The sequence below is a fragment of the Lysinibacillus sp. FSL M8-0355 genome, from assembly GCF_038008985.1.
GTDB classification, from domain to species: domain Bacteria; phylum Bacillota; class Bacilli; order Bacillales_A; family Planococcaceae; genus Lysinibacillus; species Lysinibacillus fusiformis_D.
On sequence record NZ_JBBPAI010000001.1, the window covers coordinates 3,229,602 to 3,460,287 of the forward strand.

Consider the following 230,686-nt stretch of genomic DNA (forward strand, 5'->3'; position numbering starts at 1 on the left):
TGATCACGTTCAATTGTAACAATTTGGACATTGGGCAATGCCTCTGCCATTCGAATAGCAGAATAGCCAATTGCTGTGCCTATCTCTAAAATTTTTGACGGATTTTGAATACGTAACAGTTGATTTAATGCATCAATACCTGCTAATTGCATAATCGGTACATGATTCTCCTCCGCGTATGCTTCCATCTCTAAAAGCAATTCATTACGTGGCTGTATAAATGATTGTATATATGCATCTGATAATTCCATTATTTCACCCTCATTTAAAAGGCAACGGGCGTTTGCCGTTGTCTGTACTTCATCATTTATCAACAAAAAGAAAAAGACCAAACGTGATGTCTTGGTACTTTGCCATACAAAAATGAGCAATTGTTTAGATATGCTCCAACAATTGCTACCACGCATATTTGTCCCGCATAAATGAACGGATTGATCAAAAATCACACTTTATAATAGCATGAAAATAGAAGGAAAGCTATTTTTCTTTCCTTCTATCCATCTGTTTGCTATATACTTTTTGCTCTTCCTAAACGCTTATTCTTCTTTTTGTAAATATTTTGCTATTTTCTGTAAATGCTCATCATATGTTTTCGAGAAGTGATTAACACCCTCTTTATCTGCTAAGAAATAGAAATAGTCGGTTTGACTTGGATTTAATGTTGCCTCAATAGAAGTTTTACCAGCACCAGCGATTGGTCCAGGTGGTAAGCCTTTATTTTTATAAGTGTTATAAGCATTATCCACTTCTAAATCTTCAAAAAGCACACGATCTTTATGATCACCAAGTGCATATAACACGGTCGGGTCTGTCTGTAATGGCATGCCTTCATTTATTCGATTATAGAAGACACTTGCGATTGTCTCTCGATCTGTTTGAGCTGTCGCTTCTTCTTCTAATAATGAGGCAAATGTTAACAGCTGATGCACCGACATTTGTTTTTCTGCTAAAACATCACTATAGTTCTTCACCACATTATTCATCGCCGCTATCATCTCTTCTACAATTCCCTGTAATGATGGTTTTTCTTCATAGTAAGAGTAAGTGGCTGGGTAAAGATAACCCTCTAAATCATAGCGAATATTATCCGCTAACACAGCCTCCGTGACAAGTTCAGGATAATTGGCCATCATTTGCTGAACAAATGTATCACTCGTCACAAGATCCATAAATTCCTGTTTTGTGTATGGTGTTTTCTTTTCAATCACATTCCCAATTTGTTCAAGTGTTAAGCCCTCCGGAACTGTCATTGTAAAGACAGGCTTACGGTAGACTTTCCCTGTTTTCAAGCTTTCGATCAGTTCATCGAATGTCATCGCCTGTGTTAGATCATAATTTCCTGCTTGGAATTGAGATTCATTTTTAAATTTTGCATAGTATTTAAAAACACGTGCATCTTTAATGACGTCTTTTTTCTCTAGCAGCGTAGAAATGGATGATAAACTAGAACCAATAGGTACTTCCACAGCAATGGTCTTCGTCGCATTAGGATCGAGTGGCTTTAATGCACCCTTGACATAGTTGTACCCAAGGATACCAACAACACCGATTATAAGCACGAAAACAATCGCAATAATTGCAACGATTTTTCTCACGATTTTTACCTCAGATTTTCTTTCCTGCATTTTTGAAAACATTTCTTGTTTTTTAGAACCGTTATCCACGGGTTTCCCCCCTATCACTAATCAATATCATACTAGAAATCAACTTTCACGACAAACAGAAATCGACAATTCAGGAGAAATTGTATATGTAAAAAAATCTGCCAGCTATTTTTACTGGCAGATCCTCTCTCTATAAAATCTTGCACGGTTCAAAATCTTCATTATATAAACTATAATTGAAAAGTTACTTGCTTCTTATCCGCAAGTAACTCCATAGCAAGTTGAGCTATCACCACATCATCTGCTGGCGGATTAAAGCGACTACATTGAACATCTCTAAATAGACGCTGGATTTTGTTTTCTTTAGATAAACTTCGTCCCCCTACAACTTGCATGGCTTTTGTTACTATATCGATGGCGTAATTACAAATTACATACTTTGCGATACTAACAGACTCTGATAGTTGCTCCTTAAGAGCTGGATTTTGTTCTACCTGTGTTGCAATACTATACAATGTTCTTCGTGCAGTTTGATAAAGTACTTCTATTTCACCAATCCTTTGTTGGACATGACTAGCATGAGCGATTGTATTTTCTAAGCTATGTGAATACGTATTTTTGGCAAAATCAATTGCATAATCTCTTGCTGCTCCTGCCACTCCTAAATAAACGGCTGGAATCTCTAACGAATAGACTCGACCATCAGCTAAAAAACGATTAACTCCATTTGGATGATGTCTGTAAAGCAACGCTGCCTCTGGTACAAACGTATCATGAAAAATAATATCATGACTACCTGTTGCCCTCATGCCCATTGCATCCCATGTTTCAACAATTTCCACCTGTTCGTTTTTCGTTATTAGAAATTCCGCTGTTAGGTTTTCTTCTTCCAGATAAGCAATAATGGTGAATTGTTTTAAAATCGGCGCTAATGAAGCAAATGCTTTTTCACCAGTAATGCAATATCCCCCTGGCACCTTTTTAGCAATTGTACCAGGTAAACTCCCCCGAGAAATATTCCCCTTTCCACGTTCACTGCTAATAATATTCAAAAGTGAGCCTTCCTCAACTGCTTTTCGGCATAATTCTGCAAAGATAGGTTCTGGCCATGTTTTTGCCTCACGAACATTCAAAAACGTCAATAAATGCCAGCCAACTGACAAGGCAGTGGAAGCATCGCCTCTAGCTAATTGTTCCTGCACTAATAACATCTCGTATAAAGAAATTTCTTCTCCTCCATATTTTTGAGGCACTGTTAGTCGAAAATAGCCTGCATCTTCTAAAATTTTAAAATGCTCAAACGGAAATTTTCCACTCTCATCATATTGGTTAGCTGTCTTCTCAATTTGTTGCGCTAAATTCTGAGCATATTGAACAAGCCTTTGCTCTCGTTCATTTCGAATAAAAATATCCATCATTCCTGATTCACCTTACTTTTAGCAAAACGATTCAGCGGCTTTTTCAAGCCTAAATGTTCTCTTAATGTTGTGCCCGTATAATCTTTACGATAAATACCTCGCTCCTGCAAAATCGGTACAACCTTGTCAACAAAATCTTCTAAATCACGTGGTAATAACGGAAACTGTAGCATAAAGCCATCTGCTGCTTGCTCTATTATCCAACGCTCCATCTCATCCGCTATTTGTGTTGGTGTTCCGACAAAAGCATCGCGCTTTGCAGGTCCAAAAAGGCGTGCATACAAATCACCAACTTTTAAATTTTCCTTCTTAATAATCTCTAAGTGTTCATAGAAGTGACTTTGAATACTATTAACTTCTGGGAATTCCACTTCAATAGCAGGTGTATCGAGGGAATACTTTGAAAAGTCAACATTCCCCATGTACCCCGAAACAAATTTTAAGCTTTCGTATGGATCAATCAATGACTGTAATTCATTAAATTTACGAATTGCCTCCTCCTCTGTATCACCTACTATTGGGGAAATTCCTTGTAAAACAAGGAGCTCCTCCTCCTTACGTCCAAAGGGAGGAAGCTGTGCCTTTAATTGCCGATAGTGTTCTTTCGATTTTTCAATATCATCCCAATGGACAAATACAACTTCCGCTGTACGTGCAGCTAATTGTTGGCCTGGTTTAGATGCACCAGCCTGCACAATAACAGGCTGCCCCTGTACAGAACGAGCAATATTTAATGGACCTTTGACAGATAAATAGTTGCCCTTAAATGATGTTTCATGCACTTTAAGACGATCATAAAATAGATTATTATCTCGATCATAGAGAAAAGCATCGTCTTCCCATGAATCCCATAGTGATTGAACAACATCGATAAATTCCTCTGCACGTTCATAGCGATGATCATGCTCCCAATGCTTATCTCGGCTAAAATTTAATGCCGTTTCTCCTGTGGCATCTGCTGTGGTTACTAAGTTCCAAGCAACTCTCCCATTGCTTATATGATCGATGGACATTAACTGTCTTGCCAGCACATATGGCTCACTGTATGTGGTTGAAGCTGTTGCACCCAGTCCAATTTTAGTTGTTGCCGACGCTAAAGCCGTAATTTGAATTAATGGATCAAAGCGATTTAAAATATGTGGATGTGACTCATGATCAATGGCTAAACTGTCGGCAACAAAAGCTATATCAAACTTTCCTCTTTCCGCAATCTGAGCTACTTTTTGTAATGCCTGAATATCGATGCTTGCATTTGCTTGGGCAGATGGGTGCCTCCATGCAGCAACATGCATACCTGCTCCTATTAAATACAAGGCTAGCTTTATTTCTTTTTTACTAGTCATTGTTATCACCCTTCCTAATATGAATAGAAATCTTTCCATGTTGCTAATTCATCCAGTGGTAGCTCCACTGGAATATAGTTACCATTTGACACTTCTTTAATAAACTTCCCTGTTTCATCTCGCTGATAAATTTCCACGATTTTCTTCAATATGTCATTATTTTTGTCTTCTGCCTTTGCCACGATAACATTAATAAATGGCTTAGCTGTTTCACTTTCGTGAATGATGGCATCCTTCAATAAAAGACCAGCTTCTACAGCAACTCCATTATTAATAATGGCAAAATCAGCATCCTCCATCACACGTGGCGTTGTTGCACCATCAACAGGCAAAATGATTAAGTTTTTGGGATTATCCTTAATACGGTCTTCTCCACCGTTACCATCAAAATCATCCGTTACTGTTAGTAGTCCATGCTCCTGAAGCAGTAGCAAAGCTCTACCCCAGTTGGAAGGATCATTTGGTACAGCAATTTTTGCACCTTCTTTTATATCATCTAGCGATTTATATTTGTTTGAATATAAGCCAATTGGTGCCATTATTGTTGTGCCAATTGCCTGTAAATCCGAGTTATTGTTCGTATTAAATAAATTTAAATATGCAACATGTTGAAAAGCATTAATATCTACTTCTCCCTCTGCCAATGCTTGATTTGGGTCATATTGAGCAGAGAATGTTACTAATTCCAAGTTAATACCTTCCTCACTAGCCTGTTCTTTTATATACGCCCATGTTTTCAATTCCGAGCTACGGATACCCACTTTCACAGTATCTTTTTCATCCGCTTCTGCACATGCCATTAGTAACAATAGTAATGTAAAAAGCCCTATTAAATATTTCAGTTTTTTCATGCTCACATTCTCCCCTAAGACACCCTACGTATTTTTCGTTCAAGACTGTTGCCAATGCTTTGAATAATTTGCACAAGTACAACTAAAATGACTACTGTAACCAAAATCGTTGTATTATCAAAGCGTTGATATCCGTAAGTAATGGCAACATCACCTAAACCACCACCTCCAACAGCTCCAGCCATGGCCGTCGCACCAACAAGCCCAATCGTTGCAGTTGTGACACTTAAGATTAACGATGGGAAGGCTTCAGGTAACAAAAATTTTCGAATAATCTGAAATGGAGAGGCTCCCATTGCTTTGGCTGCTTCAATGATGCCTTCATCCACCTCTAATAATGAATTTTCTATTAATCTTGAAATATATGGTCCAATATGCAAGATTAGCGGCACAATGGCAGCAGTCGTACCAATGGCAGTGCCAACGAGTAATCTTGTGAATGGAATAATTGCAACAAGTAAAATAATGAATGGAATGGAGCGCAATGTATTGACGATCGGATTGACAACCGAGAAGATTAATTTATTTTCAAGAATATGCCCTTTTCTCGTCACAACTAAGATTACCCCTAAAATAAAGCCTAAAATAGCGCCAAAAAATAAGGAAATGCTAACCATGTACAACGTATCTAGAACCGCGTCGATAATGATTTGTGTACTCACTTTCACGTGCAACAACCTCCTCTATTTGAATATTTTTAGCCTGAATAAAAAGAAATGCTTTTTGTATATCTTTTTCAGAACCAACGAGCTCCACGATTAAATGGCCGAATGGAATTCCTTGTAATTCTGTGATATTGCCGAATAAAACATTGACATCTACAGCAAACTTTTTCGCCACCTGTGAGACAATCGGCTGCCCAACGTCTACTCCTATGAATTTTAAATTGTAAATTTTTTTAGAAGCATCTATACTTTTTAGCTGCTCATAAACAGAAGGTGGAACTTCATCACGAACAACCGATTGGACAAAATTTTTAGTTGTCTCTTCTCTTGGTGAGGAGAAAATTTCAAGTACATTGCCTGTTTCAATAATTCTTCCATTTTCCATGACAGCGACACGATTACAAATATCCCGAATAACCTCCATTTCATGAGTAATCATTAAAATTGTAATACCGTACTCGATATTGACCTTCTTCAGTAAGGCTAAAATCGATTTGGTCGTTTGTGGGTCGAGAGCCGAAGTTGCTTCATCGCATAAAAGGATAGTTGGTTTTGTCACTAATGCTCTTGCAATGCCGACTCTTTGTTTTTGCCCGCCTGATAGCTCATCAATATAGCGATCCGTTTTGTCTGCTAAACCAACAAATGCTAAAACCTCTTTTACTTGACCTTCCAAATTTGATTTTTTTACTCCACTTATGATTAAAGGCATTGCTACATTTTCAAATACTGTTTTAGAATGCAGGAGATTAAAGTGTTGAAAAATCATGCCGATATTTTTCTTCTCCTCTCGAAGCTGCCTTTTAGTGAGCGTGGTTAATTCTTTGCCGTTCACAAGTACTTGCCCAGATGTTGGCTCCTCCAGTAAATTTACTGTCCGAATCAGTGTGCTCTTACCAGCACCACTAAAACCGATAACACCAAAAATATCCCCCCTCTGAATTGTTAAATTGATTTTATTTAGAGCCGTTACAGTCGAAGTACCGACCTGGAATTCTTTTGTTGTCTCAATAAACTCAATCATGCACGTCTACCTCCTTAGCATTTATGTGATTGCACAGCTTTAAAATGCTGGGACAACAGCACCTTTATATTGATCTTCAAAGAACGAACGTGCCTTTTCACTTGTTAACCACTTAACAATTGTTTGTATAGCTGGATCATCCTTTTTTTCATTTGTCGAGGCTATTATATTGACATAAGGTGATTCTGAATCTTCTATAATCAGTGCATCCTTCACAGGATTATAGCCCCCTTCTAATGCGTAATTTGTATTGATAGCAGCTGCTTCTACATCATCTAATGAACGAACAAGTAGTGGAGAATCAACACCTATAAATTGAATACTCTTCTCATTTTTCGCAATATCTTCGACTGTATAATCACCTTTCTTCGTTTTATCTAATTCAATCAAACCATTATTTTGAAACAGTAATAATGCTCTTGAGAAATTGACAACATCATTAGGTACAGCAACCTTTGCATTTTGTGGCAAATCACTAATTTTTTTTATTTTTTTTGAGTACACACCAAATGGCTCAATATGAATTCCTTTTACACTGACTAAATCTAAATGACTTTCTTTATTCGACTGTTCTAAAAAAGGGACATGTTGAAAATAGTTAAAATCCAACTCACCATCTGCCGTTTGTTGGTTCGCTTGCACAGCATCTTTTATAATGGTAATGTCTAGTTTCACTCCATCTTTTTCAATATCTTTTGCTAAATACTCCAATACTTCCGCATGAGGAACATTGGCTGCCCCTACTTTTAATGTTACAATCTCCTCTTTAGTAGCCTCTTCTTTGTTTGTGCAACCAGCCAACAAGCCTATTACCAATGCACCGATAAGCCATTTCCAACCTAGTCTCATCACATTACCTCCTTAGTTAATAAATTTACTTGGTTTAATTTAAAACAAATCTTATCTATTTACTAAGAATTGGTCAATGCTCCTTTTGTTCCATTTATTAAAAAAATCAGAAAATTTAAAATTGAAATGCATATTTTTTTCTCGAAAATCCTTTAAATTTAATCGAAAATGCAAAAATCCCATTTACAGATAGAATATTTTTAGACCCTTGATAGAAAATTTCTATTAATAAAACAAAAACCTCTGAGTGGCTAACAACCACTCAGAGGTTTCATAGTATTGAAAAACAAAACGATTCACAGCATTTTTGTGAAAGGTGAAAAAGGATCTCCGTTGCAGGCTACTTGCTTTCCTGTGGGCGAGCGCCGAGCCGCTTCCTCCGCTACCACTCCGTTTAGAGGCTCGCCTGTCTCGCTATCCCACGGGAGTCAAGTAGCCTTCCACTCCAATCCATAAAAAAGTGAAGGTATTCACTACTCTTTTATGGAGGGGTGTTGTCACACATCACTTCTCCACATTGAAAATAAGAGGCTATCCTCTCTTATAATATAAATAATGGGCTATTTTGTTCAGGAAAAGACACTTTTGCAGAATGGCTGATTGGAGTGGAGCCAGCGTCACTCCTAGGGGATTTACCGTCACAGAGGAGACCCTGGAGCGAACGCAGTAAGTGAAGTGGCTCATCGGACACCCCCTGGAAAGGACGCTGGTGGAACGGAAATCAACCCCTCGCCTTGCTAAAGGTTCTTTTTCTGCTATTGACATCACCTTTTTTCAACAACATAAAAAACTGTGAGTGGCTAACAACCACTCACAGCTTTTACAATTCGTTTAATACATCCTCAACAAAGGCCCATTCTTCATCCGTTTCAATTGGTAATAATTCTTCTATAGAACCGTCATTTCCAGACAAATATTGAGCTGCAAAAATATCACGTTCTTCCATAGGTTCATCCGTCGCTGGAACATATAAAACATACGATTTACCAAATTGCTCAGATGAAAAAGTATGAATAACCTCACAAATTTGATCTGTTCCATCTTCATTGGTCACAGTAATAAGCTGGGGCTCTGCATCGAATTCATCAAGAAGTGTCAACACTACCTCATTAATCATTTCCCATTCGGCATCCGTTTCAACTGGCTGTAAATTGGCCATTTCACCCGTATTGTCATCATAATCAAAGGTCATCGCTGAAATATCCCCCGGGATTTCTTGCCCCTTGTCATCTACAAGTGAAAATAACACATAAGACTTGTCCTCTGCATCAAATGTAAAGACCACACGGCATTTTTGCTCTTTGCCACCTTCGACTATTATCGTAAATTCTTGTGTTTCTTCATTCATTTGGGTTCCTCCTTTATACCTTTGCTGTCATTTATTAAGTGGATTTTATTTACCCCCACGCTATTATTGTTGAGTATTTTATTAGCGGGCTCTTGAGTAGTTCCAGTCATTTGATGAGTGCTGTCACCCTACTTTTGAGCGGTTTCTCTCACTTTACAAACGATTTTACAACACTCTTGAGCGAAACCCACATGTATCTCCACAATTCAACTACTAGACAGAGGCTCAATAAAAAAGGAACAAGGAATGCAAGCTGCGATCCTTGTTCCAAGCTTTGAGTTAGAAGATTATTCTTCGTTTTCATCCTCTAAAGCATTTAAAACGTCCTCTACCATATCCCACTCTGCTTCAGTTTCGATTGGTGTTAATTCACCATCTTCACCATTTTCAGATGGTACAAATGAAGATACGAAGATTTCAACTGAGCCATCTTCATCTTCTTCTGCGCCTACCATTGAGTAAAACACATATGATTTGCCAAACTCTGGAGATTCATGAACGTGAATCACTTCACAAAGCTGCTCGTTTCCGTTTTCGTCAATCACTGTAATGTGTTGAACATGTAGTTCTTCTTCATGGTTATGCTCGTGTGTCATGCCTAAGTCACCTCATCAATTAATTTTTGCTATCTAAGTAGCCTTGTAAAATCATCACAGCCGCCATTTTATCAATGACCTGCTTGCGCTTTTTGCGACTCACGTCCGCTTCGATTAGCATACGTTCTGCAGCCATCGTCGTTAAACGTTCATCCCATAACTTAACCGGTAGTGAAAATGTTTCTTCCAACAACTTTTTATAGTCCTCAGATGCTTCTCCACGCGGTCCTACCGTATTATTCATGTTTTTCGGATATCCTACAACAAATTCTGTTATAGCATATTCCTTTACTAGCTCGGCGATGCGGTCAATACCGAACTCTCCGTTAGCCTCATCAATTTTTACGGTTTCAATACCTTGGGCAGTCCACCCGAGTGCATCACTAACAGCAACCCCAACAGTTTTCGACCCAACGTCTAATCCCATAATTCTCATTTCTAGTCCTCGTTATTCTTTTTAATATAAAATTTAACAAGCTCCTCTAGAATTTCGTCACGCTCAAGCTTGCGAATTAAATTACGAGCATCCTGATGGCGAGGAATATACGCCGGATCACCAGAAAGTAAGTAACCAACAATCTGATTGATAGGGTTATATCCCTTTTCCTCTAATGAAGAATGTACTTTCAACATTACTTGCTTGACTTCCTGTTCCATTGATTCTTCTGGAAAATTAAATTTCATCGTTTGATCAAATGAACTCATGACCAGCACCTCGCTTTCAGAAATAAGGAGATGTGCAGACAAGCTCATCTCCAATTTCTCTTTATTATAACATGTTTTGGCGTATTATCAATTATACCTCGGCATAATTACGTTCGGAATCAGCCAGAGGCTTTCACTTCTTTTCGTTGAAAGAAGTTAAATGGATTTAATATAATCATACACAGAAACTAATGCTTCATCAAGTTTTGAGGCATCCTTTGCACCTGCCATCGCCATATCTGGGCGACCGCCACCTTTACCGCCACAAGCTTCTGCAACCATTTTCACAATATTCCCTGCATGGTAATTGCCACCAACTAATTCTTTGGAAACCCCAGCGCATAACATAACTTTTTCGCCATCAACCGCTCCAAGAACAATAACTGCTTTTGGCATTTTCACTTTTAAGTCGTCCATCATTTGACGCAGTTGATTATTATCTTTCGCATCTACTTTTGTCGATAGAACTGTCACATCACCAATTGTTTGTGCTGCATCAACGATAGCTCCTGCCTGTGCATTTGCGATTTTTTGGGATAAGGCTTCATTTTCTCGTTGTAACTCTTTATAGTCAGCCTGCAATGCCTGCACTTTTGTCACGATATCTTTAGGGTTTGCTTTTAATAATGCTGCTGCCTCATTTAATAAAGCTTCTTCCTCTTTTACTGCTTCATAGGCAACCTTACCTGTCACAGCTTCAATACGGCGAGTACCTGCACCAATACCACCTTCTGAAACAATTTTGAAGAAGCCAATTTCAGAAGAACGTTTGACATGGATACCACCACATAGCTCAATCGAATAATCTCCTATTGATACGACACGAACTACATCGCCATATTTTTCACCGAACAATGCCATTGCACCCATCGCTTTCGCTTCGTCAATGCCTTTTTCTTCAATAACGACCTCTATATCATCCCACACTTTCTCATTTACAATACGCTCGATTTGCTGTAATTCTTCTTTTGTAACTTGACCAAAATGAGAGAAGTCAAAACGTAATCGGTCAGGACCTACATATGAACCAGCTTGATTAACATGATCGCCTAGCACATCTTTTAATGCACGTTGCATAATATGTGTCGCTGTATGGTTTTTAATAATTAAATTACGGTCATCACGATTGACCACTGCTTGCACTGCATCTTCTACATGCATTTCACCAGATTCAACTACTACTGTATGAAGCGGTTGACCATTCGGTGCTTTTTGAACATCTTTTACGATAGCCGTAAAACGATCATTTGAAATGGTACCGCTATCAGCAATTTGACCACCCATTTCTGCATAGAATGGTGTCTTCGCTAAAATAACGAATGCTTCTTGTCCTTCAGAAGCAACTTTTGCTACTTGACCATTGACGATCATTGCAGCGATTTCAGTAGAAACCGTTAACGTATCATAGCCAACAAATTCACTTGCAACTGTTAAGTTTGCTAATACTTCATTTTGTACTTGCATAGAATCAACATCTTGACGAGCTGCACGAGCACGTTCACGCTGTTCTTCCATCGCTGCCTCGAAGCCCTCATGATCAACCTTCATGCCCACTTCTTCTGCATATTCCTCTGTTAATTCGATTGGGAAGCCATACGTATCGTATAAACGGAAGGCATCTGCACCAGGAATATAATCGTGGCCAGCTGTTTTTTGCGATTCCACTACTGCATTAAAGATTGCTAAACCACCGTCCAATGTTTCATGGAAACGAATTTCTTCATTTTTAATGACACGTTGAATAAATTCACATTTCTCCGTTACTTCTGGATAGAAGTCTTCCATGATTTTCCCTACAGTTGGTACCAGTTCAAACATAAATGGCTTCTCAATGCCAATTTGTTTAGCATAACGAACAGCACGGCGTAATAAACGACGCAATACATAACCACGTCCTTCGTTTGAAGGAAGAGCACCATCGCCAATGGCAAAAGCTACTGTACGAATATGGTCTGCAATAACTTTAAACGGTGTATTAATATCCTCTTCTGAGCCGAAAATTTCATTTAAATCTACTTCGCTAGGACGCTTATATTTACGGTTGGCAAATTCCTCGATTTTTTCAATGATTGGCATGAATAAATCTGTATCGAAGTTTGTTGGTACATTTTGAACAACAGATACAATACGCTCTAAGCCCATACCTGTATCAATATTTTGCTTTGGTAGGGGTGTGTATGTACCATCAGGATTATGGTTGAATTGCGAGAACACAAGGTTCCAAATTTCGAGATAACGTTCGTTCTCCCCACCTGGATACATTTCAGGATCATTTTCATCTGAGCCATATTCTACACCACGATCATAAAAAATCTCTGAGTTAGGACCAGATGGACCTTCTCCAATATCCCAGAAGTTTCCTTCTAAACGGATTAAACGCTCTTCAGGAATACCGATTTCTTGATGCCAAACATCATATGCTTCCTGATCTTCAGGGTGAATTGTGATAGATAATAACGCTGGATCAAAGCCCATCCATTTTTTATCCGTTAAAAACTCCCAAGCATAATGGATTGCTTCTTTTTTGAAGTAGTCACCAATGGAGAAGTTTCCTAACATTTCAAAGAATGTATGGTGACGAGCTGTTTTCCCAACGTTCTCAATATCATTGGTACGAATCGATTTTTGTGCATTCGTAATACGTGGATTGTCAGGAATAACACGACCATCAAAATATGGTTTAAGAGTGGCAACACCTGAGTTAATCCATAGTAGTGATGGGTCATTTATTGGCACAAGTGGCGCTGATGGCTCATGATGATGTCCCTTTTCTTTAAAAAATTCCAAATACATACGGCGAATATCTACTGCTTTCATTGGATAAATTCCTCCTATTTTATATTGTAAAATCACGATAAGAATCCTGCGATCTACATGAATTACACTTTGGAGAGTACTATCGAAGAAAATAAAAAAAGCCCTCATCCCCAAAAAAGGGACGAGGACTTGTCATTTGTCTCGCGGTACCACCCTAGTTGTAAGTAAAAAATGCTTACTTACCTCTTTAGCACTTGTAACGTCAGTGAACGGCAGGGATTAGCTGCACTCTGGAGTAGCTTTCGGCATTTGCTGTCGTGAGGATTTTTCCAGCCTAGAAATCCCTTTCTTGTACACGCACAAATACGTACTTTTTCCATCATCGTTTTTACTTTTTCTAACGAAATTATAAAAAAAATCTATTGTGCTGTCAATTAGTACTACTATGACTAATGCTATCTAAGCAATCATTTTTTTAAAATATACCCACATACCCCAAGTAAAGAGCACTAGAAAAGCACTGATTGCAATCGTTGCAATAGGTGAATCCTGATAAGGTAACGGCACATTCATACCAAAAAAGCTAGTGATCACAGATAATGGTAACATTATTGTAGAAATAACTGTTAGTAAATTCAGCTTTTCAATGGATTTACCACTATTAATTGAAAAATATGTGTCGAGCGTACTGTTAACTAAATCGCGGTATGTCTCTGTAGAGTCAACAATACGTTCTAGATGGTCATTTAAATCTTTATAGAATGGGATATTTTCTTCCTGTATCTCAAATTTCCACTGACCATTGATTGTTGAAAAAATTCTTCTTTGCGGCATGATGGCCTGGCGAATTAAAATAATGGCCCGCTTTAGTGCAAGAAATTCCTCAGTCACTACTTTAGGTTGATACTCATAAATTTCTTCTTCTAGTTCATCTATGCGAGTTCGAATTCGCTCTAATACTGGAAAATATTCATCTGTAATGCCATCTATAATAGTATGCAATAAAAAATCAGTACCCTTTTCCATATATTCCGAACGATTAACACAAACATTTTCCATGTGACCTAGCCATTGCAATTTCCGTTTGTGTACAGTGACAACATAGTTTGGACCCATAAAAATATTGAGCTCAACGGTTGTAATTTCATTATTACTTTTTTCATTATAAATGGGTGCATGGAAAACAAAAAATTTATAATCACCATAATTGTCCATTTTCGGACGGGAGCCTTCATGTAAGCAATCTTCAACTGCTAATGGATGAAAGCCAAATACATCTGCTATATTATTCAATTCATTATAACTATACGCATATAAATCTACCCATAATAAATCTTCATTATGAATAGGTAGTTGTAAATCCTTCATGTTGAAATCATGTTGGACTGTCTTGTTGCTGCTATTAAAATAGTGGATTTTAATCATTGCACTTCACCTCATGTTTTGTTATTGAGGGAAACAAAAGGTCATCCTTTATCGCCTTTTGTCTGCGTTGGTGATCCGAAATGGATGCCTTTTATTTGTTTCCGTTTGCCTAGAATGATACTTATTCGGTTCAGGACTACTATCCATTTCTCATCACCTTCCTTTCATAACAAAAACACGCCTTCTACGAATGAAGGCGTGTTGAATACACATATCAAAAAAGAGCAATAAAAAATCGTTGCATGCGTGTTACCTTCAAACGTTGAGTTTTAGCACTATGCGGCATAGGAATATGTCCAGCTACGTTAAAAAACACCTTATTTCGATGATTTCTGTTGACCCATTGGCGTCTCTCGACATTTTTGGGTAGTAGCGTATCTCCAGCATAGGAGCCTCACCTAACGAAGGGATGTTATTCTTTTATTCCTATAAATCATAGCGGATTGAATTCAAACTGTCAAACTGTAAATCATTCATTTTTCAAAAAGTCTTCTACTCTTTGCACGAATTGGTCCCGTTTATACGATTGATAGAGCAGGCTAGATAAACGCACTGGATCACCAAAGAAAAAGCGTTCATACAGTGTTTGCCTTGTGCCAAAACTACTCATTGTTAAATCCCAAGCTAAACGAAATTTTTTCACTCGCTCTTCGCCTTTATCTTGGAATGATTGCAAATAGTGATCAAGATCTCCTTCATCTGCTGCAAATGCTTTGGCACTTGGTATGGACATTAAGCCGCTTGCCCCAAGTTGTTGGATGATTTCCGTAAAAGTCGGATATACTCTCGGGAAAATTTGAATGGCTACTTGCAAAGTTGAGAGGTCTGGTCGAAGAAAGCCGAACATATCTCGCTGTGCATCTATTTCTGATTTTACGAGCATTGCCTTCATCGTTTCTAGTGTCACAATTACATCCACTACTTTTTGTTGTACATGTTGGTAATCACCGATATTAATGGTGTCCACAATCGACTGCACAACACCTAATACAAATTCAGTCTTCGCAATTTGCCGAGAAAGTACTTGATGTAAACTGTATGCTTGGAAGCCACTAACATTCATAAATTGATTGGCAACATCTACATTTTCGTAATAAAAAACCCGTTCCCAAGGGACAACTACATCATCAAAAACAACAATCGCATCCATTTCTTCAAAACGAGAGCTTAATGGATAATCAAATGAGGAATCTCCACCTACAAAAGATTGGCGACATAAAAACTTTAAGCCCTTTGTATTACTCGGTATCGAAAAGCCGAAACCTTTTCCTTCATCATAACCATTTGTTGATAAAACGAGCAGTTCATCCGTTATGCCGCCCTGTGTTGCTAGTAATCTCGCCCCTTTAATGATTAAACCTTCACTCGTCTTATCAATAATTTTGGCAGCAATCGTCACTTCTTCATCCTCATAGTAATAGCGCTTACGGTTTACCTGTGGTTCGATAAAGGTATGGGTCATAGTAATATCATTCTCACGAGCATACTCATAAAACTTCAGTAAATGCTCTGGAAAACAATTTGGCTTATCTTTTAAAAAGTCTGACGCTGAAGCTAAGGCCATTAAGGTCGTATTCATATAATCTGGGCTTCTCCCCATAAAACCATGGGAAGATAATGCCCATTCCCTTGCCGCATGGCGCCTTTTCACAAGATCTTCTGGCGTCATTACTTGAAGAAAAGACATGCCAACTCTCTGCTTGCTAGTTGGCGATTCATAGGTCATTTTTTCAAGAAGAGCCCCTTGATGTTGTAAGTCAAAAAGTTTTGCTTGACTCTGCATAATCCCCTTAAATGCAGGATGTTCTGACACCTTTCCTGTCACGACTTCCCCATCAATCGAAATATACGTTTTTAAAGCATCTATACGTTCAATATACTGTTGCCCTGTCATTATTGGCATGCTGTCACCCCTATACATTCCCTATGTTTTTGTACTCACCTAGTATATGAAATGTCCAAATATTAGGTGACGATGGGCTAAATAGAAAAGCCCGACTAGACAGTCTAATCGGGCATATACAGCACATAGTAATTATTTTAGTCATTTAAAAAATCATAAGGGGAGATATCATTCATCCCAATCATTGGATGAATATATGGTGCTGTTTCTACTGTTAGCTTTTGTGCTATGGAGACAGGATTGTTCAACTCCTGCTCCTCTATTGACATAGCCTCCACTTCCACAATTTCTTCATTGATATCCATCGGATTAAGTCTTGCACGTAAAGAAGTGAAACGCTGTAGGTCATCTGTACGCTGTAAGCCATCTGCAAGTACATCAGGTTCACCACATAAAATCAAAAAGTTTTTAGCACGAGTAATCCCTGTGTATAAGAGATTACGCCGCAGCATTTTTGAATATCCTCTGACAACTGGCATAATAACTGTTTGAAACTCAGAGCCTTGAGATTTATGAATAGAGCAGCAATAGGCTAGTGTCAATTGGTTCAAATCACTGCGTTGATAGGTTACCTCGATACCATCAAAGGATACGATCAGTAAGTCCTGTTTTTCGATCGTTTCTTTTGCTTTAATAATACTGATGACCTCGCCCATATCTCCGTTAAAAACATTGCTCTCAGGTTGATTGACCAGCTGAAGTACTTTATCTTTTATGCGATAAGTCACATCACCAAAGACCAGCTCTTTTCTTGTTCCCGTATCATTTGGATTAATGAGCTCTTGAATCATTTTATTTAAATTATCAATACCAGCCGTACCTTTATACATGGGTGCTAGCACCTGAATATTGCGAATTTCCTGTCCTTTGGCTACTGCACTTTTGACAACCTGCGTGACAACATTGGCAACTTGATCGGCTGAAGCCTTTATAAACGAACGATCAGATGTTTTAGCTGTTAAATCATTTGGAATCGTTCCCTTTTTAATTTGATGGGCAAGCTCAATAATTGTAGAGCCCTCTGCTTGTCGATAAACATCTGTTAGTTCAACAGTTGGCAGTTGCTTTGATGCTAATAAATCCTTTAACACCTGTCCTGGCCCTACTGGTGGAAGCTGGTCCTGGTCCCCTACAAAAACAACCTGGACATCTTCATGTAAAGCTTTTAATAACTGATGGGCAAGCCATGTATCCACCATAGACATTTCATCCACAATGATGAGCTTTCCTGTTACCTCACGCTCTGTTTCTTCCTCTTTTTCTTGCCCTGTAAAGCCAAGTAGACGATGAATGGTCATTGCAGGAAGCTCAGTTGATTCAGCTAACCGCTTGGCAGCACGTCCAGTTGGTGCACAAAGGATGATAGGAAATGGTTCTTCTTTTTGAGCATATTCTTTTGGATTTAATGATAAACCATGTAGCTTTGCATAAACTTCAACCACTCCACGTACAACCGTTGTTTTTCCAGTACCCGGTCCACCTGTCAAAATCATGACGGCTGAATTTAAAGCCTGTTCAATAGCATTTGCTTGTGTCTCAGCGTAGGTGACATTGAGTAGCTCCTCTGTTTCTCCAATGGCTTTTCTAATTTCGTCCTTACTAAAATGCTCAGCCTTATTATTTCGCTCAATGAGCGATACGATTTTAGAGGCAATCCCTACTTCAGAAAAATAAAGGGATGGTAAATATAATCTAGTTTCTTCACCACAAATTTTACCTTCTTCACGTAGCTCAATACAGGCTTTAGAAATGTCCTCAAACGGGATCTCCTGCCGCTGACTTTGTTGAAGCATATCCTTTACAAGCGGTAGGACATGCTCCGCATCTAAATAGACGTGTCCATCTGATAAAGCAGCTGTATTTAACACATGAAATATCGCTGCTTTGACACGATCAGGATGTTTACCAGTAATTCCTAGTTTAGCCCCTAATTCGTCAGCCCGAAAGAAACCAACGCCTTCAACATCTTCGATCAAGCGATATGGATTTTCAGTTAGTAATTCTATGGCTTCAGTTCGATAGGTTTGATAGATTTTCATACCGAGCTGTGGACCAAAGCCCCACTCATTCAGTTGAATCATCACACGTTCTAGGCCTAGATTTTGTTCGATGGTGCGATGAATAACTTCTTTTTTTTCAGTGGATAAGCGTGGAACGGCGTCAAGTGCACTAGGATCTTCTAAAATAACACGAAGAGCATTAGCCCCTAGTTTTTCTACAATCGTTTCAGCCGTTTTTTCCCCAATTCCTACAAATAAGTCACTAGATAAATAATGAATAATCCCTTGCTCAGTTGCAGGAACCTCTTTCGTAAATGTCTCGATTTGAAATTGAGCACCATATTTAGGATGCTGTTTTAAGATACCCGTAAAACGATATTGTTCATCCATTTGTAATGGTGGAAAATAACCAACAACGATAATTTCTTTATCTTCATATTGTAAGTTCGTCTCTTGTATTTTCACACGTACAATCGAATACATATTTTGTGCATTATGAAAGATAGAGACGATTGGACGTCCGAGTATAAAGAATTTATTGAGTTCAAATAAATCTAGATGATCGGTCATGTTCGGTCCGTCCTTTCTTATTGTCTTCAATCTTTTTATTTTACCATAGCCTCATCAAAATATCGTAGATAAAAATGTATTCTCTACTTTATTTTTACATTATTGCGACAAATGACAATTCTCTGCCTTTATCTCTTATTCCATGCTATGATAAATAAGAATTAGTCGCACGGAAGGATTGTGAAGTTAGTGGAATTTAGACCTTGCATCGATTTACATGATGGCAAAGTAAAACAAATTGTAGGAAGTACTTTGGGTTATGCAAATCAAGCTGTCGTAGAAAATTTTATTTCTACACATGACGCTAGCTACTATGCACAAATGTTTGCAAAAGATCGCCTAACAGGTGGACATGTTATCATGCTTGGTTCTGGGAATGAAGAAGCCGCCTTAGCCGCTTTAGCAGCCTATCCTCAGGGCTTACAAATTGGTGGCGGCATCACGGCTGATAATGCACAAAAATATATTGAAGCAGGCGCTTCGCATATTATCGTGACATCCTATATTTTTCATGATGGACAGCTAGACCTAGCACGTTTAAAGCGTTTAAACCAACTGATAGGTAAAGAACGTCTAGTCATTGATCTTAGCTGCAAGATGCGTGATGGAAAGTGGTTTGTCATGACAGATAAATGGACTACATATAGTCACTTCGAAGTCAATGCAGCATCTATTGCCTATCTAGAAGATTTTTGTGATGAACTTTTAATTCATGCCGTAGATGTTGAAGGAAAAAAGGGGGGAATGCAGGAAAGCCTAGTAAGGGATTTGGCTGCCTGGACTTCTATTCCTACTACCTATGCAGGTGGTGTTCGTTCGCTGGAGGATTTAGAAAAATTTAATCAATTAGCCAACGGAAAATTGCATGTAACCATTGGCAGTGCCCTCTCTATTTTTGGTGGGAAGTTACCTTATACAGATGTAGTAAACTATTGTGAAAGAGGTGGGATCTTGTGAAGCTAATTTATAAAGATTATGTTTTTCCATTTCAAGAAACAAATTTAGAGAGAATCATAGATGGTAAATATTTTAAAGTAAATAAAAAAGATCATTCTCTTGCGATTCACGTGCAACTGGACAACGAACAAATGTTACTAGAGTTTTCAAAATCATTAAAGGCAACTTGTGGCTTGTTACGCGATCAAGAAACAGAACCGTATATCGGAACATATATTGATTTACAGGTTTTTGTCGATGAGTTTAATAAGCGCTATAACTTAAATGCTGAAATTATTACTTAAACCGAAGGGGCACTAGCTCCTTTTTTTCATTTTCTCACCTCCGTCTCCTCTATTCCTTTCAACAATTTCTGAAACCTTTTGTTTGTCATATGAGTTATATATTGTATAGCATTACGTATAAGGGGGTCACATGACTAAACTCCATATCAAACATATACTACCTTATTTTTTTATGCTTCCCGCACTTCTTATAGGAACGATCGCTATGATCTTCTACGGTGTAGACATAAGTATTTGGATACAAAATATATTCATCTGGATGTTAGGCGTTTGTTTTTGCTATGTCATTTTAAATAAAACACCCCTAATAGAACTACATAAGAACCCTCTTTTGGTCACATCTATTTTAACTATTTTACTTATTCTGCCCTTTTGGTTTAATGGCTTAGAGGGTGTCCACCGATGGGTAACTTTGGGTCCATTCAATTTTTATATGGCCAGTATTATTTTACCTATGCTCATTGTTTATTTGTGGAGGCTATCAAAAAGTAATTATTTACCATATGTTATAGGATTCATGATTCTCATAGGTGGTATTTTATTATTGCAACCAGATGCAGGGCAAATTACTGCTTTTGCTTGTGCCTCCACCATTATTTTATGGCGAGCTATAGAAAACCCTAAATGGCAGTATATTACGCTAATCATACTAACCCTATATGTCTTTACATCCTGGATTTACATCGATCATTTAGCTCCTGTACCATATGTAGAGCAAATAATATTTTTAGTAGCAGATATGGGAAGTATGTTACTTATTTTAGGAGTTGGAGCCCTTCTATTGTTAGTCTATCCATTCTTTATCACATGGAAAAAAGATATATTAGCAAGCGCTTTAGGACTCTATTTCTTGATGACAATTCTTGTCACTTTCTTTGGCCATTTTCCAATGCCTATTATGGGCTATGGAATTTCACCCATTATTGGCTATCTCATTGCGATGACAGCCACACAGAAAATAAAAATGGCACAAACCAACTAGAAAGGATTTACAAACTATGAAAACTGGACTAGAGGTAAACTCTTTAAAAACATTCCAAACAGAATTAACACGTTTCTTTTTAGCCTACAAATTTGCTCTACAGGAAGTAGAAACGAAAATAAATATATTGCAAGAAGAATTTAAGTTGATTCATGAATACAATCCAATTGAGCATATTTCCACTCGTGTAAAATCACCGAAAAGTATTTTAGCGAAGATGATGAAAAAAGAGCTTCCCCCATCCATGGAGGCTGTTCGTGAAAATATTCGTGATATAGCAGGCGCTCGCATCACCTGCTCTTTCGTGGAAGATATTTACAAGGTTAGTGCCATGTTACAGGCACAGCATGACATTGAGGTTGTTGAAGTGAAGGATTATATTGCTTATCCAAAAGAAAATGGCTACCAAAGCTTACATCTCATTATTAAAATTCCTATCTTTATGTCAGACCATATGGAAAAGGTTTACACAGAGATCCAAATTCGTACAATAGCAATGGATTTTTGGGCAAGCTTGGAGCACAAAATTTATTATAAGTATAACAAAGATGTACCCGAGCATATTCGTATTGAATTAAAAGAAGCCGCACTACAAGCAGCCGAATTAGATCGAAAAATGGAGCGTTTGAATAAAGAGATCAATATTTTAAAAGAAAATGAAGCAGAGCCATCATTACTAGACAGTACCCCTATTTCACATTTAGCGAAATACTTAACAGAACTACCTAACAATCAATGACACTCCGTTGTCATTATGACCAAAACTAAATGAACATAAAAATCCACCTAGCTTTCGGTGAGAAAAGCAAAAGACCCAATTGTCCAATGTTCTTTTTCACAGAGAGTGAGGTGGATTTTTACAGTTTTAAAGCTTTGTAATGATTATGCCTGCTCCTTGGATTTCGTCGCTACAAAGAAGGAGAAAATAAGGGCACAAATGGCAAAAACAAAGGTAGCGACATAAACATAGCTTACGCCATTCGCAATAGTTTCTTTTAAAAAGCTTACTTCTTCTAGACTAAAGCCACCTCTTGCAAATTCACCATTTAATTGAATTTCACCTTTTCCTAATGAAGCCATTTTTTCACTCGTTGCTAAGTTAAAAATCATCCCAAATAGTGCTGCCCCAATCGCTTGACTAAATGTATTTGTAAAGGAGTTTAAACCAATTGAGATGCCAAGCTGCTTCGGATTTGCCACCTTTTGAATGGAAATCATCAACATTGGCATGATAAAGCCCATTCCTAGCCCAACTAATGATGAAGCGAAATAAGCGCTGAAATCGCTAGAACCTGAAGATAGTCTTGCCAGTAATAGAGTACCCGTAACCAGTAAAATTGTCCCCATTTGAATAATTCTTTTATTCGTTAAACGCCCGATTAAATAACCTGCCATAATGGAGTTTACCGTCCAGAAAATAGACATCGGTGTTAATAATAAGCCTGCTTGTGTTGCATTTTTACCAAGAACACTTTGGGCAAATATCGGAATATAAACCGTTACACCAATCACAATAGACATCCCGCTTAATGTTAAGGCATTTATGACCATTAGTCGCCCATTTTTAAACAGTGCTAACGGAATAATTGGCTCTTCAGCTCGTAATTCCACCCAAATAAAAATACCAAGGAAGACAACCGCAATTAGATACATTAGCAATGATTGACCTGATAACCAAGCCTGCGTTTTACTGTTTTCGATAATCACAAATAACAACGCCACCATGCCAATTGTAAATAGTACAGCACCTAGGTAGTCAATTTTACGCTTCACCGCTTCTATTTGCTCTTTATAATGTTTCGCAATTAAATAAATAGATGCTAAACCAAATGGTACATTAATGAAAAAAATAAAGTGCCATGACACTTGGTCTACAATAAAACCTCCAAATAATGGACCAACTACGCCAGACACGCCCCATACCATACTTAAATAGCTTTGTCCTTTGGCACGCGCTTTTTCAGTCTTATACAGCTCCCCAACCATTGTTAATGTGATGGGTAAAATTGAACCTGCACCAATACCTTGGATTGCACGAAAGACAATTAATTGCTCCATCGATTGGGCTAAACCACATAACATCGAGCCTACTAAAAAAATAATAATCCCTGTAATAATCATCCGCTTGCGTCCAAATAAATCAGCTAGCTTGCCAAAAATAATCGCAGCAATAGCAGAGGCTAGTAAATAAGCGGAATAAATCCAGCTAATTAAGTCTACGCCTAATAAATCAGCTGTAATACTTGGAATAGCCGTACTTACAATTGTTCCTTCAATTGCGGCAAGTGCTGTTACAAGTAATAGTGCAATAAATACTTTATTCATCCTGTCACCTTTTCCTTTCCTGCATAACAAACATTACCAAGTTTGAACGAAAAATAAAAGAGGAAGGAATTCATTTGCTGAAAAATAATAAATGAGATTTATAGATTGCTTTGCATTTTGATAGAAAAAAACAGCAAGTTCATCAATTGACACTTGCTGCTAATCATCTATTAGTTAAATCGTTGGGCAATCATATCATATATATATCGTGCTTGGTCATATTCAGGTTGTAATGTAAAGGCTTGTTTCAAATGATACATTGCATCTTCCGTTTGTTCTGTGGAAACGGCATAGAGCACGCCTAAATTATAATGTGCATCTGCATTATTCCAATCCTGCTCGATTAAGAGATTCAGTTCCCTCTTCCCTTCCTCAAACATTTCTAGCGCACATAGCACAATCGCATAGGTTAAACGAATTTGTGTATCTTCTGGCGCAATTTCTACGGCACGTTGTAAATAGGGCAATGCCAGTTTTGAGTTCTCCATACGCTCAAAGCATTTCCCCATCATATAATAAACATCTGCCCCTTCAATCTGATGTTTAAGTGCTTGTTCATACAGTTTTGCAGCTTCCGCATAGCGTTCCGCATTATAATATAAATTGGCTAAACCGTAATAAGCTGTCGCTGCAGTTTCATCTACAGTAATCGCCTTTTGGAAGAAACGTTCTGCACGTTCTGTATCCTCTAACACAGCTAACAAATTGCCGAAATTCACATAACCAATGGCATTTTCGGGCTCTGCTTCAATTGCTTTTGTAAATAGTTGGGCAGCATCCTCATAACGTTTTTCTTGAAATGCTTGAATGCCCTGTTCATTATAATTCATTTGTTCTTCACCTCTATGTAGCGAAAGACTGCTTCTAGAAAGCCAAGAGGCAGTAAGAGCAGTCTTAACGCAAGTTATCCAACATATGTTAGTTTTTCATTACTTTTAAAGACTTCGTCAATCGTACCGCCACCCATACATTCATCACCATTGTACAGCACTACGGCTTGTCCTGGTGTAATCGCACGTACAGGCTCTGCAAATGTAATGTGTGCACGACCATCTGGTAAAATTTCTACTTCTACTGGTGTATCTGTTTGACGATAGCGGAATTTCGCTGTGCAAGAAAATTTCCTAGGCAATTTTTTTGTCGAAGTATAGTTCATTTTCACAGCAGTCAATGATGTAGAGTATGAAAACTCATTGTCAAAGCCTTGTCCAACAAGTAACACATTACGCTCTAAATCTTTCCCTAGCACAAACCAAGGTTCACCGTCTCCACCAATACCAAGACCATGTCGTTGCCCAAGTGTATAGTACATTAAACCATCATGTTGTCCCATCACAACACCATCCATTGTTTCCATTTTGCCAGGTTGAGCTGGTAAATATTGACTCAAAAACTCCTTGAAGTTACGTTCTCCGATAAAACAAATTCCTGTTGAATCCTTTTTCTTGGCAGTGGCAAGTCCAGCTTCCTCTGCAATTTTACGCACTTCTTTCTTCTCAATATCGCCAATTGGGAACATCACATGGGCTAATTGCTCCTGTGATAGTTGATTTAAAAAGTATGTTTGATCTTTGTTATCATCAACGCCACGTAACATTTTCACTTCACCATCAACACTTCGATCAATACGTGCATAGTGTCCTGTCGCTAAGTAATCGGCGCCTAAGTTCATGGCATGCTCCAAAAATGCTTTAAATTTAATTTCTTTATTGCACATCACGTCAGGGTTTGGTGTACGCCCTGCTTTATATTCTTCTAAAAAGTATGTGAAAACTTTATCCCAATATTGTTTCTCGAAATTGACAGCATAGTATGGGATACCGATTTGATTGCACACTTTAATCACATCATCATAATCTTCAGTCGCTGTACAAACACCGTTTTCATCCGTATCATCCCAGTTTTTCATGAAGATCCCGATTACTTCATACCCTTGTTGTTTTAACAAGTATGCAGCCACCGATGAATCTACCCCACCTGACATGCCGACGACAACGCGAATTTGTGAGGGGTCACGTGTTTCTTTCATTGTGGTCACCTTTTCTTTTATCTAATTACAGTTAATGCTTCAAAAGTTATAGAAACATAACGTCGTATTGCGCAAATTATTTGGTAGCTAGTTTTTTCACAATTTGAGCTGTTTTTTCCGCTGCATCGCGTATATCGTTTTCCGTTAAATCTTGCCCAAAGCTAAATCGGATGGAGTTTCGTAATTCCTCTGCTCCTTGCCCGAACATCGCTACTAACACATGCGATGGATCAATCGAACCAGCGGTACATGCTGAACCACTTGATACACAAATACCTGCCATATCAAGATTCACTAGAAACGATTCTACTTCCATCCCTTTAAAGCTAATATTTAGTACATGAGGCAATGAATGCTTTTCTTCACCATTCACATGGAACGCTAGCTTTTCCTGTGTAAAAACTTCGAGCATAATTTGCTTAAAGTGATTGTATAGTGAACGCTTTTCTTCACGCAACTTATTTGCAACTTGCACAGCAGTCGCAAAACCAATAATGGCTGGAATATTTTCAGTACCTGCGCGACGTTTTTTCTCTTGTGCGCCCCCAAGAGCAAAGCTCGCTAACGGTGTTCCTGTCTTTTGGTAAAGGAATCCAACACCTTTAGGACCATTGATTTTATGTGCAGATACACTCAATAAATCCACCTGTAATTGGTTTACATCTATTTTCTCCAAGCCGTAAGCTTGAACTGCATCTGTATGGAATGTGGCATGATGCTCACGTAATAGCTCACCAATTTCAGCAATAGGCTGAATTGTACCTACTTCATTATTACCATACATAATCGTCACTAAAATAGTATCTTCGCGAAGGGCTTCTTGAACATCTTCAACCGCTACACGTCCCAATTGATCTACTGGTAAATAGGTCACCTCAAAGCCATCGCGTTCAAGTTTTTCACAAGTATGTAACACCGCATGATGCTCTACTTGTGTTGTAATGATGTGTTTCCCTTCGTTCGCACGGGCATAGACAGTGCCTAAAATGGCTGTATTATCAGCTTCCGTGCCGCCGCTTGTGAAAATAATTTCCCCTGCTTGGGCACCGATGGATTTCGCTAATAACTCACGTGCATTGTCTAAATATTTTCGTGCTTCTCGACCTGCGCCATGAATACTTGATGCGTTGCCAAAAACCTGCTGCATAGCAGTCGTCATCGCTTCTATTACTTGGCCATTCATCGGAGATGTAGCCGCATGATCGAGATAAATATATGAATTCATGTTGAAAACTCCTTTTTGATCAATTACGCCTCGACGTAATTGCCGCTGACACTTCACTTTCGCGCAGATAAACAATACGTCCATTCTTTTCAAACTAATGAGTAACAGTTAGCCTACTCTCGTCACATTCTGTGACAACGGTAACTGACCTGCATCATGCAGACCTCTCTTCAAAATCTGTGACTTTCGCCAGAGACTTTATCTTGATTCAGTGATCGTTTGAACACTCACTGAAAAAATCAGCACCGCATTCAGCTCACCCTTCATAAGTGGAGTCCTCTCCTGAATCAAGATCAGAAGCGCAAAAACCCACATCACTCATCGTAAAAATAGCCATTGCGATAAGACTATTTCACAAAATGAATGAGATTGATGCGGGCGTAGCGCTGTAGCTCGAACATTTTAAATATAGAACATGTAACCTTCCGCTACATTTTCTTCTGTATATTGTGCTAGGTCTTCAATTGTCGTTGTATCTAACACATTTTTTACTGCATCGCGAATACGTAGCCATAACTCTCGTTGTGGCGCTTCCTCATTTTCAATACCCTCTACTGGTTGAATAGGCCCTTCTAGCACACTAATAACATGGGCTGCTGAAATTTCGCTAGGTGGATTCGCTAGCATATAACCACCATAAGCACCACGTACACTTTTTACTAAGCCTGAATTACGAAGCGGAGACACTAATTGCTCTAAATATGCTTCAGAAAGCTCCTTTTCCGCAGCAATTTTACGCAATGGAATCGGCCCTTCACCATAATGCTTTGCTAATTCAATCATAATCGTAAGCCCGTAACGACCCTTTGTTGAAATTTTCATTTTATCACCCTCAATTAGTCTAGTCAAAATACTACAAACAGTATATCATAATCTCCTCTTGATGAACTCGGAAATACACCTAGAAGGATGTGATATACTAATAAATACGATTCAAAATCGTTCAAAAATAACAATCAGCGCTTTATTTTAGCGTATAAACATGGTCGAAGCAAAAAATGACAACGACTGAAAGGGGGAACTAAATTGCATAATGAACCACTCGCTTTTCGAATGCGTCCTTTAACCCTTGATGAAATAGTTGGGCATCAGGATTTCATTGGTCCCAATACAGCCCTGTATAAAATGATTCAAAATGAACATGTACCTTCCATGTTGCTATACGGAGAACCTGGAATCGGTAAAACTTCTATTGCCAATGCCATTGCAGGAAGCTCCAAGCTCCCTTTCTTTGCACTCAATGCAACGCGAGCTGGCAAAAAAGATGTGGAAGATATTGTACAAGAAGCCAGAATCTCTGGAAAAGTACTTCTTTTTTTGGATGAAATTCATCGTTTCAATAAATTACAGCAAGATACTTTGTTACCACATGTTGAAAATGGCTCAATTGTATTAATTGGGGCCACAACAGAAAATCCTTACCATGACGTCAATCCAGCTATTCGTTCACGCTGTGGGGAAATTTACCAGCTAAAACGACTGACAAAGGAAAATTTAATTGAGTTGATTGAAAAAGCACTAGCAGATGAAAAACGAGGGTTAGGTAAATATCATTTTGTATTAACACCCACTCAAATTGAGCAAATTGCAGGAGCCGCAAACGGGGATGCGCGGAAGGCATTAACACTACTAGAATCCATTTATTATGCGAGTGATGAGGTTGATGGGCAGACGCTTGCAGCCGATCATGTTATTGAGCATCTCATTAGCCGAATCGGTGTTTATGGCGATAAAAAAGGTTCACATTTTTATAATTTACTTTCCGCCTTGCAAAAATCTGTACGTGGCAGTGATACCAATGCTGCTTTATATTATTTAGCGCATTTATTGGAAACAGGCGATTTAGTGGCCGTCAGCAGGCGCCTGCTTGTGATGGCTTATGAAGATATTGGTCTTGCCAATCCCGATGTTGGTCCCCATATGCTGGCTGCCATCCAAGCAGCCGAACGACTAGGGTTACCTGAGGCACGTATTCCACTCGCAAGCGCCGTCATAGAAATGTGCCTTGCCTCTAAATCCAATTCTGCCATAGCTGCAATAGACGCAGCCATTACAGCAATTCATGAAGGCAAAACGGGTGATATTCCTCATCATTTACGAGATGCTCATTACGAGGGAGCGAAAGATTTAGGACATGTTGGCTATCAATATCCACATAACACACCCATTGGCACTTTTGGTGGTTGGGTAGACCAGCAATATTTACCGGATGAACTTGTAGGAACAGAATTTTATAAACCTGTTATTGCTGGAGAAGAAAAACGAATGGCAGGCATCTATGAAAAGCTCAAATCGTTCCATCAATAACAGCACAAAAGCAAAGTCACGATTTCCAGTACTGATAGTGACTTTGCTTTTTTACAAAATAACAGGATGGGCTGCTTTGATGATCATCCTGTAAAGCTCTGGTTATTTGCTGTGTATCGCTCTTTATAAAACAAATTTAATGGTTCTGCTACATGTCGAAGTGATGACAAAAGGGATTCTTTCCCATCCTCTTCATTGACCTTACTATGCAAAAAAACAATCAAATTATACGATTGATACAACACACTCGCGAATTCTTGATTGTTTTCTCTCACTTCAAAGCGAATTGCTTTTACAGCAATAGCTTGTGCAATTTTTTGTTCTCTTGTTTCATAGGATGGCTCTCTAGTTAATTCATCATCCGTCACTCTGTATAACCGCTTTAATGCACCATATACCTCTTGGTTTCCACTAAACCGATCCTTTAACCACTGCAAGACAAATTGTATAAGAATAACCGCATATATAAGGGAAAGACATGCATCACCACGCGACTTTTTTGCTAAGCGCTGGAAAGATTCTGCTTGTGTCACTAATTCAAAAAGAATTAAACGAATTGGGTACAGCATGGCATGACCACTATTAATGTATAACTTTTCTCGATCCCTATACATTGCCAACCAAATATCTTTGACCAATGAAATAGATTTTCTTGTAGAGAGCGCTAATTGACACTGTATAAGTTCCTTCTCAATCGTTGGTTGGATAAGTCGTTGAAATAAATGCTCATCTTCCTCACTAACTAGTAAAAGCGGTTTTTCCAAATTCGCCAAATCTAATTTTATACCGTTTACAATCATTGCCTAGCCCCCTTTCAATAAGTTCTTACAGTGTTGAATAAAATGATCATAGGAGAACCCATTTTTTAACTATAATTCGACAAAAAATCATAATTCCCTTTAAGTAAAATGGTCTTTTTTTACTTTCCAAATAACAAAAAAGAACCCACGAAACAAAACGAAGCAAGTAAATCCACTTTTTTCTAGTATAGAAAAACGAGAATTACTTACAAAAGTTACGTAGATTCTTGTCGTATAGGCTATTTTCTGAAAATAGCTAGTCTAATAATGTCTAGGCTGTCAGTTCTTCATCAACAAATGCTTTGAACTGTTCCAGACACTGCTTCACATCACCCTTTTGTGCAAGCACTTCATTGCGTATCGTTGTCATTTTTTCTTCATCCTCTAGCACTTCCGTTAAGAGAGCAAAGATATCTGTTAATAATAATTCATTCTCTTCCTGTTCAATTCCCGGTAAGGAATAAGCTGCTATTGTTAATAAACGCTCCACTTTTTCAGGCGTTTTTTGCAAGGCATTCGAAGAATAATAGGTCGATGCAGCTAAAAAATAACATAATTTTGCACAACAATCGATAAACAAATGCCAATACGTATTTGCGCTTGGTAATTCCCCTGATCGATGATCAACATACTCTTTATAATAAGTTGTTACTTGACTATATAAAGGATTCAACCCTCTCATAGCTTTCGGATAATTATTAGATGTATCCAAATAGTCAAATACAATGGCATTCATTTTCTCTTGAAGTTTGACAATATCTAAATGATCACGAATTACTTGAATTTCCATTTTCCCACTCTCCCATATGTCATTTGCTGTTTTAACTTCCTGGCTATTTACTAAGTAGCTCGGAGCATCCCAAACAAACTGATCGATTATCTAATGGATGATTTAAATTATATCAATAAACTATATGGAGTAGTGAGGACATGAAAAAAATAAGACAATTTCGTGAATTAATAGCATTTTATGTACATAAGACGAACTATTTTGGTAAAATTATACCCTTTGTACATAATCATCAAATAACCAGGGTTCCTTTGCGCGATCAACAATTTCAATAATGCTCCCCTGCATATATTTTTTAATGCGCTTTTGAGGTATATAAAAATAAGCATTGTTCATAATTAACCATTCACTTAATGTTACATTATTATCTGCTTGATGATTCGTTAAGATTTTCTTATGCCGCAGAACATCCGCCATTTTATAAAAACCATCGGACAATTCATAGGCAGATACATCAAAATTAAAAATGGGGCTGACTACTTGTCCAACATCAAAAATATGTATAGTTTGCTTCTCTTCATCAATCGCTAACTCTACAGTGCTAATTTCATCGAAAAGATTTAAACCTCTATATTCCATTTGATAAATTTTTTCCATCTGTATGCGCCTCCTTTTTTCAACGGTCTAATTGTAACATAGAAAAAGTAGCTACTTCTCAAAACAATGAGGCAGCTACTTCTACGAAAATAATCCATTATGCTGTTTTTTTAAAATAATTCTCTGACATTATCCTTGTACGCGCGTAATTTTTACATCTTTTAAGATGGTATTGACTACCCAGCTCGCCGCAATTAAACCTGCTACGGACGGTACAAAGGCATTGGATGAAGGCGGCATCTTTGCCTTACGAATTGCCGCATCAGGCTTACCAACATGCTCTACGACATCAGGACGTACAACAATTGGACTTTCATCAGAAAAAACAACCGTTACACCCTTATGAATACCCTCTTTACGAAGCTTTGTACGAATTATTTTTGCTAATGGATCTGTATGTGTTTTTGATATATCCGCAATTTGGAAACGAGTAGGATCCATTTTATTTGCTGCACCCATACTCGAAATAATAGGAATATTACGTTGCAAGCATTCCTTCATTAGATGAATTTTGTACATCACTGTATCGCTTGCATCAATGACATAATCAATGCCTTGTGCGAAAAACTTTTCATAGGTTTCTTCCGTGTAAAACATGTGCATATCAATGACTTCACATGCTGGGTTAATATCTGTAATGCGCTCTTTCATGACAGCTGATTTAGATTTGCCTACAGTTGATAGATATGCCACTAGTTGTCTGTTGACATTTGTAATATCGACATTATCCTTATCAACTAAAATAATGCGACCGATTCCACTTCTTGCGCATGCCTCGGCTGCAAATGAACCAACACCACCTACACCAAGTATGGCAACCGTTGTATTTTTTAATTTTTCGAGACCCTCTGTTCCTATAGCGAGCTCGTTACGTGAAAATTGATGTAACATCCTGACACTCTCCATCTGTATATTTTATTAGTAAACCTAGTTATATACTAAGATAAAATCAAAATCTATCTTACATTTTATCATGTTATTGTTCAAGAGAAAATTATAAAGAAAAAAATGAAGATTGCCTACTGAAAACCATCCAAATAACAGTAATTAAACAAGGATTTTAAAATAAAGTTGGAATGCTTCCTTGGCATTATTTTCTAAAGGGAAACGGTTGATTCCACTCCAAGCTGATACTTTCCACATGCGGTGTCGAGCTGCTTTCCCCGCAGGAGTCACCGTCCTTCGCTATATTCAACATCTATATAAAGCAACTCCATCCATATATGTTGATGAAAAGTAAACTTTTAAAGTGAAAAACGATGCTGACGAAGAATAAAATCAACGAATGTAAACAATTAGAAATGTTTACGATTGATCAATTAGTACGACAAGATCATTAAGTGCGAAAATTAGAAACCACTATTAATTTTTCGTTTATTTATCCATTAGTAGCAAACCCCTATTCTGATTATGGAATGGTTTATCAAATATTGAACAAAGAAAGAAAAATGACAAAAGCCATCGAGAGTGAAGTTCTCGATGGCTACAGTCTGTGAGATTGATGACTCAATCCCTTTCTCACCTTTTTTCATTTTGTAAAGCCGAATGATGCCCATGGTTGAATATGTGCTAATAAAAATTGTTCTTCCTCAACAACGCTAGCGATAACATTGCTCGACCCGGCATTTGGGATTTCTTTTAGAACAATTTGTAGCTCTCCCTTATAACGAACATCCAAATTATTATCAATCGTGATATCGCCTCTTTTTAATGGTCGTGTATCATGCACAGGAAAATCTCCGTTTTTATATTTAACCCGAGATTGTGTGCTACGAATGACATACTCAGAGACATCCCCTCTATTAAAATGGGGCTCTTTAAAAAGAATCGTTTCCTCTAAAATACTCGTGTCTGCTGACGGGACAACCTTTATTTCAAGCTTATTGCGATTTAATTGACCTAACGCACGTATTTCCTCCTCTGAGGCATACATATTGCCAATAATACAATCATCAATGAGCCCTGTATGCCATAAATCTTTCGCTTGTACAGTGATAGGAAGATGACGATGCTCCTCTAATGTAGGTAACCCGTACTCCGTTTGCTCCCAAGGCCCAAATTGACCATGCTGCGAGGAGATCATCGCGGCAGTTCTCAAGTTGTGTGCTTTAAAGTGGTGGGATGTTTGTAAAAAGTGCTGACGAGATAGCCCAGTAAAGCGTCTTGGATAAAAATTATGACACCCGATAATGTTCTCTTTATTGGGCTGGTAAGAAACAATATTGTCTACATATTTCGTCCCGTTACTAATGTTTAATTCTATTTTTAGATTACTTGCGTCAAGTGACATCAACGCTTCTTCCTGACCAGAAAATCCCATATCTAAACGTAAGGCTGCCAAATAATAATGTTCCTTCAAATAGCCAATATCTTTAAAGGTTAAGCCTAAATCATCAAAAACAGCTGGTGCGATATCAGCCGATATGTCAAAACCAAGCTGCTGCGCAAAGGCATTAATTTGCTGTAATTTCTGACGCTCCCCCTCCTGTTTTAATGACATCAAACAGGTAAAGATCCGATCAAAGCCATTGTCATGAGCAAGTTGAACATAGCGCTTCATTTCGTCTAGTGTACTATGCTGTGGATATAGCGAAATTCCTAATCTTCTCACTTCAAACCCTCCGTTAATTGACGCTTATACTTCTACTTTTTCCCCTTGGGATTCCACAACAGATTGTTCGCTCTGTGCTGCTAAAGCAGCCTTTTGTTCATTCTGTCTTGACAAGCGATTAGCCATGGATAAAAATGGTAAATAGATACAAATAGCTACAACAATTAAGACAATACTCAGTACAGCTCCACGCCAAGATTGCGTGACTAGGAAACCATTAATAATTGGAGGCGTCGTCCATGGAACAGCAATCGTTGCTGCTGGCACCCAACCCCATTTTGTTACAAAGAAAGCAATTGTCACATTGACCATTGGTGTCAAAATAAATGGTACAAATAAAATTGGATTTAAGACAATTGGTAAACCAAATAGTAATGGTTCATTAATATTAAATAATCCGGGAGCAGCGGATAATTTACCAACCGTATTATATTGTTTGTTTTTACGAGCAATAATGAATATTGCGATAATTAAAGCAATCGTTGTACCTGAGCCACCCATATTAATAAAAGCGTCAAAGAACGGTTTGTTAATAATGTAAGGTGCTACTTTTCCAGCAGAAATGGCTGCAACGTTAGCATCAATTGCTTGTAGATTAATCGATTGCATAAACGGCTCGATAATATTTGCCCCATGAATACCAAATGTCCATAAAAATGTTGGAATGAAGGCTAAAATAAGTCCAGCTACCCATGTATTTGTTAAGCCCATAAATGGCTCTTGAATTGATGAATAAAACGTTCCAATAATATCGGGTATATCAAACCCAGCAGAAATGATTGTACGAACTAATGCTAATAAACCAATTGTTATAATTGCTGGAAGTAATGCTGCAAATGACTTTGACACAGCGGATGGCACACCCGCAGGCATTTTAATTAAAAGCTTTGGATTGCCAGATAAACGAGAAAATAGTTCTGCGGAAATTAAAGCGGTAATGAGGGCAACAAATATTCCTCCTGTACCTGTCGTTAAACCCGTTAATCCCCCTTCACCAAATGTACCAAATGTCATATAACTGGCAAGCCCTATTACCCCACCAGATAATGCATCCTTGTCATAGCTTTTTGTCAGATGATAGGCAACACAAAAGGCTAATAATAGGGAGATAACCCCAAATGTCGCTCCCCAAATATTCCCCCCAAACTGTGTCCATGTCTCATGCTTCCAAATGGCATCGAGTGCATTTTGATATAATTTAATGGGCAAATTGTTAATAAGTACAGCTAATGATCCAACAATTGTCAACGGCATGATCGTAATAAAGCCGTCACGAATAGCAACTAAATGACGCTGATTCCCAACCCTAGCAGCAACCGGTACAAATTTTTCTTCTAAAAAACGGAACATCCACATACACTCCCTTTGCTTTTTATTGTGACATCAAAATTTGATGTTACTCCCCTTTGATTCGTTCATATAATTCAATCATCTCTTGCGCTAAATCGCGAAAAGTAATAGCATTCATTAAATGATCTTGCGCATGAATTAATAACATGGAAACCTCTACTTTTTCTCCCCTTGCTTCTTGAGATAGTAACCCCGTTTGAGCATGATGTGCTTCAATTAAAGACTCATTTGCTAATTTAATTTTTTCTTTTGCTTCCTCAACTTGCCCCTTTTTCGCTAGCTGAAGAGCTTCCATACACTCACTTTTCGTATTGCCACTATGCACAATAAGACCCATAATGGACTCCATTAATGCTGCTTCTCCCATTCCCTTTAACCCCTTTTTCATCCAATTAAGTGTAGTGCTTGCTTCAGGACATTTTCACCATTCATCATGCCATAATCTTCCATATTTATGACATCGATTGGAAAGCCCCTATCCTTGAATTTTGTTTCAAATGACCCCTTTAAATAGCGAACCTGAGGACCTAATAACAGCACATCCGCTTTTTTCGTCGCTAATACTTTTTCCACCTCACCTTCAGCAATGGCATAAATATCAGCTTCAATATTTTGCTCTTGAGCAGCTTTTTGCATCTTAGATACTAATAAACTAGTACTCATGCCCGCTACACACACTAACATAATATTTTTCATTCGAAACACTCCTTTTTATGTTTTTTTGATTGTGTAATCGCTTACTTATTTTGAGAATAGCACCTATTGGTATATACCACAATACACTTTTTACATTAATTTTATATCCGTGTAATTATTTACAAAATTGGGCTATTGTTTTTTTATAGCAACATAAACGATTCTACTCAGCTGGTATAGTCCAGAAAAAAATCCAAAAAAATTTAAAATTTTCAAACCATTTAGTGCTTAAAAATACTCATAAAATGCTGGCTTTTCAGTAGGCAATGCCCTTTGCCATCGTTGTAGAGTCTTTTCCACTGTCGATTGATTAGCATAGACAACAGCCTCTTTGACGGAAAGATAACCAACCATCATTGCAGAAAAAAGATTAATTGGTAGTGTTAACATATGCTTGTCAGAGACCGAATTTGTCTCAATTATGGACACTTGACCATTTTTATTTATTTGATAGACATGCTCATTCCAATGACAAAATGGATCGTCAATACGTATCGTCAATGTTTCTGTGATATCTCCCCATGGATATTGCTGCATAAAAGCTGCAACGTCTACGACTCTAACCATCACATCCTGTATGACTTCCCTTTTGAATTGCGGCTCTTTGAAATAAAAACCAAAGGGATAATGATTGCTAGTAACACCTGTAATTTGATCGACACTTGCTGCATGTGACGTAATATAACGCCATATGGCTTGCTCCGCTAAATAATTAGCTACAATAAAGTCTTGAATGACAAACGTCCCCTGCTGAATGGTATAACGAATATAGCCCTCTATTTTATCTGCTTGAAAATAGGCTGCAAAATGGCTGTCAGGGCTCCTTCTCTCAATTCTTTTCCACCAGGCATCATCTCTTACCATGCCTCCATTTTGCAATATTGCCATTATATTATGAAAATCCTTTATTTCCTTGAACAGCTCAGGCTCAACCCATTCAAAGCTCATCCGTTTGACGATATCCAGTTGTTTCCCAAACGACGGAAATTGTGCTTGTGGGATCGTGTAATGAAGCTTCTCAAAAAATAATTCCCAACCAAAATGTCGATAGAAGGACACAGAAAAAGGCGCTAAAACTGAAATGGTTTGCCCATTATCACGCATTTTTTGTAGGGCTTCTATCATGAGCCTTTTAATAATCCCTTGTTGTCGGTACTCAGGATATGTTGCAACAAAGCCGATTCCGCCCATTTTATAAGGAACACCATGAACCGTCATGTTGAGTGGCAATATTAAAAGTTGACCGACAATCTTTTTATGATCATAAGCTCCTAATGTCGTACTCTGCTCTATCCAATAATGAAAGTCCTCTCGTCGAGCCCCTGTGTATTTATTCGGAAAACAATAATCTCTTAATTGATGAATCTGCCTATAATCATTAGGCGAGACAATGTGGATATCCATATAATCACCCCTATTGCAATTCTAAAAATTCAGTTATTTACAAAAGATTCTTCTGCAGTGAGATGAAAACAATCACTGCAAGAATCTTTTGTCCTCTTAACATTCTTCTCCTATTTCTTTTGACACCATGATTTCTGTTACGGTTTGAAATAATTTTTCAATATCTGGACCAGCCGCTGAAATTTCTACTATACTACCAGGTGTTACACCCAATGACATAACGCCCATAATGGACTTTAGATTAACAGATTTTCCCTTGTACGTTAATTGAATATCACTTTCGAATGGAGTTACTGCAGTTACTAGTAGTGCAGCAGGTCTGGCATGAATGCCCTCAGGTGAAGTAATTTTATACATTTTTTTCATTTACGATGTCTCCCCTTTTTCATGTAAAATCTATACGATGTTGATAGTTGGCCATCATTGTTTCATTATGCGACCAATCCGAGTCAACATTATTGCTGACAAAAATAGGTAACTCCTTTGTCGTCTTTGCTATTATTTCGATGACTTCGCTGAACAAGGCGTTTAATAATAAGGAACCAATGACAGTAGAAGCTGGCGCATACTGCATTTCATGTAGATGCAAAACACCATCTCCAATAGGGATATGTGTATTGATCACAAAATCTACCACGTCTTCAAGCCTGTGCCCACTGTGATGACGTGCAACCTGCTCTCTATAGAGGAGCGACTGTAGAGAAAACACGTATACCCCTGACTCCTTTGCCAACAAAGCAGCATCTATAGGGGCCGCATTTCTCCCTGAAGTTGAAATGACAATGCAAACGTCATTTTCACGAAAATCAAACTGTTCCTTATGTTGTTCAATAATAGTGGGATCCTTCTCATTGATTGAGGAAGCTAGTGCTCCAGCATGTAATGCCAAAGGTTCTAGAAAAATCGGACGAACAGGTACTAAACCACCAGCTCGATAAAAAGCCTCCTGCGCTAATAGCTGAGAATGGCCGCAGCCAAATAATTGGATGATTCCACCTCTTTGAAGACGTTGAACAATGATTTGTGCTGCTTCCTTTAAATGAACAGTCTCCTGCTCCTTCACAATCTGGATGAGCTTTTCGATTTCAGAAAAATATGCATGCATATAATCACCTTTTAATTTCACTTATAAATTTATAGCGATCAGCTCGATACGTACTGCGTACAAGCTCAAATGGTTTACCGTCCGATAAATAACTCGTACGTTTGATAATTAAAACAGGTGCTGTTTGATTTATCTGTAGAAATTTACTATCTTCTTTTGAGACAATGGCTGCCTCCATTTGCTGTACGGCATTCCCAATCTTTTGATGGAACTTTGCTTCGATTAAAGCATAAAGCGAGCCCATTATTTGCTTTTCATCCAACTCTGGATAGATTTTGACTGGGATATACGTTCTTTCAATCGCCATTGGCTGAGAATCGGCATTTCTAATTCGCACCACAAAGAATACTTCTTCTCCAGGCTCAATCATTAAATCTCTTGCAATATCCACTGGTGGTATGATTTTTTCAAATCGTAACACCTTACTGCTTGGTTCCATTCCTCTAGCGCGCATATCTTCCGTAAAACTTGTTAAGCCCTTTAATGGCTGCTCCAATTTGGGATTAGCAACATAGGTACCTCTCCCTTTTTCTCGATATAACAGACCGCTGTTTACGAGATTGGTAATGGATTGACGCACAGTCATTCTACTAACATCAAATTGTGCAGAAAGTTCACGTTCTGAAGGTATCGTTTCACCAATTCTGTATTCTTCTAAATAAATTCTTTGTTTAATAATCTCTTCTATTTGTATATAAATAGGTATATGAGAATTTTTCTCTAACAAATCTTGCACCTTCCTTATCGCCTCTTTTATGATTTCTCAAATACAACTTTACCTCGACAAATCGTTTTTTGCACATTTAATTGTTGATCTAGCAAGACAAAATCTGCATCAAAGCCTTCTTCAATTCGACCTTTCATGGGAAGCTGCAATTGTTCAGCGGCATTCGTAGAAGACATGGCGACTATTTCTTGTAAGGAACAATTCGTAATGGCCTTCATATTTTTAACCGCCTGTTCCATTGTTAACACACTGCCAGCTAATGCTCCGTTCGCTAAATGGGCTCCTTTTTCATTTACATACACCGTTTGCCCACCTAAATCATATTCACCATACTGCAAGCCTTTCGCTCGCATGGCGTCCGTAATAAGAATGATCCCCTTGGCACCTTTTGTCCGATAGGCTAGCTTGACTGCTTGAGGATGACTATGCACACAATCAACAATTAATTCCACTTTGATGTTATCTTCTAATAATACCCCACCAACGACACCTGGATCACGATGATGAAATGGTCGCATTTGATTATATAAATGAGTGGCTTGACTTATACCTAATGATACTGCTTGATGGACTTCCTCTATTGTAGCATCTGAGTGACCAATAGACGGAATCACATTAAAGTTCTTTAATGCTTCAAGAAATGTGAATCCACCTTCTATTTCTGGTGCGACGGTAATTTGTTTGATACGATAACAGCTCATTTTTTGCCAATTAGCAAATTGTTCAATCGTAGGACTAATCATGTATTCTTCTGGCTGTGCACCTGCACGTATTTTCGAAACAAATGGACCTTCAACATGAATGCCCAGTAAAATGGCTTCTCCCTCTTGCTGTTCAAATTGCGCCACATTGACTAAAGCGCTTTCAATTTTGGCTATAGTTTGTGTCATAGTTGTAGCAAGGAAACCTGTAACGCCTTCTTGCACTAAGGACTGTGCTATTTCATGCAAAGCTAATGGACTAGCATCCATCGTATCATGCCCAGCTGATCCATGAATGTGCATATCAATATAGCCAGGGAGCAGTAGCCAATCATGATTTTGCCCATCAATACGTTGCACTGCCTTTCTTGACAAAGACTGCCCTATTTGAATGATCTTACCATCTTCTATATAGACGTCACCTTTAAACGGCTGATCATCAGGATTAATAATCCTAACATTTGAGATTAATAATGTGTCCTTCAAACTTATCACCTCCAACCTTTTTATGAACGCTCTCCAAAAGGTATAGTTGTCTATACCAATTATATGCTCGTTCATCTAAAATAAAAAGTTATTTTTTCATATTTTCAAAATTTTTCTATAAATCTTTCTTTTAAAAATTGGCAACAAAAAAGGAGCTACTCTCAAGCTCCTTTTTAATCCTATGTATAGGACGAATCCCAATTGTGCCGTAATGCCAAGAAACATTCGTTTTGAACCCGCAATTTGCAGGGGGGTGCCCGCTTTGCAGCTTTAAACGTCCCGCTCCGCTAGGGGCATGTTTGCGACTACAAAATGAAGGCTCCCGATTCGATAGTGTTCGGTCAAAACTGTGAAGTAGATTTAGCAGTTAGACAAACACATCAGGATTCGTATTACAGTTATCATAACACCACTTTTCTGATAATTCAAACGATTTTCTCTCATAATCTATATTTTCCTGAAAAAACACAAAAAAATACCTAGATTCTCAACAATATTTGCTAGGAAATCCAGGTATTTTGTTTTATTCATTATTTTTTAAATGGTTTGATGGCTAAGCTTAATTCACTTAGTTGCTCTGGTGATACTTCGCTCGGTGCTTCTGTCATTAAGCAGCTAGCACTTGCTGTTTTCGGGAATGCGATAGTATCACGTAAATTCGTACGTCCTGCTAGTAGCATCACAAAGCGATCAAGACCAAAGGCAAGACCTGCATGTGGTGGCACGCCATACTCAAATGCTTCTAATAAGAAGCCAAATTGCGCTTGTGCTTCTTCTTCTGTAAAGCCAAGTAATTCAAACATTTTTTCCTGTAGGTCACGTTCATAGATACGTAATGATCCACCACCAAGCTCGTAACCGTTTAATACGATATCATAGGCTTGTGCACGAACTGCTGAAGGATCTGTATCCATTAACGCTATATCTTCATCGAACGGACGTGTGAATGGATGATGTGCTGCATAGTAACGTCCATCTTCCTCAGAGAATTCAAATAATGGCCAGTCAGTAATCCAAAGGAAAGCAAATTGTGATTCGTCAATCAAGTTTAAATCTTGTCCTAATTTCGAACGTAATGCCCCTAAAGAAGCTGCAACAACAGGTGCCTTATCCGCCACGAATACAAGAATATCGCCAACTTCTGCTCCCATACGTTCGATTAAAGCTGCTGCTAACGCTTCGTCAAAGAATTTCGCGATTGGGCCATTTAAGCCTTCTTCTGTAACCTTTAACCAAGCAAGACCTTTTGCTCCGTAAATACTAACGAATTTTGTTAATTCATCCATGTCTTTACGAGAATATTTGTCCGCTGCTCCTTTAATATTGATACTTTTCACTTGTTTTCCTTGTGCAACAGTATCTGCAAATACTTTGAAACTACAGCCTTCAAAAATATCATTTAATGCTACTAGCTCTAATCCAAAACGTACGTCTGGCTTATCTGAACCATAACGATCCATCGCTTCTTGATACTTCATACGCTGGAAAGGTGCAGGGATATCGATTCCTTTTACTTCTTTCATAACAGCTTGAATTAAGCGTTCGTTCATTTCTAATACTTCTTCTTGTGTTAAGAAGCTAGTTTCAATGTCCACCTGTGTAAACTCTGGTTGACGGTCAGCACGTAAGTCTTCATCACGGAAGCAACGGGCAATTTGGAAATACTTTTCAAAGCCTGCAACCATTAATAATTGTTTAAACAATTGTGGTGATTGTGGTAATGCATAAAATTCACCCTCATGGACACGTGATGGTACTAAATAATCACGAGCACCCTCTGGCGTTGATTTTGTTAAAATCGGTGTTTCTACTTCTAAGAAGCCTTCATTTTGTAAGAAGTTACGGATTGTACGTGTAACATCAGAACGCATTTTGAATGTATCGAACATGACTGGACGACGTAAGTCCAAATAGCGATATTTTAAACGTAGGTCTTCTGATACATCTGTGCGATCTTCAATTTGGAATGGTGTTGTTTTGGCCGTATTAATTACGATTAAACTTGTTGCTTCTACTTCAATTTTACCGTTTGGTACATTCGGATTAATTTGATCCTCTGTACGAAGGATAACTGTTCCTTCCACTTCAATCACATATTCACTACGTACTTTATCCGCTAGTGCATGTGCTTCAGCCACGTCTGGACTAAATACGACCTGTGTAATTCCCGTACGGTCACGTAAATCAATGAAAATCAAACCACCGAGGTCACGACGACGCTGCACCCAACCTTTTAATACGACTTTTTCGCCTTGTAACGCCTCTGATAGCTCGTTACTAGCATGTGTTCTTGTAGCCATTGTTAAATTCCTCCAAAATATCTTCAATTTATGTAGCATCTACTAGCAATGCCCTGTATCTACTTTAAGATTGTTGTGATAAATAATTCACTAGCTCTGAGAATGCCACTTTGTGCTGTTCACCAGATTCCATATGTTTCACGGCAGCTGCTTGCTCTTCAAGCTCTGTTTCGCCAAGAACGATTGTGTATTTTGCACCTAGACGATCCGCTGATTTCATTTGGGCTTTCATTTTACGATCTAAATAATCCATTTCTGTCGCAAGACCCTTTGCACGGAAAGTACTAGTTAGCTCTACAGCCTTTTGCTTGGCTTCAGCGTCCATTGCGATAATATAAACATCTAGTCCTGAAGCGGTATCTAATTCAACGCCCTCTGCTTCAAGTGCTAATAATAAACGCTCAATACTTAATGCAAAACCAATACCCGGTACATCTGGACCGCCAATTTCTTGCACTAGCCCATTGTAGCGTCCGCCTCCACATAGTGTTGTAATCGCACCAAAGCCAGCTGCTGTAGACATAATTTCAAATGTTGTGTGATTGTAATAATCAAGCCCACGTACAAGATTTGGATCCACCTCATAAGAAATGCCCAATGTATCTAAATACGATTTCACCTGACTGAAATAAGCAGCTGACTCCTCTGTTAAGAAATCAGTTAACGCTGGAGCCGTTTGCATTAATGGGTGTTCACGATCCACCTTACAATCTAAAATTCGTAATGGATTTTTTTGCAAACGATTTTGACAGTCAGAGCAAAACTCTTGAATATGTGGCTCAAAATGCTGTAATAAGGCTGTACGGTGAGTATTACGCGTTTCTTTATCACCCAGTGAATTAATCACTAGTTTTAAATCCTTTAAGCCCGCTGATTCATAAACATCCATCGCAAGAGCAATGACTTCCGCATCAATTGCAGGATCTGCTGAACCAATGGCCTCTACTCCAAACTGTACAAATTGACGATAACGCCCAGCCTGTTGACGCTCATAGCGGAACATTGGTCCTAAGTAAGAAAGCTTAACGGGCTGATCTGGAGCACCAAACATTTTATGTTCTACGTAGGCACGTACGACACCAGCCGTATTTTCAGGACGTAGTGTTAGTGAACGTCCCCCGCGATCCTCAAATGTATACATTTCCTTTTGCACAACATCCGTTGTTTCACCAACACCACGCGCAAACAAATCCGTTTGCTCGAAAATCGGTGTACGAATTTCGTTATAACGATAAACACGACAAATATCACGAATAATCGCTTCAACCTTTTGCCATTTTTCAGATTGACCTGGCAAAATATCTTGTGTCCCTCGTGGCACTTTAAAACTCATGTAAATCCCTCCTATATCGATTGCTTATGATAGAGCAGCTGTCATTCTACTTGGGGCGGAGGCATGCTTCGATTGAGCAGTTTTCATTCAGGTTGGAGTGTGGTTACACCTTCAAAGAGCGGTCTTCACTTTGATTAGAGCGGGTTCGCAATTTTGATGAGCAGACTCACCACCTAAAACCGAACCCATCCCTTTTCTCAAAAGAATCTCGCAGTTTTTTCGAACAACAAAAAAGCCCCCGTCACCTTGCCATAGCAAGGGACGAGAGCTATATAAGCTTCCGCGGTTCCACCCTAGTTGACACAATTAATTACATGTGTCCTCCTCGTAATCGGATAACGGCCGATTCCGTTTTTTCCTACTAAGCACTGCTTTTCAGAAAAAAGCCTCTCAAGTGTTATTCGCGTGATACATTTTTGTAGGAAAGATTGCAGCCTAAGTCTTTCCCTCTCTGTTCCAATAGAGGTATACGCTACTTGCTTGGTCATAAGCGATTAATCATTTTTCGATTACCCTTTATGTTAGTCACTAGCCATGCCAATGTCAACTGTTTTTGTATTTTTCATAGGGCTATAATGAAAATAACAAATTCCATTACCATTTTACCACGAATTTTATGACAAAAGCATGGTAAAATAGCACAAGGAATAGGAGGAATCTGATGAGAACAAAAATTTTACATAGTATAATCATATTCGTACTAATGGTAACGATTGCGATGCCAAATAAGAACTTTGTTCAAAGAGCTTCCGCTGACACCAGTGATCTAAAAGTCGCTGGAACGATTCTTCATTTGCGTGAGGGTCCTGGATTATCATATCCCATTATTACGACATTAGAAGAAGGTGATCCTTTAACCTCTATCGGTCGTGAAGGTGATTGGATTCAAGTAAAAGCAGGTAACTATGAGGGCTGGGTTGCTTCATGGCTGACGGCTCCTACAAGTGCTAAACAGGCCATCGATAAAACCGTCATCTCACAAGTTGACCGTTTAAATATACGAACAGATCCAGATATTTCTTCAGCTGTTCTTGGTCAACTTTCTACAGGCAACCAAGCCAACCTTATTGAAGAAAATGCTGAATGGGCAAAAATTGATTGGAATGGACTTACGGGATGGGTTTCAAAGGATTATGTCACGATTAATGATAATCCTAAAAAAGAAAAGGAACCTAAAGATGATGCCGTAGAAGTAACGACAACTACAACACCTGTTAACAAGGACACAACCTTTACTATTTTAGTAGACGTCCTCAATGTTCGTAAAAAACCAGACTTGAATGCTAAAAAAATCGGCACTGCGAAAAAAGGTCAAGCCTTTAAAGTAATTGCACATGAACATAATTGGGTACAAATTCAGTACAATGATAAAAAAACAGGCTGGGTTTATAGCTTTTATGGTACTTTCTCCAATAAAGTTAAAAGTACATCCAAAACTTCCTCTTCCAAAGAGTTGGAATCCGTTACCATAATCTATAATGGGACAAACTTACGAACAGATGCCTCAACAGCAGCTGAAGTGGTTGAACGGGTAGATGCTGGCTTAAATTATCCAATTGTCGGCGTAAAAAATGATTTTTATGAAATTCAATTAGATGAAGATCAAACAGCATTTGTTGCAAACTGGGTTGTAACAACAAGTTCTAATAAAACGATGATTCCTCAAAAGGAAAAAGAAGAGCCTCGTAAAAAAGGGACGTTAAGTGGGTTAACAATAGTTGTTGATGCTGGCCATGGGGGAAATGATCATGGCACAACGGGTCAACGTGGTACAGAGGAAAAAGGCATTACGCTGAAAACAGCTACTATGCTTGCATCCAAGCTAAGTGCGGCTGGCGCCAATGTAGTCATGACGAGGGAATCCGATGAATATGTGGCATTGCGTAAGCGTGTATCAATTGCCCATCAATATGAAGCAGATGCCTTTATTAGTCTCCATTATGATGCAACAGACGATAGTTCTATTAACGGCTTCACCTCCTATTATATGAATAGTAATCAAAAAGGGCTTGCTGAAGCGATTCATGATGGACTATCAAGTAAATTAGAGTTAAGAGATCGTGGCACACAACAAGGTAACTATTTAGTACTACGAGAAAATCGTCAAAAAGCAGTCCTTATTGAGTTAGGCTTCTTAAGTAATTCAAGTGAAGAGCGTGTCATCACCACAGCGAAGTTCCGTGAACAGGCGACTCTCGGTATTTATCAAGGAATTCTCAACTACTTTAATGAGCAAGAGGAATAATGAAAAAAGATCATGTCAAAGGCAGAAAAAGCAACTTTGCAAGGGGAGGGGGAGATTTCCGTTCCGCCAGCGTCCTTTCCAGGGGGCGTCCGATGAGCCGCTTCACTCACTTACGCTCGCTCCAGGGTCTCATCTGTGACGCTAAATCCCCTAGGAGTGACGCTGGCTCCACTCCAATCAACCATTCTGCAAAGAGTCTTTACTTTTTTTCATAGTAATATAGCGATTAAATAGCCCATTATTTGTATTCTTAGAGGGAATAAGCTCTTATTATTAATGTAGAGAAGTGATGCGTGACAACACCTCGCCATAAAGAGCAGTGAAGACCTTCACTTTATTTGAAAACCTTCACTAAAAAGGTAACACTTTTGTAGGTTGGAATGGAGTCAAGTAGCCTGCAACGGAAATCCATTTCTACCTTCCAATTGACTGTTTTGTTTTTCAACACTAAGAAAAAAGCTGCGGATGCTATCCACAGCTTTTTTCACGTATTAAGAAACCCCTATTGCTACCGCAGCAATTAACGCCAGGCATGCAATCACTGCCCAGCCAAGAATCATCTTCCAAATGAATTTGATCCACTTTTCATAGGGAATGCCTGCAACCGCTAAATAGGCCATTAAGGCAGATGAAGTAGGAATAATAGAGTTCGTTAAGGAATCCCCATATTGGAAGGCTAATACAGCCACTTGTCGTTCTAACCCTAATAAATCGGTAATTGGTATCATAATCGGCATTGTTGCGGCTGCCTGTCCACTACCAGATGAAATAAATAAATTTAACAGTGCTTGAATAAATAACATACCGATTGCACTGATAGCATGTGGTAAATGCCCAATTGTTTCCGATGCCGCATAAACGATAGTATCGATAATTTTCCCTTGCTCTAAAACAACCGTAATCGCACGGGCAAAACCTACAATTAAAGCACCGAATGTTACAGCCTTCGCTCCTTCAATGAAGGAATCAAAAATAGTTGCAGGTTTCAACCCACCAATTAGCCCTGCAATTAACCCCATAATTAAAAAGGAGGCGGTTAACTGTGTTAAGAACCAGCCCCAATTAAATACACCATAAATATTAAAGCCAATTCCACAAGCCATCACAATAAATACAAATTTATGCTTTCCTGTTAATGTGGGAATGTCAATAACGGATACATTAGATTTAGCTTTTTGCTCGATGTCATAAATAACACTTGCCTGTGGATTCTTTTTCACCTTAAAGGCATAGCGAGATACATAGAAAATAGCAAAACCTAACACAAAAACATAGACAACTGCACGGAAGCCGATCCCAGAGAATAACGGTACATCTGCTAATGATTGTGCAACACCCACCGTAAAGGGATTAAGCATCCCTCCAAAAAATCCACTGGCCGCTCCAAGTGTGATCATGGCAGTCCCTGTCACAGCATCGAAGCCCATCGCACGCGCAATTGCTACACCAATCGGTACGAAAATAATTGTTTCTTCGGCCATCCCCATTGTAAAACCACCAACAGAGAATAAAATCATTGATAATGGGATAAGTAATTTTTCTCTTCCCTCTAAAGCTTTTACCCCTTTATAAACACCAGCTTCAATGGCACCCGTGGAACGAATAATCCCAAAAACACCACTGACTAAGAAAATGTAGAAAATAATTTGAGCCCCTTTTTCAAGACCCATTGGAATAGCTGTAAACATTTCGAAAAATGAAACTGGATCACTCTCAATATGATGATAGCTTCCATCTACAACGAGCATTCGCCCTTCCTTATCCTCTATTCGTTCAAACTCACCTGCTGGAATAATATAGCTTGCAATACCCGCTAAAAAAATAATAGCAAAAATAATGGTATATGTATGAGGTACTTTCAGCCAGCTTCTTTTCTTTACACCTTGTTCATTTTCCATGACATCACCCTCCTTTTAATCAATTTAGACATTTGCATTATATTGTCGCTATATGTCGTTAATTGAAAATAAATATACATGAGTTCAAATTTATTGTAAAGTATTAATTTTCTATTATTTCAGAAATTCTATTTATTTGTTGCCACAGCAAGCTTTCTCAGACGCCCCTGCTGATAAGGATGCTTATCCTCTGCTACATAAAATATTCATACTCGATTAATTGGATAATTATGCGTTCAGCAGAGCGCCGTAATTTGAGTATTGTGACCAAGGTTAACAACTTCTATAGCTACATTTCACGAATGAGAAGAGTAACTGTACGTAAATTGACAAATTTTAATAGATTTGAAAATTTTATTATAATAGCTAATTATTTTTAATAGAAAACAATCCTCTAAAGTAAGATATTTGCCCAATCAAGGTCTATATACTCATTAATTTTGCAACAAAAGTTATTTGCACAACAAAACTATTATCCTATAAAAACAGACTTTGAATAATTTTTAATATATTGCTATCATACTAGTTGCTATCCAATTCCAACAAAAGGAGACTAGTTATATGAATACTAAATTCGCAAAAAAGTTAAGTAAAAAGGGAATAAGTGCTGCCATATTAGCAGCAGGAATCATGGGTATTTCAATGGCACCTAATGCATATGCCCATGGATTTGTTGAAAAACCAGCTAGCCGAGCTGCTTTATGTAGTCAAAATTATGGAGCACTTAATTTAATGTGCGGAAACATAATGTATGAGCCACAGAGTTTAGAGGCACCTAAGGGATTTCCACAAAGTGGGCCGGCTGATGGAAAAATCGCATCTGCTGGAGGTCTATTTGGTGGCATACTCGATCAACAAACCGCTGATCGTTGGTTTAAGAACACGATTACAGGAGGTTCAAATACCTTTACATGGAAGTATACAGCGCCACATTTGACAAGCAAATGGCACTATTATATTACTAAAAAGGGATGGAATCCAAATAAACCATTAAACCGTGCTGACCTTGAGCTAATTGCAACTGTAGAACATAATAGTTCTGCTGCATCGAATAATCTAACTCATACAATTAACGTGCCAACTGATCGTAGTGGTTACCACATTATTCTAGCTGTTTGGGATGTAGCTGATACTTCAAATGCATTCTATAATGTAATCGACGTTAATTTAGTGAATAATGGAAATGTAGATATAGAAGCTCCAACTCAGCCAAATGGATTACATACTACGAAAGTTACTTCAAACAGTGCCGAGCTAAAATGGAGTCCTTCTACAGACAATGTGAGTGTAAAAGAATACCAGATATTACGTGATAATAAAGTAGTTGGAGTGGTACCAGGAACAACATTCACAGATAAAAATTTAAAACCGACTACCAAGTATACATATACGGTAAAAGCAGTGGATGCAGCTGGGAATGTTTCTAATGAAAGTGAATCGATAGTTGTAGAGACAATGCATACAGCTCCAGATACAGAAGCACCAACGCAACCAACTGCACTTCACACAATGGGCGTAACATCTTCAAGTGTAGACTTAATGTGGAGTGCATCAGAGGATAATGTAGCAGTTGACCATTATGTTATATATCAAGGAACACAAGTAGATCAAATGTCTGTTGTTGGAACATCAAAAACTACATCATTTATGGACATGAATCTCCAATCGAATACAACATATATGTATGCAGTAACTGCAGTGGATGCGGCTGGAAATGAATCAATTAAAAGTTCCATTTTAACTGTGACTACAAAAGATCTAGGGGCTTCTTATGAGCAATGGAGTCCATTTAAGGCGTACACAAAAGGAGATAAGGTTGAGTACCAAGGAAAGATTTATGTAGCCGTTCAAAGCTATCAAGGATACGGAGATCCAAATTGGATAAACGCATTGTCTTTATGGAAAGAAATTGAGTAAAGTCCTAGTATGAGATTGCAGTGATTGAAAAGATCCTTTTAAATCAACAATAGTTTTATTTCAATAGATAATAGCTATCAATTCATGTTAGAAGTTAAATAAATTCATACAAAGGCCATCGAGAAGTCGCTCTCGATGGCTTTTGTCATTTTTCTCTCTCTTTATTTTCCAACATTTAGTAAAACTTTGCCGTATCCAACCCCTGCATGGAGAGGAAGCGGAGAGGCGCTCGCCTACAGAAAAGCAAGTAATCCATGCATGTGTATATACTAATTCAATCGCTTGCATTATTGATTCTGCTTCCACAAGTTACAATTAACAAAAGTAAAAAAGACACATTATAAGGAATTGAAAACCTTTTTTACCCATTCAAGAAACTCTCTCATATAGTGTTCCTGCTTAAAGCCATGATTCTGACCTTCTACTACAACTTCAGTAATATCCGCATCTGCTACTCGTGCAGATTGAATATATTCTTGTGGCCCTTTTACCCCAACAGCTAAATCATTCGTCCCATAAGCAATAAACTGAGGTATATTTGCTGTGCTAAAATGTTTAGATAAATCTGTCTGATTCAAAAGCTCTTCACGCACTTCTGGACTTCTTACATCTTCATCTTTAAAAGAAGCAAAGAGCATAGGCACATTATAGCGATAGGTCAATGCTGGATAAATCATAGCTGCAGAGACTACTTGATCATCGACTGCATCGATGTCATCAAGCTGATAACTATCAGGAAACAGATTTTTCCCCTGAATGAGATTAATAAAGCTACCGGTTTGAAAACCACCCGCGCTAAAACCGATCAATCCAATTTTATCTGGATGAATACCATAATCATTTGCATGATAACGTAGATAACGGACAGCCCGCTGAACATCCAATTGGGGAATAGGCCATTCATATGGGTTAGAACGATAGTGTAGAACGAATGCATTGATACCTGCCTTATTTAATGATTCAGCTACTTCTTTTCCTTCAGCAGTTCCACCATCCATTTCCTTAAAGCCATAGCCACCTCCTGGAATAATAATGATGGCACTGTCACTGTTTGACCTCGTATAAGGAATCAGATATGGTTCATCTTCATAGGTAGATTTTTCATAGCCTCCTACAATTTCATGGACATATGTAAAGGTATCAATTGCAGCTTCATTGTCTTTATATTCTTCTCCCACAATACTAGTAGAAAATTTGAATGTTGCTAAGAGTCTGTTAGGATTACCCTTAATATTCATATCGTCTAGCTTACTTCCAGAATGATTTCCTGCAACTTCTTCTCCCCAAATTTCAACCTTGTGCTCAATATCCGCAACTGGCTTGCCTGGTTTATTCCCAAATGGATTAATCTCGAGAATAGCGTATCCACCCCCTATAAACAAAGCGAAAATAGCTAGAATTATTCCCACTATCTTGGCTATTTTCTTCATTATGTTCATAATATATAACCTCCTTTAAACCTATTCATGACAGTATTAAATAGTATATTAGCAGCCATTCCTACTTGTTTCTTAGTTGAGTATAATTCTAGTCGCTTTATGACCGATTTCACAAGAGACATACCAAAAGTGTCTTTCTCCATGAACGATCCCTGCTTCTGCCCTCAAACCAATATAAACTCCATATTCTAATAATTAAATTTGCTCATTATACCTTAAAATATAAAAAAGAACCTTCTATCATCTTTTATGATTCGAAGGTTCGTACTTCATCAATTTTTTGTAGTTTCCAATGTAACCCATACAATTTCCTCCATTCGAATGAAGAAAGGGGTACGATTCATCTCAAGGATCATATGGTCAGGTAGTATGGATAATAAAATACCTTTTTGCATCGTTTTTTCTGTTTGCACCACTACTGCCTGGCCAATCATCATGTTAAGTGTTTCGTATAAATATGGATTAGATCTACTCCCTATCTGCGTCAAGTTTAAGACACTCCTTCCTATAAAACTAACCATACTCATTAGTATATGAAGGATTTATAGGAAATGTTCCATTATTTTGATTCTAGAAGTATTGTTACTGGACCATCGTTGATTAGTGCAACATCCATCATTGCACCAAAAATACCTGTTTCCACATGTAAGCCGAGCTCACGCAATGCTTGATTAAAAGCTTCCCACAGCGGTTCGGCTACTTCTGGTCTAGCTGCACTGATGAAACTAGGACGATTTCCCTTTTTTGCATCCCCATACAATGTAAATTGTGAGACGGATAAAATTGCGCCTCCATGCTCTAGGATCGAATGATTCATTTTTCCTTCCGCATCTTCCCAAAGGCGTAAATTAGCTACTTTTTTCGCTAAATAAGCGACATCCTCATGTGTATCCTCATGTGTAATACCTACTAGAAGAACATAGCCATTATCAATCGCTCCTGTGACAGTTCCGTCAACCGTTACAGAAGCAGCTTTACTGCGCTGTAATACTACTTTCATGCATTAAAACCCCAATTCTATGTTGTTGCCAATCATTAATTGATGACACGCTGCACCGAATAAATATCAGGTGTTTGTTTAATCCGCTCAACAACCTTATGCAAATGTGAAATGTTTGAAATGGAAATCGTTAAATGAATTGTTGCCATTTTATCACGATCAGCACGACCACTGACTGCTAAAATATTTGTTTTTGTTTCACTAACAATTTGCATAATTTCATTTAAAATACCAGGTCGATCAAAGGCTGACACTTCGATATCCACTGGATATTCTTTTTTCTCAGGGATGATTCCATGCTCCCATTCCACTTCAATTAAACGTTCTTGCTCATCCTCAATTTGAATATTTGGACAGTCTGCACGGTGTACAGAAACACCTCTACCTTTTGTAATAAAGCCTACAATCTCATCACCAGGTACAGGCGTACAACAACGAGAAAGTCGAATAAGCATATTATCAATGCCCTTGACGATGACACCCGATTCCGTTCGTTTTTGCGGAATTGGATTTTTCATTTTTTGTTCGATTTTCTCTAAAGCTTCTTCCTGCTCACGCTCTTTACGACGTTTTTCCGCTAAACGATTAACCACTTGCTGTGCAGTAATACCATTCACCCCTACTGCTGCATACAAGTCCTCCTCATTCGTATAGTTGAATTTATCACATACACGTTTGAGGTTTTCTGATGACATCGTTTCCTTTAAATCGAAATCCTGAGCACGAATTTCCTTTTCAATCATTTCTTTCCCTTTAATGATATTCTCTTCACGTAAATGTCGTTTAAAGAATTGCTTAATCTTATTTTTCGCCTGTGAGGATTGTGCTATTTTTAGCCAATCGCGGCTCGGACCAAAGGATTGTTTAGATGTTAAAATTTCAATGATATCGCCGGTTTTCAGTGGTGTATCAAGTGGCACCATTTTCCCATTGACTTTTGCCCCAATCGTACGATTTCCGACCTCTGAATGGACACGATAGGCAAAATCGATGGGCACAGAACCCGCTGGCAATTCGATGACATCGCCTTCAGGTGTAAATACGTAGACCATATCAGAAAATAAATCAAATTTTAAGGATTCCATAAATTCTTCGGCATTAGAAGATTCATTTTGGAATTCTAAAATCTCACGGAACCATGTTAATTTTTGATCGACATTTTGCTTTTGATGATCAACATTTTTGCCCTCTTTATACGCCCAGTGTGCCGCAATCCCATACTCTGCAATTTTGTGCATTTCCTTCGTACGAATCTGAACCTCTAATGGATCACCATAGGGTCCAATAACGGTCGTGTGTAAGGATTGATACAGGTTTTGTTTTGGCATGGCAATATAGTCTTTAAAGCGCCCTGGCATCGGTTTCCAGAGTGTATGCACAATCCCTAAAACCGCATAGCAATCTTTAATACTATCGACAAGTACACGTATGGCTAATAAATCATAAATTTCATTAAATTGTTTCTTTTGGAGCACCATTTTTCGATAAATACTGTAAATATGCTTTGGACGACCATAGATATCTGCTTCAATTTCAACCTCATTAAGCTGTGACTTCATCTCAGCCATGACATTCTCTAAATAAGCCTCACGCTCATCACGCTTTTTCTTCATCAAACTGACAATACGATAATATTGTTGTGGGTTTAAATAACGAAGTGCTGTATCTTCAAGCTCCCATTTTACAGTCGAGATTCCCAGACGATGTGCAAGTGGTGCAAAAATTTCTAGCGTCTCTTTCGATATACGTCGCTGCTTTTCAGCAGGTAAATGCTTTAACGTACGCATATTATGGAGACGGTCTGCTAGCTTAATTAAGATGACACGAATATCCTGTGCCATAGCTACAAACATTTTTCGATGATTCTCTGCTTGCTGCGCCTCTTTTGATAAATATTTAATTTTCCCTAGCTTTGTCACACCATCAACAAGCACGGCTACTTCTTCGCCAAATTCCCGTACCAAATCATCCCGCGTAAAATCCGTATCTTCGACAACATCATGTAAAAAACCTGCCGCTACTGTTTCCGGGTCCATTTGTAATTCAGCTAGAATACCTGCCACTTGTACTGGGTGAATGATATAAGGTTCACCAGAGCTACGGAATTGCTCAATATGGGCATCCCTTGCTAATTCATATGCTTTTTTCACGAATGTGACATTTTCATCATTCATGTAGGATTTGACTAACTCAAAAACGTCCTCAGGAGTCAAAATTTGCTCTTTCGCCATAACATGTCCACCTTGCTCGTCAAATTTTTCAGATTAGATATAAACTTAATTGTATAAAATTTTGTAGCCTATTGTAAAGAGACTGTGTCATTTAGTTTAGTTAATCTCGTGAACAGTTCGAAAAATGGAAAAAATATTCTTCTTTTTAATGAAAAAGACCCTTTGCGACAGGATGTCACAAAGGGTTCTTGTTTCGACAAATGATTAGTGTAATTGGTTGTAGGCAACAGCAATTTTTGCGCCAACGACTGCATTGTTTTTCACTAATGCAATGTTCGCATCAAGACTTTTACCTTCTGTTAATTCTTTTACTTTACCAAGTAAGAATGGTGTAACGTTTTTACCTTGAATACCATTCTCTTCAGCTTCAGCTAAAGCTTTTTCAATAATGTTTGTAATAAATGCATGATCTAATGCTTCAGCTTCTGGAATTGGGTTGGCAATGACAGCGCCACCTTTTAACCCTAATTGCCATTTCGCAGATAGCATTGCTGCAATCTCCTCTGGTGTATCAAGCTGGAAGTTGACATCGAAACCACTTTGACGTGTGTAGAATGCTGGTAATTCATCTGTACCATAACCAACTACTGGTACCCCTTTTGTTTCAAGGTATTCTAATGTAAGACCAATATCTAGAATAGATTTTGCACCCGCGCAAATAACAGCCACATTAGTTTGTGCTAATTCTTCTAAGTCAGCAGAGACATCCATTGTTGTTTCAGCACCACGGTGTACACCACCAATACCACCTGTTACAAAGATTTCAATGTCTGCAAGTTCAGCACAGATCATTGTAGCTGCAACTGTTGTCGCACCTAATTTTTTTGTTGCAAGTAAGTAGCCTAAGTCACGACGTGAAGCTTTTGCAACGCCTTGTGAATTTCCAAACATCTCTAGCTCTTCATCTGATAAACCGATTTTGATTTTGCCATCTATTAAGGCAATGGTTGCAGGTACTGCACCATTATCGCGAATAATTTGCTCAACTTCACGCGCAGTTTTCACATTTTGTGGATATGGCATACCGTGTGAAATGATTGTAGATTCTAATGCCACGATTGGTAGACCTTTTGCTTGTCCTGCTTTTACTTCTTCTGATAATACGATGAATTCTTTCATGTTGTTATTCCTCCATTTCATTTTTTAACAAATCTACTGATAATTCAGGTCTTACTGTATAAGGAGATGCCAATGTATTTTTAGCATTTGTTAACCCTGCATCAATACATGTCTCAAAAGATTGACCTGTCAACCAACTGTGTATCACAGCGCTGACAAACGCATCTCCTGCTCCTGTAACATCTTCAATTTTGTTGATCACTTTCGCAGCGAAATGACGAGGTGCGATCGTCGTAGATGCTGCATAAACACCCTTGCTACCAGCTGTGATAATGACATGTTCAGCACCTAGTTGTAAGAGCTGTTGTAATGCTTTTTCATAATGGGTAGCGTTTTCAATTTTATGTCCAACAATTGTTTCTGCTTCATCCGTGTTACAAATAAACCAAGTTACACCTTGTAATGTTTCAGGTAGTCGATTCATTTTTGGCGAAGATACTGGCACAATGACTAATGGAATGGCACGAGCAATGGCTACTTGTTGGATATACGCCACTGTTTCTTTCGGGCAATTTAAATCCAAAATAAAGCAACCAGCATTCACTAGCATTGTTTCATGCTTTTTCAACAAACTCGGTAACAGCAGGTCATAAACCTCCATATTGGCTACAGCTAATGCTAGCTCACCTTGTTCATCCATAATAGCTGTATAGGAACCCGTAGAAGCCTCAGCTAGCTGCTCCACATAACGTAGATTCATAAAGGATTCCGAAGCTTCTTGGATCACTTGCCAATCAGCATCTTTACCAGCCGTTGTTAATAACGTCACTTGATGGTTTAATCTGCCTAAGTTTTCAGCAATATTTCGACCAACTCCACCTACACTAAAAGAAGAGCTGGCAGGGTTAGATGTTCCAAATTGAACATTGCCCTTCACATGGAATTTTCGGTCTAAATTAGCTCCCCCGATGCAAATAATTTCATTTTCCTCGGGTAAAATATAAGCACGACCTACAATCTTTCCTTGCTTTGTTAAACTAGACACTAAATTAGCAAGCACGGGACGGGACAGATTCATTGTATCTGCCATCTCTTGCTGAGACATAAACGGGTTTTGGCGAATTAAAGCAAGCACCGCCTGTTCTCTTTCATTCATAGCATCACCTTTTGTTATATTTGTTTATATTATAAACTTTTGTTTGTTAAATGTCAAACTAATATTGATAAAAAAAGTTGAACCTCTTTCTGTCGAGGTTCAACTTTTTTAGTCGACTGTTTATCCTTGCTGAGGCGTTTGTTTTTTTACAATGATAACGAATAAGCTTGCCAATGCACAGAATAGGCCAGCAAGGAAAAAAGCCCATGTATAGGAATTGAAAAATTTATAAATCAACCCACCCCCATACGCAGCAACTGCCGCTCCTGCCTGATGTGAGGCGAATATCCATCCGTAAATAATACTGCTTTTTTGCATCCCAAAAATTTGTCGTGTAATGCTGATAGTTGGTGGTACTGTGGCAATCCAATCGAGTCCATAAAAGATGCTGAAAATCGTCAGTAAAACAAAGGAGCCTTGAGCGAGTGCATAAGGGAGTAGCAAGAGAGAAGCTCCCCTTAACAAGTAATACCAAAATAATAGCCAACGATTATCAAAACGATCCGATAGCCAGCCAGAGACAGTCGTGCCTAATAAGTTAAACACCCCCATAAAAGAAAGAAGAGATGCAGCGGTTACTAGCGGAACGCCAAAGCTAATACAATATGACACAAAGTGAGTTCCGATTAATCCACTTGTCGAAAGACCACAAATGAAAAAGCTGCCTGCTAAGAGCCAAAATGCTTTGACTTTAACTGCCTCTGCTAAACCAAGAAATGCCATACTAATTGGATTCTTCTTGGGCTGTACTTGCGGCTCTTCTATAATCTCATCATGACCGTAAGGGGTTAGACCAATATCTTGCGGCTTGTTTTTAATAAACATAGCAATCATGACGAACATCATGGTACTCAGGAGTAGGATTAATCCCATTGCCCATCGCCAAGAATAGTGTTCAATAATAATGGCTAGCACTGGCAGTAAAATTAATTGACCTGTGGCTGTACTAGCCGTTAAAATCCCAACTGCCAGCCCTCTGCGTTTAACAAACCAATGATTCGCTACATAGGGACTGAGCACCGTTAAAAAAAGGCTCGCACCAAGCCCAATGATGCCTCCCCAAATAATGATTAACTGCCAGGATTGGCTCATCCAAAAGGTTAAGGTCATTCCTACTATTAAAGTAGACATGGCACTAAGCATCATTTTCTTTAAGCCAATGACTTCAAGCAGCGCCGCCATAAATGGTCCAGATATGCCATATAAAAATAAACTTACAGCAAATGCTAAAGCAATCGTTGAGCGATTCCATTGAAATTCTTTTTCGAGGGGATCAAGGAAAACACCAGACGATGACATTGTAATCCCTGCTACAATAATCGAGAAAAATGTGACAATCAAAATCAACCAGCTATAATGAACTCGCTTCATCCTAACACCTTCTTTTCTTGTGAGATGCATAACAAAACATGTATATACATGTTTTGAGATCTCTTCATTCCATTTATATGTATATACATGTATAATGATAATAATCGTTCCTATAGCTGTCAAGCAGTCTTTTCTAGCTCTTAGGTGTATACTTACAATTAGTAGAATCCCCTCAAAGGAGTACTGACGATGAAGAAGCAACTTAAAACAATCGATTATACACAAATCTGTGTTTGTGCAAACCTTAGAAAAAAAACAAGGGTTGTCACACAATTATATGATAAGCTGCTACAGCCCACTGGTTTAAAGGTTACACAATATTCCATGCTGGCCCATATCGACCTTCAACAAACTGTCTCAATTAGCCGTTTAGGTGAAATTTTACAACTTGATCAAACGACTGTGACCCGTAATATTAATCTATTAAAGCAACATGGCTATGTTGAATTAAAGCGAGACACAAGCGATGCGCGCACTAAAAAGATTACGCTCACTGAAAAAGGATTAGAAAAGCTGCATGAAGCCGCACCCATTTGGCAAACGATTCAAGATAGAATCATCGAAGATATAGGAATCGAAAAATATGCAGATTTCTATGATACCTTGCGCACAATGCAGAAGATCATCCAAGCATATGATGAAGATTAAAAAGTACCTACTTTATTGGGCGCTTCAAACTGCAAACAACAGCCATCGAAAAGTTCACTCTCGATGGCTGTTGTCATTTTTTCTTCTAATTACTTACCAAATATAGAGTGGCATGATCAATATTTGGGCATCCATAAGCTTAGTAAGTCGTTTCTACTAAAGGGTAAATAGCAGCCTCTAATTTTCGCTCAAATGATATAAATTGATTAACCGTTACCATTTCTAATTGTTCATGTTTATTGATTTAATTTTCCGTCTTCAACTTTCATCAGCTTAAAAGTTTACGGTTAATCAAACAGTAATAGGGAAGAAGTTGGATGGAGCGAGGAAAGCAGCTTGGCCCGTATCGGCTTTACTTTATTTCATTGTAAAAGAAAAAGACTGTAGGCAAACTCGTAATTTCTTGAGTTTGTCTACAATCTGAAGTGCCCACTATGGTAGACGCTTTCTCTTAATATTGAATAAGTGTTTTAATATTTAGATCTCCAAGCTTTGCACGACCATTTAATTCTAAAAGTTCGATTAGGAAGGCACAGCCTACTACCTGACCACCTAATTCTTCTACTAAACGAACAGTTGCTTCAACTGTCCCACCCGTTGCTAGTAAATCATCACAGATTAAAACCTTTTGACCAGGCTTAATCGCATCATGATGCATTGTTAATGTATCTTGACCATATTCAAGACCATAGTCTGCACTAATAACCTCACGTGGTAATTTACCTGGTTTACGAACAGGTGCAAAGCCAATTTCAAGTGCATAGGCAACTGGGCAACCGATGATAAAACCACGAGCCTCAGGGCCAACTACAATTTCAGCTCCCACTTCTTTTGCATATTCTACAATTTGGTCTGTTGCATATTTGTATGCTGGTCCATTATCCATAATTGTCGTAATATCTCTGAAGCTAATGCCCTCTTTCGGCCAGTTTTCAACTGTTGTAACATATTGCTTTAAATCCATGTTATTGCTCCTCCTACGAAACGCTGTACGTCCGTTTATGTTAATCGTTCATCAAACCATTGTTTTAATTCTATATAAGGAGCATAGACAAGCTTTTGCTCCATTTCAATCTGTTCTGAACGTTGTTTGTAAGACGGTGCCTCTGTTAGTGCTTGTTTTGGGGCATTCACGTTGACAGTCGTCAGTCCACTCTCCATTTTAACAAAACCAAGCTCAAAAAACACCTGTGTCATAAATTTTAATACATCCAATGGCCAACCTGTATGCTTTGCTAAATCTGCTATATGCATATCAAGCGGAAAGGCTGGTCGATTTTTCAAAAATTTATAATACCAAGAAAATTGCTCACGAGTAGGTAAACCACTAAAGTATTGCGAATCAGGCATATAAAAATGCGCATAAATACGTGAAGGTGTCGTCTTCTGTAACACCTCTTCTAGTTTTTGAACTTGTTGTGGCAAATCTAAGAGCACAATATAATCACTTTGTTCCACATTGGATAGTGCTGGGTCAACTACTGTAATAGGAGCACCAATCAATGATTGATAATACGCCATCGTTGCTGGATGAAAGGCAATAAACTGTGCCTCATCCTTCGGTACCGTATTAAGCCAACGCGCAGTTTGACGGATACCACGAATATCAAATAGCTGCCATTCCGTTGTTTGGACATCCTCGATCATAAATTGGGCTTTTTTACGTCCTTGCCATTCATTAATTTGTAAATCGCCTATAAAGGATACTTTAATGCCATACGTTAATTCATCATGTAAATGTCCTTTATTAAAGCCGACACTATCTAATTTATCATAGCCATTTGTTAATTCCATTTTAATATGATTCTCAGCTGCTCCAATTTTACGCATAGATGAGATTTCAACATCCTCAAGTACGTAAACAGGCTTTGGAAAATCTGTTCCAAATGGTCCTAGTGCTGAAATTTCTTCAATAGCATCTGCTGAAACTTCATCGATGCTTAACGGAATATCAATATGGACGATGGGTGTTAATTGCTCCTCTGTTAAACATTCTCTTGCCTGTGCATCCAAGCGTGTACGTAGTTCATCCACATGCTCTAACGATAAGGTCATGCCTGCGGCCATAGGATGTCCACCAAAATGCGGTAAAATATCTCGGTTTTTAGCTAGTTCATTATATAGATGGAAGCCTTCAATGCTTCGAGCGGAACCCTTTGCTGTGCCCTTTTCTGGATCAAGTGAAAGGACAATGGTTGGACGATAGTACTGCTCAACAAGTCGTGAGGCAACTATTCCAACAACGCCTGCATTCCAGCCTTCCCCCGCCACAACAAGAACTAAGGAATTGCCGATTTTTTCATCCGATTCAATAAGTGCAATGGCCTCATCTGTAATGCTTTTCACAATATCTTTGCGCTCTGTATTGCAGGCATTAAGCTGCTTTGCCAATGCGCTTGCTTTAGCACTATCATCTGCCATTAATAACTCGACTCCTGGAGCTGCTTCTCCGAGTCGACCAACAGCATTTAATCGAGGACCAAAATAAAAGCCAATTGTCTCTTCCGTAATTTTTGCCTGCTCTGTACTGGCTATATCACACATTGCTTGTACCCATGGACTAAGGGAACGACGCATTTCCTGTATACCTCGCTTCACGAGATAGCGATTTTCATCCACTAAAGGAACTAAATCGGCTACAGTTCCAATCGCCACCAATTCCATTAAATGGATTGGTAGTTCACCATATAAAGCATGTGCTAACTTAAAGGCTACACCTACTCCAGCTAGCTCTCCAAACGGATAATGTCCTTCTGGTAATCGAGGATGAAGAATAATATCTGCTGGCGGTAGTTCCTCACCTGGCTCATGGTGATCTGTCACAATGACATCCATGCCAAGCTCTTTAGCCACTCGAACAGGTTCGATACCAGATATCCCGTTATCTACTGTAATGATTAACTGTACACCCTCTTCATATGCTTCACGAAATAATGCTTCATGTGGACCATAACCATGGATAAAACGATTGGGGATTTTAAAGGATACATCCGCTCCAAGATCTAGTAAAACATTTAGCATAACAGTCGTGCTTGTGACACCATCGGCATCATAATCGCCATAGACTAAAATCTTCTGCCCATTTTCTAATGCTTGCTCAATTCGTGCTACTGCTTCAGCCATACCGTACATAAGAAATGGGTCATGGACATTTGCTTCAGTCATATTTAATAAGCTTTCTGCTTCAGCCGTAGTTTCACAGCCTCGTGCTGCTAAAATTTTTGCAGCAATCGCGGAAAGTTGTAAGTCATTTTGTAATGCTTGTACAAGTGTGGCATCTGGACGCTCCACCTGCCATCTTTTTTTCGATAGAATCATCTTCTCACTTCCTTACGAAAGCTATTATACCGAAATTCTATTGGATACGCACTATCCGTTAGATTGATAGTTTTATCCATCAATGTGAAATTTCTATCCGCCCCTTTTACTGATTAATCCATCAGTTTAAACTTACTATCCATCTAGCAGCAAAAAAGCCTACTCTATAGAGTAGACTTCTCGAATACACCTTTTGAAGCGGCCACTAATGCTGCCACGGTGGCCATATCTTCTTCATGCAATGCTGTTACAATAGCACTACCGACAATAACTCCATCTCCCAATGACCCCATCCTTTTCACTTGCTCAGGTGTTGAAATACCAAAGCCTGCAAGCACAGGGATTGAACTTGCTTGACGTAGACTTGCAAAATGCTGCTCTAAGTTTGCAGCAAAATGGGACCTTGCCCCTGTAATTCCATTCACAGTCACAGCATAAACGAAGCCCTGACTAGCTGCTGCAATATGAGCAATACGCTCAGGAGGACTTGTTAAAGAGACAAGTTGAACAACATCAATGGTATATGGGTTTAATGCCTCCCGTAATAGAGCACTTTCTTCTAATGGAACATCTGGTACGATTATTCCCTTAACGCCCCCAGCTACACAGGCTTTTGCAAAAGCCTCTAAGCCATACGCTAACACTGGATTGAAATAAGTCATGACAACTAGAGGTACCGTGATTTCATCTCTAAATGAAGTGAGCGTTTGCAATACCTTCGTTAATGTTACGCCAGCTGCGAGTGCACGTTCTCCTGCCCGCTCAATTGTTGGCCCATCTGCAACAGGGTCTGTAAAGGGGATACCTACTTCAATAGCTGTCACACCTAGCTGCTGTAGTGTTAGGATGGTTGGCTTGATCGTTTCTAGCCCTCCATCACCTGCCATGATATACGGAATAAAGGCTTTGTTTCCTGCTACCTTTGCTTGTTCAATTGCTTGTTGTAACGTCGTCATTTGCCATCTCCTCCTAGTACCGCCCTAACCGTGTGTACATCCTTATCTCCGCGACCAGACAAGCACACTACAATGATCTGGTCTTTCGGCATGGTTTTAGCAAGTTTTGCTGTGTAAGCAATAGCATGGGAACTTTCAAGCGCAGGAAGTATCCCCTCTGTTCGACTTAACAATTGTAAGCCTTCTAGTGCCTCAGCATCTGTGATGGCGTCAAACTGCGCTCGACCGATATCATGTAAATAACAATGTTCTGGCCCTTTTCCCGGATAATCTAACCCCGCGGAAATCGAATGTGCTTCTTGGACAAAGCCATTTTCATCCTGTAATAAATACATGTAGGCACCATGCAATACACCTAATTGTCCACCTGCAATTGCCGCAGCGTGTTTCCCTGTTTCAAGACCACTCCCTGCAGCCTCTACACCATATAAAGCGACTGATGCATCATCTACGAACGGATGAAACATACCGATTGCATTACTGCCACCACCAATACAAGCCACAACAGCATCAGGTAAACGACCTTCCTTTTGCAAAATTTGCTTTCTCGTTTCTACCCCAATGACACGCTGAAAGTCTCGAACGATTTTAGGAAATGGGTGAGGTCCTAAGGCAGAGCCTAAAATATAATGCGTATCCTCAACATTTGTCACCCAATAGCGTAGCGCTGCATTCACAGCATCCTTTAAAGTTTTAGAACCACTTTCCACCGATTGAACCTTTGTGCCAAGTAGCTCCATGCGAAAAACATTTAACTGCTGACGTTTCATATCTTCCGCACCCATAAAAACAACACATTCTAGATTTAATAAGGCACAAGCAGTAGCCGTTGCCACACCGTGCTGTCCTGCACCTGTTTCAGCAACAATTTTCTTTTTGCCCATGCGTTTGGCAAGAAGCGCCTGCCCAATCGCATTGTTAATTTTATGTGCACCTGTATGATTTAAATCTTCACGCTTTAAATAAATCTTCGCTCCTCCAAGTGCGCTCGTTAAATTTTCTGCGTAATAGAGTGGGGTTTCTCGCCCTACATACTCCTGTAAATAATAGGATAGCTCCTCTGTAAACATTGAATCTTTCATCGCTTCTTTATAAGCTGTTTCTAATTCTAGTAAAGCTGTCATTAATGTTTCTGGCACATAACGTCCACCAAATTGTCCGTAACGACCTTCCTTAGTCGGTACATTAAATGCGATTGAATTTCCCATTATTCGCTCCCCCTCTTTACTGCCTGCAAAAATGCCTGTATTTTTATAGAATCTTTGACTCCGTCTGTTTCCACGCCACTTGATACATCCACCATTACAGGAGCTACACTTAAAATGGCCGCTTCAACATTGTCCACATTGAGACCACCCGCTAATAATAATTTCTCTCGTGGAATACCTACTTCCTCAAGTAACGTCCAATCAAAAGTATGACCGCTACCACCTTTAAAATCTGTTCCAGGCGCATCAAATAAATAATAATCCACCTGATAATGAACAGCTGCTTGAACATCCTCTCTTCCTCGTATCGACAATGCCTTAATGGCTGGGTAGCCTTGCTCCTGAATAAATGCTGGCGTTTCCTCTCCATGATATTGCACATAGTCTAAAGGCACGCGCTCTACCGCTTCCTTTAATTCAGCTGGTGTGGGATTGACAAAGACACCTATTTTCAAAACACCTCGTGGCACCTCCTTCGCTAACTGTTGGGCTTGCTCAACAGTTACACGACGTTTACTTGGTGCAAAAACAAAACCAATGGCATCTGCGCCAGCATGAATAGCTGTTTTGACATGTTCTTGTTCTTGTAATCCACAAATTTTGACTTTTGTCATATAGAAGCTGCCTCCTTTTGTACCTGTAAACATTGTAGTGCTTGCCCCGCGTCTTCACTGCGCATCAATGCCTCCCCTACAAGAACGCCACTAGCTCCCATTGTGGCAACTTGATTGGCATCTTCCTGTGACCAAATACCACTTTCACTAATTAATACACGTTGCTCACTGAATGGGAAAACTTCGGCAATTTCTTTTGTCCGTTGTAGACTAACCTCAAAGGTACGTAAATCCCGATTATTGACACCAATCAACTTTGCATCTACTGCAAGAGCACGTTCAAGCTCCTCTGTATCGTGTACTTCCACTAAAACTTCTAGGCCTAAGCCCGTTGCATAACTATATAAGTCGCGTAAAGCGTCATCCGTTAAGGCCGCCACAATTAATAAAATAATAGAGGCACCTGCTGCCTTCGCAAATCGAATCTGCACCCGATCTATCATAAAATCCTTACAAAGAAGAGGCGTGTCAACAACACGAGCAACTGCCGCTAAATCTTCAAAGGAGCCTTTAAAAAACGCCTTATCTGTTAAAACAGAAATAGCTGCTGCTCCTGCCTGTGCATAGACCTGTGCTTGAGCAACTGGATCCGCCGCACCAGCGATGACCCCCCTGGAGGGCGAAGCACGTTTCATTTCAGCAACGACCTGTAATGTTGTAGCTTGACGTAATGTTTCGACTAATGAGGGTCGTGGCTTTTCTGTAAAATTTGCTAAAGGATCTGGCTGCTCTAATAAAGCACCTATCTCAATTTTCTTTTGCTGCAGAACTTTATAGAGTATATTCATTGCCCTACCTCCACTTCTTTCATTTGTTCACTGTAAGTAATAACTGCTTCCAATTTTTTCAATGCTCTCCCACTAAAAATACTTTCCTTCGCCATCGCGACACCTTCTTTAATGGTTTCTGCTTGACCATAGCCGAATAAGCCAATACCCGTATTTAATAACACCGTATCTAAGTACGCACTGTGCTCTCCAGCCAATATTTTTTTCATAATGACCGCATTGTAATCTGCATTGCCACCACGGATAGCTTCTAAAGGTGCTGCTTGAAGACCAACATCTTCAGCCGACAAGGAGAAGGGAATTAAATCTCCTCTATCTACTAGGACCAATGTATTTTGTCCTGCTAAGGAAGCCTCATCAAGCCCCTTAGGACCTGAAACAACAATGGCTCGCTCCCGCCCCAGCATCTGTAGGACTGAGGCATATTCCATGACAAAATCAGGACGATTAATACCTGTGAATTGCGTAAATAATGGTACTGGATTGGTTAAAGGACCGACTAGATTAAAAATCGTTGGTTTTCCTAATGAACGACGAACTTCGCCAATTCGCTTTAATTTTGGATGAACATTCGGTGCATAGATAAAAGCAATTCCTTCTTTCTCTAGCAATTCAATCGTTTGAGGTATGGAAATAGCTGTATGAATACCTAATGCCTCCAACACATCTGAGCTACCCGAGGATGAAGATATTTTACGATTCCCATGCTTTGCCATTTTGACACCTGCTCCAGCTAGTACAAAAGCAGAGGCTGTACTAATGTTGAAGGTATGAAGACCATCTCCACCCGTACCACAATTATCCATATAGTCGTCTTCTTTTACAGCTACATCACGTGCAAAAGAACGCATAATAGTTGCTAATGCTGCTACCTCGTGTGCTGTTTCCCCTTTCACAGCTAAAGCCATTAAAAAACTGGCGATTTCCTCTTTAGGTGTCTCATCCTGAAATAACCATTGCGCGACCTTCAGCATTTCCTCATACATCAGATGTTCACCTTGCACTACTTTCCGTTGTAATTGTTCCATCAGTTTCGCCCTCCATCGTTAACCAATAACTGTAAAAAACCTTTCTCTTCCTCTTGCACTTGCTGTAACACGTTAGGGATATTCGTATATTTAGTCATTGTTATTGTGGATTGCATATACATCGTTTCATGTTCAACTACAATGGATTGCGCTGTTAAAGCAAAATCCAAATGGCCATTGAATCCAATAAAGCCAAGAGCATCACCAAAAATACCTGTCATGTGTGACCCATTTTCTAAGTAACGTATCACCTGCTTCTTAGAAATCTCTGTAACTGAAAATGGTGGGATTGTTACTGCCAGTACATCCAAAGCGTGCAACATAGGTAAAAGCCGACCTTCTACTCTCGACGTCAAGTGCAGTGCCTGTTTTGACCTTTCAATACGCATGGCCTCAATGACCTGAACAGAGTCTCGAAAACAAACAGACTGTAATTTTTGCTGAATGGCACTAACGAGTATTGCATGTGAATTTCGAATGTCCGTTTGTTCATATAATGTGCGCTCATTTTTTAGGTCTTCACTTTTAGTCTCCCCACGTGGATAGGTGCCCTCCGTTGGTGTGGCTATCACTCGCTCCCCCTTCACTCGTATAAGGCTGTCAGGAGAAGTGCCTAATATAACGTGATCCTCAAACTCTACATAATACATATAGGGTGCAGGTTTTTTTTTGCGTAGCTGTCTGTATAAGGAAAACGCATCACCTTGAAAATTTGCTACATAACGCTTAGGCAGTACTACCCTTGTTATGTCATCATTTAACTTGGTTTGCATCGCCTGTAACTCTGCTGCAAAGGATTCATCCGTTGCCTTTTCTATTGCGTGATAATGATAAGTTGCTTCGTCATAAGCATCACCATTTAATAATTGTTGGGCCAGCACTTCCAAATCAGGTTGCTGTTTTTCCGCATCAATATTTGTATGAATCAGTGTCACTTCATCTGTTAAATGATCGAACACAATGATCGTTTCATACACATGGAAGTGCGCATCAGGAAGCCCTATTTTCTCGTCAGCGAACATTGTCGTTCCACCATGACCTATATATCCGACAGCACCTCCTGAAAACGGAAATTGTGTCGTATTAGAGATACGTGGCATAAGTCGTTTAAGGAGGACAAAAAGCTCCCCTTTATGCACATATGTTTTTCGCGTTTTATAGGATATCTCCTGAATTTCTTGTCCCACACCTTTATAGGTTTTTCGTGGATTCGCACCAATAAATGAAAATCTGCCTGCTCCCTCATGCTGTGCAGAGCTCTCCAGCAAAAATTTATATTTCCCCTGTAAACGTCTGAAAATTAAAATAGGTGTTAAAGAATCGCCATTGATAGTTTTCATTTTTGTTCTTGAACTCGTTGTTTGCATAGCTTATAAGCTCCTTTTCAAAAATTCCTTTTGCTAATGTCTAGACGAATGCTGAAGCAAAATAAAAAAAGCCCTCTGCAAAAAGGATTATTCCTAATTGCAGAGGACGATCATGACCGCGTTGCCACCTCATATTAGAGCATATGCTCTCACTTTTGTGCTTTCTATGATGACCAGCTTCATTTTAGCCATACATTCAAAGCACCCCTATAACGTGGGGAATCACGTTCGCTTTTAAAAGCGACTCTCATAAGTCCATTCACATAAGCTGTAAATCAGTTCACACCACCCACTGACTCTCTAAATTACATACCTATGCTACTACTCTTATTCAACAATTTCTCAGCTATTCTCATCTAAACTCAGCTCATCTGTTCTTAGGCTGACCTCGCTCCCGAAGCCTTCTACCTTGACCGAACAAAAAGTTAGCCTTAATTCTATGCCAAACCAATTTAATTGTCAATTAATTCTGAAGAAAAAGATTGAAATTTATGTTTTCGTAAGAACTTTTTATGTAGGTATATTATCCTTCAAAAAGACCTTAAAAGGGAAAAGGATTCCTTACTATTGAATATTTTCTGAGTATTGACCATGTAAATATATCAAGTTATAGTAATTTCAGAACAATAATTTTTTCCATATAATATATAGAAAGTAGGAACGTATATGTCCGTTCGCAAAAAATTAAATTTAGGCTTCATTTCTTTAACCTGTTTACTACTCATTTCAAGCATCTTATCATTTCTTCAATTCAAAACAACACAAAATGATTTAGAGGAAGTATTGAAGCATCGTATTGTTCAAATTCAATTAACGGAGAATATACAGCAACAACTTGCGTCTCAAGGTTTATTTTTACGCTCCTATGTTTTAAATAATAAGGATGAAGCAGCTCGGGACAATTTAGAGCGTTATCACAAACTTTTACCTGAAACAGTTCAAGAACTTTCTGGTCTTGTTCGCTCTGATTATACAAAAGATATTATGCAACAAGTCACTGCATTACAAAACGAGTTACTAGCCTCTTCAGCGAAAGCCTTGCAGGCGTTTAATAGTGGCAATATGGATTTAGCTCTCACTTACATAAATAACGATGTCACAAAATACAATAAGGAAATCTTCAAGCTAACAACTGATTTATTAGCTTATCATGATGAGCAGCTTCAAAAGGTCGATCAAGAAGTAAATCATACCGTTTCACGTGCTCTTATTATTTCCATTAGTCTACTAATTGCTAGTATTATTATTGGTATATATTTTATGTATTTTGTTAAAAACTCCATTGTTCAGCCATTACGGAAGGTCACTGAAGCAGCAGACACATTAGCACAAGGAGATTTAACAATCGCTGAGCTTGACCATCAGACAAAAGATGAAATTGGCATACTTGCGGGTGCAGTCAATACATTAAAACAAAGTCTAGCTGGTCTGATGACGAACATCCAAGACAGTGCATCCCATTTATCAGCTGTCTCTGAAGAGCTTACTGCGAGCACAGAGGAAGTAACGGTAACATCCGATGATATTGCACAAAGAATTCAAGAAAACGCAACATCGCTCACTTCTTCCGCTCGTACCTCGCAGCAAAGTGCTGTGGCAATGGATGAAACAGCAGCAGGTGTTCAACGCATTGCTGAGGCGACACATAGTCTTCACCACAATGCAGAGAGTATGCGCCAACTAGCCCATACAGGAGGAGCAACGATTTCAACAGCGGAAGAACAAATGAATATCATTTCTGTGGCTACCTCTGAAATTGCCACATTGACTCAAAAGCTAAGTAAGCAATCGGAAGAAATTGGACAAATTACAACTGTCATTACAGCCATTTCAGAACAAACAAATTTACTTGCTCTCAATGCGGCCATTGAAGCAGCAAGAGCTGGAGAACATGGTAAAGGCTTTGCCGTTGTAGCTGATGAAGTACGTAAACTAGCAGAGGAATCCAATCAATCTGCTAATCAAATTGTTGCCATTACGAGGGAAATCCTAACAGATACGCGCAATGTGGCTAATGCAGTGGACCATGGCTTAGCTTCTGTACAGGACGGCGTGTCTAAAATTCACGAGGCAGGAGATGCTTTCTACTCCATCACTTCAGCTGTTACAGCCTTTACAGAACAAATTGAAGAAATATCTGCCACATCCGAAGAAATTTCAGCAAGTGCCGAGCAGGTTGCCGCCTCTGTCACCGAAACAGCCAATGTTTCAAATCAATCGGCTAGCAATTCTCAACTGATTGCAGAGTCTGTTGACGAACAAGTAGCGACAATGCAGCAAGTGAATGCGGTTGCTGAGGAATTAAGTCAGAATGCGCAACAGCTCCAAGAAGTCCTTCAGCAATTTAAATTATAAATACACTCGGCAATCTCACTAACAAAAAAGCAGGGAATAGAAAACGAATCGTTTTCTATTCCCTGCTTACTAATTTATACTGTAGGTTCGTCAGTTCCCCATTGTTTTTTCTCTTTCTTGTGTAGCTTCCCATCTGATTTTTTCATTTCACGAATTTTTAATGAATACCAGATTTGAGCGGCGATACAGATAGAAGAATACATACCTGTAATCAAACCAATCAATAAAGCGATAGAGAAGTTTTGAATAGATGGTGCACCAAAAATTAATAGGGCTACAACAACGATAATAACAGTTAACACTGTATTAACAGAACGTCCCATTGTTTGGCGTAGCGATTTATTCACTATATTCGCCAATACTTCACGGTCATTAATGGTATCATAACGATCTAAGTTTTCACGCATACGGTCAAAGGTAACGATCGTATCATTGATGGAATAACCAACAATTGTTAAAACAGCCGCAATAAACGTAATATCTACCTCTAAACGCATGAAACTAAACACAGCAACAATTAAGAATACATCATGCAGAAGCGAAACAATCGCCCCGATCCCCATGCGCCATTCAAAGCGAATTGCTACATAAATGATAATACCTAGTGCTGCAAGAGATAATGCCTTAATGGCATTTTTCACAAGTTCCTTACCAACAGTAGGAGATACTGTACTTACAGTAGGTTTATGACCATATTCCTCAGTTGTTTCTTTTTGGAATTTCAAAATATCTGCTTGAGATAAATCGGTTTTATAACGTACAACCGCTGAGGTACTCTTTTCTCCTGAAAGAACTATATCTTCCGAAGGGAAGCCGATACTATCAACATATTTTTCCACTGCTTCTTTTGTTAACGTTTGATCTGCTTCAATTTGAATACGTGTACCACTAGAGAAATCAATACCAAGGTTTAGACGGAAAACACCAAGAACTACTAAACCAGCCACTAAAATAGCTAATGAGAATGTATAGAATTTCTTACGGTTGTGTACAAAGTCGAAGCGATCAAATTTCGTTGATAAATCTAATGCACCAATATTTTCATCCAGACTATGTTGTTTTGATTTCGCAATACCATACCAGGCTGGATTATTGAAATAGCCACTGTTCACAAGTAAACCTAATAGTACACGTGAGCCCCAAACGGCTGTTAAGAAGCTCAATAAAATACTAATGATTAATGTTGTAGCGAATCCTTTAACTGAGCTTGTCCCGAAGAAGAATAGCACACCTGCTGCTAATAATGTAGTTAGCTGTGCATCGACAATCGCTGATAAGGATTGTTTAGAGCCTAGTTGGAAGGCTTGCTTCGCTGAGTAGCCTACACGTAGTTCTTCTCGGATACGTTCTGCTGCTAAAATATTGGCGTCAACTGCCATCCCTATACCAAGTACAATAGCTGCTATACCAGGAAGCGTTAAGACTGCATTAATCCAATCAAATACAACCAGTACTAGGAATGTAAATACACCAAGTGTGATGATCGAAATAAAGCCTGGTAAACGATAGTAGAATAGCATAAATAAGAAAATGATTACTACGCCAACAATACCAGCGAAAATAGTGCTTTTCAGTGCTTCATCACCAAATTGAGCACCCACAGAAGTTGAATAAATTTCATCAAGTTTAACAGGTAATGCCCCTGCATTTAAAATACCTGATAAATTTTTTGTTTCTTCAACAGAGAAATTACCACTTATCATTACATCTGTTGTATTTAATGTTTGAGAAACTGTTGCTGCAGATGCATAACGAGGCTTCGCTTTCTGTGATTCTGCTTTATAAGAATCAACACCCTCTTCGAAGTCTAACCATACAACCAATAAATTTTGTCCTGCAGGTTTCGCAGCAATTTTACTTGTTACATCAGCAAATTTTTCCGCATCTTTTAATTTAAGCGAAACAATTGGACGATTTTGTTGGTCAAAGGAAGCACTTGCTCCATTTTCTTTTAGATCATCTCCATCTAATAATAAATTATCATCAACATCACGGAATGTTAAATTCGCAGAAGTAGACAATAACTTACGTGCAGATTCTTGATCCTCAACACCTGCTAATTGCACACGAATTCGGTTTTCTCCCTCGACTTGAATGCTAGGTTCACTTACCCCAATAGCATTTACACGGTTGCCAAGGGCTGTTGCCGTAGCAGTGACGATTTCAGGTGTAATTTTTTGACCATCTTTTAATTCATTTACCTCGTAAAGTACTTCAAACCCGCCCTGTAAGTCAAGACCAAGCTTGATGTCCTTTAAGACGCCGTTTACAGTCGTACTAATTCCTGCTGCGAAAAGCACTAGAATTAATAGGAATGCAACTATACGACTTTTTAGTTTCATCAATAAATCCTCCTCGAATTGGTGTAAGGGCTGTCCTTACACGCCAAACAAGTAACTAGCAATACCTTTTGAAACGTTTAATCCTCCTTTTCCTTTAGAATCGTGTTACCTGTGCCTCAAAAAGGTTGCTCTACTTATTCAATCGTTCATAACGCGCAAGTTTATCTTTGTATTATTAGGTACTAGCCTTCCAAATGCAAGTAAAAGAGCATTCAAGACTTATGTAAGTAAAAACTTATTCAAAATAAAAAAAGCGCAACACACTTATTATGAAACAGGTTGCGCTTGGTGTCAATTCAACACATTTAGGATTCTTTGAAATATTGTAAAATTTGACACATCCTTGATTACGTTCTAACTGGACCAAGCAGTAATTGTAATTCTTCCATACCTACTTCTTCAAACCAATTATTACTTTGTAAAAACTCTACTTGATTAAATGAGACAATATCAGATGGTGATACCGCAAAAATGGTCGCAATCACCTCATGTAAACGTAGCTGTTCGATTTTCTTTTTACGCCATTTTTTTTCAATACAGTAGCGCCAAAGTTCTTCCGCCGTAATGGCATCATATTGATAATGTTTGAACTCTGCCATCTTACTATCAATTGCCGGACGGATTTTTTCAAATAGTTGCTCATATTGCATACTCATTTTGAATCATCTCCAATCAAAGTCGTAACGTAAGACATGTTTGCATACAAATAGTGTAAATGAATTTTTGCGGCTTGAGAAGGGACGGATGGCATGAGTTCTTTTGTAAGAGGTACATTATTTTTAATGTTCGTGATTTTTTTATCTAAACTTTTTGGCTTCTTTTATAGAATGCAATTTATGCGTATTGCTGGTGAAGAGGCTGTCGGCATTTATATGACCGTCTATCCAGCATTTATTTTCTTTATCTCACTCATTCAACTTGGACTACCTATCGCTGTAGCTAAAATCGTGGCAGAATTACTAGCAAAAAATAAGCGCGAAAACATCTTTGGTGTCATGCGTACGGCCATTCTTTGGTCATTCATAGGTATGATCATTTTTATGCCACTCGTTGCACTCACAATACCATATATTTCGACGACGCTCTTACATAATGAACAGACAACATTTACGCTATGGATTGCACTCTTTGCTGTACCTGTGTCCGTTGGATCTGGGTTATTACGTGCTTATTTACAGGGTGTAGCTAAAATTACCCCAACTGCTTGGGCTCAAATGATTGAGCAAATTGTCCGAATTAGCTTCATTACGTTAATGCTGCCTTATGTGGCTAATTACAATAATGCGGCTGTTACTGCTGCTGCTGCAATGGGTATTACACTTCTTGCTGAGGTTGTAGCATTCCTCTATTTATGGCTACATTATATCGTTTCGAAAAAGAGACTATTGACGCGTAAAACTAAAATCGAAGGCTACCCTGCATCACCCATGCTACGTATTGCCCTTCCCTCTGCGGGCAGTAAGCTGTTTGGTTCTTTCACTTGGTTTTTAGAACCGATTATCTTTTTAAAAGCTTTGACAGTTGCAGGTTTAACCGCTTCTGCTGCTACTATTTTATATGGTGTCATCTCTGGTGTTTTAGTACCCTTACTATTGTTCCCAGCTTTTGTATCAACAGCCTTATCCATTGTACTAATTCCAGCTGTGAGTGATGCCGTCGCTCGACAGCACATCCCGCTGTTACAAGAGCGAATTTCGGTCTCCCTAAGATTATCTTCCTTAGTAGGCTGCTTTGCTGCTACGTATTTCTTTGTACATGGTGATGAATTAGCTATGAAGCTCTTCCATCTAGAAGAAAATCGAGGGTACGTTAAAATTTTAGCACCAATTTTTTATTTTTATTATATTCAAAGCCCACTCCATTCTATCTTACAAGCGATTGGTGAAGCTAAAGCTGCTATGATGAACTCCATCTATGGTGGACTCGGTAAATTATTTGTGATGTTTGTACTAGCCTCTCAACCTGGCATTCAGGAAAAAGGAGCCGTCGTAGCTATTGGCTTTGGTGTTTTACTGACGTCCTTCCTGCATATCGCAACTGTTAGACAAAGAAAAAACCTACGTGCTGGCTTCAGAATGTTTGTCGTACCTTATAGTTGCTTTATTGCCGTTTGTGTCGCACAGTATTTTCTTATTCCAATCTTATCACTACCATTTATTTTGAGCAGTGGTGTTACATTATTTTTACTGTTTACTTTTTTATTATTTACCAATCAGTTACGAATCACTGATTTCCGCTACATCAAAAAATTAGCGAAGAAGGTTTAAGATTCTTTTAATTGGATGTGGAGCTTATGGTCTTCCCAAATACAAAAAAATACCGTTTCACTGTTTGTTATATTGTTTTTAGCTAGCTCACCCATTAACCAATCCACATCTTTATGCATGGTCAATAAATGTCTTTCTTGAATATCGCCATCGATAATAAGTGGATACACGAAAGCTTTTTCATCTTTTTTATAGATGGAAAGATTGCCTGATGGCTCTAAATAGGCAAATGCCACATCTGTCACTGATGCAACGCCATTTTCTCGTAATTGCTGACATAAATCATCTAAATTATAGCGGTGTTTTCGCATCTCACTCTCTAAAATAACACCATCTTTTACTAATAAAGCTGGGTCACCATCCACTAAATCTCGTATTTTTTTGAACTTTAACGATAAGTAAGCACTTAAAATTTGAATAAAGAGCAAAATAATGATAGGTAGTATGGCATTAAAGAGAGGATTTTTAAAGTCATCTAGCGCAAAAGCAGCAACTTCTGCAATCAATACAAATACAACCAAATCTATGACTGATAATTCTCCTACTTCTCGTTTACCCATTAAACGGAAAACAATGATAATAAACACATATAAAAAACAAGTTCGAAAAATAATATGGTAATATTCTTCCATAAAAACACCCCCATACTATCAAAGTGACCTTACTTATTGTTTTTTATACAATTTTCAAGGAATAGTCTCCACTTGTTCGTACACAATAACAAAGAACAAAATGCTTAACGACTATAAAAACAAACAAGGTGAGAACATGACAAGGAAAATAATTGTTTTCGTTGTTGTTTATATGCTGCTGTTGCTAATAAGCCCCTCCCCTATTTACGGATACCATGAGCTGCACCCAAAATATTGGACTTAAAAATCTACTATAGGGGGTGCAGGTAGTGATTTCTGATGAACAAAAATTAGCCGCAGTTCTAGCTTACTTTGAAGAAAAAGAAAGTACGTATCAGATTGCCAATCGATTACAGAGGGATCGACAGTACATTCGATTATGGATTGAATTATATCGCTATCATGGCATCGAAGGAATTATTCGTCCTCAAGGGTTCACGAATTACGAAGATTCTTTTAAAATAAAAGTAATTCAACACCTGATAGAGACGGGCGATTCGCTCCTTCAGACTGCTGCGAAGTTTAATATTCCTTCCCGTGAAACCGTTCGGAGATGGAAAAAACAATGGATGTCAACGGCTGGTGAGGTGCTCTATCAAGTAGAAAAGGAGCGCCAATCAATGCCAAAAAAACAACCACCTTCGTCCGATTTAAATGGAAAAACAACGGATGAGTTAAAAGCCGAAATTGAGTATTTACGGATGGAAAATGCCTATTTAAAAAAGTTGAAAGCCTTAGTTCAAGAAAAGGATGCCTTCAAATCCAAGAAAAAGTAAGAGCTGTCTATGAGCTAAGGTTGGATTTTCCTCTTCAAGCTCTATTAAAAGTCGCGAAACTTAAGAAAAGTACGTATTATTATCATCTCCAAAAATGGGTAAAACCAGATAAATATCAGGCGATCAAAGAACGAATTCAGACGCTTTTTCATTACCATAAGGGGCGTTATGGCTATCGTCGTATTTGTTTAGCCCTCCGAAATGAAGGGTTTTTCATCAACCATAAAACGGTCCAACGATTGATGCAAGAATTGGGCTTAAAAGGGACGGTACGCCCTAAAAAATACCGTTCGTATAAAGGGACAGTCGGCTATGTCGCAGAGAATGTCATCCAACGTGATTTTGAAGCCACTGCACCCAATCAGAAATGGGTAACCGATGTAACGGAGTTTAAAATAAACGGTCAAAAAATCTATATATCCGCTGTATTAGATTTATTCAATCGAGAAATCGTTGGGTATGAGGTATCAAAATCACCTAATTTTGAGTTAGTTCAACAGTCTTTTAAGAAGGCGTTTACGTATACAAAGTTATCGAAAAAGAGTGGCTTAATCGTCCATTCTGATCAAGGATGGTTATATCAAATACCACGTTTTAAAGCGTTATTGGCAACACATGAAATCAAGCAAAGTATGTCACGGAAAGGAAATTGTTTAGATAATGCCGTGATAGAAAGCTTTTTTGGCATTATGAAATCAGAATTTCTATACGCAACAACGTTTAAGAACTACGAAGCATTCAAAAAAGCGTTAGTAGACTATATCCACTACTACAATCATGAACGGATAAAAATAAAACTCAACGGAAAAAGTCCAGTTGAGTTTCGAAGAGTTTCTTAAAAGTTCAAATTTTTGGGGTCAGTTCAACCAAGAGCCGGAAATACCGGTTCTTATGTATCATCATTTAGAGGAACATATAAATAATACTACAGTTATTTCACCCGAAAATTTTGAAAATCAAATGAGGGCGCTGAAAGGTGCAGGATATCATACCATTTCTGTTCAGCAATTATATGATTACTTAAATGGGCAAACGCCATTACCTCCAAAGCCTATATTAATTACGTTTGATGATGGGTATTTAAGCAATTATGAAAAAGCATACCCTGTTTTAAAAAAATACGATATGCATGCAGAAATCTTTGTGATTGCAAGCCGAATCCTAGAAAATGATGAAAAAATTCAACAGCCAAAAGAAATTCCAAAGATGAGCTGGGAGCAGTTAAAGGAAATGAAGGATTATATGACAGTTCAGAGTCACACATGGGATTTGCATTATAAATTACCTTCAGAAAACGGTAGGCTAAATGGTGCGGTATATGGACCAGGTTTTGTAGACGGACAACTTGAAAGTTATCATGCATACGAAGAAAGAGTTAGAAATGATTTTATTCGCTCACGAAAAATAATAAAAGAAAAACTTGGCTATGAGCCCATTGCTATTAGCTATCCTTACGGCATTCATTCACCATCCACCATAAAATTAGCAAAAGAAGCTGGTTTTAAGATGGCCTTTGTTATTCAAAATAAACATGTGAAAAGGGGCGATTCTCTGTTTACGTTAAGCAGAATAACTGTAAACGGCAAAGATTCTGGTGAAGTATTGATCCATAAAATAAAAACAGCTAACTAGCCATGAGTTCGCTTCATGTGTAAAAAAAGACTTACAACATAGCTAATGCCCTATTGTAAGCCTTTTCTCTTTTGTTACTGATTGTCATTAACAATTCGCCCAATTGCTTGACGGTCAAATTTCACTCGTACATTGTCAGCGATTTTTAACGTCACTGCTGTGTCCTCAATCGCATCTACGACACCATGTAGACCACCGATTGTAATGACTTTATCTCCACGTTGCAAACTACTTTGCATATTTTGTGTTTCCTGCTGTCTTTTTTTAGCTGGACGGATTAAGATAAACCACATTGCAACGAACATTAATAATATTGGCGCTAATCCTAATAATTGATCCATAATATATCTTGCCCCCTTTCCAAATCTCACTTTTTTAGTATAGACTATTCCACCAATAAAAAGCGATGGACAAGCCAAAAAATTTTCTCAATTACTAATATTTTTTCTATGATTGACATTATTTTGCTAGAAATATTCACTTTTTACAAAGATTTGAATGCTTTTACAAAACGATTGCCATAGTATAAGGACATTAGGCAGTGCCTAATGTCCTTTCATAGTGTTGAAAAACAAAACCATCCATAGAATTTATATGAAAGGTGAAAAAGGATTTCCGTTGCAGGCTACTTGCTTTCCTGTGGGCGAGCGCCGAGCTATCCCACGGGAGTCAAGTAGCCTTCCACTCCAATCCATAAAAATGTTTCTGTTTAGCAAAGATCTTCAAATAAAGTGAAGGTATTCATTACTCTTTATGGAGGGTGTTGTCACTCATCACTTCTCCACATTGAAAATAAGAGGCTATCCTTTCTCTAATCTTACAAATACGGCTCGTATGAAAGATAAGGAAAAGACATTTTTGCAGAATGGTTGATTGGAGTGGAGCCAGTGTCACTCCTAGGGGATTTAGCGTCATAGAGGAGACCCTGGAGCGAACGCAGTGAGTGAAGCGGCTCATCTGACGCCCCCTGGAAAGGACGCTGGTGGAACGGAAATCAACCCTCGCCTTACAAAATTGCTTATTATGCCGTTGACATTACCTTTTTTATTTCGATTCAGTAACATAAAATGAAAGGCGTAATGGCTTAAAAGTTCTTAGCATTTGGCCCATTGAAGCCATATTTTTCAAAGAATTCTTCTCGGAAATCACCAAGGCGGTCTTGACGAATGGCTTCACGCACTTGTTCCATCAGCTTCAATAGGAAATGTAGATTATGATAAGACGTTAAACGAATACCAAACGTTTCTTCCGTACGGATAAGGTGTCGAACATAGGCACGAGAATAGTTTTTACATGTATAGCAATCACAATTCGGATCAATTGGACCAAAATCACGTGCATACTTAGCATTTTTCACCACTAGACGGCCTTCAGATGTCATTAGTGTACCATTACGCGCAATACGTGTTGGCAGCACACAGTCAAACATATCAATCCCACGAATTGCTCCATCAATTAAAGAATCTGGTGAGCCAACCCCCATTAAATAACGTGGTTTATTTTCAGGCATCATTGGCGTCGTAAATTCTAACACTCGGTTCATCACATCTTTCGGTTCACCAACAGATAATCCACCAATTGCGTAGCCTGGGAAATCTAATTCCACTAATGCTTCTGCTGAACGACGGCGTAAATCCTCATACTCTCCGCCTTGGATGATCCCAAACAAACCTTGCTCCTCTGGACGCTTATGCGCTTCTTTACAGCGTTTTGCCCAACGTGTTGTACGATCAACTGATTGCAGCATATAATCATGTGTCGCAGGAAATGGTGGACATTCATCGAACGCCATCATAATGTCAGACCCTAAATCATTTTGAATTTCCATTGCTTTTTCAGGGCTTAAAAATAGCTTATCTCCATTAAGGTGATTACGGAAATGAACGCCTTCCTCCTCAATTTTACGGAATTGACTTAGGGAGAACACTTGGAAACCACCTGAATCCGTTAAAATAGGACGATCCCAGTTCATAAATTTATGGAGTCCGCCTGCTTCCTTGACAATATCATTGCCTGGACGAAGCCATAAATGGTACGTATTGGACAAAATGATCCCAGCATTCATTTCTTTTAATTCCTCTGGCGACATCGTTTTAACAGTTGCTTGTGTGCCCACTGGCATGAATGCTGGTGTTTCAAAGGAGCCATGTGGTGTATGGACGATGCCAAGACGTGCTCCTGTTTGTTTACAAGTATGAAGTAATTCATATCGAATTGCTGGTTGTGTCATAAACTAAAAATCCTCTCTTATCTGAAGTAAAAACAGTACTTCGATTATATCCACTATTATTTTTTCGGACGTATAAACATCGCATCTCCAAAACTAAAGAAGCGATATTTTTCCTCCACTGCTTGCTGATAGGCACTTAAAATAGTTTCTCGAGTAGCTAGCGTACTAACAAGCATGACAAGTGTTGATTTCGGTAAATGGAAGTTTGTAATTAACCCATCCACCACCGTAAAGTTGTAGCCTGGATAAATGAAAATAGACGTCCAACCTTGTTCTGCTCGCACTTCCCCCTCATATTTAGAGCCAATTGTCTCCAATGTACGTGTAGAGGTTGTCCCAACAGCTATGACCTTGCCGCCGTTTTGCTTAACACGATTAATCGTATCTGCCGCTTGTTCGGTCACACTATAGAATTCAGCGTGCATTTCATGGTTTTCAATCGAATCCACACTAACAGGACGGAAAGTGCCGAGACCCACATGTAGCGTGATAAAGACCACTTCTACACCTTTCGCTTTTACCTGCTCTAATAATTGCTCCGTGAAATGCAGTCCCGCTGTTGGTGCTGCAGCTGAGCCACGTTCTTTGGCATAAACCGTTTGGTAACGATCCTTGTCCTCAAGTTTTTCACGAATATATGGAGGCAACGGCATTTCACCAAGTTGCTCTAATATTTCATAAAAGATGCCATCATAATGAAAGTCAAATGTACGTCCGCCATGTTCAAGCTCTCCTGTACAAGTAGCTGTTAATAAACCTTCACCAAATGTGATAACAGTTCCTACTTTTACACGCTTAGCTGGTTTTACAAGTGTTTCCCACTCATCTGTACCAGCTAATTGCTTTAATAACAATACTTCTATATGTGCACCTGTTTCCTCTTTCACACCCATTAAGCGAGCAGGTAAGACTCTTGTATCATTTAATACGAGACAATCTCCAGCATGTAGCTCATCTAAAACGTGAGCAAAATGGTGGTGCTCTACTTTAGTAGCGCCAGGTGTAACAACCATTAAGCGGCTCGCAGTACGATCAATTAATGGCGTTTGAGCAATAAGCTCCTCTGGTAATTCAAAATCAAAATCTTCTACACGCATGAAAAAACTTCCTTCTTTATGTTTGTTGTGGATACTCATATCCAAAATGTTCGTAGGCTAAATGTGTGGCAACTCTTCCCCGTGGTGTACGTTGAATAAGGCCAATTTGCATCAAATAAGGTTCATATACATCCTCTATCGTAACCCGTTCCTCACCAATCGATGCCGCAAGCGTATCTAAGCCCACTGGACCGCCTTGGAAGCGCTCAATCATGTTCGTTACAAGTTTATGGTCGATATGATCAAGCCCTCTAGGATCAACTTGTAACAGCTCTAGCGCTTGCTGTGCAAGACCCTCCGTTATCATACCATCTCCAAGCACTTGTGCATAATCTCGTACTCGTTTTAATAGACGATTCGCAATTCGAGGTGTTCCGCGTGAGCGTCTCGCCATTTCCATTGCCGCTACTTGCTCAATTTTCACCTCAAATAAATGAGCACTTCGCACCACAATTTCAGCAAGTGAACGATCATCATAATATTCTAAGCGTAGTAACACACCAAAGCGATCCCTTAAAGGGGCTGATAAGGCGCCAGCTCTTGTTGTAGCACCTACAAGGGTAAAGGGAGGTAAATCAAGGCGTACAGAACGTGCTTCTGGACCTTTCCCCACCACAATATCTAAACAGAAGTCCTCCATTGCTGGATATAGCACTTCTTCAATGGCACGGGAGAGTCGATGAATTTCATCTATAAATAAAACGTCCCCAGGCTCAAGTGAACTTAAAATAGCTGCTAAATCCCCTGGGCGCTCAATTGCAGGGCCACTCGTCATGCGTACATTGACATTCATCTCATTCGCAATAACAGCAGCTAATGTCGTTTTACCAAGTCCCGGAGGTCCATATAACAGCACATGGTCTAAACTTTCTTGGCGAAGCTTTGCCGCTTCAATGAATATTTGTAAGTTTTCCTTCACTTTATGTTGCCCAATATACTGCGTTAATTTTTGAGGGCGTAAAGATAATTCAAACTGCTCATCATAGCTACCTGCCTCACTTGCCATCATACGTTCAGACATGCACCTTCCCTCCTTTCCTTATTTTATTTTTAGCAATAGTTGCAATGCTTGTTTCATAAAGGCATCTGTCGTTTCCAGCTTGTCGTTGTCCTCAAGCTGTGGACGAATTTTTTCGAGCTCTTTTTCAGAATAACCAAGTGCCATTAACGCTAGTATAGCTTCTTCTAGCTCATGCTTATAAGGATTCACACCAAACAATGGTAGCTCATGTTCTGCACTAGGAAGCTCCAATGTATCTAATAACGAACCTAGCTTGCCCTTCAAATCAAGAATCATTTGACGTGCCGTTTTTTTCCCAACCCCAGGGAACTTCACTAAAAACGCTTCGTCCTCCCGCTCAATGGCACTAATAACCTGTTGCGGATTCCCAGTAGCTAAAATCGCTAGAGCCCCCTTTGGCCCTATGCCAGATACTAATATTAGCTTTCGAAATAGCTCACGTTGATCTAGATTAGGGAAACCATATAAAACTTGTGCATCCTCTCGTACATGCAAATGAACATATATCTGTTGCTCTAGGGCTGATGTGCGGAATGCAAACGGATTGGGCGTATGAAGTTGCCAGCCAATACCATGTTGTTCTAATACTATAAACTCAGGTGTAATACGAGTTACTTGTCCTTTTAAATAATCATACATCTATAATCCCTCACAATCATCGTCTTCGATTATAGCATATAGCGAACGAATGCTCGACAAAAAGTAGTGGCAAAAGTGCTGTTGCCAAACAAAAATGACCGCCAAATGACGGTCATTTTTTAACAAATCTATCAATATCGTACCACAGTTTTGGCCAATAGGTGAGGGCTCGTTTTGTGAATGGCACTAAATAATCTAAAAATACTAGCTGTTGCTCTAGTGGTAAATCCACTGCAAAAAGCCATTCTCGTAATAGCTCATTCGGATATTTCAAACGATGGAGCTTTCTTTTATCCAGTCGTTTCAGCTCAGGTAATTCGGCAAAAATTTTTCCAAGATCATAATCAACAGCAGGTAATACACGATGCAACCATAAAATATATTCATCATCTGCTTCGCCAAGATGTGCTAAATCAAAATCAATTAAACGTAATTGTCCATCAGAGCACCATAAAAAATTATGATGAACCACATCCCCATGTAATAGTGTGATTTCTTTTTCAGGCGCATCCTCTAATGCAATCAGTTGTAAAGATTTATCACTATAATGCACAATTTGATCAATTTCTTCTTTTGTTAAAAAAGCTCGAAACTCATTTCTTCTACTTTTAAAACGCATATGACGCATTTGCCATTTTAAAAGCTGCGAGTAGGTATGCAAGCCTGGCACTCGCTGCCAAGCTATTTTTTTATGTGTATCATGTAAAGCTATTAATAATTTAAGAGATTCTTCGCGATCTTTTTTATATGCAAAGTTAGCACCATGGCTTCCTTCTTGCCATACTTGCACAATTAACTGCTCATCATCACTCTGGACCAATGGTAAGATCAGAGAAGGCTCCATGCGTCCTAACTGGCGATGAATTGCTCTCACCTTCTCTGCAATTTCCACTTGCTTCGCTCGTTTGACAAAATAATGATTCGATTCATACTTATATTTCCAAATGTTTGACTTTAACTCTTCTACAATATACGCTTTTTCACCATCGATAAGGCGTCATCCCGCCTGGGAAATAGTGCGGTGACATCCATTGTCCCCCTGCTGGTGGGCACGGCGGTGGACAATGTGTCGGACATGGTGGTGGCGGACAATGACAAGGATCCATTTGCCATGTAGGCATCATCATTGGTTGTTGATGACAGCCACAGGATTGACCCATGTTCATATCAGGCATCATCATTGGCTGTGTACCACAGCCACAAGATTGACCCATATTCATATCAGGCATCATATCCATTTGTGGCTTCATTTGCTGATCCTGTGTATGGAAGAATGGTGATGTAGACTCTAAAAAGTCTTCCATCCCACCTACTTTATGATCTGGCATGTCACAAGACATTGGCTGTTGTGGCATCGTATAATGCTCGACCTGAGGTTGCATTGGCATCATCGGCCACCACATTTGATGATAGATCGGTTGATGACAACTTGAGCAATGTGGGACAGCAGGCATTTGTGGCATGATATGCATCGGTGGCTGTGGCGCTGGTTGTGGCATTGGCATTGGCTTCGGTTGAGCTACAGGTGGTGGTGTAGGTGCTGGCGGCGGTGGTGCTGGCTGTATTTGCACTGGTGGTGGTGTAACAGTTTGTTCTACTTGTGGCATCACCACTTGTTGGTGCCAATTCATTTCCACAGGCTGCGGTACCCACATCGGTTGTTGTGGCATTTGCATAGGCATTGGCATCGGTATTGGAATCGGAATCATTTGTGGTTCTGGCATTGGCATAGGAGCTGGTGGTGGCGGTACAATAGGCGGCGGTGGTGGCATCGGTCGCTGTACCTCTTTTTTAGGACTTTCCTTCGGTGCCTCCTTATGCACTTGTGTTTCCTTTTTCGGCATTTCTTTATGTGATTCTCTATGCGGCTCTTTGTTTATTTTTTCAGGCAATATAATTTCCATACCTGGAACAATATAATCTGGGTTGGCAAGATGGACATTGAGCCGCTTCAAATCTTCAAACGAAATGCCGTACTCTTTCGCAATCTTCCACAAGGTGTCTCCCTTTTGAACAATATGAATACGCAATTTTTTCCTCCCTTCCTCTCTACGTATCATATGTTCAATGTTTCATTTGGATACAAAAATTTCAACAAGTTAGAAATGCTTCATGGTACACTAAAACATAAGGAATGCTGATTCCTTTATTATGAGCAGAGGTGAACTCTTATGAAAAAAATGTTAGGCGAAGAACGCCGACTGCAACTTTTAGCGCAATTAAAAAACAGTAAAGCACCTATAACTGGGACAGACTTGGCTAAGTTCGCCAATGTTTCTAGACAAGTTATCGTCAATGATATGACTCTATTAAAGGCAAGAAATGAGCCCATTATTGCCACAAGCCAGGGCTATCTTTATATGCATCAGGAACAATTACAGCAAACCGTCGAACGTACGTTCCCTTGTTTGCATACCTCAGAGCAAACAGAGGATGAATTAATGATCATTGTCGATTGTGGTGGTACTGTCAAAAATGTTATTGTAGAACATCCAATATATGGTGAACTTACTGCCTCCATTATGGTATCAAATCGCCATGAAGTGAAACAGTTTATCGAACGTGTCAATGCCACACAGGCCAATTATTTATCCGCCCTTACTGGTGGCATTCATCTGCATGTCATCTCTGCACCCTCTGTTGAAGTTTTAACTTTAATTGAACAAGCCTTACAAAAAAAGGGCTACTTAGTGTCAGATCAATAAATAGCAAAAGCACCGTATGAAAAAGGATTTCATACGGTGCTTTCTGTTTTGATTGCAAATGTTATGCTTCTGATTGGACGCTTGAGCGACAGTATTTCTTTTCTCTTCGCGAGTATTTTGATCCTGAGCGAAAGTATTTTTCCACTCTCTGCGGATATTATAAACCCGTGCGCTACTAGGAAAGAAATCGTTGCCGTTGAGAAGGTGTGGGCAATAAGCATTCACTTTTTTGACCAAATAAACGATAGCGTTGTTTAGCAAATAATCGATACAGCGCATTACGGATAATGGGGGGAACAAGAATCAAGGCATAGAAGCAAGGCCACAGTCCATCCAATTTCCTGCATATGTTTAATGCTGCGGTAGATTCCAGCGAGACGTTCCCTTGTTCAATCAGAATCACACTATCTATATTCTTTGGTATATTGTACTGATTGAGCAATGCTTGGCCGATATCACTTTGAAGTGACGCAAATTGAAAATAGCCAGCTTCATCGTGTTTGATAATAAATTGAACAGTGCTATCACAAAAATTACAGATACCATCAAATAAAATGATGCCTGCCATTACCATTCCTCCCTACAGCTATTCTGCCTCGTCTGATGTAACATAAGTGAAGTAAGTACCCAAAGATTTTACCTTACAGCCTAGTGCAGCTAATTCTTCCATGGCGCCACGCATCATCGGTTCTTTTTCATCTGCTAATACATCAATCATAAAGAAATAATCACCTAGGCCCGTTTTAAGTGGACGTGATTCAATTTTACTTAAATTCAGTTGACGCCATGCAAAAACAGAAAGCACCTGATGCAATGCCCCTGAACGATCCGTTGGCAATGTAATCATAAACGTTGTCTTAGCTTGCCCTTCAGATAGCTCTTGCGGCAATCGTTTATTTTGCTTGGACAGTACAAAGAAACGTGTATGGTTAAAATGGAAATCATGGATATTCGATTCAACTATGTCAAGGCCATATTTTTCGGCTGCTGCGGCATTGCCTACTGCGGCTATACATTCTTGTGGATTTTCTGATACATATTTCGCTGCTGCCGCTGTGGAAGTTGTTTGATGTAATGGCACATGACTGAAACGATAAAATAAGTATTTATGACATTGAGCTAGTGCATGTGGGTGGGAATAAACACCTGCGATAGACTGCCAATGATCCTTTTGCGCTTTATTCACCATTAAATGCTGCTGGATTTTTAGCAATAATTCACCTGTCACATAGAGTGTTGCCTCATGGAATAAATAATCTAATGTTAATGTTACAGAGCCCTCTAAGGCATTTTCTAGCGGAACGACGGCTAAATCCACCTTTCCCTCCGCGACAGCCTCTATACATTCTGGAATCGTCGCACACGGTACAAGCCACTCATTTGGAAAAGTAGCCTTTGTTGCTAAATATGTAAATGATGCTTCTGGTCCTAAATAGGCGATTCTATTTTCCCATTGTTGCTTTGTCATTGCAAATACCTCCTTTATGGCACAATAAGGAGCAGTCCCGCGAGATTACTCACTGTTGGGACAGCTCCTTATTTGAGCTTGTTATCGTATTCTGACCTAGCAGTCTTATTAAACACGATAATTCATTTTTGTCAAAAATTAAAGGATTGAACACTGTACTGTTATTATAATGCTCCAGAACTAATTACTTCTGCTGATTCTACAAAATCTAAGCGCTTTAATTGCTGAATGAGGTCATCAAGATCACAGGTCATGCTTGTTACATCTAATGATAAAGTAACATTGGCACGTCCCTGAATCGGAATCGTTTGATGAATTGTCAATACATTACAATGTGTAATTGTCACAGTTTCTAAAAGCTTAGCAAGTGTTCCTTTTCTATCTTGAAGCTGTAAAAAGACTGTTAAAATGCGTTCCTGCACAATTGAATGAAAAGGAAAAACCGCATCACGATATTTGTAAAACGCACTTCGCGATAAATCCACCTGCTTTACCGCATCCCAAATGGAAGATACTGAACCACTTGATAGTAAGTGTTTCGCTTCCAAAGTTTTTTGCATTGCATCCGTTAAAACATCCTCACGAACTAAATAATATCGCTGATTCGCAACATTCTTCATACGCTTCCCCCTAAAACTCATGTCTTAATCGACAAATTCAAATTCAAACTCTTGTAGGCGTACTGTATCGCCATCTTGTGCTCCACGTTGACGCAGAGCCTCATCCACACCCATTGCACGCAATTGACGAGCAAAACGACGAATACCATCTTCACGGCTAAAGTCCGTCATTTTAAATAAACGCTCAATGGCATAACCATTAATAATAAATGTACCATCATCGTCACGAGTGATTTCGAAATCTTCACCTTTTGCCTCATGCTTGTACATGACAGTTGCGTCTGATTGCTCCTCTACATCTTCATATAGTGGGAATTCAGGCGTTACTTCCAGTAGATCCGCAATGGCAAACAACAGCTCTTTTAACCCTTGACGTGAAACAGCAGAAATTGGGAAAATTTGAACATCTTCTCCTACCTTTTGGCGGAATGCTGCTAAGTTTTCTTCTGCATCTGGCATATCCATTTTATTGGCTACAATTATTTGTGGGCGCTCTGTTAAACGAAGATTATATTGTTTTAGCTCTTCATTGATTGTTAAATAATCTTCATATGGATCGCGACCTTCCATTCCTGACATATCAATAACATGGACAATAACGCGTGTACGTTCAATATGTCGTAAAAATTGATGGCCTAATCCTACCCCTTCATGTGCCCCTTCAATAAGCCCAGGTAAATCTGCCATCGCAAAGCTTCGGTGATCTTCCGTTTCAATCATGCCTAAGTTCGGTACAATTGTCGTAAAATGATATGCACCAATTTTTGGCTTAGCAGCAGAAACCACTGATAAAAGCGTTGATTTACCAACACTTGGGAAACCAACTAATCCTACATCTGCTAAAACTTTTAACTCTAATATAACATTTAATTCTTGTCCTGGCTCACCTTTTTCAGAAAGTTCTGGCGCTGGGTTGGCAGGAGTGGCAAAACGAGAATTTCCTCGTCCACCTCGGCCAGCTTTCGCAATAATGGCTCTTTGCCCATGCTCGACTAAGTCGGCAATAACTGCATTTGTTTCTTCATTCATAACCACTGTGCCTGGTGGAACTTTAACGATTAAATCCTCTGCATTTTTACCATGCATGCCTTTACTCATCCCATGTTCACCACGAGGCGCTTTAAAATGACGTTTATAGCGGAAATCCATTAACGTTCGTAAGCCTTCTTCTACTTCAAATACGACGTTACCGCCATGTCCACCATCTCCACCAGCTGGACCACCATTTGGTACATATTTTTCTCGACGGAAGGCAACCATACCATCTCCACCGTCGCCACCTTTAACAAAAATCTTTACGTGATCGACAAACATTTAGTTCACTCCCTATTTGCACTCAAGACATATTGCCAGCGCGTAGTTGTCTGCTCAATTGTTTGAATGTCGAATTGTTTCAAACCTTTTTCGGTGAATGCATCAGCACTCCATAACCCATTTAGCGTGAATGTCACGGCAAATGTATGATCGTCAACACGTACATCAAGCGTTAGGATCTGCTCTGTAAATGGATCTAATGTATCATAAACATGCATAACTGTTTTGTTTAAATAATCTACAACTTCCCGATCAATATTGTTGGTCACTGGCTTTTTTATCTCACCACTTAGCTTCCATGCTAGTGATGGATAACGCCATCCTGCTGTTTGTAGCCACTCAATTGTTTGTGGTAATTGTAGTCGATTGAGGATAGAAAACACGCGTAATTGTTCTGAATAATGTTGAATAAGTTTCTTTGATTCATCAATTCTACCTAAATCTAAATTCATGCGAATCAGTTGCAGTTGATTCACATAATCATGATTTGCAAAACGTAATACTTCACTAATGGTTAGTGATTGATTGTTCATCCCATTCACTCCAATAAAGTTATCCTTACTAGTATAACAAGTTTTGCTCTATTTTTCCCTTAATTCTTTAATCAATTATGCCTCAGCTTAATTGAGAGCAGAATCGGCATTGTTGAAATTTAGCCAAAAAAAGGACTGCAATAAATGCAGTCCTCCGCTTTATGTTATCTTATAAAAGATTAAGCTTCTTGTGTAGTTGGATATACAGATACTTGTTTGCGATCGCGACCTAAGCGTTCGAATTTAACAACGCCGTCAACTTTAGCAAATAGTGTATCGTCACCACCACGACCTACGTTTGTACCTGGGTAAATTTTTGTACCGCGTTGACGGTAAAGAATTGAACCACCAGTTACGAATTGGCCATCAGCACGTTTAGCACCAAGTCGTTTAGACTCAGAGTCACGTCCGTTTTTAGTAGAACCTACCCCTTTTTTCGATGCGAAAAGTTGAAGATCTAATGCTAATAATAATTTCATCGAGTTCCACCTCCTACTTGGTTGTAGTTGATTTGGATGTATTGTCCGTAATTTTGCACCATAGAATACACTTGGGCAGTCATTACTTGAACAATTAACTGTAGTTTTGCATCTACTTCAGGCTCTAAATCTGATGGTAAATCTACCTTAAGATAGCCTCCACCTTCAGCAGCTTGTTCGACTTCTGGTTGAATTTGTAATAATGCATAAATAGCATTTACTGTACCAATGGCAATAGTAGATGCTCCTGCACACACTAAATCTTTACCAGATTCATCGTACCCAGCATGTCCTGAAAATTCAAATGCTGACACATGTCTATTTTCATTGTGATGAATCGTAACTTGTATCATTCGCTACACCTCACAATTAAGCGTTGATTGCTTCAACAACTAATTTTGTGTAAGGTTGACGGTGACCTTGTTTACGACGGTAGTTCTTTTTAGCTTTCAATTTGAAAACAACGATTTTTTTCGCACGGCCTTCTTTAACAACTTTAGCTGTTACTGTAGCGCCTTCTACGAATGGAGCGCCAACTTTAACGTTTTCGCCACCTACGAATAATACTTTATCAAAAGTAACAACCTCATCAGCTTCTACGCCTAATTTCTCAACATAGATTTCTTGACCAGCTTCTACTTTGATTTGTTTACCACCAGTTTCAATAATTGCGTACATTTTACTGCACCTCCTCTTAGACTCAGACTCGCCTGTTTTAAAAGGTGATCTTATTAGATACTTAAACCTTTCCAGAGCGGTTGTAGTAGCACGGGTGCTACAAACAATAACATTAAAATATTACCATACGTTTTTTTTTAAGTCAATCTATTCATAACATATTTTTCAAAAGCAACTCTATATTTTCGATAGCGCCATTCTTTCAATGCTTGCAGCCAAATGAATAAATTAATGATGGCTAAAAAAATAGACTGTGGCAAGAACTTGAAAGTGACTAGTAATAGTGTAGTGGCAATGATGAAAGACAACCAATAATACATTTCCACCACTTGAGCTCTTGGATAACTTAAAAATAGCCAGGCTAATACTAGCCTGCCACCATCTAACGGTATGATGGGCACAATATTTACAGCCAGTAACACTAATTGTACAGTTATTAGCTTAGTGGCGAGCAGATCAGGCATAAAAAAAGCGAGGCCAATCCCAATAATGGTAGCGATTGGTCCTCCTAATGCAATCCATAGGAGTGACGAAGCTTGCACAACCGCTGGATTTTCAAATTGAATTTCTCCCCCATACGGTGTAATAACGCATGATTTCACCTTCACTCCGCACAATACTGCTGCTACTAAATGACCTGCCTCGTGCCACAGCAAAGAAAATAAAATGATGGCGTAATAAGCTAATTGTCCACTAAAAATCATGACAAATACCAGAGGGATACATAGAAGATGTAATTTAATCCTCATTGGTCTCCGTCGATTCAAGCCATTGTACAATTTGCTCTAAATCATAATGAGTATCTCCCTTTTCAATGGACATATATAATTGACCAGCTTCTTTCATACCAATTAAATCATTAGCTTGAATCGATGTATAAGGGAGCTGCGCTAAACTATCTAACATACCATAAGATACCGTTGTCCCGTCCTCATAGCTGATTGTCATAGTCTTGCCCGTATACTTTGTATGACCAGTAAAAACCACCAACCCATTCTGCCCAGCATAGATCGGTAAACCAACATCATACTGCAATAAATAACCTTCTTTAAAAACTTGGGCATTAGCAAATGTTAGAAGATCGGCCTGCCCTACATCACTTGATACCATGATGGTCTCTTTTTCTTTTTCGAACCAACTTTGTCCGAGCTCACTTAAATAGGTTAAATCTGCAGAGGTTGTTACAAGCTTTCGAACGGGTGTATCTACTACGCCTTGATCTTCTAAACGAATTACAAGCATGATTGCTGCCACAAGTAGTATCGTGACGAACCATTTCCATTTTTTAAACAAGCTCTCATCCTTTTTTCCACACTATATGAGATTGCATGTCCAAACATGCACAAGAAAAAACCTTCTCGTACATTTGTACGAAAAGGTTGTCATTTATTTTGAAAATAGAGCCTTAAGTTTTGAAAACATACCTCTTTGCTCATTTTGAATAGCCATCAATGGCACGGACTCACCAAGAATACGACGGGCAATATTGCGATAGCCCAATGATGCTTTATTTGATGGGTCCATGACGATTGGTTCACCTTTATTGGAAGATGAGATGACACCCTCACTATCGACAATAATGCCTAATAGATCAATAGAAAGATGTGTAGTAATTTCATTGACATCCAATGTATCACCGCTCTTCATCATATGCTGTCGAATACGATTAATGATGAGTTTAGGTGCTGTAATCTCTTCTTGTTCAAGTAAACCAATGATACGATCTGCATCACGAACAGCGGAGATTTCAGGTGTTGTCACAACAATCGCATGATCTGCACCAGCGACAGCATTACGATAGCCTTGTTCAATACCGGCAGGGCAATCGATTAATACATAATCATAATCCCTTTTCAATTCCTCTACTAAGCTCTTCATTTGCTCAGGGGTAACAGCGTTTTTATCCGTTGTTTGAGCAGCAGGTAATAAAAATAGTTTCTCATCTACGCGCTTATCCTTAATTAATGCTTGATGGATTTTACAGCGTCCTTCCACCACATCAACTAGGTCATAAATAATACGATTTTCGAGACCTAAAATGACATCTAAATTGCGTAGGCCGATATCTGTATCAACTAAACATATTTTTTTACCTTGTAGAGCCAATGCAGTCCCAAGGTTAGCCGTTGTCGTTGTTTTACCGACACCGCCCTTACCTGAAGTTATGACGATCGCTTCTCCCACACTAGCTTCCTCCCTTAGACACATTTAACAATGGTCGTATATTTTTTAAGGCATGAATTTGATCGTACGTAATGCGTCCATCATAGCCAAGAAATGCACAAGTCATTTCTGCCTGATTGATCGCGTTTACATGTTCATCTGACATTGCCTGAACTTGATCAGCAATCATGATATGTGTGGCTTCAAATCGAGATGCTGCAATGATTGCTTCTTTATTGCCATGCACACCCGCATGTGCAATTCCTTTTAGTCTACCTAGGACATATACATTACCGCCAGCCTCTACTCGACCGTTTGGATTTACATTGCCTACAATGATAATGTCCCCTGATGAACGCAGAACTTGTCCTGATCTGACCACACCAATATATGTATCTTGTTGACCTTCAATCATTTTCTGGTTGCTTTCTTGGACAGTCAGTACTTCACTTTGCACCTTAGATACAATAAGTTGCTCCGTTTCTTCTACAATTTTTATCAGCTCATTCATTTGTTCATCAGTACAGTATCGATAGCCTAAGTATAATTGTACATCTACTTTACCATCGATACCGCCTTCTAACACTTTCTTCTTCAATTCTTCTACTAACTCGCTATACGAACATTGATCGTCTAGACGTAGTACAAAACCGTCCTTCGTTCCCTTCATATTAACTAACTGTTTTTTCATGAATGCCTCACCTCACGTTGTTCTTTATTAAGAAACTTCACGTGCTCTCTGTAAGACACGCGCATTAATTAGATATTTGAAGGCCCAACCAAGAATCATTAAAAATAAAGCATTAGCAATAATTGTTGGTAGTAGTCGTGAACGTAAGAAATCCGCTAAAGGTATTGCTGTAAAATCAATTAGGAAGAAAAATTGATATAGTATGAATTCTAAAATGGCTACTAGTACAACTGAAATTGTCGTTGTCACAACTAAGTGCTGATGGATAACTTTCACGATAGAGCCTGCTAAAAAACATATAAGTGGATAAAGCACTGAATATAATCCAATAATATCAATGTAAAACACATCATACAAGACACCAAAAAAAACTCCATACATTACCGCACGTTTACGGCTGTAATAGATGGATATAAAAATTAAATATAAGATTAAAAAACGTGGTACCAGAAAATAGACTTCCCCTTTAATTTCAATCGGGGAAAGCATAGCAAATTCTGGCTCTAATAAGAATAGTAAAACCGCTACAGAGGGGATGAGAAATCGAACCATCATTCCGCCTCCTCTTCACTCGCCTCTTGCGGATTCGATAAATCTTCATTTGTTGTATTGCCGTCTGAGCCATCAATAACTGTTGATGTACGTTTAGCAATGACAACATGTTCTAAAATTGAAAAATCAGCAGATGGTTTGACATAAGCCATTTTTGTTAAGCCATGATCATCTGTACTAACTTCTGTAATTTCTCCGATTGGGACACCTTTTGGGAAAATACCACCAAGCCCTGAAGAAACTACTTGCTCGCCTTCTTTCACCGTTAAGCTAGAATCGATTCGCTTCATAATGAGTTTATTACGTTCTTCATCAAAGCCCTCGATTAAACCGTATGCTTCTTTTTCTCCTAATACCATCGCAGAAACACGATAGTTTGGATTATTTGTATATAAAAGCTCTACCTCAGATGTGAAAGGTGTTACTAGTATAATTTTCCCTACTAAACCTTTCGCCGTCATAACTGCCATATTTTTTTGGACACCATGAGAAGACCCTTTATCTAAAATGATTTTCTCTTCCCACTGGTCTGGATTTCTAGCAATCACTGTTGCATGAATTGGATTAAATGCCTTCAAGCTCTCGGTTTTATCCAATAGCTCTCGTAGCTTGTTATTCTCTGATTTTAAATCCGTAGCTTCAGCTTGTACAACTGCAAAATCTTCTAAGCGTGCTTTTAAACGTTTATTTTCTTCGTACGTGTTTAAGAGGGAGTCAATACTATTAAAAATACCATTAATATAATTCGCCGGCTTCGCAACAATCGATTGTGCGACGCCGACAGTATCTTTAATAATTTGCTCTGGTAAAGTTGCATTCGTCCGATCACGTAATGAGAAGCTAATCAATGCCACAAGAAAAACCATACCTACGAGCAGCAAAATTACTTTCTTATTGAAGAAAAAGTGTGGCATTGCCTCAACCTCCTTACCCTTTTACTTGTTGTTGACGAATTAAGTCGATATGATCTAATGCTTTACCTGTGCCAATTGCTACACAGTCTAACGGATCTTCTGCGATAAAGACTGGCATGTTTGTTTCTTGGCTAATAACTTTGTCTAAGTTTGTTAATAGCGCACCACCACCAGTTAATACAATACCACGTTCCATTACGTCAGCAGATAATTCAGGAGGAGTTTGTTCTAATGTTTTGCGAACGCCGTCAATAATAGAGGCAACCGCTTCACGCAATGATTCAGAAATTTCCTGTGAAGAAATTTCGATTGTTTTTGGTAAACCAGTTAATAGGTCACGTCCTCGAATATCCATTTTATCCTCTGGACCTTCTGCCAATGCCGTACCAATTTCCATTTTCACAGCTTCTGCAGTACGTTCACCAATTGTTAAATTATATGTTTTACGAATATACGAAATGATGGATTGATCCATCGCATCCCCACCAACACGTACGGATTCACTCGTTACAATACCACCTAAAGAAATAACGGCAACTTCTGTTGTACCACCACCGATATCAACAACCATTGAGCCAGTAGGATCCCATACAGGAAGATTTGAACCGATTGCTGCTGCAAATGGCTCTTCAATTGTGAACGCCTCTTTTGCACCCGCTTGTCGTGCTGCATCAATAACCGCACGTTGCTCCACTGATGTAATGCCATAAGGCACACAAATCATCACATTCGGTTTTTTCCAGTTGCCTCCAGAGTTTTTACATGCCTCTTTTAAGTAATATTCGATCATTGCTGTTGTAATATCGAAGTCAGCAATAACGCCATCTTTCATTGGACGAATTGCTACGATTGAGCCAGGTGTACGACCAATCATATTTTTCGCATCATTACCAACGGCAACGATATCTCCTGTTTTTGTATTTTTTGCTACAACTGAAGGTTCACGTAAAACGATCCCCTTTCCTTTAATAAACACTAATGTATTCGCTGTGCCGAGGTCAATCCCGACATCTTTGCTTCCTAGTCCAAACAAATTGTGTACTCCCTTTCTATATAAGCCATACTTTCGTTGACATCCATTATCTTTGACGACAATGTGCAGGAACTTTAATTGTGTAAAAAACACAATTGACTCCTCTCAAAGCCTATCACACCTGTCAAAGCTTTTATCTTCATCAGTTGGTGATTGACACCTCGAAAAAATTACACACTCATTCACCTCACCACCAATTTCGATGGGAGTCCTTCCTGAATAAAGATAAAATTCATACCGTTCATTATAACGGAAAAGCGCAAGAATTTGTAGTGTCACATACTACATCTCACAGAAAAGATACTATTTTAATTCCCTCTTAAACTAAAAATAGTACGTATAGATTAGCATATAATTTTTATTCTCATAAGACAACGTGTATCAGGCTACCAATTTTTGTGAAGATAATAGCGTTTCTATGAATACATTAACGATTTGTAATGAAAAAGGTTCGCCAATAAACCACAAAAAAATACAAAAATTTTATAGCTGCCTAACGAAGATGTTTAACTTTCTGTATAAAAAGCATTTGCTGGCTCAACATAAAAAAACTCTGCATGCTTCATGCAGAGTTAAAAATACCCTTTTTCTTTCATGCTAATAAATTGATGATCACCAATGATCACATGATCAATTAATTCAATACCGATAATATAACCGGCTTCAACAATTCGCTTCGTTACCTCAATATCCTCCGTACTAGGTGTTGGCACACCACTTGGATGATTATGAGCACAAATAATGGAAGCGGCAGACCGTTTAACAGCTTCTCGAAAGATATCCCTGGGATGAACGATCGAGGCGTTTAAACTACCTATAAAAATGGTCTGTTTATGAATAATTTGATTCTTGATATTCAGAAAAAGAACAACAAAATGCTCTTGGTTAAGCGACGTCATATCAGGCATTAAGTAGGCTGCTGCATCTTGCGGAGAACGTATCGTAAATTTCTCAATATTTTGTTTTTGAGCCAATCGTCTACCAAGTTCAATGGCTGCGAGTAATTGAATGGCTTTCACCTCACCGATTCCTTTAATAGCCACCATTTCTTCGATGGTTGCATGCTTCAAATGATGTAAACGTTCAAACACATTTAATACTCTATTTGCAAGAGCAAGTACAGATTCTTCCTTCGTCCCTGTTCTCAATAAAATGGCGAGCAGCTCTTGATTGGATAGACTTTCAGCCCCTTGCCGTAACAGCCGTTCACGAGGACGATCCTCCATATGGACATCACGTATCATCAAACTTGGTAAAACCTCTTCCAGCAAAAATACTCACTCCTTCGCAAATTGGATAATTTGTCGTGCTACCAATTGCGAAAACAAAGCTGCAAGTGGTAGACCTACAACATTGTTATAATCTCCTTCAATTCGTTTAACTAATAGTGTGCCTACTGTCTGAATACCATAACCACCAGCTTTATCAAATGGATCTCCAGAATCTACATAGGCTTCAATTAACTCTTGTGATAAATGATGAAAAATAACTGTAGTTTCCTCTACAAAAATCGTTTCTTTTCCATTTGGTTCGATAATTGCTACCGCTGTCATAACAACATGCTTGTTGTCTGACAATCGCTGTAAATGTGAAATAGCTTCCTCACGTGTTTTTGGTTTATGTAGTAGCTCATCCTTGTAAACCACGATTGTATCTGCACCAATAATCGTGGCATTAGGTGCTTTTCTGGCTACATCACGCGTCTTTAATAGAGCCACTCCCTTTACATAATCCTGCATAGTGTTGGCTTGTACACTTGTTTCCTCCACTTCACTAGTCATTACTTCAAACGGAAGTGCTAACATGCCCAGTAATTCCTTTCTCCTTGGTGACGCAGAAGCAAGGACAAGCTTATAATTTGTTTTCAACATGATCTGACCATTCCTCCTTATCCTTATGATAACGAAGAATAGACGATTTGAAAATTTTCAAAAAATCAAGATAATGATACTTTCGCGATCTTTTATGCTTAAAACTTCACCTGAAGACATGTATTTTTAGATTGATAATGCGCAAAAACATGCAGTCGAATAATGTTAACATCGTTGGAAATAGTAGAGGCAGCCGCTCCAATTGATTGCCAATCCTCTGGTAATGTAGAGTCCTTTCCATTTTCTTTAAAATTTAATTTTGTAGCTTTTTTGTCTGCTAAGGCTGTTGGCAGTTCTGCAAGTGTTGGTTCCTTACAGCTTGCGCCACTGACAGTAAATGCTTTTTTAAAGGTTGCGGGTTCCTGTAAAAATTCTAGCTGACTTTCTTCTGTTACCATGCTTGTCCATACATAGAATTTTCCATCAACCTGAACAATCGCACTCTCTTTTAATGCTGGGTATTCCGCAACAAAAGAACTGGCACTCTCATAATTCGAATACACACCTGCTTGACTGGCAAAAAACATAGGGGCATTAGATGTATTGGTTGTCTCACCGGCAGTTGGAATCGTCTCTGTTTTTGATTGATTATTTGCTACTTCACTACCATTTATCTTTAACGGTAACTGTGTACTGGCCTGTAACACGCCTAAAAAAATCGCCACACCTAATAAACCAACAAATCCACCAATAATCATTGCTCGAAATATTTGTTTTTTTATCACATGACTTACAATTTTCATGCATCTATCACCTCACCCTTCCACCGATCTATCCAACTAGTAGCGTTGCAAAAATTCGATGACTCAATATGATATAAGTATATGTAGATTACGAAGTGTAAATGCGAGTTAATTGTGATTTGCTACAGAACTGTTGAAAGGAAAACATGGTCTCTAGCTATAAAAAAACTAGGACTCCCTCTCAAGAGTCCTAGTCGCATAGTGTTGAAAAACAAAACAGTCAATTGAAAGGTAGAAATGGATTTCCGTTGCAGGCTACTTGCTTTCCTGTGGGCGAGCGCTGAGCCGCTTCCTCCGCTACCGCTCCGTGCAGGGGCTCGCCTTTCTCGCTATCCCACGGGAATCAAGTAGCCTTCCACTCCAATCCATAAAAATGTTTCTTTTGAGCAAAGGCTTTCAAATAAAGTGAAGGTATTCACTACTCTTTATGGAGGGGTGTTGTCACTCACCACTTCTTCACGTTGGAAATAAGGAGCGATTTTGATCGTGACGGCTCGTATGAAAGAGAAGGAAAAGGCACTTTTGCCAAATGGTTGATTGAAGTGGAGCCAGCGTCACTCCTAGGGGATTTAGCGTCACAGCTGAGACCCTGGAGCGAACGTAAGTGAGTGAAGCGGCTCAGCGGACGCCCCCTGGAAAGGACGCTGGCGGAACGGAAATCAACCTCTCACCTTGCAAAGTTGCTTTTTCTGCCTTTGACATTATCTTTTTTCAACAACATGAAATTAGGACTCCCTCTCAAGAGTCCTAGTCGGTTTATTCTTTTAATCTATTACGTACCGCTGTTAGTAAATACAATGAGCCAGATACGATTGTTCTTTGCTGACTTAGTGACTGCGCCTGTAAAAAAGGTACATAATCCACAAGGACAGCTTTGGATGCTGCATTGGAAAGGGCTAGCATTTGTTGCGCAGTCATCGCTCGCGGATTGTCAAAATCAACAAAATAAAAATTATCGCTGACCTGCTCAAAAAGGCGGAGAATCTGCTGTACGTCTTTATCTGCTAATATGCCGATAACAAATGTTATGCGCTCATTTGGAAACTCACATTGAATCGTTTCCACTAATTTTTCCGCACTTGCTGGATTATGAGCACCATCTAAAATAACACAGGGCATTATTTCTTCAAAACGTCCTAAAATAGTAGCCCTTTGCACTGCCTGACGTATAGCTACTTCACTCGTAGATACATCTAATACAGATGCCACTTCAAAAAATGCTGTAATGGCAAGTGCCATATTATTCGCTTGATGTGTTCCCTTCATAGACCGAGTTAGTTTTGCTATTTGAAACTGTTGCACTACATTGGTATAGCATTCTCCATCAGCTGTTGATTTGACAGTAAAATGTTGACCTAATGCTAGAACATTGGCATTTTTCCGAGCGGCTTCATCATCAACAATACGCTTAGCTTCATCTGGTAAATCACCTATAATGACAGGGCGAGATCGTTTAATAATGCCTGCTTTGTGACGGGCAATATGGGCAAGCGTATCTCCTAAAAATTTTGTATGTTCTAACGCGATGCTTGGGATAATGGAGACAATCGGTGTTACCACATTCGTGCTATCCAGTAACCCACCCATACCTGCTTCAATAAGCGCGATATCCACGTGCTCATTCACAAAATGTAAAAATGCAGCTACAGTTAGTAATTCAAAATCCGTTAGTTTTTCACTAAGCTCTGCCTGTTGCATTTGTTGAAAAACTCGATCCATTTCAGCTTCCGTTATAGGGTGACCAGCTATTTGAATTTGATCATGGACATCCACTATACATGGAGACATAAATTTGCCTACGCGTAAGCCATGTTCTTGAGCAATTGCCTCCAGAAACGTTAACGTAGATCCTTTACCATTTGTGCCTGCTAAGTGGACAACACGCAATGTTTGCTCGGGGTTTCCTACTAAGGACAAGGCCTCTTCAATCGCCTCAAGACCAGGTTTAATCACATCATCGCTTTTGACATGCCATTTTTCTTTATAATGATCAAGTTTTGGAATCATTGTCCTTCCTCCTGTAGCCATTGTCGAACTTCCGCTATAAAGTATAAAGAACCTGTAATGACCACAATATCCTCTTCATGGCGTTCATGTAGTACAGTTTGAACAATTTCTAGCCATTCTTCGTGATGAGTTTTATGTGCATGTGTCGATAACATCGCTAAGCTCTCGGCAGGCATTGCATTGGGCAGGTTTATTTGCGTAAAAGCAATTGAAATCGCTACAGCATCCATTAGCTCTATACTGTTGGCATGATCCTTATCAGCCAATGCTGCATAAATGAATCGATATTGGTTGTTAGGATAGACATCCTTGAGTGTTTGGATTAGGGCAGCTGTACCTTCTGAATTATGAGCGCCATCTAGCACGATATGATTCGGCCATTGCTCGAAACGGCCAGCCCACTGTGCGCGTTGTAGTCCTTGACGAATTGTATCATCAGCAAAGGAAAGGTATCCGTCTTCACGTAATAAAAGTAGAGCCGTAATAGCAAGACTTGCATTATTAATTTGATGGGGACCAGCCATTTTTAAAGGTACATCCATCATCACGACCTGTTCTTTTTTATATGTAAATTGCTGATAATCTGTGCCTTGCTCACTATTTGTCACCGTAAAATCTTGTCCTAAAACGAAGCATGGTGCGTGTCGTTCCTCTGCCGTGGCTTTAATAACAGCTAATGCCTCCTCATTCCTAACTCCTACTACAACTGGTACGCCTCTTTTGATGATGCCTGCTTTTTCACTGGCAACCTTTGCGAATGTATCACCTAAAAATGCAGTATGCTCTAGCGAAATCGTTGTAATAATCGCTAAAAGCGGCGTGACGACATTGGTCGCATCTAAACGTCCTCCAAGTCCTGTTTCAATAATCGCTATATCTACTCCTTGATGGGCAAAATATTGAAACATAATCAGTGTGACTACCTCAAAAAAGCTGGGAAAATCTCCATTGTATTGTTCTTCTATAATTTTGGCTAGTTGATTGAAATAGGCTAAAAATTGCTCATCCGAGATTTGCTTGCCGTTAATAGTCATCCGTTCATTGACTCTCTCCAAATGCGGGGACGTAAATGCTCCTACTTTGTAACCTGCATGTTGTAGCATTTCTCTTAAGGCATTCACCGTAGAGCCTTTGCCATTTGAACCTGCCACATGAATTACACGTAGTTGATTATGCGGATGACCTAAATGGGCAAGTACTTCTCGCATGAGGACAAGTGGTGCACGTTTATGATCAACTGCTTTTAATGTAAAGATAAATTTTGTACATTCGTTCATTGTGTTAAACAAAAGAAACACTCCCTCTTACTGCAATACCTTTATTTTAGTACAAGTAATGTTTAATAACATCGTTAAATAGCAAAACACTCGAAAAAACACGCAGCTAGCGACTGTGTGTTAGTTTTATTTTTTCAATTAATGTACTTGGTGAGCACCTAATAGAGCCCCCATATTGTCAATAGCGGGAGAATATTTGGACGTTGTACTCATTCAAAGGGGTTTTAACATTTAAATATCGAAATTCGAGCAATACTCATTTATTTTTTGAATCGTTAATAAATCTGTACGTGATAACTGGATACAATTCTGTTGAGGTTTATTTGCTAATAGAGCACACGTCCACTGGCATTAAATAAACGATAATACTTTGCTTCTAATAATTTCAAAAGATTCGTTTCTATCAGTACCCTTGCACTTACAAAATCTAATTCATCACATGCTTTATTGACTTTCGTAATAATTGTGGCAATGTGTCCTGTCAACCTCAACACCTCCACTTTTCATACAATAGGCTCTACAAAAAGGGGGCTAGCCATCCCAATTCACCAAAACATTCAGGTTTTTTATCCTACTGAACGAATGATAACACTAATCTATTAGACTTATTATTTCGAATAACACTATATTTTAACCTAATTACACACATACCTTTTGCTCCATATAAAAAGAAGCAACGGATGACTTTACAGCCATCCATTGCTTCCTCATTACATATTTTTTAATTCTTCTAAACGTTTTAACACAACAGCATGCTTGCTTTCATAATCTGCTAATTTTTCACGCTCTGCATTGACTAACGCTTCAGGTGCTTTCGATACGAATTTCTCATTTGATAGCTTACCAGTAACAAGCTTTACTTCTTTTGCCCATTTCTCTAACTCTTTTTCAAGGCGAGCAATTTCTTCCTCTAAGTTAATAAGACCAACAAGTGGTAGGAACACTTGCGCTCCTGTGACAACAGCCGTCATTGATTGACCTGGAGCCTCTAAACCTTCACCAATTGTGAGGGTATCAGGATTACAGAATTTTTCTAAATAGCCTTGATTCGCTTCAAGAACAGCTACTGTTGCTGCATCTTTCGCTGAAATAAATAGCGGTACTTTTTTGCTCATCGGTGTATTCACTTCCGCACGAATATTACGTACTGAACGTATAATATCCATTAGGAGCTTCATATTATCTGCTTCATCAGCAAAATGAAGATCCGCACGTACTGTTGGCCATGCAGCCACTGTAATCGATTCACCTTCATGTGGTAAGTGCTGCCAAATTTCTTCTGTAATGAATGGCATAAATGGATGTAATAAACGCATTGTTTGATCCAGTACGTAAGCTAAAATAGAACGAGTAGTCTTTTTAGCTACTTCATCCTCACCATAAAGTGGTAATTTCGCCATTTCAATATACCAAGAACAGAAATCATCCCAAATGAAATTGTATAATTCACGACCAACTTCTCCAAATTCATAACGTTCTGCAAGAGAAGTTACACGTTCAATCGTTTCATTTAAGCGTGTTAAGATCCATTTGTCAGCAACGGATTTTTCACCTGTTAAGTCGATTTCATCATAGGTCATACCGTCCATATTCATAAGTGCGAAACGTGATGCATTCCAAATCTTATTGGCAAAATTCCATACTGCCTCTACTTTTTCAGTTGTATAGCGTAAATCTTGACCAGGTGATGAACCAGTCGCTAGGAAATAGCGTAAAGAGTCTGCACCGTATTGCTCAATAACATCCATTGGATCTACACCATTACCAAGTGACTTACTCATTTTACGACCTTCGCCATCACGTACTAAACCGTGAATTAACACATCTTTGAATGGGCGTTGACCTGTAAATTCAAGGCCTTGGAAAATCATGCGAGATACCCAGAAGAAAATAATATCATATCCCGTTACTAATGTGCTGGTTGGGTAATAACGTTTATATTCTTCATTTGCCTCATCTGGCCAGCCCATTGTAGAAAACGGCCAGAGCGCAGAAGAGAACCAAGTATCGAGTACATCTTCATCTTGCGTCCAATTTTCGGAATCAGTTGGGGCTTCTTTTCCTACGTAAACTTCGCCTGTTTCATTATGATACCAAGCTGGGATTTGATGGCCCCACCATAATTGACGAGAAATACACCAATCACGGATATTCTCCATCCAACGAGAATATGTGTTTTCAAAACGAGCTGGGACAAAGTTTACTTTCCCTTCTTCATCTTTTTGAAGCTCGAGGGAAGTGTCAGCAAGTGGTTGCATTTTAACGAACCATTGTGCTGAAAGGTATGGCTCAACAACAGCACCAGAACGTTCAGAGTGACCTACTGAATGCATATGCTCTTCAATACGAATCAGCACGCCTGCTTCTTGTAAATCAGCAACAATTTGCTTACGGCATTCAAAACGATCCATCCCTTTATATTTGCCAGCAAGATCATTCATTGTACCGTCTTCATTCATCACAAGAATGCGCTCTAGGTTGTGACGATTTCCAACTTCAAAGTCGTTCGGATCATGGGCTGGTGTCATTTTTACAACTCCAGTACCAAATTCCTTATCAACATAGTCATCAGCTACAATCGGAATTTCACGACCTACAATCGGTAAAATAACTGTTTTACCAATTAAATGCTGATAGCGCTCATCGTTCGGGTGAACAGCTACCCCAGAGTCACCGAGCATTGTTTCAGGACGTGTTGTAGCAACTTCTACATATCCTGAGCCATCCGCTAAAGGATATTTCATATGATAGAATGCACCTTGCACATCCTGATAAATTACCTCAATATCAGATAATGCTGTTTTCGCTGCTGGATCCCAGTTGATAATACGTTCGCCACGGTAAATTAAACCTTTTTCATATAACTCAACAAAAACTGTTTTAACTGCATCTGAAAGACCTTTATCTAGTGTGAAACGTTCACGTGTGTAGTCTAAACCAAGGCCAAGCTTTGCCCATTGATCACGAATATGTCCAGCATATTCTTCTTTCCATTCCCATGTTTTTTCAAGGAATTTTTCACGGCCTAAATCATAACGTGTTATATTATCCTCACGCAGTTTTGCTTCTACTTTTGCTTGTGTTGCGATCCCTGCATGGTCCATACCTGGTAACCAAAGGGCATCATAGCCTTGCATGCGTTTCATACGAGTAAGGATATCTTGTAATGTTGTATCCCAAGCATGCCCAAGATGTAATTTACCTGTTACGTTCGGTGGTGGAATAACGATGGAATAAGGCTTTTTCCCACTTTCAGGCTGTGCCTCGAAAAATTTCCCTTGTAACCACCATTCATAGCGACCGGCTTCAATGGACTGTGGGTCATATTTAGTTGGCATTGAAATGTTTTCTGTCATCTTGACTCCTCCTATTGTTTGAAGACTATTGGTAAAGAAATGCTGTTCATTTTTTTACCCAATAAAAAAACTCCTCTCGTCTAAAAGGACGAAGGAGTTTTAATTCGCGGTACCACCTTTAATTCCAGCAGCGGTTAAGATCAATGCTAAATGACACATTTTCTCAGCCTTCCCTACTGGCTCTTAATTCGGTAACGGTGTTTAACCGGCTTTAACTACTGTTAGTTCACTAAAGCTGCTCAAGGGCTACCTTCAATTAAGTACAAATAGAAACTTCTCAGCTACCGTTTCCTCTCTGAAAATGTAGACATAATTTACTCTTCCCTATCATAGCATCTGTATTTGATTTTCCTTATTGTACCGCAGAATCGTGTCATTTTTCAAGTGATTTAGTCATCTTTTAGTAAGAGTAAAGTAAATAGAAAAGGAAGTGACAATTCAATGCGTCGACGCAAGTATAACCCTTGGCTTTTACCTCCTTGGCTACGACAAGTTCGTTTTTATTGTAGAACCATTATTGTGCCAATTTGTGCTTTTCAGTTTATCCGTGTCATTATTGTGCCAACATCAGGCGATTTAGTCTTCTTATTGCTCCTACTACTTCTCTGCTATTTACTTTTGAAAGACATCATTTGAAACACGGACTTTAAGCGGTGTATACTCTTCTGTTAGGTCCCAAATCATGGAAGGCACTTCATGCCAAGTGCTGGATTCACGTACAACAATATGGCTTGAGGATTCTCTCATTACTATCTTTTGGTCAACTGTTGTAGAGGTCTCTTGGCGTGAAGCTGCTGCTACTGCGGTAGGTTGTTTCACTTGAACACTTTCCTCGATCACAGCCATTTTTTCTTCTTGATCGAAAGCATGAGCCATTAGGTGTGGATTGTCTAAAGTATCATTTTCAACAACGGGTTCATATTCGTTAAAAATACTTGTAACTGTCCACTCAAGCTGACACATCTGATTCGACAGACTAGGGCGAATATCTTTGACCATTAAATCTTTGACATCCGATTCTTTTGGTAAATCCACATGTAAAGGGACAGCATACTCAAAATAACCAGTATCTCCTTGGACATCAAGGGCATCAATTGTAATTAAATTATCATCACCTGTAAATGCTTGCATATCTTGAAAATCAAAACGAACATGTGCCGTAATATGGTAGATGCCCATTAATCGAAGTGAATCCTCTAACTGCATGGCTTGCCACTGTGGTTTAATTTGTACAGCAGCTAATTCTGTTGGGCAACCATATCCAGGAAAACAAAATGTTTCTCGCATATTCCAAGTTTTTTGTTCGATAATAATCCCTCCCTTTGCATCATATGACGATTTAAAGGATAGTATGCTAGTGTGTTTCAAGTTGAACATAATTATAAATAGATACTACTAGAAAAATGGCATGCTAGAATATTACTTCTAGCATGCCATTTTCATGGATGTTCTTATCATTTAAACATTGACTAATTTAATTTTATTAGCTACACGATCTGTTAGCATTTGTGTTGCCTTTGGTACAATCGGTTTAAAAATCGGATTTAACACAGGGCCAGCTAAGCCGCCAGCAACGACTTCTAAAAAACCTGTCATTTTTGTGTTTTCAGCATCAATGCTTTCTGCAAGGAAATAGCCATTTCCAGTGAAATTATCAGAAAGACCCTTTAATTCGAATGTAACTTTTGATGGTGCTACCCATTCTAAAATTGTAATTTCTACTTGTACCGTTTTTTTCAAAACGCCAACATTGCCTTTAAAAGTCCATGTTGAATGTTTGTCATCAATCATTTCGTGTGTATTATAACCTGGGACAAGCTTTGCCCATTTTTCCATATCACTGACGAATTCCCATACATTATCAATTCCTACGGGTACTTCGACCATGTGTGTGCCAGTTGCCATATTAATTCACTACTTTCTATTATGAATAGCTATATTATAAACGATATCGCCCACAATTTGGCCATGCTGAAAGATATAATTTTAACAAAAACAGGTCCTTCATCCAGTATAGAAGTTCTTATTTGCTAGTTAATATATGCTATACTTTCTCTTTTGCTCATTCATTGCTCAAGTACTAGAATGACTTCCATCATAGAAAACCATTAATCGTAAGCGCTTGCGGTTTTCTGTCTCTGTCGCTTCACTTTAAGCTGAATTAAGCTAAAAAAGGCACGCTAGATTTGTTTCTAGCATGCCCTAAACTTTGTTATCTTGCTAATTGTGCAAATACTTTATGGAAGGCATCCACTGTTTTAGCCATATGTTCTTCCGTATGTGCTGTGGAAATAAATAATCCCTCAAACTGAGAAGGTGGTAGGAAAATCCCTTCCTCTGCCATCAGGAGGAAGTATTCAGCGAATAATTGTAAATCAGATGATTTAGCAGAAGCAAAATCAATAACATCTTCATTCGTAAAGAAGAAACCAATCATAGAACCAGCACGATTAACTGTGTGCGGAATATTGTATTTTGTTGCGGCTTCACGGAAACCTGCTTCCAGCAGATCACCTAATTTTTTAAAGTAATCATACGTACTATGGTCTAAGCGTGATAACGTTTCGTAGCCGGCTGTCATCGCTAATGGATTCCCAGATAGTGTACCTGCTTGATAAATAGGGCCAGCTGGTGCTACTTGCTCCATAATCTCTTTTTTCCCAGCAAACGCTCCTACTGGCAGACCACCACCGATTACTTTTCCTAAAGTAGTTATATCAGGCGTGACATCAAAATAGCCTTGTGCACAGCCATAATCTACACGGAAACCTGTCATAACCTCATCAAAGATTAATATTGCACCGTGCTCCGTTGTAAGGGCACGTAGACCTTCTAAGAAACCTGGCTGTGGTGGTACAACCCCCATATTCCCTGCAACTGGCTCCACAATGACTGCTGCTAGCTCTGCACCAAATTTCTCGAACACCGTTTTTGCCCCTTCTAAATCGTTGTAGGCAACTGTTAACGTATTTCGAGCGATATCTGCCGGTACACCAGGGCTGTCAGGTAAGCCTAATGTGGCTACACCAGAGCCAGCCTTAATCAATAAGGAATCACCATGACCATGATAAGAGCCTTCAAATTTTAAAATCTTATCACGTCCAGTAACACCACGAGCTACACGTAAGGCAGACATAGTAGCCTCTGTTCCTGAAGAAACAAAGCGAATCATTTCCATACCTGGCAGACGATCTAAAACTAATTGAGCTAAACGATTTTCTGTATAGCTTGGCGCACCAAAGGAAGAGCCTTTTGCTGCTGTGTCAGCAATTGCTTTCACTACCTCTGGATGAGTATGGCCTAAAATCAGTGGCCCCCAAGATAATACATAATCAATATATTCGTTGCCATCAATATCTTTAATAATAGCACCGTGGCCAGATTCCATGAAAATCGGATCCATATTTACTGATTTGAATGCACGTACTGGGCTACTAACGCCACCTGGCATTAATTGAACAGCTTCAGCATAAGCTTGCTTTGATTTTTCGTAAGAACGTGTCATTTATTTCTCCTCCAACCAACGTGCAGCATCTTTTGCATGATACGTAATGATTAAATCAGAGCCTGCACGTTTCATACCTAATAATGTTTCAAGCACAACTTTTTTCTCTTCAATCCAACCATTCATAGCAGCCGCTTTAATCATTGCATATTCACCTGAAACATTATACGCAACAAGCGGTAATGGATAGTTATTTTTCATATCTCGAATAATATCTAAATAGCTAAGGGCAGGTTTTACAATTAAGAAATCTGCGCCTTCTTCGATATCTGACTCTGCCTCACGGAAAGCCTCTAAACGGTTCGATGGATCCATTTGGTAGGACTTCCGATCACCAAATTGCGGTGCACCATCTGCAGCGTCACGGAACGGCCCATAGTAGCTAGATGCATATTTGACTGCATACGACATGATTGGAATATGCTCGAATCCTGCTTCATCTAGACCAGCACGGATTGCTGTAACAAAGCCATCCATCATATTAGATGGAGCAATAATATCTGCACCAGCTTTTGCTTGTGACACAGCTGTACGGGCTAACACATCTAATGAAGGGTCATTTAAAATCTGATCGCCTTCAATTAAGCCACAATGTCCATGGTCTGTAAATTCACATAAGCATGTATCGGCAATGACTAATAGCTCAGGATGACGTGCTTTAATAAGTCGTGTCGCTTCTTGAACAATGCCATGATCATGGAACGCACCTGTTCCAACAGCATCTTTTTCAGCTGGTAAACCAAATAAAATAACCGCAGGAATTCCTAATGCTACAACCTCATCAATTTCAGCTTCTAGTTTATCCAATGAAAATTGAAAAACGCCAGGCATTGAATGTACTTCATTTTTAATATTTTCGCCTTCAATTACAAAAATAGGATAGATCAGGTCCTCTTTATGTAAGTATGTTTCTTTTACCATTGATCTCATCGTTGCATTAGCACGCAAACGACGATGTCTTTGAAATTGTAGTTTTGTCATGATTTGTCCCCTACTTTCATAATTTCTTCGATAACTGCTTGCATGGTATATACATTTGGCATAATCTCCACAGTAGCACCATATTGTTCAAGAGCCGCTTCCGTAATATGACCAATGGCTGCAATACGAGTTGCTCGCCAGCCAACATGTGATGCTACATCCCTTGCATACACATCAACAGCTGATGGACTAGCAAAAATGACCGTGACATCTTGATGTTGCTCGATGCATTTGAGAATAACTGAGGTTTGATCATGTCGTTCCCTCGTTTCATAAACAGTCCACTCTTTTACTTCAAAGGGCAGTCCATCCTTCAGCGTACTTTTCGCCTTCTCTCCACGAATAAACAAACATCTCGGAAGATTACCTGCTACACTCGGAAATTCTTGGACGAAAATATCAGCACTAAATACAGAAGGCATAAAGCTCACTTGAAATCCTAGCTTTTCTAATGCTGTCGTTGTTTTTGTTCCAATGGAAGCAATTTTCCCTTGGAAGTGATCGGCATTCAAATGATGCCGCAGCATTTTACGAGCAAAAGCATCGACAGCATTTTGACTCGTAAAAATAAGCCAATCAAATTGATTCGCACAATTCAATCGTTCAGCATCATGATTGTCTAATCGTTCGCATGTTTCAATTAATGGGGCAATGATGGCATGGCCACCTAAAGCTGTTATATTGTCGACAATGGTTGTTGTCTTAGATGTCCCCGTTAAAAGGATCGTTTTACCTTTTAGAGGTAAATTACTTGGCATCTTGCTCTGCCTTTACACGTTGAATCAGTTCGAAAGCGCCCTGTTCTGTTAAAATAGCAGCCAGCTCTTCCCCAATTTTTTGTGCGTCTGTTCCTACTACTGTTTCCTTATACAAAACAGAAGCATCTGGAGCTGCGACAAGGCCAGTTAATGTCATTTCGCCCCCATTTGAAGTGGCATACCCAGCGATTGGTACCTGACAGCCACCATCCATTGCTGCCAAAAAGGCACGTTCCGCATGTGCCTCTTGCCAAGTGGATGGATCCGTTAATTTTCCTAACTCAGCTAATAGCTCCGCATCATCTCCACGACATTCAATACCAAGAGAGCCTTGCGCTACTGCTGGCAGACAATGTTCTACAGGTAAAAACTCTGTGACTACATCATCACTCCAGCCAAGACGTTTCAAACCAGCGGCTGCTAGAATAATTGCATCATATTCCTCTGTCTCCAACTTAGCTAAACGTGTATCAACATTTCCTCGAATCCATTTAATCTCGATATCTGGGCGTACTGTTAATAGCTGTGCACTGCGACGTAATGAACTTGTCCCAACTACCGCTCCCGCAGGAAGTTCTGCAAATTTAACATGACCTTTCGAAATAAAGGCATCACGTGCATCTTCACGTGGAGGAATGCAACCAATCACTAACCCTTCTGGCAACACAGCAGGCATATCTTTCATAGAATGCACAGCAAAATCAATTTCTTTATCGTAGAGGGCTTGCTCAATTTCTTTCACAAACAATCCTTTTCCCCCTACTTTTGAAAGCTGCACATCTAAAATTTGATCCCCTTTTGTTACAATCTCTTTTACTTCAAATTCAAATGGGGCACCAGCCGCTTTTAATTCATTAATGAACCAATTTGTTTGAGTTAGCGCTAGCTTACTTCTCCTAGAACCTACAATAATTTTTCTCAACAGTCTCCAACCTTTCTTCTAATACCATAAATGGAATCGCGATAAACTACTTCCTAGGAAGAAGTTCACAACAACTAATAGATAGGCATAGATATGTACCCATGCATAAGTTGTTCCTGTCAGCTTGCTTTTGCGATTCACATATAGGATAAAGCAATACAAAATTAAAATAATGAAGGACCCTATGATTTTCGAATCGAAAATCGAAAGACTCTCTAATGTTAATAGTGCCCATTCAAACCCTAATATTAAACTTATAAATAACATCGGAATCCCAATAAAAAATGAAATATTCATCCAGCTACTCGTTTGCTGTAGGGATGGTAATCTTGTCCATAAATGTGTCCACTTTTTCTTTTTCAGTAAACGATATAGAACGAGATACAAAATGGCAAACACGAATGTTAAAGTGAACGCTGCATATGACAGTATCGCAAATGATATATGAATAAAAAGCATTTCCGAAATTAATGTCTCTCCGACGGCTCCTGTAGGGCGTTTAGGCATAAATGTAAAGATACTAGCGAATAAAAATCCTAGTATATTAATAATAAACACCGGTAAGTCCACCTTTGCAATACAGTGAAGGATAATCGATAACGTCACAAGTAACCAGGAATAAAATAAAATTCCCTCGGACAAGGATAGAATCGGAAAACGCTTTGTTTCCACAAATGTTAAAATAATAATGGCACTTTGAATCACCCATACAAATGAAACAAGCCAAAAAGCAATGCGTCTTGCTCGTACTTGCTTATAAAAATAATCAGTAAAGTAAAAAACTAGACTGATCGCATACAAGACGATCATCACTTCATATAGTCTCGTCATGGTCAAATCAGCCAATAGACATCCCTTCTTTGTAGTAAAATGGTCAAGCTAGTATCTCTCAGAAAACAAAAAAAACGTTTTCGTATCCTTAGTTTACCATACAGATACGAAAACGCCTCTTGTAATATCAGTAGAGAATCCAATTGCGCGAAGTACTTACGTACAACCATTTTGGCTACGCGTACACATTGGATATTTTAGAAAGAGTACTTTGGCTCAGCAGAAGTTTGAGATGCCTTTGAGCGTTCTTTACGCTCAAGATCTTGCTTTGTCATCTCTTGAACTTCAACTTCAACAGCCTCTTCTATACCAAAAATTTGTTGGAATAAACGTAACTGTTCATTTGCTTTTGGTTCATTTGCCAATTCTTTAGCTTGTAAAATTGGCTCTTTTAACAATTGATTGATAATAGATTTTGTATGTTTGCTTAAAATTTTACGTTCACGATCCGTTAAATCTGGCATTTTATTTTCGATACTAATCATCGTCTCTTCTTGAATACGATTAGCTTTTTTACGTAACGCTGAGATGACTGGTACTACACCAAGCGTTGCTACCCAATCTTTAAATTGGTCAACTTCTTTGCCAATCATATCTGTAATATCAGCAGCAGCACGTTCACGCTCTGCTAAATTCGCTTCAACAATACCTTGTAAATCATCAATATCATATAAGAAAACATTTGGTAAGTCGCCTACTCGTGGATCAATGTCACGAGGAACAGCAATATCAACCATAAACAAAGGTTTTCCTTTACGTAAACGTTCCACAAATTGCATCAGCTCATAATCAATAACAAAATCTGTTGCACCTGTTGAAGTGATTAAAATATCCGCCTCTAAGAGAGAACATTGCAATTCCTTCATTGACTTGGCTTCTCCGTGGAATTTAGCTGCTAAAGTTTCTGCTTTTTCAAATGTACGGTTGATGACAGTAACTTTTCCTACACCACTACCGTAAAGATTCTCAATAGCAAGTTCCCCCATTTTTCCTGCACCTAAAATAGCTACATGCTTACGTTGTAAAGAGCCAAAAATTTTCTTAGCTAATTCAACGGCTGCATAGGAAACAGATACTGCATTCTCACCAATCGCTGTTTCATTATGTGCACGTTTTGCAAATGTTACCGCTTGTTTAAATAGCTGATTATAAACCGTACCTGTTGTACCAATCTCTTGTCCACTTAAAAAGCTTTTTTTTACTTGCCCTAAAATTTGCGTTTCACCAAGAACCATTGAATCGATTCCAGCTGTCACTTTAAATAAATGTTCGATTGCCTCATCTTCTTCACGAATCGTTAAATACGAAGAAAATGTCTCCACAGGCAAATCAAACCATTTGGCTAAAAATTGTTTCACAAAATGACGTCCAGTATGCAATTGATCCACAACAGCATATATTTCTGTACGGTTACAAGTCGAAACAATAACGTTTTCTAAAATACTTTTTTGCTTTTGCAGCGCTTCCATTGCTTGTGGTAGTTCACTCTCAATGAATGATAACTTCTCACGTATTTCAACAGGCGCTGATTTATAATTCAAGCCTACTACGATGGTATGCATGAATAACACCTCACACGTTCTAATTCACAAATCTCATTATAGCACAGTTCGACAATAGTTCATCACTAATTTGTGAACATGTCATGAAGAACTGCAATTCGTCATCTACATTAGAATTATTATAAACTAAGTGTAACAAATTATACGTCTTGTTTCAAATTAAAAAACTGCCCCCACTGTTTGGAGGCAGTTTGCTTATTAATTTGTAATTGTAACTGTTTGTAACGCGATTATATTGCCATCTTTATCATATGCTACAAACTGGATTTCATTATTGACTTTAAAGTCCTGCATCGTTTGTACAGTTTTCGTTAACATATAAACATGATCACTACGCTTTTGTAATTCAAATTGGACATCTCCACTAATTGAATTGTAGCGTACATTCATCTTATCAACGTTTTGACAATTACCATCAACTCGAGCGCTCATTGTAAGATAGCCTTTTCGTAGCGAAACGCTTGTTTCTTCAAATAAATCTTCCGGGTTGATACAGCTTGAAGCGGGTGTTTTACATAAAATAGTATCAATTAACTTCTGGAACACTTGATGCAATTTTAGATTATCAATCGCATGGAAATATGCTCCGCCAGTTTCTGTAGACAATTGCATTAATGTGGCATCATTTACTTGTGATTTTTTGCCCATACTTACAGTGTACACTTTAACACCTTGCTTTTTCGCCTCATTAATAACCTTCGTCATTTTGGTTTTACTTGTTTTACCGTCAGATACTACGACAATCGCTTTGGCTGTTTTTGTATCATTTGAGAATTTTGTTAGTGCGATATCAATACCAGCAAAAATATCTGTCGCACCCTTCTCTTTGGATGCTTTGTAAAGATCTTTCTTCAGCACAGCATCTGTCGTCCCTTCACCAAGAACCGTTGCTTTTGTATTCGTTTCGATGACGATATTATTTTTTGCTTTCAATTGATTGATCAGCTCAATCATTTTTTTGCCACGATAATTCGTTGGATCAACTGCCTTCATAGAAGAAGAATAGTCGACTACATAGGCAATCTCTGTTGCTAACGAACATGAATTTTTACTAAAGTATGGATTAGTAAAAATATCTTTCGTTACTGTTTTATCTTTTAAACCCCTTAAAATTGTTGCATAGCGAGGATCTATTGGATTAACGAGTGTTGCCTCCACTTTTGATTTTCCATAAATAACAGAGTCAAAGTAGGCTACGGCCGTGCCTGGGCTACCTGTATTATTTAATGGATCTGAAGTATTCGTAATGAATGAAGCTGTTTTTTCCACGCCATCATACTTAATTTTAACGGTTCCTTGATAATCCGTCACAGGCTCTCCACCAGGGCGAACTAAAGTCACCATAACTTTTGTATATCGATCTTTCCCAGATGGTCTTGAGGCTGCATCGGCACTTTCTTTCAATGCATCTACACGTTTTTTGTAGGCCTCTACTTGCCCAAGTAATTTACCGCCTTGATATTTTAATAACACCGTACGGTCATAGTTACTTAAGTTAGTGAAGATAGCATAAATTTTCATCACACTATCATAGTGCTCTAATGTTAGATTTTTTTCATCTGGCATTTCTTTCATAAGTTGAATAATGGCGCCGACCGGATTAATATTTTCAACCTGTGATGCAATATCATCATCAATCCCTTGAACGCGATAAATTGGACGACCGTCTTCCGAAATCATATACATGATTTCAGTTTTAGCAGGTGTAGTCACAGAGTCGAGAAGACGACCTTTTATTAGTTCTTCAAATAAGAAAACGGAAATATCATAGTTTTCAAATTGTAATATTGCATGTTCATACCCTAATGCTGGATATCTAGGGTCAGATCCACCATAACGCAAATAGACATTTTGTACATTCCCCAAAGCATCTGTTACATTTGTTTGCTGCCCAATACTAAATAGCTTTTTATCCCCATCATAAGCAAAAGGAATTGGATCATACACATCAATTAAGTTTTGTGTGAAGAACTCTGGCAATTTTTCATAAGGGATATATGGAGGTGTCACATTGCCATTATCATCATCTGAATTTGCAGGATCATATACTTGATAATCAATACGTAATTCTGGCTGTGGTGCGTAACGAACTTCTGCATTTAGCTTCTCCCCAACAAGACATTTCATAGCTGGATCTGTATTATTCACTAGCTCAAAAGAGATAGTATCACGTACTGATTTAGTTAATGATGGTGCGATAACGATAGCTGATACAGTCGAGCCGTCAGATTGGACAGTTTTAACTGCTTCTCCAGATGTATCAACGATTGTGCCGTAAGATGACGTAACTTTGAACGTATACGATTTATCATCCGCAATCGGGTCACCATTACAAGCCTTTAGCGATACGGTCACAAGTGTAGAATCTACATCGTTCGCAATTAAATCTGGCTTTTCCACCACAATGCTTTGCAATGCATTATTAACATTGTTAGGACCAGTAAAATCATTGGAATTATCCTTTGGTACTTCAAAATCAGAACTGTTGGAGCCCATGAAACCAGGCGGTAAAGTGATACTGTCATTATCACGACCTGCTGCACTACGTTTTAATCCTTGTACAGCAAAATTGCCATTTTGAACAGCTCTATATAAAAAGGTTGCAACATCACCACGTGTTAGTTTAGTAGAAGGATTAAAACTAGCAAATGTTTTTTTGCCTGAACTACTTGTAGATAGTTCATTTGAATATAAATATTGTACAGCCTGTGGTTCATCTAAATCTAAGCCTTTAAAGGCAGCATAAATTCGAGCAAATTGGCCACGTGTAACGGCTTTTGTTCGATTAGCATTCACATTTGTACCATTAAACGGTAAATAAAAATCACTATAGAAATTATAAGCAACACTATCAATATATGATAATGCATAGTTACGATCCAGCTTAGCAAACATCAAGATAAGCTCTCGTTCCGTTACTTGTTCATTTGGTAAAAAGTTATTGGCATTGTTCAAAGACATTAGGTCATTGTCAACTGCCCAAGAAATAGCCTTATAATTATTGCTATTTGTAGGAACATCTTTAATTGTTGGAGCTGCTTGCGTGACGACAGGCGTTGCTGTCATCAGTATTAGCATGAAGCAAAGCGTAGTGAGCAGTGCTTTTTTTACATAGGTCATTTTTGTTCAGTCCTTTCCTTAGTTAAAGAACAATATGTCATCACGATAGTTTTGCTTTAAGTCATCTTCTAAATATTTCAAGAAACGCTCTAGAACAACTGATGCCTCTGCACGAGTTAATGGTTTATTTGGATTAAAACGACCGGCCGAGTCGCCAATCATAAGACCAATTTCATTTGCAATATAGATGCCATCTCTTGCATAGTTTGGAATCTGGTTTTCATCTTTAAATTTCGTTATATAGCCAGGATTTGGTGCTCTATTTTCAAGGCCTAAGGCACGAACAAAAATAGTGGCAGCCTGTGCTCTTGTTATGGCACTATCTGGCTTAAAGTAATCAGCAGATACACCTTTAATTATCCCTTTGTTTAAGGCTGACTCTATATAACCATAATCTTTAACAGAACGCTTTAAATCTCTAAACACGCTTGTAGTTGCAGTCTTTTTCGATTTCTTTTCTTCAAACACACGTAAATCTACTGCTTTACCAATTGCTGTTGTAAAGTCTATGCGTTTCATCGGTGTGTTTGGAGAGAAGAAATTACTTGAATCTGAATAAATTCCTAGAGAATATAGCTTTTCAATGGCTTCTTTTGCGTAGTGATTAGTTAAATCACGGAATTTAGGAATAATAAGGCGCTCGATCGTTGGCATGTATTCTGTATCTAAATCAAGCGTTCCTTTTTGTCCAGAAGATAAATCATAAGTGTATTCAGAAATAACATCCTTTTCACTTAAAACTGCATAGCCACCCTCAAAACTTCCTAAACTACCAAGGTTTTCTTCATAATTTAAAACACGTGATTTACTTGTAGACAAACGATTTTTCACATGGCTTGTCTTGCCATTACTATAGGAATAAACTGACTCTGTAATTTGTGTTTCTGTTGCTCCCCAAAAATTTTCATAGCCAGCATGTCGACTATCTGTTTCAATCGTTACTGTGTTTTGAACTGCGTTTTTTCCTTTTCCTGTTTCAAATGCATACGTTTTTCGCGAGATTACATTTCCTGAGTAATAATCAGAGGCTGCACGATTATCCGTAACCGTTCCTTGAGAAAATTGATAATCGACTAATGTATAAGTAATAGATCCAATCGTAATTTTCTCCGTATACTTTTTAACCTCACCATTGGATGTTTTTTGGCCGAGTACCGCATAATCTACTACATCAGATTCGTAGGCAATATTTCTTGTCAATGTAGCCCCATTGCTTGCCGTTAGCTTCATGCTATACGTTTCTGTTAACTTACCTTTGGATTCCTTTTGTGCAATTTTAAGATCTTTACTTGTTCCCTTAAAAATAACTGGTGTCCCTGACAGGAACACGGCTTCCTCATATGTATACTCGTTTTTTACAGCACCTGTTGTTTCTAATGAAGCAGCCGATGCATTGAACGGGATAGTAGTTCCAATTACAAAAATAACAAGAACTACCAACGTTATTTTGGATAAATATTTTTGCATTTGCTTTTCCTCTCTTTCACTGTGCATGAAGTGCATAATGAAGCTTGGTCTCATGACTAACAAAAAATCTGCTCGTCTATCGAATGTATTCAAGCCTATGCGAAGTACCTTCCTCTTTTCAGATCATGTATACATCGCCTTTTTGCAAATACTATTCGCATTAGACTCGCAGATTCTTTCTTTGTCTTTTATGCTAATCTACTAAAATAAAATGAGCTTTCACAAATCGATCGGATAAGACAACTAAACGATCGGATGGTTGTAAGTCAGAAGCTTGAATGACTTTTCCCGCTTTAATCAACGTCGCTTGGTCAATATTCACATTAACCATTTCACCCGCTTCATACCAACGACCATTTTGCCATTGGCTCACACTCTTGACATTTAGCACAGCAGGGTACGTAGATTTTACTGATTGTAGCTTCCCTGTCAGCATTAATGGAGCAACAGGTTTAGCATTATTTAAAATATGAAGTGCTTGTACATGCCCTTCCTTCACATAGAAGTAACCATAATCACCTTCAGATAAGTAAAGTTCAATATCCGGCATAACACTATACGTTTTATTGCCATCATCCACTAAAGCTTTTGTGGAATTACTTACTGACAGTACTGTACGTTCGGTTTTCTTGAAAACATTCGATTCAATTTTCATCGCATCGTCAATCTCAATTAAATAACCATCTGCTTGAGCTAAGCGTCCATAATATAATTCATGACCAGCTAAGTTAGGTGATATAAAGCTATCACTTGTCACTTGTACCACCTGTGCATAATGATCACGAGCAGCACCGTCTGTAATGACAAAAGCAGTACCATACGCCATCAGCCCAGTAGGTTCAATTAAACGCCCATTCCGAATTAAAATGGTACCATTATGGAAGTACATTGAGCCCGCTGTTTTTAGTTTCAACAGTTTATAATCTGTATCTACAGAAAGCATTGGCTCATAATACGTTCGCTCATTATTTTTCAATACTACAATCTTCTCAATGACTTCTTTCCCAAATTGTTTAACTGTCGCATAGTATGCTTCACTACCTATATAATTTTTCAGTTGACCTTTCTCTACTTTCGTATTGCCAACATATATTGGCACCTTGGATGTAAAAGACATTGTCGAAAGGTCATTTGTTGTTTGTGAGCCAAATTGCCAATTCACAAAGGCATGTTGGTTTTTCACAGTTAATTTATTAGCATTTGGATTGACTGCTTGTATTTCGCCTTTGTATAAGTTTTCCACTAGAGTACCTGTTTCACTAATGGCTACTTTCGTCACCACAGAGGTATTTTTATTTTTAAAACTTAATTTAACTCGATCTCCAACATATAACGCACTAATATCTGTTGCTGAAGAGCCTTTTTGATAATTGGTTTCTTTGTTTATATAGTAGGTTGTTTCTGCACCAACATCTGGTTTTACCATAATAAATAATCCATTTGGATCAATACTCGTTACGACACCAGCCGACGTTTTAACGCTACCTCCAGTTGATGTTCCATTCGTTTCTATTGGTGTATTAGATGTACCACGAAGTTCTACAACACTTCTTAAGGATATTTCAGCTTCCACTGCCATGCCCATTTTAAAGCCCTCAATAGTCGTAGACGTATTATTAATTGATAAACGAGTGTTCTTATTAATATTGAATGTGACTGTTCGTCCACGATCATTTTGCAATGTCACTTTGCTAAGCTGCTTTTCTATCGTACCATCTGGCTTTGTATATTCTGAATACGTTACATCGACAAAGGTCCCCGTCACCAATTGGGCTGCTTTTGCAGGTTGGCTAAAGGAAAAACCAATAACCATCAGTAACATCAGCATTAGTATGTATGAATACTTTCTCAAAAATCCTGCCTCCTTACTAAATATTAGTAATAGTATATCGTATTATTGGTAGTTTTTCTTATTCGAAAAGTTACATTTTAGAAGTTTCAAACATTCTTAAAAGTAAAGGTAGCTTTCAACTTCAAGCTACCTTGCCTGCATTACACTTGAATGTCTATTGTATGTCCGGCTGTTGGATGTGGAGCATCTAACATTTCAACTAATTGTTCTGTGTTTTCTTGCTGCATATCCATAGCCTGTTTCGTAACAGCTAAAGATACATTTTGCATAAGTGTCGCTTGATTCATTGCCATTGATAAAGCTGCGATATCCATCTAGTCCACCTCCTATCTCATTTATCGGACAAATTGTTTAATCATCAAGCGTTTTCCCCAATTTTCTACTTATCTTACTGGTAAACAGACAAAAAACATCTACTGTCCTAACGACTAGACACAATAGATGTTTTTACATTACATTTTATTTTCAATTGTTTCCCAAACTTCTTCAAAGCCAAGACCCGTTTCCGAAGAAAAGACAATAAGTGGATCACTTTTCTCCAGTTCCAATGTCTCTTTGACAATTTTTTTATGTTTATCCCATTTACCTTTTGGGATTTTATCTGCCTTCGTTGCAATAACAATACAAGGAATATTGTAGTGCTTTAAAAAATCATACATCATGCGATCATCTGCTGTTGGTGGGTGACGCAAATCTATAATTTGTACAACCGCTTTTAATTCCTGGCGCCCTGTAAAGTAACGCTCAATCATTTTTCCCCAAGCTTCGCGTTCAGACTTAGAAACCTTTGCATATCCATAACCCGGAACATCCACAAAAAATAATTGTTCTTCGATTTTATAAAAGTTAAGGGTTTGTGTTTTACCAGGCTTCGAAGAAATCCGCGCTAAAGCTTTACGTCCAATCATTCGATTAATGAAGGAAGATTTCCCTACATTCGAACGACCAGCTAATGCAAATTCTGGCAGTCCATCTTCTGGATATTGGTCTGGCCTTACCGCACTAATGACCATTTCGACATTATGGACTTTCATTTTTCTAAAAACCTCCGTCCAGTGCATAGGCTAATACTTCATCAGCCGACGACACTAGTTTAAATGTTAGTTGCTCACGCACACTGTCAGGAATATCTTCTATGTCACGTTCATTATCTTTTGGACAAATAATCGTTGTTAAGCCTGCACGGTGAGCACTTAATGTTTTTTCTTTTAGACCGCCAATTGGCAATACACGGCCGCGTAACGTAATTTCACCAGTCATACCTACCTCACGGCGAATCGGACGATGTAGAATCGCTGAGACAATAGCTGTTGCCATTGTAATACCAGCGGATGGTCCATCTTTTGGTACAGCCCCTTCTGGCACATGGATATGAATATCATGATTATCAAAATATTCTGCATCCACATTAAGTTGTTCCATTTTCGTACGAACATAGGATAATGCTGTCTGAGCAGATTCCTTCATGACTTCACCAAGTTTACCAGTTAGCTGTAACTTCCCTTTACCTGGTGTTAAGGATACTTCAATTTGAAGTGTATCTCCACCGACTGTTGTATAAGCAAGCCCTGTAGCGACTCCCACTTGATTTTCCTTTTCAGCCTGTCCATAACGGAAGCGATGTTTACCAAGTAATTCTTGTACAGACTTTGAGCTAACTGTTACTCGTTTTTTCTCACCAGATACAATTACTTTGGCGATTTTACGACAAAGTGTAGCAATTTGCCGTTCTAAACCACGAACGCCTGCCTCACGTGTATAATAACGTATAATGTCGAGGACTGCTTCATCCTTCATTACCACTTGTGTTTTTTTCAAGCCATGTTCTTTAAGTTGCTTTGGTATTAAGTGGTTTTTCGTTATTTGCGCTTTTTCAATTTCTGTATAACCTGCAATGGAAATCACTTCCATACGATCTAACAATGGTCCTGGAATACTGCTTAAATCATTGGCTGTTGCAATAAATAATACATTCGATAAATCATACGGTTCCTCAATATAATGATCACTAAATGTATTGTTTTGCGCAGGATCTAAAACCTCTAGCATTGCTGCTGCTGGGTCCCCTCTAAAATCATTCGACATTTTATCAATTTCATCCAATAAAAATACCGGATTAATGGTACCCGCTTTTTTCATTCCTTGAATGATACGTCCTGGCATTGCGCCTACATACGTTCGTCGATGTCCGCGAATTTCAGATTCATCACGCACGCCACCTAATGAAATACGAATAAACTTACGATCTAAGCTCTCCGCAATAGAGCGAGCTAACGATGTTTTCCCCACACCCGGTGGTCCTGCCAAGCATAAAATAGGTCCTCTAAGCGAATTTTTCAGCTGACGCACAGCTAAATACTCCAAAACTCGTTCTTTGACTTTTTCTAATCCATCATGATCTCGATTTAAAATATTCTCAGCATGGGCAATATTCATGCGATCTTCTGTTGAATTTGTCCATGGTAATGAGATGAGCCAATCGATGTAATTGCGAATAACGCCGCTTTCTGCACTGGCACTTGGTATTTTTTCATATCGATCTAATTCTTTCAGTGCCGCCTCTTTTGTTGACTCTGGCATACCCGCTTCGTCAATACGCTTACGCAATTCCGCTACTTCTCCAGTCTTCCCTTCACGGTCTCCCAGCTCTGTTTGAATAGCTTTCATTTGCTCTCGCAAATAATATTCCTTCTGCGTACGCTCCATTGATTGCTTTACTTTGGAATTAATTTTCTTTTCTAAATCTAACACTTCTTGTTCATCGTGCAAACGAATAATTAAGTGATCTAATCGTTTTTTTACATTCAGCATTTCCAATACTTCTTGCTTATCCGCAATCTTAAATGGTAAATGAGAAGCAATGATATCTGCTAAACGGCCAGGCTCTTCAATATCTGTTACAGTGTTGATGGTTTCAGTCGTAATCTTATTGGAGGATTTTGCATATTTTTCAAAATACGTCATTAATGTACGCATCAATGCCTGCGTTTCTACATCTTTATTTATTGACTCCTCTTTTACGTCAACATCCACAACAGTATACTTCTCTAACGCACGGTAGTTATTCCAGGTAGCACGCGATACCCCCTCTACTAGTATACGCAATGTGCCATTTGGTAATTTTAGCATTTGTTTAACAAAAGCCATCGTACCAACTGCATACAAATCTTGCTCTTCTGGCTGTTCATCGTGCATTTCTTTTTGTGTCACCAATAAAATCATTTGGTCCTCTAACATCGCCTGCTCTAGCGCCGCTACAGAACGATTTCTACCCACATCAATATGTAACACCATCGATGGGTATACTAAAAGTCCACGTAAAGGCAATAATGGTACATTTGTTGTTTTTTGTATTGTCACCATGCGGGCATTCACCTCCGTCAAAATTTTCATGTTCACATCCCGCGCTACTAGTATGTGTTTAAAAAATTGATTCACACTAGTTATTGAAGCGAGCCAAAAATTTCTTCAAGTTACAGCTGGCTTTATGTAGGAATGAATAAAAAGCTGACTGTCGATATGTGCGAATATTGCACAATCGAAGTCAGCTAATTACTCTCTATCTCACAACGGTAGACAGCCACATCTATTCGTTATGCTGAAGTTTTAGTGTCGCTACCTTCATCGAGTTCAGTGCCATCTTCAAGAAGCAATTTCGGTTTTTCTTTATCCGTAATTGTTTTTGCTGTAATGATACATTTTTTTACGTCTTCACGGGAAGGCAATTCGTACATTACATCAAGCATTGTTGACTCAATAATTGAACGAAGACCACGCGCACCTGTTTTACGCTCAATCGCTTCCTTCGCAATTGCCACAAGAGCCCCTTCATCAAATTCAAGCTCAACACCATCTATTTCAAGCATTTTTTGATACTGCTTAGCTAGTGCATTTTTTGGCTCCGTTAAAATTTGTACAAGTGCAGCTTCATTTAATTGCTCTAGACTCGCAAGTACAGGTAATCGACCAATGAACTCTGGTATTAGACCAAATTTCAGTAGATCCTCAGGAATCAGCTTGGACATGATAGAACCTTCATCAACTTCTACTTTATTCGGATCTGAACCGAACCCAATTACTTTTTCCCCTTGTCGGCGTTTAATGATAGTTTCAATACCATCAAATGCACCACCAACAATGAAAAGAATATTGGTTGTATCAATTTGTAAAAACTCTTGATGAGGGTGTTTTCGTCCTCCTTGTGGTGGAACACTTGCAACTGTTCCTTCTAAAATTTTAAGGAGTGCCTGCTGAACACCTTCGCCAGAAACATCTCGTGTAATCGATGGGTTTTCTGACTTTCGTGCAACTTTATCGATTTCATCAATATAGATAATCCCTTTTTCAGCGCGCTCGATATCATAATCTGCTGATTGGATTAGCTTTAATAAAATATTTTCTACGTCCTCACCGACATAACCTGCTTCAGTTAGTGAGGTAGCATCCGCAATTGCGAATGGAACATTTAATATACGTGCTAACGTTTGAGCTAATAAAGTTTTACCGCTACCAGTTGGGCCGATTAACACAATGTTCGATTTTGCTAATTCAACATCATCAATTTTACTGTTCGTATTGATGCGTTTATAGTGATTGTAAACTGCGACTGCCAATGCTTTTTTAGCACGCTCTTGTCCAATTACATACTCATCTAGAATCGTTAGGATCTCTTTCGGTTTTGGGATATCTTGGAATTCGATTTCCTCTTCTACACCTAGTTCCTCTACAACGATTTCGGAACAAAGCTCGATACATTCATCACAAATATAAACACCTGGACCTGCAACTAATTTACGTACTTGTTCCTGTGGTTTTCCACAGAATGAGCATTTTAAATTGCCTTTTTCATCATTAAATTTGAACAATATGTTTCACCCCTATTCAAGCAACAATCTTACAAGATTATTGAACCTTTATCAAATAAATTGTCTGCATCATTTACTGCTCGGCGTTCCTGCCTACATAGATTATAACGCATCGTCATGTACTTTACTTCATTTGTCTCCTGAAGCACTGTAGAAACCTGTTACCTTTGCCACCTTACGCGCTATAAAGTTACGGCTCTTCACTCCAGTTATACAAAAGAATAACTGATCTCTATTTATAAATCTACTACATGCATGGACCGAGGGCTTTTTTCATTCAAAAGAATAAGTCATGTTAATAAGATCTATCTGAATGAAGTTAAATTTAGCATCGTATCAATTTCGCCTTGACGCATGGTCATCTAAATTTTAAATTGTGCTAGCACCTTTAATTTCTCGAAACCTGTCAATGGCTCTATCTTCATTCAGTGATTGGACACACACTACAAAGTCTATATAGAATACAACACTCCCCTAAAGAGAAGAGGTCTTTTGTACTGATCTATACTTTCAGTACAAACATCTGCTGAATGAAAATAAAAACTAAAACAATACTATGTATAAGTGAAGTAAAAAGAGAACTAAACTTTAAGGGGACTGATTTTAAGAGTTTATGTGATAAAACAAGGCACGGATTAATGCCGTACCTTGTTTTTTTTAACTATCTAATTACACAAAAACCTATTCAGTAATTTTAGCGTTTTCTACTAAAAATTCAACTGTTTTTTGGATTTTGATGTCGTTTTCAAGTACTGCTGTTCCACCTAAAGCACCTGTGATTTGATCTTTTGTCATGTTGAATTGAGCAGCCATTTTTTCTAATTCTGCTTCAATATCAGCTTCAGTTGCCTCAATTTTTTCAGCTTCAGCAATCGCTTCAAGTGTTAATGACACACGTACACGGCTTTCTGCTTCTTCTTTCATTTGGCCACGTAGATCTTCTTCTGATTGACCAGAGAATTGATAGTAAAGATCTAAGTTCATACCTTGCGTTTGTAAGCGTTGACCGAACTCTTGTAACATACGATCAGTTTCAGAGTTAATCATACCTGCTGGTACTTCAAATTCAGCATTTTCAGCAGCTTTTTCTACTAGCTCATCACGAAGAGCTGCATCTGATTCTGCTACTTTTTGCTCTGCAGTTTGTTCTTTAATTTTAGCGCGTAAAGCTTCTACGCCTTCCACTTCTGGATCAATTTCTTTTGCGAATTCATCATTTAACTCTGGAAGAACTTTTGTTTTAACTTCTTTCACAGTTACTTTGAACGTAGCTTCTTTACCAGCTAATTCAGCTGCATGGTATTCTTCTGGGAATGTCACAACAACATCTTTAGATTCGCCAGCTTTTACACCTACTAATTGCTCTTCAAACCCAGGAATGAATGAACCTGAACCGATTTCTAGTGGATAGTCTTCACCTTTACCACCTTCAAAAGCTTCTCCACCTACGAAACCTTCGAAGTCGATTACAGCTGTATCACCATCTACGATTGCTTCGTCTTCTTTAATTTCTAGCTCAGCTTTACGAGCTAATTGTTCTTGAATTTGAGCATCCACTTCTTCATCTGTTACTTCTACTGGAAGTTTAGATACTTCTAGACCTTTGTAGTCACCAAGCTTTGGTTCTGGTTTCACTGTTACTTGTGCAGTGAAAGTGAAGTCTTGGCCATGTACAAAGTTTTCTGTACCAGAGATTTCTGGGTAATCAACTGGCATAATTCCAGCATCATCAATTGCTTTTGCATAAGAATCAGGAACGATAATTTCTAATGCATCTTGGTATAGAGATTCGATACCAAAACGTTGTTCAAACATTTTACGAGGCATTTTACCTTTACGGAAACCTGGTACGTTAATTTGTTTTACAACTTTTTTGAACGCTTGGTCCATTGCTGCATCTACTTCTACAGCAGGTACTTCGATTGTAAGAGTACCGATATTACCTTCTTGTTTTTCCCATTTTGCTGACATGTATAAATACCTCCAAATAAATAATCAAGTTTAGATGTTAGACAATTCATTCGTAACTACGATTTTGACAACCATTTTAGTATAACATAGATGAGTATAGTTTCAACTTATTTCATACCTAATGTAGTTCTGTTAGCTTTTCTAACATTTGTAAAAAGTCGATGAGTTCATAGTCCATTTCCTGCACATTACCTAGCATCGCTGAGACAAAATCAATATAACTATAGGCAACATCATCGGCTTCGAATGGATGCCATTCAAACGGATACGTTACAATAGCATGTTTCGCCATTAAATATTGTACCATTTCTAATGTCGTTGGGTCTTGTTCTAGCTTCTTTTCTATTATATTTTTTATCTCGCCATACTGTGGTAGCTGGTTAGGTAATACTAACTGGACAGGATTAACGTTTTTGGTTTGCTTAAATTTGGCTATGGTAACGTCAATGGCTACTTCTTGTTCCACTAATAAAATTAATGCCAAGCTCTGGACAAAAGGATGAATCGTTGAACATTCAATAATCGCTTTTAGTGCCGTTTTTAATTGTCTTACATTTGTATCCATCAGACGATGTAAACGAATGGATTGTTCATTTGGAGTAAGCGCACAAAATTTCTCCAGCTCATATTCCTGTTCCTCTATTAAAAGCTGAGCATTTTCTCTTTTTTCTAGATTTTTAGACACTTCTCTATTTAAACTCTTCAATCGTTCAAATTTCTCCACTTGATCATGAGGCAATACATTTTCTTCAAGAAGCGTCGTAATTAATGTCTCAACCTGATGGTATTCTTTCAACTGCATACATATTGTAATGTACAATTCCATCACTTCCACATAAAGTGTCGTTCCCATCGTAAATAACTGTTCACAAACACCTTTCGCTTTGTCATAGTCTTTTAATTCATATAAAGCAAAGGCATATGCACTGAGTGCAAATTCATCTCCCGATTCATAGACAAATGCCTTTTCAAAACTGGCTACCGCTTTTTCATATTGATAATTCTCAGCAAACATATGCCCTTCACGTAGTAACGTTTGGACAGTGCCAGGAAAAACAACAATATTGTCATGTTTAAGAACATGACGCTTTCGTTTTGTCATTTTTCTCACCTCTTTATTTCTATTTTCATTTCGGTTATTTACTAAAAAATCCACAAGTTTCTTATTTTTAACAAAAAATCATTGCTTTACATTCATATTTTGTAATAAATTGTATTATAATTAGAATAATCTAAAATTTATTACAAATTGCGGACGCTCTTTATTAATGTCTGCTACTTCAAGAAAATCAAGTTCTTAATAAGGAGTGGAATCCATGCAATTACTAGATACAATCACAGAATTTGATCATTGTATCTCATCTGCATTTGAGGCATTATCAATTAAAGTCATTTCATTTTCTACAGCGGACGGACCTTTTCAAGATAAGCCGATAGAATTTGAATTTTTAACACGCACCAAAATTGACGTCTATACGCAAGAAGCCTGCACCTATATTTTACGTATTCAAGGGTGTATTCCTGGTTCTATTGCACTTGGTCATCAAAATGAATCACTTGCCATTATTCCTCAAAAAGTAAACATTGAATGTAACTACAAGCTGTTACATGTTGATAAAAAAGATATGCAGCAAATTTTACAACATCCTGAGCCAAATCATCATTACAGTGAATGGCTTATTGATGCGATCAAAAATACCCACATTCTTGTCGAGTTAAAAACAAATCAGCACACCCTTATTGAATGGCCCATCGGCATAAAAGCGGCAATCATCGTCTAACTAGACTAAGACATACTTAAATAGGTATGTCTTTATTTATTGTTCACATTTAAGCTTTACCATTTTGTAGCGTTTCTATCATAACAACTTTCTATAGTTTCTGGAAATAATATTGTAAAAGTTATATTGGTAATTAGCCACGTATCCTTTCTTCATATAAATGAAGGTTTCAAATTGCTCCATTCGAAATAAAAAAGGCTATAATATATAGTACAAAAATGATGATGGGGGCTTTCTCAAATATGAACATTAAAGAAACATTACAGTCTTTTTCTACAATGACACTTTCTGAACGACAGGCATTTATGCTACAGCATAGTGATTGGTTATTACAAGAAATGTTAGCTCATATCGGCTCAGTTGATGCAGAATTACGCGACCACCTAATTTATCGGACTTTCATCGAATTACTAAGTGACAATTTATTAACTCCCCAACAACTACACTATTTATTTGAAACAGCAATTAGCGAGGATTTCTTATATTTACATATTGGTGAAAAAGCTACAGATAGCGTCTTTACTCGTTCATTTTCTGCTTTACTTGTAGCAGGGCTTCTTGCAAAGGATGCTGAATTATTAGTTTTAAACGATGATGACTTACACATTTTCTTTAAAAAAATCGGACGCTATCTATTATTGGAGCAAGATATAAGAGGTTATGTACAGGATAAAGGATGGGCACATAGCATTGCACACGGTGCTGACTTAGCTGCAACGACCATTAAACATCCAAAATTCGATTTACAATACGCACCATCAATCTTACACGCATTAAAGCTTGTAACTTGGAAGGACAATGTCTATATCAATGATGAAGAGGAGCGCTTAATCAACATAGTTGACGCACTATTACAACAAAATTATTCCGAAGAAGCACTAATAGAGTTTGTAGAGCAGGCTTTTGATAGATTTGAAATGCATTTAATGACACAAGGTTATAATAATTCCTTCTTTAGTGGGCGCACCTGTACCTTAAACTTTATGAAAACATTGTATTTTTCGTTGAAAATGAATAATAAAGCACATCAACTGCAAAACACGATTTATGGGCAAGTTTCTAAATGGCTAAAGCTCGGGGATTGACAGTCAACTTCAAAAATGCTGATTTACTACATTTCCTTCTCCATAACTTAAAAATTTTCTAAAACACCAGCAAACTAGGACAAGTCTTAGTTTGCTTTTTTACTTTTCAGATAGAATAAACAAAGTAAAAAATTGGATATTAAAGAAAAGCAATAATTATATTAACATAATTAATAACCCCCTCCAATTATTCCCTTATTGCAAATTCCTTACATTGAAAATTCATCCTATAGTTTCCACACAACGCTATTGCGTGTACTCCTTTTTTTAAAAAAAGGCAAACAAAAAGTGTTGTAACGACTTATTAGGCGCTGATTTTATTACAAAACAGCGTCCAAAATGTGAAATGCTATTTTTCACAAAAAATATTATTTACTTAGGTAAACATGAGGAATCCAGTATTTTCAACGTTTCCACAGTGTTTATTAATAAAAACCTATAAATACTAATACTAAAATAACGATTTTCGTTCAAAAAATGTTCAAATTCGGTGTCGTCTTACTATCATTTTCATAACAAAATTATGTTTTTTCTTAAAAACAGGGCGTATAATCCAATGTGCAAACAACGACAAAATGTGACAATCGTAGTCAGGCAAGTACGTCTTTAGAAACGATTGCACATCGCTTTGATTTTGCTAACGCTTGCATCACATCAATCAACACTAGATTTTATGTTTCATATTGAACCATGCCATTGTAAATTCTTATGCTGTTGATTGATACTCCAAGATAAAAGAGGTGACCTCAGTATCTACTATTTGTAAATGTGAGACTGACAAAAAACACATGAATTTTATGAATAGCCGTTCTTATAGAAAGGAGTCAAACATGAAGAAAAAATTAAGTTTAATGTTTGTAGCATTGAGTGCGCTTGCTCTTCTTGCTGGTTGTGAACCATTAACAGTGTTCAACCCAAAAGGACCTAATGCCGAAACATTATCAAACACAATTATCTTATCCATTATTACAATGGCCTTTATATTACTAGTCGTGTATGTGCTTTTAGCCTTTATGCTAACAAAATATCGCGCATCAAAGGCATCTGCAGATTATGAGCCTCCTCATGAAGAGGGTAGCCATCTTCTTGAAATTACATGGACAGTAATTCCAATTATTATCGTAGCTTTCTTAGCTGTTGTTACAGTAAGAACAACTTCTACAGTAGAAGCCCAACCTGCGGGTTATGACGATAAGGAGCCTTTAGTTATTTATGCATCATCATCAAACTGGAAATGGCACTTCAGTTATCCTGAAGAAGGTGTTGAAACAGTTAATTATGTAAACATTCCAGTGGATCGTCCAATAGAGTTTAAGCTTTATTCATTTGGTCCAATTACAAGTTTCTGGATTCCTCAATTAGCAGGTCAAAAATATGCCATGAGTGATATGTTAACAACGATTCACTTGGCTGCAGATGAAGTTGGTTCATTTATGGGACGTAACTCTAACTTTAATGGTCGTGGCTTTGCAGAAATGGAATTTGAAGCACAAACTATGACGCAAGAAGATTTCGATCAATGGGTTGCTGATGTCAAAGCAAAAGAAGCACCATTAACTGAAGAAAAATTTGACGAGCTATTAGAGGCGGAGCATGTTGGTCGCCAAAGCTTCTCATCTACACACTTAGACTTCAGACCAGCTCCAATGGAACATGGTAAACACATGAATATGGATGACATGGATCATGAGGATATGTCTGAAGAGCATTCAGGACATCACTAATTTTTTATTCGAACGAATATTACCATTAATTTTTAATTTTGAAAGGAGCGCATCCAATGAGTATGGAAGAATTATTCCATCCAATGCAAGAACCGATGATTTTAGCGGCAGCTATTAGTATCGTAGTTGGTGCAGTGGTTATCGTAGCAGGCCTTACTTATTTCAAAAAATGGGGCTATTTCTACAAAAACTGGCTATCAACTGTTGACCATAAAAAAATCGGGATTATGTATATCGCAGTAGCCTTATTAATGCTATTCCGCGGTGGTATCGATGCACTGTTAATGCGTGCACAAACAGCCGTTCCAGATAACGGACTTCTTGATGCACAACACTATAATGAAATTTTCACAACACACGGTTTATTAATGATTCTATTTATGGCGATGCCATTTGTGATCGGCTTAATGAACATTGTCATTCCACTTCAAATCGGTGCACGTGACGTTGCTTTCCCACGTCTAAACGCTGTCAGCTTCTGGCTATTTGCAGCAGGTGCTGGTTTATTAAACTTATCATTCATTATCGGTGGTTCACCAGACGCTGGTTGGACAGCCTACTTCCCTCTTGCAAGTACGGAATTTAGTCCGACTGTAGGGAATAACTATTATTCTTTAGCACTTCAATTATCAGGTATTGGTACTTTAATGACAGGTGTTAACTTTATCACGACGATCATTAAAATGCGTGCCCCTGGTATGACATTAATGAAAATGCCAATGTTTTCTTGGTCTATTTTAATTACAAACATTATTATCGTATTCGCGTTCCCAGTATTAACTGTAGCGCTTGCACTTATGATGTTTGACCGTCAATTCGGCACAAAATTCTTTGCAATGCAAGACGGTGGTATGGATATGCTTTGGGCCAACCTATTCTGGGTTTGGGGACATCCTGAGGTTTATATCGTTATCCTACCTGCTTTCGGTATTTTCTCAGAAATCATTGCAACGTTTGCACGTAAAAACTTATACGGTTACAAATCAATGGTGATGAGTATGGTGGTCATTTCCCTACTATCATTCGTAGTTTGGGCCCACCACTTCTATACAATGGGTCACGGTGTAATGGTTAACAGTGTTTTCTCTATTACAACAATGGCAATCGCAGTTCCTACTGGTGTTAAAATATTTAACTGGCTACTCACAATGAGGCACGGGAAAATTCAATTTACAACACCGATGCTTTATGCACTTGGCTTTATTCCTATCTTCACTATTGGTGGGGTTACAGGGGTTATGCTCGCGATGGCAAGTGCCGACTACCAATATCATAATACGATGTTCTTAGTTGCCCACTTCCACTATGTATTAATTCCAGGTACAGTATTTGGTGTACTTGCAGGTTACCACTACTGGTGGCCAAAAATGTTCGGTTTCCGTTTAAATGAAAAATTAGGGAAAGCTGGCTTTTGGTTCATTGCCATTAGCTTCAACGTAACATTCTTCCCACTATTTATTTTAGGTTTAGATGGTTATGCTCGTCGTATGTACACTTATTCAGAGTCTACTGGTTATGGTCCATTGAACATGTTATCGTTCATCGGTGCGCTAGGACTTGCAGTCGGCTTTGCATTAATTGTTTATAACATTTACTACAGCTGGAAACATATGCCTCGCAATGAAAAGGCAGATGTTTGGGATGGTCGTACACTTGAGTGGGCTACACATTCTCCAGTACCAGAATATAACTTTGCCGTAGTGCCTACTGTTACTCGCTTAGATGAGTTTTGGTTCGCGAAAAAAGAAGGTCGCGATATTACTGCAGGTCCAATCGAAAAAATTCACATGCCAAATAATACAGGTACACCATTCTGGATGAGTGGATTCTTCTTCCTTGCAGCATTCTTCGCTGTATTCAATCTATGGATTCCAGCCATCATCAGTATGCTTGGTGTATTTGGCTTCATGATCCATCGTTCATTCGAAAAAGATCATGGTCGTTACATTTCAGTTGAGGAAGTAATGGCAACTGAAAAAAGCTTGAGAGGTGATAAATAATATGAAAATCGATTCTTCACTTCCATTAGAATATAGTACAGAGGAAAACCGTCTAAAAATCTTTGGTTTCTGGATTTTCCTCGGCGCCGAAATCGTGTTATTTGCCACACTATTCACAGTGTATTTCACACTTCATACACGTACAGGTAGTGGCCCAAATGGTGCCGAAATTTTCGAATTAACTCCAGTGCTATGGGAAACATTCTTATTATTAACAAGTAGTTTCACAATTGGTCTTGGTGTTCATGCAATGCGTATTGGTCGTAAAAAAGCGATGATGACATTCTTTATCATCACTCTTTTACTAGGTCTTGGCTTCTTAGCTATTGAGATTGATGAATTTGTCACTTATGTACACGAAGGTGCGACGATTCAAACAAGCGCATTCTTATCGTCCTTAATGACTTTACTTGGAACGCACGGTGCCCACGTAACATTTGGTTTCTTCTGGGGCGTAGCTATTTTAATCCAAGTGGCTAAACGTGGTTTAAATCCACAAACAGCGAACAAAGCGTTTATCTTCTCATTGTACTGGCATTTCCTAGACGTTGTTTGGATTTTCATCTTCAGCTTCGTCTACTTGAAAGGACTGATTAGCTGATGAAGGAATTATTCCCAAAACAACATGTGATGGGCTTCGGCTTCTCACTATTACTAACAATTGTAGCTTTAGCTGTTGTTAAATTCGATATGTCTCTTAATATGGCATTTGGAATTTTACTAATAACTGCCCTTGCACAAGCAACTGTACAATTAGTATTATTCATGCACATCGGTGAATCTGAAGATAAGAAAACGTTGTATACAACGATTTTATATTCAGTATTCGTAGGTGTAGTCACAATCATTGGTACATTATTCGCCATGATCTGGGGTTATAATTAATCCATTACATCAGGGCATTATCGCGATCAGCGGACACTTAAATCTCTGCAGAACAAAGATAATCAAAAAAGCTGTCCCAAGCAATTGTCATTGAACAATTGCTTGGTGACAGCTTTTTCTTTTTTAATTATGCTTCTGTACCTTTATTAATTTTCGCATGTTTATCACATGCAGTTGTGAAAAGAATGTTATTTTTTAATAAAAGCTTAGTCTTTTTTAAAAAATAACGAAACTTTTCCTTTTTTAGGGCGTATAGTAGTAGATAGTGTTTTTTACCAAGAATAGGAGATGAAAGTAATGAAGAAAATTTTTAAAGTATTAGCAGTTGGGACACTAGCATTGACACTTGCAGCTTGTAACTCGAGTGCTACCCCTACGAAAGACACAACTAAAACAAGCAAACTCACTTTAGAACAAGTGTATGACAAAGCAGTGGACCGCCAGGCTGACATTAAAAGTGCAAGTGCCAATATGGACATGACACAGGTAACAAAGGTTGGATCTGGTAAAGAGGCTATGGAATTTTCTATCGACTCTAAAATGGACATGGACATCATTGTTGACCCACTTGCAATGCATTTGTCAGGTTCAATGTCGATGCCCGATATGATGAGTGAAGGCGAAGAAACAACGGACATGCCAATAGAAATGTACATGAAGAAAGACACTGGTCTTTTCATGAAAGATATGACAACTGATAGCTGGATCAAGTTACCTGATGAGAATTTTGATGAGATTTTAGATCAAACGGCTGCTTCTGCAGATGCGAAAGAACAGCTAGAACATCTAAAAAAATTCATTGGTGATTTTAAATTTGAACAAACAGACGATGAGTATGTCCTTACTTTAGAAGCAAAAGGCGATAAATTTAAAGAGCTAATTGATTCTGAGATCACTAAATCTATCGAGGATATGGGATTAGAAGAAAATCCAATGGATCAATTAACAATTGAAAAAATCAACTATGTATTACACATCGATAAAGAGACTTTCGATACAAAAAAAATGGATATGAATTTTGATTTAAAAATGGCCGTAGAAGGTGACGAATTAATCATGAATACAAAATCAGTCGTTACTTACACTGATTTCAACCACCTAAAAACAATTGATATTCCTCAAAGCATTATTGATAACGCTCAAACAATCGAATAATAATGAAAAAACCTGCTTGTCTACTAGCACAAGCAGGTCTTTTTTATTCAAAAAATTAACGGACAATTAGCACATCACATAGAGCATAGCGCACTACTTTCTCTGCAACAGATCCTAACATCATTTTCTCCATACGATTTAACCCTGTTGCACCACAGACAATTAAGTCCACATTCGGTAATTGCGTTAAAATACCTTTTGGTGAGCCTGCTTCTACTACAGATTCCACGGTTTTGACTCCTGTCTGCAATGCCTCTTTTTCCAACTGTTCCATTTTTACAACGTTTTCTTTCTTTAGTTCCTCCGCATATTTCAAATCATATGCAGATACCGCTCCAAATGATTTTGTATCAATGACGTTCACTAATTGCAAAATAGCATTGTGTTGCATGGCTAAGTGACTTGCTCGATCCAATGCTTTTAATGATTGTTCCGAGAAATCAATTGCCACTGCGATTTTAAGATAATTAGCCAATGTTAGTCCTCCCCATTCCTTATACCCTTCTATGTCTTCACAAATAGTATATCACAATGGTATCCGATATAGTTTATCGTCCTGTGACTGTGGGCTTCCTCGACCATCTGTATTATTGCTAATAAAATAAAGAAATGCGTCATCCACAAAGACATCACGAATTCTTCCAAATTCCGACAATCGTTCAATATATTTGTTTTCTTTCACAGCAAACGCTAACACTGCACTACCTCTTAAAGCTGCGACATATAATTGATCATCCATCATATCAATGCCAGATGGTGCCCACGTTTTAGAAGTACCTGATGTAAAGAGAGGTGTGATCATACCTTGCTGTTTTTTTGTTCCTTCAATATCGGGCCAGCCATAATTCTTCCCCTTCTCGATTATATTAATTTCATCGTTTGCGGCATTGCCATGCTCACTGGCATACATCGTACCATCTGTTGCCCAGGTCAAGCCCTGTGGATTTCGATGTCCATAGCTGTATACATAGGACTGTGGAAAAGGATTATCGTTCGGTATGGAGCCATCCAAATTGATGCGTAAAATTTTTCCCTCTAGAGCATCTAAATTTTGTGCTAAGGAAGGTTGCGTCGCATCACCTACTGTTGCATACAGTTTACCATCAGGCCCTATTTTTAAACGACCACCATGATGATATGTACCACTCTTTATTCGATCTATGATAAGATCCGTTTCTAACCACTTATTATCGTTCAAGGTTAATGTAACAATTCTATTAAACTGCTCGCTTCCTTCAACATACGTATAATAAGCAAAGGCAATCTGTTTGTCTGAAAAATTAGGTGCTAATACAAACCCCAATAAACCAGCTTCTGGCGCTGTTGAAAGCTCCTTATCGAGGATGACCTGTTGCCTGTCAACTGCTCCTCCTTCCTCAATTTTCACAATACTACCAGGCCTTTCTGCTACATAAAAAACAGTACCATTTTTTTGAATCGACCATGGTGTTTGCAATTGATTTGCTAGTATTTCTACTGTTGAATTTATTGAAGGAGCCATGCGCGTTTCCTCTTTTTCTAAACCTCCGTCACTCTTGTCCTTAGGTGGCACGCAAGCAACACATAAAACCATTACTAGCAGTAATAGTGGCATGATACATTTCATTGTTGTTCACCCTTTCATTTTTAATGCATTAAGAAAATAGAAAAAGACGCCCCTAGACGTCTCTTAGTGTTGAAAAACAAAACGATCTATAGAAATTTTGTGAAAGGTAAAAATAGATTTCCGTTGCAGGCTACTTGCTTTCCTGTGGGCGAGCACCGAGCCGCTTCCTCCGCTACCGCTCCGTGCAGGGGCTCGCCTGTCTCGCTATCCCACGGGAGTCAAGTAGCCTTCCACTCCAATCCATAAAGATGTTTCTTTTTAACAAAGGTTTTCAAATAAAGCGAAGGTGTTCCCTACTCTTTATGAAGAGGTGTTGTCACGCATCACTTCTCCACATTGAAAATAAGGAGCTTTCCTTTCTCTCATCAGGCAAATAAGGAGCGATTTTGATCGTGACGGCTCGTATGAAAGAGAAAGAAAAGCCACTTTTGCCAAATGGTTGATTGAAGAGGAGCCAGCGTCACTCCTAGGGGATTTAGCGTCACAGCTGAGACCCTGGAGCGAACGGAAGTGAGTGAAGCGGCTCAGCGGACGCCCCCTGGAAAGGACGCTGGCGGAACGGAAATCACCCCCTCGCTAAAAGTTCTTTTTCTGCTATTGACATGATCTTATTTCAACAACAAGAGACGTCCCCTAGACGTCTCTTTTATTACCTTTTATACCTTCAAAAGTGATTATTTCACCAAATGCTTTTGTTTTCGCTAACACATCAAGATACGCTTCTTTTCGATGGATGAGTCTTTCTTGTTGCAATTTCTGATGGGAATGTTGAAAATCATCTATAGCTATTTTGTCCATAAACTCACCTCTTCTAGTAGTGTACGTTAACACTATTATAATGTTGGAAAATTCTTACGACAATTCTATTTCTATTTTTGATTACAAGTTCCCAATAATAAAAAGGAAAAAAGGCATATAATTTTAGCCATTAGCTATTCAAATTTATCTAGCTAATGCATAAAAAAAGGTAGCACTTTTTCTTCAACAGCTTGTTCGCCTGCTTGAATCCATCTACTTTTATCGTGAATATACCCGTCTTTATCAAGCGGAGTTTGGAATTGACTAACACCAGTTGCATCAAGTAAAGACCCCTCATCATAATCTAGACCTATATTCTCAACATGCTTAATGACAAATGGTTTTTGAAAACGAATTTGGGCATCCTCATTATCAAGTTCCCCTGATGTTACGATAAAGGGAACACGCAAATAAATAGTTTCCCCTGCCTCTTTCCATAATATCGAATCGAAGCTTCCTTTATAATACTCCCAATTCCCACCAATCGTAAAACCTCGATTGGCAATTTTATCACGTAAATAGCCGAAACCAATCTCTTTTCCAACAATTTTTGAATCAAATTGTAGCAATTTGTATTCTCCTCCTTTCACTCGATAAAAGTCTAACCTAAAAGGTGGCATTACAAACTAGTTATGATGTAATTATGATTGCCAAAAAAGTCTCGAAACTTTTTTAAATCAAAGTTTCGAGACTTTTGTAAGTTATTTATAAAGGCACTGAAATCTTTCGATGCAAAACATATTTAGCAGCTTCTACATACTCTGTGGCAGCCCTTTGACTGACTGCGGCTGTTGGAGCAATACTTTCAAAGCCATGATAGCAACCTGGGTATAAGTGGAATTCGACATCTACTCCAGCCTGACATAGCTTTGTCACATATTGTAAAGTCTCGTCACGGAATGGATCTAATTGACCAACACATGTATACGTAAACGGTAATCCTGATAAATCATCTGCTCTAGCTGCTGCGGCATATGGTGACACATTGTCGCTGCCGTTCTCTCCACTCAAATACATTTCCCAGCCTTTTTGATTGAGCGAGTGGTTCCAGATCATATGTCCCGTAATTTCTAATGAAGATGGTGTGTTATTCCGATCATCTATCATTGGATATAGAGGCATTTGGAAACTAAGCTTTGGATAATTACGATCTCGAGTAAGTAATGCGAGTGCAGCTGTGAGACCTCCTCCAGCACTTGCTCCAGCAATTCCTAAACGACTGGGATCAATCCCTAATTCGTCCGCATGATCTGCTACCCATTTTAACGCAGCATAACAATCTTCAAGTGGTGCTGGATAAGGATGTTCAGGAGCAAGTCGATAGTCTACAGATACAACCACACACTTCGCTTCATTAACAAAGCGCTGACAAAGCAAATCATCTCCTTCTGGAGCACCTAAGACATAGCCGCCGCCATGAATCCATAGTAGCCCTGGGGAAATTTCTTTCTGCTCTTTTGACTTATAAATACGAATGCGAAGAGAATCGTTGTCATCAGGCCCTTGAATCACTTTATTTTCAACTGTTATCTGTTCATCTATCGGAGCTGGCACAGCAACGGCTGCCATTCCTTCTCTTGTTGCCTGTACATTATCTAAATCTAATGGGGGGAAAATTGCTAACGTTTCTCTTAGTTCTGAATCAATACGATGTTCCATTAAAATTCTTCCTTTCTTATTTAAAATATTTTTTACGATGTTAAACCGCCATCAATTGGTACGACAGCGCCATTCACATAAGAGGCTTCCTCCGAAATTAAGAAAGCGATTACATTTGCGATTTCAGAAGCATCTGCTAATCTTCTTAGGGGGCCGTTTTCCTCTGGACTGGACGTTAAGCCCTTTGTCATATTAGTCATTACACCACCTGGACAAATAGCATTTACTCGTATACCGCTAGGACCATATTCAATGGCAGCAGTTCTAGTTAACCCAATAACACCGTGCTTACTAGCAGCATAGCCGCCTAAATAGGGTTGTCCTTGTATTCCTGCCGCTGAAGAAGTATTCACGATGACACCTGACTGTTGTTGCTCCATCTCTTTTAATACATATTTTAAGCCTAAAAAAGTTCCTTTTAGATTGACCGAAATGACGTTATCAAATGTCTCTTCCTCTAAATCTGCTAGTAAAGATGGCGGGCTTAACACACCTGCATTATTGATGAACGCATCAATTCTACCAAACGCTTCTTTTGCAGCCTCCACATATTTCTTCACGTCTTGGCTTTTAGAAACATCTGCGTGGACAAAGATAGCCTGTTGTTGATGTTCCTTCACAGCATGTAGTGTGTCTTGACCACTTTTCTCATCAAAATCTACTAATACTAATGCCTTGTCCTGTGTGGCTAGTAATTTTGCTGTTTCTCTCCCTATACCATTTCCTGCACCTGTAATAATGACTACTTGTTGTCCCATATTGATATATGCTCCTCTCTTGCAAACTATGATATTGGTTTTAATCTCATTAATTTAAAGCCTTCATAATTATTTTGAGCCACCTCATGACAATGCTTTGTATAATAATCAAATCCGCCCAGATAAATTAAAAAACTGCGGGGTTTACCTTCAATATTAGCTCCCGTATACCAGGAATCACCTTTGACGTAAAGTGTTGTGTTAGCAATCTCTCGACAATGCTTGCTCCAAGCTTCCTCGGCATCTTTATTTGGTTCCACAAGGTCAATGTCATGCTCACGCAAGTAATCGATACATTGTGCAATCCATTCTACATGCTGCTCAATAGCGATTGGCATATTCACGAGGACAGATGGACTTTCTGGACCAGTAATCATAAATAAATTAGGAAAACCTGCTGTTGTTAGTCCGAGATATGTTTGAACAGAAGCACCATCCTCCCATTTTTCCTTTAATGTCTCACCGTTCCTTCCCCTTATATCAATTTTAAATAATGGTCCTGTCATGCCATCATAGCCTGTTGCAAAAATGATACGATCTAAATCGTAATGTTCATCCGTCGTTTGAATACCTGTTTCTGTTATTTTTTTGATAGGTGATTCTTTTACATCCACCAGTACAACATTCTCCCTGTTGTAGGCTTCAAAATAATCACTATCTAAAACCTGTCTTTTCGTGCCATACATATACTTCGGACATAATTTTTCTGCTACCACAGGGTCTTTCACAATTTGTCGTATTTTAGAGCGAATAAATTCCGCTGCTTTTTCATTGGATTGTTCATTTGTTAACAGATCATCATAAGTGGCTGCGAAGGCAAAACCACCTTGTGCCCAAGCTTTCTCAAAAACCGCCATCCTTTTATCATCACTATCCTCCATTGCAGATTGCTGATTTTGTGCAAAAGGTGTACCTGATATAGAATTTCTCATCGACTGCTTTAAAGCTTCGAAATTTTGCTTGGTTTCTTTGATAAAGTTCTCATCATATGGATGATTACGAGCCGGAATCGTATATTGTGGTGTCCGTTGAAATACAGTAAGCTGCTCTGCTTCTTTCGCAATTACAGGTATGGCTTGAATACCACTGGAGCCTGTCCCGATAATTCCTACTCGTTTCCCTGTAAAATCAACCTTTTCATGTGGCCAATGCCCCGTGTGATACCAATTTCCGCTAAACTGTTGCAGTCCATGAATGTTAGGAACATTGGCAGCAGACAGACAGCCTATTCCTGTAATAAAATACTTAGCTAAGATGTGCTGTCCGTCGTTTAGATAAACAATCCATTTATGACGTTCCTCATCAAAATGTGCTGCAGTGACCCTTGTATTAAATTGGATATCCGTTCGCAATTGAAAGCGATCTGCCACGTAATTTAAATAACGTAATATTTCCGCTTGTTCTGGAAATCTAGATGTCCAAGTCCATTCTTCATACAACTCTTTTGAAAATGTATAGTTATAATAGATGCTTTCTATATCACATCTAGCGCCCGGATAACGATTCCAATACCAAACACCGCCTACACCATCTCCAGCCTCGCATACAATGGTAGAAAAACCTTTACTCCTCAGCTGATGTAACATATACAAGCCTGCAAAGCCAGCGCCTAAAACAACTGCATCCACCTCTTTAATTGTTTGGCTACTCATCCACTACACCCCTCACTCCAATAAATTATTAAATACAAATACAAGAAAATACTGGATTTCCTTAGCTTAAATACTACAACTTACAGAAAATATTGAAAATTCCTTATTTTAAGCGTAGTATATACTTAAAAAAGGGGATAGGTCATGTCCAATCTTTATACCATTCAAAAACGTTTCGACACGGTACAAAGTTATGCCAATCATGAAGAGCTGTTGATACATATTTTGCAGGTATATTTAGATTCTTTTCCTATCAAAGATGCCTACTTATTAAGGTATTCTCCAATAGGCTTTGTAGCTGAAGGAATCATTTTTTTGAATGAATCTGGAGGTAGTCATATCGGTGAAATTCGAGAGGAGATTCGTAGCTTCCCTATTATTTATGCTGCTATTGAGGATAAGAAGGCTAAATTTTGTACAGGAATGGATTATTTAAAAAATATAAGTATTAAATATTCTATTCCCTCACAAAATAATTCATTTTTAATCATTCCCATCTTCATTGGCCAATATGTTTTCGGCTATATTTGTAGTACACAATTGGAAGAGGAAATCGCTATAAATGAAAAGCTATTGGATGACATGACAGCTTTTGGAAATGTTATTGGTCAGCTTATCATGCAAACTAGAAATAGCAAAAAGGAAGGCCTTCTTAGCAAACGTGAGCTGGAGGTGATGAGACAGGTAGCACAAGGGGGAAGTACGAAGGAAATTGCAGATTTTATGGATTTAAGTGAATTAACTATTACCCAATATGTCAAATCTGCTATCAAAAAATTACATGCCAGAAATCGTTCTCATGCCATTAGCATTCTTTATCAAGAGGGAATTATTCTATAAAAATTCAGGGGGAGCATGCAACTCCCCTCGATTACTACACAAGTATGCTCTGCATCCATTGCATAATGCAACAATTTTCTTAGACTCAAATGTCTTCGCTTTAACAACTTTATTACCCCCAGTAGGCCCTCATTAAATCTATTGACCATGCTGGCTGTTGAACATCCTTTTTAGGTAAAAACTCTTTCATCACAGGCTTTATATCTAGTATAGGTGTGCCATCAATGGCATCTAGCCCTTGGACGATTAATGCTCTTGGTTTGACCTCTAATAACTCAACGATTGTACTTCCTAATTTATTGGGTCTATTCTTACCCCTTTGCGCGAAAATGCCGACCTCGGGATAATTTTGATAATTTCTAGGATGTCTCGCCTCATATTGGATATGGTCGTCTGTAACTTTATCAAAATAAAAAATAATTTCTAGATGAGAAAAATCTCCTATTCCTTTTAAGGATGCCTCCTGGATATGATCAGCAAGTTCAATAGTTGAAATAATCTCTCCCCAATAATCATCTTTGATCATTTGCCGATTGTTATAAACTGTAGCGATTGATTGAACGATATATTGCATGTCTTTTATCTCCCATCTTTTCGAATGTTTAATAATACGGACTTTAATTCCAGTATATACAAAATAGACAAAAAAAAGATGATTAACCTCGTTAATCACCTGACGTCCCATAATCTTTAATGGTTACATTCACTTCACATGTGATTGGAACCTCACTAAATGTTTGATCCCAATCTTTTTTTATTTTTTGCCATACCTTTGGATAATCTATTCTTATTTTATTGCCAAATCCAGCAACATCCGTTTGAAATTCATGTTGCGTTTTTTCCAAAACCTTCTTCACTAATCGTTCAATCTCTTTTTCAAATACTTTCTCCGCTTTTTTCAAAAATCGATTGTCAAATGCCTTATCTGATAGGACCCAATGTTCAGAGATTCTACCCTCTGTTTGAATTTTTATGGTAAAAGAGATTTGATCGTCCTTTATGAGAGGAATAATTTTACTTTTAGCTGAAATAATTTCATAGATAATGGGTGCCCCTGACTCCTCATCAAAGCCTTTGACTAAACCACCTTTCCCTTCGCCTGTTATCCATGCAATTCCTTCCAAGTCACTTTCATTTAAAAAGCCACGCAACTTTTTCGTTTTGCCTTCAATGACAGCAGCTCCTGCAAACCTTACTTCCCCATCTTCCGCTAACACATTTTGCAATAAAAAGCTTGAGTCTGAATAGAGCTTTCCTTCTAACTTGGCAACGGTCATCGGTGGTAAAATCTTAGTCGTCCTTTCATGCCCCTCCATCATTTCCACTAATTGAAAAGCTGGAATTTTCGTTGGTTCATTCGTTTCAAGTGCCTGACTTGCACGATTTTGAGCAATAAGGAGCAGGCCACTCGGTCGTATTTCTAATTCTCTTAGAAAAAAATCTAGTGTTTGTTGAAGATTGACGGTACTGGCTAAATCTTCCCCAATAATAATCACTTTGGAATGTTCAGCAAAGGAGCGTTTATCAACTTTTAGAAGCATATTTCGTAATGTTGGCAACACCGCATCGCCCGTTTCAGTGACATTTTTATATGCTTTTTCAGGTAAGGTACCCTCTTTCGTTCCAGAAACTGTTGTCTCTGATGTAATGAATTGATTGGTAATTGTTAGCAGATCCCTATTTGCATATCTAGCATCTTGTTGCTCCTCAGAAGATACATCACCTGTTTCTAAATCCAATGATGTGCCTACAATAATACCTAAATCCTCAATCTCTTTACTACTCCAGCAACCAGTAAGAAGAAAGGATACAGTCATTAATAGAAGGTATCGGATATATTGATGTTTTCGCTTCATGCTTTATTTCCTCTCCATTTCGATATAAGGAGTAAAATTATAGGTACGGCACCAAATAAAATTAGTGCAGCATGGCCAATCTTATCGCCAAATGTAAAAAGATCATTAATATTTTTTGGCGTCATCGCAATGATATAAATAATCGGTAATAATCCGTATAAGAAAGGATTCATACTTTTCTTAAAAAGTTGAGCTAATCCTAAAGCAGCTGCATAATAGGTAATCGAGAAGGTAGCAAATATTTGCATAATCCAGATGACCAGTAAAAACGACTCAAAGCGTTCAAAAATTAATCCAGGAATTTCAAAACTTCGCATCAATTCAATCGTGGGCCATGTCCTTGTCATAACCCCTTCAATGGATAAAGCTCCAATAACCATAACAACTGTAATAACATAAAAAAGTAAAGGAATCGTTATGCCCACTAGTACAACCTTTACAGCTTTTGATTTATCTGATGGATACATAAATGCTACTATAAGCAGCATAATTTCAGGACCTAAAAATGCCAGTGTCGCTGTTTTGATCCCCTTTAACATGGGTACAACACCCAAACCTAATACTGGTCTAAGATTATCGATTTCAAAGATTCCTAAGCTTAAAAAGGCCACGAGCAAAAAAATCACAAAGGTTATAGGGAAAATGATTTCAAACAAACGAGCAATTGTATTGATGCCACCACTAATCAAATAAATCCCTACCCACAAAAAGGGCAAAATGATAGCCCATGTAGGTGTTCCTTCTAATAAGAAGAGAGAGGTTACTTCAGCCATTATGCGAACCTCAAAAGCAGAAATGGTAAAAAAGTAGACAATTACACATATACTTATGAATGAGCCCAACCATTTCCCTATAATATCTTGATTGTATTGATAAAATGTTTTGTCAGGATATTGTTGGCTTAGCTTGACAATAATTACGCCCGCAATCATGGCAACAACTCCACCTAAAAAAACACTAATCCATACATCCGGCGTTTTTACTTTTTCTACAGATGCACGAGGTAAGGTAAGAATTCCAGTGGCAAGAATATAGTTAATAATAATAACAACTGCTTGTGATGTCGTTATTTTATCTTTTAAAGTGCTGTTCATGGCTGTTTTTCTCCTTTCCTCTTATTTCCCTTTGCGGATAGAATCTTTTGGCTTTAATAATCTCGGACGATGTTTCATCACCCTGAACGGCATACGAACCATAAAGTCTTTCCAGTCACCTGCTCTATACGGAACAGTAGGACTAAGATATGGTACGCCGAAGCTCTTTAGTTTCACTAAATGACTGCAAAGGAATAAGAAAAATAGGATGATGCCATATAGTCCAAATAAAGCAGCAGAAAACATTGAGACAAATCGCAGCATTCGTAGCGTGATGCCAGCATTATATTGAGGAATAGCAAAGGAAGAAATGGCCGTTAATGCAACAACAATAACCATAATTGGACTAACAATTCCTGCCTGTACTGCTGCTTCTCCAATGACAAGCCCCCCAACAATTCCCATTGTCGGACCAATCGGCTTAGGCAAGCGAAGGCCCGCTTCTCGTAGTATTTCAATGGCAACCTCCATAATGAGAGCTTCGATTAATGCTGGGAAGGGTACCCCTTGCCTTGTCCCCATCATGGACAACGCTAGTTTAGTGGGGATTAACCCCTGATGAAACGACACAAAAGCAATATACAAGGATGGTCCAAATAAAGTGATACCTGCAGCAAAATAACGAAGCAAACGGATAAGAGAGCTAGGCAACCAACGTTCATAATAATCTTCTGGTGATTGCAATAACATATTAAATGTGACAGGTACAATTAAAGCAAAGGGAGTGCCGTCTAATAGAATTGCAACTCGTCCTTCCAGTAAAGCTGCAACAACACGATCAGGACGCTCGGTACTCTGTACTTGCGTAAACGGACTAAGATAATTGTCCTCAATCAATTGCTCAATATAACCTGATTCAGCTACATCATCCAAATTGATTGTTTCAATCCGTTTCCTCACCTCTTTGACGAGATCAGGTTCCACAATTTCATCTATATAGGCTAAGACTAACTGTTTTTTTATTCGCTCCCCCACTTCCATTTCAATAATAGATAAATGTTGGTTTTCACCATGTTGCCTCAATAAAGAAGTATTGACACTTAATTTTTCCGTGAAGCCCACCCTTGGTCCACGTACCAATGCTTCAGAAACAGGCTCCTCAAGATTTCGAGTCTTTCCATGTGCGGTACCAATGATAAATACACTCGGTATACCGTCAACAATTAATACAGTAGAGCCAGTTAATACCTTTCCCACGGAATTCATGACATTCGATTCATCTATAAGATCACTCACTGGTAGGATTTCATTTGCAATCAATTGTTGTAATTCATAACCTCTTATCAACGTGGAACTTTCTGAAAGTCCATTCATTAATGATTTTAAAATATGCTTGTCAATCAGCTCTTTATCGCATAACCCTTTAAGAAAAACGATAGCTGCACGATTACCAGTATTTCCAATGTGAAATTCTCTGAAATGAATATCCCAATTATGACCAAGTTCTTTCCTCATTAGTAAGAGATCTTCACTGTAATTACCTGTAAATTGCTCTAACGTTTTTTGAATAGGTTTATGCACCGTCTCACTTTGATCACTATATTCTTTTATATCAATTTTGCCGTTGCCCTTTTTGACAATAAAAAAACCATTAAACAATTTGAAAATCAAATATGGAATGAAAAATGCTAAAAAGCCCTGAAAAAAAACTTGCCAATGCGGCACATAGGAAATCACCTTTTCCCACATATTGATCACCCTCTTTAGTACAATCGTACAGAGTATCCCTACATGTTTTTAGCATTATCTAAGCAACGGCATTTTAAACTTCTAATCCCCAACATTCTTCACAAAACAAGACATCTGATCTTTGATAGTCATAAAAAAACCAGCCTCAAATAATTTGAGAACTGGTATTAATAAATTGTTGTAGTATTGGATAAGTTGACTTGTCTTTCCTAAGTATTCTTCAATATCGATTCTACTTACTTTCTAAATCCAATTTTCTTTAACGACATTGATTTCATGCGTTATGAGCAGGACTCCCCATTCCCCTCTCATGCCTTATTTCCACCTTTAATGTTTAGGATAAATGAAATCTATTAAATAGGATATGGTATACTAGCTACTATGAAAAATTAGAAGGTGAAATTTATGCTAGAAGTCAGTGAAAGTAAATTAGCACAATATAGTCTACATTTTGTGAGCGAAACACTTATTTTAGGAGAAGAAGCCTTGTCTCAACCCGAAGTCATGCTAGAAGCAGCCTTTACACAGCTTGCATTTAGTAAAATAGATATGGAGCAGCAATACGAATTTTTCCATGAAACCAATATTGAGCTTAATGAAGTTTTTACGTATTCTAAGACTATTTTTGAACAGAACAGTAACTTTCTAGAACAGTCACAAAATATGGCTAGGCACTTACATAGTGTCTCACAACATCCAAACATCAAAAGCGGTGAACTGTTTATTGGTTTGTTCGAAAATTGTTTACTATTGAATGAGGCTAAAAAAGTTATTGCCATTGTCAAAATTGATGAAAAAGAAATATTTTTAGATGTAAAAAATGACCACAATCAAATGATTATCAACGGCGTTGATGGTATTAACGTCAAGAAAATAAATAATATGGCTATCATTGTTGATATGGGACCAGATCAAGCACCTGCTGTGTTTATGAAAACGAAACGTAAAGAAGATATTGTTTATTGGCAAGAACGATTTTTAAAAATTAAAGCAGCAGATGAACATTATCATAAAACGGATTTAGCATTAGCTGAATGTAAAAAATACATCTTAAAGGAAGAAAATTATACAAACACGGAGAAGCTGGGACTTCTGAATAAAACACTAGATTATTTTAGAAATGAAGAGGAGTTTCAAGTAAACCATTATATCAACACCGTATTTGAGCAAGCAGATGCTAGCCAAAAAGATATCATCATCAACTCAGTCAAACCCTATGAAACAGTCATTTCGGACAGTGCTTTAGAAAAGGCTGAGAAGAAGTATAAACGTAAAATCAAACTGGATGCCAACATTGAAATACAAGTAAATATTCAACATATCGATCAAATAGATGAGCTGATTGAAGTTGGCTATGATGAGGCAACGAATCGTAAATTCTATAAAATCTATTTCCAGGATGAACAGTAGAAAGGGCATTCACTTTTTATGAAAGCTGATTTAACATAAACAGATAAAAATAATGATTCCCATTTCAGACTACCCGCTGTCCTGTGGATTGGCGTTAAGCTACTTCCTTCGCTATCTCTACGTGCAGGGTCTCAAAAAGGCTCGCTTACCCACTGGAATCGGTAGACTTTCACTATAGTCAGTAGTAGTGGAACATTTTAAACATTAGAATTCAATTGATGTTCATCAGAAAGTGCTCCTAAAGCTAACAATTAGGAGCACAAAGCTAAAACCATCATACTCTGCACTAATGCCTTCGTTACTCGTGCAATTCCAAGGACGTACTAGGTCGTAATGGAAAACGCTCCTCTCCTTGCAGAATAGTAACGTTCAGTTCTCTTTCTCCCTATAGAAAACACTTTCGTCATGTCCTTGTACATATACTCCTTCCTTCAATCTAAAAAAGACCCAATCTTTTGTGTAAGTTGTACTGTAAATAATGGCTATTTTTCAAAGCAATCGGGTACTAAAAAAGAGAGGGCATGACTTGAACTCCGCTCTTTTGATTTCTTTAAAAATTTTTAAAAAAGATAAAACCTTTTCAATTGGTAAAACGTCTAATTATTGGTAACACAAGTTAACCTAAAGGAGAATTGATAAACATGAAAAAACCTGTTAAAAAAACATGGCTATTGGCTTCAGCACTAACACTAGGAATGGCTGTATTAACACCGCTGCAAGCTGGTGCAACATCTGTGGAAACAACAAATAATGTCATAATGCAAATAGAACAAAAAATACAAGGTACCGTTAAATATTTTGGTGGTGATGGCCTTACCATCAAAGGTACAGATGGCAAAAATTATTATATTGGGTTACACAAATTCTCTGATCAGCAAATCGAGCAATTGAAGCTAGTGGAAGGACAGGAAATTTCAGTTGAAGGTAGCATTATAGAGGATTACTCGGACTTCTATACCTTTGATGTGTACAAAAAATCACTACCTAAGGGCGTAACGAAAGAAGAGTTAATCCAATTAGAAAAACTCTTTCATGACATGAAAAAAGCAGGAAAAGAAGAGAATTATGAGGAAATGGAACGTCTCTATCAAGCGATGGATAACATCACAAGACCCTATGAATTAGCAAACTGGCAACCTGAGCCGTTTGAAGAATTTATCAATGAAGCAGCATTTACTGAAAAGAACATTGTTATTAAAGCTCAAGATAAAGAGCAGTTGAAAACTCTTTATACAGAATGGATAAAATTCACAAAAGAAGATAAAACGGAAATGGCACAAGAAAAAATAGATAAAATTTACACGATCCTTGAGCCGTATCACCAAGAGCTGTATCCGCCACTAACGTTTGAGCAATACATGGCGGACATGGAAGTAGATTTGACAAAAGAGGAACTCACAGAGTTAAAATCTATCTATGATGAAGCTCAAAAAGCAGATAAAGATAAAAACGAAGAGTTATCAATGAAGCTTTGGGATCAATTCTACGAAAAGTTGAACTCACATTTTAAATATGAACAAATTTCCTTTGAAGAATATATGGCTGATATTGAATTCGAAATTAGTCAATCGGATTACACAAAATTAAAACAACACTATGAAAAAGCTGTTACCCTTGAGAAAGATGGGGAAGAAGAAAAAGCTGGTGAGCAATGGGAAGCCTTCTATAAAATTTTAGATCCTTATTATGAGGCCAATAAAGATATTCTCATCTCTGCATCTAAACTCATAATTAATGGGCAAGATTTACTTCCAGAGCAAACTAAATAAATTTTATTGGGGCTCTCCTATTGATATAGGAGTAGCCCTTTTTGAGTTTTCTGATGTGACAAAATTGTCATGTTATCCCTCGAATAGTCATGCTAATCGATGGTTTGACCATATTTTGGTTGTTATAGTAATCCATGTTGTAACAAATATATTTCATTCTAAGGAGAAAACAACATGACACGATTAATGAAAAAATCGATGATGATTGCTGTAATATTGATCTTTTGTATTTTGATACCCAAATTAGTACAGGCAGCATCAAATGATACAATTAGGAAAATTGATCAATTTATTGAGGAACAGCAAACCATTAGCGAAATCCCAGGCCTTTCGGTAATCATTGTTGATAAAGGGAAAACGGTATATCAAAAGGGCTTTGGTTTTGCAGATATGAAAACAAAAACGCCTGTCACTCCTCATACCCTTTTTGAGCTAGGCTCCACATCAAAAGCATTTACGGCGCTTGCTATTCTGCAATTAGAAAATCAAGGTTTGTTAAAACGCTCTGATAATGTTAAAAAATATATCCCTTGGTTATCATTAGCCTATAAAGGGGAGGAACAGGTCATGACAATTCAGCAGTTATTGTCACATACAAGCGGAATTCCCTCTAATTCAATTACTCGTATTCCAGAAAGCACGGCTGATAACGCCCTTGAGCTAACGGTCAAAACATTACTGGATCATCCATTAAATCGCAAACCAGGTAGCTCCTTTGAATATGCAACGATTAATTATGATGTCTTAGGACTAATTATTGAGCATGTTTCGAAACAGCCATTTGATCAATATATCCAGCAAAATATTTTACAACCTATTAACATGGATCAATCTTTTGTAGGGGTTCATCAAGTACAATCTAGTAATATGGCTTCTGGTTATAAAATTGGCCTTATGAGAGAGCAGGCATATATACCACCTGTCTACAGTGGGAATATCCCTGCTGGCTATATCATCAGTAACGCCAATGATATAGCGAGATGGTTGAAATTACAGTTAGGAAACAGCGAAATCTATTCACTCAGTAACAATCTCATTCAAGAATCCCATATTCCCGATCAAACAGTGGAGCCTTTTGATACGAATACTTTTTATGCAAACGGTTGGGCAGTTGTTGAAAAGGACAATAAACCATATATTTACCATGCTGGTGAAAATCCAACCTTTACTTCATATTTCATCATGCAACCAGATGAACAAATAGGCGTAGCTATTTTAGCCAATATGAATACAAGTTTTACAACAGCGATTGGACAAGGGGTCATGGATTTATGGGAAGGCAAAACGATTCAAAATCAACATGTTAGTAGCTATCAAAAGCTAGATAAAATTGTAACAATTATAAGTGCTATCGTCATCGCAATTAGTATTTTCTTCTGTTACCTATTATTTAAAAATATTCAAAGCCTCTATAACAAGCAACGTGGTTTGGCAAAATTAAATTACAAAAGAATATTCCTTTTATCTGTACATTTTGTACTCGCTACTACACTACTGGCCGCGATATTTTTTACGCCCACTATTTTACTCGGTGGCCTAAATTGGACATTTATCAAAGTTTGGGCTCCCACTTCTATTACGATATTGTTGTATAGCACCATTGTGGCAAGTTTCCTCTATTTTTCACTAGGGTTTACACTCATTGCTACAAAAAAGAAAATCTAGATAACGCCTACATTTTCGATGAAGAAAAGAAGGATAGTTCGTCACAATCAATGGATATATTTCACACAATTAAATGATAGATAAGAATTTTATCCATCTATTTTCATTGTAGGTTGAAAATTAAATGGTAGGTCCAAACAGGAAAGGTCACCTCTATACTTTTTAAGATTCTATTCGTAATGCTGAGGAGATGACAGAAGACTTTCACCTGCGCAAATTAAAAAGGCAAAAAGAATGGGTAGTCTTATGAATTGAACGATGAATGGTAAGTTGGTTCGCCCATATTGCACTAACACTAAATAATAATAAAAGCGGCGTTTTTGAAACTTGACATTTATTTTTTTATAAAAGCATCACCGCTTCATTTAAGCTAAAACACTAGCTACAATTCTGGATTGGGTCATTATAGAATAATCAATTAGACGAATACCCCTCTCCTTTCAATATCCCCACATACAATAAATTGAAGAAAGGAGAGGTCACAATGGGATACTTTGGAAACACAGGCGGTTTTAATTGTTGTTACGGAGGCTATAGTCAAGGCTTTGGTCAAGACTATGGCGGAGGTTATTGCATGGACTACGGTAAAAATAATAGTTCCACATTCGTTTTAATTGTTGTTCTATTTATTCTTTTAATTATTGTAGGCGCAACTTTCGTGCAAAAAGAATATTAATATGAATCATCTTTCACTGTAAGAAAACGAATATAAGCTAGTGCCTTCATTATTGGCAACTATCGATCATGTCGTTACTCAGCACCATAAGAAAAGGGTCACCTCCAGCTGGTGACCCTTTTCTTATGGTGAGAACATCTTGTTGATGTCATTATAAAACTTGCCTCGTCAAATTTTGTTAGTCCACGTAAAAAGCCAGTTCTTTTCCAAGCTTTTCATCATAAATAAATCTTATTTAAAATGAAGTTAATAACAAAATTTTACTATTGATTGTTTTTATTTATAACAATATACTATAAAATGTAAAAAACAAAAAAGGAGTTTTGTATTATGGTTTCTAGGATTACCAATTATTCTTCTAATGACTATACGATCACTTCAGCATCTAACTATGATAAAATATTTGTTAGTGCCGAAAGATTAAAAGCAGAGGGTTATAATGACTCAGTAACCATCTCTAATGAATCGAGACAAAAACATTTAGTTGCTAAACAATCTTCTTCGAATTTATTAGATAAAGTAAAAGATTGGACTAATTCAAGTGTTCAATGGTTAAAAGATGCTGGTAATTTTGTAAAGAATGCAGTAAAAGAAGGTATAGACTTCCTTGTACTGGACGATGTAAAAACTATTTTCAATCCCGATGCTGGAGTAGTTGATAAAGGACTTGCTATCATTTCTTTATTTCCAGCAGGTAAAGTCGTAAAATCGGGGAAAATCTATAGTTTATTGAAGAAATCCGGTAAAAAGGATGAGGTAAATGCATTAGCAGGATTAGGGAAAGTTCAAAAGTTTAATAGCAGAGGAATCTTAATGGATGGAAATTCTAAGACTGGATGGCAACATATTGATAAAAGACATGTGTCAGGAACTGCTGCTACAAAAGGGACAACACTTTTTCCAAAACACCTTGGTGAGGCGAAAATTAAAAATTTAATTATGGAGTCTCTAGAAAAAGGACAATTAGCAAGTGTTAATCCAAAAGATGGTACTATGGTATATAAATATAAACCTAATAAATATGGTATTGATGAAATGACAACAGTTGTGACAGATAATTATGTTATAAAAACTTCTTACCCAACCAGTGGGAAATCAGTCATCACTAAAAAATAATTAGAGGAGAGCACTACATGCGAATAAAATTTAATGTCGATGAAGATATATTCGTTTTAAAAAACGAGGATCTTGGTTATGATTACTATTTCGATAGTTATTTAGAAGTATTAGTTAGTGATGGAGATGTCGAAGAATTACTCTTTTCTACAACTATGCACAGTACTATTGTAATTGAATTAAATGAGTTATTAATACGACTTCATCAAACAAATGAAGTACAAAAATTAGACCCATTTGGAAACGCTAATATTATTAGCTTTGAAAAGAAAGGTCATAATCTCATTATTACGAACTACAGTCAATTATCTGGTAATAATGAATGGGTACATACTTTCGATTTATTCGATTTTACAAGTGCTTATATTAATGAATTAAAGAGATATTTAAATTCTTTGATGGCGGTAGATAGTAATGTAATAAAATATAAAAGTTTTGTATATCTTAAAGAAGGGTTAGACTCATTACAAGCAATTAATTAATAATAATGGAGTAATTCCCTTCCAAAAACAGAGAATCATATGAACTAACCCCATAAAAGTCAGATACTAATTTAAACTTTTATGGGGGTTTTTTTATTCAAGTAGTCTGGCGATACTGCATCTATGATTGAAATTGCGAAAAATAATCTTAAACCTTCTAGCTTTCCTTTAATCAGTTCATTTTTTGTCAAACCAAGCTTTATAGACTGCTTGCTGTAATCTAGTAAGGAGCGAGAATGGAAAGGGTATACTTATCTATTCTCAACTGAATTTGGTAAAGCTTATCTTCGTTACTCCTTCAGTAGTGATGGGATTATATTATAAAAAAATCCAGATTCGTGTTATCGATTAACGACACACTTTTGCTAATTTATATAAATAGTTATTTAATCAAGAAGCAAGAATGTAAAAACTATTTGATAATTAAAGTTATCTTATAAACATATTGTAAGGCTTTATATACTTGTTCCATCCGTAAAGATTATGGATTTAATTTTATAGTTAAAAGTCATATTCTCAAATGGTAAATTATAAAAGCGCATATCTACATCATTGAATTGATTTAAATCAACAGCAGTATTAAAGTTTGTAGAACCATTTGCAGGAATAACATCCCATTCATATTTCATTGCTGACTTGTATACTAACTCGCCGAACATATCATAAAAATATGTTTCTGCTAAAAATCCTTTAATGTCTTTATCTGTGTGATTTATATATTTCATAATAAAATTTAATTCATATCCATAGACATTATTATCAGTACTAGGATCTCTAGGAATAACATCTTCTAAAACCAATGTCAAAGATGTATTTAAATGATTGTCTTCATCAGTCTCTTCATTAGTGGAAGCTTTCTCGATAGCTAAATTATCTTGATTTGTTGTTACTGCTTTTTCCTCTTGATGTAAAGTCTCTACTTTTTCTTGTTCATTCTCACCTGATTTATCAACACGCTCTTCTTTCTGATTACATGCTGATAGAATTAAAATATACAATAAACATAGTAATAATAACTTTATTTTACTCTTTTCCATAATAATTCCTCCATATATGTATTAATCTATATGGTATCATAATTAGGAAATTCCACTCAATACAAAATAATCATTTTAAGTGTTAATAATATAAATCAAATTAAAAAAATGTCCTTGCAATAAAGCTAAATAACTAGGAAAAGAAAATATGACATCTACATTGCATTTATAAATATAGCTAAGCTACTTTCCCAAAGAATGAACTTATTTTAAACAAGTAAATTTTTCACTATACCTTAGCAAACTTTTTTAATATGTTATTAATCTTAACAAAGCATATTCGTCTACACATATTGTTTTCTCATGAACGTAGCAAACGATATTTAAAATGACTACTATGTTATTTGAAGAAGATTTATTACCATCTAGATGGCTTCACGCTAAATGTTTTTTATCCTCCTTGTCGGAGAGTTGTGTGCCGAACAAAACTATACTATTAGATACTTTTGAGGTAACTGTAGCTACCTTGAAGCTTGATTGCTTCCTATTTTAGGAGATATAAAGATAAGTTGAACAGCCTTGTATTACTCTCATGGCTGGCTCAAACGATCGTCGATTTGGATTACTGTTCGAATAGTTGCTGTCTCTTTTTAACATAGTAAAAAGCACCCAAATAGGAGTGCTTAATACAATAAATAGCTATCTAATTATTTGTTCATACGTTTTCCCTTTTACAGTAATTATCGCTTTAAGCGGCTTCCCATCCTGCTCTACTTGTTCTGGAACGGAAGCTAAAAAATGTAGTGTACCATTTTTCAGAGGTTCAATTGATGTAATATTTGTAAACGTGAAATCTGATCCACCTCGATTTTCTATTGTTGAGAAAGTCTTGTATTCGTATTTTCCATCATAAATAATTTTTACATCTACAAATTCATTAGATGTTTGACCTGTTGTTAGTAAACTTTTTACTAAAATAATTGTATCTAAGTATACTTCCCCCTCCTCTTCATTTTTGTAATATGTATACACAGAACTTGGATTTGGTGGTGAAATTTGTTTACCAAAAATATTGTTGTTAATTGTGATTTCTGCATAATTATCAACTACTAATACATTACCTTTAGTAATCGTCAGAACTTCCTCTACCTCTGGTTCATTTTCTTCATTATTTTCAGATGCCTTAACTTCTTCCTCTGCATTTTTCTCAACAGACTCTTTTGTTTTGTTATCTGAACTGCTGTTTTTATCACTTTGACCACAAGCTACCAATAAAATAGACACCAATAATAATAATCCTAGCTTTTTCATGACAACTCCTCCTGTATATTAGGTGCTCTTCAAGTTACTTATCGTTATTTTCATTTAATTCATCTGGATAAACCATAGTATCAAATACTTCTCCATTTGATTCATCTTTAATATATACTGTGACTTTATAATGTTCAACGTCTGCACCGTTAAATAATTGGTAGTACATGCCTGCTAAAGCAAGCCCAAAGGATGCCAGTGCATCGAAACTACCTTCAAACTTTTCCTTATTTACTGTGAGTGTAAACTCAGAAAAAGATTTGTTATAAGCCACATCATTTATAGAAGTAAAATCTTCACTTGTTTTAAGTTCTTCTACACTTTTTACTATTCTTTCTTTTAATTCCTTCATCATTTTTTTGTGCTCGGATTTAGACATTTTATAAGTTAAAGATCCATCATCATTCTTAATAACTTCCTTAATTCCACTATTTTTTGCCTCCGAAATAATAGAATCTATGTCTTGTCCCTTGTAAAGTGTAGCCGGTATGGTAACTTCAACATTTAAAAGTCCTTTATCCACTTTTAATGTTTCTTCTGATGCTTTATCAGCACCTTCTTTTTTCTTACCACTCTCATCACCTTGGCTACAAGCTACTAACAAAATACCTAATAGCAAAATAAGCAATTTTTTCATTTATTCAAACTCCCTTCTCCACAAATATACATGGATAATCAAGGTAATTCTATGATTATTTTCATATTTCTACACTTTTTACTCCTATCAATAAAAAAACACCCTCATGCGAGAGTGTCTGATATCTAAGCTATTTTTACTTTTTCTATCCATTACTATGTTTTCATTTTCCTCTATCTAAAACCTATTTTTATAGCTTTTTATCAATCAGTATATTAAAAACTTATTAAATCTTTCCATCTATTTATATTTATTTGGTCACTACCTCTAATCCTTCAATGATGAAGAGAGACCCCGTCTAATTAGGTTTGCAGAGATAGGCTCTCTCCCCATCTCTCTAGCCCAAATTGATAACTGTCCTATATGATGGATTTCATGTACAATCGTATGTCGAATGACTTCACCCCATGTATGCGTCTCAATCCTTCCATCTGCCAATGTATTATGGAGTAAACGCTCTTCCATACTGTCATCCCATTGGTTTACAAAGTTTTCTACTTCTAAATGAAATTCAGCTTCCAATTTACGAACCTTTTCCAAGCTATTATATTCCTCAAAACTCTCCTGAAAATCAGTTTTACCTTGTAAAAGTCGTATCCAACTCCATTCGACATCAATTATATGGAAAAGTGTATGTAATATACTTCCCATTCCACCAGGTCGGTTTTGCAAAAGCTCTTCTTCACTCAACTCGTCGCACCAACGAAACCAGTCTTCTCTTACCATCCAATTATATTTAAAAAGTAATTGCAAAAAAGTTCCTCCTTAATTAAAAATGATTGAGTCATCTCAACAAGTTACTACTTCTTCATATATAGTTAGGATTCCTTCTCTTTAATTCCTTCAAATGTGAGAAATTCGTACGCAAATCACGCTATAAATTATATAAAGGCACTGTTTGGGAACGTTTAAACCGTCGTTTCAGTACCGTATACCCTTCAAAAAGTCGTAACAGACATATAGACGAAAAAGCCTAATACTGGATTTATATAATGGTGAGATTATTGCTTTAGCATATCAAAATGCCCGACACTCGATTTTGTGATGGGTTAGTGCTCCTAATCATTCATGAACGTGTAAAATACCATACGACCATTCACTCAGATCAAGCGTGGCATTATCAACATAATTCGTGGGTGCAAACATTAAAACAAAACAAGATTTTCCAAAGCATATCTCGTAAAACAACTTGTGCAGACAATGCCGCAATGGAGAACTTCTTTGATTTACTCAAACAAGAAATATATGACGTGGAAGAATGAATCTCCTATGAAGCGTTAAAAAAGACAATAGAGAAGTTTATCGATTACTATAATAATGAACGAATTAAAACAAAAACTGGCTGGCTTGAGCCCAGTAAATTACGAGGCCACTGAAAAACTTGCGTTTTTTATAAATAAATTCGTTTTAGAAAAAGATAGGGCGCTTCTTGTTCAATTTTGAACAGGAAACGCCCTATCTTTTTCACCTATTTATTACCCTTTTCCATTCAGAAGCTTTAAGATTCTTTTTAGATTGACAGCGAATATCGTCGTTGCTCCCTGAATTTGCATGCCAAATGAACCCGCAGCCGATGCTTGATCGTACCCGTGTTTATTTTTTAACTCACTATTTTTTGCTTCGATTTTATAACGTTCTCGAGCTAAGCGTTTAAATTCTTCTGTTTCTTGAAAAGCTTGTTGGTCTAAATGTTCTTCTGATTTAATGGCAACAGAATAGGTCTTAGTTTTTGCACCTTCTTTAAAACACCCTTCTCGGAGTGGACAGACCTTACATTTTTCAATGTCAAAAAAATAAACCATTCTTGCACTTGCTCCTGGGTGTGAATCTGGTTTTTTACTTTTTCTATTTGCTAAATGTCCTGCTGGACATACAAATAAACCTGCATCTTTATTAAAGTCAAATCCTTTTCCGTTTCCTCGCCCATTTTGAGTAATCATTGGATTTAACTTAGAAATCAGTTGAATGCTTTGTTCTTTTGTATAAAGTAAATTGTTTTTCCCTGAATAAGCTGTGTCAGCGATGACTGTTTCAACTTCCATTCCTGTTACTTTACTTTTTTCAATCAGTTCTTGTAGATAATGTCCATCTGATTTTTCACCTGTTGTAACGACTGCTGCTGTAATTATACGTTCATCACTAATTGCTAAATGTGTTTTATAACCAAAGAAAGAACTGTCTGCTGTTTTATGTCCTACTCGTGCATCGGTGTCTGTTGAATAATTTAGATGTTCTTGCGTATCTTCTACAGCTTCTTTTAACACGTTCAATTTTTCCTTTACAGCTGGTAGATGAGCGATTTGTGGTTTATTTTCAATAATGGCAATCAATCTTTCACAGTAAGTTAATTCATCTTTTACTTCGTTAGAAGTATTCTTCTTTGGAAATTTTTCTTTCATGGATTTATCAAATTGATACACTGCTTTGCGGGTATATTTTGATTTTTCTTGTAAAAATTCTTTCGGTGATTTTTGGTTATAACGTGCTTTGGTATGTGTTGCGTCCACAATGATTGTTTTACTTTTGATAATGTTCTTTTCGAGTGCGATTTCAACTGTTTTTCCAATGAGCATATCTAATAAACTTACATTTTGAAGACGCAGTCTTCGGAATTTTGTGAGTGAACTTGAATCAATCACGTCATCTTCTGGCGCCATACCTAAAAAATACTTGAAAGACATGTCATATTTTGAACGTTCGACAAGGTCTACATCAGATACATTAAAAATGGCTTTTAACAATAAGTACTTAAACATTCGAATCGGAGGAATCGCATTTCTTCCATTGTCTAAACAATATTTTGTTTTCAATTCTTCTAAAATGAATGAGAAATCCACTAGTTCGTTAATTTGACGAAGCATATTATCTTTTGGCACGACAATATCGTAAATGGCCATATATGGACTTAAGTTGAAAGTCTCTTGGTTTGAAATCATTGGGAACACCACCTGCATTTAGTCACTCAATTATAAATTAAAAAGGCGAGGTATTCGACGATTCAATCGTCGAATACCTCGCTAAGTGGAACCAGATGAAGTTTTTCAGTGGCCTCGTAAATTACCGAACTCATGCCAGCCAATTAGCTGCATAACTAAAACTTTAACATTAAAAGGTCACTACCTTTGGATGTGACTTATTATGATTAATCAAATTCTACAGTGTCTTGCACTACTGATACCTTATAAACATTTTTAGTATTAATTAATACCGTTTTATAATTTTCTGTTTCAGTAAATGAATACCAGGACTTCTCATTGAATCCATTAGTAATTTCTTCTGCAAAAGTTTCTTGTCCAATATTTGTCTTGATTTTATATTCTTCTTCACGACTTTCTTCAAAGTAAAACTTTACAGTATATTCATAATCCATTAACCAACACCCCCCATCTATCCATATCATGGGACAAATAGGATGGAAGTAATCAACGCTTTTGATCAATTCACACTGTTTTTTTGCGAACTTTCCTAGTATTAAGAAATTCATTTTCTTACTTATTTATTTTTATGAGTTAACAAAATAAAAACCACACTCTTTTTTGAATGTGGCTTTAGTATTTATTCATTAAAAAAAATCACCTTTGAAAAAAGGTTTTATTCCAACTTCTCTAAATAAATATTTTATTGGATGGCAATCATTGACCAAATTTCTGTTGGGAATTAAAATTTCCTCCCTGAGTTCTTTAAATATTTCTGGATTAATTTCCGGAAACCATTCTTCATAACTCAAATGTTTATCTTTCTCTATCAGAAGTAAATAAACAACAATAATTTCAAACATATAAGGAAATTCTCGTTTAATATTTTGATAGTTATCTAACAATGAAGTTATATAGTCCTCAAAATTAAAAAATTTTGCTCCTTTTTCATTGTTATATTGTAAACGTTCCTTTTCAGGTTTAAAGACAAAAGTCGATTTATTATACCAGTTACCTAACATGCATGTAAAAAGTAGTAATGCATATTTTTTAGTTTCTTGATCCTCATCATTAAAATATTTAAAATATTCATCGTAAATATAACTCTTGGCAGTGGTAAAATACCCAATTTCAATCCCAGAAATAGTTTGTTTCACATTTTGTATAATTTTATTATTTCCCATCCCATAGTCACTTTCTTTAAAAATTTCCATAATATAGATTGTAACATAAATTTAAAATACAGGGAACATTGATACTATAATCCAATCATACTTTGAATATGACCCTGACCATGAACTCCCTTTTTGAATTGCAACCCTAACTCTTTGTCCTTCTTTAAACGAAACAAATTCTTTTGTATAACGATCTTTAACTGTAGGATCTTTTATCAATTCGTCTGTTCCATTTATTACTTCCATTGCAATATCCATAGTTTTTGCTGGATAATAAGCATATTTGAATTGTGTTTTCCATTCACTATTTACTTGAGTTTCATATTTTATTTTTCCCTTAGAAAATTTCATATGATACTCGTAAATATGACAATAACCGTAATTTCTAGTTTTAGCTGCTGGCATTACAATCTTTGAACCAGAGGATGAAGTAGCCACCTGATCTTTCATCGGCGACGCTGCTTTCATTGCCTCGCTCTCTTCAACAAAGTTTATTTCATCAGTTGGGATTTCGCCTTCAGGCACTTCTATAGGTTCAAAACCGTCAATTGGACTTAGGGTGTAAATACCACAGTAATTTTGTGCTTCTTTTTTTACTAACTCCGATAAAATATCCTCATTAGCTTTTGCTGTTACAGGAACTATCAATATAGTCATAAATAGAGCTATCAATAATCCACTAAATTTCTTCATTTTTTTCACTCCTTTATTTTTTCAACACAACATAATTGTATATTTTTACATAATATGTTTAAATAGTGTTTAATTATCTTTTATCAAATGACAAATAGTTACAATTAATAAAATGCCAAATAACCAATTTATTTCTAAAAAAGAACCTCCATCCTTTATATGATGAAGGTTCCTACATTGAATAATCTAATTATTTCAAATCAAAATTCTACTATGATAATATTTAACTTACAATAATGCATGACTTAAGTAGTGTTTAGTTATTATCACTTTATATTATCTTACTTGTCTTGAGGGGATAGGAGAGCAAGAGGAGAAGTGCTTGAAAAATACCTACTATAAAAAAAGGAGCTGCTTACTCAGACTCCTGATAAGTAGCTACCTTCTTGGTTCTGCCATTTCTAATTTGTATTTCTCAGTTGTTAATTCCATATCTATATATTTGCAAGTAAGATCTATTAACATTTTTAAATCTTGAACATCTTTATCTTGCCATTTTCTCTCATAATGAGTCTCATCATTACCTAACCATGCAGCTCTTTCTGTAAGAAAGACAATATTTTGGGAAGGAATATACTCCTTAATGCATGGCACTAGAAATTTCTTCTTGATATCCTCCTCATCTGATGGATTTAGCTTTATGGCATAGTCCTTTACTAAGAATTCAATTGCTTTCCTGTAACCTACTCCACAAATTAAATCTAAGCCTTCCTTTTCTGCATGCTTAGCCTGATTATAAATTGTAACAAATTTAGGTGACAACTCTGCTATAGTTTCTGCAAAATTTTCATCAAATTTAGCTGATGGGTACAATTTTATAAGTTCATAATATGGTCTATCACCTTGATAGCCAAGATGTTCATATTCTGCAAAAAATAATGAATTACACTCTGGTCTTGGGCAACCACATAAAACTTCTTCCAATTTTTCATGATCACTAATCCATTTTTCATGTACTAGGATGAAATAAGGGGAAATGTGAAAATTGCATACAGGGCAAAGGTTAGGATAAGGTTCCATACCTCTCATAAATCTTTTAATATCTTCTGCTGACTGAATGAAATATAATTTTTCATCAAAATTTACTGGCATAAGTCACCTCTGCTAAAGTTGTTTATTTAATTATATTACATATATTAGTAATTGAAAAAATCTTTTTAAAGTAATATTGAGAATACTAGCTTTACTATCAAGACATGTAAGCAGAATAAAGAGGCAGAGTATCCAGCTCTGTCTTTTCTGTATGATAACAAAGAAATTCTCCTGCTAAAACAGCAAGAGGAAATGTCTTTTATAAAAAATCCCTCAAATTATCAGCTACTTCCTCAACATCAATATCTAGATATTGAGTTGTAACAACTAAATTTGAATGTCCTAAGGCTTTTGAGATCAATGCTAGATTTCCCCATTCTCTAACAAACTCTTTGCATAACCCCTCCTTAGAGCATTAGGATTGATATTACTTAACCCATACATCTTTGCATATTTGTTAAGTTGCTTAGAAATGGCATTGATGTTGTCCCTTTGAAACTGATAAATAAATAGGAATTTTTCTGCTCATAATATTCTCTAAAACTGATTGAATACGTTGTTCAACACTTACTTTTCCCATAATATACCTATCCAATATGTGTGATTCATATTTCACAAAAATATTGGAGGTTATATTATGGCAAAATTAGAACTACGTTTACGTACATTTTTACCGTTTAAGTATGTAGAACATCCTCTTCACCAAAAAACTTCACGTTTCCATGGTGATACATGACATAATGCTGATTGGAAATCAACTGCATTCAGAACATCACAAAGTTTTACTATTGACACGTCAAAAGCAAACTATGGCGTTAAAGGGAAAACTAAAGTAGGTCAAACGATTCAAGAAGATCTTGTAAAAGGGAAATGGAAAGTTACAAAAAGAGAGACAGCATCTGAATCTGGCTTAACATACAACACAAACATCATTGATGATGTCTTGTATATTAACTGTAAGTGCGCTATGAAAAATCCATTAGTTGCTTTAGCTCCAGCTATTGACTACACTTTCGTACTTAAAGTAACTCGTACAGGTAGCGTACGAATTACAGGTCAACGTGATGGTTTCCCAGCGTATGAATTCATGCGTAACATTACTTCCATGAAAAAAGGTCCTGAAATAATTTATTCAGTTGTGCCAGCGAACGCAAAAGAAATTGGAGGCCTTTTCCCGTTCTTAAAAAGTGAATGGGTCGACGTTGGTCGTTCATATGACAGTACAAAAAACAATTAAAAAAAGAGGCTGGGACAAAAGAAAAAATGTTAGACCATTTACAAGTTTGGTCTAACATTTTTTTGCGTTATTAGAACACATATACTTTAATAAATTATAAAAATAACATTCATTTTTTGCTTTTTCTCAATAAAATGAGTTATGTCCCAGCCTCTTTTTTTCGTGATGAACTTTAGTTCTCAATTTTGTTAGATTTAACTACCTCTAAAATATTCATAATGATTTAGAAGAATTATTATTTTATCTACTCTTATTTAAACTTCTTAACAAATAATCAAAGATTACAAATATGGTTATATAAATACTTCCCATTAAAGAAGCTAGATAAATAGTATCTTTAATAGTATTAGCATTAAAATTAACTAAACTAAATAATAGTGAAAAAATTAATGCACATAATAAATGCTTAATATACATGAATATAACGTTTTTATTTTTACTGTATTTTTCAATCAAAATTGATACTATAACAGCTATAACCATAGTAAATGCAGTACCATAAATACCATATGCAATGCTGTATGTAGATCCAATAAATAAAGGAATAATAAATATACCTATAATTAATGTAATTACAGCTGAAATAATTTTATTCTTTAACATCTTTCACAACCCTCTTATCTTTGTTAAAATAACGTACATTTAATCCACTAATATCAACTCATAATTTTGTTAATATTTTCCTACTTTCCCTCACTTTACATTAAAACATAAAACTTTTGATTTTGGTAATTTTATTACTAAATTTATTTATTTCACCATAAGATATCAAATCGTTTCACTATTCCACTCAAAATAATTAAATTCAACTCTTTTTTTGTGTCCCCTAAACTAACCAACCCAAAATTTTAAAATACAACACATGTTGATACCAATTCAATAAAGAGGATTCATATTATATAAGGGAAATAAAAAAAGCCCAGGCTCAATTTATGAACTGAAACCCCGAATAGTGGAGACTTTTAAAAAAAGTGGACCTATTCGGGGTTCAGTTCATAAATGAGTACCTGGTTACTTTGTTTAGAATTTTTGTATAAATAAACTTCCATCGGATTGAATTTCTGCATAAAACACTTCTTCTATTTCTTTTATGTTTGCCTTGCTTAATTCATTTTTTAACCAATCTCTACTTTTACCAACTTCTAATAAATTTTTAGGTAATAATTTCCCATCAGTAATTATTTCAATAGGTAAATAAGTAGGTGGCGAAGGATATATTTTTAAGTCACTTTTTTGTGCTCCTTGATATTCAGGCTTCTTGAGAATACTAAATCTACCATTTGGTTCTAGAATGGCGAAATCTATTTCTGTAATTGAAAAAATTTGATTTTGCCTAATCAACATCGTTAAGTCATCGATATTAACACCTGTTCTTTTTAATGCTTTTCTGTCTATCTCTCCATGTTTTATAATAATTGTAGGTTGTCCATCAAGGATTACTCTAATTTTTCCAGATTTAAGACTTATATAACTAATTATTGTAGTAAGTAAACACCAAATTACTAGGCTGAGTAGATCTTTTGTGTAATCTTTTGTACTAAGAACAACCATATTTGCAGCCATTGATCCTATTGTTATTCCTGTTACATAATTAAAAAAAGTTAAATGACTTAATTGTTTTTTTCCTAAAAAACGTGTAAGAGCTAGAAGGACAAAAAAAGTTATAACTGTTTCACTAGCTATTTGTAAGTAGCTTATATCGTTCATTGTTTCACCCCTGTCTATAATAGAATGGTCAAGTATTTTAGAAAATACACAAAAAGCCCAGGCTCAAAATTAATTGAGTACCTGGGTTTTGATTTTAATTACTACGTTGAGTAATGATGATCTTCAATCCTTCAAAATCACCGCTTGTCATTTGACTTGTTCACGTTTGGCAGAATTCCAAAAAACATAAACTACTAAACAAATACACAGAATTGACCATGCTACTTGTGAATTCGCTACCTGACTTGCTGCTGTTACCGTTGTTACTGGATCCATTACATCACCAATCCTTTGCCCTATTTAAAATAAAAAGCCATGAGACGCATCGAGATACGGTAGCTTGTACCGTTGCCCATCTTGATTGCTCTCATAGCATAATAAAAAGCCCTTCACAATTGATGTGAAAGGCATATTCCCAAGCATTCCGGGAAATAAAAAGACTTTTCTAATTTTAAATTTCTATGTTTTAAACACTATTAACAAATGAAATATCTTCCAATCCCCTTACTGTTGCTTAACAGTTTTTTATTGTGACTTTATCAGTTCCTTTAAAGCACTAATATTATTACCTGTCAAAACGGGAATGAATTCAGTTATCTTTTCTATATCCCAGTTCCACCACTGGATACTATTGAGAATATCAATTGTCTCCTGCTCGAATCTATAGCGTATTAATTTTCCTGGATTTCCCCCTACAATTGAATAAGACGGAACATCTTTTGTTACAACAGTATTTGTGGCTATTATAGCTCCATCACCTATCTTAATACCAGGCATAATGGTAGCATTATAACCAATCCAAACATCATTCCCTATAACTGTATCACCTTTGTATCCACCACCTAAATTCTCTAAACCTACTTCCCAGTCTCCACCAAAGGCACCAAAAGGAAACGTTGTAAAAGAATTTGTATTATGATTTGCACCATTCATAATAAATTTGACATTGGAAGCAATAGCACAAAACTTTCCTATTTTTAGTTTATCTCCTATAAAGTCAAAATGATAAAGGACATTTTTTTCAAAATCCAAAGGATTATTATAATCGTCATAATATGTGTAATCCCCGATTTCAATATTTGGATTAACCACCACATTTTTTAAAAAACATAAGCTTCTGATATTTTTCATGGGAAAAACACTTTTTATATCTGGACCACTCATTTAGCGACACTCCTAAAATAATATTTATTAGCTACTGAATAGGTATTTATTTAGAAAATGGTATGTTGTTTTCATTTAATAAATTCCCCCTTACATCTACTAAATTCAATAAAAGTAATGGATTCCCTGCTCATTTAGACAATAAAAATAACGCTAGCTTATGCTGCGTTTATTTCTTTAATTCATATTTGAATGCATCAATCTCTCGTCTCATCTTACTTATGAAGGTAGGCTTATCATTATCAAAAACTACCCGCAACCTTTCGTTTGCCATATTCGCAAATCACTGTTGCTGCCGTAATTCTTGTATCCATAGTAACGCCCCAACCTTTCTCACGGACCGTCACCATATCGCCTATACTGTAATCTTTTTCGAATATCAAACGTGATGTAGTCAGTATCTGGCCACTTAAGTAAATTTCTTGTGCATGCTCTGACATCTTTTCATTACCACGCTTGTTTAAAAACACCCCCTTTGTTTAGAGAGTACCAGGAATGGAAAGCAAATAATTTTGCTCTACAAGCATGTGTACCAACATTCATGCTAAATAAAATCAAACTTCCTATAAATGAAGAAAAGGCTATTAATAAAATTTCTCTACTATTTAATGTTGAATATGATTTCGCGCAAAAAAGGCTACACCATTATCTTAACAATCATTTTTTTTGCAATTGTACTCTTCTTGAAAGGAGCTGTTAGCAATGGGATATGTACAAAAAATCAGTAAGAATAAATTCAAACTTATCGCAGATTTAGGTTATCGAGGTAATCGCCGTATTCGTAAAACTAAAAATGTAGAAGCCAAAAGCGAAAAAGAAGCGATGCGCCTACTAATACTGTTTGAAGAAGAAATGAAGCAAAATAAAGATGTATATTTTAGTGATATTGAATCGATTACATTAAATCAGCTTTTTCCACGATGGAAAGATAATTACGCAAAACAACATTATAGTGCACGATCATTTCATGATAACTGTACGCATTTAGAAAAACAAATCCTCCCTATTTTTGGTGATATCAAAGGATATTAAAAAAGTAGATGTAGTATTTTTTGTAGGTGATTTACAGAAGAAAAAACGAAGATTAGACGGCAAAGAAAACGAGTTAGCCCCTTCCACTATCCATAATATTTACAAGGCATTCGCTAGTATTATGAATGTAGCAGTTGAATGGAATTTAATCGAAGAGAGTCCTTGTAAAAATATAAAGCTACCCAAACTTAAATATGAAGAAGGTAAAGCCTACAGCGAGGAACAAGTTAAATTATTGTTTGAGCGATTAAATAATAGAGAGACTGCTGAAAAACGATTGTTAGTTGAACTGGCTGTGGTAAGTGCTGCTCGACAAGGTGAACTAGTTGCCCTTGAAGAAAAACATTTAAACATTGAAAACAATACCCTATTAATAGAATAAGCTTTAGTTAATTTAACTGGAGATGGGATTATCATAAAAGAAACAACAGGTAAAAGAAAACGTGTAGTTACTATTCCTTCAAATATTCTGAATGATTTAGTTACACTTGCCGCAGTAAAAAAATATCAACTGGAAGAGGCTGGCGAGGAGCGAATATGGGAAGGACATACTTTTCTTTTTTCAAATGAGTTTGGTAAATCTTATCGTCCAGATTCAAGAAGTCAGTGGTGGGATCGTTTTATGAAAAAGAATCCCGATTTACCTAGAATTCGTTTTCACGATTTAAGACATACTTCAGCTACCCTTTTGATTCATGCTGGTGAACATCCTAAGGTTATTCAGTCGAGATTAGGTCATTCAAATATCACAACTACCATGAATACTTATGGACATCTTTTGCAAGAAACGGATCAGCGAGCAAGTTCTCACTTTGATAAACTTTTTGATGAAAAAGATTGATTTGGGCACCTCTTGGGCACCAAACAGAATATTATACATTTATGCATAAAAACAAAAAGCCTTACAACCGTTGTGGCTGTAAGGCTTTGCATGACGTCCCAGGAGGGATTCGAACCCCCGACCGACGGCTTAGAAGGCCGTTGCTCTATCCAGCTGAGCTACTGAGACATGGTGTCGTTTCTATGTATTTCATAGGAAGGACAATACTTATTATATGTACTTTATGGCATAATGTCAACATTAATTTTACTATGTAGGCAAGGTTTGCCTCATATTGTTCATCATATGTTGCTACAGCTTCGATTATACCATGTCTTACTCCTCTCAAGAAGACGAATATGAAAATATTTGCTACACTATTGGCGATAAAAAATTGGGAGGTATGTAGATGTTTAAGGATTCGGTCGTTGTTGTTACAGGTGGCGCACAAGGGATTGGCAAAGGGATAGTGCTTGCATATGCACGGCATGGCGCAAAGGTGGTAATTGCTGATTTAAATGACGGTTTAGGTCAACAATTAGAACAGGATATGCTTGCACAAGGCTACGCTGTTTTATTTGTTCAAACAGATGTAATGAAGGAACAGGATATCGTTCAGTTAATGCAACGAGCTGTTGAGCAATATGGGACTATTCATATTTTAATTAATAATGCTGGGCATATCTCTCCTTATGATGTGACGTTTGAGGAGTGGAATCATCTACTACACACAAATTTAACGAGTGCCTTTTTCTGTGCCAGAGAGGCTGCGAAGGTGATGAGGCACAATGTGAAAGGTGGTTCGATTGTTTCGTTAGCATCTACACGGGCTGAGATGTCAGAACCTAATACAGAAGCCTACGCGGCTACAAAAGGTGGTATTGTGGCGTTAACACATGCTTTAGCGCGGTCTTTAGGTCCTGATCAAATCACGGTGAATTGTATTTCGCCTGGCTGGATTGAAACAGGCGATTATGAGGCACTTCGACCAGTCGATCATGTACAGCATTTATCAGGAAGGGTTGGTGTGCCTGAAGATATCGCACAGGCTTGTCTCTATTTAACAAACCCCGTAAATAATTTTGTGACAGGCATTAATCTTACGGTCGATGGCGGCATGACAAAGAAAATGATGTATGAAGAGTAGTTTTGTCATTTGCTCTTCCTTACTTGTTCTTCATACCCAGAGTTTCCTTAGAGTATGCTACTGTAGGAGAAAGAACAAGAAGGAGTGAAGCCTTGTACCCCTATTCAAATGGGTTTTCATTAAGCCAGCTGTATCAAGCCCCCTCTACTCAATATACGGCACCGATTCGTCACTTTTTACATTCACATGATTACCGGCGCTGTATCAGTAAAGCCGAAGCTGATTTTATGGCGATGAATCGCTTACTTTGGATGGAGCATGTCAATTGGACGCGAATGACGATTATTAGCATTGTATTCAATTTACCTGATCTTCCTTTTGTGCAGCAGCGTCTGTTACGAAATGCGACTGATTTAGGAAATTGTCTACGTCCCTTTTACGGCGACTCTATAGCAGATCGATATACAGCATTAATTAAAGAACATCTGCTGCTGGCTGCTCAATTAGTGACAGCTGCTGCTAAAGGAGAGGCTACCACAGCGGAAGCAAAAGAGAAGGAATGGTATCGCAATGCAGATGATATTGCGCTATTTTTGCATACGATTAATCCTTACTTAAGTAGAGAGGCTGTCCAAAAAATGTTTTATACGCATTTAGCTTTAACGAAAAATGAAGCCGTGACGATGATCCAGAAAGATTATCAAGCTGATATAGACGTTTTTGATGAAATTGAAGCAGAGGCTCTAGCCATGTCAGATATGATTGCTGGGGCCATTGTGATGCAATTTTGTTATCTTTTTTAATGTAAAAAATCCATTTATTTGCGTTCAACTACTGGCAGAAAAACTTTCGCTACTTTATTTTTAGCAAAATGAGCAATAGGCTGTGTTCCCTGAAAATTCCCCTTCATAAAAGAAGCTAATGTATTACTGTGAATCGTTGCGCTTGCCCGCTGTAATTCCCATGGTGAGTGGTGGATATCAATTCGATAAAGGGTATCCTTCCACTTGGCCCATGAATGATAACGTTCTACAATCCATTGGTCAAAAATAGTATTCGTGTGATCTTCTATTGTATAAGTAACCCTTAATCTTTCGTCACAGGCTTTGTAATGGCTTGTATATGAAAAGTGATTTTCTCTTTGTTTTGCTAAGATTTTGGAGTAGCGGTAAGGTAAACTACCTAATGCCGTGATTTTTGACACGAAATAATTCGTGACATCTAAATGAAAAAAATAGATGCCTTTCATGCCGTTATACTCTACATATGTCCGGACATTCAATTGTAAATAGATATTCATTCCAGGAATGGTTGGTAGAAATCGTAGTCGATGTCGATGAACTTTAAAAAGGACAGCACTTAGCCAAGCATTTTGTTCAAAGAGATCAAGTTTTAGTTCCTCAGGTAGATGTTTTTCTAACTCTTTGGGGTCTATGGACCAGTGTAAAAATAGAACATCTTGCCATGTCTGTGTCATCATCCACATAGAAAAACTCCTTTCTAACTACTAGCTTTTCCTAGAAAGGAGTTATTCAAACAACAGGACTATTGATCTTGCTCAGCATATTCTATTTCAACATACCGATAATATAAATTTCGTAATTCAGATTCTTTAAATAAGCCTAAATGGTTTTTAAATTGAGGATGAACCATTATCCCATGAGCTCGTAACTCTTTGACAAACCAACCTTTTGAAAATTTATGCACCGACCCCATTCTCCTTTATCTTTATTCATACATAGAGTATGCGATCGGATTCTGTAAAGTGCCTATATACAATAAAAAACGAGAGAATGAACGTCTCTCGTTTTTACTCATGTGCCACAAAAAGTACGATATGGTTGATTAGACGGTTCAGGTAATGCAGCATATTCTTGTTGCTCTTTCGTATGGGCATAAGGCTGAGCAAGGACTTTTAATAAATTGTTCATAACATGATAGTCGTCTCGTTCTACAGCTGCTTCTAAAGCTTCTTCTACCCTGTGATTGCGAGGAATAACAGCAGGATTATGTTGACGCATTAATTGTTGTGACATTTCTTTCGTTTGCTGCTGTCTCGCTAATCGCTCCGTCCATTTTTGATGCCATTCTTGAAACGCTGATGCATTCATTAATGGGGTATCTTCCATTTGCTCAAAGGTTAAAGCGATAAACGTATTCGTATAATCTGCTTCGTATTGTTGCATAAGCTGGAGAAGCCCTTCAATAAGCTGGACATCTTCTTGCTCTTCATTAAAAATACCTAGCTTTGCGCGCATCCCCTTTAACCAATTTTCAACGTAGAAGTGAGGATATTGTTGTAGCGTGTCTTGTGCCAATTGAATAGCTTCTTCTTGATCATCGTGAATGAAAGGGAGTAACGTCTCAGCTAAGCGTGTTAAATTCCAGCCACCAATGTTGGGCTGATTGCCATAAGCATAACGACCTTGCCGATCAATAGAGCTAAATACAGTCGAGGGATCATAGGTGTCCATGAAAGCGCAAGGACCATAATCAATGGTTTCACCGCTAATGGTCATATTATCTGTGTTCATGACTCCATGAATAAAGCCCACTAACTGCCACTGTGCTATTAAGGATGCCTGCTTCTTCATGACTTCCTTTAGCAAATAAAGATAACGATTTTGAGTGCCAGTATCAGCTGAGAAATGACGTTCTAATGCATAGTCAGCCAAGCGCTGGAGCTCTTCATCTGTTCCCCATTGTGCGGCATATTGAAAGGTCCCTACTCGCAAATGACTGCTGGCAACTCGCGTGACAATTGCTCCTGGTAATTCAGTTTCTCGCATAATCATTTCACCTGTAGCCACTACTGCAAGACTACGTGATGTGGGAATCCCTAACGCAAACATTGCCTCACTCATGATGTACTCCCTTAGCATTGGCCCTAACGCAGCTCGTCCATCTCCACCACGAGAATAAGGTGTTCTACCAGAACCTTTTAGTGCGATATCATACCGTTCCTGCTGAGGTGTTATATGTTCTCCATATAAAAGCGCTCTACCATCACCCAACATATTAAAATGACCAAATTGATGCCCTGCATAGGCTTGTGCAATTGGTTCGCCACCTTCTGGGATTTTATTGCCAGCTAAGATAGCGACTCCTTCTTCCCTCTGTAAAGCTTGAGCATCTAATCCAAGTGACACTGCAACAGCTTCATTTAACAGAACTAGCTTTGGTGAACGAACAGGATTTAACGAAATATCGGAATACATAATACTTGGTAGTCGAACATAACTATTATCAAAATGCCAGCCAATTGTCTTTTCCATGTTTTCTCCTTTATTGCCTTTTGATTTATTTTTGCTATTTCAACATTAATCATTCCTAGTCAAATTTACCACTAGAAAGCCTACATAAAAATCCACATAACTTTAATGTTATGCGGATTTTTATTTTATGTTAATTTCTTTGAAAAATATGAGTCGCAATACTTTGATGATCATCTGTCAAGCAAGCGACTTTAAAAGAGGTTGCAGTGATTTCCACAACCGCAAAGCTTTTCTCTTTACGACCACGTGGTTTTAATAAGCTTCCAGGATTTAAAAATAAAATATCATCAATCATTTCGGCACCAAGGATATGAGAGTGACCAAAGCATACGATTTGTGCGTCCACCTCTTTGGCCCGATAGGTTAATGATAAGATGGAATTTTTCACATTGAATAAATGGCCATGCGTCACAAAAATTTTAACATCATTGACTGTGAAAATTTCCTCTTCGGGGAAAGCTGTTTCACGATCACAGTTTCCTCTTACTTTTTTCACGCCTTTTAATGCCTCATGTGAGAAAGGAAGTTCACTATCTCCACAATGAATGACAACATCTATTTCAGGATAAAAACCTTTAACCTTTTCGATGACATGGCTATCACCATGTGTATCGCTCATAACAAGTATTTTCATGGATATCACCTCTTATTTTATAAGATTCGGTAATTGTTCCTTTAACTTGCGAATGGCATTGCCACGGTGAGAAATAGAGCCTTTTTCCTCTGGTGAAAGCTCAGCCATCATACGATTTAAGCTTGGTACGAAAAAGATTGGATCATAGCCAAATCCATTCGTTCCACGTTTTTCATGTGCAATAACCCCTTCACATGTGCCGAATACCGTTGTCGTTACAAAATCAGGTCCTGCAATTGCAATGCAGCAGCAAAAACGGGCAGTACGTTTGTCATCTTCGACACCATGTAAATTAGCTAACAATTTTACCATGTTTGCTTCGTCGTCATGATCGCCAGCATAGCGGGCAGAATACACGCCTGGCTCACCATTTAATGCATCCACTGCTAAGCCACTATCATCTGCAATCACAATTGTGCCAAGTTCCTTCGCCAACGCTTCTGCTTTTAAGATTGCATTTTCTTCAAATGTTGTACCAGTTTCTTCTATTTCCATTTCTGGTGCTACTTCAAACATTGTCACTACTTCATAACCTAGTGGACCAAATAATGCTTCAAAATCTTTTGCTTTTCCTTTATTTTTTGTGGCGATGACTACTTGTTTCATAATTATTGATTCCCTCCGACTTTGTTGGCCAGTTCACCAAGCGTTGTTTTTTGAAGATTTACTAATTGCTGAATGCCTTTTTCACCCAATGCTAACAATTCATTCAGTTCTTCACGAGAAAAGGTAGCTTCCTCACCTGTACCCTGTATTTCAACAAATCGCCCTGTGCCTGTCATCACAATATTCATATCAACAGCAGCAGCCACATCTTCTACATAATTTAAATCAAGAATGGCACCTTGTTCTTCTACAATGCCAACACTTGTTGCCGCTAAAAAGTCTGTTACTGGGAACTTCTCAAATGGCTTTTCTTCAGCAAACTTAGCAATTGCCTGTGTCATTGCAACAAATGCTCCTGTAATAGATGCTGTACGAGTGCCACCATCAGCTTGAATAACATCACAGTCAATCCATACAGTGCGTTCTCCAAGGGCTTCTAAATCGACAACAGCACGTAATGCACGCCCAATTAAGCGTTGAATTTCCATCGTACGGCCATTGACTTTTCCTCGTGAGGATTCACGTGGTGTACGTTGAGCGGTTGCACGAGGAAGCATTGAGTACTCGGCTGTGATCCATCCTTTCCCTTGGCCACGTAAAAAGCCAGGTACTTTGTCTTCAATTGTTGCTGTGCAAATTACTTTTGTATTACCTACTTGAATTAATACGGAGCCTTCTGGGTGTAATAGATACTCTGTATCCATTTTTACAGGTCGTAGCCCGTCTTCATTTCTTCCATCAAATCTTGTCATATCATTCGTTCCTCCTAAAAACTTTCGCGCCCTCATCTTATCACAATTTGTGCCATCAAAAAAGTACTCGGACGTTTATGTACATAGCTAAAAAAACGGCAAAAATCAGCCTAGCCTGTTGCTAAGCTGATTTTTTATTTTAATGTCATACGTTTTATGTCAAGAGTACCTTGCTCCAGCCAATTCTCAGCGATTGAACGGAAAATTGGAACAGAACCAGATGCAAAAAATTTATGGGCAGGCACCGCATCAGCATTTGCTAAAGTGCCGTTATACGCTAACATTTCTTGAACATCTTTTGCTGTTTCCTCCGCAGAAGATAACACATTCACATCTCCTCCGACAACAGCTTCAATTTGTTTTTGTAGAATAGGGTAATGTGTACACCCTAAAATAACCGTATCAAATTGTCGATTTTTCAACGGCTTTAAGCCTTCAGCTATTAACTTATTTGCAAAGTCACCTTTGTATTCGCCACTTTCTACAAGTGGTACGAATGTTGGACATGCTAGTGGGATAATATGTGTTGACGTATTAAGTGATAATAAGGCTTCTTCATACGCCCCACTTTTAATTGTTCCTTCTGTTGCAAGCACAACGACTTCATGTCGCTTCGTCTTTTTTACAGCTGCACGTGCGCCAGCATTAATAACGCCTAGTACCGGAAAAGGCATATTTCTTTGTAAACTTTCGAGTGCTACTGCAGTCGCTGTATTACAAGCAATAACGAGCATCTTAATATTCATTTTTTCGAGTGCTTTTGCCATTTGCCAAGTGAAATTCCGTACTTCCTGACGACTTCTTGGACCATACGGACATCTTGCTGTATCGCCAATATAATAGATCGTTTCGTTTGGCAATCGCTTCATGATTTCTTTTGCTACGGTTAAACCGCCTACTCCTGAGTCAATAACGCCTATCGGGGCATTCATACTTTCCGCCTCAATCCTGTTTCATGTGTACATGTAGTTTTTCTAAATAGCTTGATAATTGCGCGACTTCTTGTTCATTAAAACCAACAAGCATCTCCTGCAAGTATTGCTGCCTTTTTTCAATAACTTCTTGAATAATACGTTCGCCCTTTTCGAGAAGATGAACGACAACAACACGGCGATCATTTTCATCACGCACACGCTTGACTAATTCATTTTTCTCCATTCGATCCACTAAATCTGTTGTTGTGCTAAAGGCTAAATATAAACGGTTTGATAATTCGCCAATTGTAATATCACCAAGCTCTTCTAACCACTGTAATGCAACAAATTGTGGCGGCGTTATCGCATAGTCGGAAACAATTTCTCTTCCCTTTTGCTTCACGATGGCCGCTATATAGCGTAATTCCTTTTCAACCGTTGCAACGGTTTCAGGTGAGTGCTTTGTTACTTCATCCGACATATAACTATTTCACTCCTAAAAATACGTTGAATAGTTCTATTTTGTCGTTTTTTTCACGAAATAGCAAGTGTCCATTAGTCTAATTTAAATTCTTCCAAGCGTAACAGCTCAATTAACGCCTGAGATCGATTCGTTACACCTAGCTTTTGAATTGTATTGGAAATGTGATTCCGCACTGTTTTTTCACTAATACCAAGCTGCTCTGCAATATCTCTCGTTGTTTTTTCAGCTAATAAAAGCGCAAATATTTCACGTTCTCGGTTTGTTAAAAGAGAACGATGATGAGAGCCATTCATTCAGTTACACCCTCCTCCCCCGCACGTATTGTAACTTATGTTAAGGGGCTGGAAGCGGTGACGGCTATTTGCATGATTATTCCATGTTTCCTTAAAAATTTCGAAAATTACATCGATACATTCATAAATTTTATGTAAAATGCAATTCCTACTTTTTCAATAAACTTTCATATAATTACACTATAAACTAATGAGGAAGAATAGCCAATTGAATGAATTTCGTCCTATCTTCCTCAGAAATCGGCACACTCTTGCCTGTTCGAGGATCCATTTGCACAATTGTTCCACGACCAGTGAAGCAAATTTCATTCTTTTGATTTTTAGCAAGATAATGAATGTCCAGTGATGAATTTCCAACTTTCGCGATCTTTGTGTAAATTCGGAGAACATCATCAAAGAAGACCTGCTTCACATAATCACATTGTAAATCGGCCACTATCGGTATAGCCTCCACATCCTCATTAACTGCTGAAGGCATTAAAATACCTAAATGATGGAAATAATCAATTCTTGCTTGCTCAAAATATGTAAAGCTAACGGTATTGTTCATATGACCAAACATATCTGTCTCTGAAAAACGTACACGTACCTCACTATAAAAGGAAAAATCCTTTTCCCACTCTTGAAAATCTTCAATATAGTTTGCTTTCATGTTACACCATCCCCTGTTATGTATTTGCCTGTTTTAATTATAATGACGGCAAATGAAATGAATACATATTCATTATAAAAGAAAATACTATATTATCATAGAAAAAACCGCAATTTACGCCTTTTATCACAAATATTCCTTCTGTTTATATCATATGCAACTTCAAATAAAAAAACTCCCTCACACAAAGTGTAAGAGAGTTTGGGCATTTAGCTTGTCCGTATATTAATCTACGTAGTGATCAGAACCGAAGAAGTTACGGAACATTTGCACTGTAGTTGCACGGTTTAGTGAAGCGATAGATGTTGTTAAAGGAATACCTTTTGGACATGCAGCTACACAGTTTTGAGAGTTACCACAGTTCGCAAGGCCACCATCACCCATAATAGCATTTAAACGTTCATCTTTAACCATTGCACCAGTTGGGTGAGTGTTGAAAAGACGTACTTGTGATAATGGAGCTGGTCCGATGAATGAAGCTTTTTCAGACACGTTTGGACATGCTTCCATACATACACCACAAGTCATACATTTAGATAATTCATAAGCCCATTGACGTTTACCTTCTGGCATACGTGGACCTTCACCTAAATCATAAGTACCATCAATTGGTACCCAAGCTTTCACTTTTTTAAGTGCATTGAACATACGTTCACGGTCAACTTGTAGGTCACGAATAACAGGGAATGTCTTCATTGGCTCAAGCTTAATTGGCTCAGTCAATTGATCAACAAGTGTTGAACATGATTGACGTGGACGGCCATTGATGACCATTGAACATGCACCACAAACTTCTTCTAAACAGTTCATATCCCATGATACTGGCGATGTGTTTACACCATCCTCAGTAACAGGATTTTTTTGAATTTCCATTAAAATTGAGATTACGTTCATACCATGACGGTAAGGCACTTGGAATTTTTGCCAGTAGCTACTGCCGCCTTGTGTATCTTGACGTAAGATTTCCACTTTGACCATTCTTCCAGTATTAGCTGCGATTTGCATAACTTTTAGTCTCCTTTCGCAGAGTAGTCACGTTTACGTGGTGGGATTAAAGAAACGTCGACTTCTTGGTACGTGATGATTGGATTACCAGTAGTTGGGTCAAACTTCGCCATTGTTGTTTTTAAGAACTGCTCGTCATCACGGTTAGGGAAATCAGGTTTATAGTGTGCACCACGAGATTCATTACGTAATAGTGCACCTTTTGTCATTACTTTTGCAAGCACTAACATATTTTTAAGTTGACGCGTAAAGTGCGCGCCTTGATTACTCCATTTTTGCGTATCGTTAATGTTGATGTTATTCCAACGCTCAGTAAGCTCATCAAGTTTTTTCAATGTATCTTCAAGCTGATCATTGTAACGTACTACAGTCATTGTAGCAGTCATCATTTCACCAAGCTCTTTATGCAGTAAGTAAGCGTTTTCTGTGCCTTCCATTTTCATGATAGCATCCCATTTCGCTTGCTCCTCTTTGACACGAGCATCGTAAATCTCTTGTGGAAGATCTTCTGCATGCTTTTTAAGGTGTTTTACATAATCTACTGCGTTTGGTCCTGCAACCATACCACCGTAGATAGCAGATAATAATGAGTTCGCACCAAGACGGTTTGCACCATGTTGAGAGTAATCACATTCACCTGCTGCAAATAGACCAGGAATTTCAGTCATTTGGTTGTAATCAACCCATAATCCACCCATTGAATAGTGAACTGCTGGGAAAATTTTCATTGGTAATTTACGTGGATCATCCCCTACGAATTTTTCGTAGATTTCGATGATACCACCAAGTTTAACGTCCAATTCATGTGGATCTTTATGAGAAAGATCTAGGTATACCATGTTCTCGCCATTAATACCAAGTTTTTGGTTTACACAGACATCAAAAATTTCACGTGTTGCAATATCACGTGGTACTAAGTTACCATAAGCTGGGTATTTTTCTTCTAAGAAGTACCAAGGTTTACCGTCTTTATAAGTCCAAATACGACCACCTTCACCACGAGCTGATTCTGACATTAGACGGTTTTTGTCATCTCCAGGAATCGCTGTTGGGTGAATTTGAATGAATTCACCATTCGCATATGAAGCACCTTGTTGATAAACGATAGAAGCAGCAGAACCTGTGTTAATAACAGAGTTTGTTGTTTTACCGAAGATAATACCAGGGCCACCAGTCGCCATAATAACAGCGTCTGCACGGAATGATTTAATTTCTTCTGTACGCATATCTTGCGCTACGATACCACGGCAAACGCCGTCATCATCGATGATAACACCAAGGAATTCCCAGTGTTCATATTTATTTACTAAACCAGCTACTTCATGAGAACGAACTTGCTCATCTAGCGCATATAGTAATTGTTGACCAGTTGTTGCACCAGAGAAAGCTGTACGGTGCATTAAAGTACCACCAAAACGACGGAAATCTAAAAGTCCTTCTGGTGTACGGTTGAACATAACACCCATACGGTCCATTAAGTGGATAATGCCAGGTGCTGCGTCACACATACCTTTTACTGGTGGTTGGTTCGCTAAGAAGTCCCCACCATATACTGTATCATCAAAGTGAATCCATGGAGAATCCCCTTCACCTTTTGTATTTACCGCACCATTAATTCCGCCTTGCGCACAAACAGAGTGTGAGCGTTTTACAGGAACTAATGAGAATAAATCAACTTCAGTACCAACTTCAGCTGCTTTAATCGTTGCCATCAGACCGGCAAGACCACCGCCGACAACAATTATTTTGCTTTTCGCCATGATTATTTCTCACTCCTCTTAAAAAATTGCAATGATTGCTGTTACTCTATCGTAGCTTCTATTGAATTATACGAAAGCTAAAATAGCAGCCACACCAACTACACTTAGAATTACGAAAATAATGTTTGTTACGTAAGTAGCAATCTTTTGAGACTGAGGAGATTGTGTAATACCCCAGCTTACTAGGAATGCCCATAAACCGTTAGATAAGTGGAAAGTTGCTGATATAATACCAACAATGTAGAATCCAAGCATGAATGGATTAGCAACGATATTCGCCATCATGTCGTAATCAACGTGTGTGCCAAGTGCTTTTTGAATACGAGTTTGGAAAATATGCCATGCAATGAAAATCACTAGGAATACACCAGTGAAACGTTGTAAAGAGAACATCCAGTTACGGTATGTGCTGAAACGTCCTGTGTTTGGTGTAGCAGTGAATGCAATGTAGACACCATAGAATGCGTGGAACATTAATGGAATATAGATGACAATCCATTCAACTAGGATAAGGAATGGAATCTTTTCCATTACTGCGGTAGCATCGTTGTAACTTTCTGCCCCGCCTGTTGCTGTAAAGTTAATGAACAGGTGCATCGTTAAAAACAGACCTACTGGAATGATACCAAGTAGAGAATGTAAGCGACGCCATAAAAACTCTCGATCTTTCGACAAGACTGTTACCCCCCTTAGTACTTAAAATAGCACAACAAAAGAAGTCATCATTTTGTAAATGATACTTCATTGACTGTGTATTTCATCATGGTACAATATTATGACATGTTTATTGTACTCTCAAGAGCTACGAGCGTCAAGGCAACTCGGAGTTTTTCATAGAGCTTATTAAAGAACTAATCTAGTACATGATGCGTTGTTTTTTCTCGAAAAATCTATCATTACTTTATTACTGTTGAATTTTAAGAAAATTCTAAGAAAGAAGGATAACAATGTTAAACACTCCATCTCCTACAATTTCATCATTTGGTTATGAGCTCATTCGCGATCATATTCTATCTTCTATCCTTGGTAAACATGAGAATGATGTCCTTTATTGGGCAGGTAAAGAGCTTGCTCGCAAGTTCCCATGCAAAAGTCAAGACGAACTTATCGCATTTTTCGCAGATGCCTGCTGGGGTACACTAGAGCTCATGAAGGAATCAAAGGATGGTCGCATTTTCCAATTGACAAATGACCCTGAAATATTGCAAATCAAACAACGAAGCTTTAGACTGGAAGCAGGATTTATAGCAGAGCAAATTCAATTAGCTAAAGGCTACCTTACAGAATGCTATGATGAAAAGCGAGAAAAGCAGCACTATGTCATGTTTACAGTCAAATGGGATGTCAAGGAACGTATTATGAATACCATCCCTACTGAATGATGAAAAGGATTGTCTCCCTATTCAACGGGATGACAATCCTTCTTTTTTCTTCCTTTAATTTCGGACTCTTACATAAAATACTGTTTCTTCTATTATTATATATAAAGTGCTTGCTCTAAATTGAATTCATCATGCAAGACATTTGCTGCACGAATCATATCATCCTGTGGTACAACAACAGACACTTTTATTTCAGACGTACTAACCATTTTTATAGGAATATCTTCACGACGTAATCGATCAAACATGCGAGCAGCCACACCTGGATTAGAGGCCATACCTGAGCCAATGATAGAAACCTTCGCCAACCCTATTTCAAAGTCAGCAAAACTAAAGCCAAGTGACAATTTACTATCTTCTAGAACACGCAATGTTTCCGCAAATTCTTCTTTTAAAATGGAAAAAGACACAGTTGGTTTTAAGCCATCAATGATTGCCTGTACAATAATATCTACATTAATGCGGTTTTCTGCAAGGATTGTAAACATATCTGCCAATGCACCATCGGCATACGCATCATACCCCACTGTTAAACGGATAATATCTGACTCAAAGGCTACACCACGGACGACTAAATTTTTCTCCATTTCCACTTCCTCCTTCAATAAAGTACCTACTGACTCTACTAAGCTAGAGCGTATAATAACGGGCATTTGAAATTTTTTTGCTAACTCCACTGCACGAGGATGAATAACATGTGATCCTAAATTAGATAACTCCAGCATTTCATCATAGGAGATTTCCTGCAGCTTTTGAGCTTTGCTGACATAGCGTGGATCTGCTGTATAAACACCGTCAACATTTGTGTACATATCAGTTCGCTCTGCTTCCAATGCTACCGCGAGTGCTATAGCTGTTGTTTCAGCTCCGCCTTTGCCAAGTGTAGTAATATTTTGTTCCTCATCAATACCCTGTTCTCCAGCAATCACTACAATTTGTCCCTGTACAAGATGTTCTTCAATACGACTGTCATCGATATAGTCGATACGTGCATGACGATACTTACAATCTGTATGTATACCTGCTTGCCATCCAGTTAAGGACACTGCCTCATAGCCCGCTTCCTGTAATGCGATGGCAAATAAAGCGCTGGATAATTGAGAGCCCGTAGACACGACTGCAGCTAATTCTCGTTTGGGCACTTCGTCCGTTAGTTGATGTACCATCGATTGCACATCTTTCGTTGTGTGTCCCATTGCTGCAACGACCACGACTACATCGAAGCCTCTGTCCTTTTCAGCAATCGCCTTCCTTGCTGCCTCTTGGATTTGTTCAGTAGAAGCTAGTGCAGCCCCTCCAAACTTCATCACTATTTTAGCCATTTCTTGCGTTCTCCTTTCCAGTCATATATTTCACCTGCTTCTAGAAAACTAAAAGGCAGCCTCCACATAACGTGAAAGCTGCCTATAACATGTACAATGATCGTAACTTGTGCATGTGTGATAGCTCTCCGAAACTTTTAGAATCGACAATCTTACATTTCTTAAATGTAAAACCAGTACAACAAAGGAAACAACAATGCTATACTTCGGCAAGCTCCCCTTTCACACACGATCTCTGGACTTGTTCATCCTCCATTGTGTTACTCTTGAATCTTGCACCTCTATCATCACCATAAAGTGAATGTATTCAATTGGTTTAACGCTGGCGTCAACATGCTAGCCACACCAGTTCGCTATTCATCACATTGATGAACAATGTTATTTACAACCTTAGCACATGTCTATTCCTTTGACAATGACTCTTGCTGAAAATAGCTATAAATTTGGCTCGCTAAATTAGCAGGTATTCCTGCCTCCTGCAAAGCTAGCTCGCTCGCCTCTCGAATTTTCTTAACTGAACCAAAATGTTTGAGCAACTGCTGCTTGCGTTTTGGCCCCACACCTTCAATATGGTCTAACACCGATTGAATGGCATGCTTCTCATGCTGTTGGCGCAAGAAGGTAATAGCAAAGCGGTGAACTTCGTCCTGAATTCGTTGTAATAAATAAAAGCCATCACTAGTACGCTTTAAGGCAATTACTTCTGGTGGATCACCAAACAATAGCTGCGACGTATTATGCTTATCATCTTTTGCTAAACCTGCAATCGGTATAACAAGTCCAAGCTCATCTTCTAGTACTTCACGGGCGACTTCCATTTGCCCCTTGCCACCATCAATTAAAACCAAATCTGGCAATGGCAAGCCTTCCTTTAAGACACGCGAATATCGCCGACGTATAACCTCTTGCATCGCACCGTAATCATCATGCTTTGCAGCCGTACGCGTTTTGTATTTACGATATTCCTTTTTCGCAGGCTTTCCATCAATGAAGACAACCATAGCCGATACAGCATCCGTGCCATGCATATGACTATTGTCAAATGCCTCAATTCGTAATGGCGTTGAAATACCTATTGCTTCACCAAGTGCCTCACAAGCACCAATTGTCCGTTCTTCCTGCCGTTCAATTAGCTGGAATTTAGCTGCCACAGCAATCTCAGCATTTTTAGTTGCTAATTCAACCAATTCCCTCTTTTGACCTCTTTTTGGTGTAAGAACTTTAAGCTCTAATAACTCCGTTAAGATGGCTGCATCAATTGCTTGTGGAATAAAAATTTCTTTCGGCTTAATATGCTCTGGTTTTTCATAAAAGCGGCCAACAAATGTTAAAAACTCTTCCTCAGCATCTTGATAAATTGGGAAAACCGAGACATCACGCTCAATCAGCTTTCCTTGGCGAACAAAGAAAACTTGCACACACATCCAGCCTTTTTCGACGGCATAGCCAAATACATCGCGGTTCGTTGTATCACTTGATACTATTTTTTGTTTCTGCATGACCGTATCAATATGTGCAATCTGATCGCGAAACTCCTTCGCTCGTTCAAATTCTAAGTTTTCAGCAGCTGCAAGCATTTTAACTTCAAGCTCTTTTTTGACTGCCTCGACACCACCATTTAGAAACTTTGTCATATCCTCAATCATCTCTTGATAAACCTGACCATTAATTTCTTTTACACAAGGTGCTAAACATTGCCCCATATGATAATACAAGCAAACTTTGGAAGGCAATTGGACACATTTGCGCAATGGATACAATCGATCCAATAGCTTTTTCGTTTCACTTGCCGCATAAGCATTGGGGTAAGGACCAAAATATTTAGCCTTATCCTTTTTTACCTTACGTGTCGTAATAAGACGTGGATGTTTTTCATTCGTAATTTTTAAATATGGATATGTCTTATCATCTGTTAGCATGACATTGTATTTTGGATCATGTAATTTAATGAGATTCAGCTCTAAAATAAGTGCTTCAATATTAGATGATGTCACGATATACTCAAAATCTTCTATTTCACCGACAAGCCTTTGTGTTTTGCCTTCATGTGTTCCCGTAAAATAAGAACGTACACGGTTTTTCAGTATTTTCGCTTTGCCCACATAAATGATTGTCCCTTGACGATCCTTCATCAAATAGCAGCCAGGCTGATCCGGTAAAATATCTAGTTTACGCTTGATTAAATCGTTCATTACCTACCTGCCCCCCCTACGTAAAAATCCCTCTCAATTGAATATGATAGATATTACCTTTATTATATAACGAAAAAAAGCCGAACACATCTATTGATGGTCCGGCTTTTGTGAACTTCATTAATTACGCATGTTTTGCGATAAATGCTTCTAAAGCTTCTTTCGGTTGGAAGCCTACAGTTTTGTCAACTAATTCTCCATCTTTAAATAATAGTAAAGACGGAATTGACATAATTTGATACTGAGCTGCAGTACCTTGGTTATTGTCTACATCAACTTTTACAATTTTAGCCGCACTTCCTGCAGCGTCCATTTCTTCAAGAACTGGCCCAATCATTTTACAAGGTCCGCACCAAGCAGCCCAAAAGTCTACAAGTACTAACCCTTCTTTAATATCGTCCTGGAACGTAGCATCTGTTGCATGTACAATTGCCATTTGAAATCCTCCTTAAACTTACTATGATTGTAGTATAGCATGGATAAATTCACTTGAGCGAACAATCTGCCTGCAATGTATTTTTTATGAAAAACTGTGTCGAAAAAAACTATAAAGACCATTAATTGGCTTGATAACGACCTTTCCATACATAGGTGAATGTTATAAAAAGATAAATGGCTAACGTAATGCTTGTCACGATAATAGATGTTGTAAAAATAATCCCAATTAAAATCGCACTTAACGCCATAATGGCAATCCATGTTGTATACGGGAACCATTTTACTTCATAGGCACTTGTATGTTCTGCTTGTTTTTTACGGGATTTCAAATGGGCAATCGCAATAATTAACCAAATAAATAACACGGTATAGCCAAGTGATCCCATTAGAAAATCAAAAGTCTTGCTGCCAACATATAAAGATAGAATAACTCCTAAATACATCGCTAATGTACACATTAAAATAGCATATACTGGCACTTTTCTTTTAGATAAGTGGGCAAATATTTTAGGAACCCGTCCGTCTACAGCTTGTGTATATAGTACACGGGATGAGCCATAAAGCCCTGAATTCATGGAAGAAATAATGGCAAGTATAACAACAGCATTCATAATGTGATCTGCGCCTGGAATGCCAATCATTTTGAACACCATTACAAATGGACTTTCAGGAACTCCGTTTACTTCATTCCATGGAATCAAGCTTACGATAATAAAGAAAGGCAGTAAATAGAATGTAACAATACGTACTAATGTACTACGAACCGCTTTTGGCACTACTTTTTCAGGATTTTTCGTTTCTGCTAATGTAATCCCAATGATTTCTGTACCACCATAAGAATAAATAACAACTAACATAGCAGCAATTAATCCCATAGATCCGTTAGGGAAAAAACCATCGTGCTCGGTTAAGTTAGAAAAACCAACGGCTGTATGGTTTCCAAACGTAGCAAGTAATAAAATAAGTCCTGCTATAATAAAGACAATAATAACGGTAATTTTGATCAATGCTAGCCAGTATTCCGTTTCCGCAAATATTTTCACCGATAATAAATTAATGGCTGTCACTAACACAGAAACAGACAAGGCAAGTATCCAAATTGGATATTCTGGCAACCAATATTGAATAAAAATAGCGGCGACGACAGATTCTGCTGCAATATTTAAAACCCACATTTTCCAATAGATCCAATCAAGGAAATAAGCAGGGTATTTTCCCAACACTGATTGAACTAAATCTCTGAACGTTCTTGCGTCTTTATTTCGAACAGCCATTTCTGCTAGACCTTGCATGACAAATAATAAAATAATGCCCCCTATTAAATAGGCAATCAGCACTGAAGGTCCTGCCATATCAATGGCTGCACTACTTCCTTTAAATAGACCTGCTCCGATGGCTCCACCTAACGCCATCATGGTGATATGACGCGAGGTCATAGTTCTTGTTAATTGTTGCTTGTTCTTTTCCACTTTCTTACCTCCTAAAAATCAAAAAAGCATATCATCTACTCCTTCATCATCAAATGAAAGAAGAGACGATATGCTATCAGCAAACCGCGGTACCACTCTAATTGGTTCTTGAGAACCCAACTTAAAAACCTTGTAACGAAGGTTAATCGTCAAACAAATAGAATAATCCGACAATTCTATTTATGTTACCACTCCTAGGCAAGTTCAAAGTCTTATTGGTCTGCGTTGCACCATCCCGCAGCTCTCTTCACCGAATAATGAGCTTTTACTACTCCTAATCTTTGCGTTTCTAATCATTATTATTGTATCAATCACTATACTGGCTAACGTTAATTATGTCAATATTTTATTTTGCGATAATTTTCAAATAGTACTTCATCATAAAAAAAGCAGGAAGGATTAGCCCTTCCCGCTTGTGCATTACGCGTTTACTTTTAACGCTTTAAATTCTTCTATTAGAAGTGGGATCACATCGAATAAATCTCCAACGATACCATAATCCGCTACTTTGAAAATATTAGCTTCTGGATCTTTATTAATAGCAACAATTACTTTTGAATTTGACATTCCTGCTAAATGTTGAATCGCTCCCGAAATACCAGCCGCAATATAAAGATCTGGTGTGACTACCTTACCAGTTTGACCGATTTGTAGTGAATAGTCACAGTATTCAGCGTCACATGCACCACGTGATGCTCCAACTGCACCGCCTAGTAAATCTGCTAGCGCTTTTAATGGTTCGAAACCTTCTTCAGATTTCACCCCACGACCACCAGCAACGACTACTTTCGCTTCTGATAAATCAACACCTTCTGAAGATTTACGAACAATCTCTTTAATAATTGTGCGAAGGTTTGTAATATCAACAGTGATTGCAGACACATCACCAGTTTTACCCTCTGCTTTTTCTAAAGGTGTAATGTTATTTGGACGAATGGAAGCTAAAACAACGCCTTCTTTCACTTTCACTTTTTCAAAAGCTTTACCAGAGTAAATTGGTCGGATGAAGACAACATCATCGCCTGCACCCTCAATAGCAGTAACATCAGATACTAGACCTGCTTGTAATTTACTTGCGATTTTTGGTGATAAATCTTTTCCATTTGCTGTATGCCCAAAGACAATGCCAGCAGGTTTTTCTTGCTCGATAACAGCTAATAGTGCTTGACTATAGCCATCAGATGTATATTGTTTTAAATGTGGGTGTTCCACTGTTACTACGCGGTCAGCACCATATTCAAATAATGGTCCTGTTAAACTTGCTACAGCATCTCCTAAAAGTACCCCAACAACTTCGCCACCATCAGCGATTTGTTTTGCAGCTGCAATTGCTTCGAAAGAAACATTACGTAAGCTTCCTTCACGAACTTCACTTAATACTAATACTTTTTTTGACATAGCATATTCCCTCCGTTACCCTTTAAGATTCGATTAACATCAAATAATTAAACAACTTTTGCTTCTGTGTGAAGTAGATTTACTAGCTCTTTTACTTGTACAGAAAGGTCGCCCTCTAGAATGCGGCCTGCTGCTTTTTGAGCTGGCAAGAAGATGTCTACTGTTTCAATCTTCACTTCTACATCATCTTCATCGATATCTAAATCATCTAACTCAAGCTCTGCAAGCGGTTTCTTTTTCGCTTTCATAATACCTGGTAGAGATGGGTAACGTGGCTCATTTAAACCTTGCTGAGCTGTTACTAGTAATGGTAAAGAAGTTTCAATTACCTCTGAATCTCCTTCGATATCGCGAACAATTTTCGCAGATGTTCCATCAATTTCAAGCTTTGTAATCGTTGTTACATAATTTATATCTAATAAGTCTGCAACACGTGGACCTACTTGACCTGAACCACCATCGATCGCAACATTTCCTGTTAAAATTAAATCCGCCTCTTTATCTTTTAAGTATTCCGCTAATAGATAAGCTGCTGCATTTTGGTCTAACTCATCTAAATCGTCTTCCGTATTAATTAGCACTGCTTCGTCTGCTCCCATGGCAAGTGCTGTACGTAATTGCTTCTCTGCATCCTCGCCACCAATTGTCACTACTGTTACTTTACCACCAGCAGCATCGCGAACTTGGATTGCTTCTTCAATGGCATATTCATCATAAGGGTTAATAATGAATTCTGCGCCGTCCTCTTGGATTTTACCACCCGACACTACGATTTTTTCTTCTGTATCAAACGTACGTTTAATTAATGCAAAAATATTCATATATCCATACCTCCTGGAACGTTTTATAATTCTAAGTAAACTTATAAATATTATATATTTTCAGTTTCGATAACGCCGATAACATCTTAAAACTGTTATCGACATTTGGGAAATTATTTGCCAGTAAACACAGGCTCACGCTTTTCAATGAATGCTTGAATTCCTTCTTTGGCATCTTCTGATACGAATACTGTCCCAAAGGATGTTGCCTCTGCTTCAATGCCCTCATAAAATGATGCATGCTTTGCATATTGCAATGTTTGAATAGCTGCTTTTAAAGCAATTGGGCTTTTCTTTGCAATATTTTTCGCAATTTTCAACGTTTCATCTAGCAGTGCTTCGTCTGAGAATGTACGATTCGCTAAGCCCCACTGCACGGCTTCTGCACCAGTAATTGGCTCACTTGTAAACATCATTTCAGCAGCCTTTGCTACACCTACATAACGTGGTAAGCGCTGTGTACCGCCAAAGCCAGGTATAAGACCTAATTGTAGTTCAGGTAAACCTAGTTTTGCCGATTCAGTGACAAATCGCATATGACAGCTCATGGCTAATTCAAGCCCACCGCCTAATGCCGCACCATGAATAGCTGCAATAACAGGCTTCGAGAATGATTCAACTCGCTCAAATACTTGCTGCCCGTTGCTAGCTAGCTTCGTAAATTCTTCTCCAGATTCTACCCCAGTAAATTCTTTAATATCTGCCCCTGCAGAGAAGAAACGGCCTTCGCCATGAAGTACAAGGACTCTTACTGCATCATCGTGTTCAACAGCATCTAAGACAGCGTTAACTTCTGCAATAATACCGCGAGATAATGCATTTGCTGGTGGACGTGCAATTGTAATAATCGCTACCCCATCTTCTACTTTCCAACTTAGAAATTCCATTTCTCCACATCCTTTTAAGCTTTAATGCCGTTCAGGATTAATGCCTGAACCTTTGGAACTTGTTCCATCAAATCATATCGATAGTCATTCATAACCCACGACGTAATCGTTTCATCAATTGTTCCAAAAACCATTTGTCGTGCCAAGCGTACATCCATCGTCTGATTAAACTCCCCTGAAAGCATACCTTCGACTAAAATTTGATCGAGTAAATGTAAATACTCACGTAGTACACCATTAATTTTTAATCGTAAGTCTTTGTTTGACTGGCGAAGCTCTAATTGTGTGACGGTTGCTAGGTATCGATCTGTCGCAAGAACATTAAAATGATTGGCAATCATTCGTGAAAGTTTGTCACGAGACGTACTTCCATTTTCTATTATATCTTGTAATGACTCTACAAAAACAGCCATTTTTTCATTAAAGACAGAAATTAATATATCTTCTTTATTTTTAAAATATAAATAGATTGTTCCATCGGCCACCCCTGCCTGTTTGGCGATTTTCGATACTTGCGCTTGGTGATACCCATTTTCCGCAATAACGATGACAGCTGCATCAATAATTTGCTTATATTTCGGCTTATCTCGTTTCACTTTTATATCACCACCTAAAAAACATGCGCACGTCTACAATATCAATATGACGTGTGAACCTAAAAAAATATGAAAATATGAATGGTCATTCATTCATATTTTCATATTATATTTTACAGCATTACTTGTCAATACTTTCACACGTATTTATTTCGCTTCTTTATTCGCCAATTTTGTTTTTTCTTCGTCTACCAAAGAGCGGCGTAAAATTTTTCCTACGGCTGTTTTTGGTAGTTCCTCTCTAAATTCATAATAACGAGGAACTTTAAATGCCGCTAGATGCTGACGGCAATATTTATTTAATTCGTCCTCCGAGATCGAATATCCTTCTTTTAAAACAATATAAGCTTTTACCGTTTCTCCACGATACGGGTCAGGTATGCCTGCAACAACACACTCTTGAATTTCTTCGCGTTCGTATAACACTTCTTCCACTTCACGAGGATAAATATTAAAGCCACCCGCTATGATCAAATCTTTTTTACGATCCACTACATAGAAGAAACCTTGCTCATCCATATAACCAAGATCACCTGTTAAAAACCAGCCATCGACAAATGTCGCTGCTGTATCCTCAGGTCGGTTCCAGTAGCCCTTCATCACTTGTGGACCTTTGACAGCGATTTCACCCACTTCGCCAACTGGAAGCTCTTCCGTATCCCCTGTACGTAAAATAACAGCTTCTGTATTAGGCCAAGGTAAACCGATTGAACCAATCACTCGCTTACCCCAAATTGGCGTAGCATGTGTTACAGGTGATGTTTCTGTTAATCCGTAGCCCTCTACAAGCTTCCCACCAGTAACCGCTTCAAATTTCTCCTGAACTTCAATTGGCAATGAAGCAGAGCCACTTAAGCACGCCTTAATAGATGATAAATTATAATTCGCAATGTCTGGATGATTTAGAAGACCAATGTATAAGGTTGGTGCACCGGGGAAAAGTGTTGGTTTTTGTTTATCAATCGTTTTTAATGCCGTTTCAGCATCAAATTTCGGTAAGAGCACCATCTTATTTTGAGTGAATACTGATAATAGCATAACCGTTGTCATACCATAGACGTGGAAGAATGGAAGAATGCCCATAATGGTCTCTTCACCATGCACACATTTATACATCCAGGCATCACACATTGTCGTATTGGCAATTAAATTTTTATGGGTTAACATAACCCCTTTGGGGAACCCCGTTGTTCCACCAGTATATTGTAAGAGTGCTAGGTCTTCTTCAAAATCAAATGAGATATGATCAATTACCTTAATCGGTGCAGAGCGCATGATTTCTGAAAATAAATGATTTTGCCCGCTATGTTCAACCTTGACACTAAAGCCATACTGCTTTTTTTGAATAAATGGATAGACTAAATTTTTTGGGAATGGTAAATAATCTTTAATGGCTGTCACGATAACATTTTCAAGTGCTGTCTCTTTCATAATTTTCATCACTCTTGGATATAAAATATCCATGACAAGAATAACCTTTGCACCTGAATCAGCCATTTGGTATTGAAGCTCACGTTCAGTATAAAGTGGATTTGTTTGTACGACAACAGCACCTGCATACATAGCGCCGTAGTAAGCGATTACACTTTGTGGCGAGTTAGGTAGCATAATGGCTACTCGATCTCCCTTTTCCACACCTAATGCTTGTAAATAGTTTGCGAACCTTAAAGCTGACTCATATAGCTCGGTGTACGTCAAATCCTTCCCCATAAAATGAATCGCAACTTTGGATGGATTCTTTTTATAGGCGCGTGTCAAAAACTCTTGCACTGGAATTTCCTCAAATGTTAAAGACGGTGGTACTTCTTCAGGATAATTTGCTAGCCATGGTTTTGCTGTCATACGTCCTCTCCCCTTTGTCCCAAACTTTGTCAATTCTTATATTTATTATAATGAAAAAGAAATGCAGTTTCAAACAGAAAATAGAAAATAAATGCATTTTCGATTAATTATTATGCAATTCACAACATTAATATGACAGATGTTTAGTCTGTTTTATTTGCATACACCTTATGAATCCTCATTCATTCTCAAATCTTTCAAATAGAAAATTATGAGGATATTCCTATACTATAAAAATAATTATTTATTCAGGTTATGGAGGAAAATGAATAGCTGTTAGCAGAAATTGAAGTAAATACAAAAAACGCACCCTCATAAGAGAATGCGTTTTTTACTTAAACAGTCATCATATAGTAGACGCCCACTGCCAAAAATGCAATACAGACAATGATTAGTACTTTTGCTAATTTTTCCATGTCATGACACTCCTATGCAATACTTGCCCCAATTACAAACGATAGACCGACTGAAATGGTAAAGGAAATGAAACCAACTGAGCGATTATCATTGGCAATCTCTTGATCTACATTAAAACGAGGTGTCATAAATTCAAATAAGAAATACGCTACAATCAATAGTGTAAAGCCAAAAAGACCCCAGCCAATCATTTCACTTAATGTGCTATGGCGTGCAATGGAAAAACGAAAGATGTTGCAAATCCCTAGTATTTTTCCACCTGTTGCAAGGGCCACAGCAACATTACCATTTTTAATTTCTTCCCAATTCTTATATTTCGTAACGACTTCGAACAATGCCATCGAGACGACTAAACATAATACAACAACACTAAAATATCCTGCCGTTTCGATAATTGGATATCGCCAAAAGCCAGAATTCAGCATTTTTCTCCGTCCCCTTTATAGCTTATTTCAATTCAACAACTGTGACGCCTAAGCCTCCCTCGCCAGCTTCACCAAAACGGAAGGATTTCACGCGCTTATGCTTCTTTAAATAGCTTTGAATACCTTGACGTAAAGCCCCTGTACCAACCCCATGAATAATAGACACACGCCCATAATTAGCGAGTAACGCATCATCAATATATTTCTCTGTTCTTAAAATCGCGTCCTCATAGCGTTCACCACGCAAATCTAATTCTAATTTTACATGGCTATTGCGATTTTTCACACCAGCTGTTCGTAATACCGTCTCTTTTTCAGGCTTAATATACTCTAAATCACTATCAGCGATTTTCATTTTTAAAATCCCCATTTGGACAACCCATTCGGTATTTGACACTTTTTCTAACAAAGTACCTCGTTGACCATAGCTTAACACCTTTACCTCGTCCCCGACAACTAAGTTTTGCGCACGTGCTTTTACTTGCGCTGCTTTTTTCAGTACTTTATTGTCTTCAAGTGGTGTTGCTTCTTCCAGACGTTTACGTGCTTCAATCAATTCGTGCTCCTTGACAACTTGATCAGCATTTTTGCGCATTTCTCGAAGCTCTGTAATAATCGCTTCCGCTTCTCTTTTCGCTTCATCAACAATTTTACGAGCTTTTTCCTTTGCTTTCTTATCAAGTGCCTCTTTACGCTCTTCATAGGCTTGTAATTTATCTTGAAGCTCTTTACGTAAAGTTTCCGATTCTACTAGCAATGCATGGGAACGTTCTGCATCATCTTCTGATTGGCGACGTGTTTCCTCCAATGAAGCAATCATCGATTCAACCTCATGTCGGTCTGTCCCTGTAAAGCCTTTCGCACGATCGATAATGGATTCAGGCAGTCCAAGACGACTGGATATTTCGAATGCATTAGAGCGCCCAGGTACACCAATAAGTAGACGGTAGGTTGGACTCAAAGTTTCAATATCAAACTCTACACTAGCATTGGCAACACCTGGTCGATTATAGCCATACGCTTTTAGCTCAGGATAATGAGTTGTAGCCATTACACGTGCACCGCGTCCATGTACTTCGTCTAAAATGGAGATAGCTAAGGCTGCTCCTTCCTGAGGATCAGTACCTGCTCCTAATTCATCGAAAAGAACAAGTGATTCATGATCAAATTTTTGTAGAATGTCTACAATATTGACCATATGAGACGAGAACGTAGAAAGTGACTGCTCAATTGATTGCTCATCACCAATATCAGCAAACAATTGCTCAAATACAGCAAGTTCTGAGCCATCTAATGCTGGCACTGGTAATCCTGCCTGCGCCATTAATGTACACAGACCTACCGTTTTCAATGTTACCGTTTTACCACCTGTATTAGGACCCGTAATGACAATAGCTGTAATTTCTTTACCAAATTCAATATCATTCGGAATAGCTATCTCTATTGGTAGAAGTGGATGACGTGCACGAACTAGTCGAATATAGCCATCCTTATTCATTTTAGGCATTGTACATTTATTGGCTTGTCCATATTTGCCTTTAGCTAAAATAACATCAATATCCCCTAAAACTTTCACTAAATTAAATAAATCTGATGCTACTTCTTGCACCATTGCACTTAATGCCAGTAAAATACGCTCAATTTCCGCCTGCTCCTTCATTTTTAAGCGATGAATTTCATTATTCGCTTGTACAACAGAGTCTGGCTCGATAAATAAGGTTTGACCAGAAGAGGATTGGTCATGGACAATCCCGCCATAATGGTGACGATATTCTTGTTTAACAGGAATAACAAAGCGATCATTACGAATTGTCACAAGTGTATCAGAAAGCATTTTCGCTGCATTACTTCCACGAATTAAACTTTCCAGCTTAGAACGGACTTTCCCTTCTTCAGCTCGTAAAGATTGGCGTATAGAACGCAATGTTTGACTAGCCGAGTCTAAAACAGCTCCATTGTCATCAATACAGTTGTTGATTTCATGTTGCAAACCTGTTAAAACAGGTATCGCTTCCTTTTTCGCGATGAAATGTGGAATTTCAATCACTTCATCAGCCTCTAAATCCTCAATGAAATTACGTAAAATTCTACTCGCTCGAATTGTGCTCGATATTTCCATTAATTCTATTGCTGCTAGCATGCCTCCTATTTGGGCACGTCTTGCAGATGGTCGTACATCAAATATTCCTCCCATTGGAACATTGCCTTTAACACGTAAAATGGATAATCCCTCATCCATCTCCTCTAATAATTGTACTACTTTATCAAAATCTGTTTGTGGTACAAGCTCCTCAATGGCAGATTTCCCAATAGAGCAAGTACAATATGAGGCCACTTGTTGCCGAACTTTATCGTATTCTAGTGTTTTCAATGCGCGTTCTGCTATCACTGAGAACACCTCCTCAACCTATTTATTTCGTCGTATGAACGCCTCAAATTGTTCAAGCGTCCATGTATTCACTATCATATCTTTCGGTAGCCATGCTCTATTGGCATAGCGAACACCGATATCCATAAAACGTAAATGCGCTATATCATGAGCATCTGTATTAATGGCTACAGGTACACCTGCAGCTAAAGCCATTTCTAAATGTTCCACACATAAATCTAAACGATACGGATTTGCATTTAACTCTAAAATTTTACCATATTCCTTCGCCCACGCAATCAGCTGTTTCATATCAGGATTATAGCCATCACGATCCTCAATAATTCGACCAGTTGGATGGGCAATCATATGAACATAAGGATTTTGCATGGCCGTTAGTAAACGTGCCATAATTTTATCTTGTGATTGTGTAAAGCTCGAATGAATAGAAGCGATAACAAAGTCTAACTCTTTTAACACTTGATCGTCGAAATCAAGGGAGCCGTCTGGCAAAATATCCATCTCTGTCCCTTTAAACAAATGGAAATCTGGATGTGTTGCATTAAATGCCTCAATTTCCACACGCTGTTTTTCTAAACGCTCCGGTGTTAAACCATTTGCTACTTTTAGAAATTGTGAATGATCTGTAATAACGCTATATTGATAGCCACGCGCTCGTAATGCCTCGCCCATTTCTGCAACAGAGTATGCACCATCAGACCAGGTCGTATGCATATGTAAATCTGCCTGAATATCCTCTAATCGCACTAACTGTTGAATCGTCTTTGTATTATCAAATTCCACAGTTCCTGTACGTAAGCTTGGTGGAATCCAAGGTAGGTCAAAATGAGCGAAAAATGCCGCTTCATCTGAAAACGTTATAACGGTACCATCTTCCTGTTCAATGCCATATTCACTAATTTTTTCACCACGCGCTTTGGCAAGTTGGCGCATACGCACATTGTGGTCTTTTGACCCTGTAAAATGATGCAAGGCAGTTGCATATTCATTGTCCTTCACTAAACGGAAATCAACACCAACTGGCTCCTCTAAGTCTAAAATCACTGAAATTTTAGTATCTCCCGCTGCCACTACTTCTTGGATGGCTAATCCATTTAATAACTTTTCACGTACAGCCTCAACTGCTTGTGTCACCACAATAAAATCAATATCTTTACTTGTTTCTAGCGCCCGACGGAAGCTTCCAGCAACTGAAAAACGTTCCACTTCCTTCATACTACCTAGAAGCGCCTCTATTTGTAAAACCACAGGCTCAAGCTGCCAAATTGGTAAACGTTCTGAGCGATTCGCCAAATTTGCGAGTTCCTTTAAAATTTTTTCCTCTGTTTTTACAGCAAAGCCTGCTAATTCACGAACTTTCCCTGCTTCACAAGCTGCCTTTAAGCTTTCTGCTGAGTCAATGCCTAGCTCTTGGTGAAGCTTCGCAATCTTTTTACCTCCCAAGCCCGGCAATTTTAACAATGGCAATAATCCTTTAGGGACAATGTCTTCTAGTTCTTTTAACAAACTCGATTCACCTGTTACCATCAAATCCTCAATGACAGCAGCCGTTCCTTTACCAATCCCTTTAAGTTTTGTTACATCGTCCATTTCACTTAATGAACGCTCGTCCCCCTCCAGTGCTGCAGCTGCTTTCCGAAAAGCAGATACCTTGAATGGGTTTTCTCCTTGTAGTTCCATATATAAAGCAATTTTTTCGAGTGTGCGAATAATTGTTTTTTTATTCATTGGTAATTCCTCCTATCGTAAAAACACTTCTCTCAAAACAGAGAGAAGTGCACAGTTTACTATTGCATATAAATATACCACCAGTTTTGGAACATCTTCGTAATAATCGGTGTATGCTCCAACATAAGCCCACTTAACAATGACTTCGACATTAAATTTTGAATGACATCAATCGGCAATAAAGCGCACACGTATAGCAAAATAAACATAATTAAATAGTTTTCAATCATGCCAAGTAATGCGCCAAGCCAACGATTCACTGTATTGAGCACAGGTAAATACGCAATAAAATCAAATATCGATGCCACGATTTGCAATGTTATTTTAACAGCAAAGAAAATTACCGCAAAGGCAATCACACGATAGAAGGTGCGATCTAAATCGAGACTATCAATGACGACACCAAGGCTACCTGTATCAGTGACACCTGGATAAGGCACCCAAAATACAAATTTTTGTGCTAATGGCTTATAATAAATATACGCAACAATTAGGGCTACGACAAAGCTGACAATGTGCATCATTTGTACAATGAAACCTCGTTTTGCACCGACACCAATTCCAGCTAGCAGTACCACTAATATGATTAAATCTAACATTCTCTTCAACCCTTTAGTTTTTTCAATTCTTCTTCTAGTTGCTCCATTCGTTCTTTTAATAGTAAATAATCATGTACTGTATTTACTGCCGTCAGAACAGCAAGTTTTGTGCTATCAAGTGAGGGATTATGTACGCTCATCTCGCGCATCCGGTCATCAACAATCGAAGCAACAAGTCGCATATGGCCAATGGATTCTGAGCCGACCATTTTATATGTATGACCATATATTTCCACAGAAATTTTATTTTTTTCTTGTTTTTCCATAGTCGCACCCTCCTATAAATTCGATGCACACACGATCTTTTCAGCTTGTGAGCACCATCACACAAAAAAGCTATTTATTATCATACCATGAAAGGTATAAAATTGTGAACAATGAGGACAGAAAGGAACGATTAAATGTCAAATATTGTGCTTTCCATTTCAACAAATATTCAAAAAGAGGTGATGGCTTACTACGCAACCTATTTTATCGAGCGTAAGGCTCCTGGTGTCATCTTTGCTGCAAAGCTACCAGATACCGCCATTACTATGTATAAATCAGGAAAATTAATGTTTCAAGGAGGTGGTGCTGAACGCGAGGCGGCACGTTGGGGAACTATTGAAAAAACAACTAGCCAGACATCCTCATCTATCGGGGCAAAGGGTGATGTACTACCTGAAAATTTCGCAGCAATGTCTGTCTTAGGCTCAGATGAAACTGGCACAGGTGATTATTTCGGCCCTATCACAGTGGCTGCGGTATATGTACCTACCTCCAAAATCGAACTTATTAATGAGCTTGGCGTAAAAGATTCGAAAATGCTAACGGATGATTACATGCGAAAAATTGCACCGGATTTACGAGCAGCTTGTGTCCATAGTGTCCTCGTATTACACAACGAGAAATATAACAGCCTACAGGCAAAAGGCTATTCCCAAGGAAAAATGAAAGCCATGATGCACAACAAGGCTCTAAAAAATACGCTGACGAAAATGGCACCTGAAAAACCCGAATTCATTTTAATCGACCAGTTTGCCGAACGCGGTGTCTATTACAATTATTTAAAAAACGAACATGAACTTGTACAAGAAAATGTCTATTTTTCTACCAAAGCAGAGCAATTACATGTCGCTGTCGCTACAGCATCTATTTTAGCGCGTGCTGCATTTTTAAAGGAAATGGATCGATTGAGTGCAATCGCAGGGCTTACCTTAATGAAGGGGGCTTCTAGCAAGGTAGATATGCAAGCAGCTCGCATTTGGCGTAGCCATGGCGAGGAATTTCTACGCTCCATAACAAAATGGCATTTTGCCAACACCGAAAAAGCACGAAAGAAGATTTAAAAAGCATTCCATGTTCTTTTAAGTAGCAGGAGGAGTCTTATGGGTAGTTCCCATATCTAGGTTCTTTTGAAAAATAGTAATCTTGCTAGATTCAAATTGTACGAGAACGCTTTTAATTCGATTGAGAGCGACTTGGACTACTTTGAGCAACTACCTTCTCGGAGTGAACGCTTTGAGCCTCTTTGAGAGTGCCTTTCTGCTTGCGCTGATCCTCCCCCTTAGCTAAATTCCCCAAGTAAAAAAAGACTGCCTCAAAAAGACAGTCTTTTTTCAAATAGATTAGCGTACTTCTGTACCTGCAATCGTAGCAATAGCTTTTAACACTTTATTGTGTGCGGCTACTACTTCTTCGTCCGTTAAAGTACGTTCTGGATCGAAGTATGTGAGAGAAAATGCAACGGATTTTTTACCTAGCTCCATTTTTTCCCCTTCATAAACGTCGAATATGCGAATGTCTTTTAATAATTTCACGCCAGCTGCGCTGATAGCTTCGACAACTTCACCTGCTGTTGTTGCACGGTCCATAATGAGCGCGATATCACGAGACATGACTGGGAAACGAGGCACTGATGTATATGCAAGTGGGGCTTCTTGTGCATTTGCATTTAATAGGGCAACTAAATTCATTTCCATAACATATGTGTCTTTGACTCCCCATGCTTTTTGCTCTGCAGGATGGAGTCCACCAATAATACCGACTTGCTCGCCATCTAATAAGATGCTAGCCGTACGTCCTGGATGTAATCCATCCACTTGTGCTTTCACAAATGTCATGCGATTTTCTAAGCCAAGTTTACCGATTACACCTTCGATAATACCTTTTAGCACAAAGAAATCTACTGTTTTTTTCTCACCTTGCCAAGCATGATCTAGCCATTTACCTGTTAGTACCGCTGCTACATGCTCTTCTTCGTAAGGTTGCCCTTCATCTGATTGACCAAGGAACACAGAACCAATTTCATATAAAGCAACACCCTCAGCCTGGCGAGCCACATTATACGCAGCCGCTTCGATTAAGTGTGGAATAAGGCTTTGACGTAATGTAGAGCGCTCCTCACTCATTGGCATTAACAATTTAGTTACTGGCTCTGCTTTTAAGGCAAAACGTTGTGACAATGCATCAGATGTTAATGAATATGTTACAGCTTGGTAGAGGCCAGCCCCTTCCAAATAATGACGAACAACACGGCGATTAGCTTGGTATGGTGTTAGATTGCCTACTTGTGTTGCCCCCTCTGGCAATGTCATAGGGATTTCATCATAACCGTAAAGACGAGCAATTTCCTCTACAATATCCTCTTCGATTTTAATATCTTGGCGGCGTGTTGGCGCATCAATCATTAGTAAACCATTTGCTGCCTCTACACCAAATTTTAGACGCTCTAAAATCGAAAGCATATCTTCCAATGCAATCTTCATCCCTAAACGCTCATTAATAAAATCTGGAGAAACGACTACTCGCGCTGCTGTTTTATCTAACTCATCTACTAGACATGTACCCTCTAATACTTCACCGCCAGCTAATTCAGCAAGCAATGCGGCAGCACGTTCAGCGGCTGGTAAGACACGATTTGGGTCTACCCCTTTTTCAAAACGAGCCGATGCATCTGAACGTAGACCAAGGTGACGAGATGCTTGGCGTACTGTTAAACCATCAAAATAAGCTGATTCAATGACAACAGTCGTTGTTGCGTCTGTTACCTCTGAATTGGCACCACCCATTACGCCAGCAATCGCCACTGGTTCTTTTCCATTCGTAATGACTAAATCAGAAGCTTTTAAAGTTCGTTCTTGGTCATCCAGTGTTGTGATTTTCTCACCTTCTTTTGCTTTACGAACGACGATTTCACCTGTTGCTAGGCTATCATAGTCGAAAGCATGCAATGGTTGACCATATTCCATTAACACATAGTTGGTTACATCCACGACATTATTGTGAGGGCGTACACCCGCTGCCATTAAACGATTTTGTAACCACATTGGTGACTCACCAATTTTTACGTTTTTCACCACTTTTGCGACATACATCGGATTTGCTTGTAAATCTTCTACACGTAGCTTTAATAAATCCTGTGCTTTTTCATTAGCCGTTTTATATGCAATCTCTGGATACTTAATTTCCTCAGTAAGGATGGCACCTACTTCATAGGCTACACCAAGCATAGAAAGAGCATCTGAGCGGTTTGGTGTTAAGCCTAGCTCTAGCACTGTATCACGTAAGCCTAAAATAGCCAGTGCATCAGAGCCAACTTCTGCATCTGACGGTAATACGTAGATTCCTTCTGAATATGCTTTAGGAACAAGCTTGCCTTCGATTCCAAGTTCTTGCAATGAGCAAATCATACCGTTTGATTCATGACCACGAAGTTTTGCTTTTTTTATTTTAATGCCACCTGGTAAATGTGCACCGGGACGAGCAACAATGACTTTTTGACCAGCATCTACATTTGGTGCACCACAAATAATTTGTTGTGGCTCTGCTTCTCCAACATCAACTTGACAAATATTTAACTTATCAGCTTCAGGATGTTTCTCTTTAGACACTACATAGCCAACCACTACTTTATCCATAGCGTTTGCACGATCAATAACTGCATCTACTTCGATACCAGAGCGTGTAATTTTTTCAGCTAATAGCTCAGGCGCTAAGTCCTGTGTATTGACATAATCTTTTAACCATTCTAATGATACTAACATGTTTTATCCCCCTTACGCTTCTGTTCGCTCGAATTGTGATAAGAAACGAGTGTCACTTGTATAGAAATGACGAATATCGTCAACACCATATTTCAACATCGCAATACGTTCTGCACCAATACCGAAAGCGAAGCCAGAAACTTTCTTCGGATCATAGCCAGCCATTTCTAATACATTTGGATGCACCATACCTGCGCCTAGAATCTCAATCCAACCTGTGCTCTTACATACATTACAACCAGCGCCACCACATTTGAAACAAGAAATATCCATTTCTACTGATGGCTCTGTGAATGGGAAGAAGCTCGGACGAAGTCGAATTTCGCGGTCTGCACCAAACATTTTTTTCGCTAAAGTATCTAATGTTCCTTTTAGATCACTCATACGAATATTCTCGCCAATGACTAAACCTTCAATTTGCATAAATTGATGGGAATGTGTTGCATCATCATTATCGCGACGGAATACTTTACCTGGACAAATGATGCGAATAGATTCACCCTTTTTTGCTTCCATTGTACGAGCCTGTACTGGCGAAGTATGCGTACGTAGCAATATTTCCTCGGAAATATAGAACGAATCTTGCATATCACGTGCTGGGTGTCCTTTTGGTAAATTTAGTGCTTCAAAGTTATAGTAGTCCTTTTCTACTTCAGGACCTTCAGCAATTTCATAACCCATTCCGATAAATAAATCTTCAATTTCTTCAATGACGCGTGTTAACGGATGGCGATTTCCTACTTTCACTTCACGACCTGGTAAAGTGACATCAATCGACTCACTTGCTAATTTTTCAGCAATCGCTGCTTCCTCTAGAACAACCACCTTTGTTTCTAGTACTGCTGTTACATTTTCACGAACATTATTCACTAAAGCCCCCATTTTCGGACGTTCTTCAGCTGATAATTTCCCCATCCCTTTTAGTAAATCTGTGATAGGTCCTTTTTTCCCTAGATATGCAACACGCACTTCATTCAATTCTTTTAAATTTGCTGCTGCTTCAATTTTAGCAAGAGCTTCTTGCTCTAATTGTTTTAATTGCTCTTCCATGTTAAAACCTCCTTAGAAAATAAATGCCTGCATTTTAGGCATAAAAAAACTCGCCCCTAAAAAGGGACGAGGACATATTCGCGGTACCACCCTAGTTATTGCAAGCAAAAAACTTACAATCACTTCATTGACATAACGACTTGATGAAGCCGGCACACCTTTACAGCATCACGCTGGTCCCGGTAGCTGCTCACGGGCTGAATTCAAAATTGCATTGGTACGGCGTCGGCTCTCAATCTCCGGCCTTACGCTCCCTGTCGTCCATTCACAATCTTTACTACTTCCCGATCAAAGCATTTATTATTTAAACATACATTTTAGAATAAATTATACAATAACGAATAGTAGCAAATCAAGAGACAACTACCTGAATCCCACAAGGATCTGTCAATTATTTCACAAAGCCATATAAAACAATACCTGTTGCAACTGCTACGTTTAATGATTCAGCTTGTCCAAAAAGTGGAATAATCATATTTTGATCTGTCATCGCTAATAGCTGTGGCTGGATGCCACTTCCTTCATTCCCCATAATAATAGCAAATGCACCCGAATGCTGAATGTCACTATATGGCACTGCCTCCTCATCCAAAGCAGTACCAAAGACAGGTACACCTTGATCTTGTAGCAAGTCTACCCATTCTGCTAAGTCTCCGCGTACTACTGGGATATGGAAATGGGAGCCTTGAGCTGCGCGTAATGTTTTAGGATTGTAGGCATCTGCACAGCCTTTTCCTAAAATCACGGCATCTAATCCTGCTGCATCGGCAGTGCGTATCATTGTTCCAATATTACCAGGATCTTGGACTGCATCAATTAATAGCACTTTACGCCAAGTGGCCTTCACTTCATCCTCTAAAATTGGCTGTTTACATACAGCAAACACGCCTTGAGAAGTTTCTGTTTCTGCGAATTCCTTTGTTACTGCTGCTGTTACTTCTACAATAGCAACATCATCAATCGGCCATAACATTGGCAAATCAATACCTTCACGTACAATAATTTGTAATACTTGCTCTTTATTTTTTAAAGCTTCCTCCACAAGATGAAAACCCTCTATTAGAAATTCACCTGATCGTTCACGCTCTTTTCTTGTTGTCGCTAACTTTTTCCAATATTTCACTAACGCATTTTGCGTAGATTCAATTCTCTTCATATGCTACCTCTTACCGCCTTTTTCCTATATATTGACCACTATTATACCTTAGCAAATGGCAAATTTCATAGTTATGTGAGAAAACTATTATTTTCTACAGTCGTTCAGTAAAGAACAATATAGACATGCTATAATTAGACACAGCATACTAAGTCAAGGCAGGTGAATATAAATGAAAAAAACGATACATGTCGTTGGTGCCATTATAGAAAATGAGCAGCAAGAAATTTTCTGTGCTTTAAGAAATCCACATATGGTACTAGCAAATTACTGGGAGTTTCCTGGTGGGAAGATAGAACACGGCGAAACACCTGCGCAGGCGCTTTATCGTGAAATTTTTGAGGAATTTGACTGTATGATTCAAGTAGGTGATCGAGTCGCAGTAACCCTTCATGAATACGACACATTTTTCGTTCACTTAGAAACATATAAGGCAACGATTGTGAAAGGCGTACCCAAAATACTAGAACATGCTGAAGCAAAATGGGTTCCTCGCAAGCAATTGCTCGAACTTCCATTCGCTCCAGCAGATCTACCTTCTATCCAAAAATTATTAGCCGAAAAATAAAGACATTCATTTCATCTCATGATAATGAGTAACTCGGTTGCATCCATACGCTTTCAATACATACAGTGCTTCATCTGCTTTTTTTATGAAAGGCATGTCTGTATCCTCAGCTGTTATTGTAGCAATCCCTCTACTGAGCGTAATACGTCCTGTCGGCCAATTATCCTGCTTAACAGTTTGTCTTAATTGTTCTCCAATTGCTTTTGCCACAGCTATTTCGTTCACTGGTAAGATGCTGATAAATTCCTCATCGCCGTAACGAGCAACATTGTCTTTTACACGCACTCGATGCTACAGTAGCTGTGCTAATTGAACAGGACATCATCTCCCACTTAATGACCCTCTATATCATGAACGTTTTTAAAATGATCGATATTTAAAATACATAAGGAGAAGGGCTCTGCCGTCCCCGTGAGCCTCACCTTTTTCAACAACAAGCGCCTTTCTCCCCATGAAACTTATCAAAGAATTTGAAGTTTCAACTATTTTACTAGACTCACATGAAAATACTCATTTTCACCTTTGAAACATATGATGCACTAATAACATCGTGTAGGAGGTGTTCTATGCTTATTCATGTAGTGAGTGCTGGCGAAACATTATGGCAAATAGCCAATCATTATGCTGTACCTGTTCAATCGATCAGTCTATTAAATGCATTAGCTACACCCGATCAATTAGCTATCGGGCAATCACTAGTTATTCCTTCTCCTTATACCATTTATACTGTTCAAAGTGGGGACACGTTATGGTCAATTGCTCAACGCTTTAGTGTTCCTTTACAATCCATCATTTCAGAAAATCATCTAACAAATCCCGATATGTTAACACCAGGAACGAAATTAATAATTCCCCCCATCATCCATATCGTGCAGCCAGGAGAAACATTATGGCAAATAGCTCAGCGCTACGGTACGACCGTTCAAGTCATTGTGGTGGAAAATCAAATAAACAATCCTAATATGCTATATGTAGGAACTAATTTAATCATCCCAAGAGAATTACCGATGATTGAAGTCAATGCTTATTCCTATCAGCCATCTGAAGAAGCGATTGATTCAATTAATGCCGTTGGTCACCTTTTAACGTACTTTAGTCCCTTTGCTTATAAAATGAAGGAAGACGGTACATTACAGCCCATCAGCGACGAAAGTATGATAGCAGCTGCAAAGGCTAAAAACATCATCCCTATGTTAACGCTCGCTAATTTTACTGCTACAGAAGAAGGCTCTAATTTAGCACATGTCGTCTTGTCCGATGCTGACCTACGAAAAAAAGTTATGAATAATGTTTTACAAGTGATGCAAGATAAAGGCTACCAAGTATTGAATATCGATTTTGAAAATGTTTTGCCAGCAGATCGTGAAAATTTCAATGCCTTTATACAATTAGCCGCTGATATGCTTCATCCAAAGGGCTATTTAGTGTCAACTGCCCTTGCACCAAAAACAAGTGCTACGCAAACTGGCACATTGTATGAAGCACATGATTACGAAGCACATGGGAGAATTGCAGATTTTGTAGTATTAATGACGTATGAATGGGGATATCGACTTGGCCCTCCACAAGCCATTTCCCCTATTAATGAAATGCGAAGAGTTGTGGAATATGCCTTAACTGAAATTCCAGCCGATAAGATTCTATTGGGCTTTGAGCTGTATGCGCGTGATTGGCTCTTACCTCATGTCAAAGGACAGGAAGCAGAAACGTTTAGTCCGCAGGAGGCGCTTAATAGAGCCATCAAGTACGGAGCAACAATACAATTTGACCCGACTGCACAATCTCCTTTTTATCAGTATGTCGATGAGCAAGGAAGGCATCACGAGGTATGGTTTGAAGATGCAAGAAGTGCACAGGCGAAATTTGATATGGTCAAACACTATAACCTTCGAGGTATTAGTTATTGGGCATTAGGTTTCCCGTTCCCTCAAAATTGGGTTTTATTAAGCAATCATTTTTCCATTAAAAAACCGTAGTGCTCGTTATTGTTCTCAAAAAATAAAGAGCTATGCAACTTTTTCCCATGTGAAGTAACGACTTACTACCTGTGATGTCGGGATAAAAAATGCTGTTTGAAGCCATATTAACCTATATCAACAGGAAAGGAGCAACTCACATGGGAAGAGACAATAAACAAGGTCAAAGCAATAATAAAGCTTCATTACCTCAAACACCAAAAAACCAAAAAATCGCACCAAATAAGGTGAGTGAAGAATTTTCTCAAGAGTTTATGGAGCTCATTAATTCAGTCACACAAAACAAAAATAAACAAAAAAAATAAGGGGGGCTTCCGTTGAATTTTCAACGTGCACAAGAAATTGTTGCCTCACCGTCAGAATATGAAGTGAGCTATAATGGCGTTTCCGTCTGGATCGACCAACTCCACAATGATGAGAAAACAGCGACTGTTCACCTTCGCCGCTCTTTAGAGGAGCGATCTGAAGTAGCTATTTCCGAATTAAAGGAAGAATATCTCGTTCATTAAACAGATAGAACCTGCTTATTTGCATAGTCAATAAGCAGGTTCTTTTTTTATTTAAATAATATAATCCTCAATATATTGAAGCTGTGTTAACACTTCATCTATATGGTGGTGTAACTCCGTATAAGTTTCTGAAATTTGCTGAGGTGAGATTGGCTTACTAAATAGATAGCCTTGAATATAATCACAACCGCCATCCATCAGAAATGATAGTTGTTCCACTTCTTCAATACCTTCTGCAACAACCTTTAAACGCAAATGTTTAGCCATCGAAATAATCATGGAAACAAGTGCTTCATCGTTTGGATTATGCGGCACATTTCTTACAAAAGTACGGTCGATTTTTAAACAATCAATGGGAAAATCCTTTAAATAGGATAAAGATGAATAGCCTGTTCCAAAATCATCTACAGCAATTTGAATGCCTAATGCCTTTAATTCATGTAATAGCTGTGTCATTTGATCAATATTCATCGTCATACTTTCCGTAATTTCTAATTGTAGATATTTAGGCGTCAATTTTGTGCGTTGTAAAATTTCTTCCACCATTTCTACTAAATCCTGCTGAAATAATTGCCCAAGTGACAAATTCACTGCCACCTTCATCGGGGGTAACCCTTGTTTTTCCCATGTTTTCGCTTGCATACAAGCTGTTTCTAATATCCATTTACCTAATGGGATAATAAGCCCACACTCTTCGGCAATGGGAATAAATACATCTGGTGGTACAAAGCCACGCGTCGGATGCCGCCAGCGGGCCAATGCTTCGACGGATTCAATTGTGCCCGTCTTTAAATTTACCTGTGGCTGATAATCTAAATAAAACTCATTATTGGCTAATGCATTATGTAAGTCTTGCTCTAACAAAATTCGATCTGCAATGTCTTTTGACATATAAGGCTTATAAAAAAGAAATCTTTGGGGTATTTGTCTAGCCTCTCTCATTGCTAATTGGGCATGCATCAATAGCTCTTCGCCCGTCCATTTATCCTCATAGAGGGCAATGCCCATATTCAAGTTGCCATTTAATGAAAATAATTGTACCTGCAAAGGGTCTTTCATGGCACTTTTGAGATTTAAGCAAAATTGTAATAATTCTTCAACCGTCTTTACATGATTAATATAAATAACAAATTGACCCTCTCGCAGCTTCGTTGCAAAATAATGAGGAGGTACAATCGCTTGAATGCGCTCTGCGACAAGCTTCATCATTTTATTAGAATTACTTATCCCGATAGAGGAGCGAATGGCTGCAAAACGGTCAATTTCTATGGCAATGATGGCCTTCTGCACTTGATTATCATGTAAATTTTCCTTTAACGTCTTTAGTAATAAATGCTCATTTGGCAGTAGTGTTATATCATCGTGATAGGCCTGAAATCGCAGCTCTTCTTGAGATTGTTCAAGATCCTTTTTAATTTTTAATAATTGTTGAAACGGCTTTTCCACAGATGTATAATAAATCGCCTTTAAGAAAAAGTAAAAGGCTAAAAATTGATAAATTAATGCCGAGAAATCCCATATCGCATTTTGATCTTGACTAAAAATAAAAAAGACATCACTTACAATAAGCGAGATGGCTGCACTGATTAACCACATCGATCGCTTCGGCATTTTTTTTAGATACCTACTTACTATCACAATGGTTATAATTTGAAGAATTATAGCAAAAAGGTGTACCATATTATCAATATACACTAGCAATTGTTCTGACAATATGTTGGATACCATATACACTAGAGAAATACTGACTATAACGAATAGCAAAGAACTACCATATGTAAACAACCGATAGTTCATTGATAATTGTTGTCTTTTGCATAAAATAATCAGTAGAAATCCAATGGATAGATACACACGCATTAATATATGTATTGACTCGTCCATATAGCCCCATTCAGTAGATTGACTAAAGAACAAGCTAACTAATTCAAGTAATGCAATTATAAAAAAAATGTTCCCTATGTATAAAGTTTGATTGGATAATAAGTGTGAAAATACTAAATAAGATTGGATCGCAATAGCCATTGTAAAAACAATGATTAAAACTTGGATCACCAATTTTAAATTTTGATAAATGTCACCCTGGAATACACCATACATTTGATTGCTAAAGCTTAATAATGGTATGACAAGTAATAACGGCAATATTATGTACCAAACCTCTTTTTTCTCTATTTGATTAAACCATTTCTCCACTACAAACCCTCCATACAACTATCTAAACATTGACTAGGAAATTCTAACTAACTATATTAAATAATACACTTAGAATTGTATATTTCTTTGACTTCTTACAAATCATAACACTTTTATCTGAATTTGTATGCATTCATATCAAGTATGCTAATATTCATTTTATTTCAATATTAGCATACTTTTGATATTTTAGTACTTCATTCCACTTCAAAAACTTGGTTACTTAGCCTCTGGAAGATTCTAGCCCGTCTTTTTTTACTAGCAGCGACAGATAAACCTAGTACTTTGGCTATTTCTTGATCATTGTAGCCTTCTACATAATAAAGGAGTAGTATTTTTCTTTCTATCTGCTTTAACTGGGTCAAAATACTTTCAAGGTCAATAGAATTTTTTTGATTCTCCCCTCCTTTGAACTCACTACGAACATAATCGAGTGTTTCATCATCAACGACTGTTATTCGCTCTTTATAGCTTTTTTCCTTTGATAATTCATTTAAAATCTCTCCTTTGATCGATGAATATATATAAGCGGAAAATTGTCCTTTTGCTGGATCTGCTTTTAGCCATGCCCTCCATACAGCAATGGAAGCAATATGACGATAATAATCAAACTCCTTATAGATATGAAGTTGCTTAAGAATAACGGTAATCATTGGTTGCACACATTCTAATATTTCTTCAAAGGATTGTGTTGGTGAAAGCTTTTGCTCGTTCTGAATAGACATTTTACTCTTCCTGTCGACTATGCACAGTCCAATATTCCTAGGTGATACTATCTTAGTCCCTGGCGTTTATTGAAAGCGAGTACACATTTTCATCATTTCATCGTTGAGAATGACTAAAACCCCTGTCCTATTTATACATAATCTCAGCAATTTATTGTAAAAATCATATATTTTTCTTTGGCATTTCATACATATTTAAACGATGATTGGACAAATTACTACTAAGGAGGCGAAATAGATGAATTTTCAAATAAGAGATGCCATTACTGCAAATGTTCATGGTCAATCTGCAGCAGAATTTAAAGATATTGTGGAAGATGCCATTAACCGTGGAGAAGAACATTTACTGCCAGGGCTTGGGGTGTTTTTCGAAAATTGGTGGAAGCAATCAAGTCCATCTGAACAAGATGAATTCGTTCAAAAACTAGAAAAAATATTTGCAAACTGATTTTTAATGCACAGTGCATTCCATTTCCAATAAATGCGTGATAAAGTTTTATTTATCAGAAAATTTGGAGGGATTGGAATGACTGTTGCAGTAGAATTACTTGTCAATCAACTCAAACAGGTGTTATTAGAAGAACAAGTGTCAACAAACGAAACGGTACGACAGCTACATGGGAAGGATGAATCTCATCATGCGGTGAGCCTACCTGATATCGTTGTTTTTCCACGCTCCACAGCAGATGTCAGTGCCGTTTTAAAAATTGCACATGCACAACGTGTACCAGTTGTACCATTTGGTGTTGGCTCCAGCCTAGAAGGAAATGCAATTCCTATTGCACATGGTATTTCCATCGACTTCTCTGAAATGAATGCTATTTTAGAAGTTCGACCTGATGACCTTCTTGTAAAAGTACAGCCTGGGGTCACACGTTCTCAATTAAATAAGGAATTAAAAAAGCACGGTCTACAATTCACAGTAGATCCAGGTGCAGATGCAACATTAGGTGGCATGGCAGCAACGAATGCTAGTGGTACAACCGCAGTACGTTACGGTGTTATGCGGGATCAAGTTCGTGATTTAGAGGTTGTACTTGCAGACGGCTCCGTCATCCATACTGGTAATTTAGCTGCGAAGTCCTCTTCTGGTTATCATCTCAACGGTCTATTTGTAGGCTCAGAAGGGACACTTGGCTGCTTTACAGAGTTAATATTGAAAGTCTACGGTATACCTGAATTTGTAACAGCAGGACGCGCAGTTTTTGATACAGTAGGCGATGCTGTCTGTGCCGTCACTGCTTTATTACAGGTAGGCATTTCAATCGGCCGAGTGGAATTAGTTGATGAAGCCTCTATGAAACAAGCCAATATCTATAACGATACTTCCTATAGCGAAAAACCAACATTATTTTTAGAATTTCACGGAAATGAAGCAGGTATGCATGCAGATATAGCATTTGCTACAGAAATTTTTGAGGACTTCGGCTGTCTATCCGTTGAATTTGAACAAGATAATGCGGCACGTAACAAGCTTTGGGAAGCACGTCATTCCTTAGCCTATGCGTATATTCATGCTTACCCTGGGAAAAAGCTTATGTCAACAGATGTCTGTGTACCAATCTCCATGCTTGCAGAAACCATTTTGTATGCGCGTGAGCAGCTCGATCATATTGGTCTTGCAGGCGGGATTGTCGGACATGTGGGCGATGGAAATTTCCATGCACTACTAATGTTAAATCCTAATGACATAGAGGAGCAGGCAAAAGCAGATCGCTTCAATGAACAGATTGTTCAATATGCTTTACTTCGGGGTGGTACATGTACAGGTGAACATGGTGTTGGCATTGGCAAAATGAAATATCAAGCTACTGAGCACGGTACCTCTTTAGCTGTCATGAAAAGTATAAAAGCAGCACTCGATCCATATAACATTATGAATCCAGGAAAAATTTTCACCCTATAACTAACGATAAACCCGCTGAATGACTATGTCATCAGCGGGTTTATGTTTATAAATCATAGCGGAAGCTCTTGACTAAAATGTCGCCCTTATAAAATTCCTTTGACTCGTCTCGTACAAAGCCTAGAGATAAATAAAGATTAATAGCAGCCTGCATGATATCACCTGAATGTAAATAAAGAGCCTTATCCTGTCTCTTTCTGGCAAAGGCAAAACTTTCGTGTAATAATTTCTTAGCGACCCCTTGCCCTCTCCCTTTCGGATGTACGCCTAACAAGCGTACGATCGTAGATTGAATATTCAGCTCTGGCAAGCCATATGCTTTTTCCGCATCAGTAAATATTTGTAGCCCTCCTACTATCTCCTCACCACGCTTTGCTACAAGAATTGTTTCTGCGTTCGGATTGCCGACTGAAGCACGGATATCACTTAAATATGACTGCCAATGTTCAGGGTCCTGATAGTCTTTTTCGTATTGCTCATAGCTCTCGACTAAAACCTCAAGATAGCGTTCATAATCTTCCTCTTGTAAATGTTCAATCACAATGTCAGCTACTGTCATGCTAGTTTCCCCTTTCTATGATGAAAAGCCACCCTTACGATAGGCGGTTACTCTTTTTTCAATGCGATGTGAGATCCATTCTGCCACAATTGATATTCCCCAATAAATGATTCCCACAGCAATAAATGACTCTAAAAACTTTAAATTCACAGAAGCAACGATATTCGCAGCACCAGTCAACTCTTTAATAGATAGAAAAAATGCTAAGGATGTGGCATGTAAAAAGCCAATAAAGACGTTTGTCAAATTCGGAATAGACTGCCCAAATGCTTGCGGTAAAATATAACGTCGCATCGCTTGAGTAAATGTTAAACCAATCGCATAGGCTGCTTCTAATTGTCCTTTCGGTACACTTAATATTCCTGAGCGAATAATTTCAGAAGCATAAGCTCCCGCACTAAGTGTTAAGGCGAGTATGACAAAAAATAATATAGGAATGGTGCTTGATTGTATCTTTAACTGTAAAGTACTTGCCATCATATCCACTAGCATTGGCAAGCCAAAATAAACGAGCATGATATGCATAATAATGGGCGTGCCTCTAAAAAAAGAGACATAAAAATTAAGTATAGGCGCAATAAATTTTATTTGTTTAATGCGAACAAAAGCGACGATTATCCCTATAACAATACCTAATAATACAGGTGTAATGGTCATGAATAAGGTTAAAGGTATTACTTTACTAATTTCTCGTAAGGCTTCTACTATAAAAGCCAGATCAATGGTCATACTATATTCCCCCTATTGTGAAGCCAATTCCTTTGGCATATAACGATTAAAATAGCGTTCATTGAACTTAAATAGTTTTTCCAGCACGATCACGATAATATAGTAAACAATAGACAATGCTACATAGATTTCAAACGCTCGTGTCGTTGAAGCAATCAAGGTTTCTCCACGTCCAACCATATCCATTACGCCAATAGAGAACGCTAGTGATGTATCTTTTAATGAACTAATCATCGTGTTTGCTATATTTGGAAAAGCAACACGAATTGCCTGTGGGAAAACAATGCGCATAAAAGCCTGTGTTCCATTTAAGCCTACTGAATAGGCAGCCTCCATTTGTCCTCGGTCAACGGTTAAAATAGCAGCACGAAATATTTCGGCAAAGGCTGCCGCATTGCTTAGTGTGTAGGTAATAATGACAAAATACATCGCATCCATGCGAGTAACGTCAATATGAATCAATTTTAGCAATGCAGGTATGCCGTAAAATACTAAGAACAACTGCACTAAAATAGGGGTTCCACGAATAAAGGATATATAGACCGTGATGATCTGCTTCAATACGGGTATGTGAAGTAGCTTCGGTATGGCTAGCACAATCCCTAGTACCATACCAAAAAGTATGGAGAATAGTAGTATTTCAAATGTTACTGGTAAATATTGAAGCAATGTTGGAATGATCTTCGCAATGAGCATGACATCAAAGTTATTTTCCATACTTCCGCCTTCCTTTCCTGTCATTAGAAGTCTACTGTGTAATCATCACCTAACCATTTTTTACTAAGTTCACTTACCACTCCCTCTTTCTTTAATTCAATGATAGCTTCATCTAAGCGCTCCTGTAATGTCACTTCATTTTTATTGAGTAAAAAGTATACTTTTGAATTTAATAATGCGTCACCTACAACCTTTTGTTGTGCTTCATTGCTCTCGTTATAGTATCTGACTGCGAACGGTGTTGTAATAATGGCATCAATACGACCAGTAGCCAGTTGATTATTGACATCTACTGAACCAGAAGAATAGACGATATTCGCTCCTAAATTATGCTCTTTATTATATTTTTCAATAAAAACAGCGGAGTTACTCGTTGGTGAAACACTGATATTCTTCCCTTTCAAATCCTCAACGGATTGAATTTCTTTATTTTTCTCATTCACTGTCACCTTTAATGGGAAGACATTATACGGCTCTTTATTGAATAAAAACTTCTCCTGTCGTTCACTATTGACTTCCATTTGATGGGCAATAAAATCAATTTTCCCTGTCTCTAAACTTAGTAATAAATTGGAAAATTCCATTGTTTTAAACTCAAATTCATATTCTGGTAGCTTCTCATCAATTGCTCGAACAAGCTCCACGTCATAGCCCGTTAAATTGCCTTTATCATCTAAAAAGCAGATGTTTGGAAACTGTGTCCCCGTACCTACAATGATTTTTTGAACATCTTTCCCACCCTGTGCTGTATTTTGGGCACTCGCATCTCCATCTGATTTTTCTGAGCTTACGCAGGCTGTTAATAGTGCCGCTAGTACAAATAGTAGATAAAACGATATTTTTTTCATAAAATCCCTCATTCCTTCTGTTATGCATGTGAGGGTAAGCTCACAGCAAGTGCCTTCTGCAGGTGTTCTAAACCTATTTCTGTTACAGCTTGATAGATACCCGTTTCACTTGATCCAATTTCTACAACAGGTACATATCGAACACCATATTTTATTTCAAGGATGTCGCGGAACGTATCATTCGACGTGACATCCACCGTTTTGTATGCTATTCGTTGTTCCTGTAAATACGCTTTTATATCCTCGCAATAACTACAACCTTGTTTCGACCAAACAATTATCTCTACATTTTTTGTCATGATGATGACCTCCTTAGCTGACTGCCACTTTTTGCTGTAGCTGTAAATTAACTGGACTTAATAGTTCGAATGAGCGTTTACGTTCAAACTCCTTCAATACAGGAGTATGCAAAATGAATTCATCTACCTGATATTGAACATGAAAATCATCTAATATTGCTTTAATATCCTTAGGCGATCCATAGACAATATCTGCCTCATATTGTTTGACTGTATACGCCTCTCCAGACTCTTGACCAAATTTTTCAGCTAGCTCTATGGATTGTAATGTCAGTGTTCTACCACTCGCTAAATGCACCTTCGTAATTTTTTGATCCCCAATCAATTCCTTTGCTTCCTTTTTGGTTGGAGCTGCAATGGCTGCGATTGATATGGCGAAGTGGCCACTGGCATTATACTCACGATAGATACGTGCTGCTTGCGCTAATACATCATTGTCACTATTAATAAATCGAGCAAAGACAAATGCAATGCCGAGTTTTCCTGCAAGAGCAGCACTTTCTGGGCTAGCACCGAGTAAAAATAATGTTGGCTTTATCTTCGGAATCGGCGTTGCTTGTATACCATATAATTCGTGCTCTTTTGGTATTGATTGCTCCATTAATTGCTGTAAAAATGTTAGTCTATCTTCAAAATCGTCCCCTTGATTGGGCGTGCCATATTGTAATGCCTTTGTGGAAAGAGGTAAACCACCTGGTGCTTTTCCAATACCTAAATCCACTCGTCCTGGCTCCAACGCTGCCAGTACATGGAAGTTTTCTGCCACCTTGTATGGGCTGTAATGTTGTAGCATCACACCACCTGACCCGATATGAATGGACTTTGTCTTTGCCAATAAATAGGAAACTAATACTTCTGGCGAGGAACCTGCTAATGTTTCTGTATGATGGTGCTCCGACACCCAAAAACGTGAGTAACCTAACTGCTCCGCTTTTTGTGCAAGTGCCACTGTTTTTTGCAAAGTTTGTTCGTTTGTTGCACCCTCGATAATCGGACTTTGATCTAATATGCCTAATGTATAGCTCATCCAATGCCTCCTAATTTCTTTTATTCTAATAAATTTACTAGGTTTTTAGACAGACTGTGTGACATAGCGACTTTCTTTGAATGGTAATCCCAAATTCCCGCGCAGTGTTTCTGCCTCATAGTCTTTACGATAAAGTCCTCTTGCTTGTAAAATAGGCACGACCTTATCCACAAAATCTTCAAGAGCACCAGGCACTGTCACACCAATGATGAAGCCATCTGCCGCTTCCTTTTCAAACCATTTCTGTACAAGATCCGCTACCTGCTCAGCTGTCCCAAAAAAGGCTGTTTTAGGTGTAGCTTCACGTAAAGCAACCTGACGTAATGTAAGACCCTCTTGTTTAGCATATCGTTTAATATAATCAGTTGTACTTCTAAAGCTATTGGCTCCAATGTCACCTAGTTCAGGAAACGGAGCATTCACATCATACTGAGTAAAATCATGATGGTCGAAATAACGCCCAAGATAAGCAAGTGCACGGTCTATGGAAACTAGTTCAACGATTTCTTGATATTTTGCCTCTGCTTCCTCCACTGTATCGCCAATAATAGGTGAAATTCCTGGGAAGATTTTTACTTCATCTGGATTACGCCCAAATGCTGCCACCTCTGTTTTTACTCTTCTGTAAAATGTTTGCGCCTCTTCAATTGATGCACCATGTGTAAAAATAGCATCTGCATCCTTGGCAGCCAATCGAATGCCTGCATCTGATGACCCAGCTTGGAAAATAACAGGCTGACCTTGTTTTGACCGTCCAATATTGAGTGGACCTTGAACTGAAAAATAGGTCCCTTTATGATGTAAAATGTGTAATTTTTCTGGATCAAAAAATTGATCATTGTCAACGTCAGCAATAAATGCATCATCATCCCAAGAATCCCATAAGCCTTTGACAACCTCTAAATATTCTTCCGCAATTTGATAACGCTCTGCATGGTTAGGATGTTGGTCGATTGTTTTATTGTAGTTCAAAGCAGTACTTTCTAATGGAGTAGTTACTACATTCCAGCCTGCACGCCCCGCACTAATATGATCTAATGAAGCAAATTGTCTTGCCACTGTAAATGGTTCGCTATAGGAAGTTGAAACGGTTCCAACTAAGCCAATATTCTTCGTCGCTACAGCCAATGCTGATAAAATTGTAATCGGCTCAAAGCGGTTTAAAAAATGAGGGATGGATTTTTCATTAATAAATAAACCATCTGCAATAAATGCTACATCAAATTTCCCTTGCTCTGCCTTCTGAGCCTGCTGAATATAAAAAGGCAAGCTTACACTTTGATTACTCGCTACCTTTGGATGACGCCAACTAGAAATATTGCCCCCCACTCCATGAATGATGGCCCCAAATCGAATTTTATCCTGTCTAGCCATGTCAATTCCTCCTCAATCCTCATTATTTACTAAACTTAGTGGTTAAGTATGTTTTTGTTTAAAAATTTTTTATTTATGCTAATTCATAAATAAATTTGGATTGAAAATGATATTACAGTTCCTTTAGACAATATGCAATAGGCTACGTAATAGAAAAAATTTTAAGTTCTGAAAAAATATTTAATCAATGCCTTTCTTGCATGCTTTCAAATTGCTTAGCGGTCTCACAGATTGTCTGCCAAAAGGCTGTCGTCAACACCTCTTTATCTTTATAGGTTAAAAATATGTGTTGATTCATATCCAATAAATGCTTGACGTCTATCTCCACAAATTCACCGCTTTCGAGCTCCTTTTTGACGCAAAGATGTGGTAAAAAGCTAATATAGTTCTTTGTCCGAATAAATTCCTTTGCAACTTCTAAATGATCCGTACGTACTTCAATATTGGCTGTCACGCCCTCTATCTCAAACATTTTATGCACATAATTCCAATCAAACGCTCCACATTCAAAAAACACCATTTTCTGTTGGGCTAACTCCTTTGCTTGCATGCGTTCACGTTGTTGTAATAGATGATCACGATGTTTCACAAGTTTCACCGCATTGTTTAATAATAGCTCATTACTGATGCCATCTCGATGCACATATTGAATAAGACCTAGATGAATTTGATGGCTTTGTAACTTTTCTAAAATCATCGTAGTTGAACCTGTAATTAGTTGAAATCGCAAATAAGGAAATTGTTCTTTCCATTTCGGCAATGCATAGGCTAAGAAATACTGTGCTGTCACCCCATTTGCCCCAATACATACTTCATCTGTTTCCTGTGTTTCCTCTAATTGCTTCTTTCCTTGCTGAAACGTTTGGACAATTTGTGTAGCAAACGGTATAAAGTCTTTTCCTTTCTCCGATACGCTCACACTTCGCCCATCTCGGTAAAACAATTCAACACCAAGCTCCCTCTCTAACGATTTGATTCGTGCTGTCACAGTGGGCTGTGAGAGAAACAACGCATTGGCTGCCTTATGGGTACTTTTGTAATGGACAACATATAAAAATGCCTCGATATGGTCTATATTCACGAGAAGTTCACCCCTTCATACTTATTTATCCTATTATATAAATAATTCTTTATATTCTCTATAATTTATTGGAAAACTATGTTTTTAATTTTTATCAAAAGAAAAAGTAACCTAGCGTCTCCTAGGTTACTTTCATAGTGTTGAAAAACAAAACCATCCATAGAATTTATGTGAAAGGTGAAAAAGGATTTCCGTTGCAGGCTACTTGCTTTCCTGTGGGCGAGCGCCGAGCCGCTTCCTCCGTGCAGGGGCTCGCCCGTCTCGCTATTCCCACGGGAGTCAAGTAGCCTTCCACTCCAATCCATAAAATAAAATGTTAACTTTTTAGCAAAAAAGTGAAGGTATTCACTACTCTTTTATGGAGGGGTGTTGGCACACATCACTTCTCCACATTGAAAGTAAGAGGCTATCCTTTCTTAATAATATAAATAATGGGCTATTTTGTTCAGGAAAAGACACTTTTGCAGAATGGTTGATTGGAGTGGAGCCAGCGTCACTCCTAGGGGATTTAGCGTCACAGAGGAGACCCTGGAGCGAACGCAGTGAGTGAAGCGGCTCATCGGACGCCCCCTGGAAAGGACGCTGGCGGAACGGACATCAACCTCTCACCTTGCAAAGTTGGTTTTTCTGCTATTGATATCACCTTTTTTCAACAACATGAAAGTAACCTAGCGTCTCCTGGGTTACTTTACTATGTAGCGATGTTGCCATCCATCTTGACAACAAACATCGCGCGTGGTTTACAGCCCTCTGTCTGCGCTACCACTGTTATGTTATTCACTTGAACATCCTCTGCTGCGCAAGTAAACTCTTTTTATCGTACTTCTCAACTCGAGAAGCATATGTCCAAATTTAAGCAAGAATCGATGCCAGTACGGCTTTTTGTGCATGTAGTCTATTTTCGGCTTGTTCAAAGATATAAGAATTAGGTCCATCAATAACTGATGTTGCCACCTCTTCCTCACGATGTGCTGGTAAGCAATGCAAGAACATATAATTTGGTTTTGCGTAGGCAACTAGCTCATCATTAATTTGATAACCAGCAAAGTCTTGTAAACGTTTAGCCGCTTCTTCCTCTTGACCCATCGATGTCCAAACATCTGCATAAACCACATCTGCATTTAACACGGCTTCAACAGGATCATTTGTGATCGTAATGGTACTGCCATTTGCCGCTGCAATCGCCTGTGCTTTGGCGATTACTTGCGCATCACACTCATACCCAGCTGGTGTTGCCACAGCGACATTCATGCCGACATGTGCAGAAGCTACGACTAGTGAATGCGCTACATTATTGCCATCGCCTACATAGGCAATTTTAAGCCCTTTTAAAAAGCCTTTATTTTCTGCAATCGTTTCTAAATCCGCTAATGCCTGACAAGGATGATAAATATCCGTTAGTCCATTGATGACTGGAATAGCTGCATGCTCTGCAAGCTCCTTGACCATCGCGTGAGAATTTGCACGAATCATAATCCCATCTAAATAACCAGATAATACATGTGCTGTATCATAAATCGATTCACCACGACCAATTTGCAAATCGCGCGCATGCATAAACATACTTTTCCCACCTAATTGATTCATGCCAACTTCAAATGAAATACGTGTACGAGTTGAATGTTTTTCAAAAATCATGCCAAGTGTTTTACCTTCTAATAATCTTGGACATTTTCCCTCTTTTGTAATCATTTTTAGCTGTGTTGCTAGTTCAATCAGTTCTTGAACCTCTTGACTTGTATAGTCTAGCAATGTTAGAAGATCTTTTCCTTTTAAACTAGATACTAACTTCAACTGTACTTCTTCGAGTAATTTCATCGCCTTCGCTCCTTACATCGTTGCTGTTGAAATTAGTATATCATGCATAAATATAAAATCAACTGAATTTTTATAATTTATTTCAAATAGTAAGCACGAGACTTTAAATGTGACAAAAATTCGCCATATAGAATATTTATGCATACATTAAGATTCATCTATACTAATCTTTTAAAGCACAAAAAGGATACCTCCGTTTTAAGGTATCCTTTATATATTCTTTGCGTAACTAATAACTCATATGACAGGTGTTTTCCTGACAACTCTGTTCTAACTCCTTATAATAATCCTGTTTATTTTCATATGGGAAAAAGTGACTTCCGGAAAACTCTTTCAAATGAAAGGTATTAGTCGTGACAACTTGCCAATTTTTCACATTACATGCTGGTGCATCAGGATCATTCGTTCCACAATGTGCAAGAATCGGACCATGGAATAATTCATCTTGATAATCAAACGACTCATTCAAGCGATAATCATTTTTTACAATAGGTAAAATATATTGCAGCACTTCTTCATTTTCTAACAATTCATTCGGTGTACCACCTACTCTTTTTAACTCTTGAATGAGCTCACTATCGTCCATCGTTGTTTGATAGTCATCAGGAAAATCATCCTGTGGGGCATGGCGGCCAGCTACTATTAATAAATTCACCTTTTTCTTATATTTTTCTTCTAACAAACAGGCTGTCTTAAATGCAAGAATAGCTCCCATGCTATGACCATAAAAATAAATTCGTGTTTGGCTTGTCACTTGATGAATAGCCTCTGCAATTTGTTGTATGACATCATGATAATTTGTCATGTACTGTTCTTTTATTCTTGTTGACTTTCCAGGTAGCTCGATCGGAAAGACAGCTAAGTTCCTCTCCCATGTTTTCCAATTTTTAAAAATGGCTGCACTGCCCCCAGCGTGATGAAAGCAAAAAAGCTTACAAGGATGACCATAATCTAACGCTTTCACAAAAGGAAACCATTTTTTCACATTCATCATATCCATTCTTTTTCTCCCTTAATATCCCTCATTCTTAACGGCTCTCGTTCCTGTATATAGACTTTTTGGGACGGCCCCATTTTCTTCCCAATATTATTCCATAATCTACAAGCTGTTAAATAATATTGTGTTGTTTGATTGAAGTAAGAACGACTCCAAATTTCTTCTGAAAATGTTATAAGAGAGCGTTCAACACTTTTTGGCCATACCTTTATATATAAATCTTCAAAGCTCGTATTTTGTGCAGGAAAGACAATCTCCTCAACCGGATAGCTTAAGAATTTATTGTCTCTTTTCTTATTAAATATAGTTGACTCGTTTAATGATGAGCTCATACATGGCATCCAGTGTACTGATCCATGCGGGTCTGGTAGATACAATGTTCCTCTGTTCGTTCCTAAAATCACTCTATGCAACAAATAAATATTACTTTCTGGATTAGCTAAATCCATTTGATTGAAAATGCGTAACGTCACTGGAATATCCCGGATTTGTCCAGATAGCGTATAAAAGGGATCATGCTCTGTATGATTATTAATTGGTTCAAGTGTACAAGTTTGTAAGCCCCCAAGTGCTTGTCCGATAATATCAAGCATTGGAAATAATACTTGGATACTACACGCCGCCTCTAAATAAATAATGTCGCTAGCTTCTCTTAATGTTTGCGCTGTTTGTAAAAAGGCATATACGGCATCAACATTTGGGTAAAAACTATTCAAGTGATACTTACAATTACCAGCTTTCGCACTTTTAATTAGCTTTAAATAATCATCTTCATGCACTGGATGCTCCTGAATAACATGTATACCTTTTTCTAAAAACGCTTGTGCAATGCTTGTCCCTGCTCCACCCACGATAGTAGATTTAACAACAACACAGGCAACATCCACCTGCTCATTTGTTATTTCATCCACATCGGTGTAAAGCGGTACATTTAATGTATTAGCGAGCTCTTCCGACTGTTTACTACCTTTAGATAAAATACCTACAAGCCTATAATGAGATGGTAAGTTTAAAATTGCCTGCACATAATACGCTCCAAATTTCGTACCACAAACCACTACCCTTAACGGTCTCATAATATCCCTTCTTCCAACAAGCTTACATGATTTTCTGAATGTGAAGTGATGCTAAAATCTTCTATCGCACCCTGCACACGCAATTCTCGCATCACAATAGTAGGGTTTAATACGTCATATGCCCAATAAACACCATTTTCGTGCACCATTCCTTCTATAATTGCTTCTACAGATAATGCACAAATAATGCCACTAATCATAAAGCTATTTTGACTAAGTAATTGAGCTTTTCGTCGTATTGGCTGTTGCTGATACTTTCCAATCATTTCAATGATAACGGTGTACCATGTTTGCCGCACAGGGAATACAGTGAGTCTTTCCATCAATTCATCTATAATTTGATGTAAATGTTCTGATGTATTTTTCATCGCCAATCGTATACATGCTTGTTGTAATAATGAAAAAACAGCTTTATTTGGATACATATTATGCCAATGTGCTTCAGTTATCTGTAGCTTTTTTGCGAGGCGGATGGTTTCATTTGTTATATACCTTTGAGTATAGATTTCTTTTTCCTCACCATAAATGGTGACATTTATTTTTTCTGGCTGTACAGTATCTCGTACTATTTCTTTATTCTTATAAAAGGCATTCGCTGTGCCAAATCCATAAATGGAACTAAGCATTAAATCAGCAGCTGCTCCTTTACTATATGTTTCTTCACCACCTGCATAGCCGATTACTTTCTCTATTTGATCGAACCCTTCTTGAGCTAATAAACGAGGAAGAATCCCAGATAAACCGGGAAAACTTCCTGCTGAAAGAATCATGATATTCGTTAGCTCCTGCTGCATAAATTTTTTTTCCAACAAATCGGCACCAAATGCATCAACATAATGGGCTCCCACTTTTTTTGTAGCCTGTGCTACTCTATCAATAATGCTATACGATGGGCCTGCACAATTTAATACAATTGTACATCCTGTACAAAATGTCTCTAGCGCCTCTTGGTCATATATATCTACTTGCCTATAATCTATATATTCATGTGAGTGAGCATGTTCTTTATTGCCACTTCTACTACCACAGCGTAGTGGATATTTATCCTTTAAAAATCGTACAGCTGCTTGTCCAACGGATCCACTGTAGCCAATAATTCCTATTTTAAATTGATGGTTCATGACTAACTCCTTTAAGCAGTAAATGAGCAGTCTCTTTCACATATGGCTCTTGTAAACAGGTAATGTGATTGCCATTTATAGGTATAATATTCAAGTGACCAAATGTAATCTCTTTCCAAAATTCTTCATTTCTTGTACCCATGACTGGTAAAAAGGATGACGTTTTATCGATACAGCTAAATGCAGCTACATCTCCCATGAAAGGCTCTGTTCCATACGATACAACACCTTTAAAGCTTTGACAGAAAATTTGATATAGCGTTTCCATTCGCTGTTTTTGATAGGCAGAAATATCACCCTGCAAAGCTGGAACAGTCGTATATAAATCTACCAATCTTTGTTCAGGTGACTTACTAGCAAGCTTTTGATAACAGTGTGCAACTGGTGTAAACTCTCCCGTTAGTTCACATAAATCTTCAATCGTAATCATGTTCGTTTCTTTTTTGATTAAATCTTGTAATGCTTTTTTGAGTAATTCATCGTCAACAGCATGACCGCTTTTTTCAAGATCTGCACCTATTAATAAACCAAATGTTCTTTCCATTAATAAATCATTTCGAAGCTTGGCATCACACGGCGTAGTATCTATAGTTATGACTGGTTCAACTCGAACACCCTCTGCTAGTAACACCTTTGCTGTTTCAATAGCGATAAGTCCACCCATGCAGTATCCTATCAGTTCATAGCTTGCAGCATTTAGCTCTAACAATTGTTTGGCATATTTTTGCCCTAAACTTTGAATGAGTGATTCAGATGGATAGGCTAAATAATCTGCTTCATCGCCAAAAATAAACCCTGCTATCGTATCTTTGCGATTAGATTCTTCTATTAAATAAGGGAGCAATTGATTGTATGGTGTAAGTGTCCCTGTTCCATCATGAAATAGAACTTTCATGTTACCGCCCATTTCACCTTCAGCTAAAATAACGAAAGACGTTTTCTTATCTGAAGTAGTTTCATCCTGCACTGTTTGATGATTTTCCACTGAGTGACTTATCTTTTCTGCAATCTCTGCAATGGTTGGCGTTTGTAAAATCTCTACCATTAATTGATCCCACTCCCAATGCTTCACCTCTGGTAGTGTATCTCTCATGGCGGCCACAATTTGTGCCACTAGTAATGAATCACCACCTGCTTGATAGAAGTTTTCATTACGCCAAATACTTTCTCGATTTAATGCCTTTGCCCAGATAGCTGCAATTCTTTTCTCTAAATCGCTTTGTGGGGATTCTCCAGATTGTGCAATAAATGGATTAGATGCTTCTAAGCGACTTTGTAACGCACCACGATCCACTTTACCATTTTCAGATAACGGTAATTCACGGAGTACTTCAATATGCGCTGGGAGCATATATGCTGGTAATTGTTCTTCTAAATATTGTTGAATCTCACTCGCATAAATTCGCTTGCGTTCACCTCTAAACTGACCAACAAATACTGCCTGATTGGCTGATGATAATGGATCATTTGGGGTAGGATATACACCCGCTATCTCCATTTGTGCTGCTGCAAATAACTCATGCCACTGTTCACGATTGAAAAATACTTGATCATTATCTTTACGAAAATCTTCAAAATCATTTAGACCCGCATGAAATTCCATCGATGTAAGGAGGGAATAGTTTTCCCCTGTTGTATCCGCCACGATCAATGCCCCACCTTCCACTGTCATTTCCTTAAAAGCCTGTAGCACTTGTGGTGCTTTTTTAGCATTGTGTAAAACATTATTACATAAAATCAGGTCAAAGGAAGATGCTTGAATTCCTTGAGACCAATAGGATTGATTGATATCATACAAACCATATGTAACCCACTTATAAGGTTCAAATGATTTACGTGCTTCATTTAAAAAGAATTGTGATAAATCTGTAAAAATATATTCTACATTTTTTTGATCTAATGACGGTATTAACTCTAAACTTACACCACCTACGCCTGCTCCTACTTCTAAAATTCGAAATGGTTTATTTGGATAACTCGCTCTAAATTCATCTATAATCGTATGAACAGCTTGAATCGTCACTTGATTTAATGAACGACTAATCAGATTGTCTTTATATGCTGCTAAGGCAATCTCAAAGCTGCCTTTTGGGAAAAATAAATCTAACGAATCTATTTCGCCCCGAAGTAAACCTAGAAGATGCTTACTTGAATCCTCAAAGTAATCCACAAGCTTTTTACCATATTGCATTTTTTCCTCAATTTCTCTCCATTGTAGCCAAGACATTGCTGAAGCATTATGCGGTAAATCTGTATGAATTAGATAATAGTTTGTCGTAGCTGGATTTTGCTGAATAAGATTCTCTTTACATAACACATTCAGCCATCGTCTGAGTAGCTGATGATAATAGGGATGAACTTTCACAATTTGCTGAATCTCACTAAAAGAAAATTCTCGATCATCTATAAATATATCTAAGTCCTGGAATGTTTTCATAATATCTAGGACGGCTGTCCAATTGGAAATTGTAGACCATTGTGCAAATAGCTCGCGATCTACAGCATGAGTTGCTCGATCTCCAGCAGTCTTCACTATAGCTGCTAACTTGTCTGAAGGAACGAAGGTTGTGACTTCATTTGTATTTTTTCTTGCTTGCGCGAATGCTGAAATACTAAATTCTTTTGTTGCCGAGTCCTTACTTGCAATAACGGCAGCGTGCTCTATCTGCTGCATCCGTTGTAGAGAGCTTTCAACTTCGCTTAGTTCAATGCGGTGCCCATGAATTTTTACTTGCGTATCTTCTCTTCCCAAAAATTCAATCACACCATCTGGTCGGTATCTGCCTAAATCGCCAGTGGCATATAACCGTTCTTCTGTGTAAGGATGGATTATAAATTTCGCTGTAGTATTTTTTTCATCGTGTAGATAGCCAGTGGCAAGCCCCTCTCCTCCAATATATAAATCACCAATTGTCCAGTCAGGACATTCTTCTAGCTCCTTATTCAACACATAAAAATTTTGATTGGCCAATGGCTTACCATAAGGAATGCTATTTTTATAAGCCGTATTCATATCTATTGGATAATAAATAGACCAGATGGCTGCTTCTGTAGCTCCACCAAGACTGATAAATTGCGCTTCTTCAAAATAATGTGCCATTTGTTTAGGTAATGTAACAGGTATCCAATCACCAGATAAAAATACTAGACGCAATACGTTATGAAGAGTTGTTGTCGTATCCTGCATATAAGCGGAAAGAAGTTGCATTTGAGCTGGTACTGAATTCCAAATAGTGACCTGCTGAGATGTTATAAGTTCCAGCCAATGTTTTGGATCTTTATGACGTTTATGCTCTGGTAATATAATGCTACCACCAACACTTAATAAGCCGAAAATATCGTATACGGATAAATCAAATGCTAAATTAGCAATGGCTAAAACTCGATCATGCTCTGTTACATGGAAACGCTGATTCATATCCATTATTGTATTTAGCGCCGCTTTATGACTGACAATAACGCCTTTTGCTTTACCTGTACTGCCTGATGTATGAATAATGTAAGCTGGCTGCTCAACCTCTACACGTACAGGAACTAATTGTGCTTCTGATACAACGTTTAATTGCTCGACACTAATAAAAGAAAGATCATCTTGTTCGTATAATTTACTAGAATGACTATGACTTAAAATAAATGTGATTTGCGATTCATTGATAATATCTTTCTTCCGTGCAATCGGTTGCTCTCTCTCTAAAGGTACATACACGCAACCCGCTGTTAATGTTCCTAATACAGCAGCAATTTGCCAAATCCCTTTCGGTAAATCAATGGCTACAAAATCCCCTTGCTGTACACCTTCCTTCAGCAATGCCTGTTGAATAGCAAATACATAGCGACCGAGCTCCTCATATGTAAAATATTTGCCATCTGCATAAACAGCCCTATTTTTAGGATATTGTGTAATGGCATCTAGCACTTTGTCATACAGTAATCCTTTAGGTAAATTAACTGTTGTATTCTTTATTTCATTTCTAACCTTTTGCATTGCTTCTGGTAAGCCTATCACATCGCGATCAGTCCACGCTCCCTCGTTATTTGCCAGGTTTGTTAGGTGATCCACAAAAAACTGAAAAGCAGTATCCATTAAACCATTTGGAAAAATGCCCTCTCGTACATCCCAATTTATCAATATCCCATCTGGTTGTTCAGATACTTGACAATCAATCCACACTTGAGGAGTCTGACTAATTTTATAGGCTAGCTTCAACTTAGGCTCATTATCAGACATATGGCTATTTACCTCAGCACCTAATGTGCTTGTATAAACAACAGGAATAATAACATCTCGATTGCGCTGTCGCTTTAATTCACGCAATACCTCAATTCCTGAAAAATCCCGATACTCTAAATCTGTCCAGAGCTGCTGTTGAATTTCAGCCGCATGCTCATAAAAAGCTCTATCTCTTTTTGCATATATTTCCAATAGATTAATCGTTGTAAAGTCTCCAACTATATCATGAATTTGAGCATGAATAGTAGGACGGTTAAGCATCGTAATATTCAAGCAAAAATGCGATTGTTTTGACCATACACCGATAATTTCAGCAAAAGCCGTCAATATAATACTAGATGGTGTTAGTCGATGCTCTTTTGCCTTCTGACTTAAACTTTGCCACTCGTGTTTCGGTAATAAAAAATTAAATTGTTCAAAACGAATGGTATGACTATCCATTTTGTCACTTACAACTGGTAACTCTGGCGCTTCTGGAAAAGTCTCTAAACGGCTAGTCCAATAATTTTTAGCTTTGTCATAGGCTGCCGATCGATTATATTTTTGTTCATATTGTTGGGTCATGACATCTCTAAATTGAATGTCTAAAGCTGGTAATGGTGTATTTTCTGTATAATAAAAGTGTTCTAATTCAGCTATTAATACATTGATACTGACAAAATCCGCAATTAACATATCAATGGATAGATGAACAGTACTTTGATTCTTTTGCTGTGTCAGGACGAGGTCGTACAACGGCCACTTATCAGGAGCATACTGTTTAACAGATAGCTCATTTCTTACTTGTAATAATCGTTGATTTGCAGCTTCAGGTGCTTCCTCTGTTAAATCAATAACCTGTAAAGCTGGAAGCTCTACATTTTCTAGTACTTGCTGATAGCCCTCCTGATGCACTATCGCACGAAGCATATCATGACGCTTTATGACATGATGCCATGCCTTTTCAAGCTGTATAGGATCAAAAATAGTACCAACTAGTTCAGCATATACTTTACAGCCTACTCCACCGTAATGATAATTGCCGCTTCTTCCTACTAAATAAGCTGATTGAATATCTGTAAGTGGAAAGGAATCATAACGTCTTTCTGCATCATGGGTGATTGGCTGATGTTCTTTTTGTAAAAAGTCAAGAAGCTGCTCTTTATGCTGTCGTAACCGCTCTTTCCGTTCATGTGTAAGTACACCAGTTGGAGCCTTAAAATGTAATTTCCCATCTTCTACCCAAAGATTTACGCCCAATTCGCGATACTCTGCTACTAATTTTTTCATATTATATTATGCCCTCCTGATATTCGAAATCCTTTTTGACAACTTCTATTAGATAGTCATCTTCTTTTAATGGATAAAGTGCTTTGATCTTTAAGTCGCTTTGATGGAATAACGCCTCAAACT

Annotated in this window: 216 protein-coding genes, 1 tRNA gene, 1 other RNA gene, 2 pseudogenes, 2 riboswitches and 6 other annotated features (2 of these 228 only partly in view); of the genes and pseudogenes, 44 read left to right on the top strand and 176 right to left on the bottom strand. The window is 38.0% G+C overall.

Annotation, left to right across the window (positions count from 1 at the left end; genetic code table 11):
- From MKY46_RS15675 to recD2, 16 genes are all read right to left on the bottom strand, one after another.
- Nucleotides 1-251 carry the beginning of an O-methyltransferase gene (locus MKY46_RS15675; protein ID WP_036121943.1) on the bottom strand. 382 nt of this gene lie to the left of the window's left edge, so only the first 251 of its 633 coding nucleotides appear in the window; the start codon lies at nucleotides 249-251; the stop codon falls past the left edge of the window.
- Nucleotides 252-536: 285 nt separating this feature from the next.
- Nucleotides 537-1,664, bottom strand: a complete 1,128-nt coding sequence (gene mltG, locus MKY46_RS15680; protein ID WP_036121947.1) for an endolytic transglycosylase MltG — start codon at nucleotides 1,662-1,664, stop codon at nucleotides 537-539.
- Between the two features lie 170 nt (nucleotides 1,665-1,834).
- Nucleotides 1,835-3,022, bottom strand: coding sequence for an acyl-CoA dehydrogenase family protein (locus tag MKY46_RS15685; RefSeq protein ID WP_036121950.1), 1,188 nt, complete (start codon nucleotides 3,020-3,022; stop codon nucleotides 1,835-1,837).
- Nucleotides 3,019-4,365 carry an LLM class flavin-dependent oxidoreductase gene (locus tag MKY46_RS15690; protein ID WP_036121953.1) on the bottom strand — a complete coding sequence of 449 codons (1,347 nt, stop codon included), beginning with the start codon at nucleotides 4,363-4,365 and terminating at the stop codon, nucleotides 3,019-3,021. The genes MKY46_RS15685 and MKY46_RS15690 overlap by 4 nt, the downstream gene beginning before the upstream one ends.
- A 14-nt stretch (nucleotides 4,366-4,379) precedes the next feature.
- Nucleotides 4,380-5,216, bottom strand: coding sequence for a MetQ/NlpA family ABC transporter substrate-binding protein (locus MKY46_RS15695; RefSeq protein ID WP_036121957.1), 837 nt, complete (start codon nucleotides 5,214-5,216; stop codon nucleotides 4,380-4,382).
- Between the two features lie 14 nt (nucleotides 5,217-5,230).
- Nucleotides 5,231-5,833, bottom strand: coding sequence for a methionine ABC transporter permease (locus MKY46_RS15700; RefSeq protein ID WP_230593802.1), 603 nt, complete (start codon nucleotides 5,831-5,833; stop codon nucleotides 5,231-5,233).
- On the bottom strand, nucleotides 5,826-6,905 hold the full coding sequence (locus tag MKY46_RS15705; RefSeq protein ID WP_036121963.1) for a methionine ABC transporter ATP-binding protein: 1,080 nt from the start codon (nucleotides 6,903-6,905) through the stop codon (nucleotides 5,826-5,828). The genes MKY46_RS15700 and MKY46_RS15705 overlap by 8 nt, the downstream gene beginning before the upstream one ends.
- A 39-nt stretch (nucleotides 6,906-6,944) precedes the next feature.
- The gene (locus MKY46_RS15710) at nucleotides 6,945-7,754 is read right to left on the bottom strand and encodes a MetQ/NlpA family ABC transporter substrate-binding protein (protein WP_036121966.1); all 810 of its coding nucleotides are present in this window, start codon (nucleotides 7,752-7,754) and stop codon (nucleotides 6,945-6,947) included.
- Between the two features lie 820 nt (nucleotides 7,755-8,574).
- A complete protein-coding gene (locus tag MKY46_RS15715) occupies nucleotides 8,575-9,102 on the bottom strand; it encodes a DUF1292 domain-containing protein (RefSeq protein WP_036124330.1) in 528 nt (175 codons plus the stop codon).
- 287 nt (nucleotides 9,103-9,389) lie between these two features.
- Nucleotides 9,390-9,698, bottom strand: coding sequence for a DUF1292 domain-containing protein (locus MKY46_RS15720; RefSeq protein ID WP_036124332.1), 309 nt, complete (start codon nucleotides 9,696-9,698; stop codon nucleotides 9,390-9,392).
- Between the two features lie 19 nt (nucleotides 9,699-9,717).
- A complete protein-coding gene (gene ruvX / locus MKY46_RS15725) occupies nucleotides 9,718-10,134 on the bottom strand; it encodes a Holliday junction resolvase RuvX (RefSeq protein WP_036124334.1) in 417 nt (138 codons plus the stop codon).
- 2 nt (nucleotides 10,135-10,136) lie between these two features.
- Nucleotides 10,137-10,403, bottom strand: coding sequence for an IreB family regulatory phosphoprotein (locus MKY46_RS15730; RefSeq protein ID WP_004226839.1), 267 nt, complete (start codon nucleotides 10,401-10,403; stop codon nucleotides 10,137-10,139).
- Nucleotides 10,404-10,559: 156 nt separating this feature from the next.
- A complete protein-coding gene (gene alaS, locus MKY46_RS15735) occupies nucleotides 10,560-13,220 on the bottom strand; it encodes an alanine--tRNA ligase (protein WP_036124336.1) in 2,661 nt (886 codons plus the stop codon).
- 114 nt (nucleotides 13,221-13,334) lie between these two features.
- Nucleotides 13,335-13,552: a binding site (T-box leader), on the bottom strand.
- Nucleotides 13,553-13,619: 67 nt separating this feature from the next.
- Nucleotides 13,620-14,585 carry a magnesium transporter CorA family protein gene (locus MKY46_RS15740; protein ID WP_036124338.1) on the bottom strand — a complete coding sequence of 322 codons (966 nt, stop codon included), beginning with the start codon at nucleotides 14,583-14,585 and terminating at the stop codon, nucleotides 13,620-13,622.
- A gap of 247 nt (nucleotides 14,586-14,832) precedes the next feature.
- Nucleotides 14,833-14,998: riboswitch (M-box (ykoK) riboswitch) on the bottom strand.
- A gap of 56 nt (nucleotides 14,999-15,054) precedes the next feature.
- Nucleotides 15,055-16,488, bottom strand: coding sequence for a 4-hydroxyphenylacetate 3-monooxygenase, oxygenase component (gene hpaB / locus MKY46_RS15745; protein WP_036124339.1), 1,434 nt, complete (start codon nucleotides 16,486-16,488; stop codon nucleotides 15,055-15,057).
- 137 nt (nucleotides 16,489-16,625) lie between these two features.
- A complete protein-coding gene (gene recD2, locus MKY46_RS15750; RefSeq protein WP_036124341.1) occupies nucleotides 16,626-19,058 on the bottom strand; it encodes an SF1B family DNA helicase RecD2 in 2,433 nt (810 codons plus the stop codon).
- Between the two features lie 189 nt (nucleotides 19,059-19,247).
- Between recD2 and hisA the strand changes: the two genes are divergently transcribed.
- The 4 genes from hisA (at nucleotide 19,248) to MKY46_RS15770 (ending at nucleotide 22,020) form a co-directional block, all read left to right on the top strand.
- Entirely contained in the window at nucleotides 19,248-20,015 is a 768-nt protein-coding gene (gene hisA / locus MKY46_RS15755) for a phosphoribosylformimino-5-aminoimidazole carboxamide ribotide isomerase (RefSeq protein WP_036124343.1), read from the top strand.
- The gene (locus tag MKY46_RS15760; RefSeq protein ID WP_036124345.1) at nucleotides 20,012-20,299 is read left to right on the top strand and encodes a hypothetical protein; all 288 of its coding nucleotides are present in this window, start codon (nucleotides 20,012-20,014) and stop codon (nucleotides 20,297-20,299) included. Before hisA ends, MKY46_RS15760 begins: the two co-directional genes overlap by 4 nt.
- A 130-nt stretch (nucleotides 20,300-20,429) precedes the next feature.
- Nucleotides 20,430-21,281, top strand: a complete 852-nt coding sequence (locus MKY46_RS15765) for a hypothetical protein (RefSeq protein WP_036124346.1) — start codon at nucleotides 20,430-20,432, stop codon at nucleotides 21,279-21,281.
- Nucleotides 21,282-21,297: 16 nt separating this feature from the next.
- The gene (locus MKY46_RS15770) at nucleotides 21,298-22,020 is read left to right on the top strand and encodes a GTP pyrophosphokinase (protein ID WP_036124348.1); all 723 of its coding nucleotides are present in this window, start codon (nucleotides 21,298-21,300) and stop codon (nucleotides 22,018-22,020) included.
- A gap of 143 nt (nucleotides 22,021-22,163) precedes the next feature.
- Here MKY46_RS15770 and MKY46_RS15775 read toward each other — a convergent pair whose 3' ends face one another.
- The 5 genes from MKY46_RS15775 to cymR all read right to left on the bottom strand — a co-directional run bounded on the left by MKY46_RS15775 (nucleotide 22,164) and on the right by cymR (nucleotide 27,682).
- The gene (locus tag MKY46_RS15775) at nucleotides 22,164-23,606 is read right to left on the bottom strand and encodes an MDR family MFS transporter (protein ID WP_036124350.1); all 1,443 of its coding nucleotides are present in this window, start codon (nucleotides 23,604-23,606) and stop codon (nucleotides 22,164-22,166) included.
- Between the two features lie 170 nt (nucleotides 23,607-23,776).
- Entirely contained in the window at nucleotides 23,777-24,436 is a 660-nt protein-coding gene (locus tag MKY46_RS15780) for a tetratricopeptide repeat protein (RefSeq protein WP_036124352.1), read from the bottom strand.
- 74 nt (nucleotides 24,437-24,510) lie between these two features.
- On the bottom strand, nucleotides 24,511-25,635 hold the full coding sequence (gene mnmA, locus MKY46_RS15785; protein ID WP_036124354.1) for a tRNA 2-thiouridine(34) synthase MnmA: 1,125 nt from the start codon (nucleotides 25,633-25,635) through the stop codon (nucleotides 24,511-24,513).
- 76 nt (nucleotides 25,636-25,711) lie between these two features.
- A complete protein-coding gene (locus tag MKY46_RS15790; protein ID WP_036124356.1) occupies nucleotides 25,712-26,860 on the bottom strand; it encodes a cysteine desulfurase family protein in 1,149 nt (382 codons plus the stop codon).
- 402 nt (nucleotides 26,861-27,262) lie between these two features.
- A complete protein-coding gene (gene cymR / locus MKY46_RS15795; RefSeq protein ID WP_008181126.1) occupies nucleotides 27,263-27,682 on the bottom strand; it encodes a cysteine metabolism transcriptional regulator CymR in 420 nt (139 codons plus the stop codon).
- 204 nt (nucleotides 27,683-27,886) lie between these two features.
- Here cymR and MKY46_RS15800 point away from each other — a divergent pair, with 204 nt between their 5' ends.
- Entirely contained in the window at nucleotides 27,887-29,167 is a 1,281-nt protein-coding gene (locus MKY46_RS15800; protein WP_058844057.1) for a replication-associated recombination protein A, read from the top strand.
- Between the two features lie 83 nt (nucleotides 29,168-29,250).
- Here MKY46_RS15800 and MKY46_RS15805 read toward each other — a convergent pair whose 3' ends face one another.
- The 4 genes from MKY46_RS15805 to MKY46_RS15820 form a co-directional block, all read right to left on the bottom strand.
- Complete coding sequence (locus MKY46_RS15805) at nucleotides 29,251-29,967, bottom strand: hypothetical protein (protein ID WP_036124362.1); 717 nt, start codon at nucleotides 29,965-29,967, stop codon at nucleotides 29,251-29,253.
- Between the two features lie 271 nt (nucleotides 29,968-30,238).
- The gene (locus MKY46_RS15810; RefSeq protein ID WP_036124364.1) at nucleotides 30,239-30,757 is read right to left on the bottom strand and encodes a hypothetical protein; all 519 of its coding nucleotides are present in this window, start codon (nucleotides 30,755-30,757) and stop codon (nucleotides 30,239-30,241) included.
- 210 nt (nucleotides 30,758-30,967) lie between these two features.
- Nucleotides 30,968-31,354 (bottom strand): hypothetical protein, encoded by a 387-nt coding sequence (locus MKY46_RS15815; RefSeq protein ID WP_036124366.1) that lies wholly within the window; start codon nucleotides 31,352-31,354, stop codon nucleotides 30,968-30,970.
- A gap of 129 nt (nucleotides 31,355-31,483) precedes the next feature.
- A complete protein-coding gene (locus tag MKY46_RS15820) occupies nucleotides 31,484-32,245 on the bottom strand; it encodes a tRNA threonylcarbamoyladenosine dehydratase (RefSeq protein WP_271910494.1) in 762 nt (253 codons plus the stop codon).
- A 368-nt stretch (nucleotides 32,246-32,613) separates the two neighbouring features.
- Here MKY46_RS15820 and MKY46_RS23830 point away from each other — a divergent pair.
- A pseudogene (locus MKY46_RS23830) lies at nucleotides 32,614-32,769 on the top strand (IS5/IS1182 family transposase); the annotation flags it as partial.
- A 113-nt stretch (nucleotides 32,770-32,882) separates the two neighbouring features.
- Here the strand turns inward: MKY46_RS23830 and MKY46_RS15825 are convergent.
- The 12 genes from MKY46_RS15825 to hisS form a co-directional block, all read right to left on the bottom strand.
- On the bottom strand, nucleotides 32,883-33,965 hold the full coding sequence (locus MKY46_RS15825) for a DUF871 domain-containing protein (RefSeq protein WP_340834753.1): 1,083 nt from the start codon (nucleotides 33,963-33,965) through the stop codon (nucleotides 32,883-32,885).
- A gap of 24 nt (nucleotides 33,966-33,989) precedes the next feature.
- Nucleotides 33,990-35,315: a PTS sugar transporter subunit IIC gene (locus MKY46_RS15830; RefSeq protein WP_058844054.1), complete on the bottom strand. Its 1,326-nt coding sequence runs from the start codon at nucleotides 35,313-35,315 to the stop codon at nucleotides 33,990-33,992.
- 46 nt (nucleotides 35,316-35,361) lie between these two features.
- On the bottom strand, nucleotides 35,362-35,682 hold the full coding sequence (locus tag MKY46_RS15835) for a PTS lactose/cellobiose transporter subunit IIA (RefSeq protein ID WP_036124376.1): 321 nt from the start codon (nucleotides 35,680-35,682) through the stop codon (nucleotides 35,362-35,364).
- Nucleotides 35,683-35,699: 17 nt separating this feature from the next.
- Complete coding sequence (locus tag MKY46_RS15840) at nucleotides 35,700-36,011, bottom strand: PTS sugar transporter subunit IIB (RefSeq protein WP_340834755.1); 312 nt, start codon at nucleotides 36,009-36,011, stop codon at nucleotides 35,700-35,702.
- A gap of 228 nt (nucleotides 36,012-36,239) precedes the next feature.
- Complete coding sequence (locus MKY46_RS15845) at nucleotides 36,240-37,415, bottom strand: GNAT family N-acetyltransferase (RefSeq protein WP_036124380.1); 1,176 nt, start codon at nucleotides 37,413-37,415, stop codon at nucleotides 36,240-36,242.
- Nucleotides 37,416-37,511: 96 nt separating this feature from the next.
- The gene (locus tag MKY46_RS15850) at nucleotides 37,512-37,781 is read right to left on the bottom strand and encodes an HPr family phosphocarrier protein (RefSeq protein ID WP_036124382.1); all 270 of its coding nucleotides are present in this window, start codon (nucleotides 37,779-37,781) and stop codon (nucleotides 37,512-37,514) included.
- A 19-nt stretch (nucleotides 37,782-37,800) separates the two neighbouring features.
- The gene (locus tag MKY46_RS15855; RefSeq protein ID WP_036124385.1) at nucleotides 37,801-38,520 is read right to left on the bottom strand and encodes a sugar isomerase domain-containing protein; all 720 of its coding nucleotides are present in this window, start codon (nucleotides 38,518-38,520) and stop codon (nucleotides 37,801-37,803) included.
- 4 nt (nucleotides 38,521-38,524) lie between these two features.
- Nucleotides 38,525-39,247, bottom strand: coding sequence for a GntR family transcriptional regulator (locus tag MKY46_RS15860; RefSeq protein ID WP_036124397.1), 723 nt, complete (start codon nucleotides 39,245-39,247; stop codon nucleotides 38,525-38,527).
- A gap of 26 nt (nucleotides 39,248-39,273) precedes the next feature.
- Nucleotides 39,274-40,434, bottom strand: a complete 1,161-nt coding sequence (nagA, locus tag MKY46_RS15865) for an N-acetylglucosamine-6-phosphate deacetylase (protein WP_036124387.1) — start codon at nucleotides 40,432-40,434, stop codon at nucleotides 39,274-39,276.
- A gap of 190 nt (nucleotides 40,435-40,624) precedes the next feature.
- Nucleotides 40,625-40,824: non-coding RNA, 6S RNA (ssrS, locus tag MKY46_RS15870), on the bottom strand.
- 140 nt (nucleotides 40,825-40,964) lie between these two features.
- Nucleotides 40,965-42,734, bottom strand: a complete 1,770-nt coding sequence (gene aspS, locus MKY46_RS15875) for an aspartate--tRNA ligase (RefSeq protein WP_036124388.1) — start codon at nucleotides 42,732-42,734, stop codon at nucleotides 40,965-40,967.
- 64 nt (nucleotides 42,735-42,798) lie between these two features.
- Nucleotides 42,799-44,067: a histidine--tRNA ligase gene (gene hisS / locus MKY46_RS15880; protein WP_058844051.1), complete on the bottom strand. Its 1,269-nt coding sequence runs from the start codon at nucleotides 44,065-44,067 to the stop codon at nucleotides 42,799-42,801.
- 254 nt (nucleotides 44,068-44,321) lie between these two features.
- Nucleotides 44,322-44,564: a binding site (T-box leader), on the bottom strand.
- A 164-nt stretch (nucleotides 44,565-44,728) separates the two neighbouring features.
- Here hisS and MKY46_RS15885 point away from each other — a divergent pair.
- Nucleotides 44,729-46,312: an SH3 domain-containing protein gene (locus tag MKY46_RS15885; RefSeq protein WP_036124396.1), complete on the top strand. Its 1,584-nt coding sequence runs from the start codon at nucleotides 44,729-44,731 to the stop codon at nucleotides 46,310-46,312.
- Between the two features lie 491 nt (nucleotides 46,313-46,803).
- On the opposite strand, the gene MKY46_RS15890 is transcribed toward MKY46_RS15885, so the two are convergent.
- Nucleotides 46,804-48,210: a YfcC family protein gene (locus tag MKY46_RS15890; RefSeq protein ID WP_058845150.1), complete on the bottom strand. Its 1,407-nt coding sequence runs from the start codon at nucleotides 48,208-48,210 to the stop codon at nucleotides 46,804-46,806.
- Between the two features lie 561 nt (nucleotides 48,211-48,771).
- On the opposite strand from MKY46_RS15890, the gene MKY46_RS15895 reads away from it, so the two are divergent.
- Entirely contained in the window at nucleotides 48,772-50,127 is a 1,356-nt protein-coding gene (locus tag MKY46_RS15895) for a lytic polysaccharide monooxygenase (RefSeq protein WP_340834761.1), read from the top strand.
- Between the two features lie 338 nt (nucleotides 50,128-50,465).
- Here MKY46_RS15895 and MKY46_RS15900 read toward each other — a convergent pair whose 3' ends face one another.
- From MKY46_RS15900 to MKY46_RS15930, 7 genes are all read right to left on the bottom strand, one after another.
- Nucleotides 50,466-51,566 carry an alpha/beta hydrolase gene (locus tag MKY46_RS15900; protein ID WP_051891680.1) on the bottom strand — a complete coding sequence of 367 codons (1,101 nt, stop codon included), beginning with the start codon at nucleotides 51,564-51,566 and terminating at the stop codon, nucleotides 50,466-50,468.
- Nucleotides 51,567-51,838: 272 nt separating this feature from the next.
- Nucleotides 51,839-52,054 (bottom strand): DUF2642 domain-containing protein, encoded by a 216-nt coding sequence (locus MKY46_RS15905; RefSeq protein ID WP_036124402.1) that lies wholly within the window; start codon nucleotides 52,052-52,054, stop codon nucleotides 51,839-51,841.
- 71 nt (nucleotides 52,055-52,125) lie between these two features.
- The gene (dtd, locus tag MKY46_RS15910; protein WP_036124403.1) at nucleotides 52,126-52,566 is read right to left on the bottom strand and encodes a D-aminoacyl-tRNA deacylase; all 441 of its coding nucleotides are present in this window, start codon (nucleotides 52,564-52,566) and stop codon (nucleotides 52,126-52,128) included.
- A gap of 35 nt (nucleotides 52,567-52,601) precedes the next feature.
- Nucleotides 52,602-54,797, bottom strand: coding sequence for a RelA/SpoT family protein (locus MKY46_RS15915; protein WP_036124404.1), 2,196 nt, complete (start codon nucleotides 54,795-54,797; stop codon nucleotides 52,602-52,604).
- A 204-nt stretch (nucleotides 54,798-55,001) separates the two neighbouring features.
- Entirely contained in the window at nucleotides 55,002-55,916 is a 915-nt protein-coding gene (locus tag MKY46_RS15920; RefSeq protein ID WP_036124405.1) for a pseudouridine-5'-phosphate glycosidase, read from the bottom strand.
- A 4-nt stretch (nucleotides 55,917-55,920) separates the two neighbouring features.
- A complete protein-coding gene (locus MKY46_RS15925; RefSeq protein WP_036124406.1) occupies nucleotides 55,921-57,012 on the bottom strand; it encodes a carbohydrate kinase in 1,092 nt (363 codons plus the stop codon).
- Between the two features lie 120 nt (nucleotides 57,013-57,132).
- Nucleotides 57,133-58,383, bottom strand: a complete 1,251-nt coding sequence (locus tag MKY46_RS15930; RefSeq protein WP_340834766.1) for an MFS transporter — start codon at nucleotides 58,381-58,383, stop codon at nucleotides 57,133-57,135.
- A 189-nt stretch (nucleotides 58,384-58,572) separates the two neighbouring features.
- Between MKY46_RS15930 and MKY46_RS15935 the strand changes: the two genes are divergently transcribed.
- The gene (locus MKY46_RS15935) at nucleotides 58,573-59,031 is read left to right on the top strand and encodes a MarR family winged helix-turn-helix transcriptional regulator (RefSeq protein ID WP_036124409.1); all 459 of its coding nucleotides are present in this window, start codon (nucleotides 58,573-58,575) and stop codon (nucleotides 59,029-59,031) included.
- Nucleotides 59,032-59,482: 451 nt separating this feature from the next.
- On the opposite strand, the gene MKY46_RS15940 is transcribed toward MKY46_RS15935, so the two are convergent.
- The 8 genes from MKY46_RS15940 to MKY46_RS15975 all read right to left on the bottom strand — a co-directional run bounded on the left by MKY46_RS15940 (nucleotide 59,483) and on the right by MKY46_RS15975 (nucleotide 68,310).
- Nucleotides 59,483-59,995 (bottom strand): adenine phosphoribosyltransferase, encoded by a 513-nt coding sequence (locus tag MKY46_RS15940; RefSeq protein ID WP_036124410.1) that lies wholly within the window; start codon nucleotides 59,993-59,995, stop codon nucleotides 59,483-59,485.
- Between the two features lie 35 nt (nucleotides 59,996-60,030).
- Entirely contained in the window at nucleotides 60,031-62,349 is a 2,319-nt protein-coding gene (recJ, locus tag MKY46_RS15945) for a single-stranded-DNA-specific exonuclease RecJ (protein ID WP_036124411.1), read from the bottom strand.
- 164 nt (nucleotides 62,350-62,513) lie between these two features.
- On the bottom strand, nucleotides 62,514-63,305 hold the full coding sequence (gene trpA / locus MKY46_RS15950) for a tryptophan synthase subunit alpha (protein ID WP_036124412.1): 792 nt from the start codon (nucleotides 63,303-63,305) through the stop codon (nucleotides 62,514-62,516).
- Nucleotides 63,302-64,513 (bottom strand): tryptophan synthase subunit beta, encoded by a 1,212-nt coding sequence (gene trpB, locus MKY46_RS15955; RefSeq protein ID WP_036124413.1) that lies wholly within the window; start codon nucleotides 64,511-64,513, stop codon nucleotides 63,302-63,304. Before trpB ends, trpA begins: the two co-directional genes overlap by 4 nt.
- Complete coding sequence (locus MKY46_RS15960) at nucleotides 64,513-65,127, bottom strand: phosphoribosylanthranilate isomerase (protein WP_036124414.1); 615 nt, start codon at nucleotides 65,125-65,127, stop codon at nucleotides 64,513-64,515. The genes trpB and MKY46_RS15960 overlap by 1 nt, the downstream gene beginning before the upstream one ends.
- The gene (gene trpC / locus MKY46_RS15965; protein ID WP_036124416.1) at nucleotides 65,124-65,915 is read right to left on the bottom strand and encodes an indole-3-glycerol phosphate synthase TrpC; all 792 of its coding nucleotides are present in this window, start codon (nucleotides 65,913-65,915) and stop codon (nucleotides 65,124-65,126) included. Before trpC ends, MKY46_RS15960 begins: the two co-directional genes overlap by 4 nt.
- Nucleotides 65,912-66,943, bottom strand: coding sequence for an anthranilate phosphoribosyltransferase (gene trpD / locus MKY46_RS15970; RefSeq protein ID WP_036124418.1), 1,032 nt, complete (start codon nucleotides 66,941-66,943; stop codon nucleotides 65,912-65,914). Before trpD ends, trpC begins: the two co-directional genes overlap by 4 nt.
- Nucleotides 66,943-68,310 (bottom strand): chorismate-binding protein, encoded by a 1,368-nt coding sequence (locus MKY46_RS15975; protein ID WP_036124420.1) that lies wholly within the window; start codon nucleotides 68,308-68,310, stop codon nucleotides 66,943-66,945. Before MKY46_RS15975 ends, trpD begins: the two co-directional genes overlap by 1 nt.
- A gap of 99 nt (nucleotides 68,311-68,409) precedes the next feature.
- Nucleotides 68,410-68,654 (bottom strand) — a binding site (T-box leader).
- 322 nt (nucleotides 68,655-68,976) lie between these two features.
- On the opposite strand from MKY46_RS15975, the gene MKY46_RS15980 reads away from it, so the two are divergent.
- Nucleotides 68,977-70,665 (top strand): methyl-accepting chemotaxis protein, encoded by a 1,689-nt coding sequence (locus MKY46_RS15980; RefSeq protein ID WP_036124422.1) that lies wholly within the window; start codon nucleotides 68,977-68,979, stop codon nucleotides 70,663-70,665.
- Nucleotides 70,666-70,739: 74 nt separating this feature from the next.
- Here the strand turns inward: MKY46_RS15980 and secDF are convergent, their stop codons facing one another.
- Nucleotides 70,740-73,007, bottom strand: a complete 2,268-nt coding sequence (gene secDF, locus MKY46_RS15985; RefSeq protein WP_036124424.1) for a protein translocase subunit SecDF — start codon at nucleotides 73,005-73,007, stop codon at nucleotides 70,740-70,742.
- A 347-nt stretch (nucleotides 73,008-73,354) separates the two neighbouring features.
- Complete coding sequence (locus MKY46_RS15990) at nucleotides 73,355-73,663, bottom strand: post-transcriptional regulator (RefSeq protein WP_036124425.1); 309 nt, start codon at nucleotides 73,661-73,663, stop codon at nucleotides 73,355-73,357.
- Between the two features lie 93 nt (nucleotides 73,664-73,756).
- Between MKY46_RS15990 and MKY46_RS15995 the strand changes: the two genes are divergently transcribed.
- Nucleotides 73,757-75,274 (top strand): putative polysaccharide biosynthesis protein, encoded by a 1,518-nt coding sequence (locus tag MKY46_RS15995; RefSeq protein ID WP_036124428.1) that lies wholly within the window; start codon nucleotides 73,757-73,759, stop codon nucleotides 75,272-75,274.
- On the opposite strand, the gene MKY46_RS16000 is transcribed toward MKY46_RS15995, so the two are convergent.
- The gene (locus MKY46_RS16000) at nucleotides 75,271-75,906 is read right to left on the bottom strand and encodes a DUF421 domain-containing protein (RefSeq protein WP_036124431.1); all 636 of its coding nucleotides are present in this window, start codon (nucleotides 75,904-75,906) and stop codon (nucleotides 75,271-75,273) included. The two genes, MKY46_RS15995 and MKY46_RS16000, sit on opposite strands and share 4 nt — an antisense overlap.
- A 269-nt stretch (nucleotides 75,907-76,175) precedes the next feature.
- On the opposite strand from MKY46_RS16000, the gene MKY46_RS16005 reads away from it, so the two are divergent.
- From MKY46_RS16005 to MKY46_RS16015, 3 genes are read left to right on the top strand one after another with little or no spacing between them, the layout of a single operon-like run.
- Entirely contained in the window at nucleotides 76,176-76,682 is a 507-nt protein-coding gene (locus tag MKY46_RS16005; protein WP_180957783.1) for a helix-turn-helix domain-containing protein, read from the top strand.
- Entirely contained in the window at nucleotides 76,667-77,521 is an 855-nt protein-coding gene (locus tag MKY46_RS16010) for an IS3 family transposase (RefSeq protein ID WP_145991300.1), read from the top strand. Before MKY46_RS16005 ends, MKY46_RS16010 begins: the two co-directional genes overlap by 16 nt.
- The gene (locus tag MKY46_RS16015) at nucleotides 77,499-78,314 is read left to right on the top strand and encodes a polysaccharide deacetylase family protein (RefSeq protein WP_340834776.1); all 816 of its coding nucleotides are present in this window, start codon (nucleotides 77,499-77,501) and stop codon (nucleotides 78,312-78,314) included. Before MKY46_RS16010 ends, MKY46_RS16015 begins: the two co-directional genes overlap by 23 nt.
- Nucleotides 78,315-78,388: 74 nt before the next feature.
- Here MKY46_RS16015 and yajC read toward each other — a convergent pair whose 3' ends face one another.
- The 7 genes from yajC to MKY46_RS16050 all read right to left on the bottom strand — a co-directional run bounded on the left by yajC (nucleotide 78,389) and on the right by MKY46_RS16050 (nucleotide 85,331).
- Nucleotides 78,389-78,655 (bottom strand): preprotein translocase subunit YajC, encoded by a 267-nt coding sequence (gene yajC / locus MKY46_RS16020; RefSeq protein WP_036124438.1) that lies wholly within the window; start codon nucleotides 78,653-78,655, stop codon nucleotides 78,389-78,391.
- Nucleotides 78,656-79,398: 743 nt separating this feature from the next.
- The gene (gene tgt, locus MKY46_RS16025; protein ID WP_036124159.1) at nucleotides 79,399-80,544 is read right to left on the bottom strand and encodes a tRNA guanosine(34) transglycosylase Tgt; all 1,146 of its coding nucleotides are present in this window, start codon (nucleotides 80,542-80,544) and stop codon (nucleotides 79,399-79,401) included.
- A gap of 56 nt (nucleotides 80,545-80,600) precedes the next feature.
- Complete coding sequence (queA, locus tag MKY46_RS16030; RefSeq protein ID WP_036124157.1) at nucleotides 80,601-81,641, bottom strand: tRNA preQ1(34) S-adenosylmethionine ribosyltransferase-isomerase QueA; 1,041 nt, start codon at nucleotides 81,639-81,641, stop codon at nucleotides 80,601-80,603.
- A gap of 16 nt (nucleotides 81,642-81,657) precedes the next feature.
- Complete coding sequence (gene ruvB / locus MKY46_RS16035; protein WP_036124152.1) at nucleotides 81,658-82,662, bottom strand: Holliday junction branch migration DNA helicase RuvB; 1,005 nt, start codon at nucleotides 82,660-82,662, stop codon at nucleotides 81,658-81,660.
- Between the two features lie 18 nt (nucleotides 82,663-82,680).
- A complete protein-coding gene (gene ruvA, locus MKY46_RS16040) occupies nucleotides 82,681-83,301 on the bottom strand; it encodes a Holliday junction branch migration protein RuvA (protein WP_036124149.1) in 621 nt (206 codons plus the stop codon).
- Nucleotides 83,302-83,413: 112 nt separating this feature from the next.
- Nucleotides 83,414-84,292, bottom strand: coding sequence for a phosphotransferase (locus MKY46_RS16045; RefSeq protein WP_308221982.1), 879 nt, complete (start codon nucleotides 84,290-84,292; stop codon nucleotides 83,414-83,416).
- On the bottom strand, nucleotides 84,282-85,331 hold the full coding sequence (locus MKY46_RS16050; protein WP_340834779.1) for a LysM peptidoglycan-binding domain-containing protein: 1,050 nt from the start codon (nucleotides 85,329-85,331) through the stop codon (nucleotides 84,282-84,284). Before MKY46_RS16050 ends, MKY46_RS16045 begins: the two co-directional genes overlap by 11 nt.
- 141 nt (nucleotides 85,332-85,472) lie before the next feature.
- On the opposite strand from MKY46_RS16050, the gene MKY46_RS16055 reads away from it, so the two are divergent.
- Nucleotides 85,473-86,006, top strand: a complete 534-nt coding sequence (locus tag MKY46_RS16055; RefSeq protein ID WP_036124139.1) for a transcription repressor NadR — start codon at nucleotides 85,473-85,475, stop codon at nucleotides 86,004-86,006.
- Nucleotides 86,007-86,181: 175 nt separating this feature from the next.
- On the opposite strand, the gene MKY46_RS16060 is transcribed toward MKY46_RS16055, so the two are convergent.
- From MKY46_RS16060 to MKY46_RS16250, 39 genes are all read right to left on the bottom strand, one after another.
- Nucleotides 86,182-86,574, bottom strand: coding sequence for a thiol-disulfide oxidoreductase DCC family protein (locus MKY46_RS16060; protein WP_036124137.1), 393 nt, complete (start codon nucleotides 86,572-86,574; stop codon nucleotides 86,182-86,184).
- An 18-nt stretch (nucleotides 86,575-86,592) separates the two neighbouring features.
- Entirely contained in the window at nucleotides 86,593-87,474 is an 882-nt protein-coding gene (gene pheA, locus MKY46_RS16065) for a prephenate dehydratase (RefSeq protein WP_036124134.1), read from the bottom strand.
- 164 nt (nucleotides 87,475-87,638) lie between these two features.
- On the bottom strand, nucleotides 87,639-88,094 hold the full coding sequence (locus tag MKY46_RS16070; RefSeq protein ID WP_004226679.1) for an ACT domain-containing protein: 456 nt from the start codon (nucleotides 88,092-88,094) through the stop codon (nucleotides 87,639-87,641).
- 24 nt (nucleotides 88,095-88,118) lie between these two features.
- Nucleotides 88,119-89,408: a GTPase ObgE gene (obgE, locus tag MKY46_RS16075; RefSeq protein ID WP_036124130.1), complete on the bottom strand. Its 1,290-nt coding sequence runs from the start codon at nucleotides 89,406-89,408 to the stop codon at nucleotides 88,119-88,121.
- 5 nt (nucleotides 89,409-89,413) lie between these two features.
- Nucleotides 89,414-89,941, bottom strand: coding sequence for a Spo0B domain-containing protein (locus MKY46_RS16080; protein ID WP_036124127.1), 528 nt, complete (start codon nucleotides 89,939-89,941; stop codon nucleotides 89,414-89,416).
- Nucleotides 89,942-90,120: 179 nt separating this feature from the next.
- Nucleotides 90,121-90,420, bottom strand: coding sequence for a 50S ribosomal protein L27 (gene rpmA, locus MKY46_RS16085; protein WP_016991892.1), 300 nt, complete (start codon nucleotides 90,418-90,420; stop codon nucleotides 90,121-90,123).
- Nucleotides 90,417-90,773: a ribosomal-processing cysteine protease Prp gene (locus MKY46_RS16090; RefSeq protein WP_036124121.1), complete on the bottom strand. Its 357-nt coding sequence runs from the start codon at nucleotides 90,771-90,773 to the stop codon at nucleotides 90,417-90,419. The genes rpmA and MKY46_RS16090 overlap by 4 nt, the downstream gene beginning before the upstream one ends.
- Before the next feature lie 16 nt (nucleotides 90,774-90,789).
- The gene (gene rplU, locus MKY46_RS16095; RefSeq protein WP_036124117.1) at nucleotides 90,790-91,098 is read right to left on the bottom strand and encodes a 50S ribosomal protein L21; all 309 of its coding nucleotides are present in this window, start codon (nucleotides 91,096-91,098) and stop codon (nucleotides 90,790-90,792) included.
- Between the two features lie 14 nt (nucleotides 91,099-91,112).
- Nucleotides 91,113-91,190: a sequence feature (ribosomal protein L21 leader region), on the bottom strand.
- A gap of 45 nt (nucleotides 91,191-91,235) precedes the next feature.
- Nucleotides 91,236-91,847 carry a stage IV sporulation protein FB gene (locus MKY46_RS16100; protein ID WP_036124114.1) on the bottom strand — a complete coding sequence of 204 codons (612 nt, stop codon included), beginning with the start codon at nucleotides 91,845-91,847 and terminating at the stop codon, nucleotides 91,236-91,238.
- Nucleotides 91,837-92,391, bottom strand: coding sequence for a peptidoglycan DD-metalloendopeptidase family protein (locus MKY46_RS16105; RefSeq protein ID WP_036124111.1), 555 nt, complete (start codon nucleotides 92,389-92,391; stop codon nucleotides 91,837-91,839). The genes MKY46_RS16100 and MKY46_RS16105 overlap by 11 nt, the downstream gene beginning before the upstream one ends.
- 93 nt (nucleotides 92,392-92,484) lie before the next feature.
- Nucleotides 92,485-93,282 (bottom strand): septum site-determining protein MinD, encoded by a 798-nt coding sequence (gene minD / locus MKY46_RS16110; RefSeq protein WP_036124107.1) that lies wholly within the window; start codon nucleotides 93,280-93,282, stop codon nucleotides 92,485-92,487.
- A 1-nt stretch (nucleotide 93,283) separates the two neighbouring features.
- On the bottom strand, nucleotides 93,284-93,952 hold the full coding sequence (gene minC, locus MKY46_RS16115; RefSeq protein ID WP_036124102.1) for a septum site-determining protein MinC: 669 nt from the start codon (nucleotides 93,950-93,952) through the stop codon (nucleotides 93,284-93,286).
- A gap of 27 nt (nucleotides 93,953-93,979) precedes the next feature.
- Nucleotides 93,980-94,504: a rod shape-determining protein MreD gene (gene mreD, locus MKY46_RS16120; protein ID WP_080717089.1), complete on the bottom strand. Its 525-nt coding sequence runs from the start codon at nucleotides 94,502-94,504 to the stop codon at nucleotides 93,980-93,982.
- Complete coding sequence (mreC, locus tag MKY46_RS16125; protein ID WP_036124096.1) at nucleotides 94,504-95,418, bottom strand: rod shape-determining protein MreC; 915 nt, start codon at nucleotides 95,416-95,418, stop codon at nucleotides 94,504-94,506. The genes mreD and mreC overlap by 1 nt, the downstream gene beginning before the upstream one ends.
- Before the next feature lie 13 nt (nucleotides 95,419-95,431).
- Nucleotides 95,432-96,451: a rod shape-determining protein gene (locus tag MKY46_RS16130; RefSeq protein ID WP_036124163.1), complete on the bottom strand. Its 1,020-nt coding sequence runs from the start codon at nucleotides 96,449-96,451 to the stop codon at nucleotides 95,432-95,434.
- 572 nt (nucleotides 96,452-97,023) lie between these two features.
- Nucleotides 97,024-97,695 carry a RadC family protein gene (gene radC / locus MKY46_RS16135; protein WP_196243748.1) on the bottom strand — a complete coding sequence of 224 codons (672 nt, stop codon included), beginning with the start codon at nucleotides 97,693-97,695 and terminating at the stop codon, nucleotides 97,024-97,026.
- 33 nt (nucleotides 97,696-97,728) lie between these two features.
- Entirely contained in the window at nucleotides 97,729-98,322 is a 594-nt protein-coding gene (locus MKY46_RS16140) for a Maf family protein (RefSeq protein WP_036124089.1), read from the bottom strand.
- Nucleotides 98,323-98,420: 98 nt separating this feature from the next.
- A complete protein-coding gene (locus tag MKY46_RS16145) occupies nucleotides 98,421-99,065 on the bottom strand; it encodes a hypothetical protein (protein WP_058844888.1) in 645 nt (214 codons plus the stop codon).
- A 756-nt stretch (nucleotides 99,066-99,821) separates the two neighbouring features.
- Nucleotides 99,822-101,072 carry a bifunctional folylpolyglutamate synthase/dihydrofolate synthase gene (locus MKY46_RS16150; RefSeq protein ID WP_036124018.1) on the bottom strand — a complete coding sequence of 417 codons (1,251 nt, stop codon included), beginning with the start codon at nucleotides 101,070-101,072 and terminating at the stop codon, nucleotides 99,822-99,824.
- The gene (locus MKY46_RS16155) at nucleotides 101,069-102,349 is read right to left on the bottom strand and encodes a bifunctional folylpolyglutamate synthase/dihydrofolate synthase (RefSeq protein ID WP_196243747.1); all 1,281 of its coding nucleotides are present in this window, start codon (nucleotides 102,347-102,349) and stop codon (nucleotides 101,069-101,071) included. The genes MKY46_RS16150 and MKY46_RS16155 overlap by 4 nt, the downstream gene beginning before the upstream one ends.
- 326 nt (nucleotides 102,350-102,675) lie before the next feature.
- Nucleotides 102,676-102,834 (bottom strand): hypothetical protein, encoded by a 159-nt coding sequence (locus MKY46_RS16160; RefSeq protein ID WP_230593861.1) that lies wholly within the window; start codon nucleotides 102,832-102,834, stop codon nucleotides 102,676-102,678.
- A gap of 225 nt (nucleotides 102,835-103,059) precedes the next feature.
- Nucleotides 103,060-105,705 carry a valine--tRNA ligase gene (locus MKY46_RS16165; protein WP_036124012.1) on the bottom strand — a complete coding sequence of 882 codons (2,646 nt, stop codon included), beginning with the start codon at nucleotides 105,703-105,705 and terminating at the stop codon, nucleotides 103,060-103,062.
- An 81-nt stretch (nucleotides 105,706-105,786) separates the two neighbouring features.
- Nucleotides 105,787-106,045 (bottom strand) — a binding site (T-box leader).
- A gap of 272 nt (nucleotides 106,046-106,317) precedes the next feature.
- Nucleotides 106,318-107,082, bottom strand: coding sequence for a hypothetical protein (locus MKY46_RS16170; protein WP_036124006.1), 765 nt, complete (start codon nucleotides 107,080-107,082; stop codon nucleotides 106,318-106,320).
- Nucleotides 107,083-107,163: 81 nt separating this feature from the next.
- A complete protein-coding gene (locus MKY46_RS16175; protein ID WP_036124000.1) occupies nucleotides 107,164-107,610 on the bottom strand; it encodes a CoxG family protein in 447 nt (148 codons plus the stop codon).
- Nucleotides 107,611-107,917: 307 nt separating this feature from the next.
- Nucleotides 107,918-109,210, bottom strand: a complete 1,293-nt coding sequence (gene hemL / locus MKY46_RS16180) for a glutamate-1-semialdehyde 2,1-aminomutase (protein ID WP_036123997.1) — start codon at nucleotides 109,208-109,210, stop codon at nucleotides 107,918-107,920.
- Nucleotides 109,211-110,191: a porphobilinogen synthase gene (gene hemB, locus MKY46_RS16185; RefSeq protein ID WP_036123992.1), complete on the bottom strand. Its 981-nt coding sequence runs from the start codon at nucleotides 110,189-110,191 to the stop codon at nucleotides 109,211-109,213.
- Nucleotides 110,188-110,949 (bottom strand): uroporphyrinogen-III synthase, encoded by a 762-nt coding sequence (locus MKY46_RS16190; protein ID WP_340834785.1) that lies wholly within the window; start codon nucleotides 110,947-110,949, stop codon nucleotides 110,188-110,190. The genes hemB and MKY46_RS16190 overlap by 4 nt, the downstream gene beginning before the upstream one ends.
- The gene (gene hemC / locus MKY46_RS16195; RefSeq protein WP_058844882.1) at nucleotides 110,939-111,871 is read right to left on the bottom strand and encodes a hydroxymethylbilane synthase; all 933 of its coding nucleotides are present in this window, start codon (nucleotides 111,869-111,871) and stop codon (nucleotides 110,939-110,941) included. The genes MKY46_RS16190 and hemC overlap by 11 nt, the downstream gene beginning before the upstream one ends.
- Nucleotides 111,872-111,889: 18 nt before the next feature.
- Nucleotides 111,890-112,717, bottom strand: coding sequence for a cytochrome C assembly family protein (locus MKY46_RS16200; RefSeq protein ID WP_036123979.1), 828 nt, complete (start codon nucleotides 112,715-112,717; stop codon nucleotides 111,890-111,892).
- Nucleotides 112,718-112,899: 182 nt separating this feature from the next.
- A complete protein-coding gene (hemA, locus tag MKY46_RS16205) occupies nucleotides 112,900-114,264 on the bottom strand; it encodes a glutamyl-tRNA reductase (RefSeq protein ID WP_036123975.1) in 1,365 nt (454 codons plus the stop codon).
- Between the two features lie 198 nt (nucleotides 114,265-114,462).
- A complete protein-coding gene (locus MKY46_RS16210) occupies nucleotides 114,463-117,384 on the bottom strand; it encodes a VWA domain-containing protein (protein WP_036123972.1) in 2,922 nt (973 codons plus the stop codon).
- Between the two features lie 18 nt (nucleotides 117,385-117,402).
- The gene (locus tag MKY46_RS16215; RefSeq protein WP_036123969.1) at nucleotides 117,403-118,851 is read right to left on the bottom strand and encodes an S-layer homology domain-containing protein; all 1,449 of its coding nucleotides are present in this window, start codon (nucleotides 118,849-118,851) and stop codon (nucleotides 117,403-117,405) included.
- Nucleotides 118,852-119,044: 193 nt separating this feature from the next.
- The gene (locus MKY46_RS16220) at nucleotides 119,045-120,703 is read right to left on the bottom strand and encodes a hypothetical protein (RefSeq protein WP_036123966.1); all 1,659 of its coding nucleotides are present in this window, start codon (nucleotides 120,701-120,703) and stop codon (nucleotides 119,045-119,047) included.
- A gap of 140 nt (nucleotides 120,704-120,843) precedes the next feature.
- Nucleotides 120,844-121,017: a YjfB family protein gene (locus MKY46_RS16225; protein WP_080717088.1), complete on the bottom strand. Its 174-nt coding sequence runs from the start codon at nucleotides 121,015-121,017 to the stop codon at nucleotides 120,844-120,846.
- Nucleotides 121,018-121,155: 138 nt separating this feature from the next.
- Nucleotides 121,156-121,737 carry a ribosome biogenesis GTP-binding protein YihA/YsxC gene (gene yihA / locus MKY46_RS16230; RefSeq protein ID WP_036123963.1) on the bottom strand — a complete coding sequence of 194 codons (582 nt, stop codon included), beginning with the start codon at nucleotides 121,735-121,737 and terminating at the stop codon, nucleotides 121,156-121,158.
- 4 nt (nucleotides 121,738-121,741) lie between these two features.
- Nucleotides 121,742-124,066, bottom strand: coding sequence for an endopeptidase La (gene lon, locus MKY46_RS16235; protein ID WP_036123961.1), 2,325 nt, complete (start codon nucleotides 124,064-124,066; stop codon nucleotides 121,742-121,744).
- A gap of 230 nt (nucleotides 124,067-124,296) precedes the next feature.
- Complete coding sequence (clpX, locus tag MKY46_RS16240; RefSeq protein ID WP_036123956.1) at nucleotides 124,297-125,568, bottom strand: ATP-dependent protease ATP-binding subunit ClpX; 1,272 nt, start codon at nucleotides 125,566-125,568, stop codon at nucleotides 124,297-124,299.
- A 681-nt stretch (nucleotides 125,569-126,249) separates the two neighbouring features.
- Nucleotides 126,250-127,539: a trigger factor gene (gene tig, locus MKY46_RS16245; RefSeq protein ID WP_036123952.1), complete on the bottom strand. Its 1,290-nt coding sequence runs from the start codon at nucleotides 127,537-127,539 to the stop codon at nucleotides 126,250-126,252.
- Nucleotides 127,540-127,657: 118 nt separating this feature from the next.
- A complete protein-coding gene (locus MKY46_RS16250) occupies nucleotides 127,658-128,641 on the bottom strand; it encodes a DUF3196 family protein (protein WP_036123949.1) in 984 nt (327 codons plus the stop codon).
- 214 nt (nucleotides 128,642-128,855) lie between these two features.
- Between MKY46_RS16250 and MKY46_RS16255 the strand changes: the two genes are divergently transcribed.
- The 7 genes from MKY46_RS16255 (at nucleotide 128,856) to MKY46_RS16285 (ending at nucleotide 136,169) form a co-directional block, all read left to right on the top strand.
- Nucleotides 128,856-129,320: a hypothetical protein gene (locus MKY46_RS16255; protein ID WP_036123947.1), complete on the top strand. Its 465-nt coding sequence runs from the start codon at nucleotides 128,856-128,858 to the stop codon at nucleotides 129,318-129,320.
- 242 nt (nucleotides 129,321-129,562) lie between these two features.
- Nucleotides 129,563-130,405 carry a DUF2785 domain-containing protein gene (locus MKY46_RS16260; protein WP_036123944.1) on the top strand — a complete coding sequence of 281 codons (843 nt, stop codon included), beginning with the start codon at nucleotides 129,563-129,565 and terminating at the stop codon, nucleotides 130,403-130,405.
- 830 nt (nucleotides 130,406-131,235) lie between these two features.
- On the top strand, nucleotides 131,236-132,129 hold the full coding sequence (gene qoxA / locus MKY46_RS16265; RefSeq protein WP_036123941.1) for a cytochrome aa3 quinol oxidase subunit II: 894 nt from the start codon (nucleotides 131,236-131,238) through the stop codon (nucleotides 132,127-132,129).
- 56 nt (nucleotides 132,130-132,185) lie between these two features.
- On the top strand, nucleotides 132,186-134,129 hold the full coding sequence (gene qoxB, locus MKY46_RS16270) for a cytochrome aa3 quinol oxidase subunit I (RefSeq protein ID WP_036123939.1): 1,944 nt from the start codon (nucleotides 132,186-132,188) through the stop codon (nucleotides 134,127-134,129).
- A 1-nt stretch (nucleotide 134,130) separates the two neighbouring features.
- On the top strand, nucleotides 134,131-134,730 hold the full coding sequence (qoxC, locus tag MKY46_RS16275) for a cytochrome aa3 quinol oxidase subunit III (protein WP_004226587.1): 600 nt from the start codon (nucleotides 134,131-134,133) through the stop codon (nucleotides 134,728-134,730).
- Nucleotides 134,730-135,014 carry a cytochrome aa3 quinol oxidase subunit IV gene (gene qoxD, locus MKY46_RS16280; protein WP_340834791.1) on the top strand — a complete coding sequence of 95 codons (285 nt, stop codon included), beginning with the start codon at nucleotides 134,730-134,732 and terminating at the stop codon, nucleotides 135,012-135,014. The genes qoxC and qoxD overlap by 1 nt, the downstream gene beginning before the upstream one ends.
- 297 nt (nucleotides 135,015-135,311) lie before the next feature.
- The gene (locus tag MKY46_RS16285) at nucleotides 135,312-136,169 is read left to right on the top strand and encodes a DUF6612 family protein (RefSeq protein ID WP_058844877.1); all 858 of its coding nucleotides are present in this window, start codon (nucleotides 135,312-135,314) and stop codon (nucleotides 136,167-136,169) included.
- A 55-nt stretch (nucleotides 136,170-136,224) separates the two neighbouring features.
- Here MKY46_RS16285 and MKY46_RS16290 read toward each other — a convergent pair whose 3' ends face one another.
- The 7 genes from MKY46_RS16290 to MKY46_RS16320 form a co-directional block, all read right to left on the bottom strand.
- The gene (locus MKY46_RS16290; protein WP_036123932.1) at nucleotides 136,225-136,644 is read right to left on the bottom strand and encodes a universal stress protein; all 420 of its coding nucleotides are present in this window, start codon (nucleotides 136,642-136,644) and stop codon (nucleotides 136,225-136,227) included.
- A gap of 51 nt (nucleotides 136,645-136,695) precedes the next feature.
- Nucleotides 136,696-137,775 (bottom strand): PQQ-dependent sugar dehydrogenase, encoded by a 1,080-nt coding sequence (locus MKY46_RS16295; protein WP_340834793.1) that lies wholly within the window; start codon nucleotides 137,773-137,775, stop codon nucleotides 136,696-136,698.
- 633 nt (nucleotides 137,776-138,408) lie between these two features.
- The gene (locus MKY46_RS16300) at nucleotides 138,409-138,573 is read right to left on the bottom strand and encodes a hypothetical protein (RefSeq protein ID WP_186436205.1); all 165 of its coding nucleotides are present in this window, start codon (nucleotides 138,571-138,573) and stop codon (nucleotides 138,409-138,411) included.
- A gap of 152 nt (nucleotides 138,574-138,725) precedes the next feature.
- Nucleotides 138,726-139,142: a YugN family protein gene (locus tag MKY46_RS16305; protein WP_036128457.1), complete on the bottom strand. Its 417-nt coding sequence runs from the start codon at nucleotides 139,140-139,142 to the stop codon at nucleotides 138,726-138,728.
- Nucleotides 139,143-139,278: 136 nt separating this feature from the next.
- A complete protein-coding gene (locus MKY46_RS16310; RefSeq protein WP_058844355.1) occupies nucleotides 139,279-140,232 on the bottom strand; it encodes an alpha/beta hydrolase in 954 nt (317 codons plus the stop codon).
- Between the two features lie 32 nt (nucleotides 140,233-140,264).
- On the bottom strand, nucleotides 140,265-140,990 hold the full coding sequence (locus tag MKY46_RS16315; RefSeq protein WP_196243750.1) for an SDR family NAD(P)-dependent oxidoreductase: 726 nt from the start codon (nucleotides 140,988-140,990) through the stop codon (nucleotides 140,265-140,267).
- Nucleotides 140,991-141,016: 26 nt separating this feature from the next.
- On the bottom strand, nucleotides 141,017-142,642 hold the full coding sequence (locus MKY46_RS16320; RefSeq protein WP_036124265.1) for a flavin-containing monooxygenase: 1,626 nt from the start codon (nucleotides 142,640-142,642) through the stop codon (nucleotides 141,017-141,019).
- A gap of 144 nt (nucleotides 142,643-142,786) precedes the next feature.
- Between MKY46_RS16320 and MKY46_RS16325 the strand changes: the two genes are divergently transcribed.
- Nucleotides 142,787-143,482 (top strand): response regulator transcription factor, encoded by a 696-nt coding sequence (locus tag MKY46_RS16325; RefSeq protein WP_036124263.1) that lies wholly within the window; start codon nucleotides 142,787-142,789, stop codon nucleotides 143,480-143,482.
- Between the two features lie 112 nt (nucleotides 143,483-143,594).
- Here MKY46_RS16325 and MKY46_RS16330 read toward each other — a convergent pair whose 3' ends face one another.
- The 4 genes from MKY46_RS16330 to MKY46_RS16345 form a co-directional block, all read right to left on the bottom strand.
- Nucleotides 143,595-144,056, bottom strand: a complete 462-nt coding sequence (locus MKY46_RS16330) for an SAM-dependent methyltransferase (protein ID WP_036124271.1) — start codon at nucleotides 144,054-144,056, stop codon at nucleotides 143,595-143,597.
- A gap of 91 nt (nucleotides 144,057-144,147) precedes the next feature.
- Complete coding sequence (locus MKY46_RS16335) at nucleotides 144,148-145,338, bottom strand: Ger(x)C family spore germination protein (RefSeq protein ID WP_036124261.1); 1,191 nt, start codon at nucleotides 145,336-145,338, stop codon at nucleotides 144,148-144,150.
- Nucleotides 145,335-146,432 (bottom strand): spore germination protein, encoded by a 1,098-nt coding sequence (locus MKY46_RS16340; RefSeq protein WP_036124259.1) that lies wholly within the window; start codon nucleotides 146,430-146,432, stop codon nucleotides 145,335-145,337. The genes MKY46_RS16335 and MKY46_RS16340 overlap by 4 nt, the downstream gene beginning before the upstream one ends.
- A gap of 21 nt (nucleotides 146,433-146,453) precedes the next feature.
- The gene (locus tag MKY46_RS16345) at nucleotides 146,454-148,121 is read right to left on the bottom strand and encodes a spore germination protein (RefSeq protein WP_036124257.1); all 1,668 of its coding nucleotides are present in this window, start codon (nucleotides 148,119-148,121) and stop codon (nucleotides 146,454-146,456) included.
- Nucleotides 148,122-148,526: 405 nt separating this feature from the next.
- On the opposite strand from MKY46_RS16345, the gene MKY46_RS16350 reads away from it, so the two are divergent.
- The 6 genes from MKY46_RS16350 (at nucleotide 148,527) to MKY46_RS16375 (ending at nucleotide 155,239) form a co-directional block, all read left to right on the top strand.
- On the top strand, nucleotides 148,527-149,531 hold the full coding sequence (locus MKY46_RS16350) for a hypothetical protein (RefSeq protein WP_036124255.1): 1,005 nt from the start codon (nucleotides 148,527-148,529) through the stop codon (nucleotides 149,529-149,531).
- A gap of 641 nt (nucleotides 149,532-150,172) precedes the next feature.
- Entirely contained in the window at nucleotides 150,173-151,300 is a 1,128-nt protein-coding gene (locus MKY46_RS16355) for a hypothetical protein (protein WP_036124253.1), read from the top strand.
- A 174-nt stretch (nucleotides 151,301-151,474) separates the two neighbouring features.
- The gene (locus MKY46_RS16360; protein WP_036124251.1) at nucleotides 151,475-152,965 is read left to right on the top strand and encodes a serine hydrolase domain-containing protein; all 1,491 of its coding nucleotides are present in this window, start codon (nucleotides 151,475-151,477) and stop codon (nucleotides 152,963-152,965) included.
- Between the two features lie 484 nt (nucleotides 152,966-153,449).
- On the top strand, nucleotides 153,450-153,641 hold the full coding sequence (locus MKY46_RS23835) for a YjcZ family sporulation protein (protein WP_036124248.1): 192 nt from the start codon (nucleotides 153,450-153,452) through the stop codon (nucleotides 153,639-153,641).
- 330 nt (nucleotides 153,642-153,971) lie between these two features.
- A complete protein-coding gene (locus MKY46_RS16370) occupies nucleotides 153,972-154,757 on the top strand; it encodes a hypothetical protein (protein ID WP_051891677.1) in 786 nt (261 codons plus the stop codon).
- A gap of 17 nt (nucleotides 154,758-154,774) precedes the next feature.
- Nucleotides 154,775-155,239 (top strand): hypothetical protein, encoded by a 465-nt coding sequence (locus MKY46_RS16375; RefSeq protein WP_036124246.1) that lies wholly within the window; start codon nucleotides 154,775-154,777, stop codon nucleotides 155,237-155,239.
- A gap of 455 nt (nucleotides 155,240-155,694) precedes the next feature.
- Here the strand turns inward: MKY46_RS16375 and MKY46_RS16380 are convergent, their stop codons facing one another.
- The 4 genes from MKY46_RS16380 to MKY46_RS16395 all read right to left on the bottom strand — a co-directional run bounded on the left by MKY46_RS16380 (nucleotide 155,695) and on the right by MKY46_RS16395 (nucleotide 158,917).
- Nucleotides 155,695-156,276 carry a hypothetical protein gene (locus MKY46_RS16380; protein WP_036124244.1) on the bottom strand — a complete coding sequence of 194 codons (582 nt, stop codon included), beginning with the start codon at nucleotides 156,274-156,276 and terminating at the stop codon, nucleotides 155,695-155,697.
- A gap of 639 nt (nucleotides 156,277-156,915) precedes the next feature.
- Nucleotides 156,916-157,527, bottom strand: a complete 612-nt coding sequence (locus tag MKY46_RS16385) for a hypothetical protein (protein ID WP_036124242.1) — start codon at nucleotides 157,525-157,527, stop codon at nucleotides 156,916-156,918.
- A gap of 34 nt (nucleotides 157,528-157,561) precedes the next feature.
- Entirely contained in the window at nucleotides 157,562-158,164 is a 603-nt protein-coding gene (locus tag MKY46_RS16390; protein WP_036124240.1) for a hypothetical protein, read from the bottom strand.
- Nucleotides 158,165-158,431: 267 nt separating this feature from the next.
- A complete protein-coding gene (locus MKY46_RS16395) occupies nucleotides 158,432-158,917 on the bottom strand; it encodes a DinB family protein (protein ID WP_036124239.1) in 486 nt (161 codons plus the stop codon).
- A 509-nt stretch (nucleotides 158,918-159,426) separates the two neighbouring features.
- On the opposite strand from MKY46_RS16395, the gene MKY46_RS23840 reads away from it, so the two are divergent.
- Nucleotides 159,427-159,540: an IS3 family transposase gene (locus MKY46_RS23840; protein ID WP_445299964.1), complete on the top strand. Its 114-nt coding sequence runs from the start codon at nucleotides 159,427-159,429 to the stop codon at nucleotides 159,538-159,540.
- A 99-nt stretch (nucleotides 159,541-159,639) separates the two neighbouring features.
- On the opposite strand, the gene MKY46_RS16405 is transcribed toward MKY46_RS23840, so the two are convergent.
- The 6 genes and pseudogenes from MKY46_RS16405 to MKY46_RS16430 form a co-directional block, all read right to left on the bottom strand.
- Nucleotides 159,640-161,100, bottom strand: a complete 1,461-nt coding sequence (locus MKY46_RS16405; protein WP_340833939.1) for an IS1182 family transposase — start codon at nucleotides 161,098-161,100, stop codon at nucleotides 159,640-159,642.
- A gap of 206 nt (nucleotides 161,101-161,306) precedes the next feature.
- On the bottom strand, nucleotides 161,307-161,534 hold the full coding sequence (locus MKY46_RS16410) for a hypothetical protein (protein ID WP_036125924.1): 228 nt from the start codon (nucleotides 161,532-161,534) through the stop codon (nucleotides 161,307-161,309).
- Nucleotides 161,535-161,726: 192 nt separating this feature from the next.
- Nucleotides 161,727-162,263, bottom strand: coding sequence for a hypothetical protein (locus tag MKY46_RS16415; RefSeq protein WP_230593913.1), 537 nt, complete (start codon nucleotides 162,261-162,263; stop codon nucleotides 161,727-161,729).
- A gap of 51 nt (nucleotides 162,264-162,314) precedes the next feature.
- Nucleotides 162,315-162,947, bottom strand: coding sequence for a hypothetical protein (locus tag MKY46_RS16420; RefSeq protein WP_036125919.1), 633 nt, complete (start codon nucleotides 162,945-162,947; stop codon nucleotides 162,315-162,317).
- A gap of 378 nt (nucleotides 162,948-163,325) precedes the next feature.
- Nucleotides 163,326-164,039: a DUF4145 domain-containing protein gene (locus tag MKY46_RS16425; RefSeq protein WP_036125917.1), complete on the bottom strand. Its 714-nt coding sequence runs from the start codon at nucleotides 164,037-164,039 to the stop codon at nucleotides 163,326-163,328.
- A 199-nt stretch (nucleotides 164,040-164,238) separates the two neighbouring features.
- Nucleotides 164,239-164,518, bottom strand: a pseudogene (locus MKY46_RS16430) (tyrosine-type recombinase/integrase); the annotation flags it as partial.
- Nucleotides 164,519-164,823: 305 nt separating this feature from the next.
- Here MKY46_RS16430 and MKY46_RS16435 point away from each other — a divergent pair.
- A complete protein-coding gene (locus MKY46_RS16435) occupies nucleotides 164,824-165,216 on the top strand; it encodes a DUF3238 domain-containing protein (protein WP_268987988.1) in 393 nt (130 codons plus the stop codon).
- Nucleotides 165,217-165,456: 240 nt separating this feature from the next.
- On the opposite strand, the gene MKY46_RS16440 is transcribed toward MKY46_RS16435, so the two are convergent.
- The 5 genes from MKY46_RS16440 to MKY46_RS23845 all read right to left on the bottom strand — a co-directional run bounded on the left by MKY46_RS16440 (nucleotide 165,457) and on the right by MKY46_RS23845 (nucleotide 168,527).
- Nucleotides 165,457-165,819 carry a hypothetical protein gene (locus tag MKY46_RS16440; RefSeq protein WP_036128190.1) on the bottom strand — a complete coding sequence of 121 codons (363 nt, stop codon included), beginning with the start codon at nucleotides 165,817-165,819 and terminating at the stop codon, nucleotides 165,457-165,459.
- 417 nt (nucleotides 165,820-166,236) lie between these two features.
- Nucleotides 166,237-166,923, bottom strand: a complete 687-nt coding sequence (locus MKY46_RS16445) for a DUF421 domain-containing protein (protein WP_051891763.1) — start codon at nucleotides 166,921-166,923, stop codon at nucleotides 166,237-166,239.
- 147 nt (nucleotides 166,924-167,070) lie between these two features.
- Nucleotides 167,071-167,199 carry a hypothetical protein gene (locus MKY46_RS16450; protein WP_256375553.1) on the bottom strand — a complete coding sequence of 43 codons (129 nt, stop codon included), beginning with the start codon at nucleotides 167,197-167,199 and terminating at the stop codon, nucleotides 167,071-167,073.
- Nucleotides 167,200-167,448: 249 nt separating this feature from the next.
- The gene (locus MKY46_RS16455; RefSeq protein ID WP_036128193.1) at nucleotides 167,449-168,087 is read right to left on the bottom strand and encodes a CatB-related O-acetyltransferase; all 639 of its coding nucleotides are present in this window, start codon (nucleotides 168,085-168,087) and stop codon (nucleotides 167,449-167,451) included.
- Nucleotides 168,088-168,329: 242 nt separating this feature from the next.
- Nucleotides 168,330-168,527 carry a Gp37-like protein gene (locus MKY46_RS23845; protein ID WP_036128195.1) on the bottom strand — a complete coding sequence of 66 codons (198 nt, stop codon included), beginning with the start codon at nucleotides 168,525-168,527 and terminating at the stop codon, nucleotides 168,330-168,332.
- 262 nt (nucleotides 168,528-168,789) lie between these two features.
- Between MKY46_RS23845 and MKY46_RS16460 the strand changes: the two genes are divergently transcribed.
- Genes MKY46_RS16460 through MKY46_RS16470 form a run of 3 tightly spaced genes read left to right on the top strand, consistent with a single transcriptional unit; the run spans nucleotide 168,790 to nucleotide 169,960 of the window.
- Entirely contained in the window at nucleotides 168,790-169,119 is a 330-nt protein-coding gene (locus tag MKY46_RS16460) for a hypothetical protein (protein WP_036128197.1), read from the top strand.
- On the top strand, nucleotides 169,097-169,501 hold the full coding sequence (locus MKY46_RS16465) for a tyrosine-type recombinase/integrase (RefSeq protein WP_155273226.1): 405 nt from the start codon (nucleotides 169,097-169,099) through the stop codon (nucleotides 169,499-169,501). Before MKY46_RS16460 ends, MKY46_RS16465 begins: the two co-directional genes overlap by 23 nt.
- 30 nt (nucleotides 169,502-169,531) lie before the next feature.
- Nucleotides 169,532-169,960, top strand: a complete 429-nt coding sequence (locus tag MKY46_RS16470; RefSeq protein WP_419185199.1) for a tyrosine-type recombinase/integrase — start codon at nucleotides 169,532-169,534, stop codon at nucleotides 169,958-169,960.
- A 94-nt stretch (nucleotides 169,961-170,054) separates the two neighbouring features.
- Here MKY46_RS16470 and MKY46_RS16475 read toward each other — a convergent pair.
- Nucleotides 170,055-170,128: transfer RNA gene (locus MKY46_RS16475), tRNA-Arg, on the bottom strand.
- 220 nt (nucleotides 170,129-170,348) lie between these two features.
- On the opposite strand from MKY46_RS16475, the gene MKY46_RS16480 reads away from it, so the two are divergent.
- Entirely contained in the window at nucleotides 170,349-171,086 is a 738-nt protein-coding gene (locus MKY46_RS16480) for an SDR family NAD(P)-dependent oxidoreductase (RefSeq protein WP_036128203.1), read from the top strand.
- Between the two features lie 128 nt (nucleotides 171,087-171,214).
- Entirely contained in the window at nucleotides 171,215-171,829 is a 615-nt protein-coding gene (locus tag MKY46_RS16485) for a hypothetical protein (RefSeq protein WP_051891765.1), read from the top strand.
- Between the two features lie 14 nt (nucleotides 171,830-171,843).
- Here MKY46_RS16485 and MKY46_RS16490 read toward each other — a convergent pair whose 3' ends face one another.
- The 13 genes from MKY46_RS16490 to MKY46_RS16550 form a co-directional block, all read right to left on the bottom strand.
- On the bottom strand, nucleotides 171,844-172,512 hold the full coding sequence (locus tag MKY46_RS16490) for a YqjF family protein (protein ID WP_036128207.1): 669 nt from the start codon (nucleotides 172,510-172,512) through the stop codon (nucleotides 171,844-171,846).
- A 59-nt stretch (nucleotides 172,513-172,571) separates the two neighbouring features.
- Complete coding sequence (locus tag MKY46_RS16495) at nucleotides 172,572-172,742, bottom strand: DUF2639 domain-containing protein (RefSeq protein WP_170829897.1); 171 nt, start codon at nucleotides 172,740-172,742, stop codon at nucleotides 172,572-172,574.
- Between the two features lie 98 nt (nucleotides 172,743-172,840).
- Nucleotides 172,841-174,301 carry a protein adenylyltransferase SelO gene (locus MKY46_RS16500; RefSeq protein ID WP_036128208.1) on the bottom strand — a complete coding sequence of 487 codons (1,461 nt, stop codon included), beginning with the start codon at nucleotides 174,299-174,301 and terminating at the stop codon, nucleotides 172,841-172,843.
- A 130-nt stretch (nucleotides 174,302-174,431) separates the two neighbouring features.
- A complete protein-coding gene (locus MKY46_RS16505; protein WP_036128211.1) occupies nucleotides 174,432-174,935 on the bottom strand; it encodes a metallophosphoesterase in 504 nt (167 codons plus the stop codon).
- A gap of 12 nt (nucleotides 174,936-174,947) precedes the next feature.
- Nucleotides 174,948-175,541 (bottom strand): XTP/dITP diphosphatase, encoded by a 594-nt coding sequence (locus MKY46_RS16510; protein ID WP_036128214.1) that lies wholly within the window; start codon nucleotides 175,539-175,541, stop codon nucleotides 174,948-174,950.
- A 2-nt stretch (nucleotides 175,542-175,543) separates the two neighbouring features.
- Nucleotides 175,544-176,293: a ribonuclease PH gene (gene rph / locus MKY46_RS16515; RefSeq protein ID WP_036128216.1), complete on the bottom strand. Its 750-nt coding sequence runs from the start codon at nucleotides 176,291-176,293 to the stop codon at nucleotides 175,544-175,546.
- Between the two features lie 134 nt (nucleotides 176,294-176,427).
- A complete protein-coding gene (gene racE, locus MKY46_RS16520; RefSeq protein ID WP_036128218.1) occupies nucleotides 176,428-177,225 on the bottom strand; it encodes a glutamate racemase in 798 nt (265 codons plus the stop codon).
- Between the two features lie 10 nt (nucleotides 177,226-177,235).
- Nucleotides 177,236-177,688 carry a MarR family winged helix-turn-helix transcriptional regulator gene (locus MKY46_RS16525; RefSeq protein ID WP_016991542.1) on the bottom strand — a complete coding sequence of 151 codons (453 nt, stop codon included), beginning with the start codon at nucleotides 177,686-177,688 and terminating at the stop codon, nucleotides 177,236-177,238.
- Between the two features lie 74 nt (nucleotides 177,689-177,762).
- Nucleotides 177,763-177,984 (bottom strand): helix-turn-helix domain-containing protein, encoded by a 222-nt coding sequence (locus tag MKY46_RS16530; protein ID WP_004226437.1) that lies wholly within the window; start codon nucleotides 177,982-177,984, stop codon nucleotides 177,763-177,765.
- A 187-nt stretch (nucleotides 177,985-178,171) separates the two neighbouring features.
- Complete coding sequence (locus MKY46_RS16535; RefSeq protein ID WP_036128221.1) at nucleotides 178,172-178,636, bottom strand: acyl-CoA thioesterase; 465 nt, start codon at nucleotides 178,634-178,636, stop codon at nucleotides 178,172-178,174.
- Between the two features lie 225 nt (nucleotides 178,637-178,861).
- The gene (sdhB, locus tag MKY46_RS16540; protein WP_036128223.1) at nucleotides 178,862-179,641 is read right to left on the bottom strand and encodes a succinate dehydrogenase iron-sulfur subunit; all 780 of its coding nucleotides are present in this window, start codon (nucleotides 179,639-179,641) and stop codon (nucleotides 178,862-178,864) included.
- A gap of 5 nt (nucleotides 179,642-179,646) precedes the next feature.
- Nucleotides 179,647-181,401 (bottom strand): succinate dehydrogenase flavoprotein subunit, encoded by a 1,755-nt coding sequence (gene sdhA, locus MKY46_RS16545; RefSeq protein WP_036128225.1) that lies wholly within the window; start codon nucleotides 181,399-181,401, stop codon nucleotides 179,647-179,649.
- A gap of 66 nt (nucleotides 181,402-181,467) precedes the next feature.
- Nucleotides 181,468-182,076 (bottom strand): succinate dehydrogenase cytochrome b558 subunit, encoded by a 609-nt coding sequence (locus MKY46_RS16550; RefSeq protein ID WP_036128227.1) that lies wholly within the window; start codon nucleotides 182,074-182,076, stop codon nucleotides 181,468-181,470.
- Nucleotides 182,077-182,348: 272 nt separating this feature from the next.
- On the opposite strand from MKY46_RS16550, the gene MKY46_RS16555 reads away from it, so the two are divergent.
- Nucleotides 182,349-182,783, top strand: coding sequence for a YslB family protein (locus tag MKY46_RS16555; RefSeq protein WP_036128229.1), 435 nt, complete (start codon nucleotides 182,349-182,351; stop codon nucleotides 182,781-182,783).
- Nucleotides 182,784-182,878: 95 nt separating this feature from the next.
- Here MKY46_RS16555 and MKY46_RS16560 read toward each other — a convergent pair whose 3' ends face one another.
- From MKY46_RS16560 to zapA, 14 genes are all read right to left on the bottom strand, one after another.
- Nucleotides 182,879-184,105, bottom strand: coding sequence for an aspartate kinase (locus MKY46_RS16560; protein ID WP_036128231.1), 1,227 nt, complete (start codon nucleotides 184,103-184,105; stop codon nucleotides 182,879-182,881).
- Between the two features lie 113 nt (nucleotides 184,106-184,218).
- A riboswitch (Lysine riboswitch) is annotated at nucleotides 184,219-184,397 on the bottom strand.
- A gap of 109 nt (nucleotides 184,398-184,506) precedes the next feature.
- Nucleotides 184,507-186,297 carry an excinuclease ABC subunit UvrC gene (uvrC, locus tag MKY46_RS16565; protein ID WP_036128233.1) on the bottom strand — a complete coding sequence of 597 codons (1,791 nt, stop codon included), beginning with the start codon at nucleotides 186,295-186,297 and terminating at the stop codon, nucleotides 184,507-184,509.
- A gap of 124 nt (nucleotides 186,298-186,421) precedes the next feature.
- Nucleotides 186,422-186,733: a thioredoxin gene (trxA, locus tag MKY46_RS16570; RefSeq protein ID WP_004226420.1), complete on the bottom strand. Its 312-nt coding sequence runs from the start codon at nucleotides 186,731-186,733 to the stop codon at nucleotides 186,422-186,424.
- A 121-nt stretch (nucleotides 186,734-186,854) separates the two neighbouring features.
- Nucleotides 186,855-188,171 carry an amino acid permease gene (locus MKY46_RS16575; RefSeq protein ID WP_419185200.1) on the bottom strand — a complete coding sequence of 439 codons (1,317 nt, stop codon included), beginning with the start codon at nucleotides 188,169-188,171 and terminating at the stop codon, nucleotides 186,855-186,857.
- A gap of 91 nt (nucleotides 188,172-188,262) precedes the next feature.
- Nucleotides 188,263-188,495 (bottom strand) — a binding site (T-box leader).
- A gap of 129 nt (nucleotides 188,496-188,624) precedes the next feature.
- Complete coding sequence (locus MKY46_RS16580) at nucleotides 188,625-189,602, bottom strand: electron transfer flavoprotein subunit alpha/FixB family protein (RefSeq protein WP_036128238.1); 978 nt, start codon at nucleotides 189,600-189,602, stop codon at nucleotides 188,625-188,627.
- Between the two features lie 47 nt (nucleotides 189,603-189,649).
- The gene (locus MKY46_RS16585; RefSeq protein WP_036128240.1) at nucleotides 189,650-190,423 is read right to left on the bottom strand and encodes an electron transfer flavoprotein subunit beta/FixA family protein; all 774 of its coding nucleotides are present in this window, start codon (nucleotides 190,421-190,423) and stop codon (nucleotides 189,650-189,652) included.
- A gap of 113 nt (nucleotides 190,424-190,536) precedes the next feature.
- Complete coding sequence (locus tag MKY46_RS16590) at nucleotides 190,537-191,310, bottom strand: enoyl-CoA hydratase (protein ID WP_036128241.1); 774 nt, start codon at nucleotides 191,308-191,310, stop codon at nucleotides 190,537-190,539.
- Nucleotides 191,311-191,324: 14 nt separating this feature from the next.
- Entirely contained in the window at nucleotides 191,325-191,906 is a 582-nt protein-coding gene (locus MKY46_RS16595) for a TetR/AcrR family transcriptional regulator (protein ID WP_036128243.1), read from the bottom strand.
- Between the two features lie 147 nt (nucleotides 191,907-192,053).
- The gene (locus tag MKY46_RS16600; protein WP_101966537.1) at nucleotides 192,054-193,748 is read right to left on the bottom strand and encodes an AMP-binding protein; all 1,695 of its coding nucleotides are present in this window, start codon (nucleotides 193,746-193,748) and stop codon (nucleotides 192,054-192,056) included.
- Between the two features lie 428 nt (nucleotides 193,749-194,176).
- Nucleotides 194,177-194,590: a DUF350 domain-containing protein gene (locus tag MKY46_RS16605; RefSeq protein ID WP_036128246.1), complete on the bottom strand. Its 414-nt coding sequence runs from the start codon at nucleotides 194,588-194,590 to the stop codon at nucleotides 194,177-194,179.
- A 22-nt stretch (nucleotides 194,591-194,612) separates the two neighbouring features.
- On the bottom strand, nucleotides 194,613-196,979 hold the full coding sequence (locus MKY46_RS16610) for an endonuclease MutS2 (RefSeq protein WP_058844335.1): 2,367 nt from the start codon (nucleotides 196,977-196,979) through the stop codon (nucleotides 194,613-194,615).
- Between the two features lie 18 nt (nucleotides 196,980-196,997).
- Nucleotides 196,998-198,707, bottom strand: a complete 1,710-nt coding sequence (gene polX, locus MKY46_RS16615) for a DNA polymerase/3'-5' exonuclease PolX (protein ID WP_340834816.1) — start codon at nucleotides 198,705-198,707, stop codon at nucleotides 196,998-197,000.
- Nucleotides 198,708-198,766: 59 nt separating this feature from the next.
- Nucleotides 198,767-199,306 (bottom strand): CvpA family protein, encoded by a 540-nt coding sequence (locus MKY46_RS16620; RefSeq protein ID WP_036128251.1) that lies wholly within the window; start codon nucleotides 199,304-199,306, stop codon nucleotides 198,767-198,769.
- 5 nt (nucleotides 199,307-199,311) lie between these two features.
- Entirely contained in the window at nucleotides 199,312-199,572 is a 261-nt protein-coding gene (gene zapA, locus MKY46_RS16625; protein WP_036128254.1) for a cell division protein ZapA, read from the bottom strand.
- 135 nt (nucleotides 199,573-199,707) lie between these two features.
- On the opposite strand from zapA, the gene rnhC reads away from it, so the two are divergent.
- Nucleotides 199,708-200,634, top strand: coding sequence for a ribonuclease HIII (gene rnhC, locus MKY46_RS16630; RefSeq protein WP_036128256.1), 927 nt, complete (start codon nucleotides 199,708-199,710; stop codon nucleotides 200,632-200,634).
- Nucleotides 200,635-200,913: 279 nt separating this feature from the next.
- Here rnhC and pheT read toward each other — a convergent pair whose 3' ends face one another.
- The 3 genes from pheT to MKY46_RS16645 all read right to left on the bottom strand — a co-directional run bounded on the left by pheT (nucleotide 200,914) and on the right by MKY46_RS16645 (nucleotide 205,537).
- Nucleotides 200,914-203,331, bottom strand: coding sequence for a phenylalanine--tRNA ligase subunit beta (gene pheT / locus MKY46_RS16635; RefSeq protein ID WP_036128257.1), 2,418 nt, complete (start codon nucleotides 203,329-203,331; stop codon nucleotides 200,914-200,916).
- 12 nt (nucleotides 203,332-203,343) lie between these two features.
- Nucleotides 203,344-204,381, bottom strand: coding sequence for a phenylalanine--tRNA ligase subunit alpha (gene pheS / locus MKY46_RS16640; protein WP_036128260.1), 1,038 nt, complete (start codon nucleotides 204,379-204,381; stop codon nucleotides 203,344-203,346).
- Between the two features lie 391 nt (nucleotides 204,382-204,772).
- On the bottom strand, nucleotides 204,773-205,537 hold the full coding sequence (locus MKY46_RS16645; protein WP_036128262.1) for a TrmH family RNA methyltransferase: 765 nt from the start codon (nucleotides 205,535-205,537) through the stop codon (nucleotides 204,773-204,775).
- A 172-nt stretch (nucleotides 205,538-205,709) separates the two neighbouring features.
- Between MKY46_RS16645 and MKY46_RS16650 the strand changes: the two genes are divergently transcribed.
- Nucleotides 205,710-206,105, top strand: coding sequence for a (deoxy)nucleoside triphosphate pyrophosphohydrolase (locus MKY46_RS16650; RefSeq protein WP_036128264.1), 396 nt, complete (start codon nucleotides 205,710-205,712; stop codon nucleotides 206,103-206,105).
- A gap of 6 nt (nucleotides 206,106-206,111) precedes the next feature.
- On the opposite strand, the gene MKY46_RS16655 is transcribed toward MKY46_RS16650, so the two are convergent.
- On the bottom strand, nucleotides 206,112-206,390 hold the full coding sequence (locus tag MKY46_RS16655) for a diguanylate cyclase (RefSeq protein WP_051891764.1): 279 nt from the start codon (nucleotides 206,388-206,390) through the stop codon (nucleotides 206,112-206,114).
- A gap of 281 nt (nucleotides 206,391-206,671) precedes the next feature.
- Between MKY46_RS16655 and MKY46_RS16660 the strand changes: the two genes are divergently transcribed.
- The 3 genes from MKY46_RS16660 to MKY46_RS16670 all read left to right on the top strand — a co-directional run bounded on the left by MKY46_RS16660 (nucleotide 206,672) and on the right by MKY46_RS16670 (nucleotide 208,590).
- A complete protein-coding gene (locus tag MKY46_RS16660; protein WP_036128266.1) occupies nucleotides 206,672-208,081 on the top strand; it encodes a LysM peptidoglycan-binding domain-containing protein in 1,410 nt (469 codons plus the stop codon).
- A 140-nt stretch (nucleotides 208,082-208,221) separates the two neighbouring features.
- Nucleotides 208,222-208,386, top strand: coding sequence for a YfhD family protein (locus MKY46_RS16665; protein ID WP_139149533.1), 165 nt, complete (start codon nucleotides 208,222-208,224; stop codon nucleotides 208,384-208,386).
- 12 nt (nucleotides 208,387-208,398) lie between these two features.
- Complete coding sequence (locus MKY46_RS16670; RefSeq protein WP_036128267.1) at nucleotides 208,399-208,590, top strand: H-type small acid-soluble spore protein; 192 nt, start codon at nucleotides 208,399-208,401, stop codon at nucleotides 208,588-208,590.
- A gap of 51 nt (nucleotides 208,591-208,641) precedes the next feature.
- Here the strand turns inward: MKY46_RS16670 and MKY46_RS16675 are convergent, their stop codons facing one another.
- Both MKY46_RS16675 and MKY46_RS16680 read right to left on the bottom strand, forming a co-directional pair.
- Nucleotides 208,642-210,786, bottom strand: a complete 2,145-nt coding sequence (locus MKY46_RS16675) for a bifunctional diguanylate cyclase/phosphodiesterase (RefSeq protein ID WP_230593968.1) — start codon at nucleotides 210,784-210,786, stop codon at nucleotides 208,642-208,644.
- A gap of 197 nt (nucleotides 210,787-210,983) precedes the next feature.
- The gene (locus MKY46_RS16680) at nucleotides 210,984-211,511 is read right to left on the bottom strand and encodes an RNA polymerase sigma factor (protein ID WP_036128268.1); all 528 of its coding nucleotides are present in this window, start codon (nucleotides 211,509-211,511) and stop codon (nucleotides 210,984-210,986) included.
- A gap of 238 nt (nucleotides 211,512-211,749) precedes the next feature.
- Here MKY46_RS16680 and sspI point away from each other — a divergent pair, with 238 nt between their 5' ends.
- Together sspI and MKY46_RS16690 are read left to right on the top strand one after the other, a co-directional pair.
- Entirely contained in the window at nucleotides 211,750-211,959 is a 210-nt protein-coding gene (gene sspI / locus MKY46_RS16685) for a small acid-soluble spore protein SspI (RefSeq protein ID WP_036128269.1), read from the top strand.
- Nucleotides 211,960-212,037: 78 nt separating this feature from the next.
- Nucleotides 212,038-213,417, top strand: a complete 1,380-nt coding sequence (locus MKY46_RS16690; protein WP_036128270.1) for an FAD-binding oxidoreductase — start codon at nucleotides 212,038-212,040, stop codon at nucleotides 213,415-213,417.
- A 46-nt stretch (nucleotides 213,418-213,463) separates the two neighbouring features.
- On the opposite strand, the gene MKY46_RS16695 is transcribed toward MKY46_RS16690, so the two are convergent.
- From MKY46_RS16695 to MKY46_RS16760, 14 genes are all read right to left on the bottom strand, one after another.
- A complete protein-coding gene (locus tag MKY46_RS16695; protein WP_036128271.1) occupies nucleotides 213,464-213,976 on the bottom strand; it encodes a GNAT family N-acetyltransferase in 513 nt (170 codons plus the stop codon).
- Between the two features lie 15 nt (nucleotides 213,977-213,991).
- Complete coding sequence (locus tag MKY46_RS16700; protein ID WP_036128272.1) at nucleotides 213,992-214,705, bottom strand: amino acid ABC transporter permease; 714 nt, start codon at nucleotides 214,703-214,705, stop codon at nucleotides 213,992-213,994.
- Nucleotides 214,706-214,717: 12 nt separating this feature from the next.
- Nucleotides 214,718-215,422: an amino acid ABC transporter permease gene (locus tag MKY46_RS16705; protein WP_036128280.1), complete on the bottom strand. Its 705-nt coding sequence runs from the start codon at nucleotides 215,420-215,422 to the stop codon at nucleotides 214,718-214,720.
- A gap of 23 nt (nucleotides 215,423-215,445) precedes the next feature.
- A complete protein-coding gene (locus MKY46_RS16710) occupies nucleotides 215,446-216,270 on the bottom strand; it encodes a transporter substrate-binding domain-containing protein (protein ID WP_036128273.1) in 825 nt (274 codons plus the stop codon).
- A 20-nt stretch (nucleotides 216,271-216,290) separates the two neighbouring features.
- Nucleotides 216,291-216,569, bottom strand: coding sequence for a glutaredoxin family protein (locus MKY46_RS16715; protein ID WP_036128274.1), 279 nt, complete (start codon nucleotides 216,567-216,569; stop codon nucleotides 216,291-216,293).
- 13 nt (nucleotides 216,570-216,582) lie between these two features.
- Complete coding sequence (locus MKY46_RS16720) at nucleotides 216,583-217,596, bottom strand: LLM class flavin-dependent oxidoreductase (RefSeq protein ID WP_036128275.1); 1,014 nt, start codon at nucleotides 217,594-217,596, stop codon at nucleotides 216,583-216,585.
- A gap of 45 nt (nucleotides 217,597-217,641) precedes the next feature.
- On the bottom strand, nucleotides 217,642-218,970 hold the full coding sequence (locus MKY46_RS16725) for an LLM class flavin-dependent oxidoreductase (protein WP_036128276.1): 1,329 nt from the start codon (nucleotides 218,968-218,970) through the stop codon (nucleotides 217,642-217,644).
- 184 nt (nucleotides 218,971-219,154) lie between these two features.
- Nucleotides 219,155-220,051, bottom strand: a complete 897-nt coding sequence (locus tag MKY46_RS16730) for a LysR family transcriptional regulator (protein ID WP_036128277.1) — start codon at nucleotides 220,049-220,051, stop codon at nucleotides 219,155-219,157.
- Nucleotides 220,052-220,903: 852 nt separating this feature from the next.
- Complete coding sequence (gene argF / locus MKY46_RS16735) at nucleotides 220,904-221,869, bottom strand: ornithine carbamoyltransferase (RefSeq protein ID WP_340834826.1); 966 nt, start codon at nucleotides 221,867-221,869, stop codon at nucleotides 220,904-220,906.
- Between the two features lie 229 nt (nucleotides 221,870-222,098).
- Nucleotides 222,099-222,869, bottom strand: a complete 771-nt coding sequence (locus MKY46_RS16740; RefSeq protein WP_340834829.1) for a thioesterase II family protein — start codon at nucleotides 222,867-222,869, stop codon at nucleotides 222,099-222,101.
- Nucleotides 222,860-223,942 (bottom strand): Gfo/Idh/MocA family oxidoreductase, encoded by a 1,083-nt coding sequence (locus MKY46_RS16745; RefSeq protein ID WP_036121576.1) that lies wholly within the window; start codon nucleotides 223,940-223,942, stop codon nucleotides 222,860-222,862. Before MKY46_RS16745 ends, MKY46_RS16740 begins: the two co-directional genes overlap by 10 nt.
- The gene (locus MKY46_RS16750) at nucleotides 223,939-225,063 is read right to left on the bottom strand and encodes a saccharopine dehydrogenase NADP-binding domain-containing protein (RefSeq protein WP_036121580.1); all 1,125 of its coding nucleotides are present in this window, start codon (nucleotides 225,061-225,063) and stop codon (nucleotides 223,939-223,941) included. The genes MKY46_RS16745 and MKY46_RS16750 overlap by 4 nt, the downstream gene beginning before the upstream one ends.
- Entirely contained in the window at nucleotides 225,047-230,563 is a 5,517-nt protein-coding gene (locus MKY46_RS16755) for a non-ribosomal peptide synthetase (protein WP_036121583.1), read from the bottom strand. The genes MKY46_RS16750 and MKY46_RS16755 overlap by 17 nt, the downstream gene beginning before the upstream one ends.
- A gap of 1 nt (nucleotide 230,564) precedes the next feature.
- Nucleotides 230,565-230,686, bottom strand: partial view of a methyltransferase gene (locus MKY46_RS16760; RefSeq protein ID WP_036121587.1) — the final stretch only. It continues 916 nt past the right edge of the window; only the last 122 of its 1,038 coding nucleotides appear in the window; the start codon falls outside the window, past its right edge; its stop codon occupies nucleotides 230,565-230,567.

Coding starts and splice junctions, on each gene's coding strand:
- trxA (WP_004226420.1), bottom strand. CDS start 186,733: ATGGCAATTGTACATGCAACAGATGCTACGTTCCAGGACGATATTAAA.
- MKY46_RS16410 (WP_036125924.1), bottom strand. CDS start 161,534: ATGGATTATGAATATACTGTAAAGTTTTACTTTGAAGAAAGTCGTGAA.
- MKY46_RS16535 (WP_036128221.1), bottom strand. CDS start 178,636: ATGAAAGCAAACTATATTGAAGATTTTCAAGAGTGGGAAAAGGATTTT.
- MKY46_RS16620 (WP_036128251.1), bottom strand. CDS start 199,306: ATGTTAGATTTAATCATATTAGTGGTACTGCTAGCTGGAATTGGTGTC.
- MKY46_RS16560 (WP_036128231.1), bottom strand. CDS start 184,105: ATGGCTAAAATAGTGATGAAGTTTGGAGGGGCTGCACTAGCTTCTACT.
- MKY46_RS15740 (WP_036124338.1), bottom strand. CDS start 14,585: ATGATTAAAATCCACTATTTTAATAGCAGCAACAAGACAGTCCAACAT.
- zapA (WP_036128254.1), bottom strand. CDS start 199,572: ATGGAAAAACAAGAAAAAAATAAAATTTCTGTGGAAATATATGGTCAT.
- qoxB (WP_036123939.1), top strand. CDS start 132,186: ATGAGTATGGAAGAATTATTCCATCCAATGCAAGAACCGATGATTTTA.
- MKY46_RS16170 (WP_036124006.1), bottom strand. CDS start 107,082: ATGTTCAACTTGAAACACACTAGCATACTATCCTTTAAATCGTCATAT.
- MKY46_RS16145 (WP_058844888.1), bottom strand. CDS start 99,065: ATGAAAATTGTAAGTCATGTGATAAAAAAACAAATATTTCGAGCAATG.
- rplU (WP_036124117.1), bottom strand. CDS start 91,098: ATGTACGCAATTATTGAAACTGGTGGTAAACAAATCAAAGTAGAAGCT.
- MKY46_RS16385 (WP_036124242.1), bottom strand. CDS start 157,527: ATGAAAAAGCTAGGATTATTATTATTGGTGTCTATTTTATTGGTAGCT.
- ruvX (WP_036124334.1), bottom strand. CDS start 10,134: ATGAGAATTATGGGATTAGACGTTGGGTCGAAAACTGTTGGGGTTGCT.
- MKY46_RS16590 (WP_036128241.1), bottom strand. CDS start 191,310: ATGGAATTTCTAAGTTGGAAAGTAGAAGATGGGGTAGCGATTATTACA.
- polX (WP_340834816.1), bottom strand. CDS start 198,707: ATGAATAAAAAAACAATTATTCGCACACTCGAAAAAATTGCTTTATAT.
- minC (WP_036124102.1), bottom strand. CDS start 93,952: ATGAAAAAACAGTTAGTTAATATGAAGGGAACGAAGGACGGTTTTGTA.
- MKY46_RS16650 (WP_036128264.1), top strand. CDS start 205,710: ATGAAAAAAACGATACATGTCGTTGGTGCCATTATAGAAAATGAGCAG.
- MKY46_RS15805 (WP_036124362.1), bottom strand. CDS start 29,967: ATGATTGTAAACGGTATAAAATTAGATTTGGCGAATTTGGAAAAACCG.
- recD2 (WP_036124341.1), bottom strand. CDS start 19,058: ATGACCGATCATCTAGATTTATTTGAACTCAATAAATTCTTTATACTC.
- MKY46_RS15710 (WP_036121966.1), bottom strand. CDS start 7,754: ATGAGACTAGGTTGGAAATGGCTTATCGGTGCATTGGTAATAGGCTTG.
- MKY46_RS16390 (WP_036124240.1), bottom strand. CDS start 158,164: ATGAAAAAATTGCTTATTTTGCTATTAGGTATTTTGTTAGTAGCTTGT.
- MKY46_RS16680 (WP_036128268.1), bottom strand. CDS start 211,511: ATGTCTATTCAGAACGAGCAAAAGCTTTCACCAACACAATCCTTTGAA.
- MKY46_RS16100 (WP_036124114.1), bottom strand. CDS start 91,847: ATGAGGATTAAATTACATCTTCTATGTATCCCTCTGGTATTTGTCATG.
- tgt (WP_036124159.1), bottom strand. CDS start 80,544: ATGACACAACCAGCAATTCGATATGAATTACTTCATACTTGTAAACAA.
- obgE (WP_036124130.1), bottom strand. CDS start 89,408: ATGTTTGTCGATCACGTAAAGATTTTTGTTAAAGGTGGCGACGGTGGA.
- MKY46_RS16660 (WP_036128266.1), top strand. CDS start 206,672: ATGCTTATTCATGTAGTGAGTGCTGGCGAAACATTATGGCAAATAGCC.
- qoxD (WP_340834791.1), top strand. CDS start 134,730: ATGAAGGAATTATTCCCAAAACAACATGTGATGGGCTTCGGCTTCTCA.
- MKY46_RS16070 (WP_004226679.1), bottom strand. CDS start 88,094: ATGAAGAATGTTGCGAATCAGCGATATTATTTAGTTCGTGAGGATGTT.
- MKY46_RS15820 (WP_271910494.1), bottom strand. CDS start 32,245: ATGTTACATCAATTTTCACGTAACGAGCTCGCTATAGGAACAGAGGGT.
- MKY46_RS16355 (WP_036124253.1), top strand. CDS start 150,173: ATGAAAAAACCTGTTAAAAAAACATGGCTATTGGCTTCAGCACTAACA.
- MKY46_RS15730 (WP_004226839.1), bottom strand. CDS start 10,403: ATGAGTTCATTTGATCAAACGATGAAATTTAATTTTCCAGAAGAATCA.
- MKY46_RS16525 (WP_016991542.1), bottom strand. CDS start 177,688: ATGTCGGATGAAGTAACAAAGCACTCACCTGAAACCGTTGCAACGGTT.
- MKY46_RS16460 (WP_036128197.1), top strand. CDS start 168,790: ATGGGATATGTACAAAAAATCAGTAAGAATAAATTCAAACTTATCGCA.
- MKY46_RS16755 (WP_036121583.1), bottom strand. CDS start 230,563: ATGAAAAAATTAGTAGCAGAGTATCGCGAATTGGGCGTAAATCTTTGG.
- qoxA (WP_036123941.1), top strand. CDS start 131,236: ATGAAGAAAAAATTAAGTTTAATGTTTGTAGCATTGAGTGCGCTTGCT.
- MKY46_RS15775 (WP_036124350.1), bottom strand. CDS start 23,606: ATGAATAAAGTATTTATTGCACTATTACTTGTAACAGCACTTGCCGCA.
- MKY46_RS15995 (WP_036124428.1), top strand. CDS start 73,757: ATGAGTTCTTTTGTAAGAGGTACATTATTTTTAATGTTCGTGATTTTT.
- MKY46_RS15885 (WP_036124396.1), top strand. CDS start 44,729: ATGAGAACAAAAATTTTACATAGTATAATCATATTCGTACTAATGGTA.
- MKY46_RS16500 (WP_036128208.1), bottom strand. CDS start 174,301: ATGGAAAAGACAATTGGCTGGCATTTTGATAATAGTTATGTTCGACTA.
- MKY46_RS16510 (WP_036128214.1), bottom strand. CDS start 175,541: ATGAAACAAGTAGTCATCGCCACAAAAAATAAAGGAAAAGCAAAAGAT.
- trpA (WP_036124412.1), bottom strand. CDS start 63,305: ATGACGACGTTACAACAAGCAATTGAACAAGCAAAGGTAGCAGGAAAC.
- MKY46_RS16425 (WP_036125917.1), bottom strand. CDS start 164,039: ATGCCAGTAAATTTTGATGAAAAATTATATTTCATTCAGTCAGCAGAA.
- MKY46_RS16140 (WP_036124089.1), bottom strand. CDS start 98,322: ATGTTGAAAACAAATTATAAGCTTGTCCTTGCTTCTGCGTCACCAAGG.
- mreD (WP_080717089.1), bottom strand. CDS start 94,504: ATGGTTCGATTTCTCATCCCCTCTGTAGCGGTTTTACTATTCTTATTA.
- MKY46_RS16420 (WP_036125919.1), bottom strand. CDS start 162,947: ATGAAGAAATTTAGTGGATTATTGATAGCTCTATTTATGACTATATTG.
- MKY46_RS16370 (WP_051891677.1), top strand. CDS start 153,972: ATGGTTTCTAGGATTACCAATTATTCTTCTAATGACTATACGATCACT.
- MKY46_RS16330 (WP_036124271.1), bottom strand. CDS start 144,056: ATGCAATATATCGTTCAATCAATCGCTACAGTTTATAACAATCGGCAA.
- MKY46_RS16710 (WP_036128273.1), bottom strand. CDS start 216,270: ATGAAAAAAATATCGTTTTATCTACTATTTGTACTAGCGGCACTATTA.
- MKY46_RS15915 (WP_036124404.1), bottom strand. CDS start 54,797: ATGGCGAAAGAGCAAATTTTGACTCCTGAGGACGTTTTTGAGTTAGTC.
- MKY46_RS15695 (WP_036121957.1), bottom strand. CDS start 5,216: ATGAAAAAACTGAAATATTTAATAGGGCTTTTTACATTACTATTGTTA.
- MKY46_RS16695 (WP_036128271.1), bottom strand. CDS start 213,976: ATGACAGTAGCTGACATTGTGATTGAACATTTACAAGAGGAAGATTAT.
- MKY46_RS15845 (WP_036124380.1), bottom strand. CDS start 37,415: ATGGATATCCACATTGTCTCGCCTAATGATTATAGGCAGATTCATCAA.
- MKY46_RS16415 (WP_230593913.1), bottom strand. CDS start 162,263: ATGGGAAATAATAAAATTATACAAAATGTGAAACAAACTATTTCTGGG.
- MKY46_RS16665 (WP_139149533.1), top strand. CDS start 208,222: ATGGGAAGAGACAATAAACAAGGTCAAAGCAATAATAAAGCTTCATTA.
- MKY46_RS16645 (WP_036128262.1), bottom strand. CDS start 205,537: ATGAAGAGAATTGAATCTACGCAAAATGCGTTAGTGAAATATTGGAAA.
- MKY46_RS15850 (WP_036124382.1), bottom strand. CDS start 37,781: ATGAAAAAAATGTATAAAATTACTTCACCTGAGGGCATTCATGCCAGA.
- qoxC (WP_004226587.1), top strand. CDS start 134,131: ATGAAAATCGATTCTTCACTTCCATTAGAATATAGTACAGAGGAAAAC.
- mnmA (WP_036124354.1), bottom strand. CDS start 25,635: ATGAAAGAAACACGTGACCCCTCACAAATTCGCGTTGTCGTCGGCATG.
- MKY46_RS16580 (WP_036128238.1), bottom strand. CDS start 189,602: ATGTCAAAAAAAGTATTAGTATTAAGTGAAGTTCGTGAAGGAAGCTTA.
- MKY46_RS15980 (WP_036124422.1), top strand. CDS start 68,977: ATGTCCGTTCGCAAAAAATTAAATTTAGGCTTCATTTCTTTAACCTGT.
- pheS (WP_036128260.1), bottom strand. CDS start 204,381: ATGGAAGAGCAATTAAAACAATTAGAGCAAGAAGCTCTTGCTAAAATT.
- MKY46_RS16260 (WP_036123944.1), top strand. CDS start 129,563: ATGAACATTAAAGAAACATTACAGTCTTTTTCTACAATGACACTTTCT.
- MKY46_RS16480 (WP_036128203.1), top strand. CDS start 170,349: ATGTTTAAGGATTCGGTCGTTGTTGTTACAGGTGGCGCACAAGGGATT.
- MKY46_RS16225 (WP_080717088.1), bottom strand. CDS start 121,017: ATGGATATCGCAGCTTTATCAATGGCAATGAATCAAGCGACACTTATG.
- MKY46_RS15715 (WP_036124330.1), bottom strand. CDS start 9,102: ATGAATGAAGAAACACAAGAATTTACGATAATAGTCGAAGGTGGCAAA.
- MKY46_RS16055 (WP_036124139.1), top strand. CDS start 85,473: ATGAAAAAAATGTTAGGCGAAGAACGCCGACTGCAACTTTTAGCGCAA.
- MKY46_RS15685 (WP_036121950.1), bottom strand. CDS start 3,022: ATGATGGATATTTTTATTCGAAATGAACGAGAGCAAAGGCTTGTTCAA.
- lon (WP_036123961.1), bottom strand. CDS start 124,066: ATGGTGACAATACAAAAAACAACAAATGTACCATTATTGCCTTTACGT.
- MKY46_RS16190 (WP_340834785.1), bottom strand. CDS start 110,949: ATGCCAAGTAATTTACCTCTAAAAGGTAAAACGATCCTTTTAACGGGG.
- MKY46_RS16495 (WP_170829897.1), bottom strand. CDS start 172,742: ATGGGGTCGGTGCATAAATTTTCAAAAGGTTGGTTTGTCAAAGAGTTA.
- MKY46_RS15815 (WP_036124366.1), bottom strand. CDS start 31,354: ATGGAAAAAATTTATCAAATGGAATATAGAGGTTTAAATCTTTTCGAT.
- MKY46_RS16750 (WP_036121580.1), bottom strand. CDS start 225,063: ATGAACCATCAATTTAAAATAGGAATTATTGGCTACAGTGGATCCGTT.
- trpD (WP_036124418.1), bottom strand. CDS start 66,943: ATGGAACAATTACAACGGAAAGTAGTGCAAGGTGAACATCTGATGTAT.
- MKY46_RS16310 (WP_058844355.1), bottom strand. CDS start 140,232: ATGGAACATCGTATTGATTCAGAACTAAGAGAAACGTTAGCAATTTTC.
- MKY46_RS16295 (WP_340834793.1), bottom strand. CDS start 137,775: ATGAAATGTATCATGCCACTATTACTGCTAGTAATGGTTTTATGTGTT.
- MKY46_RS16060 (WP_036124137.1), bottom strand. CDS start 86,574: ATGGCAGGCATCATTTTATTTGATGGTATCTGTAATTTTTGTGATAGC.
- MKY46_RS15835 (WP_036124376.1), bottom strand. CDS start 35,682: ATGGGAGAAGCAGCATTAATGGAGTCCATTATGGGTCTTATTGTGCAT.
- MKY46_RS15705 (WP_036121963.1), bottom strand. CDS start 6,905: ATGATTGAGTTTATTGAGACAACAAAAGAATTCCAGGTCGGTACTTCG.
- MKY46_RS16340 (WP_036124259.1), bottom strand. CDS start 146,432: ATGAACAGCACTTTAAAAGATAAAATAACGACATCACAAGCAGTTGTT.
- MKY46_RS16490 (WP_036128207.1), bottom strand. CDS start 172,512: ATGTGGATGATGACACAGACATGGCAAGATGTTCTATTTTTACACTGG.
- argF (WP_340834826.1), bottom strand. CDS start 221,869: ATGAAATTACTCGAAGAAGTACAGTTGAAGTTAGTATCTAGTTTAAAA.
- MKY46_RS16705 (WP_036128280.1), bottom strand. CDS start 215,422: ATGGAAAATAACTTTGATGTCATGCTCATTGCGAAGATCATTCCAACA.
- sdhB (WP_036128223.1), bottom strand. CDS start 179,641: ATGCAAATCGCAGCTAATACTGGAAGAATGGTCAAAGTGGAAATCTTA.
- MKY46_RS15690 (WP_036121953.1), bottom strand. CDS start 4,365: ATGACTAGTAAAAAAGAAATAAAGCTAGCCTTGTATTTAATAGGAGCA.
- MKY46_RS16000 (WP_036124431.1), bottom strand. CDS start 75,906: ATGGAAGAATATTACCATATTATTTTTCGAACTTGTTTTTTATATGTG.
- MKY46_RS15830 (WP_058844054.1), bottom strand. CDS start 35,315: ATGTTCCGTTTTTTAGAAGAAAAATTTGTACCGGTTGCTGCTAGGGTT.
- ruvA (WP_036124149.1), bottom strand. CDS start 83,301: ATGTATGATTATTTAAAAGGACAAGTAACTCGTATTACACCTGAGTTT.
- hemA (WP_036123975.1), bottom strand. CDS start 114,264: ATGCATACCATCGTAGTAGGCTTGAATTATAAATCAGCGCCTGTTGAA.
- MKY46_RS23845 (WP_036128195.1), bottom strand. CDS start 168,527: ATGTCAGAGCATGCACAAGAAATTTACTTAAGTGGCCAGATACTGACT.
- MKY46_RS16740 (WP_340834829.1), bottom strand. CDS start 222,869: ATGGATATGATGAATGTGAAAAAATGGTTTCCTTTTGTGAAAGCGTTA.
- MKY46_RS15700 (WP_230593802.1), bottom strand. CDS start 5,833: ATGGTTAGCATTTCCTTATTTTTTGGCGCTATTTTAGGCTTTATTTTA.
- MKY46_RS16555 (WP_036128229.1), top strand. CDS start 182,349: ATGTTAAACACTCCATCTCCTACAATTTCATCATTTGGTTATGAGCTC.
- ruvB (WP_036124152.1), bottom strand. CDS start 82,662: ATGTCTGAACGTATGATGGCAAGTGAGGCAGGTAGCTATGATGAGCAG.
- MKY46_RS16320 (WP_036124265.1), bottom strand. CDS start 142,642: ATGAGTAGCCAAACAATTAAAGAGGTGGATGCAGTTGTTTTAGGCGCT.
- MKY46_RS16375 (WP_036124246.1), top strand. CDS start 154,775: ATGCGAATAAAATTTAATGTCGATGAAGATATATTCGTTTTAAAAAAC.
- MKY46_RS16255 (WP_036123947.1), top strand. CDS start 128,856: ATGCAATTACTAGATACAATCACAGAATTTGATCATTGTATCTCATCT.
- rpmA (WP_016991892.1), bottom strand. CDS start 90,420: ATGAAATTATTATTAGCATTAGATCTTCAACTTTTCGCATCGAAAAAA.
- MKY46_RS15975 (WP_036124420.1), bottom strand. CDS start 68,310: ATGCAAACAACGAGTTCAAGAACAAAAATGAAAACTATCAATGGCGAT.
- MKY46_RS16325 (WP_036124263.1), top strand. CDS start 142,787: ATGTCCAATCTTTATACCATTCAAAAACGTTTCGACACGGTACAAAGT.
- MKY46_RS16345 (WP_036124257.1), bottom strand. CDS start 148,121: ATGTGGGAAAAGGTGATTTCCTATGTGCCGCATTGGCAAGTTTTTTTT.
- MKY46_RS16505 (WP_036128211.1), bottom strand. CDS start 174,935: ATGAAAATACTTGTTATGAGCGATACACATGGTGATAGCCATGTCATC.
- MKY46_RS16285 (WP_058844877.1), top strand. CDS start 135,312: ATGAAGAAAATTTTTAAAGTATTAGCAGTTGGGACACTAGCATTGACA.
- MKY46_RS15720 (WP_036124332.1), bottom strand. CDS start 9,698: ATGACACACGAGCATAACCATGAAGAAGAACTACATGTTCAACACATT.
- yajC (WP_036124438.1), bottom strand. CDS start 78,655: ATGGATCAATTATTAGGATTAGCGCCAATATTATTAATGTTCGTTGCA.
- MKY46_RS16405 (WP_340833939.1), bottom strand. CDS start 161,100: ATGATTTCAAACCAAGAGACTTTCAACTTAAGTCCATATATGGCCATT.
- MKY46_RS15770 (WP_036124348.1), top strand. CDS start 21,298: ATGAAAACTGGACTAGAGGTAAACTCTTTAAAAACATTCCAAACAGAA.
- tig (WP_036123952.1), bottom strand. CDS start 127,539: ATGTCAGCAAAATGGGAAAAACAAGAAGGTAATATCGGTACTCTTACA.
- MKY46_RS15840 (WP_340834755.1), bottom strand. CDS start 36,011: ATGAAAAATATTATGTTAGTGTGTGTAGCGGGCATGAGTACTAGTTTA.
- pheT (WP_036128257.1), bottom strand. CDS start 203,331: ATGTTAGTATCATTAGAATGGTTAAAAGATTATGTCAATACACAGGAC.
- MKY46_RS16335 (WP_036124261.1), bottom strand. CDS start 145,338: ATGAAGCGAAAACATCAATATATCCGATACCTTCTATTAATGACTGTA.
- secDF (WP_036124424.1), bottom strand. CDS start 73,007: ATGAAACTAAAAAGTCGTATAGTTGCATTCCTATTAATTCTAGTGCTT.
- MKY46_RS15780 (WP_036124352.1), bottom strand. CDS start 24,436: ATGAATTATAATGAACAGGGCATTCAAGCATTTCAAGAAAAACGTTAT.
- MKY46_RS16690 (WP_036128270.1), top strand. CDS start 212,038: ATGACTGTTGCAGTAGAATTACTTGTCAATCAACTCAAACAGGTGTTA.
- MKY46_RS16350 (WP_036124255.1), top strand. CDS start 148,527: ATGCTAGAAGTCAGTGAAAGTAAATTAGCACAATATAGTCTACATTTT.
- MKY46_RS16575 (WP_419185200.1), bottom strand. CDS start 188,171: ATGACCTCGCGTCATATCACCATGATGGCGTTAGGTGGAGCCATCGGA.
- rnhC (WP_036128256.1), top strand. CDS start 199,708: ATGTCAAATATTGTGCTTTCCATTTCAACAAATATTCAAAAAGAGGTG.
- MKY46_RS16725 (WP_036128276.1), bottom strand. CDS start 218,970: ATGGCTAGACAGGATAAAATTCGATTTGGGGCCATCATTCATGGAGTG.
- uvrC (WP_036128233.1), bottom strand. CDS start 186,297: ATGAACGATTTAATCAAGCGTAAACTAGATATTTTACCGGATCAGCCT.
- pheA (WP_036124134.1), bottom strand. CDS start 87,474: ATGACAAAGCAACAATGGGAAAATAGAATCGCCTATTTAGGACCAGAA.
- hpaB (WP_036124339.1), bottom strand. CDS start 16,488: ATGCCAATAATGACAGGGCAACAGTATATTGAACGTATAGATGCTTTA.
- rph (WP_036128216.1), bottom strand. CDS start 176,293: ATGACAAGATTTGATGGAAGAAATGAAGACGGGCTACGACCTGTAAAA.
- MKY46_RS16445 (WP_051891763.1), bottom strand. CDS start 166,923: ATGAACGATATAAGCTACTTACAAATAGCTAGTGAAACAGTTATAACT.
- MKY46_RS15900 (WP_051891680.1), bottom strand. CDS start 51,566: ATGAACATAATGAAGAAAATAGCCAAGATAGTGGGAATAATTCTAGCT.
- trpC (WP_036124416.1), bottom strand. CDS start 65,915: ATGAATATACTCTATAAAGTTCTGCAGCAAAAGAAAATTGAGATAGGT.
- MKY46_RS15810 (WP_036124364.1), bottom strand. CDS start 30,757: ATGGAAATTCAAGTAATTCGTGATCATTTAGATATTGTCAAACTTCAA.
- cymR (WP_008181126.1), bottom strand. CDS start 27,682: ATGAAAATTTCAACAAAGGGTCGTTACGGGCTTACGATTATGATTGAA.
- MKY46_RS16175 (WP_036124000.1), bottom strand. CDS start 107,610: ATGGCAACTGGCACACACATGGTCGAAGTACCCGTAGGAATTGATAAT.
- MKY46_RS16080 (WP_036124127.1), bottom strand. CDS start 89,941: ATGAACAATCAATCACTAACCATTAGTGAAGTATTACGTTTTGCAAAT.
- MKY46_RS15895 (WP_340834761.1), top strand. CDS start 48,772: ATGAATACTAAATTCGCAAAAAAGTTAAGTAAAAAGGGAATAAGTGCT.
- MKY46_RS15765 (WP_036124346.1), top strand. CDS start 20,430: ATGACTAAACTCCATATCAAACATATACTACCTTATTTTTTTATGCTT.
- MKY46_RS16745 (WP_036121576.1), bottom strand. CDS start 223,942: ATGAGACCGTTAAGGGTAGTGGTTTGTGGTACGAAATTTGGAGCGTAT.
- queA (WP_036124157.1), bottom strand. CDS start 81,641: ATGCGTGTAGAAGATTTTGATTTTGAATTACCAGAGGAGCTTATTGCT.
- alaS (WP_036124336.1), bottom strand. CDS start 13,220: ATGAAAGCAGTAGATATTCGCCGTATGTATTTGGAATTTTTTAAAGAA.
- MKY46_RS15940 (WP_036124410.1), bottom strand. CDS start 59,995: ATGGATTTAAAGCAATATGTTACAACAGTTGAAAACTGGCCGAAAGAG.
- MKY46_RS16150 (WP_036124018.1), bottom strand. CDS start 101,072: ATGATTCCAAAACTTGATCATTATAAAGAAAAATGGCATGTCAAAAGC.
- hemB (WP_036123992.1), bottom strand. CDS start 110,191: ATGACAAAACTACAATTTCAAAGACATCGTCGTTTGCGTGCTAATGCA.
- hemL (WP_036123997.1), bottom strand. CDS start 109,210: ATGACACGTTCTTACGAAAAATCAAAGCAAGCTTATGCTGAAGCTGTT.
- MKY46_RS16720 (WP_036128275.1), bottom strand. CDS start 217,596: ATGAGCTATACATTAGGCATATTAGATCAAAGTCCGATTATCGAGGGT.
- MKY46_RS16585 (WP_036128240.1), bottom strand. CDS start 190,423: ATGAATATTTTTGCATTAATTAAACGTACGTTTGATACAGAAGAAAAA.
- sdhA (WP_036128225.1), bottom strand. CDS start 181,401: ATGGCGAAAAGCAAAATAATTGTTGTCGGCGGTGGTCTTGCCGGTCTG.
- MKY46_RS16250 (WP_036123949.1), bottom strand. CDS start 128,641: ATGACAAAACGAAAGCGTCATGTTCTTAAACATGACAATATTGTTGTT.
- MKY46_RS16155 (WP_196243747.1), bottom strand. CDS start 102,349: ATGAACGAATGTACAAAATTTATCTTTACATTAAAAGCAGTTGATCAT.
- MKY46_RS16090 (WP_036124121.1), bottom strand. CDS start 90,773: ATGATACAAGTTACGATTCATCACAATGAAAATAGACATGTGTCAGCA.
- MKY46_RS15925 (WP_036124406.1), bottom strand. CDS start 57,012: ATGAATGAAAGAGAACAGGCGGTGCTTGCTTTAATTCGCCAAAACCCG.
- yihA (WP_036123963.1), bottom strand. CDS start 121,737: ATGAAAGTCCATAATGTCGAAATGGTCATTAGTGCGGTAAGGCCAGAC.
- MKY46_RS16600 (WP_101966537.1), bottom strand. CDS start 193,748: ATGACAGCAAAACCATGGCTAGCAAATTATCCTGAAGAAGTACCACCG.
- dtd (WP_036124403.1), bottom strand. CDS start 52,566: ATGAAAGTAGTATTACAGCGCAGTAAAGCTGCTTCTGTAACGGTTGAC.
- MKY46_RS15960 (WP_036124414.1), bottom strand. CDS start 65,127: ATGACAAAAGTCAAAATTTGTGGATTACAAGAACAAGAACATGTCAAA.
- MKY46_RS15890 (WP_058845150.1), bottom strand. CDS start 48,210: ATGGAAAATGAACAAGGTGTAAAGAAAAGAAGCTGGCTGAAAGTACCT.
- MKY46_RS16380 (WP_036124244.1), bottom strand. CDS start 156,276: ATGGAAAAGAGTAAAATAAAGTTATTATTACTATGTTTATTGTATATT.
- MKY46_RS15990 (WP_036124425.1), bottom strand. CDS start 73,663: ATGAGTATGCAATATGAGCAACTATTTGAAAAAATCCGTCCGGCAATT.
- MKY46_RS16455 (WP_036128193.1), bottom strand. CDS start 168,087: ATGAGTGGTCCAGATATAAAAAGTGTTTTTCCCATGAAAAATATCAGA.
- MKY46_RS23835 (WP_036124248.1), top strand. CDS start 153,450: ATGGGATACTTTGGAAACACAGGCGGTTTTAATTGTTGTTACGGAGGC.
- MKY46_RS15790 (WP_036124356.1), bottom strand. CDS start 26,860: ATGAATTCATATATTTATCTCGATCATGCGGCTACATCTCCGATGAAT.
- mreC (WP_036124096.1), bottom strand. CDS start 95,418: ATGCCACACTTTTTCTTCAATAAGAAAGTAATTTTGCTGCTCGTAGGT.
- MKY46_RS16450 (WP_256375553.1), bottom strand. CDS start 167,199: ATGGATCCAGTAACAACGGTAACAGCAGCAAGTCAGGTAGCGAATTCA.
- racE (WP_036128218.1), bottom strand. CDS start 177,225: ATGAATGCCCCGATAGGCGTTATTGACTCAGGAGTAGGCGGTTTAACC.
- MKY46_RS16165 (WP_036124012.1), bottom strand. CDS start 105,705: ATGACAGAAAACATTTCAATGCCAACTAAATATGACCCACAGTCCATT.
- aspS (WP_036124388.1), bottom strand. CDS start 42,734: ATGGCTACAAGAACACATGCTAGTAACGAGCTATCAGAGGCGTTACAA.
- MKY46_RS16300 (WP_186436205.1), bottom strand. CDS start 138,573: ATGGACAAAATAGCTATAGATGATTTTCAACATTCCCATCAGAAATTG.
- MKY46_RS15930 (WP_340834766.1), bottom strand. CDS start 58,383: ATGAAGCGAGTTCATTATAGCTGGTTGATTTTGATTGTCACATTTTTC.
- MKY46_RS16215 (WP_036123969.1), bottom strand. CDS start 118,851: ATGCAAAAATATTTATCCAAAATAACGTTGGTAGTTCTTGTTATTTTT.
- MKY46_RS15935 (WP_036124409.1), top strand. CDS start 58,573: ATGAAGAAGCAACTTAAAACAATCGATTATACACAAATCTGTGTTTGT.
- MKY46_RS16440 (WP_036128190.1), bottom strand. CDS start 165,819: ATGTTAAAGAATAAAATTATTTCAGCTGTAATTACATTAATTATAGGT.
- MKY46_RS16210 (WP_036123972.1), bottom strand. CDS start 117,384: ATGACCTATGTAAAAAAAGCACTGCTCACTACGCTTTGCTTCATGCTA.
- MKY46_RS16530 (WP_004226437.1), bottom strand. CDS start 177,984: ATGAATGGCTCTCATCATCGTTCTCTTTTAACAAACCGAGAACGTGAA.
- recJ (WP_036124411.1), bottom strand. CDS start 62,349: ATGATTCTATCGAAAAAAAGATGGCAGGTGGAGCGTCCAGATGCCACA.
- hisS (WP_058844051.1), bottom strand. CDS start 44,067: ATGAGTTTTAAAGTGCCACGAGGGACACAAGATATTTTGCCAGGTCAA.
- trpB (WP_036124413.1), bottom strand. CDS start 64,513: ATGGGAAATTCAATCGCATTTAATGTACCGACTAAGGAAGGTCGTTAC.
- MKY46_RS16715 (WP_036128274.1), bottom strand. CDS start 216,569: ATGACAAAAAATGTAGAGATAATTGTTTGGTCGAAACAAGGTTGTAGT.
- MKY46_RS16605 (WP_036128246.1), bottom strand. CDS start 194,590: ATGCTGAATTCTGGCTTTTGGCGATATCCAATTATCGAAACGGCAGGA.
- sspI (WP_036128269.1), top strand. CDS start 211,750: ATGAATTTTCAAATAAGAGATGCCATTACTGCAAATGTTCATGGTCAA.
- MKY46_RS15920 (WP_036124405.1), bottom strand. CDS start 55,916: ATGAAAGAATTCATCGTATTATCAGAAGAAGTAAAAGCAGGACAAGCA.
- MKY46_RS15855 (WP_036124385.1), bottom strand. CDS start 38,520: ATGCATGCATATTTTTCTGAAATCGAAAAGCTCATCCAGATTGTGAAG.
- MKY46_RS16360 (WP_036124251.1), top strand. CDS start 151,475: ATGACACGATTAATGAAAAAATCGATGATGATTGCTGTAATATTGATC.
- MKY46_RS16700 (WP_036128272.1), bottom strand. CDS start 214,705: ATGACCATTGATCTGGCTTTTATAGTAGAAGCCTTACGAGAAATTAGT.
- radC (WP_196243748.1), bottom strand. CDS start 97,695: ATGATACGTGATGTCCATATGGAGGATCGTCCTCGTGAACGGCTGTTA.
- MKY46_RS16315 (WP_196243750.1), bottom strand. CDS start 140,990: ATGGGACAACAAGTAGTCATTATTACAGGTGCAGGAAATGGTATAGGG.